Genomic DNA, 230,686 nt, shown 5'->3' on the forward strand with positions numbered 1-230,686 from the left:
AGTCAGTCACGCGATGACCAGATGGCCGATGCTCCTGATATTCCCGCTGATCTGTCGCCCCTGTGCACCATGGACGTAAGGCTGAATCACTAATCCGCCGATTTCCCCCTACCTGCCGAAAAGGTCCTCAGCTTTTCTCGATACTGTACGAGGTTTCTTTCCTGTGATTGCCGGGTGTGAGCCAGTACGCCCAGGTGTCCCAGTCGTCATCGTGGCTGGTGTCTCCCGCCTTGCCCCACCCTAGTGCATGCTTTCCCCAGTTGTTGTGGTTGTAGATTTGGACTCTGTCGTCGTATTTCACCAGATTTTCGAGGTTTCCTTCGAGCCCTCCTTGGGGGGTAATGGCCAAGCTCTTCCCGCTTTCGTTACGGAAGGTCAGGTTGCCATTGCTGTCCTCGCTGATGGTCCAGTCTCCGATCACGATTTCCGCGTTGTCGGCTTCAGTCATGTCGATCGATTCCCTTCTCGAGAGCCCAGGGCGGGAACCCGGGATATTTGGCGCCACAGGGGCGGCGGGTAGGCTTTATGGTCGCTGGTCGCTGGTCGCTGGTCGCTGGTCGCTGGTCGCTGGTCGCTGGTCGCTGGTCGCTGGTCGCTGGTCGCTGGTCGGGGGGCGTTGTATATAGACACCCGGGGGCGTCGGTTCCCGATATTCTGGGCTGTTTGACAGAATTGGCTGCTGGGAAGGCGCTGTAGTGGCGCTGTTTTCGATGTCGGACTGGCTTACTAATTCTTCATGTCCACTTTTTGTGTCCTCAGGGTGGGAGTTGTGATGTCATCAGCGGTGACGATAGTTTTGCTGTCCCCGTCCTTTTGGATGGTCAGGATCCCGGCGGTGACGGGGCCGGTTCCGGCAGACAGACTGGCCCCGGAGACGGCTTCACTGCTGGTGATCTTGCCATCGGAAGAGATGGCGCCCTTATCCAGTGTGATCATCTTTCCATCCTGGATGACTTCGAGTTTCGCCTGGTCGACCAGAACGTTGCCCTTCACGGTCAGCCCGGTGAGCCGGGGGTCGCGGACGTTGACGGTGGTGGTCTGGGTGTGGGTGGTGTCTGCGATCACGTACTGGAGCTGGAACGTGGTGTCGCGGTAGATCTCACCCTTCCAGGTGAAGTCGAACCGTCCGTCACCCTGCTCTTTGTCGTCCGTGTTGACCTTGGCGTCCTCTTTCGCTCCAGGGCCGTGGATGATCTTGTATTCGAGTTTCGGGCCGCGCCATCTGAGGACGATTTTGTCCCCGAACCCCACTTCCTGGCCCATTTGTTTCTGGTCTGCAGATTCCGCGTGGAAGTCCTGGACGGGCTCGGGGGGAATGTCAGGGCTGGGGAATTTGGCGAGGGGGAGGGTGGTGAAGCGCGGATTATCCGGCCAGCTCCCCTGGTCGGTGCTGGTGAATTCTCTGATCTGAACGTGAGATGTTCCGGTTTGGTTATTGATCTTCATGTTGCGGAAGATGAAGGCGGCTCCAGAGCTTGTGACCGGACCTTTGTCTTTTCCGTCGGGGCGAGTGGCCTTGAAGGTGGCGTAGTCACCGTCGGGAAGGGCGGCTTCGGTGTTCTTGTCGATGGCCTGGATGGTCCAGTTCGTGGCACTGGCGTCACCGGATTTGACCTCGAGGAGGCTCTGGGCGAGGTCGCCGATGGGGAAGGAGATGAGGATGCTACTGCAGTAGACGGTCTTGGTTCCGCCGTTGGAGACCACGATCTGGAGGGTGGAGGGCGGGGTGCTGTTGTCGGCCTTGGCGTAGAGGGGGAAGGGGTCGCTGATGATGGCGTAGTCGAGCAGCGGCTCGTTGTTGTCCGCCATGTCGGTGTCCTCCGGTGCTCTGTGGGTGGGTACTCAGTCGAGGAATCCGCCGGTGAGGCGGAGGTATCCGGTGCGCACGGTGGGGTGGTCCTCGTCCAGGCGGGCTGTCTGGTCGATCTGCACCAGCGGTTCGTGGTGCCACACCGGTTTGCCGTTGTCTTCGGTGCTCTGGAGTTCGGACCAGTCCCAGGTGCCCTGGGCGGCGGTGGGGTGGGGCAGGGCGAGCGCGTCGATGAAGACGGTCTTGTCCTGCTTCTTGGTGGGGTCGGGGATGGTTCGGGGTGCGGTGAGTACGGGGCTCAGGCGCAGGGCGGTCTGCATGGCGGCCAGGGCGGCGCGGGTGAAGCGTGAGGGCAGTTGCAGGGGGGTGACGGGCAGCAGGTCGGTGGTGGCGTGGACGGCGGCCTGGGGGTCGAACAGGACGGTGAGGTAGGTGTGGGTGGTGGAGTCCGCGGGCAGCCGGTGCCGGTTGTCGGCGGAGACCTGCTCGACGTAGCCGCTTGACGGGCCGCCGGTGAAGTCAGTGGCGACGGCGTAGAAGGTGCCGTAGTCGGTGAAGGCCTGGTCGGTGTCGTCGGCGGTCTGGTTGGGTTCGGTGAAGTAGCCGATCAGGCCGTCGCCGAGTTGTCCGGCGTTGCCCAGGCAGACCGGCCAGTGGTAGTCGAGGTGGGCCATTTCGACGGGAGGCCGGCCGTGGTTGTCCTTGACGCGCTGGCGCCACTGGGTGAGGGCCTGCCAGTCCAGAGCGTGTTCCCAGCCCGGGTCGGAGACGGGGGGGCCTTCGAGTTCGATGCCGAGGCGGGTGCGGGCCAGGGCGAGGGGCCGGCCGAGGAGGGTCCCGAGGACGTCGTCGCCGTAGGGGTTGCCGGGGTCGATGCCGTGCAGGACATGCGCGATGGTCTTCAGCAGGTCCATGAAGGCGTCGGTTCCCTTGGTGGCGAGCTCCTGGACGAACCCGTGGAGGACGGGTTGGTCCGGCTGAAGGTCGCCGAGGGTGTGGACGGCTGAATCGGGCAGTGGTGCCCATGCCACGACCTGTTGGACGGGCTTGTCGTCGACCGAGTCGAGTCGCAGGCATACCTCGCCGAGCGGCTCGCCGTTGGCGGCGTAGCACAGCAGTGCCTGGTCGACGTAGTTGGGGACGATCCATGCGCCCACGGGGGTGGTGCCCGCGGTGAGGTCGACGTCCTGTTTCTTGTCCTTCTGGTTGACGAAGTCGAAGCGCACCCGGGCGGGCTGCAGGAGGCGGGGCGGGAGCTGGACGAATCGGTCTTGGTTGGTGTCTTCGACGAACCTGCCGTTCGCTCTGAGGCTGCTGGCGGTGATCGGCCTGAGCTGGTTGCTGTCCTTTTCGAGCACGACGTCAAGGCTCTGACCGAACTCGTCGACGATGCTGAGCGCGGCGATCATGAACTGGCCGGCGCGGATCTGGGTGAATCCGGAGGGCTGCCATCCCTCGAAGGGCATGGGCAGGGGGCCGGCGTTGGGCAGGTGGTCGAAGGCGTCGCCGACGAGTTCGCCGATGCGGCCGGGCGGGGAGAGGTTGGGGGCCTTGTCGCGGCAGGCGAGCGCGTCGGTGAGACCGTCAGTCTTCTGGGAGAGCACGTCCGCCTGGGCGACGGCATCGGCGAATGCGGTGAATGCGGCGGCCAGGCTCCGGCCGTTCTCGTCGGCGCGTGTGTCCGAGGCGTACTGGCGGGCGCGGGCGGCGAGCTTGTGCTGGGCCAGGGGAACGAGGAAACGGCGGCCGATGATGTCGCCCCGCTCCAGGTCGGGGTCGGGTTGCCCGCTCGTCCACTGGTAGTGGGCGTCGTCGTCCAGCTCCCAGTTCGTCGTCTTGGTCTTCTTGTCGGTGTGGGGGACGTGCCAGTAGCGGATCTTCCACTGGTACAGCAGGGGCTTCCACGGCTGCCGCCACGACGGGAACGCGAGGCCCTCCGGGGCCTGCCCGCCGTCAGCGGTGCCGTTGAGGGCACGGACGAACTCGGCGAGGAGGTCAGGCACCAGGGCCGGCAGGTTGTCCAGGTGGAGCGCCTTGAACTCGTCAGGGAGGGGGCGGTCGGGGATCTGCTCCCGGGTGCGACACAGAAGCAGTTCCGAGGCGGTGAGCGCGGCATGTGCCGTCCCGCCCCGGGTCTGGCCGAGGACGACCGTGGGATCGGTGACCTGCCAGAACGATGGCAGCGCCTCACTGCGCAGCTCCCAGCCCTCCGGCGATGCGGAGTACTGCTGAGTGATCGCGTCGGCCGCCGCCTTCACCTGACCGGTGAGGTCGTTCACCTGCTGCTGCCGGCGGGCGACCTCCTCGGCTAGGTGCGCGCACTCCACGGCGCCGTTCTTTCCGTCACCGGCCTCGGTGATCTCCCGGTAGAACTGGTCCCGGGTGTACTGGGGCGGCAGCAAGGGACGCCCGTACATCCACCACAGTGTGTACAGGCGCTGCTGCAGGGCACGCAGTTCACGCTCGGCCTCGTCGAGGGTGCTCTGCTTGGTGTTGAGGTCGGCCAGGAGGGTCTCCGCCTTCAGGGGGGCCGCGGACCAGGTGACCTCGTCAGTGCGGCGGGGGGCGTTGCCGCTGGTGGCCTTGGTGGGCACCAGGCGCCACACGGTGCCGCCGGGGCGCTGTTCGAACCAGCTGCGATGGGTGTCCTGGGCTGCGAGGATGTCGCCGTCCGGGCCGTCGAGGGTGTCGAGGTGTCCGGCGGCGAACATGTGTAGGAGCCAGGCCGCGTCGTCCCCAGCCTCGGCGAGACCGGGTGTGGCGGCGGCGGCCTCGTCCGCGCTGGACCCGACCTTGATGGTGATGAGTTCCTTCTTGGGGAAGTCGGAGTCGGGCGGCTGATAGGCGTTGCGGTCCCAGCCGACGGCGGCGATCCGCCCGCAGTACAGGGTGGACGCGGGAGTCCAGCCGGCGGGTGTGCCGGTGACGCTCCATCCGAGGCCGGCGAGGACCTCCGGCACCGTCTCCTTCCCCGCGTTGAGGTGCAGCAGGCGGGTGAGTTCCTCCTGGGCGGGGTCGGAGTACCAGCCGATGACCTGGTAGTCGACGGTGGCGGTGTCGATGCCGGTGAGGGGGTCGTACAGGGAGAACACGTTGCGGTGGTAGGGCTCGAAGACGTGGAAGGTCATCAGGCCAGGGCCGACCGCAGTGAGGAACAGCTCTTTGCGGTTGTCGTCGGCCGGTTCGCTCCAGGCGTGTCCGCCCGGGCCGATGTCCGTCGCCTGGCCGATCCGGGTGGTGGTCACGGTAGACCGGTAGGGCGTCTTGTCCGGCTCGGTGATGCCGGGTTTGACGGGGTGTACGAACGGGGAGGCGCCGGTGTGGGAGTCGAGGTAGTCGCTCTCCACCACCCACGCCGCGGCCTTGGCGTGGTCGGAGCCGATACGGCGAACCACGAGCCACCGGTTGGGCACGAGGGGGAACTCGGTACGGCCGCCTTGGGTACGAGGGCGGCCGTGGCGCAGGCCCGCGGGGACCTGCCAGCGCACCACGACGCCGTTGTCCAGGTACTGGGTGCTGTCTTTGGCGTTCCAGGCGCGGTCGTTGGAGAACGGTTGGGGTTCGGGGGTGGCGTTGTAGTGGAGGAGCTTGTACTCGGGCGCCCAGCGGCGGAACCCGTTGTCCTTGCCACCGCGTCGGCGGACGGCGTCGGTGACGGCCAGGGCGTCCACGTCCACCGGGACGATCAGCAAGGAGTCGTTGTCGGTCATGTGGGTTGGCCTTTGCGTGAGGTTGCCGGGCGGGGGAGGGCGCTGAACGTCCGGCGCTGGGCCGCATTGATCATCTGGAGGGCGAACTCGCTCGGGGTGAGCGTGTCGGTGCCGGTGTCGTGGGGGTCGACGAGCCCGTGCTTGAGGAGAGCGGCCCTCATGCCCTTGGCCATCTCGGCGACCTTCAGGACGTTGTCCGGGCCGGCCGCGGGTGCGGGCCTCAACAGGGGGCGCAGCCCCGGGGTGTCGGGGTACTGGTATTTGCTCTCCTGGCCGAGCGGGCTGTTGAGACGCCGCAGGCGGATGATGCCGTCGTCCAAGGGCTCGTCGGTACTGCCGCCGGAGGGCTCGTCGATGCCGAAGTGGAGGCCCTGGGCGGGTTCGGCGAGTTCCACGCGGCCGGGAACGCCGTCGATGAGGACCAGGAGCACGTCCCGCGCCAGAGCCTCACGCCGGACGACCGGCAGCGTGGCCGTGTTCTTGTCCTCCTGCGCTGCTGAGTAGGGGCGTACCTCCAGGGCGGGCCAGCCGGTCACCAGTTGTGAGCGGATCAGCAGCCCGGTCATCACGCCGGGCGGGGTCAGAAGGTCCTCGAAGAAGGTGTGGTCCGCCACCAGGTCGAAGTCGCGGGAGAGACCGACGCTGAGGGCGCCTTCCACCGCGGTGGTAATCCAGTCCTGGTCCAGGTGGAAGAACCGCACGCTTTCCGGCGGCAGCATCCTCGCGTCGGGCACCAGATGCGGGAACGGCACCCCTTCCAGGCGGCGCAGCCCGGTCAGCCACCTGCGCACCAGCGCGTAGTCCTCGTCCGGCTTGACGGGCTCGCCATCCGTTCCACGCCCGCCGGCACTGTCCCGGATACGGGGGCCCAGGGTGTTGGCCGTGGCGGGGTCGGTTGCGCCGGTCAGCCCCGACAGGGCCGCCCGAAGACGATCGCGCAGTCCCGGATCGGCGAGCAGGTGCTGCCGGGTGATCTGCGCGGTCACCGGGAGCCGGGGCGCCAGGGCTGGCCGGGACACCACCGGGGTCGCCGGGGCGACGGTGCCACCGTCGCCGGCTGTCGGGGAGACGGGAGCGGCCCAGGCCTGGGCAAGAGCGGGGCCACCGGCGGTGATCAGCTTCTCCAGCCGAGCGCGAGTGCCACCACGCCCGGCCGTTCCCGCCCCGCCGTCAAGGGGGCCGCCGACAGCGAAACCGTCCGAGGACGCCGGCAGCTCAAGGTGCGGGCGTGCTTCGTCGTGCGCTTTCTCCCTCAGCCGCAGCAGCGCCGCGCAGACGTCGCGGTCGGCCAGCGCCACACCCCGCCCCGCGGTGAACGCGACCGCGAGAGAGACGTCGAAGATGCCGTAGCGCGCCAGATGGATCAGGGCCTGCGCCGCACACCGCCGCCGTTCCTCGTTCGGTCGCAGCTCGGCGGGCACGGGCGTGAACGGTCCCCGGTACCAGCCGAAGGTCATGCGCCCCCACTCGGTCCGGCACGCCAGGGGCAGGTAGCCCTCCTCCAGCCGGGCGAGGACCTCCTTCTGCTCGGCGCCCACCGCGCGCCGCCCGTTCGAGGGGACGGCCAGCAACAGCTCGTGCCCGTCGGAGCCCCAGGGCGGAAGGAAGTTCTCCGTCAGCGCGGCGAACCCCGGAGAATGATCGGGGAGGGTCTCGAAGGCGGAGGACCACAACGACACCAGCCGCAGTTTCTCCGCCGGCCCCTGGTAGTCGGTATCGCCGCTAGGAAGCCGGTCCAGCCAGCCCTCCAGCGACACCAGGTGCGCCACGTAGCGGCCCCCGGCCGCCCGCGGCAGCCTGGCCGCAACCATGACCGCGTAGTCACCGATCACGATCTCATCCGCCGAGGTGAACGCGCGCTGGTGCTGCTCGTTGACCCGTCGCAGGTGCGTGAGATATTGCAGCTCCTGGCGGTCGGGGGCCAGGGCGTGGAAGACGCCGGCGTCCACCAGGACGGTGCGGCACACCTCCTTCTCGTCCCGGACCGGGTCCGCCGTCAGGTCGTACGAGGGCAGGGTGACATCGGCCTTGTCATCGGGGTGGCGGCTGCCGTTCTTCCCGGCGGTGATCTCGGTGGCGGTGCGCTGCTCGGTGGTGCCGAAGCAGTGCGGATCCTCCGCCAGTTCCCCTTCAGCGAACAGCAGCAGGGCCATCCACGGCAGTCTGTTCTCAGGCTTGTCCACCCCGGTGGACTCGATGTCGCGCTCCCACGGCAGGGTCGGCCGGGTCAGGGTGACGTGCGGCAGCACGGTCGAGTACAGGCCCGTCGACCCTTCGGGCGGGTAGAAGCCGTGGACCCAGTCCGGCTGCACACCGAATCTCGGGGCACGTACCTCCACCTGCTGCGTGACCGGTGCGTCCGCTGTGGGGAGGTACTTCTTCTCGTCGGCGTCCTTGCCGTCCTTGGTGAGGGTCTGGGAGGCGGTGAGGGTGTAGGTGCCGGCGGCCAGTTCGGGTACGAGGAAGTCGACGAACTGGACGGTGAGGTTCGGGTCGGGATCGGTCACGTACTCGGGGGCGATCACTGGGCGTTGCCCTTCTTCTGAGGACTATGTGAGGGCTTGGTCACGACCAGCGCGACCGGCACTTCCGGGAGCTCCGGGCCGGACCCGGCGCCGTTCACGCCGTCGCCCAGGGGGATCGTTTCCGGCAGGACGATCGGCTCCGGCCCCGCCGTGTCCACAACCACAAGATGTTTGCTGCCATCGAGCGCGACGAACAGCCGCCCTCCGTCGGGAGACAGAGCCAGCGCCGAGGGCTTGGCCCCAACCCATACCGGATCCGCGACCTCGACAATCTGCTGCGAATCCGTGTCGAACACCGAGACAGTGCCGCTGACCGGGCTTGCCACGCACAGCCGCGTGCCGCACGAAGAGACTGCGATCAGGTTCGAATCGGTGCCCACCGGAAGCTTGGTCACGAAACCTCCCGTGTCCGCCCTCACCACGGTCACCGTGGCGCAACCGTCGTTGATCGCGTACACCCAACGCCCGCGTGGGTCCACGGCCAACCGTGTCGGACGGGGACCGGCATCCCAACGGCTGTCCACTTGAGGGTTCGTCGTGAGGGTGTCCTTCCATACGTAGATCTGGTTCTTCTCCGGAGCCGACATGTAGATACGGTCATCCGAACAACTCCAGGAGGCGGGCACCGCCACGTCCCCGGGCTTGGCCTGTGTCCCTGCGGACTGCAGCGTGGCCCCCTTCTTGTCATCCAGCGTGATCACGATCAGTTGCTTCGACTGCTCGAAGACGAAGTACGTGTATCTCCCCCCCGGGAGCCATCGCTGAGCCTCGTGACTGCGAGTTGACCCAGACGTCCTCGTGCAGATTCCACGGATCTGCACCATCGGGTGGGTTGTTGGCGATGTCCGCCACCTCAAATCGCTGACCGCTCGCACCACCTACCGACAGACTGCAGATCCGGCTTCCTTCCGGGTCCACCGCGAGGTAGGCCCATTCCAGTGCCGATTCACCAAGTTGGAAGGAGGCACTGAGCGCCAGTGACTCCATGTCGATGGGTGTGACCGAGCCCTTGAGACTCATCGCGTACAGGCGCGGCCCGGGCTGTGCGGGTTCGGTGTCGAGGTCCCGATGATCGCGTTCGACGGTGTCGTCGCCGAAGACCAGCGGGTCGAGCGGGTCGAGATCCTCGTTGAAGCCGGGGCTCACCCCCAGGTAAGCCATCGCCTCGAACAGGCGCCGCCGCGCCCACTTCACCGGGTCTTCCTGCCCGGCCGTCACGGCGACGCCGGCGCCCGCCTCGGTCACCTCCTCCTGGGCCGCCGCCTGTCCGGCTGCGCTCGCGTCGGGCGTGGCGGCCCCGTCCGGAAGGTCCGACTCGGTGGTCTGGCGGGCCGTGTCGCCGGGCCGGGCCTGGGCCATCGAAGAACTGGTGGCTGTTGTGGTGCCGTGAAGTGGGGCTTTGAGAGGCAGTGGCCCGTCCGGGAACCGGTCGTCGAACGCGAGGGTGCCGGCCAGGACCTTCCCCGGCGAGGTCCCCTCGTGCGGCAGGGGCAGCCGCAAGTTGATCCCGGTGAGCTGGTCGGGCACCTGGCGGTCGCTGTAGGGGCTCAGATCTCCCTGGTAGCGGCCCCACAGTGCGGCGGGCAGATCGCCCACCACCTTGTCGTTCGAGGGGCGCCAGTCGGCCAGGTCCTGGACGACCTTTTGGCCCTGGACCGTCCGCGTCAGGGTGAGGGTGAGAACGGACTGCAGGCCCTCGCCGTCCTTGCGGCGCAGCCGGATGTTCACCTCCTTTGCCCCGTCGACCTCGTAGGGACCCCCCTCCTCCTTGGTGAGGTTGACCCTGGTTGAGGGGACGACGGTGCGGACGGTGAAGGAGAACGCCCCCGGTGCAACGACCCACGCCGGCTGCCCGTCGTCCGTGCCGGGGCTGGCGGGCGCGGGGAGGAGGCCGTCGGTGATGGACAGTTTGACGGCCTGCTCGCGCGGCGGGAGCTGGTTCAGGACCTCCTCCCAGGTTGCTGCCCGGTCGGAGATCTTGCGTTTGTCGCCGAAGTCGATGGTGAAGTCGATGAACCACAGGTGCACGGTGACGTACCCGGCGGTCGGCGGCCCCCACAGTTCCAGGGTGGCGCCGACCTCGACCCTGATCGTCTCCCGCACCAGCCACAGGTCCAGGACGAACGAGACACCGATGCTGATCTCGAAACCCGCCTCGAAGCTGAACGGTGCGAACTCGATCAGCATGTGGGCGTCTGCGACGAGCCAGGCGTGCAGGTCGCCGGAGCGGTAGTGCACCTCCAGCCTGCCGCCGGCCATGATCGCCCCGGGGGTGAGCGCGAAGTAGGCACGCCCGCTCATCGTCAGCCCGGGCAGGATCGGCCAGTTGAACCCGAGTCGCGGCACCTTCGGATAGTGCGCTGGCAGGTTCTCCTCGTAGCGGGGGTGGTAGCCGCCGAGGGTGACGACGAAGTCGCCGTGGTGGGCGTCGTCGAACCAGAGGTAGAACGCGAACCCGCCGGTCAGCACGCACTGCTCGTCGATGACGAATGAGCCGGGCGCGAGCTGCGCGGTCGCCTTGAGGATCTGCTCGCTGCCCCGGTAGGCGACGGACATGCCGAGCACCGCCCGCGCGTACTTCGTCAGCCCCGCCCCCTTGGGGAAGGCGGCGTCGGCCGTGCCGAGCAGGGAGACGGCGAAGTCGTCGCCGACCTCCAGCATCAGCAGCGCCTGGCAGTCGATGAACTCGAACAGTTGGAACCCCAGCCCCGCGGCGAACCACAGCTGCCCCACCGTGGGCCGCACCCAGGCATCCGTCCCGCCCATCAACGTCTCAAGCACCTTGAGCGGATCCGTACCCGTCATGCCCTTGAGAAATGGGAAGTCCAGGACCTTGTCTGCCTCAGGTACCCGCACCGAGGTGTTGTAGCCGAACCCGGCCATCAGCGCGGTCAGTTTGACCGGCGGCGGCCCGCCGAATTGCCCGGTCGCCTTCCCGAACACGAACATCGCCGGCTCGTTGCTGCCCTTCGGACGGGCGTAGGCACCGAGTGCGGTCAGGCCGAACGACTTCACCGACACCACCACCGCGCCCTGGATCAGCAGTGCGTACTTCTCGTCCGCAGGCCGGTTGACGAGCGCGCCCGCGATCAGCAACGGAGGCCGGTCGTAGGCCAGGCTCAATCCGTCCAGCCGCGGCGTGATCTTGTCCGGTTCCTTGATCGGGACGCCGATGCCCAGCCCCTGGACCCCCAGGGTGAGGCCCGCCATGCCCAGAGCCGCCTCGAACAGCACCCACACCGTGTTGTCGGCGAAACTCACCCCCACCCGCTCCAGCCGCAGCGGCCCGAGCGCCTTGTGGACGTCCACCCACGCCACCAACGGCCCCGACATCCCGGCACCGTCGCCCGCTGCTGGAGCCAGAGCCCACGCCTCCGGCTCGGCCTCTGTCGTGCCGTCGCCCTCAGGCAGGGCTTGCTTGTCCTTCCCGCTCGTGGCGGGGCGCACGGCGACCGACAGCGGCGTGTTGGTGCCGGGAAGCAGCACGTCCACCCCGAACGCGGTGCCCTTCGCAAGCTGGTCGTCCGGCAGCCGCGGCAGCCCGGTCTTCCCTGAGCCGACGATCACCTTGCTGACTGCGTCGAGAGCGGTGTTCAGCTGCTTCAGCTCGGCAGCCTTGTACGCCCGGGGCGCGTACAGCACGCTCAGGCCCATCAGCCGCAGGTCCCGGTCCTTCGGGATCGCGCCCTCAAGCAGCGGGACCTGCGCCAGGCCCACGTCGACGGAGATCCCCGCGCGCAGCACCCACAGACGCTCCCCTTCCTTGGGGGAGACCGACACCAGCGTCAGCGACGGGGCATGGTCCGCGCCGGCGATGTGGAACACAAGGGACCTGGCGCTGGTGGAGTAACCTAGGTCGATGGCCTTGATGGTGGCGGCCCCGTTCAGCCACTCGCTGACGCCGGACGTCTTGTCCACGCCGATCAGCGTCACCAGCTCCGACAGCGTCACCCCGTGCGTGTCCGTGCAGGACGCGGTGAACTCCCCCTTTTCCACGTCGCCCGACAACCCGAACGTGAGCTGGCGCGGCTCACTGGTGTCCTGCGGCACCTGGAGCACCAGCTGACCGGCGAACTCCCGCTTATACCTGCCACCACTCTGTTGGGTCATCGTGGCTGTGACCGTCAGCTGCGCGTCAACCTGCCCCAATAGCATGCTTGTCTGGGCCTCCAGCAAGACCTTCTTGCCCTGGGAGGAATCCATGCTGAACGCCACGCCCAGTCTGTCCAGCGTCAGGTCTTTGAGGAGCGGCGGGGCATCCGCGCCGAACTCGTGGAAGAGGTCACCGGGCCGTACGTGCACCGCTTGGCCGGTGAAAGACCACCCAGACTCTTCCCGTCGGGCGTGCATCTCAACGGTTCCGCCGCTCAGAAGTGTCCACGTCGCGCCCAGTTCCGCAGTGGTCTCCACTCCGGCGCCCGTCTTGATCTGCAGCCGCAGGTTTCGAAGCGTTGCGGGACCGGCCGTCAGTGATCCTTCGACCACCGCGAGGAGCTCGATCCAATAGGGCGTCTTAGCGCTTGCTTCAACGAGCAAGTCCGTCATGGATAGCGTGTCCAGTCCGGGCAGACCGCTGTCGGTCAGGTACTTCTTCACCAGTGACTGCAGGGGCACTTTCCTACCGAGGTGGCCCTGGATCAGCAGCTGCGGGATCACGACCTGGACCGCGATCGGCATGTCGTCGCCCAACAGCAGCGTGCCACCCACGGTGGTCTCCAGAGGAGAAGGCGCCGGGAGGATTCGGAAGGCCGCCCACAGCCCGGACATCTTCAGCGTATCCGGGACGATATCCCACGAGGCACCCGTGCCCAGGTCGATTCGTGCGGTGACGGACAACAGGTGCGATGCCCCGCTCCCGGCGGGGTGGCTCAGCTCTACGGCGGCCTCGGTGAACTGCATGCTGTCGCTCTGGATGTCCGTGGGCAAAGTGAAGTCCCCCTGCTTCTTCCCAGCCCACGCACCCAGCCCACTCAGGTCATCCAGCGACGACAGGACAATCGGGTCAAAGGCCCCCTGCAGTGTCCAGAGTCGCCCCACAGGCGACTGCATCCCCCATACGTAGGGCTTGCCACCAGCCTTCGTGGCCAGGCCCTTCAGTGTCAGGCCCAGCCCCGTCGCACACACCGGACTGCCGTCCCGCGCGGGCACCACTCCGAGAACCAGGTGAAGGATGTCGCCGATCCGCTGCAGATCGTCTGGGCATGCGTCGATGTGGCCGACCGGAATCTTCCAGTCGGCCAGGGCGACATCAATACGGACTCCGATGATAAGATTTCCGTCCGGATCCGACTGGAACTCCACCACTACCGGAAAGGGCCCCTGGTCGACTCGCGCGTGAGCGTCGAAGAGTAACGCCTCTCCGGAGACTTTCAGGAGATCCACCTCCAGCGATGGACTCTCCACGGTGAGCGTACCGTCCGGCAGATGACCCGTGAACAGCTCCTCGGCCTGGGGCAGGCCCCACTCAGCACCCCGCAGAACGAATCTCTCCGTGGAGGTGCGGATCTTCTCCTTGAGTTCCTGAACCGTCAGCGTCATGTCAGAGCCGCCAACCCCGGAGCGCGCCGGCGGCATCCCGGTGAGCCTCCGCAGCGCTGTGTTCTGCCACGGCTAGTGGTTCTTCGATGTACGGCATCCAGGCTCCTTCCAACTCCATAAGAAGAGAGAGGTAATGTTGAACGCGCAAATTCACCCACCCTGCAACTATAGGCCGTTCTAATTCTGAGTGAGAGCTGCCCGGGCATTGGCGGCCATTTCGACGATCGTTGTATCACCAGCTTGAGAATCACACTCTGGGTACCCTTCGGAGATCACCCCATGCAACTCCCCGCCTGCGACCAAGGGTCCACCCGAATCCCCCTCGCACGCTGCCCCATTCGGATTCGCTGCCAGCCCTGACGCATCAACAAGATCCCCGTAAATGTTGGGCGGGCTAGCGCCAACATAAGGTGTCGTTTTCACCGCGATTCTGTACAGCTCGTCCGCCGGCGGCTGATTTTGGGCGATCCTGCCGCTCCCGTACAAGCGCGCGTCAGGAAGGTTTTGGTCTTGCGCGTTCGCCACGGGAAGAATGTCCTTGAGACCTGCAAATAGATCTACTGGAACAATAATCACCGCAATATCGTAAGTATTGGCAACGAACTCTGCTTTCAGTTGCCCAGGGATGAGCACCTTCTGTGGAGCCAGTTTATCCTTGGGTGCTCCGAGATAGATTTCCACGGCATCTTTGAATACGACATCTTTCGTTCCAGGTTCCCTGATGCAGTGCCCGGCCGTGGTGATGCGAGTGACTGACGTGAATGCCCCGCTGCAGGAGCGCGTCACATTCCTGCCTTGGTTGATATCAAAATATTTAAACTTAAGAGTGACGAACCAAGGATGATCCGCTGCTGTCACCTTTTCTGGATTTGAGGTGAAGGCAGAGACTGGATGAACTGCGTTCGATGCGAAACAGCAGGCGGTCAATAGCGTGGCGACCACCCACTGGAGGATTCGAAGGCCGGTAGACAAGTGACACCTCACCATCTCTCGCAGCCTCCAGGAGAAGGCGGCGCGAGAGTCGAACTGGCACGTACGTCAGCTATATCACGCCGCCGGAAACAGGGCGCGCTGACCGGCGTGGCCGGGACGCTACGGGCAACCCTGGCGAGCCACTCATCGTGGGCGAAATATCGAGCTTGCCTTGACTGTGCACATCACCCGCATGGATGTACTCCATTCGGGTGACCTATCGCGCTCTCAAAAATCTGCCGAGAAACTTCCGGTCGCACGCTGGCAATGGGGTGGCCCTGTCATCAGCGCCTCTCGAACGAGTCCCGCCCCAGTGATCGAGCGCAGCACAACGACATCCGGTCGACTAACAGCACCTCAGCCCATGAGGGGCTCAATCCTGCGCACGGAGCGACTCTGCGAGTGGTTCGAACCGGACTGCGGCAGGGTGCTGCGGACGAAAGCCCCGATCGCTGGGATGGCCGGTTCGGCTCGCGCTGCCCACGGTGACTCATCAAGGCTGAGTGAGGCTCCCCCAATGGCTGGGAAGTGCTGATCAGCAGGTCAGGGCGGGTTGGTTGGTGTTCGGGTTCGTTCGTTCGGTGGCTGCCTGTTCGGCGTAGTACTTCTTCCTCGTACTCGATGGGGCTGAGCCAGCCGAGACGCTGCTGGATGTGGGTGATGTTGTAGAATCATTCGATATACACAAACAGCAGTTGGTTCGCCTCGGCTCAGGCGGCGAATGTGCGGCCCCGCACGCACTCGGACTTGAGCAGCTCCAGAGGCTCTCCGTCAGAGCGTTGTCGTAGGAGTCCCGACGGAGCCCATGGACGCCTCAACTCCAGCTCGCACCAGCTGCCGGATCCAGTTGCGCAGGGCCTCATGGTGCGGGTCCCGGGCCAGCTGACAGATCACCGGCTTCGGGTCGGCGGACCGGTACATCGCCACCGCACGCTCACGCAATTCGAGTGGGCCATCGTGAGGCTTCCTTCCATGTCCCCACCTGAACCACTGTCAGCTTCTCCCGCATCCCGGGGGAGTCTCAGAGCGGCGGCGCAACCGACCGGGTCGCAAAGGCGGCCGCGGCGGTATGTATGTTGGAGACTCCGGGCTGACGCGTCTACTGGCGCCCTCCGTCTTGATCCCCGGCGCCTCCCCATTGCTGCCAGCGGCGGCGGCGAGTAGCTGCGCCCGGGGGCGCCGTAGGCGGCGACATTGTCCGAGTGACTGGAGTTTGGTGGCGAGGCTGGGGCCTCGGGTATATCCGGTGAGGATGTTCGTGCGCGGACTGTCCAGCCCGACGGCCCGGGGCGGCGCAGCGGCTTTGTCGACAGGGGCACTCTTGTGAAGCGGCGAGAGTGGGTGGCCAGGGGATGGCCGGGTTGCTCCAACATGTACACATCGATCCCGCCCAGGGAAGCGGTCTTCTACCGGGGCTGTCCCGGACGGCAGCAACCGGTATTCCTGCTTGCCTGAGGCGCTCTCTGTGACTGTCCCTGTGGGCGGGCGGAGCGTTTGCGGCCCCTGTTCCGCGGTTCTAGCTTGGGTACATGGACACATACACCGTAGTTACGGGCGTTCGTCCCGTGGACAGCGAAACCGTTACGGAGATCGAGACGATCTTCACCGAGCTGCACATCGCGCCGTCGGCCTGTCACGGCATCAACGAGCCGTGCGACCGCGACAACCAGTGTTGTACGGGTCTCCACTGTGACCTTGAGAAGAACACGTGCGTGAAGTGAGGTTCCCCCGCGGGGTGGTGGCGGCTGATCTGGGCGAGGGCGGGGTCCTGCTGGACACGGCACGGCCCATCGCGGCGTTCGTCAGCCCCACTGCCCTGGGGTACCTCTCCGGCCGCCCGCCGACTGTCGGGCACCGGGAGCAGTACGCCCACTGTCTCGACGACTGGCGGGCGGCCGGTCTCGTCGCAGGCGATGACGGCGCGCCCGCCAGTGGCAACGGCCTTGACGACCTGCGGGTCCGCGCGGGCGAGGGAAACGTCCAGCGCCCGGTCCTGACGGTGGCCACGTCGAAGTCCTGCGGGTTCTGCACCCAGCTGTCCGCCGACCTGACGGCGAATACCGCGGTGCTGCGCGCTCTGGACGCGAGTGTCCTGCTGGTCGAAGACGGGTACGAGACCGTCCTGGGCACCCCACCCGACCGCCGGACGCGGGCGCGGCTGGGTGAAGTGGGCCGTGCGGCAGCGAAGGCCGGCACGCCGTCGGCACTGCTGTGCGCCCCGGGCCGCCCGGCGCAGAGCCGGTTGGGGTTCATCGAGGTCAGTGCCGCGTTCATCGAGCTCAGCGGTGCCGATCCCGATGCCACGGTGGTGGAGGCGCCCACCACGTGTTCGGTGAACGTCGCCGCGAAGCCCGTGGACACGCTGGTGACCGCGCGGGCCGGCGGACGCAGGGTAGGGATCGCCGTCCGCGGCACCGAGGCGCTGGAGGCGGTCCGGGTCGTGACGGGCGACGGGGACGATTCCGGGTACACCCCCGTGACGCTGACGGTGGAGCGGCCCGGCTCCATGTTCCTGCTCTTCCGCGGCGGCGAGCTCCTCGCGCGGGCCCGCAGCGCGAACGCCCTGCGCACGGCCCTGGAGGTCGTCCTGGCGGGCTACGCGCCATCCGGGCCGAACGTACTGAGGCTGTTGGCCGGAGCCGCGGTCCACGAGGATGGCGAGGCCCTCCTGTTCCCCCGCAACTGGGTGACCGATCTGGTCACCCACGGAACCCGGCTGGAGCATGCCGGTTGGCGGGTGTGCCCGGAGCCGTTCAGTACCATGCGCCCCGACTCCCACGGCGGGCTGGTGCTGCTGTCCCGTTCTCCTGACGGCGCGTCCCTGGAGTCCCCGGTCGCCGGTGTCGTGACGCAGACGCTCGAACGGCCGGGCCCGCTGTCGCGGAGCCGGCTCCTGGCCCAGATCACGAACTGGATCGCCCGTCCGACCACCACTGAGGCGGTGGACACGCTCGCGGCGTCGCTGCGCACGCTGCCCGTGCACGCGGGCACCTGGCGTCAGGCGATCACTCATCTCACCGACATGACCCGACAGGGGCGTTGAGGGTCCGGCCCTGCGGCCCGTCAGGAATCGGGGGCCGCCCGCTTGCCCTTCTTTGTCTCTTCCCGCACTGGGGTCTGTGGGGGAGCCTGAGCGACGACGGGAGTCGGCTCGCCCCAGCGGGTGAGACCGGGCTCGGTCGGGTGTGGTGCGGGGCAGCTCTCCGAGGGGAGGCGTGACTTGCGCGCCAGCAGGCACCCGCACAGACCGCACACGGACTTGTCCCGGAGTCCAATGCCGGCCACCGTCTGGAGCAGCGCGGTGCCCTTGCCCTGGGGGCCGGGCCGCAGATAGGGGCAGTGCCCGCAGACGGCGAGCCGGCGGAGCCGGGTTTCCTCGTCCACTTCCACGAACCCGGCGCGGCTCCAGCGGGCCAGCGCCTTCGCGCCGTGCGCGATCAGCGCCGCCGCCGACAGGCCGCCGCCCGTGATGGCGCGTGGGGGGTATCTGAGGAGATGCTGGAGCCGGGTGGGGTCTTGGCAGGTCAGCAGGGCACGGGCGTAGCCCTCGTCCGCCAGCGCGGCCGCCCACACGCCTTCGGACACGGGGCCGTCCAACCCCAGAATCCGCCCCAGTTCACCGCATCCCTGCGGCATGCCCGCGCTGTCGGGCGAAGCATCGCTCATCGTCGCCTTCCCGTCGATCACGGCGCCAGCTGTGGTCCGTGCGCCTCTGGTCGAGCTGTTCGCCACACGGATGTCGTTGTCCGTGACTCGGATCGCCACCTATTGTGCGAATGCGAACCAGCCCGGTTTGCGAACATGGTCCGTTCCGGGGCGCCCCGCGTCCGGCGGACACGCCCGCACACCGCGTTCTCCTGCCGAAGTCAGCCCGATGGCGGCGTGGGCGCACCCTGGGGGCGGCCGGCATCCTGCCCAGGCTGATCGGGGCGGGACCCACGATCAGCGCGGGTACGCCGACCTGCGCGAGGGCGGCGGAATGGAAGACCTCCGCCGACGCAGGCACGGATAGAGTCGACGCAGCGGCCCATGACCGGGACGTGCGACGGAGGAAAAGGGCTGGAGGACGGGGCATGTACCTCAAGAACGTGCGGGTGCGGAACGTACGCGGCTTCCGCGGCGCCCGTGAGGTGGACCTCGACCTGACCCGGCCCGACGGCTCCTACGCCGGATGGACGGTGCTGGCCGGCCGCAACGGCTCCGGGAAGTCGACCCTGCTGCGCGCCGTCGCGCTGGCGGTCAGTGGTCCGAGCGCGGCGCGCGGGCTGGTGACCGGTTTCGACTCGTGGATCAGCGACGAGCGGTCGGAGGCGTTCGCGGAGGTCTGCCTTCAGCCGGACCCGGCCGAGGACAAGTTCACCACCACGGGACGGCCCCCGGCCGGCGTGTTCTGGGCGGGCCTGCGGTGGAGCGCGCCGGATACTGCCGTCGCCACCGGTCGGCATGCACAGCCGGCCCTGACCCCTGTGGGCTACAAGAGAGCGCCGACCGCTGCCCAGCGAGGGCCGTGGGCGGACAACCCGGTGGGCTGGTTCTGCGCGGGCTACGGCCCGTTCCGCCGGCTCGTCGGTGGTTCGGGGGAGGTCCAGCGGCGCATGGCCGGGTCGGGCGCCGTGGCCCGGTTGACCAGCCTCTTCCACGAGGACGCCTCGCTGGCCGAGGGCGTCAGCTGGCTGATCGAGCAGCACCTGCGGTCCCTGGAGAACCGCCCAGGGGCGGCCGAGCTGAAGCTCATCGCCCTGGAGATCCTCGGTGACGAGCTCCTGCCCGACGACTACACCATCGGGAACGTGGACTCCGACGGCCTGTGGGTCGCGCACGGCGGCCGCTCCTTCCCCCTGTGGGAGATGAGCGACGGCTACCGGACGGTGGCCGCGCTCGTGGTCGACATACTCAAGCAGCTCCACGACACCTACGGCGCCCTGCGCGTCGACCGCGACAGCGGCCACCCCGTCGTGACCGTCCCCGGTGTCGTGATCATCGACGAGATCGACGCGCACCTGCACGTGTCCTGGCAGAAGCGCATCGGGGGCTGGCTCAAGCAGCACTTCCCACTGGTGCAGTTCCTCGTCACCACCCACAGCCCCTACATCTGCCAGGCGGCCGACCCTGCCGGGCTGATCCGCCTGCCCGGACCCGATGTCGACGAAGCCCCTGAGGTCGTCGGGACGGACCTGTATGACCGGGTGGTGTTCGGTAGCGGCGACGACGCGGTGCTGTCCGAGCTCTTCGGTCTCGACACCCCGTACTCGCAGCGCGCGGACGAGGCCCGGGCGCTCCTGGTCGCGCTGGAGATGAAGATTGTGGCCGGCGTGGCCGGCGAGGAGGAGCGGGAGCGCTACCGCCAGCTGAAGCGCACCCTGACCAGCTCGCCGGCCGCCCGGGTGGATGAGGTCGCCGCCCACCTGCACGCCCTGACTGGGCACGTCGCGTGATCCGGATCCACCGGCTCCCCCTGACGGAGCCACCGCGCTCCCGCATGGCCGAATGCACCTGCGACATCGTGCTCGCCGAGAAGCCCGAGGCCCGGGCGCGAGAGCTCTGGAAGCACACCACGGTGCGACGGAACGTGCACGCGCCGCTTCGGGACCTCCTCGCGGACATGGCGGCCGGTCGAGAGCGGTGCATGTACTGCGGGGACAACCAGGGCACCGACATCGACCACTTCGAGCCGATCGACCGGCACCCGATGCGCGCCTTCGACTGGACCAACCACGTCCTCGCCTGCTCGCTATGCAACAGCCACCTCAAGGGCGCCGCTTTCCCCCTCGACGACGGCGGGAAGCCGCTGCTCATCGACCCCACGGCCGAGGACCCGACACCACACCCGCGCCTGGTCCTGACGGTCGGCCAGTACCACCCGCTCACCCCCAGAGGCGAGGCCACCATCAAGCTGTTCGACCTCAACCGCGGCCTGCTGGCCAAAGGCAGGGTGAACGCATTCCACGTCACCAAGGCCTGCGTCGCCCAGTGGGCCGACGCCACGGGCCGGGGCGACCACGACGACGCCGCCCACTGGGCCGCGGTCGTCAACGAACAGCCGATAGCCGACGTCGTCCAGGCCATGCTGCACCAAGCCCTCGACCCCGCCGCCGAGATCCTCTTCGACGACCCCGAGCTCCTCACCCACCTCCGCGAACCCGGGCTTCGAGCGGCACTGCTCATCCGGTAGGACACGCAGGTGGGCCCGGTGACCCTGTGGGACTGACCACGTCATCGGTCGGAGCCGACATCGGAATGGCCGAGCCTTGCGTCGGCACCCGCCGTTGGCGGCGGCACCGGATCGCGCCGCCGAGCCCCGCTCTACCGACCCGGAGCACCCGCCAGGCGACATCTGTGGCCACCTGGCTGCTACTTCCGGACCTGGCTGTCGGCGTCCCCGGCTAGGCTCACAAGCCGAGACCGATAGGGGAGTTACGTGCTCGACAGCTCACTGACCGCCGATGTCCCGCTCGGCCCCTTCGAGGGCACGCTCGTCACGGTTCACTCGGCCAAGAGCAAGAACGCCAAGCAGCACACCACGACGGACTGCTCCCAGCTCCGGACCTCGGCGGTCACGACAGTGCGGGTCCCGCTGGACGCCGCGACGGTCGGACGGCTGTGCGCCCAGTGCTGGTCCTGGGGGCCGTGGACGAGGCCGGGGAGTGGGCTGGGTGTTTTCCTGCGGGCGCTCGGCGGGGTCGGATTGCTGTTCCAACTGCAGTGCTACGCAGGGCCGGACGAGGACATCGACTGGGACGGTGAGGAACTTCAAGACGCAGCCGATCTCCTTCGCTCGGTGACCGCGCATGAGGCGGACGACGAGGACGACGAAGCCTTTGACGAGGATGCCCAACAGGACGCCAGGTGGCTGCGGGACCGCGTCTTCGGCCTGTGGCGCTCCGCCGCCCAGAGCCTGCACCAGGCCGAGAGCACCGCGGCGATGTTCCCCTGGCTCGCGGACTGGGTGAAGCCGAAGCTGACGGTGAAGAAGCACCACCTGAAGGAACTCCGGGGCCAGGCGGCGCTGTTCGTTGACCCGACAGGGATCCTCGCCGGCGCGGCCGCGGCCGGCATGAGCGAACCCGACCTGCCGGTGAGCGATCCGGCGTTCGGTGCGCTCGGCAAGAGCGGCGACATCGGCAAGGGCCTCACGGCGCTCTGGCACGGCTGGCAGCACGACGCCTCCCACAGCAGGAACGGTTCCACTCGGCCGTCCAATGCCGTGGCGAGCCTCATGCGTGGAATCCGGAGCAACCGCAAGGGGTATGACCAGGCCCGCGAGGCCGCCGAACTGCTCGTCGCCTCCTGGGCGGAGCACGCGCGCGCTGCCGTCGCCGCGGCGGACCCCGTACCCACGCAGATGGTGAAGGTGACGCTGCCGGAGATCAAGGAGAAGACCCCGCATCGACCCGAGCAAGGCTTCCTCCACGGCCTCGACTCGTGGACGCTCGGCGTCCTGGTCACCCATCTCACCGAGGCCGACTGGGGCCGCCGGACCCTCACTCTCCACGTCCCCGCACTCGTCGCGGAACGACTCCTCGCCACATCCTGGCCGCTCGCCTGCGAACCCCTCGCCGACGACACCGAGCCCCCGAACGGCGACGCGCACAGTCCCACGAGCCATCTCCAGCCCGGGGTGTTCGACGACACCCCGGTCCTCGAACGTCGGCCGGTCTCCCTAGAGCACCTGCGTGCCCTTCGAACCTTCGCACCCGACGCCGACCCGCTGTTCATCGTCTTCTCGACCAGCGGCGGCGCCGAAGTCCTGCCGCTGACCGTGATCGAGAAGCGTCTGGCCGACGGCTGGCAGGGCGTGATCGTCGCCGGCGCATCCGACCTTCCGGCCAGCCTGATCAAGCCCTGGGCCGAGCGCATCGGAACCCGGCCCGAGACAGGCACGTCCCTGTGGCCCCAACCCGCCCTGGACGCCGACGACCCGCGTTTCGGCGCTGAACTCGGCCTGGAGGACGGCGGACCGCTGGCTGCCTGGCTCGCCTTCGACGACCGGGACCGCGAACGCAACCTGCGGCTCCTCGCCATCGCCCGCGGCGTGCACGACCTGCGCACCCTGGACGGCGGCCACGACCGCGACGGCCGCGGCCGGGCGGTGCCCTGGGAGGTCTGGCACGGCCTGCTCGCGGAGAAAGCCCTCGACCTCAAACCGTTCAAGTCCCCGACCGGCGACTGGTGGCGAAGGGGAAGCGACATCCCGCTCGGTGTCCTCACAGACGTCCAGATCTACACCACGAACGCCAATCCGCAGGACCAGGGCAAGGGCCACTCGCCCATGTGCCGGCACTCCAATGACCGAGGCGTCGCGGCTGACGACGATCTCCTGACCCCCGCAGATCTCCTCGGCCGCGACGACCTCCGCAACCATTGGTGCAGCAAGTGCGGCGGCTACGCCGTCCGCAGGCTCACCGAGACCCAGCTCTCCTACTATCGCGCGGCACATCGCCTGCACAACCTCGCCCAGGATCTCGACCGGCAAGGGACTGGCCACCACACCGACCTTGAGACGCTCGCCGCAGAGTTGGCCGTGCTCGCCGACTGGCACCCGATCGGCGAGCTCCACTGGTCGGGGCGCGGATCCGGGAAGTGGCGCAGAATCGTCGGCGACCTGCAGAACAAGGTCCGGGCCCTACACCGTCGCGACACGCCCTGACCGCCCGCGCCGCTGGTAGTAGCCGCAGCGAGGTGCTGAGCCTGGGATCACTTCGAGGCCGCCAGACGACGAGTGCTCGCGGGCGCCGGCTGGTTGCTGCTCCAGGTGGGCGCCACTGATGCGACGGATCTCGCCGGTGGGTGTGGTCCTTGGTTTCCCGGGTGCTTGTCATAGATCGCCCATATGCTCATTGCGAGGTGCAGCGAAGATCATCTAGGAGCGGCCGTGAAGCCCGGAGACATCACCATCCCTCAGCGTCTGGGGCATCTCAGTCGTGACCCTCGTGGGTATCCGGTGATCGCGACGGTAGACCGCGGTACCGACGGCGTCGACTTCGGCTCCATCGACGAGGACCGCAAACTGGTTCTCGCAACCTTCGACTGGTGCGCGGTCTGCGGTTTGCCGTTCCGCGACGAGGCACGGTGGCAGTTCGCTATGAATATGCCGGAAGGAGGTAGCGTCGACGCCATCTGGAGCGGCGAGGCCCCGGTGCACGAGATCTGTGGTGTCTACGCGGCACAGATCTGTCCGTTCCTGTCGTCTCCGGGCGCGCGCCTGGGCGACGACGGCCGCCGAGGGCAGCGCCGACCGGCCAGCGTGCTCGCGGCCGGCTACGCCGGTACGGATGCGGTGGAGATCAAGTCCTCCGGACTGCAGGACGACATGCACGTCGTGCACTTCTCCCACACCTCCGCCGTCGACAGGTTCACCTACTCCGACCGCAGTGAACTGCACGACCGCTACGAGGAGTTGCTGACGGCGGAGACGCACATCGAGCTCTCTCCCGGCGAGAAGACCCTGGTGGACCGTTTCAACGCCACCAGTACGCCGCCAGGCGAGGACGACCCCGGTGCGACGGTCACCGGCGCGGCCGTGATGGCGGGGGCGGGATACGCCCGCAACGTCTTCCGCCTGAGTGGGATGAAGACCTTCCAGGGGCCCTCGTACGCCACCATCGCGGCGGCGTTCCTCACCGACGATGGGCTGCACAAGGCAGCGGAGACCTTCCCCGATGAATCCGGCCGGGCGGCGGCACAGTGGCTGCTCGAGCAAGGTGACCGCCTTCCGGTGGCGCTTGCTCGCTGGCGGGCGGACGGCATGGCGCAGACGACTGGCCGTACGGCTCCCAAGGCCAGGCCCACGGGGCCGGGGCGTGCGGTCCCGAAGAACGCCGCGTGTCCCTGTGGCTCCGGCCGGAAGGCCGGCCGTTGCCACCCGGCGGGGTTGTGAGGAGCTGAGTACGCCGGGAGTGGAGGCGGATCGTCTGCGGCACGTCGACCGGGCCCAGAGGCAGCCGGCCGCCCCAGCATGCCATGACTGCGGAGTGCGTACGTCCGACACCTGATCAAGCCTTTGGAGTCGTCCACCGGTGGACCGCTTCCAGATCGCCGCTCGCTCTCGGCGCGTCGCTCGGCCCGCGACCGGTAAGCGGCGGCGACCTGGACAGCGGAGGCGTCCGTGCGGCTCGACAGGACAGCCTGCTGAGCCGCTGGCGGCCAGCCAGGTTTCCGAGTTCGAGACGTATCCGGCTTTCGAGGCGGACACGAGTGCTGCCGTCGGGTACGGTGATCGGCAGCTCGGGTCCGGGCCGCCGACAGCATCGGCGGAGCCAGCCACGGTCGACACCTTCGTCACCCGTCCGGGGACACGTCAGCAGCGCGTCCACCAGCGGAACTCCACGCCTGTGCGGCAGCACCTGGCCATCCCCTTCCTCTGGAGTCCTCCGCATGCCTCTGCACCATCCCACCGCCGTGCCCCGCGACTTCTTCTGCGAGCACACGGCCAGCAAGAGCCGCGTCCTGGCGCTCGTCGGCCACCAGGACGGACCGGACTCGCTCCAGGCCGTCCTCACCTGCCGAGAGCCCGAACTCGCCCAACGGGCGGCCGAACTGCTCCGCGCTCTGCGTTCAAAGTCCGACGCCTCGGAGGAACACGTCGAGCACCTGTGCCGACAGCTTCCTGATGCGCCCGCAGCCTCCCTCCGGCAGGCGGTGGTCCACACGCTCGCCGGAACCTGGCCGGCCGCCGCAGGATCACTCTTCACCTGGTCCGGACACTCGGACGGCTTCGGCGACAGGGGGCCCTTCGACGACCCGGAAGTCGACCTGGACGGCGCGGAGGAGGAAGGAACCGACGGCCGGGCCGTCCGGACACCCCACGACGCCCGGCTGCGCGATCTCGCCGGCCCGGTCGTCCGTCTCGCCGTGTTGCGGGAATTCCACGTCCACGACCGGAAGGCCCTGCTGGACGCCGCCACCGACCGAGGCTGGAGTCCGCTGCCGGCCGAGGAACTGGACGAGGACGACCCGCACGACGTGGTCGGAGCGGTGATGTGGCTCGCCGACTCCGGATCCGAGGTCGAAGGCGCCGACAGCCTCCTCGACCTCGGCAAGGCGCGCCGGCTGCGGTCGGACGAGTGCCACGAAGTGGCCCAATGGAGCCGGGAGCCCGTCGTGGAGGACTTCGGCAAGGGCTGGCTGCACCGGGCATCGGAACAGCCCGGCGACAGTGACTCGACCGAGGAGCGCGTGGACTTCGTCGCGCTGTTCGCGTCGGAGCCGCTCCACTGCGATGACCCTGAGTGCGAGGACGAGAGCTGCCTGTGGCAGCTGACCCCCCGCACCGCGGACCTGCTCCACGCCGCGCTCACGGTCCTCGCCGACGAGGCGTACGACGACGCCGCGGAACTCGGCGACGAGCGCCTGGTGGAAGGCGAGCACGAGGGTAACTGGGGCGTGTTCGCGCGGATGCCGAAGCTGACGTTCGCCGCGGACCTCCAGTGGCGCCGCCGGTTCGCCCGCGCCGCCGACGACCTCGCCGACGACCTCGAACACGGCCGGTGGCCGCAGCCGACCTGCACCGCCGAAGAACTCGCCCTCCACTTCGCCCTCGACGACGCCCGCGACCTGCACGACGAACTCGGTGAAACGGACGATCCCGACCACACCGCGCTGCCGGTCCACCGCGACGACTACGACTTCGACGCCTGCACGGACATGTTCTTCCAGGACACCGACGTCCTCATGCTCTACAACGCCCGCTTCGACGGCATTGAGGACCCGGACGGCGAAACCAACCAGCAGATCGGTATGGGCGACCTACGCGCGGCAGCCTGGTTCAACCCGTTCGGGAACGTGAAGACCCGCGACCCGCACCGCGGCTTCCGCCGCTGAACGATCCCTGAGCCGCTCAGAGCGGTTGGGCCGGCTACGGGGCGCCCCGGCCTCACCGTGCTGCTCCCGGTTGGAGATAGACCGCCGGCGAGAGCTTCCGAGCCGGTGCTCGGCCCCGTCCCAAGCCGGCGGCGCAGGGTGAACGGGTGGCCGAGCGGATCGGGGCAATCTCCAGCGGCAGCGGTACACCCATGAGCTGCCCCACAACCCGAGAACGACTGCACCGGGAGGTCACAGGGCCGCCCCGGGTGACCCGATCGAGCCGGTAGGTCCCTCGGGCTCGCCACTTTGATCACTCTCTGTAGATGGTCAAATAGGTGCCGTGCAATGAAAGGAACAGGGTCTCCCGCCCGGGAACCCGCTGCCATCTGCATCGAGGCGATCGCGTTCACCCCGCCGAAGCCCTCGCCGCTCGCCGCAGCTGCTTGACCCTATAGCTTCATGGGGTGTCCTATCCGCGAGCACCGCGTCCGGGCACGTGCGCGGGCGGTCGGCAGAGCGTGGGACGCGGATGGCGCCCATGACGTGCTCGAACGCGGGGGCGTCGCCGGCCTGGCCGGGCGTGAGGACGAACGCCGATAGCCGGCAGCGGCCGTCGGCGGCGAGGTGGGTCCTCATGGTCAGCCCGCCGCGGGAGCGTCCGAGGGCATGGTCGTGCGACTCGTCGGCCGGGGCCCCTTTTGACGGGCCCCGGCCACGTGCTGGTGCGCCCGCACGATCGTCGAATCGACAGCCACGACCCAGTCCAGGTCGCCCTCAACATCCGTCTGGGCCAGCAGCGCGGTGAACATCCGCTCCCAGGTCCCGTCCGGAGCCCACGTCCGCAGCCGGTTGTGGACGCCCTTCCACGACCCGAACTCCAAGGGCAGCGCCATCCACGGAGCGCCCGTGCGGTACTTCCACGAGATCGCACCGATCACCTGCCGGTGATCACGCCATCGCCCGCCCTTCCTCGGCGTCCGGTCCGGCAGCAACGGCTCTGTCCGCGCCCACTGCGCATCAGTCAACGAGACACATCAACCAACGAGCAGATGATCAGCAGGAAACGGCCTGGCCTGCTGGACCGAGAAATTCTGGGTCGTCATGTGGGGCCGCCCAAGCGGAGGCTGGCGCGGCTCAACAAGAGGAACAGCTGACATAAATGTCGGCATGGCGCAGTGGGGGGCGCTTGAGGAGCAGACCAAGCCGCTTGGGAGTCACGTTGAGTTTGGCCTGCAGCTTCTTTCGGGCGTGACACAGGGTCACCCTCGCATTGTTTGCCGAGATGCCGAGTCGCTCTGCGATCTGCGCCGGCGTAGCGCCGGACGCCGCCAACCGGGCGACCTGCTGCTCCCGTGCGGGGAGCCGGTCGATCTCGCGCTCCAGCCACTCTCGCTGGCGCGCCTCGTGTGCGGACTCGGCCTCAGCCGCAACGAGCCGTGAAGCGATCTCCGGCCGACAGGTCGAGCAGTTAGCGTGGAGTGCGGCTTTGACGTCAAACGCGGGCCTCGAGGGCCGGTCATCTGGGAGACCTACCAGGCCGGCCTGCTCGAACACCGGCCGTAACTCGCTTTGGAACCTTCGGAGAAGATCGTCGCGCCGCTGACGGGCCGTGACAGGCCCCTTGTTCCAGTCCCCGGCACTGTGCGCGGCGGGAACATCGAGGCTCTCGCCCAACAGGTCCAGGATGGCTTTCCTGAGATGGGGATCGACTGTGTCCAGGACGTCCTTCACTGTCATCTCGAACTCGAGCGCGTCCAGGCGGTGATCCGGCTTGGCTTCCGTGTACGTCGGATCGGAGCGTGCGACCGTCGCCTGCTGCCGCGAGAGTGCACGGAAGTGGTCCGTGATCGTTGTCCGCAGGACCGCGAAGAAGTACGGCATCGCTGTGCGCTCATCATCCGGACCCGGGAGCCGGTCCCAACGCCCCCACACCTTCACCAGGGCACCCTGGACAATGTCGTCGATGTCTGAAGGATCGAGGTCAGGGCTGCGCCTGCGGACGTAGGAACGGCCCGTCAGTTGAGCCTGCCGGGCGAATGCCTCGAAGGCCCCAGTGCCATCGGCGGTGGAAGGGCGGCCGGATGCTTCCCCGACCGCCCCGGCCCGGCCGACGGTATCGTCGGCCGCCACGTCAGATCCGGTTGCGCAGCAGTGCCGGCGTGATGCAGCTGGCCGCCGCGGTGAGTACCAGGGCGAGCTGCTCGGGAGTCCAGTGGCAGGCCACGGAAACCCCGGTAAGGGCGAGAGCTGTTCCCGAGGCGATCGCTGTCTCGGCGGTGCCGCGGGTGGCGCCCGCGGCGCGCTGACGACGCAGCAGCGGCTCAGCCAGCTCGTTCCGCTTGACACGAACGGAGGGAATGCGGGCGCGCAAGGTCCTTGGCATGATCAATTCCTTCGCACAGAGGGGCACATGACCGCAAAGCCATCGGCTGCGACTCGACCAAAAGCACACGCCAAAGGCTCTGACTGACCATCATGAAAGTAAGCGGAACGGCCGCACCAACTGCAAACAGTGATCGCCAAGGTGATTCATCTCACCTCCCTTGGGGTTAATGTCTTTTAATGCCCGCCGCGTCTCTACATGCGAGCGTGCACGCGTGCACTCGCGCGCTCGATAGAGGGGATGCTGGCGCTGCGACTCGACCAAAGGCACACGCGGCAGCTGACCATCAGCCGTCCGGGCGGTACTGTTCGAACGGTGTCGCTGCCCCGGTTGGGTCCGCTAAGACCAACGGGGGCAGCGGCGTTCCGCTCCGCGTAGGGCGGAGGTCCGCCTTGGAGTCCGGGCAGACCGCGGTGCGGCCCAGGGGAAGGCGGCGACGAGCGCCGCCTCCCGTGCAACTGCCTCCACGGCGGGAAGAAGAGGGCCGACCTAAGGCGTGTCTCTTTGATCTACTGAGCAGTTGATCGGATGTGTCTGTCCGGTTGGTGATCAGTGACGCGATGTGGGACCGGATCGAGCCGTTGATGCCGGCCGAGCCTGTCCGTGGGCGGCGGTGGGCGGACCACCGCCGCACGCTTGAAGCGATCGCGTGGAAGTACCGCATGTGCGCGCCCTGGTGGGACCTGCCGGAGGAACTCAGATCGTTCCAGACCGCGCACAAGCGGCTGCTGCGGTGGGCGGTCGACGGCAGGTGGCAGCGGATCTTCGCCGCCGTGCTCACCGCGGCGGACGCCGAGGACGACATCGGCTGGACCGCCTCGGTGGACTCGACCGTGTGCCGGGCCCGCTAGCACGTCCCTGGCGCCCGCAAAGGGTGACTGCGGCCGGGGAGATCCAGCCGACCGCGCCGTCTCCGTCGGCGCGCGGTGCCACAGGGCCCGTAGGACCCGCTCGCACTCGTAGCACCGCTGGTCGCCAGCGGGGCCGGGTAGCAAGGTTCACCCGGCCGGCAGCGGGCGGTAGTGCGACTGCTCCATCCTGCGGAGTTCCGGGCCGCACAGCGTGCGCAGCTGCGGGTCTTCCCGTCACGTCGGGGTCCGCGGTGGCGGCGTGCACGGCCAGTGCGGCGGCTCGACGTGCGCCCGGGCCGAGGGCTTGCCCGGGCTCCATCTTGAACAGGGCGACGGTCGATCCCGTGAGTCGGGGTTCGGGCACCCCGGGCAGCTCTATACCTGCTGTGGGCCGTCCTTGGCCACCGCCTTCCCTGGCGCGGGTCGCTCGTTCGGGGGCATTGGGCGAGTTTTCCGAGTGGAATAGCCCCAGCTGAGTACGCTGATCCTATGGGAACAGTGTTGCCAAGTCCTGCTACTTTTACGGAAGTTGGCTTGACGTGATGTGGGTTGGTGCGAGAAATTTTCGGCATGAACCCACAGTCGTGGCTGGACGCCTACGTGGAGCGCAACCTGGTGGCCCTCGGGCGGGCGCGAACAGTGGCCGAGGACGTTCTGGCCGAGGCTATGATCACCGAGCGCTCGAAGCGCCCAGAGCCCGACGCCGTGGCCGGCAGTGTTGTGGGCATGGACTTCCGGGACCGGTTCCTCCTCGCGGCTTCGTCCATGGACGGGCTCTCCCTGAGCGTTCGGGCGGTCCACAACCGAGGCGTGCGGCTGGTCGAGCGTGGCTCGGGCCTGGAGCTTCCGCTCCGAAAGGTCCGCGCCCTGCCGGCGGCGCGAGCCGCCGTTCGGGCGGAGGTCGAGGTTCCCAGGCATGCCACTCAGGAACTATTGTTCGATACGCCGATCGGCGTGGATCTTCTACCGGAGGGCACCTGGCCTTTGGTGGTTTGGTCGCTCGGTGTGGACGGGCTGCTGAGCGAGTTCACCGCTCTCGTAGTGGACAGCGTGAAGAAGCTGGACGCGGCGAATGCGTTGGCCGCTGTGCGCATCCCTGCTGTGGCCCTCGCCGAGAGGACCGGCCTTCGCGTGGTCGGCCAGGCCGTGCACGACGACTTCGAGGACCTCGTCGGCAAGGTCGCCCCAGTGGCGGAGGAAGCAGGGGAGACGGGTACCGGAGCCTAACGGCGCCAGGGAGAAATGGAGAGGTGGACTGCTGTGGCTGACACGGTGCTGGTCTATGGACACCGGGTCCGTCAAGCGAGGACGATCCGCAGCAGTCCAATCAAGCCGTTGGCCGAGATGCTCGGGCTGACGCCTTCAGCCTGGACGGCCCTTGAGCGTTCGGCCAGCACCCGTATGCCCGTGCTACGGGTTCGAGCGCTCGCTCTCCGGTTGCGCTTCCCCCAGGAGTTCTTCACCTCGCCTCCCGCAGGGCTTCCGGTGCATCGAGGCTCGCTTCTCTTGCGGGCGAAGAAGAGCATCAAGATCGCTGAGATCGATGCTTTGACGACGTTCGCGGAGATGGTCCAGGAACTCTGGCAGGTGCTGTCCCAACATGCCACTCATCCGCCGCTGCGGCTCCCTAAGAACCTGCTGGCGGGTACGACGCCCGAAGACGCTGCTGCCCTGACCCGACTGGCTCTCGACCTGGAAGAGGGAGAGCCGATCCCTCATGTGACGCACGCGGTCGAGCGGGCCGGCGTGCCCATCGTTGTAGCCGATATCGGCATGCCCGACGCGAAGCATGATGCCTTTTCGGTATGGACAGGTGACTTTCATGACGAGCCGCTGATCGTCGCGCGCCCGGTTAACTCCTGGGAGCGGACTCGCTGGTCCATTGCCCACGAGCTGGGGCATCTGGTCATGCATCATGGCGCGCTGCCTGAAGCGGCCGAGGACGAGGCGAACCGCTTCGCGAACGCCTTTCTCTTCCCCGCCGCGGCACTGGAGATGGAGTGGCCGACAACGGTTACGTTGGCGACCCTCATGCCGCTCAAGCGTCGGTGGCAGATGTCGCTGTCGTCGCTGATCATGCATGGACGGCACAACCAGCTCCTCGATGAAGCGCGGGCCACCGGCCTGTTCAAGCAGCTCTCCGCCCGCCGCGACCCCGTGACCCATGTGACCTGGCGGGTACAGGAGCCCGCCTGGGACGAATTGGAACCGGAACGACCACGCCTGCTCGCGGTTATGACAGAACGTGGCATGGATGAACGGCCCTCTGCTGAGCTGTTCTCGGCGCTCACGGGCGGTTGGTCCAAGGACCTGATGCAGGAAGTCGTGGACGGCCAGCGCCCGGCTCCCGTCAAGGCTGAGGCCAAGCGGGGATTGGCCTCCGAACCAGTTTCCAACGTCGTCGATTTCCGGCGCCGCGCATGAAGGTTTGTGGGTGCGCCCACGAGTAGGCAACTGGAAGGGACGCCTGGTGCCGGAGAGTGGACGTCAGCGGCAGGACGCCGCCCTTCGGAGGGCAAGCCGTAGCAAGACACAGGCCAAGCGGTCCGCAGCCGAGCGGGGCTTGGCCGAGGCTGTCATTTCAGGCGCGGCAGTCACGTTCGCAGAGGTCTCGCGGCGCTCCGGGGTATCCACACGCTACCTGCGGAGCCAGGACGACCTGGCCAGCGCCATCATCGCGCTGCGAGCCGGCCACCCCAAGAGCGCCGCGAACAGTGCCGGCCCAAGCCGACCATCCACGGCTGCCCTTCTCGCGGCCAGAGTGAGCCTGCTTGAACATCTATTACTGGACGCGCGCCGCCAGCTGGCCGGTGTGGAGGGCGTCGAGCGTGCCGGTTGCCTGCCGGAGCAGACCGTTGCCCAGACACCGCGTGTCGACGTTCAGGCCGACATCCCATCCTGACGAGCGTGTGCGCCGCTCTCGAACCACATTCGGAAACGATCACGAGCCCCTCAGCTGGCGCGCAACCTACCTCGTCCTCGACGGAGGCCTCGAAGCGGGTTGAAGTTCCACCTTCGGCTCGGACACCTGGACACTGGGACGTGTGAGCCCGGAGGAAGCAGTTTCAGGTGGGAACCAACAGCAACATGAGTAAGCGGTATACGGCGGAGTTCAAGCGCGACGCGGTCGCGCTGGTGCGCTCGTCACCACATCGGAACGTCACCGAGATCGCCAGGGCGCTGGGGGTCAGCCCGGAAGGGCTGCGGGGCTGGGTCAAGCAGGACCGCACCGACCGGGGCGAGGGCCGGCCCGGGGAACTGACCAGCGCGGAGCGCGAGGAGCCCACCCGGCTGCGGCGACAGGCCGTCGAGCAGCAGAAGACGATCGAGATCCTGCGCAAGGTGGCCGCCTATTTCGCGGCCGAGACGAATCGGTGATCCGCTTCCGCTTCGTTGAGGACCATCACGGCGCCTGGGGCGTCAAGCGGATCTGCCGGGTTCTGGGCATCGCCCGTTCCTCGTTCTACGACTGGCGGGCCGGCGAGCAGGCCCGCCGTGACCGCGAGCGGGCGGAGGACCTGCTCGCCGCCGAGATCACCGTGATTTACCTGGCTTCCCGGGGCGCCTACGGCGTCCCGCGCGTGCATGCGGAGCTTCGCGGCCAGGGCCGGGCGGTCAACCGGAAGAGGGTCGAGCGGATCATGCGCGAGCGTGGGATCGCGGGCGTCACCCGCCGCCGACGCCATGGTCTGACCCGTCAGGCCCGCAAGCCGGTGCATGTCCCCGACCTGATCGGGCGCGACTTCAGCGCGCCCCGGCCGGGGATGCGGCTCGTCGGCGACATGACCTTCCTGCCGACCGAGGAGGGCTGGCTCTACCTGGCGACCTGCATAGACCTGGCCCGCTGGACCGCCCGCGACCTCGCAGCCGTCGCCGGCGCGCTCAACACCCGGCCACGGAAGACACTCGGCTGGAGAACACCCGCGGAGGCTCTCGACGATCAGCTACTCTCGCTCCAAACCAGCGGTGTTGCAACGACCCCTTGAACCCGGTGAATACACGTCGAGTGAATTCCGCAGCGAGATAGGCAAGTTGGAAATGCGGCAGTCGATGGGGCGAGTCGGCTCCTGCTACGATAACGCCGCTGCCGAGAGCTTCTTCGCCGTACTGAAGGAGGAGATCGGCACGCGGATCTGGCCGGACCGCGCCACCGCCCGCACGGAGATCTTCGCATTCATCGAGACTTTCTATAACCGCAGGCGTCTACGCAGGCACCCCCAGTGGGGCTACCTCACCCCGGTCGAGATCCGCCAGCGACACCAGCAAGGTCACATCCTCGCGGCGTAGACAGAGAGTGTCCGAGCGCAGGGTGGAACTTCACGTGCTCGATCACCGCGAGTACGTACAGGCGGGCCCCGGACAAGGTGATCGTCTCGAAGAAGTCGCACGCGAGGAGTGCGTCGGCCTGGGAGCGCAGGAAGTCCGCCCAGCTGGTGGAGGTTCGCTCGGGCGATGGCGGGATACCGGCTTCCTTGAGGATCTCCCAGACCGTGGAGGCGGCCACCTTCACACCGAGGACGAGAAGCTCCCCATGCAGGCGCCGGTACCCCCAAGCCGGATTTTCCTTGGCCAGGCGAAGGACCAGGGCTCGGACGGAGCGCACGGTGCGCGGTCGGCCGCCGCGCTTGGGCCGGGAGCGAGTGGCGTGGCGGCGGGCGATCAGGTCGCGGTGCCATCGAAGAACGGTGTCCGGCCGTATCAGCAAGCGCATCCGGTGCAGCGCGTGCGTCGGCATCCGGTGCAGCAGAGCTGCCAGAAAGGCCCGGTCGCTCGCTTCGAACCGTACGCGCTGTCCGCTCAGCTGCCGCTCCAGCACTGCGATCTGATGGCGCAGTGCGAGGGTCTCCACGCCCTTGTCGCGGTCGCTCATCGGCAGCAGCCGCAGAATCGAGAACGCGTTCGTCACACCCAGATAGGCCAGTCGCAGCAGCACGGCTGATCATCATGCCGGGGTAATCGCCAGTCTCGCCAGAGCGCCGACTCGGCAACGCGGTCGGCATCCGGTGAATCATCGCTCACCGGCTCCCACCAGGGCGGATGAGGCTATCGGCAAGGGCAGGGCCGCCGAGTCCAGCTCCGCGCAAGCTGATAGCTGAAGCAGGCGCGTAGCGCGCGGGTACGGTGCGAGTGGTTGGGCTGGAGTGTCAGCCGATGGTGAGGGTGCGGTCGCCGAAGTCGGCGACCATGCGGAGCTGGCCGCCGAGGGCTTCGACGTAGGCGCGGATCGTGGAGAGTGCTGCGGTGTCGAGCGCGCCGCTCTCGAGTCGGGAGACGTTGGGCTGGGTGATGCCGATGATTTCGGCGACCTCGGCCTGGGTGAGGTCCTGTTCGCGGCGGATCTCGGCGAGGCGGTAGGCCCGCACCTCGGCATCGAGCTTCTCCCGGTGTGCGGACACGCGCTGCGGGTCGGTGACGACACCGGGTCGTACGTCCTTCCAGGACTTCATGGCTTGCCCTCCTCGATGGCCTTCAGATGCCTGCTGAATCGTTCGTCGGCGATGGGGATGTTGATCTCGTACCACTGCTTCCATGCTCCGGCCTTGTCTCCCGCTACCAGGACGATGGCTTGGCGTTCGGGGTCGAAGGCGAACAGGATCCGGATCTCGTCGGGTCCGGTGGTCCGCGGGCGGAGCTCCTTCATGTTGTGGTGCTTGGAGCTGTGGATGCGGTCCACCAGGGGCCGGCCGAGGGTCGGGCCGTCCTGCTCCAGCTTGTCGATGGCTGCCGCGACCTCGTCGGCGGTCTGCGGATGCTGCTGTGCGAGGTCCAGGAGCCATTCCTCGACCTCGCTCTCCAGTGAGACTTCCCATGCCACGTCGACAGTATGCGCTTCAGCGAATATGCGCTGCAAGTTATTCCGGAGCGCAGGCAGAAGAGCCGTCGGCAGGAGCGCCCGACCGGCGACGGGATTCAGCCGTTGACTCGGGCGAGGAGCTGAGCGGCACGGCCGGGGTCGAGGTCCCACTGAAGGGCGATCGTGATCAGGCCGTTCAGCTGCAGGAAGTCGTCTGTCGGCCGGCCTGTGCCGCCTTCGGCGATGGAAGCCGCAAGGGTCGGTACTCCAGTATCTCGGCAACGGGCGCCATCGGCATGCTCGCTTCCCACCCGGCGCGCGAGGGCTGCGAGAAAGTCCACGACCTCACCGATGACCGGATCCCCGGGCCGTAGCGCCATGATCGAGTGGTGCGCCTGCTGGAACTGCCCCATCGCTTGGTCGGCGACGTTCTGATGCCGAGGGTCGGCGTCCCACAGGGTCGCGAGGTGCGCCAGCCCTGAGAGACATTGCAGCGCCTGGTGGGCGTCGATGACCGCATCGGCGAGGGGGGTCGGGTGTGCTGTGGGAAGTGTCGTGTCCCAGGTGTCGAAGAGATCGGTACCCGGCCAGAGCGTGCTCTGGAGCTGATGTGCCAGGAGCCGGACCGGTCTGCCGCCGATCAGAGGAACCAGGAGGAGGGCCCTGCGGTAGCCCTGGGATCCGGGATCGTGTCGCAGCAGCGTGCTCAGCTGCTCCGCCACTGCCGGCCACTGGGCGAGGTCGCTGAGTTCCGCGCCCACCGCCAGCAGCTGGCCGACAGGCCGAGCGACAGACTCACCGTGACCAGCTACCGCAGCGCGGTGGATGCCCACCCGCACTGCCCGGCCCACGCCGAACCGCCGCGTCGAGCCCGCCGACCAGCACCAGGCCAGCGCCCGGTCGGGCAGTGGAAGCCGGTTCAACCGTGCCCGTAGCAGGTTCAGCAACACCAGCACACCGCGCCTTCGCTGAACGGCAGCCGCCGCCGTCGGGTCAGGCAGTTTGCCCGACAGTCCAAGCACGGGACTGCTTTGATCGACGGCATGCGCGTTAGTTCTTGGGTGCTGCAGGTTGCGGTCTTGGTCATGGGCGGAGGAGCGGCTGCTGCCGTGTCCGGATTCGCTGACCATGTGGAAGCCCGAAGGGCCCTCAACAAGCCATTGGGTGGGCGTAAGCCGGACCGGCACGAGAGGATGGTCCTTCGGCTCCGGCCCGATGCTGCCCGCCAGCGCTACGAGCGGGACCTCCGCCGCGGCCCGCGAGTCGCCCTGATCGGTTTGATCATCTTCTCGGCAGGGCTCTGCACAGCTCTCGCCTGGTTCAGCATCGCGGTATTGATCGAGCGTTGGAATACCCACGGTCAGCTCGGTCCCGGTGACGCAGGGCCCGTCGTTACTGCCGTGATCGGCCTCACCGGTGTTGTGGGCTATGTGATCGCCATCATCGTCGGGGCCTACGCCAAGCTGGTCACAGCAAAGGGCAGAGCCGGCGCGGACGTCATGACTGCCCAGGCGGAGGTGATCCGCGCGCAAGCGGAGGTGATCCGTGCTCAGAACGGCCTGTCCCCGGGCGTCCCGACGGTCAGTTCGGGAGGCGGCTCTGGCGGGGTTGAGGCTTCCGCTTCCTCGGAACCCGCAACCCCCTAGCCCGCAGGACTTCGATCGCTTGCCACGTCCTGCTCGTCGCGGGCGTCCGCCGCAGTGGACACGAGCGGCGGGATCGACTGGGACACCTCCGTGGACTCCACGATCGTTCGGGCCTACCAGCACGCGGCCGGCGCCTGCACCGACCAGCCGCCGATCCTGGCCTCCCAATGGGGCCGGACTGGGAGAACACCGGGACGGGACGTCCCGGCAGAGCCTTGTCGCCCCACCTGGTGGAGGTCGTGGTGGGGGCGAGGGCCCTGGCCGCTCGCGCGGCGGGTTCGCCCCGCAACGGCGCAGTAAGACCCGAGGTCAAACGCTGCCTTACCCGGCGACCTACTCACCCACCCGCTGCCGCAGGGCGATCGTCGTGGTGAGTTCCACGGTGGCCAGGTACCACCAGAAGATCCAGTCGAGGAACGCCGGGTCGTAGTCCTCCTGCTGAGAGGCATCACGGTGGCGGATCTCGAACCGGTTGGCGATCTGGAACAGCGCACCGTCATCGGGCTTTCCGAGCTCGGCACGGATCAGGTCACGTCGCTCCTCGAGGACCCCTGCCAGGACGATGATCGCGGAGCGTTTCTCCTCGATGGACGCGCCACGGCCGCGGTAGAGGGCGATGGCGTGCGTAGTGCGCTGCTTGATGTCGGGGTCGGCGACGGCGAGGGCACGGTGGACGAGGTCGGCGCGGGCGTCATCGGTGACCGCGACGAGCCGGCCCTGGTCCTCGCCCTCGTCGGCGAGGCGGTACTGAACGCCGGCACTCGCGAGCAGGCGGTTCACCTGCCACCTGTACAACGTCCGAGCAGGACCTGCATGGAACTCCCGGTGATGCCAACCACACTGGCTGTAGGAGTGGTACCAGCAATCACGCGGACGTGAGACCAGGTCATGGAAGACCTCTACCAGTCCTAGGAACGTGTCCTCGTCCCACTCCCCAGGGGTAAGGGGCCAGAGCAGAGGTATGCCCAGTCGGCGCTCCAGCACCTCGGCGGCATCCGGCAGGTCCGCATAGACGTCGACGCACTCCTGCCCGAAGTGCTCCGCGAGATAGCCGTTGCGGTGCATCTCCCCGATCAGCCGGGCGAATGCATGAGCTACGGAATATGAGCCTGCCGATGCGTTCGGGGCAGCCTTCCCTTGGCGCTGTGGCCAGTACGGACGCGGCTCCGTGACATGCCGGACCTCCTTCGCTCTGCCGGCCAGCTCACGAAACCAGGTCTCCTGCGTCACCACTGGAGCCTGCTCCCATGGCGGGGGATCGGAACGGGGGCTCCAGTAGCTGCTGTGGGGAGCTGTGGCAGGAAGATCCTGAAAGTCCGAGCAGGCACTGGCCCCCTGGAACGCTTCAGTGAGTAGCCACTCGGCCCTGGACACCCAGCTGTTGTGGTCGGTGGCGGTGAGGTGGTTGGCCTCGCTGACGAAGAGGTCGACCGGCCAGGCCAGCTCGTAGTTGCTGAGGTCTATCACTGAGGTCCTTCCGTGCCTGCTGGCTGATGAAGTCGGCCAGAGGGTCGACCGGCTGGATGGGTGCCGGTCGCCGTAACGGAGAATACCTGCGACCCCGAACTGGCCATCCGAATTTCCTCGTGGGTCCGGCCTCTGCTGGGCCGTCCTGCGAGCGAGCAGCCAGCCGCAAGGCCTGACGGCCGCCCTCCCCGGGACGGCGTTCAGGTGCAGCCTCGTCAGACTGGTGAGGGGTTCCGGTCGCGGCTGCTGCTACGCCGCCAGCGGCAGGTCGTCGTCGTCACGGGGGACGGCCCGGAGCTGGCATGCCTGGGCCCGGTCGAGGGCGGAGGCGAGCGCCTGGACGGCCTGGTCGGCGGAGTCCTTGAAGAGGTGGCCGTAGAGGTTGATCGTGGTGGCGAGGGTGGAGTGCCGCAGGGTCTTGGACACGATCGCGAGAGGGATGTTCTCGGCGATCATGATGCTGGCCGCGGTGTGGCGCAGGTCGTGCAGCCCGATCTTCGGGAGGTCGACTTCGGCGGTGCGCTTTCGGAGCTGGTCGAGGACCCACTGGGGCCGCAGCGGCGTTCCGCCCGGGCGGGCGAAGACCAGGCCCTCGAGCCGGGCGTCGGGGTGGGCGGCCATCTGGATCGCGGCCTGGCGATGGAGGGCGGCGATGACCCTGGGGGAGAGGCTGATCCAGGCGCGGCTGGCCTCGGTCTTGGGCTCGCGGAGGTGGATCTTCCCGTTGTCGATGGCGGCCAGGGTCCAGCGGACGTAGAGCTTGCGGTCCATGAGGTGGACGTCGGACCAGTGCAGGGCGAGGATCTCGCCGCGGCGCATGCCGGTGCCGAGCATGACCTCGAACAGGTCGGTCAGCTGGTCCGCGTACTGCTCGGCGCCGTGCTGCAGGAAGGTGGCTGCCTGCTCGGGGGTCCAGCAGGTGCGCTCGGCTGCGCGGGGCTTGGGCGGCACGGAGTGCTTGGCCGGGTTGTAGCGCAGGCGCCAGGAGCGCACGGCGGCGTTCAGCGCGTTGCGCAGCGTGGACACGGCCCGGTAGACGGTGACGCGCCCGCGATTGGCCTCCAGCTGGGCGGAGACCCAGGCGTCGACGTGCTCCGGGCGCAGGTCGAGGAGCCGGAGGAGGCCGAAAGCGGGGATGAGGTCCCGCTCGACGCACGCGGCGTAGCCGGCGTACGTGTTCGGCGCGAGGTGCGGCTTCCTCGTGGCCAGCCACTCCCGCAGGTAGCTCGCGACGGTGGTGCGGCGGTTCTCGTAGACCCCGCGCAGCTCACCGTCCAGCACCGCCCTCATCTCGCGGGCCGCCTCGGCGCGAGTGGCGAACCCACCGCGCCGGCGGGTCTTTCGCTGCCCGTCCTCGGGGGCCAGGTCGACGCAGTACGTCCACGACCCGTGACCCGCCTCCTCCAACAACCGCACACACCACGAACCCAACTGCCTCCCGTGCCCGTCCGAACAACCACACCGCCGGTACACCCGACCACGCTGCGCACGCTGTCCCATGAGCTTCCCTTCTCCCGGGCTGAGTGGTGCCCCTGGGGCAAGAGTGGCTGCCGTGTCGGGTGTGGCGGCAGAGCGTGCGGGGCGGTGCACGAAGCACTCAGAACCAGACGGCGAAGACACGCCCAAGGCGACACACCGCCCGGAAGATCACCATCCGTAGCCACTGGGTAAGCGACCGTGATCCGCTCGCAGGAGCCGGCCCCGCGAGCTGGCCGGAGCCGTCGGCGCAGCGAATGTCGGGATCGCACGGTGGTGCTTGCTGAAGGGTCGACAGATCTCGGTCACCGGCAGTAGCCGCGGCGGGGTGGTCAGCTTGGGGACCATTTTGGGACCACGCCCGATGAGCGCTCATGAACGCTGATGGGCGAAAACGGGCGCTTGTGCGCAAAGTAAACACTGAGCCACCGTCAGAAGTCTGTGGCGCCACTTCCACTGAGAGTCTCCAACTCACGTGCGCCTCGGGATAGTTGAGCAACAAAGAAGCTAAGACCTTGAGGTCTCGGCTGCCGACAATAGTTGAACTGGGGGTCAAGGGGTCGCAGGTTCAAATCCTGTCGTCCCGACTTGCATCACTGCAGGTCAGAGGCCGTTTCCGCCGGATGGCGGAGACGGCCTTCGTGGTTGGTGGTCGCAGTGTGGTCGTGAACGCTCGTTCACGTCGCGGCCGGAGGGCACAACCTGCACTCGGGGGCATCTCAGGGTGGCTGGCTCGTCCTTCGCTGGCGAGTTGAGCGCAGCTGACAGGCCGTTCGGACGCGGTTCGGCGTCGGAGTGACGTTGATTTTCCTGTGGGCGGGCATGCCTGTGAGACCCGCGGCATCCGTTTGTGGGCGGTTGCTTGAGTGGACGTCAGCTGCAGACCGGCTGCCCGGTGTTCTGCGTACCCCTGGCATGGGACGTGGCTGTAGTGCCGTCAGGCGGCGTGGCTGAAGAGCGGGTTCGGTGCCGGGCCGATGAGGCCGAGGACGTCAACGCCGCGCGCGCGGGCTTCGACGAGGCAGAGCCTGGCTTCGATGGTGTGGACCGCGGCCATCGCCACTTCCCAGGTCAGGTGGCTGTAGATGTTCGCAGTGGTCGAGAGCGTAGAGTGCCGCAGAGTCTTGGAGATAACCGCCATGGAGACGTTGCCCTCCAAGGCGAGGGTCGCGGCAAGGTGCCGCAGGTCGTGGATGGTCACGTGGGGCAGGTCGGTCTGCTCGCGCAGCTCGTGGAAGCGCCGGCGGACCGCGGCCGGGTGGAGGGGCCTGCCGTCCGTGCCCTGGAAGACGTGGTCGTTGTCGGCGGAGGTGTTCCTGGCCATGGCGCGCTGGAGGGCGGCGGCGACGCGCTCCGACAGGGGCACCCAGTTGCGGCTCTTCTTCGTCTTCGGTGCGGTCAGGACGAGTTCGTGGTTGTCGATGGCGGAGAGGGTGTGGCGGATGTACATGACGCGGTCCTCGATCCGGACGCACTGGCGTTGAAGCCCGAGTGCCTCGCCCTTGCGCAGGCCGGTTCCGATGATGGCCTCGAAGAGGTCGGCGAAGGCGGGGTCGACGTCGCGGCAGTGGGCGAGGAAGGTGACGGCCTGCTCGGCGCTCCAGGGCACGCGCTCGTCGGCGCGGGGCCGGCGCATGGGCAGGGGCTGGGCCGCGTTGAAGGGGAGCCGGTGGGTGCGGACGGCGGTCCCCAGGGCGCTGGAGAGCGTGGCCAGGCAGTGGTAGACGGCCTGGCGGCCGCGGCCGGACTCGAGCTGCTCGTGCGCGTAGGCGGCGATGTGATCGTGGGCGAGCTCCTCCAGGCGCAGCTTGCCGAACACGGGGATCAACTCGCAGAGCACGTAGCTGCGGTAGCGGGCGTAGGTGGTTGGCTTGAGCAGGAACTCCATCGACTTCAGCCACTTGGTGAGGTAGGCGGCCACCGTCTCGTGCGGGTCGGCGTCGAAGCCTAGTTGGCGGCCTTCGAGGAAGCGGCGCAGCGCGCTCTCGGCGGCGAAGTCGTCCTCGAAACCGCCGCGGCGTACCGTGCGCCTGCGACCGCTGAGCGAGGGGATGTCGACGGCGAAGGTCCACGTGCCGTGCCCCTCCTCGACCAGGCGCGGGCATCCGGCGCCGAGCTGACGCCGAGCCGCGTCGCGGCATCCGCACCGACGGTAGACCCGACCCCGCCGCCGCCCCGAACTACGCACCACGTTCTCCTGCCTCCTGCGGCCCTGACTTTCTCAATCAGCCCGCGAGGCTACAGATTTCACGCCTGGATGGCCGACTGCGACCACCATGCGATCACCAACACGCAATTTGTGGCCTGACCTGCGACTTCCGGTGAGCACCCGCACCTGGACTTGATGGCTGCGCCTCGTGCAGCGCGGCGCGGTTCCTGGCAGGTCAACGCTGGCGCCCTGTCACCCTCGGTAGTTGATGTCGCCTACGAAGGCGTGCTCTGGCCGATCTCCCGTTACGCTGCGTTGTCGGCGTTGGTACGGCGCCGCCAGGCGTCGGCGTTCCGCACGGGCCCGAGCCCATCTGGAGCCACGCCTCGATCTGGTCGAGCCATCGAACAAGCAGCCGTTGGCGGCTATGACGCCACCATCACCAGTGTGGGAATGAAAAGGAGTGGGCGAGGCAGACTCCGACGGTCAACGATCCGATATTAATATTGCCCAGTCTGAAATGGGTCGCCCGTTGCAGCGCCACGCGAGGTTGTCTACCTTCACTTCTCGCGCCAGCAATCGCGCATTGGCGATCTCCGCCCAGCACTGCACGGTTGTGCTTGTGATCGAGCAGCCTGTGCGACAGCGAACGCTTCCGCGGCTCGGGCCTTCGCCCTGATGGGAGGACACGCTGATACTGGATCTGCTTGATCCGGAGGAAGCGAGAATACCGCCGATAGCGATGAAGGACTACTCGGACGAGTTCAGGGCCGATACCGTGGCCCTGTACGAGTCCACGCTCGGAGCGACGTACAAGGACATTGCCGCTGACCTGGGCATCAACAGGGCGACGATGCGTGAGTGGGTGCTGCGGGACCGCGAACGCCGCGGCGTCGTCCCCACCGTCCCCAGGTCGGGCGGGAAGGCGGCGGCCCTGGCAGGACAGTCGGCCGTGGCCGCCGATCTGGCAGTTGGAGGCCCGTGTGGCCGAGCTCGAGGCCAACGAGCGGAAGCTGGCCACCGAGCGGGACATCCTGCGCAGGGCGGCCAAGTATTTCGCCGGCGAGACGAACTGGTGAGCCGCTTCCAGTTCGTCCACGACCACAGGGACACCTACGAGGTGAAGCGGCTGTGCCAGGTCCTGGACGTCAACCGCTCCAGCTACTACAAGTGGCTCAGCGGTGCTGATGCCAGAGCCGTCCGCAGGTACCAGGACGAGGTCCTGGCCGAACGGATCCGCCAGATCCACGCCGATTCCGGTGGCGCCTACGGCTCGCCCAGGGTGACCGCGGAACTGCGCGGGACCGGGACTCGGATCAACCACTACGAAGCCCTACCCGCCCGCTCGGAAGCCGTGATCCATGTCGCGATGATCGGCCTCATGACCCGCCGCCTCACCAGTGAAACCACCCCGACCGGGTGCGGAACCTGAACCCTGTCAACACGGCGACACGCCCAGTCAGAACACAGGTCTCGTGGATACGGTGTCCTCCATCGTCAGGCACTGCGTAGTTGTCGATCCCCTCGTCAGCCGTGGGCCGTCTCGGCCTCGTCGTCCGGCGTCGTGGATAGTCCGGCCGCGTCGGCGAGGTCTGGGTCCTCCCCGATCTCGTCTCCGGCGGGTGTGTCCGACTCCTCGTTCGAAGTCCGGTCGCCGTCGGCGAGTGTCGGGAGGACGTATGCCTGGGCCAGCCCCGCGAGGTGGAGGGGAAGGGGGAGAGACAGGGCGGCGGCGTAATCCGGGGCCTGGCGGAGCTGGTGCATGGCGAGGGCCAGCGCCTCGGGGTCGTCGAACTTTTCCAGTACGGGGGCCGCGGAGTCGTCGTCCTCGTGGCAGCCCAGTACCGCGATCTCTACCAGCGTCGGGTTCCAGGCACTGGTGCCCGCCTGCGAGGTGAGGTTGCCTGCCGCGTTGACCCGGGTGGCGAGGCGGTCGAGTGCGGGGGAGATCGCATGGGTTCCGGGGCGTTCGGTGGTGCTGTAGAAGACCCGCTCGCGCGACGAAGCCCTGTCCCCGTACCGCTGCTGGGGATTCTGTGCCCAGAAGCCGGCCGGCTGCCCGTGGGGCTTGCCCGGATCGGCCAGGCCCCACCACTGGGCGCTCTCGCGACCGCCGCACCCGCGCACGCGGACGAGGCGGAGTTCGTCGTCCAGTCGGCCTGCCGGGGCGTGGCCGGGCTTGATCAGGTCACGTTCGGTCTGGCCGTCCTGGAGCCATGGCCAGTGCAGTCGGCTGTTCTGAGCATGGGTGATCAGTGCGGTGGGCTGCCCTCGGAGGGAGTGCAGCACGCGTTGGAGGAATGCCGCGGTCTCCCTGCGCTGTTGGGCGAGGTTACTGCGCCACTGCTTGCCGGTGACCCGAGGGGCATCGGGGCGTGCGTCATCGTCTGAAGTCTCAGGTTCCGTGAACGCTTCGGGGCCGATCTCCGCCTGTTTCACCAGACCGAGGAGGAACTGAGGGTAGGGTACCCATTCCCCTGCGGTGTCGTCCCAGCCGCGTACGGCTGCAAGGCCTTCCCCGGCCGGGAGCGGGGTGACGAGGACGGCCACAGGCATGTGTTTGGGCAAGCGGGTCGGGCCGTCCTTACGACGTTTCACCATCCACACCGCCGCGTATTGCAGCGAGTCCGGAAGATCGTCACCGAGGGTGTGCTGGGGCAGGACGCGGACACCGAGCTGGCGCAGTCCGTCGAGCCACGAGCTGTACGTGCGGTGGTCGAGGCTTTCCGCATTGTCGATCTGCCGATCGGTGGACGGGGTGACAACGAACTGAGTCAGCAGGCCTGCGTCGGCGCACCCGAGGCGGATGGCGAACTTGGGGTCCGTCGATGCCGGGCGGAATGTACTGCGGTGTGCGACTTCCACGAGGGCGAGTTCGGGGCGGGAGGGGTCCGCGCCGTCCGCGCGGAGCCAGGCGCGCAGGGCACGGCGCCGTTCGGCGACGGCAGTCGCGAGCGCCGCGCCTTTGCCCTTGACTGCCGGGTCGGGCACGAGTCGGTCGCCCAGTCCGTCGGCGAGGGGCAGGCAGCGCAGCCGGAGTGTGACCTCGGCCGTCCGCCACTCCAGGACCACCGGTGCTCCGGGCGTGGCCTCGTCGAAGTCCCGGTCCGTGACGTGGGCGGCACTGGCGCCGCCGTCGCCGTCGAGGCCCAAGGCCTTGGCGAACTGTTCCACTGCCTCGCCGCGTACCTCGGGCGACTGCCACAGCAGCCGGGTCTCCACCACGGGCGGGCCGGCCTGCTCCGGTCCGTGGGAGGCGATCCGGGCCTGCGCCGCGAGTGCAACGCGCCGTGCCTGGGTCTCACGCAGCAGCTCGGCCTTCTTGGCCTCGTCTGTCCTGGGCTTGGGCCGCCGGTTCTCCGGCGCGCCGATGCCCTTGCCGCGTCCGCGCGTGAGGTCGGGTACCCGGGCCACTGTTTCAGGAAGGGCCTGCTCGGCCCATTCGGTGAGCTGGGCTCGCTGGTTGGGCATGAAGCCGCTGCCGATCTCGTGCTTGCCCATCCTGGTGCTGTGGACCACGGCGGCGCGGACGCCGCGGCCCTCGCCGATCCAGGAGACCGGTTCGGTGAGCAGCTGTTCGGGGTCGGGGAAGTTGCCGGCGAGGCTGAGTCCGCGCAGGATGCCGGCGGTGTCGTTCTCCGACCAGACGAAGGTGTCGGCGGCGCGGTCGCGGCGCAGGCGTGCCAGTGCGTAGCGTTCGGTGGCCGGTGCGCCGGGCAGCCAGGGGATGGTGGGTCGCAGGTAGACGGTAGTGGCCTCTCGGTAGGGCAGGTTGAGGCGTTTGGTGGTGGTCCGAGGGTGGGTCGCCCAGCGGCGTACACCCCAGTGCAGGTGGAGACGCGGCCTGGGGTCGAACGGCGTGGTGTGCAGGGAGATGTTCAGGAGGACGGAGAACCACCACTCCCTGCGTTTGACGGTCCGGCACAGGGGCTGCGACATGAGTTCCGCGCCTTGGTCGCGAGGTCCGCGGGGCAGTGCCCGGAACCGCAGCTCCCCACCCTCGAACGGGAAGGGGTCGAGGGTCAGGATGCGGCGTGCCAGGGCGTCGGTGGCGAGTTGGAACTGGCGCGGTTCCGGGGCGGCAGTGCCGCCCCGGGTGGTCGGGGTGGTGAGGAGTTCGACGCCGCCGACCGGCTGCCACTTGGGCAGGTTCTGCTTCAGCTCGGTGCTGCTCGCGAGCAACAGCGAGCGGAACCGGGGATCCTGCGCGGAGTCCCTGGGCCCGAGGGTACGCAGCCAGGCGTCGAGGAGTTGCTGCAGGGAACGGCCCGGGAGGGGGTCGGGCGCCGAGGCCGGTACATACATCCAGAAGTCCTCGGCGACCTGCGGCCCCGGTTCCACGGGGATCCGCGGCCGGGGGCGGACGATCACGTCGGGGGCGAGGGTCTGGAGCACACCGTCGAGTCGGCGGGTGGGCAGCGTCGGCTGCCGCTTCTCCTCGTCCCGCCCGTGGTTGTGCAGTTCGAGGAGTCCGGCGTGCCAGTGTTCGGGGAAAGGGAGTGCGTGGAAGTCCTCAGTCCAGGGGGTGCCCTCCTCGGCCAGGTGGTACGCGGATCGGCGGATGTTCTTGTACATGTAGCTTCTCCCTGCGATGTCCGTACGTGGCGGGTGCGGTTGGCCGCTAACAGTGCTGCCCAGGGCAGTGGTTGACGTGCTTCAGTCGACCGATCGTGGGCCGGGTGATGTCCCCATGGCGCACAGTGCTTCGTACAGCGGGCGGTAGAGCAGCTTGACGAGTGCGGCGTCGGCGGGATCGGTGCGCGCGCCGTACCCGACGGTGCCAGTGTCCGTGTCGGTGTGCGCGAAGTACGGCGCCAGAACATCCCGTAGCCTGACCAGCAGCCCGGGGTCGCCTGCGCGGCGTGGACGCCGGCCCTGGCCGGTGAAGGGGGCCTGGGCTGCGGCGAGTCGCGGTGCGAAGGCCGCGTCCACGAACACGACGCGGGCGGGTACGCCACCGCGGACGAGGCGCCCGATGACCTGCCAGATGGTGACGAGTTGGTCCCAGACGAAGGACTTCTTCTCGTCATCGGAGAGCGAGGAGTAGATGTAGGGCCGTGACAGTACGTGCCGCCACACGCCGCGTGCGGTGGTCCTGAAAGCACTGCCTGCCGCGTTCAGGTCCCCGGCCTGGGTGACCATGTCGCTGAACGTCCCTTCGCCCGGCAGCTTCAGCTGACCGCGTACGAACCGCGTCGCCCAGTCGTTGATGGCGAAGACCGCCAGGGAGAGGTCGTCAGGGCGGGGGTGCGGACGGACCAGGAAGAACACCGTTCCGAACGCCGCCACCTTCTCCTCGCCGGGCCGTTGGGGGGCGGTGAGGATGTTGTGTCCTCGTTCCACGGCGAGGAGGGGCGCCACGAGCAGTTCGGCGTCCGGGTCGTCGGCGAAGGACGCGAGGTCCCCACGCCGGACCGCTCCCGCACCTGATCCCGTGCCCGGCACCTGGTTCCCCGTCGGCGCCGCCCCGTCGACGGCGGCCTCCAGTTCGGCGTCGTCGGCGACCAGAACGCGTACCCGGCCATGCCAGCGCGGGATCTCGTTCAGGGCTGTGGCGGCCACCTTGGCTTCCGTATAGCTGCCCACCAGAAGCAGAGCCCGCTTGCGGCGCTGGTCGGGGATTCGGGCGAGTTCGCTCTGGAGCGGGGAGGAGTTGCCGTCGCTCCGTGACCGGGCGAGCCGGTCGATCATCAGGCGCAGGACACCCTCGCGCTGGTCGGGGTCCTGGCCGGAGAGCCGGATCGGCTGTCCTGCGGCGTCGTAGAGGAACTCGGTGCGGAACACGGTCTCCCGGATGGCGGCGAGAGCCTTGCGCTGCGGTTTCAGTACGGCACGGACGGGGGCGAGGACATGGGCCCGGGTAGAGGTGCCGGCCCAACTGGTGCCCGACATCAGCAGCACGTGTGGGCCTGCCTTGCCGAGGCCTGGGTCGGCGCCGAGCTGGGGAAGACCCAGGAGCAGTTCCCGGCCCACGCCCGCGCAACGGAAGAAGCGCAGGGTGCCGGTGCGGTGCCCGTCCTTGTCGCGGGCGGCGGCCCGTTCGTTCACCAGGTACTGGAAGCCCAGGACGTTGCCCATGGGCGCTTCGGGCAGCAGTGGCGCGTAGTCGAGGGGCGGGCGGCGGGTCAGTTCATGGGCCGCGGAGTCCAGCCGTAGCGCTGCCTCCACCTGGGGCCACAAGAACGTCACCCGGTCCAGGCGTTGGTGCAGGGCGGCGAGGACGAGGGTGAACTCCAGCCGCCGTGCGTTGAGTTCCCGCCACTCCGTGGTGAGTGGTACGTCCTCGGGGGCAGGCTTCTTGCCTCGCTCGGCGGCGGGCACGGGGCGCTGTTCCGGGCCCGGCGCTCCGACGAGGAAGGAGTCGAGGAGCGCGCGGACACGGCGCCGTGTCTGTTTCTCGTCGAGGGTGTGCAGGACGTCGTGGGCGAGGGCAGTGAGCTCGTCGGTGGGGGTTCCATAGGGGCCGCGTCCGCCGAGCGGATCGTCGCGGAACGTGTCGAAGAACCCGGTGATCTCCGTGCGTCGCTGCGCCCAGGGAGCGTCGGGGACAGGGGAGTCGCCATCGGCCCCGAGCCCTTCCTCATCCTCGTAGAGTGCGCTCTCGTCCTCGACGTCCCCTTCGCTCGTGCTGTCCGGTCGCCCGGCGGCCTGGCCTCGCGTCAGCGGGTACCAGGCGTGCAGCAGCTTCTCCTGGAGCGTCCACGCACTGAAGTAGTCGATCTGCGCCCAGTCCCGCATCGCTCCGTCGTCGATGAGCATGGCGTACAGCCGGTCCGCGGCGGAACCGACGACGTCCAGGGCGGCGGACCACCGTTCCACGTCCTGGTCGGAGAGCTGCAGCCGTCCCTGCCGGGCGAGTTCGGCGATCTCGTGGGTCTGCAACTGGTCGAGCCAGGAGTCGGAGACACCGGTGGTGACGAGGGTGGCCGACGGGGCGAACATCTGGTCGAGCTGCATCTGTACGCGGTCGGCCTCGTCGACGACGACGATGTCGCTGCGCAGGCAGGCCAGCTCCAGATAGCGCAGGCGCTCGGCGTTGAGCTGACGCGGAACCGCGGTCTGGACGAGACTGGCCGGGTTGGCCACCCAGATCAGCGCGTCCACGAGGTCACGCGCGGCGGAGTGTCGGGGGCAGACGCTCCACAGCGGGCAGGCGTGCGGGGTGCCCAGGTCCTCGTCGTCGGCCTCGGTGTCGTCCGTGGCGCCCTCCCTGTCGACGGAGCCTCGGGCTCGTTCGAGCTCGCGTACCGCCCGCTCGGCCGCGGGCTCCTCGGCGGTCTCCTGGCGCCGAGCGGGGTGAAGGGCACCGCACGGCGCGTCGGTGTAGCGCAGCGGCTCGGACGTGTCGAGTGCGCGCAGGGCATCCAGCGGGCAGGCGGTGCTGAGGTGGGCGAAGACGGGTCCGGTGTGAGCCAGCAGGGAGTGTTCTCCCCGTGCGGCGAGTCTGCGGTGCAGCCGCTGGGTGTGCTGGGGCCGCGTCGTGACCCCCTGCACCGGGGCGGCGCTCAGGCCGAGCGTGCGGAACAGCTCGGTCAGTGTCAGCTGTTCGGCCACATCGCCGACGATGAGAGTGATGCGCAGGCCGTTGTGGTACGCCCAGACGGCGAGCAGGGTCATCAAGCTCGACTTGCCGGCGCCGACCATACCGACGAGGTGGGTGAGCCGGTCGAGCGGTAGCGCGGACGCCGACTCGAAGGCTCTCCCGTCCGGGGTACGGGTGTCGAGATCGAGCTGGGCGAGACGCTGCTCCCAGTTCCCCGCCTTGAGCCCCCGTCGCTGCTCCTCCGCGTCCATCCACCGTGCGACGTCGGCGAGCTCGTCGAGCGGTACGTCGAGGGGGCCTGCTGTGGCCGGGTGTTCGGCGGTGAGGGGGTGGCCGGGGAGGGGGGGCCGCACGAGATCGGCGGGGACGGTGACGGAAGTGCGTCGGTGACGGCGGTCCATGAAGCGGTGTTCGCCCGCCTCCGCTGGGGGAAGCCCCTTCGTGGCGAAGCCGGGGAGGTTCGCGAGCGCGTCGTCGTAGGTGGTGAAGCGGTCGGCCGCCACCTTGAGGGGGACCCGATGGGCGGGCTCCCCGGCCGCCGGGACGCGGTACGCGCGCAGCCGTTCGGGCAGCTCCAGGTAGGCGTCCAGACTCTGCCGCCACATCCGGCCGCGGCGCATGGGCCAAAGCAGGTGTCGGGCCGCGGTCAGCGCGACCTGTTCGGTGGTGCCAGTGGGGAGCTTCGAGGCCCGCGCGAAGGCGAGACCGTAGCCGCCGAGGAGCGTCCACGCCCCGTCGGCAGCGTGACCGGGCGCCACGGTCTCCATCAGTCGCAGGGCGAGCTCGACCTGGCAGAGCAGAGCGGGCCGGGTCCCGGCGTGTTCTTCGGGCCAAGGCTTCAGTGCGGCGACGACCGGCTGGTACCAGCTGCTGCGGTCACGCATGGTCTGCTCCCTGCTTCCCGGCGCCGCCGGTCGCCGCCGTCTGGTTTCCGGACCGGGACGACGCTGTGCGGGCCCCGTCGTGCTCCCTTGCCGGAGGCACGGTGTGCAGGGGCGCGATGGACGTGTCCGGCCCGCGTTCGCCGGACAGCCGCAGCCGCGCGGTCCGTTTCAGCTGGTCGTCCGTCAGCAGCCGCAGACCGCAAGCCCCCGGGCCCCGCTCCTTGGCATACATGGCCAGGTAGTCGCGGCGGGCGCGCACCCGGAATGCGGGCACCACCCAACAGGCTTCGTCGTACGGAGGCTCGGGGCGGACGGCCGTGGCGGCGCGTCCGAGGAAGGCGGGGTGAGCCCAATCCTTGACGTCGACGGCCCACACGTGACCGTCGGGGAAGGTGATGCGAAGGTCGTACGCGTCGAAGCCGGGCCACATCTCGACCGTGAGACCCAAGGCGCGTAGCTCGTCCTCCAGGGAGACCTCGGCGCGTCCGGGCCCGGTGACGAACTGCCTCAGAGGTTTCCGCAGTTGACGCAGCTCGCCCACCTCCGACGCGACGAGTTCCCGGCCGTGCGGCGGGGGACCTTGGTGCCGGCACTGGTCGCGCTCGCACCACCACTCGGTGTCGGACACCGGATGGAGCAGGGTCAGGCAGCGATGACAGCACAGGTACGCGCCGTTCCGGCGGAATCCGAGGGGGACGGGGGCGTAGATCTCCTCGATGAGAAAGCGCACGGGGTCGAGGAAGAGGTCGGTGCTCATCTCGGCCCAGTCCGCTTCGGTGAGGACGGGCCGATTCACCAGGAGACGACGGAAGGCCGTGTACGACTCGGGTGACGACACGGCCCGGCAGGCGCGCAGGGCCTCATGGATCACCAGGCGGTCGTACTGCCGTCCGGTGCTGTCCCCATGTCCCCGCACGGCGAGCTCGTGGCAGAGCTGCGTGGGCTCTCCGGAATCCTCGTCGATCATCCGGTCTGCGGTGTCGAACAGGTCCGCGGGCAGCCGGTCGAGGGGCCAACTGCCCAAGGGACGGGCGCGGGCCCAGCGCATCATCTCGGGCACCCCGGCCGGGGGCTTGGCGCCGCTGCGCAGGCACTGGAGCACCAGGGCATCCAGGGCCCGCTGCGCGCCGGCCGGGTAGGGCAGAGTGAAGGAGTCAAGGCGGTCGACGGCCGCCAGGTGCAGGACGGCGGTGGCCACGTCCCGCAGAAGGACGACATCGGGGTTGGACAGCCAGTCCGGTACGAGCTGTTGGTCAGGCATGGGGCGGGGCGTCTCCTCGCGGCGAGGTCTGCGTGTCGGGGTTCGACGGGCGCGGATGGTCAATGACGTAGGCGGTGCCGGGCCGACACCACGTCCGGGCCTGACAACCGTGGCAGTGGCGTCCGCTCCTCGGTTCGTAGGTGGTGTCGTCCAGGAGTGGCTGGGCGAGTTCGGCGATGACGGCCCGGGCTTCGTCGACGATCTCGGCGCGGCCGGGGTCGATGGGTTCGAGTCGACTCTCCCCACGGACCTCACGCAGATGCTCCAGTTCGACCCAGGTGCGGCGCGGGTCGTCGCCGAGCGCACCCGCGTGGAACAGCAGGACACCGAGGGCGAGTTGGGGATAGGTGCGGAGCAGGGAATCGCGTTCCCACAGCGGCCGGGCCGACGTCTTGGTCTCGCGCCAGATCCACCGGCCGCGGTGGGTGTACACCAGGTCGGGTACAGCGAGGACGACGATGTCGAGTTCTGGCACGTAGGCCGTGACCCGATGCTGTACGAGCACCTGCTCGTCGGCGTCAAGTCCGTTGAGGGGGCACAGCAGTCGATGTTCCGCGAGCATCCCGGCAGCCTCGCGTGCGGAGGTGTCGTCGAGTCCGGCCCTGGCCCGTACCGCCGTCGGCTCGGGGATCTCGCGGTCCCGGCAGCCGCGCACCGGGCGTTCGGCGTGCTCTGCGTCGAGCCAGGCGTCGACGGCTCTACCGCGCCGTGCCCCCCGGTCCTCGGCCGAGAGGTCGTTGAGGTGCAGTCGTCGCACAAGGTGGTACTGGGCGGGGCACTCGGCGTGCAGCCGCAGGTCCCAGACGGAGACGGAGCGGCGTTCGCGTGCGAGAGCCGGAGGGCGCCCGCCCCACAGCCGCGGGGTGCGCTTCAGATCCGTGCAGCCGGCGATGGCCTTGCAGTCGACACAGCTCTCCCCGGGCCGCACGCCGGGTTCGGTGGCAGCCGTGACGAAGGCAGGCGCAGCGTCGGTCCTGAACCGCTGTCTCGCCTCGTCGGGGCCTTCGGAGAGCAGCTCCTCCACGGACCCGTCGGCGCACCCGACGTCGAAGACACGGACCAATTCGGGCAGGCAGGTGCTCTCGGTCGCGGTGGGCGGGGGCTGGGCGCGTTGTTTGCGGCGAGGCGTGGGCGCGCCGAAGGCCATCACCTGCGCCACGGCCCCGAGTTCCGCGTCGGGGCGGCCGGTCTTGGCCCGGCCCATGGAAGGCAGCCACAGGTCGCGCACCCTTCCGTCGGAGGAGGCGTACATGCGGCCCCAGAGGGTGTGCTCGTACTGCCGGGCGCCACGGGCGTCGGGAGCGTCCGTGCGGTAAGTCCGCCACGTCCATGGCTGCTTCACCGGCTTGGTCGGAGGCAGCCCGGCCTCGACGGCGGCTGCCTGTTCGCGGGTACGGGCGGCCACGTAGCGCTCCAGGGCGTGGGCGGTCCAGGCCAGGTGGGCGGGGTGGACTGGGGCGCCCCATCCCCGGAAGGGACCGCGGGTGCCCCGGAGTTCCTCGCGCACCCGCTCCACGGACCACCCGTCGTGTTCCAGTAGGTCGAGGGCGGTGAAGAGCGGGCCGAACCCGAACCCCTCGCGGGGTGGCCGCCGGAACGGCACGGCCGGATCGGCGACGAGCAGGGGCCGCATCGCGGTGCGTCGGTGGGTGGGACAGGCCGCGTCGTCGGGTCGGGCCATCCGGGGGCTCGCCCTGATCAACCAGTCGTGGCCGATGACGCCGGGTGGGTTCTGCATGGTGACCCCCGTGGCAGGCGGTGTGGGCAGGAGTGGTGCCCAGAGCAACGGGAGTCCGGGGACATCCGGGCACCACTCGAGCATGGCACAAGATTGTGAACTGAGTCCATGGACGGCTCGCGTCTAGAGTCTTTCACGCTACGCTGGTGAGTCATATGCGCAGTGCGAAGGGGCACGGTGGTGGACGCGGATACGTACAAGCCCGGCGTGGGTGATCTGGTCGACGGGCGCTACGAGTTGAAGGACTCTCTGGGCAAGGGAGGGATGGCCCAGGTCTGGCGGGCCCGAGAGGTGTCCGGGGGGCGGGAGGTGGCGGTGAAGTTCCTGCGCCACGACTCCGAGGCCCTGTACTGCCTCGACCCGTATGAGCGTGAGGCCGAACTCGTTGTCAGGAACGCCCGGTTCCGGCGCGAGGCCAACCTCCTGGGCACGCTCGACCACCCGGGCATCACCGAACTGTACGGGAGCGGATCGCACCGGGGTGTCCCCTACATCGCCATGCGCCTGGTGACCGGAGTGAGTGTACGGACCTTCCTCGACGAGCACAGCCCGCTGCCTCTGGCCACGGCGGTCGCCGTCGCGATTCAGGTGGCAGGGGCATTGGCCTGTGCACACACGCTCCCGGTCGTGCACCGAGACCTCAAGCCCGCGAACATCATGATCGATGAAGAGGGGTGGGCCGTCCTCATCGACTTTGGCATCGCCAAGCCGTTGCACGCTGGCGCCACCCGTTACACGGCACACGGTTCGACACTTGGCACCCGCGGCTATCTGGCACCGGAGCAACTCCTGGAACGCGAGCCCACCACGCGAACGGATGTCTACTGCTTCGGCTGCATCTTCTACGAACTCCTCACCGGGCGGCCCCCGTTCCCGCTCGGCGCGGAGTCCGGCCTGACCGACAAACACCTCCACGAGGAGCCGCTGCCACCGAGCACGTACGCCGCGGGCATCCCGGAGCCGATCGACGATCTGGTGCTGCGCATGCTCGCCAAGAAGCCCGAGCAGCGCCCGGCCGTTGACGAGGTCCTGGAAGTCCTCGACCTGTTCGCCCCGGGGGTTGGCGATCCCGAGCCCCGGCCCCGCACCCACCCCGACCCCACCGCCCCCATGCGTCGGCCGCGGGACCGGGCTGCTCGTCCGCGCCCGGTCGCTCTCACGCCGCCTGTCGCGTCCGCACCGGCAGATGAGTGGCTGGACGCCCGCGTCGTGGAACAGCTCTGCGCGCAGGCCGAATCGGAGATCGCGACCGGCGAGCCGGGCGGCGCGATCGACCGGCTGCACGGTCTGACAGAACGGGTCCGCGAGGAGTGGGGTGAGCGGCGGCCTCTGGTGCGCCGCGTGTGGCAGGGGGCTGCGGACGGATTCCGCCTCTCCGGCAATTTCGGCGCTGCGGCCCGCCTCTACCAGGCCGTCGACGACGGTCTCATTCATGGGGAGGGCCCGGCCGAGCGGGCCGATCGCGCGCTGATTCGGCTGCGCATGGCTGAGTGTCGACTCGCCTTCGGGGAACTGAAGGCGGTCATCGCGGCGGTCGACACGGCGGGCCGCACCGCCGCTGGCCTGCCACCGGAACTCGCGGCTCGTGTCGAGGCCGTACGCCGCGCGGTCGACGCCCAGCTCACGGCCCGCCTGGCCGAGCCCAGGCGAAGGGAGGCGTGACGCCGACTGGTGTGGGCGAGCCGATGTGCTACGCCTGGTTGGCCAGCCGTCCCGCCGCCAGCTCGTCGCCGAGGTCGCGGACGAGGCTCGTGCCGAGGTCGGCTGCGCGACGCAACAGCCGTTCGAAGGCGGTGAGTTCGCGGAACGCCTCTCCGTAGCGCCGCTGTTCTCCGAGGGGGATCTGGCGGATCTGGAGACGGCGGACGTCGATGCGGGAGGAGCTCGTGGTGTGGGTGCCGGCCTGCCGGGCATTGGCGGGAGCCCGCAGCGAACCGGCGAGGAACCAGGCGTCGAGCTGTTCGGGCTGTACTCGCACGGCATGCAGTTGGGGGCCGAGGGCGGTCGGTGGCCCCTCGTGGACCCAGGCGGAGAAGGCACGGGCGACGCCCACCACCACGATGTCCCCGGGTTCGGCGATGACGGCCTCGCCGGCCGCCGCGGTGCCGGGAGCGAGCCAGCTGCGGGGTTCGCCGTCCACCAGAAGATCGGGGACGGTGAGGAGGGGGATGCCGTCGTCGGACGGCGGGCCGGCGTGGATCGATTCCTCCGGCGGCTGCTGGCCGCCGCGCAGGGTGAGCGCCCCGGCCCGGGCGAGCTCGGCGACTGTGGTTGCCGTCGGTGTGTCCGCCTCGGCCGTGGCGAGGTCGAGCGCCGCGAGCAGCCTGGCCGACTTGTTCACGTTCGCGGTGAGCCCGGTGAACTCCCGCCAGGATTCGGTCAGTCGGAGTGCCGTGTCTGCCGGGGGCGGGGCAATGTGGCGTCCAGGGGTGAGGTCGACCTCGTCGTTGAGGAGTTCGATGACGGGCACCTGTCGTACGTAGGCAGGGGCCTGTGGGGAGTCCGCCTCTTCGACGGCCTCGCGCACGAAAGCGCTGATCGCTGCCCAGTCGGGGGTCCACTTCTCCTCCGGGTCCCGGGGGAAGCGCGAGGCCGCGTCGGCGACCAGCAGCCGATCGCCCACCGGTGTGCCTTCCCCGTGGACGGGCATCCGCAGCACCCACAGGTGCAGGGAGACGCTGTGCGGTGCGGCGCAGCCCGGCGGCAACGCGACGACGGCCCGCAGTTGCCCGGTGCGCAGCAGCGAGCCGCGGATGCGGCGGCCGGCTTTCCTGGCCGCGACGGCGGGCGGCAGCAGCAGTACCGCGGCGCCGCCGGGCCGCAGCTGGGCCAGGCAGTGCTGGACCCAGGCGAGTTCGGGCTCGGTGCGCGGGGGAAGGCCGTGGCTCCAGCGGGCGTCGGTGGCCAACTCCTCGTATCCCCAGTCCCGTTCGTTGAAGGGCGGGTTGCACAGGACGATGTCGGCGGGCGTGCCGGAGAACGGGTCGTCGCGTAGGGAGTCAGCAGCCCGTACGGAGACCTGCGCCCACTCTTTCTCCCCGTGGCCCTCGTTCTCGGCGAGGGCCATGCGGGAGTCCGCCAGCGAAGCGAGGACGGCGTCCCGGTCGCTGCCGAGCAGCGTGAGTGCCCCGGCGCCGGACGCCCTCACGGCGTCGGCCGCGGCCAGGAGGAGATGCCCGGGGCCGCAAGCAGGGTCCATGACCGTTGTGCCGCCGGAGCTGTCCGGGCTGTCGCCCGTCACGTCGTTGGCAGCCCTGAGGGCGAGTTGTGCCATGAGGGATGCCAGCGGTTCCGGGGTCGTGGCGATCTGGCGCACATGGACGTCGAGCCAACGGCGCAGCAGAAACGCGAACGTTTCTGTGCCCCCTTCACGCTGTCCGAGATCCACGGCCCGTTCGATCAGCGCCCGTGTGTCGGCACGGATCTCCTCGCCTTCGTCGCTCGCCCGCCCGGAGAGGAGCCGTCCTACCTCGGCGATCGCGGCCCCGGTCTCGTCGCGCCCGCCGAGCGCCTCGAAACCGGGCCAGAGCCATTCCCTCTCGGCGGACTTCTTCAACTTCTTGTTGTCGCGCAGCCAGCCCTTGATGTCGGTCAAGGAGAACTGAGGGTTGGTGTCGGTGCCGGCGATCCGCTCAGGGAAGGACGGATGCCGCCGCCGCCAGTTGCTCACCGCGGCTCGTCCCACACCCGCAAGGCGGGCGATTTCGGCCAAGGTCACCGGTACGGCGCGCGACGTGGACATCTACACTCCCAGGGCATTTCTGGTGGAGGGAGGACTTTCCCCTCGGTCATGGGTGTGTGATCAAGCCACCCTTCCTCCGAACTGCATCGGCCAGCGTACATGACCATTGACTTTGTTCACAGATGCACCATGGCGGGTTTGGGGACGTACGTCGCGTTGTGGTCGGTCAGGCGCACGGGTCAGCGCGACGGCTGGCAGTGCCGCCCTGGCGTTGCCCCCGTCCGCCCGGGGCGGCTGTTCCGCCCCGATGTTGCCCATGCCCGCACAGGCCGGGCTTCGGGCCCCATCGGGTGGGTGAAGGCCGCAGGGGGTCCACTTCGGCCCACGGGACGAGTGCCTGTTCGGGGGTACGGCGCTCGGGTAGCCACACGGCGAGACGCCGCCACACCTCGCCGGCGTGGGCGGGGCGCTCGTCGGGGTCCTTGGCCAGCAACTGGAGCACCAGGTCCTCCAGTTCGGAGGAGATGCCTGCGCGGAGCCTTCCGGGCGGTACGGGCGGCTGCTCAAGGATCATGCCGGGCAGCATCAGTTCGGACTCGTGCGCGAAGACCGGTTCGCCCGTCAGCATCGCGTACAGCAGACAGCCCAGTGCGTACAGATCGGTGCGGGGGTCGACCGGCTTGCCCTGCACCTGTTCCGGTGCCATGCACTCCAGGCTGCCGGGGCGCTCACCGGTCGTGGTGAGGCCTGTGGTGTCCGGGTCGAGGAAGGCGGCGACGCCGAAGTCCAGGACCTTGACCACGCCGTCCGTGCGGATCACGACGTTGCTGCCCTTGAGGTCGCGGTGCACGACCTCGCGAGCGTGCACCGAGCCCAGGATGGAGGCGATCTGGACGCCGACCGACGCGGTCTCCTCGATGGAGAGCGGGCCCTCCTCGGCGATCCGGTCGTCGAGCGGGGCCCGATCACGTAGTACATGACGAGAAAGCGGGTGCCGTTCTCCTCGCCGAGGTCGTAGACGGTGGCGAGGCCTGCATGGTCGAGTCGCGCGACGGCCTGCGCCTCCCGGCGGAACCCTTGCGGCGTCGCGGGCGCGCTGCTCCACGTCGCCCGGCTGATGCGCGAGCGCGGGATCGCGGGTCGGCACCTGCGGCGAAGCGTGCGCACGACGGTCGCGGACCGGAGCGTGCCGCTCACCCCGGACCTGGTCGGGCGCGACTTCACCGCCTCGGCACTGGACCTGCGCTGGTGCGGGGACATCACGTACCTGCCGGTCGGCGGGGACTGGATGTACCTGGCCACGGTGGTCGACCTGCATTCCCGGCGGGTCGTGGGCTGGTCGTTCGCGGAGCACATGCGTGCCGATCTGGTCGTCGACGCCGTCCAAGCCGCAGTCGCCGCCCGGGGCGGCGACGTGCGCGGCGTGGTGTTCCACTCCGATCACGGGGCGCAATACACGTCGGAGGCGTTCGCCCTCCGGGCGGCCGAGGATCGCAACTTCGTCGTCGCCGGCCGCGACCGCCTCGGCTGGGGGTGGCGGTTGTTTTCAAGGGTGGCCGAGGATCGCAACATCTTGCCGAGGAAACGCTGGGCGAGGGCTGGGTTGTGGCGCTCGCCCTCCGGGGCGAGCGAGGATCGCAACTTCCAGGACTGGTCGACCCGCACGCGTCCGTGCTGGGGGTGGCGGTCGCTCTCCGAGGCGGCTGAGGATCGCAACGTCCGCCGCTGGCCAGTCTCCTGGTGCCTCAACCTCGAAGGGCGAACAATGCACGCGCTGCCATCCCCACCACAAACGGTCCAACGAGCCGACACCATGCAGGCCACGGGTAATCACGCACGATGTCGTTAGGGTCGGGATTCTCCTGACTGGCTCGGAGCCCCTGCCGAACTCTCCGTTCGGCGGGGCTCCGTGGTGTCTCAGGCTGCGGTACTTCTGTTCGCCGAGCAACTCGCCCCGCTGGACGTCCCTCCGCCCGAGGAGAGGTAGTCCCGGAGGCGGAGGGTGTGGTGGTCGCCGGCGTAGCAGCTGCCGTAGTCGGCGCCCCTGACTCATCGGCAGGAGCTGGTGCCGCAGGTCGAGGCGGAGCTGAACGGGCAAGTGTTCGGGATGAGCGTAGTGGTGGCGTCTGGGTGGAGGGTGTCCGCGTGGTCAAGCGCTTTGGCGAGGGCGAGGCTGGCTTCGTCGGTGGATTCCTTGAGGAAGTGGCCGTAAAGGTCAGCGGTGATGGCGAGGTTGGAGTGGCGCAGGGTCTCGGAGATGACGGCGAGGGGGACGCCAGCGGCGGCGTGGCGCAGGTCGTGCAGGTTGATCCCCTTCTCTCGTAGTCGGCGGTAGTCGCCGGTTCGCTTTCTGGCGAGATCAGTCACGCTGCGCCACAGCCGACGGTCAGTTTTTGCCACGGCTGCAACTACGAACTGCCCCCCGGTTTCACGATGCGGAGGCTAGCAGCGGCGGCCTTCCAATCGAAGAGCGAGCCCGACGGGGCACGACAGCACAGGGTCCCATAAGGGCTACCGGGTATCCACAGGTTTCATCAAATTGGCAACGCGCGAACGCAGCTCACCCTAGCCTCGCAAATGCGGTGACGGCCCGTCACCTCACCCTCCCGTTGGCGCATTCACGAGGACGAGAGGGGGTGAGAAGCATGGCCAAGTTCAAGGGGATCATGACTTCCGTGATCAGGAAGCTACGAACGCCACCGTGGCCCGACCGAGGCAACCAGGGGTTGGTGTACCTGGTCCGCCTGGCGCAGTTTGCCGCTGCCCTGGCAACCATTACGGCCCACTACCACTGGTGACCTCGGCCTCCGCCTACCCAGCGGGCACGGGGCGGCCCATCGCGGGTCGCCCCGATCCACTCCCGATCAAACGACCGCAGTGGACGATAGCCACTACGTTAGCGACAAGCCTGAAGTCATGTCGGAAACTCTCAAGTTTTAGTGCATGCGCTGGCGATGACGCAGCCCAATGCACGAAAGCATCCTTGCAGGCCACCGGCACTACGCTGGTCAATACATTGATCAGGTGACCGATCAAAATCCTTATCAGCTGGCTCCTTTGGATAGCTAGTAGGGGGACCCAACATGCCAGACAGGACCACTGCCGCGCTGAGGAGGCTCGCGCAGGCCAACCGAGACGTTGCCCGAGCCATGGCGAAGGACTTCCTCGATGGCACCAGCGCCAACGAGATCGCACGGCGGGCTCGGAACGCGTTCAGCCGGCCGATCGTCCTGGAGATGCTCAAGGCCGAACTGGCCGCCCAGGAAGTTGCGGAGGCGTTGAGCATGGACAACCGCGTCTTCGGCAAGCTGGCAAGATACGTAGACGTCGAGAACTCGGGTCGATTCGTAACGATCGCCCTTCCCGGGGTCGTGAACGCAAGCGGCCGCCTCGGAGACGCGCTCACGGTCCAGGTAGTCAGGACGATCACGGACACTGGACTCCGTCTCTGCCCGATGGGGGGCCACCCCGCTGACACCGACCCGGCCTTCATCTTGCGCCGCGGCGAAGCCGTAGAGGTCCGGAAGACTCTCTAGTCCAGGTGGTCACCCACCCACCGCCGCCCCGACACCCCGTCGCCGTGCAGCAGGGCGAGCATGCCGAGCAGAGCTTCGTGAGGGTGGACCTCGTCGATGGGCGACTGCCGGGCCGAGGGCGACGCCGAACTGCCCTGTCAGGCAGGCTGATCCGCGCAGGTGGTCCACTATGGTGTGGCGTCGGCCTGATAGGTTCCGGCTGTGCGCCCACAGGGGCCTCACACCGCTGCTTGACTCCTCCATACTGATCAGACGTCCCATGAGCGGGACCCTACTGCTGCCAGGCTTGCTATGGAGGCATGGTTCGGAACCCGGAGTGTGCACGTGACAAGCGGACCGCGTCGAAGCAAATTGTCCGATTCCGATTCCGATGCATCAGCGTCATCGGAGCGCCCCAACGTCTCGAATCAGAAACTAAGTTCGCGCTGCTCAGTCACCGTGGCGGTCGCCCTCCGGGACGACCGAGGATCGCAACGACTTCCGCATCGACCACGACTGGGACGTGGACGCCCGTGGTGATCGCCCTCGGGGGCGGCCGAGGATCGCACCACTACGTCTGCCCCCGCACGAGGCACCATCGGGGCGGTGGTCGCCCCTCGGGGCGACCAAGGATCGCAACCCGTCATCGATCAGGGCGGGCAGCACGCGGCAGCCGTGTGGCGGTCGCCCTCTGCGGCGGCCGAGGATCGCAACTCGAAGGCGTGCTGCTTGTTAGCGACATGGGCCTCGTGGCGGTCGCTCTCCGGTGCGGCCGAGGATCGAAACCTCGACAGCCTGCCCGAGGTACCTAAGGAAGCACCGGTGGCGGTCGCCCTTCGGGGCGGCCGAGGATCGTAACTCCGCTACGCGGGCCGGCCGGCCGTACCGCAGGTGGCGGTCGCCCTTCGGGATGACCGAGGATCGCAACTGCGAGTGCGAGCTCCGCCTGATCCAGCAGCTCGGCGTGGCGGTCGCCCTTCGGGACGACTGAGGATTGCAACCAGGGACCCAGCTTCCTCCAGGTCTCCGGCACCGGGTGGCGGTCGCCCTCCGGGGCGGCCGAGGATCGCAACCTGATGACGCGGATTCGCACCGCGCGGGCGAGGCCGTGGCGGTCGTTTTTCGGGGCGACCAAGGATCGCAACGACGTCGTCACCGGCGGACGGCGCATCCGCTACCGATGGCAGTCGCCCTCTGGGCGGCCGAGGATCGCAACAAGCGCGGCGACGGCGCCGCACCCGAGGTGTTCACGGTGACGGTCGATCTCTGGGACGAGCGAGGATTGCAACACTTGGGGTGGCACTTTTACCCGGAGCGGCGTGGTTGGTGGCGGTCGCCCTCCGGTGCGGCCGAGGATCGCAACGTCGTGAAGACCACCAGGTCGGCAGTCAGGTCGGAGAGTGGCGGTCGCCCTTCGGGGCGGCCGAGGATCGTAACAGGTCCTCCAGGTCCCGGGCCGCCTCGGCGCGGGGTGGCGTTCGCCCTCCGGGGCGAGCGAGGATCGCAACGCCAAAGGCCGCAAGTACAGCGTGGCCGAGACCGCCGTGGCGTTCGCTCTCCGGGGCGAGCGAGGATCGCAACATCATGGGCTTCGACGAGATGGCTCACGTCGTCGCGTGGCGGTCACCCTCCGGGGCGGCCGAGGATCGCAACCCCGCCCCCGCACCGTAGGTAGACAGCACCCTGACCAGTGGCGTTCGCCCTCCAGGGCGGCCGAGGATCGCAACGTCGCTCCGGGCGCCGGCGCCACGCTCGCGTCTATGTGGCGCTCGCCCTCCGGGGCGGGCGAGGATCGTAACCGCGCGTACGCCGGCCCGTTCGCTGGGACTGGTCCGGTGGTGTTCGCCCTCCGGGGCGAGCGAGGATTGCAACGGGCCGGTGATGTAGGCCATGGCCATCCCGTAGGAGTGGCGCTCGCCCTCGGGGGCGAGCGAGGAGCGCAACGACAATCTCATGGACTTCGAGGGCGCGGAGGCGAGCTGTGGCGCTCGCCCTCTGGGGCGGCCGAGGATCAGCTCGATGCGGGCCTCCCGCAGCTCGGAGACACGCCGGTAGCGGTCGTCTCTTCGGGCGACCGAGGATCGCAACATGGTGCTCAACGAGACAAACAACTGGGTGGCGGTTGCCTCTGAGGCGGCCGAGGATCGAAAGAAGCACGTCGTTCAGACCGCCGACCGCGCCGGACAGAGTGGCGGTCGCCCTCCGGGACGACCGAGGATCGCAACACCGCCGTGGCGGTCACCCTCCGGGACGACCGACGATCGCCACAGCGTGATCGTCGCCGTCTCGTGCAACACGGCGCGGTGGAGGTCGCCCTCCGGGACGACCGAGGATCGCAACGGAACCTACGTCGGCCCCACCCCCAGTGGTGATCCAGGTGGCGGTCGTCTTCTGGGACGACCGAGGATCGCAATTTGGCGGCCTGAGCTGCGGACATGCCCGCCATGTTGTGGCGGTCGCCTTCCGGGGCGGCCGAGGATCGCAACCAGTCCACCGGCCGCAAGATGGGCAAGGGCATCCGGTGGCGGTAGCCTTTCGGGGCGACCGAGGATCGCAACGCTGTGATCGCCAGGAAGCCGTAGGGAGGCCGCGATGGCGGCGGTCGCCCTTCGGGACGACCGAGGATCGTAATGCCGACGAGACCGGCATGCGGTGGGGGGAGTACACGTGGCGCTCGCCCTCCGGGGCGAGTGAGGATCGCAACTCTTCGGCACAGGCCACGGCGAGCGACAGCAGCGTCGCGTGGCGCTCGCCTTCCGGGGCGAGCGAGGATCGAAACCCGCCGTACCCGGTGGATTCAGGGGAGATGGCCAAGCGGCGGTCGTCCTCCGGGGCGGCCGAGGATCGCACACAATGATTGTGAAGACTCCCGACTATGACCCTGCCGCGGCGGTCGCCCTCCGGGACGATCGAGGATCGCAACACCTCACTCGGCGGCTTACTCAACCAGTTCGCCCAGAGTGGCGGTCATCCATCGGGACAATCGAGGATCGCAACATCAACAGCGGCGACATGTCGATACGCCACCTGGCTGGTGGCGGTCGTCCTTCGGGGCGTCCGAGGATCGCAACGACGCGGACACCATCTACACCAAGGGCGGCAACAGGTGGCGGTCGCCCTTCGGGGCGAGCGAGGATCTCAACGTCGGGGACTGGTCGGATAACTGGGGAAACAGCCGAGTGGCGCTTCCCCTCCGGGGCGACCGAGAATCGCAACGAGCACATGTACGTCGCGGTGAAGCTGGGCGACAACGAGTGGCGGTCGCCCTCCGGGGTGATCGAGAATCCAACCCTGGCTCCGCGCCGGCGACGGGCATGTCGTAGCCGTGGCGATCGCTCTCCTGAGCGGCTGAGAATCACAACCAGACCGGTTAGTGGAAGCTGGCCGAGGTATTGCACAATGGTGGTCGTCCTTCGGGGTAGCCGAGGATCGCAACGGCTGGTCACGGTGTTCTCCGGGGACGTAGTCGGGGTGGCGGTTGCCCTCTGGGGCGGCCGAGGATTGGCAACTCCACGACGCCGAGCGTCTGCCGGCCTCCGCGCCCGTGGCGGTCGCCTTCCGGGGGGACCGAGGATTGCAACCACTCCTGGAACCAGCGCCCGCCGGACAGGATCGCCGAGGCGGCCGCCACCCTACGGCGTCCGAGGATCGCAACAAGGGGACGTGAGAGGAGTGGGTCGAGGCCTTCGGAGCGGCGGTCGTCCACCGGGACGGCCGAGGATCGCAACTTCCCGGGTGTGCTGGAACACGGCGGCGACGACGAGTGGCGGTCGTTCTCTGGGACGATCGAGGATCGCAACTCCGGCACCTGGCTGTGGCCGTACCAGCCGCCCACGGGTGGCGGTCGCCCTCCGGGATGACCGAGGATCGCAACCCCGTGCCAGCGGTGAAGAGGATCAACGGCGTGACGTGGCGCCCGCCCTTCGGGGCGGCCGAGGGTCGCAACTTCACCGGTGCGGGCAGGGGTCGGGGAAGCCGTCCGCGGCGGTCGCCCTCTAGGACGACCGAGGATCGCAACAACTGCGACTTCTCCCCCAAGCCCGGCTGGGAGACGGGGCGGTCGCTCTTCGGGGCGAGCGAAGGTCACGACATCGTCTTGGTGGAGCGGGTCATCAGGGTCCGGATTGGGTGGCGGTGGCCCTTTGGGGCGGCCGAGGATCGCAACCTGGAAGCCGCAGTCTGACTCCGCGCCGGGTGGCACGTGGCGGTCGCCCTTCAGGACGACCGAGGATCGCAACCGCGGCACCGTGCCGCTGAACGACGAGATCGCCCAGGTGGCGGTCGCCCTCCGGGGCGGCCGAGGATCGCAACTGTGACGTGTCGCAGCCGGGCAACGTCGTCCACGGTCGTGGCGGTCGCCCTCCGGGAGGACCGAGGATCGCAACGAGGGTATCGGCTCCCTCCTGTCGGGCACCGGCGTCGTGGCGGTTGCCCTCCGGGACGACCGAGGATCGCAACCAGACAGTCAACACGGGTGTCATCTCGTTCGAGGAGGTGGCGGTCACCTTCCGGGACGACCGAGGATCGCAACACAGGGCGCCTCCGGTGAGGAACGCGAGTACGGGCGTGGCGGTCGCCCTCTGGAGCGGCCGAGGATCGCAACACCGAGGACGGTGTCGAGCACGAGTTCAGCGAGGAGGTGGCGGTCGTCCTCCGGGGCGACCGAGGATCGAAACCTCCAACGCTTGCGGGAGCGGTGTTGGACAGGCATGGTGGCGGTCGCCCTTCGGGGCGGCCGAGGATCGCAACTTGTGTGCAGGAACGTGCGCTCTTTGCAGGCCGTCGTGGCGTTCGCCTTCTGGGGCGACCGAGGGCTGCAACGCTGGGGCGGAGACGACGTCGGAGCCAGTGACGGTGTGTGGCGGTCTCTCTCCGGGGCGAACGCGTCACCGGTGGCCGCCACGAGGATTGTCATTCCCCTCTGGTTTGGCTGGTTGGGCTTGTATAGCGATCTGGTACGGGCCCGATCGCAGTCGTAACTCGTTGTCATGGCGGATGGATAGCCTTGTGGGTCATGCGTGACGAGCCTCTCTATGCCCACTCGCCCAATGGTGCAGGCCGGTGGCATCTGCTGGGTGATCATCTTCGTGGATCGGCTGAACTGGCTGCTCGGTTCGGTGCGGTGTTCGGTATGGCTGCCGCGGCTGAGTATCTGGCGTTGGTCCACGATGTGGGGAAGGGCGGGTGTGCGTGGCAGGACCGGTTGGTGGAGGTTGCCGGTACCGGTGGGACGGTCGGGATCGACCACAAGAGGGCAGGGGTCCGTCTTGCGGCGCAGTGTTTGCCGGGGCCTCTTGCCGGGGTGGTGGAGGGCCATCACGGGGGTTTGCGGTCCTGGGGTGAGATGCGTGCTCTGCTGAGGGAGTTGCGCGCGCGGCCCGGTGTTGTGGACGAGGCGATTCGCCGGGTCGCGGCGGAGGTTCCCGAGATTGAGTCTGCGGGGATCGCGGTGCCGCGGTGGCTGTCCGACCCTGATGGTGACAGCGGCCTTGCTGATGTCGACCTGACGGTCCGGATGCTGTTCAGCTGCGTCATCGACGCCGATCGCCTGGACACCCGCGCTCACCGCCTGGGCCGGGTTCCATATGTGCGCCCGGACGCGGACATGGCCGCTCTGGGCGAGCGGTTCGAGGAGGCCCGGAAGGCCATGCTCGCCGGCCGGATCCCGTCGCGGATCGACGGGATCCGAACGAGCATCTACGAGCAGGCTGTGGCCGCGGCGGACGGTGAACCGGGGATCTACCGGCTGCACGTGCCGACCGGTGGGGGAAAGACACTCGCTGGGGCTGGATTCGGGCTGCACCACGCCGTGCGCAACGGGCAGCGGCGGATTATCGTCGCGGTGCCGTTCATCAGCATCACCGAGCAGAATGCCTCCGTCTACCGGAAGATGCTCGGCGAGCGGGACGTCCTCGAACACCATTCCTCTGTCGATCTCGAGCGTGCGGGGTGGGCTCGGTTGGCGGCGGAGAACTGGGACGCGCCGTTCGTGATCACGACCACGGTGCAGCTGTTCGAGTCGCTCTTCAGTCGTTCGCCGTCGAGGATGCGCAAGCTCCACCGTCTCGCTGGTGCGGTGATCGTCCTGGACGAGGTCCAGGCGCTGCCGGACCGGCTGCTGGTTCCCATCCTGTCGGCGCTGCGGGGTCTGACCGAGCGGTTCGGTACGACGGTGCTGTTGTCGTCCGCGACCCAGCCCGAGTTCAGCAGCATCGACGGCACCGGGCACCGGCACGTCATCCCCGACCCGGCGCCGCTCTTCTCGGCCCTCGAACGCGTCCGTTACGAGTGGCGCGAGGACACCACACTGGCCGCCATGGCCAGCGAAGCCTCCCGGCACGAGCAGACGCTGATGATCGTCTCCACCACCCGCGACGCCAACACCGTCCACCAACAACTTCCCGCGGGTGCCCTGCACCTGTCCACCCGCATGACCTCGGGACACCGCCGGGAGACGATCGAGGAGATCCGCACGCTCCTGGCAGCCGGGCAGTGTGTCCGGGTCGTGTCCACGTCGCTGATCGAGGCCGGCGTCGACCTCGACTTCCCGATCGTCTTCCGCGCCTGGGCCCCACCGGAGAACCTCCAGCAAGCGGCCGGCCGCTGCAACCGCGAAGGCCACCTGCACCGCGGAACGGTCGTCGTCTTCAAAGCCCACGACAGCGGACGGATCCCGGACCCGTCGTACATGCTCTCCCTCGGCATCGCCGCCAACCGCTTCGGCGACGGCTCCGGCAAGGCTGACCCGGACGACCTCGCCGCACTCGCCCGCTACTCCAGGACGCGCTACCGGCTCCAGGGCCTCGCCAACCTCGGGGACCCGATCGAGGCGCTGCGCCGGGAACTCGACTTCCCCGCCGTTGCGGAGCAGTTCGTCATGATCGGCGAGAGCACGGCGAGCGTCGTCCATGTCCGGCCCGACCTGAAGCCCGAGGACCAGGCTGCGGCCCGTGCCGCCATCGACATGCTCCGCACGGGTCAGCCCTGCGGGCCCGAGACCCAGCGCGTCCTGCAGCCCCACATCGCCGGCATCCCCAGGGCCGAGGCGGACGCGGCGCTGGAAGCCGGCCACGCGAAGCTCATCGTCGACGACCTCCTCGAGTGGGTAGGCCCCTACCACCCACAGCGTGGAATCGAGCCGCCCAGCCGGTAGCGGTAGTTCGGCCGGCTGCCGCCCGCGACAACTGGCCTGCAGGAGAGAGCCATTGCCCACGTGCGCGGATGTTTCAGGCTCCTTCCCGGTCCTCAGCGTGCGGCGGACCGGCGGGCAGATCCCGGCCGGAGGGTGCGGGTTGGGTAGGCTCCCCAGCGTGGCGCCGCCTTCCCGCGAGGGGGCGGCGAGGATCGAAACACAGGCGTGCTGGTGTCTGTCCGCACGTTCGCGCCCCCGCCGGCCTGCCGGCGGGGGCGTCATTGTCAGTGACCTCTGATACACATTCGGCAACGGCAAGGGTCGTCGTAAACACGGCACCGTTGAGGCTGTCAAGCCCTCCCGGTAAACAGCTTCACAGGAGTGCTCGTGATGCTACGGTCCATGCCTGACACATCGTCACATTGCCCTGGAGGGGGTGATTACCTTGCCGAGCCATGCCCAGACGCGCTGGCCGGAGCCGCCGGTGACCGTCGAACTGTGGGGACCACTGGCCTGCTTCACGCGACCCGAACTGAAAGTCGAACGGGTCAGCTACCCCGTCATGACGCCCTCCGCGGCCGTCGGAGCACTCAGCGCCATCTTCTGGAAACCGGAAATGACCTACGTCATCCATTCGATCGAGGTCCTCACCCCGATCGAATGGATCAGCATCCGACGCAACGAGGTCAAGTCCGTCATCACCGCACCACGCATCAAAGCCCTGCGCACGGACCACAGGGAGCGCTACGACGTCGAGCACGACCGCGACCAGCGCAACACCGTCGCGCTGCGCGACGTCGCCTACCGCGTGAACACCCAGATCGTCCCGACCCGCAACGCCAAGGCACCGGCCGCCAAATACCGCGAGCAGCTGCGCCGCCGCACCGAACGCGGCGGATGCTTCTCACAGCCCTTCCTCGGATGCCGCGAGTTCTCCGCGAGTTTTGGCCCGCGCGGAGCATGGCCCGACAGCCCCAACGGCTCGAAGGCCGGCCCTATCGAACGCACCGAGGAACTCGGCGTGATGCTGCACTCGATCAGGTACGGCGACCGCGGCCAGGAGACCTACCACTGGTTCCGCGCCAGCCTGGACAACGGCGTGCTCCACGTTCCGCGACACCCCCTGGGCGACGACGAAGTCCACATGCCCGCCGGCTCCTGGCGAACCGGAGCCTGACCATGCTGCTGCAACGCCTCACCGAACGCGTCGCCCACCAGGAACAGTCCTACACGAAACCCGCGACGATCAAATGGGCCGTGCTCCTCGACGGCGACCACACGCAGATCCAGGACCTGCGCGTACCCAAGGGCCAGCCCGCGCTGCGCCTGGACGTGCCGACCTCCACCCGCACGGTAGCCATCGCACCCTGCCTGCTCGCCGACAACGCCCAGTACGTCTTCGGCGTACCGAAGGCCGACCCCAGGACTGGGGAAGTCAAGGAGAAGGACGCCGTCCGGGCCGCGAAGTGCCGCACGGCCTTCGCCGAACTCGCCCGGCAGTGGGCGGCAGCCAACCCCGGCGACCCCACCGCGCAGGCCGTCGTCCGCTTCCTCGACACCGTCACGAAGGCTCCGGAGGACATGGCCGCCGGCGACCTGGTTGCCATCAGCGTCGACGGACAGTGGGCGCACCAGCAGGCGAGCGCACGGCAGTTCTGGGCGGACAAGGTCAGCGACACCAAAGGAGCCGGCAATACCGGCCTGTGCCTCGTCTGCGGACACCAACGCCCGCTGCTCGCCACCGTGCCGGTCTCGATCGCCATGGGCGCCATCCCCGCCAAGCAGGCCAAGAGCACCCAGCTCGTCAGCGTCAACACCGCTGCACAAGGCCGCGCCGGTATCACTGCCGGACTCGCCGCCACCCCGCTGTGCGAGACGTGCGGGACGGCCGCCACCACCTCACTCGGCGAACTCCTCGCTGACCCGAAACACCGCAGACGCGCCGACACCGCGGTGACGGTCTGGTGGACCCGCGAACCCGTCAAGCGCAACCACTTCGGCAACCTGGACGACCCGCAACCCGAGGACGTCGCCAACCTCATCGGGAAGATCTTCAAACCGGGCACCGGGACCACCGAATACTCCGCCGACGTCAACAAGTTCTACTCCGCCACCCTCGGCGCGAACGCCTCACGCGGCGTCGTACGAAACTGGATCGACGTCCCCCTGCCGGTCATCGAGGACTGCCTCGGCCGCTGGTTCCGCGACCACCAGTACCTCGACCCCTGGTCACCCCACACCACCCAGGACCCCCTAGACCCGGACAGCGACCCGCGCTACCAGGTCTACCCACTGTGGCGACTCACCCTCGCCTGCGCCCGATGGGTCAAGACCGAGAAGAAGTACCACCCCAAGACCATCCCCGAAGGCCTCGACGAAGCCCTCCTCCACAGCGCCCTCCGCGGCACACCACCCCCCGCCTGGATGCTCCCCCGACTCCTCGCCCGCATCCGCGCCGACCGCCGCATCGACGGCCCCCGCACCGCCCTCCTCCGCCTCGCCCTCACCCGCCACCACACCCAGGAGCACGGCATGCCCGGCCTCGACCCCACCGCCAACGACCCCGCCTACATGTGCGGCCGCCTCTTCGCCACCCTCGCTGCCGTCCAACGCCGCGCCGCAAAAGAAGCCGGACGCAAAGTCAACGCCACCATCACCGACAAATACTTCGGCACCGCCATGAGCAGCCCCGCCACCGTCTTCGCCAACCTCCGCGCCGGCGCCGAAAACCACCTCCGCATCATCCGCCGCCACAACAAGCAACCCACCGCCAACGCCCTCGAAGCCCGAATGCGCGACATCTACCACCACCTCAACGACGTCCCCCTGCTGCTCACCGTCCCCGAGCAGGGCCGCTTCGTCCTCGGCTACGAGCACCAGCGCGCCGCCGACATCACCGCCGCACTCGCCCACAAGGCCGCCAAGGAGAAGGCGGCAGAGACGGCAGAGCCCCAGCCCGTCGAGGCCGGCGCGCTCTTCGACGTCTCGGACCTCATCGAAACCGCCCAGGCCGACGCCGAAACCGCCTGACCACCCCACCGACCGGAAAGCGAGAACACGCCATGACCATCCCCGCCCACCTCGACCCCGCGCGCAAGCACGACTTCGTGTTCCTCTTCGACATCGTCGACGGCAACCCCAACGGGGACCCCGACAACGGCGGCGCCCCCCGCACCGACCCCATCACCATGCAGGGCTACGTCACCGACGTCGCCCTCAAGCGGAAGATCCGCAACACCGTCGCCCTCCTGAACGCCGGCCGCCCCGGCTACGACATCTACGTGGAAGCAGGCGTCGCCCTCAACGCCCAGCACGAGCGCGCTTATGACACCGGCAACGCGGTCAACGAGTCCGAAGCCCGCGACTGGATGTGCCAGACGTTCTACGACGTCCGCATGATGGGCGCGGTTATGACCACCGGCAAGAACCGCGACCGGACCGCCGGCCGCGTCCAGGGACCCCTGCAGCTCACATTCAGCAGGTCCATCGACCCTGTCACCACGATCGAAGTACCCATCACCCGCGTCACCCCGACCCGAGTTGAGGACCTGGCCACAAAGCAGACCGAGATGGGCACCAAGAACATCGTCCCCTACGGCCTCTACAGGGGCGCCGGCCACTTCTCGGCCCCGCTCGCGGCCAAGACTGGTGTCACCAGCGACGACCTCCAAGCCCTCTGGCAAGCCTTCGAGATGATGCTCGAACACGACCGCGCAGCCGCTCGCGCCTCCATGGCCCTCCGAGGGCTCTGGGTCTTCAGCCACTCCGACGCCTACGGCCAGATCCCCGCCCACAAGCTCCTCGACCGCGTGCAGGTCACCCCGCTCGGCCACACCGCAGCCCGCTCGTATTCCGATTACAAGGTCACCATCGACACACACGTCCCGGAAGGAGTCAGCCTTACCGCACTGGTGGACTAGCCAGCCCCCACGGGGCCCCAGGCAGCTACCTCGTAACTTGAGAATTCAATAGTGGACCGCGTTCGGGCCACGGCCAAGCCATTGCCCTCTCGGGGCGCCGAGGATCGCAGCAACCAGCGAACCAACACCGGCAGGTTCGGGCTCTTGGCCGTCGTCCTCCGGGGGTGGCCGAGGATCGCAACAGCACGCTGCCGCTCTACACCGGCGCACCCGCCCTGTGGTGGTCGCCTCCCTGGGTGGCCGAGGATCGCAACGACGACACGCTGATCGACCGGCTCTCTGCGGTGACGGTGGCAGTCGCCCTCCGAGGCGATCGAGTATTGCAACCATTCGGCACCGCGAGTCAGCACACCGACTGTGTGATAGCGGCCGCCCTTCCGGGCGGCCGAGGATCGTAACCAAGCGGTTGAGATGCGGGTGCTGGCCGCGCTGGCGCGGTTGCCCTCCGCGGCGGCCCAGGATCGCAACAAGAACAGGAACCACCATGCGGCAGCTCGCGCCGACGTGGTGGTCGCCCTCCGGGGCGGCCGAGGATCGCAACCTCGCGCCCGACATCGACCCGTACGCCGACCCGGTGTGGCGGTCGCCCTCCGGGGCGGCCGAGGATCGCAACGACGGGGCCCCACGCGGTCTACAGGGCCGAGAGCTGGTGGCGGTCGCCTTCCGCGGCGGCCGAGGATCGTACCCCCGCCGCCCGGGCGGGGCGCGCCGGAGCGACGTGGCGGTCGCTCTCCGGGGCGGCCGAGGACCGCAACATCTGCACCGCCCGCCATCGTCGGTTCCATGACGCCGTGGCGGTCGCCCTCCGGGGCGGCCGAGGATCGCAACCTGCTAATCACGATGGCGGAGGCGTCTTCCGGCTACGTGGCGGTCGCTCTCCGGGGCGGCCGAGGATCACAACTTCCGCAAGTGGTGGCCGCTCCTGCTGGTCATCCTCGGTAGCGGTCGCCCTCCCGGGCGGCCGAGGATCGCAACACCGACTGGCGCCAGCTGTCGACAACGACCGACGCGGTGGCGGTCGTCCTCCGGGGCGGCCGAGGATCGCAACCCCGAGGACACCGTTCAGAACAGCGGCGGCGAGTCGTGGCGGTTGCCTTTCGGGGCGGTCGAGGATTGCAATAAGCGGGCCCGCACCGCCAACCGCTGAGGCACAGCCGACCTACGCAGCGCGGCACAGGCCCCGAGGGGTCCGCTCAAACCCGGCATCAGCGCGGTCCAGCGCAGCGGCCAGGGCAACGACAGCGTCGTCGGCGGAGTCCTTAAGGAGGTGGCCGTAGAGATCGACGGTGATGGCGAGGTTGGAGTGGCGCAGGGTCTTGGAGACGACGGCGAGCGGGATGCCGGCGGCGATCATGATGCTGGCGGCGGTGTGGCGCAGGTCGTGCAGGCCGATCTTGGGGAGGTCGAGTTCAGCGGTGCGTTCGCGGAGCTGGTCGAGGACCCACTGGGGGCGCAGTGGGTCACCGTCCGGGCGGGCGAAGACCAGGCCCTCCAGCCGGCCGTGGGGATGGGCGGCCATCTGGAGGGCGGCCTGGCGGTGGAGGGCGGCCATGACTCTGGGGGAGAGGCTGATCCAGGCGCGGCTGGCTTCGGTTTTGGGCTCGCTGAGGTGGATCTTCCCGTTGTTCACGGCGGTCAGGGTCCAGCGGACGTAGAGCTGCCGGTCCATGAGGTGGACGTCGGACCAGTGCAGGGCGAGGATCTCGCCGCGGCGCATGCCGGTGCCGAGCATGACCTCGAACAGGTCGGTGAGCCGGTCGGCGTAGTGCTCGGTGTTGTGCCGCAGGAACGCGGCGGCTTGGTCGGGGGTCCAGCAGACGCGTACGGCGGCGCGGGGCTTGGCGGGTACGGAGTGCTTGGCCGGGTTGTAGCGCAGCCGCCAGGAGCGCACCGCGTGGTTCAGGGCGTTGCGCAGCATGGCCACTGCGTGGTGGACGGTGGTGCGCCCGCGGCCTGACGCGAGCTGCGTGCTCACCCAGGCGTCGATGTGCTTGGGACGCAAGTCGACGAGCAGCATGCCGCCGAACGCGGGAACCAGGTCACGCTCGATGCACGCCTGGTAGCCCGTCCAGGTGTTGGGGGCCAGCGCCGGCCGCTTCGCCTCCAGCCACTCGTACAGGAACAGCCCGACCCGCAGCGTCCGGTCCTCGTACACACCCCGGTACTCGGCATCCAGCACCCGCGCCATCTCTCGGGCCGCCTCCGCCCGGCTCGTGAACCCGCCGCGCCGCCGGGTCCGGCGCCTGCCGTCCTCCGGCGCCAGGTCCACCGCGTACGTCCACCGCCCGTGCGCGAGGTCGGCGGCCAGCCGCGGACACCACGAACCCAGCTGCTTCCCGCTGGTGCCGTCCGTGCACCCGCACCTGCGGTACACCCGACCGCGCTTGGGACGCTGTGCCATGGGCTCCTCCTCGAATCAAGCGGTGGTGGTGTGTCCAGAGTTGCGGGAGTGGTGGGTGTGGCGGCAGAGCGTGCGGGGCGGGGCGTGGAGCACGGGCAAGATCGACTGGCCGGGACACGCGCTGGCGACACGCCGTGAGGGTGATCACGGTGTGCGGATGGTGGGTAGGGCAGCTTGATCGCGCAGGATCGGCCCGCACCGGTTCGGTGCCGCGAGGAGTGGCCACGGCCCGGGAGGAGGCGGTCTGCCGGTCGGCCGTGGGTTGTTGGGTTCGTACAACCCGGAGAACGCGCGGTGCGCGGCGCCGAGCCTCGGACCGGTCTTCGGAGTGAGCAATGGTGGGCGTCGGGAATTCCTGCGAGGCCACACGGAATTGGCGAGAGTGGGATTTCTGGTGACCATTCTATGGCTGGCGTTCGGCCTGGGCCGGATTGATTTCTCCCGGCGCTCCTTGGCTTCTGTCCGGTGGCCCTTTAAGCGATCTGCCCGAATCACTGGATTGACGGCCGGAGTAGCGCTACCCTGGAGACATGAATGCCACCCGGACCCTCCGTCAAGCCCCTGACCTGGGGACCAGCTGGGGACCACACGTCATTCGCGCCGCCGCGCGAGGTGCGCGAAACATGCTCGTCTGCACGCGCACGACGTGCGCGTGGACGCATTTTGAGGGGTAATAGGATATCCCTACTAAACTGGGGGTCAAGGGGTCGCAGGTTCAAATCCTGTCGTCCCGACCAGCGTTTTCGCAGGTCGGAGGCCGTTTCCACCAAATGGTGGGGGCGGCCTTTCTGTTGTTCCGTCATCCGGTGGTCGCAGTGTGGTCCCGACGGGTCGGTTTGGTCGACTTTTGGCGACGCTGTGTCGCCTTTTGCGCCTGGCGGGTGGTCAGCCGCGGTGTGTGGGGGCTGCGGGGGATTCGGGTGGCGTGGTGGCCGTACAGGGCGGTGTGGTCGGCGTTGTCGAGGGCGTGGTTGATGGCGTCGACGGCTTCGCGGACGGCCTGGATGGTCAGGTAGTGGTAGACGTCGACCGTGGTCGAGAAGGTGGAGTGCCGCAGCGTCTTGGAGACGATCGGCAGCGGCACGTGCTCGTCCACGGCCAGGGCGCAGGCCAGGTGGCGCAGGTCGCGGACGCCGATGATGGGGACACCGGCTTCGCGGCAGAGGCGGTGGAAGCGGCGCAGGATGTAGGAGGGGTGGAGCGGGCGGCCGTGGCGGTGGAAGACCAGGCCGTGTCCGGGGGTGGGGTTGGGGCCGCGGAAGGTGTTGGGGGCGAGGCGGTGGGCGATCGCTGCGGTGGCGCGGTCGGGTAGGGCGACCCAGCTGCGGCTGGAGCGGGTCTTGGGTTCGGTGAGGACGAGTTCGTTGTTGTCGATGGCTGAGAGAGTCCAGCGGATGTACATGAAGCGCTTGTCGAGGTAGGCGTCGTCTTCGTGGAGGGCGAGGGCCTCGCCTTTGCGGATGCCGGAGCCGATGAGGAGTCCGGTGAGGTCGGCGATCAGGGGGTCTGCGCCGTGGGCGTGGCGCAGGAAGGTGGCCGCGTGGTCGACGGTCCACTCGACTCGGTCGGCGCGGCGGGGTCGGCGGATGACCAGGGGGCGGCCGACGTTGTGGCGTAGGCGGCCGGCCCGGACCGCGTCGCCGAGCGCGCTGGAGAGCGTGCACAGCATGCGGTGGACGGTGACCTTGCCGCGGCCGTGGGCGAGCCGGCGGTCGGCGAAGGCGCGGATGTGGGGCCTGCGGAAGTCATCGAGGCGGATGCTACGGAAGGCGGGGATGAGGTCGTCGTAGACGTACCTGCGGTAGTGGGAGGCGGTGGTGGGCTTCAGCTCGGTCTGTTTGGCGTGGAACCAGTCGTCGAGGTAGTCGGCGACGCTCTGGTCGGGGTCGCGGGCGATGCCGGTGCGCTCGCCGTCGAGGTATCGGTGCAGGGCCTTCTTCGCGGCCTTCCTCTTGACGTAGCCGCCACGGGGGATGGTGTGGCGCCTGCCGTCGATGGCGGTGTGGCTGTCGACGGCGAAGGTCCAGGTGCCGTGGTGGGGGTCGGTGGCGAGGGGGGCAGCGGGTCGAACGAGGCGGTTCCGGTCCCTCGATGCCGATCACGGCCTGACAGTCACACCACCCGCTTTACGAACGGAGCAACACGGCTCCCACTCGCCTTGCCCGAGTGGCTCCCGTTCGCGAGGCGAAGGAGTCGCCGGTTCGATGCGCTTGCCTTCGTCGATCTGCACTACGTCGAACCTGTCGACGACCCCGCAGGTCCTCCCCGCACCCGCGGGGTCAGCCCGCACGAGGCGGCCCCGGCACGGGCGATGCCGTGCCGGGGCCGCCGTGGTACTGGGCTGGGGTCAGATCCGGACCCGGTTCGCCGGGGCCGTGCCGGCGGCGATGCGGTCACGATGTAGTCGGCTTTGCCGGCGCCGTCCCAGTCGGCGAACCGCACGTTCGCCGCGGGTGCCATGCCCGCCGCGATCTGCCCGTACGGGATCCACGCGCCCCGGCCGTCCTGGTTGATCTAGAAGGCTCTTGAAGATCTTGCTGTTGGAGGGGCTGTCCCGGTTGGGGACGGCCCCTCCTGTGCTATGTGGTGGTGGGGGCGAGGGGCCAGGTGTGGTCGGTGTGGGTGAGGCCGAGGTTGATCAGTCGGCGGAGGTTGAGGGCTGCGGCGCGGTTGTGGAGCCAGGTGTTGTTCTTCAGGACGCCTCGGTAGGGGGCTTCGCGGTTGCCCCGGGCGGTGAGCCAGGCCATGGCGCGTTCGACGGGCGGGCGCCAACGCCTGTATTCGGCTTTCCAGTTCGGGTCGGCGGCCTGCCGGCGGGCGGCTTTGAGGCGGTCGTAGTGGGAGTGGACCTGGAAGGTGCGGCCGGTCTTGGAGCGGGTGCACTGCTCTTGCAGGGGGCAGTGGTGGCAGAGCTTCTTGAACTGGGCGGTGCGGGCGCCTGTCGGGTCGGGCCGGCCGAGGGCCTTGGTGCGGCCGGCGGTTTCGAGGGCTTCGCGCAGGTCGCCGGTGCCGTAGGCGGTGTCGCCGAGGACGGTCAGGTCCTCGCTCTCGTCTGCGAGGAGGACCTCGGCCACGGCTGCCTCGTGGTTCTCCTTTCCGCTTCCGGCGGTGAGTTCGACCTCGGTGAGCAGGCCGGTCTCGGGTTCGAAGGCGCCATGGGCGCGGAAGCCGTCCTGGTGGCGGGTCCGGTTCTTGTGGATGTGGCGGGCCTGCGGGGCGACGGTGGAGACCATCCGGTCGTGGGCGGTGCCGCGGGCGATGCGCCAGCGCCCGTCGCGCCCGTCAGAGTCGTCGGCGACCTCGACGTCCTGGCCGGCGACCAGGGCCGGCAGCCCGACCGCGTCCGCGGCCTTCTCGTCCAGCTGCCGCTCGGGCAGGCGGCCGAGCAGGTTGAGCGCGTCGGTGACCAGGGCGTCCACGAGTGCGGCGCGGGCCTGTTCGTCGTTCCAGGCGATGCGGGGCTTGCCGGGGTCGGTGTAGTCGTGCACGGTGCACCAGGCGGTGGCGGTCTTCTCGCCGCCGGGCGCGTCCCGGATGACCCGGCGGATCGCGGCGACGAGCTGGGTGACGGTGTCCTGGGTGGCGACCGCGTCGTCCAGCACTGTGGAGTCCAGGGCCCGGCGGTGCTTGCCCTTGAGGACGCCGGTGGCCGCGATGACTTCCTTGACCTTGGTGAACAGCCGGTTCTAGGCCTTCACCGAGTGCTCGTCGTCGATCACGATGTAGTCGGCCTTGCCGTCGCCGTCGAAGTCGGCGGACCGGACCTGGCTGCCGGAGACGACACCGGCCGCCACGGTTCCCATAGCCTGCCAGCCGCCGCCGCCCGGCGCGCCCGTATCGCCGGGCATGTCGGTGCCCCGGTTCAGCCAGGCCTGCATGTTCCTGCGGGTGCTGTTCCTCAGCGATGGCCCCGACACCGTGGAACGACGGCTGTGCGCGGAGACCCGGGCCATGTGAGCGGTCCGCGCCGGCTCGAACGGCGGCGGTACGGCGACGGGTCCCACCGACCGGTGGGACCCCTGCGCGTGGGTGGGTCAGCCCGCTGCCCCCGCCGTCGGCCGGACGGCGACCGCGTCGATCTCGAAGAGCATCCCCGGCAGGGCGAGCGAGGCGACCCCGCTGAGCGTCTGCGCGGGCAGCCGGTCGCCCCAGGCCCCGGCCAGGGCCTTGCCGAGGACGGCCAGCTTCTCCGGGTCGTGGTCGACGATGTACGAGCCGAGCCGGACCACGTGCTCGAAGCCGAGGCCGACCCCGGCGAGCGCGGTGCGCAGGTTGGCGAGGGCGAGCTCCGCCTGGGCGGCGAAGTCGCCGGGCACGACCTGACCGCTGGCGTCGGAGGCGTACTGGCCGCCGATGAACACCGGTTCGCCGGGCGCGGAGGCGGCGTGGCTGTAGCCGAACGGCGTCGGGTCGTGCAGGCCGGGCGGGTTGGTGATGGTGCGGCTGTCGGTCACGGGGTTCCTTCCCTGGTGTCGGGCTGAGCTCGGTGCCGGGCGGTCTACGGCTCGGACCGGGCGGCTTCCTCCCGGGCGTCGCGCCAACTCGGCGACTCCAGGAAGTGGTTGTCGAAGAGGTCCTGCTTGGCGAGCAGTTCCTCGACCGTCGCCTCGCCCGCGCGGATCCGCTCCAGCAGGCGGAAGTAGTCGAAGCGCTCCACCCCGGGGGTGATCACGATCAGCAGGTCCGCCCCGGAGTCCGGCGCCGCCGCGAAGGCATGCGGCAGATGGGGCGGCACCACCACGAGGTCGCCGCTCTGGGCGGTGACCACCTCGTTCCCGACCAGCACCTGGGCCGAGCCGTCGACGACGAAGAACAGCTCAGAGGAGCCCCCGTGGTAGTGCGGAGTGGCGCCGTCCTTGCCGCGCCCCAGCGTGACGCGCAGGGTGCTCACGGCGCCGCCGGTGGCGCTGGAGTCCGCCAGCAGCCGCCCCTTGCCGCCGAGCATTCCGACGGTCTCGGCTTCGTCGCCCCGCACCACCACGGCTTCCGGTCCGATCAACGTCATTGGCCTCTCCCCACAGCGAGCGTTCCGATAGTTCGATGACTGATAGTACTACGTCTAACTATCTCCCATCGAATAACATGCCCCCATGGATCACGTGGACGTCATGCTCGACCAGTGGAGCCGGGAGCGCCCGGACCTCGACCTGGCGGCGGTCGGCACCGTCGGCCGCCTCGGCCGCTTCGCACTGCTCGCGGGCCGGGCTGTCGAAGAGGTTTTCAAGCAACACGGCCTCCAGCGCGGCGAGTTCGACGTTCTCGCCACCCTGCGCCGCTCCGGCGCGCCGTACGAACTGATGCCCTCCGAACTCGCCGCGCTGCTGCTGATGTCGCGGGCCGGCATGACCAGCCGGATCGACCGGCTGGAATCGGCGGGCCTGGTGGAACGCAGCACCGACCCGGCGGACCGGCGCAGCGTCCGCATCGCCCTCACCGCGGCCGGACGCGCCCTCGTGGACGCCGCCTTCACCGACCACGCGGCCAACGAGACCGCGCTGCTCTCCGCCCTCTCGGGCGAGGAACGGGTCACCCTGGACGGGCTCCTGCGCAAACTGCTCGCCGACGTCGAGGGCGCGGAGAGCCCGGCGCCCTGACAGCCCCGCCCGACGCCCCTGCCCGAGGTCCAGCCTGCAGGTGCCGATAGATCATCCGTCCAGGTCACGGACTTGATCGTGATCTCCGACTGTCCCCGGCGCTCGCCCGGTGTCCTCACCCGCACAGGGCACCAGCGGCATCATGGTCTGTCGTGCTGCTGCGCCTGGCCTACCTCGCCATCACCTCGGCAGGATCGGGCAGCACCTCGTCCACATCAACGCACTCCTCGCCGAAGTGCTCGACCAAATAGCCCTTGCCCACCAACTCCGTGACCAGCCGGGCGAACTCGAGCCGCACCGCGACCGGGCGCGCGGCAGGAACGGTGCTGGTGGCCGCCTTGCGCTGTGGCCCGTAGGGGCGTGGCTCGGTGAACTGCCGGATCTCGGACGCCCGGTCGACCAGCTCACGGAACCACGAGCGAAGCCCGTCCCCACGCGCCGGGGTCCGGCTGGCCCCAGGGGTCGTCGCTCCTGGGTACCTCGGCAGGCAGGTCGTCGAAGTCCGAGCAGGCGCTTCCGCTCTGGAACGCCTCGGTGAGCAGCCGCTGCGCCCTGGACGTCCAGTCCCGTCGCCCGGACGCCGCGATGTGGTTGCCCTCGGCGGCGAAGAGGTCGGCGGGCCATGCCAGTTCGTAGTTGTTGACGTCTATCACGGGGATCCCTCCGTGCCGGAGTCCGCCGGTCAAGCGATCTACGTGCCGGCTGCACGGGGAGGATACGGGCGGACCCGGACAGAGTGGTGGGAATTCCCCGGCTCACGGTTGGCCTATGCGGTGGGGGCGGGGTTCAGGTCCGACATGCATGGAGACTCCTCGCCTCCTGGATGCCGATCCGGTGCGGCTTCACCGGACCGGCGAGGGGCTCCGGCCGGGGCCAACTTGCTACGCGGCCAGCGGCAGGTCGTCGTCGCCACGGGGGACGGCTCGGATCTGGCGTGTCTGGGCCCGGTCGAGGGCGGAGGCGAGCGCCTGGACGGCCTGGTCGGCGGAGTCCTTGAGGAGGTGGCCGTAGAGGTTGATGGTGGTGGCGAGGGTGGAGTGGCGCAGGGTCTTGGACGCGACGGCGACGGGGATGTCGGCGGCGATCATGATGTGGGGGTTTGGCGGGGTTGCGGGCCAGTCGGCCGTAGTGGACGGCGCTGGACAGGGCGCTGGAGAGGGGATTCGGTAGACGGTGACCTGGCCGCGGCCCCGGCGCAGTTGGGCGGTGACGAACGCGCTTAGGTGCTGGCGGGTGAGGTCGATCAGGGGGAGGGCTTCGATGTTGTCGGTTTCCAGGATGACCTGGGCGGGGCCGTGTCCGGAGGCCTCGGCGGTGACCTCGGCCGCGGCGGCGAGCCAGTGCGCCGCGGCAACGGCGGCCGCGGTGGGGTCGACGGCGGAGTAGAGCTCCGCCGGCCCGAACGGGTCCTGTTCCAGGAGGCGGTCGGCGGCGGCGACCTGGGCGGGGGAGGCGTCCTCCGGGTTGAGGAGGACGGCCTGTTGGGCGCGACCGGTCAGGGCACCGAGCTCGGCGCTCTCGGCGGCGGCGGCCTCGGTGGCGGCCACGGCGAGCACGGCCTTCGTGAGGTCAGGGTCGTCGAGGTGGTGAAGGGCCCGTCCGGCGCGGTTGGAGGTTCGGATCGGCGATCGCGTCCGCGACCTCGCCGGAGTGCTTGCGCTCCTCCTCACGGCGCCGGAGAGGCCCCGCCGCCGCCTCAGCCGTCGGCCGGGTGGAGCACCATGCTCGCCGCGAGCACCGCGAGCGCGATCGTGCACGCCGCTGCCGTCAGCGCGCCGCGCAGGGACAGTGGACGCGGCTGCGACGCCCCCATCCCGAGCACGCGTCGATGAGCCGTGCGCAGGAAGCCCAGCCAGGTGAGGGCGATCAGCGAAACCACCGGCAGCGGGACCTGTTTGACCGCCAGCAGCGCCGCCACCGTGTACGAGAGCGTCGTTCGCCGCCAGGCCAGCCGGGTGCGCTCGGGCTGGAGTCCGGGGTCCCGTCCCACCGTCGTCACGGACCCTCCCAGCCGAAGAGGACCACCACCACCATCGTCACGGCCACGGTCGCCACGCCCAGGCCGAGCACCGTCGGGAACCGCGAGACCGGAAGGTCCTTCCCGAGCCGCATCGCCCGTTCGCACCGCACCCAGTGGTTGACCGCCCGCAGTGCGCACAGCACCCCGGCGGCCAGGAGCGCGAGCGCCAGTCCGGCGCGGACGCCCCGGGCCAGCTCCGGCAGGAACTGGTCGACGGCGAACCCGCCGCCGATCAGCGCCAGCGCCGTCCGGATCCAGGCGAGGAAGGTGCGCTCATTGGCCAGCGAGAACCGGTAGTCGGGGGTGTCCCCCTCGTCGTGGATGCCCTGCGGCGCGAACCACAGCCGCAGGGTCCGTATGCGTTCGTTCATGGGGAGACCGTGCGGAAACCGGCGTTGGCCATGGACGAATCGGGGGTGTTCGAGGTTCGGGCCGCGTTGCGGTAGCGGTTGCAGTAGCTGTCGTGGCAGAGGAAGGACCCGCCTCGCATGACCCTCGGCGCATGGGGCGCCGGGCCGGCCGGGCCGGTGGGATCGTGCACGGTCCCCGCCGCGAGGTCCCGGGTGTAGGTGTCCACGGCCCACGCGTCGGCGCACCATTCCCAGACGTTGCCGACGGTCTGCCAGAGTCCGTAGGCGTTGGGGGAATACGTGCGCACGGGTGCCGTGGTGAGGAAGCCGTCGTCCATCGTGTTCTCCGCGGGGAAGGCGCCCTGCCAGATGTTCAGCCGCCAGCCCGTGCGTTCGCCCTCCTGCGCGCCGAGGTCGTCGCCCCAGGGGTAGCGCCTGCCGTCGAGTCCGCCGCGCGAGGCCGCCTCCCACTGGGCTTCGGTGGGCAGGGCGCGGCCGGCCCAGGCGCAGTAGGCCTGGGCGTCGTTCCAGGAGATGTGGACCACGGGGTGCTCGTCCAGCCCCTCGATTGACGATCTCGGGCCGCCCGGGTGGCGCCAGTCCGCGCCCCGGACACCGCGCCACCACGGGGTCTGCGGCGGCTGCCCGAGGATGTCGCGGGGGTCGGCGGCGAGTGCGAGGTGGAAGACGGCGGAGAAGCCGAAGGTCTCCGCTTCGGTGCGGTACCCGGTCGCGGCCGCGAACTTCGCCCAGTCGGCGTTGGTGACGCTGGTCGTGTCGATGTCGAAGGCGGTGAGCGACACCGGGTGGACGGGGGTCTCGCCGTCGGCCGGTGCGCCGTCGCCGTGGGCGTCGCCCATCCGGAAGGTCTGCGCGGGGATGTGCGCCTGCGGGACGGTGTGCGCGGACGGCCCCGCCGGCCTCGGGTGCCCGGACAGGAGCGGGGGGACGGCGGGCCCGGTGGCGCGCTGGGGGGCGCAGCAGCCGGTGCGGTGCTCGGGTCGGTCCATGGTGCTTCCTTGCGGGGGGTGTGGGCCGCGACCGTGCCCGAGCCGGGTCGACGGCTCGGGCACGGTCGCGGCCCGGAAGGGGCGATCAGCGCTTGAACGCGGCCAGGAGCGGTGCGGGGTCGAACACGGCGGCGTCCGGCGTGTACTCGTCGTCGAGCAGCAGCCGCAGGTAGCGCCCGGCGCTGCTGAGGTACTCGCCGCCCGAGGTCGCGGCCGCGTCGACGACCTCCCGGTACGGGCGCACCCGGTCGAGGTCGAGGTAGGTGAGCGCGTTGACCGCCTCCAGGCGGGCCCACGGGGTGCCCTCCGACGCCGCCACACGGGCGAGGGCCTGGTAGGCGGCTTCGTCGCCGGTCAGTCGGGCGAGGGCCTCCGCGGCGGGAACGACGACGGACGGCTCGGGGTCGGCGAGGGCGGTGCGGAGCGGGGCCGCCGCGTCGGGGACACCGGGGGTGAGCCGGAGGATGCCGATGGCGGCCCAGCGGCGCACGGTCGCGTCGTCGTCGCCGAGGGCGGTCAGCAGGTCCGGGAGTACGGAGCTGTCGCGCTCCAGCCCGCGGTCGGCGAGGTCGAGGATCCGCTCCAGGGGGTAGGCGCCGGGGGCCCGGCTCGCGTCCCAGCCGAGGAGCGGCGAGTCCTCGGGCAGGAAGCCGTTGTCGTGGCCGGCGAGGATGTGCTCGCGCAGCGCCTGCCGCAGCTGGGCCTCGACCTCGGCGAACTCGGGGCGCCCGGCCAGGTTCTCGACCTCGTCCGGGTCGGCGTCCACGTCGTACAGCTCGACCGGCTCGGCGGGCAGCCACCACCGCTCCTGCTCGGGGGTCAGCCGCCCGGCGGTGTGCTCCGCCTCCCAGGAGCGGAAGCCGGCCGCGTTCCAGGCGAAGGCCTGGTGCTGGATCACCGGGCGGTGCGGCGTGTAGTTGCGCAGGTAGCGGAAGCGGCGGCTGCGGACGGTGCGCACCAGGCTGAAGCGCTCGTCCATCCGGCCGCGCTCGCCGAACGCGAGCGCGGGCCCGGTCGGCTCGGTCAGTGGCCGCTGCGCCATCTGCGGGGGGACGGGGAGGCCGGCGAGGGCGAGCAGGGTCGGGGCGACGGACAGCGTCGAGACCGGGTCGGGGTGCCGCGATCCGGCGGGTGCCGGCCGCTCGGCGAGCCGGGGCGGGGCGGACACCAGCAGCGGCACGTGCAGGCCCTCGTCGTAGAGGTACCGCTTGCTCCTCGGGGTGACGCCGCCGTGGTCGGAGGTGAGGAGCACGACGGTGTCCTCGGCGAGGCCGTCCTCGGCCAGTTGGCCGAGCAGGCCGGCGACGAACGCGTCCAGCCGGGCGACAGCGCTGTAGTAGCGGGAGAAGTCCGACCGCACCTCGGGGGTGTCCGGCAGGTAGCGGGGCAGGCGGATCGCTTCGAGCGGGACGGCGGGCGTCAGCGGCTCGCCGAACACCGCGGACGATCCGATCGCGCGCGCGAGCGGGGAGTTCTCGTCGAAGACCGACGACTCGTGCGTCGGGTCGTAGTTGAACACGGCGAGGAACGGTGCTCCGGCGGGCCGGTTTCGCCAGTGCGCCGTCCGGGAGGACTCGTCCCAGATCGCGTTCGCGTCCACGTCGAGGTTGTAGTCGGTCTTCGCGTTGTTGGTGCAGTAGTACCCGGCGTCGCGGAAGAGCTCGGGGTAGGTCGCCATCCAGTCCGGGCGGGCGGCGACGGCGCGCATCCGGTCGGCGGGCGAGTGGCTCTCGGGCGCGATTCCGGTGAGCAGGGCGAAGCGCGACGGCGCGCACACCGGGGCCGGGGAGTAGGCGCGCTCGTAGAGCACCCCGCGCGAGGCGAGGGCGTCGATGGCCGGCGTCACGGCGTGCGCGTCGCCGTAGCAGCCGAACCAGGGCGGGCAGTCCTCCGAGACGATCCAGAGGATGTTCGGCCGTTCCGCGACAGTTCCCATGACGGGCCTCCTATATCTACCGACTGCTCGGTAGATATAGCAGGTCGGACAGGGATCGCGCTACGGCTCCGCCCGAAGGTGCCGGGTGGCCTGCTCGAAAGCGTCGATCAGGTCCATCGCGGGCCGGTGGAGCACCTGGAGCTGCAGGCCGTCCATCAGGGCGATCAGCGCCGTGGCGGCGGCCCCGGGGTCGACGCCGGCGGCGATCCGGCCCCGCTCCACCTCCGAGCGCAGCTGTTCGGCGAAGTGGGCGTGCATGTCCTCGTAGCGGCGGAGGAAGTGCTCGTGGGCCGGATGCTCCGGATCGGTCGCCTCCGCGGCCAGGGTCACGAAGAGCCGCATGAAGCCGGGGTCATCGCGGTTGCGCTCCAGCACGAAGCGGCAGGCCCCGAGCGTGCCCTCCGCCGCGATCGCCTCGTCGAGCTTGGCCTGGGTGAGCGCGTTGCGCTGCTCCAGGGTCGTCAGGAGGAGCTGCTCCTTGGTGGGGAAGTAGTGCAGCAGGCCCTGGATGGTCAGGCCGACCTCGTCGGCGACGGCCTTGAGGGAGCCCTGCCGGTAGCCCTGCTGGCCGAAGACGGCGATGGCCGCCTCGACGATCTGGGCGCGGCGGCGTTCCGGCGAGGTGCGCGGTGCGCGGGTCCTCGGGCGAGCGGTGGGTGCGACATCCGTCATATCCGAATCGTAGTGCCGCGACCATTGTGCTACCTACCGAGTGCTCGGTATATATACCGGACGCCCTCGGGCCGATGAGGGCAAAGCAGGAGAAAGGTCGCACCGCCATGGACAACGAGAGATCCGTCGCTCCGGTGGACGTACCGGCCGGCGCAGCCGCCGGCCCCGCCACCGCCGCCGAAGCGTCCGGCGCGGAGCGCGAGCACCACCCCGGAAAGCTCGTCTCGGCGGGATTCCAGGCCTCGCTGTTCCTCGCGTTCCTCGGCGTGTGGACCGCCCTGCTGCCCGCGACCGGCATCACCCTGGCGCTGCGGGTGAACCAGATCGATCCCGACGGGAAGGCGGCCGGCCTCTCGCTCGTGCTCGGCGTCGGCGCGTTCGTCGCCCTCGTCGCGCAGAACGTGTTCGGAGTGCTGAGCGACCGCACCACCAGCCGGTTCGGGATGCGCAAGCCCTGGATCGCCTCCGGCATGGTCACCGGCGCCGCCAGCCTGCTGCTCCTCGCCTCGGCCGACAGCATCCCGCTGCTCGTGCTCGCCTGGGCGCTGACGCAGCTGACCTTCAACGCCCTGATCGCCGGCCTCAACCCGGTCATCCCCGACCAGGTGCCGAAGCGTCAACTCGGCCGCGTCTCCGGGCTGATGGGCATCACCCAGGTGCTCGCCGGGGTCGGCGGCGCCCTCCTCGCGCAGCTGTTCCTGCCCAATCTGACGGCCGCCATGCTGATCCCCGGGCTGTTCATGCTGGTCTTCGTCACGGTGTTCCTGCGCGTCCTGAAGGATCGCCGGGCCAAGCGCGAGGACCTGCCGCCGTTCAGCCTGCTGACCCTGCTCAAGGCGTTCTGGACGAGTCCGCGCGAAGCCCCCGACTTCGCGCTGGCCTGGATCTCCCGGCTGATGGTCATGTTCGGCAACATGACGCTGGCGAACTACCAGCTGTTCTTCCTGCTCGACCGGTTCGGCTACACCGAGGACAACGTCGGCCCCGCGGTGCTGCTCCTCACGGTCATCAACGCGGTCACGGCGATCCCCACCAGCATCGTCTTCGGGCGGATCTCCGACCGCCTGGGCCGCCGGAAGATCTTCGTGCTGGTCTCCGCGGTCGTCCTCTCGGTCGCCCACATCGTCGCCGGCTTCGCACCGAACTTCGCGACCTTCGTCGCCTCCTCGGTGATCGCCGGCTTCGCGATGGGCGCCTATCTGTCGGTCGACCAGGCGCTGGTCGCGGAGGTGCTGCCCTCCCGCACGGACGTGGCCAAGGACATGGCCGTGCTGCACCTCGCGAACGTGCTGCCGCAGACGCTGGTGCCGGTCACCGCGCCGCTGTTCCTGATGATCGGCGGCGGGTCGAGCAACTACCCCGCGCTGTTCCTCGGCGGCGCCGTCATCGCCATCGTCGGCGCCATCGCGAACCAGTTCATCCGATCCGTCCGCTGAGCCGGTACCGGACGGAACCACGACAACCCTCCAGAGAACGGAAGCGGAATCCATGACCGCCACCACCACCCCCGCGGCCGGACGGCCCGACCCGGTCCGCGATCTCACCCTGACCGAGAAGGCCTCGCTGACCAGCGGCGCGAGCTTCTGGCGCACCAAGGCCGTCGAGCGCCACGGCATACCCTCGATCATGCTCACCGACGGCCCGCACGGCCTGCGCAAGCAGCAGGAGGGGGGCGACCACCTCGGTCTCGGCGGGAGCGTCCCGGCCACCTGCTTCCCGCCCGCCGTCGGCCTCGGATCCTCCTGGGACGCCGACCTCGCCCGCCGGGTCGGCGAGGCGCTCGGCACCGAGGCGTCGATCGAGGACGTCGCGGTGCTGCTCGGCCCCGGCATCAACATCAAGCGCTCGCCGCTGTGCGGCCGCAACTTCGAGTACCTCTCCGAGGACCCGGTCGTCTCGGGCGTGCTCGGAGCCGCGCTGGTCAAGGGCATCCAGTCCAAGGGGGTGGGGACCTCGCTCAAGCACTACGCTGCCAACAACCAGGAGGACGACCGGCTGCGCGCGTCGAGCGACGTCGACCCGCGCCCGCTGCGCGAGATCTACCTGCGCGGCTTTCAGCGCGTGGTCCAGGACGCGCAGCCGTGGACGGTGATGTGCTCGTACAACCGCATCAACGGCGTGTACGCCTCCGAGGACCCCTGGCTGCTCACCAGCGTGCTGCGCGACGAGTGGGGCTTCCGGGGCCTGGTGGTGTCGGACTGGGGTGCGGTCAATGACCGCGTCAAGGCCGTCGCGGCGGGCCTGGATCTCGAAATGCCCTCGTCGAACGGCGTGACGGACGCCCTGATCGTCGCCGCGGTCGAGGACGGGACGCTCGACGAGAGCGTGGTCGACACCGCCGCGGGACGCGTCCTCGACCTCGTCCGCAAGGCGCGGGCGGGCGCGGGCGCCGTCGAGGGACCGCTCGACGTCGACGCGCACCACGCCCTGGCCCGCGAGGCGGGCGGCCGCTCGATCGTGCTGCTCAAGAACGACGGAGCGCTGCTGCCGCTGGCCAGGGACACCCGCATCGCCGTCATCGGCGAGTTCGCCGGGAAGCCGCGCTACCAGGGCGCCGGCTCGTCGCTGATCAATCCGACCCGCCTGGACAACGCGCTCGACGAGATCCGCGCGCTCTCCACCGGCACCGTGCTCCACGCCCGGGGCTTCGCGAGCGCGCGCGGGACGACGGACGCCGAGGCCGCGGCGCTGCGCGAGGAGGCGGTGGCCACGGCGGCCGGCGCCGACGTCGTCGTCCTCTTCCTGGGGCTTCCGGCGCGGCTGGAGTCCGAGGGGTACGACCGCGAGGACATCGACCTTCCCGCCGTTCAGACCGAACTGCTCGACGCCGTGCTCGACGCCAACCCGGACACGGTGGTCGTCCTCTCCAACGGCGGCGTCGTGGCGCTGCCGTTCGCCGACCGGGTGCCGGCGATCCTCGAAGGCTGGCTGCTGGGCCAGGCCGGCGGCGGCGCGACCGCCGACGTGCTGTTCGGCGAGGTCAACCCGTCGGGCAAGCTCACCGAGACGATCCCGCTCCGGCTGGAGGACACCCCCGCGTTCCTGGACTTCCCCGGTGAGTTCTCGCACGTGCGGTACGGCGAGGGCCTGTTCGTCGGGTACCGCTGGTACGACGCGCGCCGGATGGCGGTGGCGTTCCCGTTCGGCCACGGCCTGTCGTACACCACCTTCGCGTACGGGGCCGCCTCCGCCGCGGTCAACGCCGCGGGCGACATCGACGTGACGGTGACGGTCACCAACACCGGCGACCGGGAGGGCCGCGAGGTCGTGCAGGTCTACACCGCGCTGCCCGGCGGCGGCGTGCAGCGTCCGGTACGGGAGCTGAAGGCGTTCGCCTCGGTGAACCTCGCGCCGGGCGAGGCGCGCGAGATCGCCCTGACGGTGCGCCGCGAGGACCTCGCGTACTGGGACATCCGCGCGGACCGCTGGGTCGTGGAGGGCGGCGCCTACGCCGTCGACGTCGCCGCCTCCAGCCGCGACATCCGCTCGACCACCACCGTCGAGGTCGCCGGCGACCGGCTCGTCCTGCCGCTGTCGCGGACGTCGACCCTCGGCGAGGCCCTGCGGCACCCCGTCGCCGGTCCGGTCCTCCAGACCACGCTCGACCAGATGCTGGGCAGTGCGGACGCTGCCGCGTCGGTCATGCCCGAGGGCGTCGACTTCTCCAAGATGCTGGAGTCCTTCCCCATCGGCCGCCTCGGCATGCTGGCCGCACTGGGCGACGGGGACGGGGACGGGGACGGTGGTGAAGGCGGAGGCGGAGGCGATGTGGCGGACCGGATCGACGGTCTCATCGCCATCGCCAACGCCCCCGGGCAGCACGGCGCGAGCTGAACCACGCGCCTCCCGGGCCTCCTCCCCCCGGCGACCCCGAAGAGGTGCCGAGCATCACACTGAGCGACGCGGGCCGCCCTGCGGCCCGCGTCCGGCCCGGTATTGCGGGACGAACACCCGCCCGGTACAGACCGAGAGCCCGTCCGATTCGGGATCTTCGCCCTGTTTTGTTGCACGCGGTGCGCTCCGGAGGACCCGAACAATGTCCTGGCGTGGACTTCGCTGCCGAGCAGCAGCGGGCCTCCCTTGAGCCGTGCTCGCCGGGGACCGCCCTGAGCGTCGACTTTCGAAGGTGTGGCGCCGAGCGGGTGACAACGCCCCGATGGCTGCGCGATGCGCGGTATCCACGGGGCGAGGCGGCGGGGAACCGGGCGCCGGACGGCGGTTCATCTGGCCGAAGCGCCTTGCCTGTCGCCTGCTCCCCGGCGCGAGAGCGGCGCCGGCTGAAGCCCAGCAGTCAGATGCCGCAGGCCCAGCCACGAGAACCCGCACGACCAGCGGTGACACGTTCGACGTTTCCGGACCGGATGCCGGGTGTGCCTCGCGGGCCCACCCGGCCCGGCCCGGGCGCCGCGGAGCGGTCCCGGAGTCGGGGTGTCCTGCGGTCAGCCCGCCTTGGCGAGGTTCTTCTCGAACGCGGCGAGGTAGTTGGGCAGGTGGTGGTCCCTGATGCCGTCGGTCTCGGGGGCGAACATGTCCTGGCGGTAGCCCTTGGCCCGGTCCTTCAGCCCGGTGAGGAGCGGCATGGCCTCGTGGAGCTTCCCGTCGGCGTCGAAGTAGCGCAGCGCGTCGACGTGGGTGAAGGCCGGCTCGGGCGGGAGCTGGGGGACGATGTCGTTGTTGTTGACGAATCGGTAGCAGCGGTTCCTGAAGGCCGCGTTGTAGGCGCCGGAGAGAAGGCGTTCACAGGTGCGGGGCTGGCCGAAGGTGTAGACGCCGTCGGGGAGTTGGCGGGGCTCCTCGAAGTACCAGCGGGCGCCGGCCAGCATGGCGAGGGCGCCGCCGAGGCTGTGGCCGGTGAACCAGACGCTCTGCCCGTCGGTGCGCAGTTCCTGGATGGTGTCGCGGATGTCGGGGTAGACGGACTGCAGGGCCTGGTGGAAGCCGTAGTGGACGAAGCCCCTGTCCGCCGGTCCGGGGACGGGCGGGGTGCTGACGTCGGTGAGCCAGTCGTAGATCTTCAGGACCTCGGTGCCCCGGAAGCCGGTGACGATCATGCGGTCGCTGGCCATGGTGTAGGCCTGGGTGTCCTCGATCAGGAACGGCATTCGGTGCGTCGACTCGAAGTGGCGTACCTCGTCGAAGCCCCATGCGTGGGCCTTGTCCTCGATGCCGGCCCGGTCCAGCGTGGCCAGTCCGGCGGCCTGGGCCATCCAGTAGGCGTGGGGGAGGGAGTAGCGGGTCGTCGAGTGGTCCAGGGCGGGGATGGCCATCGGTGTCCTCCGGAAACGGGCCAGTGGGTCGCCCAGCAACCTATTCCCGCACACGAACGAAGAGGCGACGGCGGCACCGGAGGCCACCTGGACGGACGCAACCGCCACGCCGCCCCGATCCGCGCGCCCCTCCCGGCCCAAGGAACGGAACGAGGGGACCGGCGAGGATGCCCACCTGCCTGCGACCTGACGGCCCGTCTCGCGCGCTGCGGCGAGACCCGGCGGAAGGGGTTCCTGACCCACGTCACCGAGACCTGCGACGACGGCGATAGCGCCACCCAAGGCTGGGTGTGATGCCACCTGCGGCCGGCAGCCGATGGTTAGGTCGACAGATTTCCGCTACTCACGGTGACCAAGGCCGCTCCGGGGCCCTGGGGACCAGTTTTGGGACCACGCCTGGTGAGCGCCCATGGGCGCGCGTGGGCAATTACGGGCATCCATGTACGAACTTGAACCCGACTGGGCATCGAGCGGGTTCAAGGTCTGTCGACTGTTGATCTTCATGGCGAGTGTCGACTTCCCTTGTTTTCAGTGTAGTTGGGCAACAAAAAGCCGAGGTCTTGAGGCCTCGGCTGCCGCTGTGGCGGCAAGGGGTCGCAGGTTCGAATCCTGTCGTTCCGACTGTGAAGTCGGTTGTGGGAGCCGGTGCTTGGGAGACCAGGTGCCGGCTCTTCCTGTTTCCGGGGCAGCCGGTGGTCACCGGGCCGCATGGGCCGGTCCTCGGTGGGGGCGTCGGTGCGCGCCGGTTCGGGTGGGTGGGGCGCGGCCGGTGGGGATGGTGGCCACCGGCCGGCCGGTTTCCGGGTATGTGCGTGCGGGGGCGGGGGTTATTCCTCCAGGCCGATCTCGTAGGCGATGATCGCGGCCTGGACGCGGTTGCGTACTCCGAGGGCGGTGAGGATGGCGCTGACGTAGCTCTTCACGGTGCCCTCCACCACGTGCAGGCGTTTGGCGATCTCGGCGTTCGACATGCCTTGGCCGACGAGGGTGAGTACTTGGCGCTCGCGTTCGGTGAGGCTCTCGACCCGTTCCCGGGAGGAGGCGCTGCGGGCCATCCGTTGGCCGGCGGAGCCGCGGTTGAGTTCCGCGATGATGCGGGTGGCGACCCTGGCGGACAGGTAGGCGGCGCCCCGGGCTGCCGCGTGCACTCCGGTCAGGAGTTCGCGCGGGTCGCCGGCCTTCAGCATGAAGCCGCTGGCTCCGCCGCCGAGGGCGCGGGCGACGTACTCGTCCTCGGAGAAGGTGGTCAGGACGAGCACCGAGGTTTCCGGGACCTGGCGCTTGATCTCCGTCGTCGCGGCGAGGCCGTCCATCACCGGCATGCGGATGTCCATCAGTACGACGTCCGGCCGGTGCTGGACGGTCAGGTCGATGGCTTCGGAGCCGTTCGAGGCCTCGGCGACGACTTCGATCTCCGGGTCGCTGGAGAGGATGGCCCGGACGCCGGCGCGGATCATCGCCTCGTCGTCGGCCAGGATGAGTCGGATGGCAGCGATGGTCTTGCTCCTTGGTGCGGTGGGTGGATGGGGCATGACGCTCCCGGAGACCGTCAGGTGGTCCGGAGGTCTTCGAGGGCAGGCGGGCGCGGGGGTCGTGGCGGGGCCTTCGGTCGGGGGCCGGGTTCCCGGGCGGTGCCATCCGCGTCCTCCCGGTCAGTCGTGGTCGACGGGAGCGCGGGAGTCCGCGGTGATGACATCCTTCGTCGCCAGCCGTCCGTCGGCGAAGCAGAGCCGGTAGACGTCGACCCGGACGAACAGGGCCTCGCTGGCCCGGTAGTAGCGGCAGGTGGCTCCCGCGGGTTCGGGCAGCATCTCCTCGGGAGGGTCGGTCATCTCGGTGTCCGGAAGCAGCTGTTCGACCTTCGCGGTGCTGTCGCCGACGGTCAGCTGGTCGTAGTACCGGGGCGCCAGGGCCGAGGCGGTCGACAGGTACGCGTAGTACCCGAGCACCCCGACCGCGAGGCAGGCGAACAGCCCCATCGGCACCGCGACCGCGGTGATGAAGCGCCGCCGCAGCCGGGTGGTGGCGTGCGCGAGGCTGCCGTCGGTCGACTCCGCGTGGTGCCGGTACGCCGGCGAGCTGTCCGCCGTCCTGATGGCGGAGGAGACGCGGGGCAGCCGGGCCGTCACCTCGAAGCCGCCGTCGGGCAGCGGGCCGGCGCGGAAGGCGCCTCCCGCGAGCCGGGTGCGCTCCTCCAGGCCGACCAGGCCGCGCCGGCCCTGCGGGCGGGCGGCGGGCGCTTCGGGCGGAGGGCCGTTGCGCACCGTCACCGTGACGTCCGTGGCGATGTGGTCGAGGCGGACCTCGGCCGCGCTCTTCGGGGCGTGCTTCATGGCGTTGGTCAGCGACTCCTGCACCACCCGGTACAGGGCCTTCTCGGTCATGTCGGAGACGGCGCGGACCTCGCCGGCGCGCTCCAGCGTGACGGACAGGCCCGAGGCACGGGCCCGTTCCACGAGGTCGTCCAGATCGGCGTTCGACGGCTCCATCCGGGGAGGCGCGTCGTCGTCGCGCAGCACGCCGATGATCTCCCGCAGCCGCTCCAGCGCGTCGGCCGCGTTGGCGCGCAGCTCGCCCGCGTCGTCGCGGAACTTCGCGTCGAGGTCCGGGGCGATCTGCATGGCGCCGGCCCGCAGGGCGATCAGGCTGAGCTCGTGGCCCAGCGAGTCGTGCATGTCCTCGGCGATCCGGGTGCGCTCGCGCAGCCGGGCCTGCTCGACGCTGATCCGCTGCTGGAGCTCCAACTGCCGGGCGTGCTCCCAGCCCGCGTGCTGCAGCTCGTTGCGCTGCCGGGAGTACCGGCCGGCCAGCCACGGCAGCAGGCAGGCGAAGATCAGCGCCGTCACCAGGACGAACCACATCGGCAGGGTCAGGCCCGCGAAGGCCGTGGCGGTCGTTCCGGCGAGCGCCACCAGCCCCGCCGCGTAGTGCACCGTGTGCGAGTCGGACACGTTCTTGCCCACGAGGAAGCTCATGACGAACACCGCGGGCAGGTAGGGCGAGACGACGATCGAGCCGACGTCGTTGTGCAGCAGGCCGACGGTCCACCAGAGGGCCGCGCACAGGACGAAGGAGATCAGCGGGAGCGACCGCTGCAGGGCCACGGCGGCGGCCAGCACCGCGGCGCCCGCGGCGAGTTGCCACTGCCGCTCCTGCGCGGAGGAGTCCCCGGGGACGAGCAGCAGGGCCGGGAAGTTGAGGGTCGTCCAGATCATCAGCGCGATCAGGGGCCAGTGCCTGGGCCGGGGCGGCCGGTCCGAGGGCGGGATCCCGCCGGCGAACCGGGCCAACCCGGTGATCGTGGACGTCACGTCAGTCAGACTAGCCAGCTCCTCTCCGGGCGCGGTGCGGATCGAGCCATCCGACCGCGCGGTGGTTCCGGTCGCCTTCGTGCGCGAAGGACGCCGCGCACCGGACGGGGGTCCCGGTGTGCGGCGTCCTCTTGGACCGGCTCCGGTAGCCGGCCCAACTCGGGGGGCCGGGCTCAGGCGTCGCGCTTGGTGAGCACCTGCTGGCCGACCAGGAGGACCAGCACCGCCCACAGCACCAGGAACAGCAGACCCGCTCCGGCACCGTACGGTGAGCTCTCGGCGTTCATGAAGACCGTGCCGGCCGAGTTCGGCATCCGCTCCGCGATGGACACCAGCGCCCCCATGTCGGAGGCCTGGAAGATCACCGGGAGTACGGTCAGGCCGACGAAGACGATGGTCAGCGTCCCGGCCGCGCTGCGCACCGCCACGGCCACCCCGATGGTGAGCGCGCTGAGCAGCGCCAGGTAGACGCCCATCCGCAGCGAGGTGCCGACGATCTGAGCGCCGTCGACGACTGCCTTGTCGTCCATCGTGGCGGCGCTCGCACCGGCGCCGACGAGCCCCAGCACGGTGCCGCCGAGCAGGCTGATCGTGCCGGCCACCAGGCTCTTGGCCAGGAGCAGCGAACCCCGGCGCGGAACGGCCTGGAGCGTGGTGCGCATGCTGCCGGAGGTGTACTCGGAGGTGATCACCAGCATGGAGAGCGCGATGAGCGCGAACTGCGCGACGTACACGGTGGCGACCGCGACCTCGCTGACCGCGATGCCCCCGCCGTTCTTCCTGTTGTTGGCCATGGTGGACCCGATGATCGGGGCGGTGAGCGCCATCAGCGCGACCCCGCCGATCAGGCACCACCAGGTGGACCTGACCGACCACAGCTTGGACCATTCGGCTGCCACCGCTCCAGGCAACCTGCCGCCGGAGGCCCGCTTCTGTCGTCCGGCCACTGCCGGCTGGGCTGGTGTCGTCATGACTACTGGTTTCCTGTCCGGTGGTACGTCGGGGCGGAGGGCACGGGCCGCAGGGCTGGTCCGGCGGGCTGTGGGGAGGACCCCAGCAGCAGCGCGAGCGTCTTCTGTTGCCGCAGCGCGGTGACGGCCCGGGTGCCCGGGACCATCAGGGCGAGCAGCAGCAGCGGGGTCAACAGGGCGCCGAGCAGGTAGCCGGCCGCGACGTCGTGGAGGTAGTGGACGCCGACGTAGACCCGGGAGAAGGCGACCAGCGCCGCGACCGGCAGCAGCAGCAGGCCGACCAGCCGCCAGGACACGACCAGTGCCGCGGCGCAGGCGGCGGCGATGACCGAGTGGTTGCTCGGGAACGACCAGTCGCCCGGTTCCGGGCACTCGGCGATGGTGCGCACGCCGGGGACGTCCCGGCACGGCCGTTCCTCGTGGAGCCAGATCTTGGTGACCTCGCTCAGCAGGTAGACGGCGGCGACGGCGATCGGGGAGAGCAGGGCCAGCGCCATGGAGCGGTCGTCCCGCCCCCGGGAGAGCCACCACCGCAGGACAAGCAGGGCGGCGAAGAGGACGATGCCGCCCTCGGTGACGACTTCGCCCAGCGTCTGCATCCAGGTGGGGGTGGAGTCGGCCCATTCGGTGACGTCCCGGTAGACGCCGACTCCGTAGTCGGGCCCGGCGACGGCGAGGTGCACGAGCGGTGTGTTCATGTCCGAGCTCATTCTCCGTAGACCGCGCGCGCCGGGCGCGACGCGGGTGATCCGTACTCGACGCTGTCCGCCGTCAGCTCCATGTAGGCCTGTTCGAGCGAGGCCTCGACGGTGCGCACCTCGTGCAGCCGGACGCCCAGCTCGTAGGCCAGGTCGGAGACCTTGTCGACGGTCAGGCCCGAGATGAACAACTCGTTGGCGCTCTCCCAGCGGACCGGGACCTGCCACTCGGTCAGGCGGGCCTGCAGCCGGCGGAGGCTCTCGGTCTCCGGGCCCCGGGCCCGGACGGCGTTGAGCGAGCTGCTCCCGATGAGCTGCTGGACCGAGGTCTCCCTGATCAGCCGGCCCTTGCCGATGATGATCAGCTGGTCGGCGGTCAGCTGCATCTCGCTCATCAGGTGGCTGGAGACGAAGACCGTGCGACCCTCCTCGGCGAGTCCGCGCATCAGCCCGCGGATCCAGCGCACGCCGTCCGGGTCGAGGCCGTTGACGGGTTCGTCGAACATGACGATCGCGGGGTCGCCGAGCAGCGCGCCGGCGATGCCCAGCCGCTGGCTCATGCCGAGCGAGAACGAGCCGGCCCGGCGCCCGGCGACCGCGGACAGCCCGACGGTGTCGAGCACCTCGTCGACCCGGCGCACCGGGATGCCGTTGCTGAGGGCGAGCGCCTTCAGGTGCGAGCGGGCGCTGCGGCCCGGGTGGAGGGCCTTGGCGTCGAGCAGCGCGCCGATCTCCCTCAGCGGGTGGCGGAGTTCGCCGTAGGCCTTCCCGTTGACGAGGGCGCTCCCGGCCGAGGGGCGGTCCAAGCCCATGATCATCCGCATGGTGGTGGACTTGCCCGCGCCATTGGGGCCGAGGAAGCCGGTGACCCGGCCGCCGGGGATCGTCAGGGACAGGTCGGCCACCGCGGTGTGGTCCCCGTACCGCTTGGTCAGCCCCTGCAGGGTGATCATGATTGCTGCTCCCGGCCTCTCGAGCTTTTCCCGTCACGCTGAACGTACGCGCGGGACCGGGCACGGCACATCGCACCTTGGCAAGCAGTAGACCCCTACTTTAGTCAGGACTTTGCCCGGAACCTTCGACAACTTCCCGACCCCCTTGGTTAGATCGCAGACGACATCACGGTGCGGAACGGCAGATGGCGACCCGGCCGCCAGTCCGAACTGCGCGACGGCGATGGCGCTCTTGACCGCTCGAATGCACTCAAGGGGTGGAATGTCGCAGAATCCTGATACGGACACGGTCGATCTCGGCCCGGCCGACGCGGTCCGTCGCTACTACCGGCTGGTGGACGAGGGCGACATCGGCGGCCTGCTCCGGCTCTTCGAGCCCGGCGCGGAGTACCACCGGCCCGGATACCCCAAGCTCACCGGACACTCGGAGCTGGAGCGGTTCTACCGCGACGAACGGGTCATCGCGAGCGGCCGGCACTCCCTCGCGAAGCTCATCCGCGACGGGCGGGACGTGGCGGTCCACGGCGTCTTCGAAGGCGTGCTGCGCGACGGATCGCGGGCCTCGCTGCGCTTCGCCGATTTCTTCAGGGTGACGGAGCGGGGAACGTTCTCCCGACGCGAGACCTTCTTCTTCACCGCGCTGGTCTGAACGATTTTCCAATTCGGGGGAATTTCCGCATGAAAGACTCCGCAATCGGACCGGTGCCCTCCCGGGCGCGGTTCGGCGAACTCTTCACCCGGCACATGGTCCTCGCGCACTGGCGGCAGGACGGCGGGTGGTCGCCGCCGCGGCCGGCTGCCAGCAGGTGGTCTGGCTGGACCCGGTGGAACGCCGCTGGGTCGAGGAACTCGGCGCGATGAACCTCCTCTTCGTGCTCGGCACCGGGGACGCGGCCGAACTCGTCACCCCGCCCGCGGCCGGCAACCTGCTGCCGGGGATCACCCGGGACTCGCTGCTGGCCCTCGCCGCACAGCACGGCACCAAGGTCCGCGAGGAACCGGTCTCGATCGAGCAGTGGCGCGACCTGAGCCTGGACGGAACGCTCACCGAGGCCTTCGCCACCGGCACCGCGGCCGTCGTCACACCCGTCGGCGCCGTCTGCGACGGCGACGACACCTGGCGGGTCGGAACCGGCTCCGCCGGACCCGTGACGCTCCGGCTGCGCGACGCCCTCACCGCCATCCACACCGGGCAGGCTCCCGCCCCCGCGGGCTGGCTGCGCACGGTCGCCCCGGCCGCCGTCCGGTAGCGTCCGGCCGCTCCCGCGCCCACCCGAAGGAACGGAAACCGCAGCAGGGGGAGACCCATGTCACCAGCCACCCGTTCGGAACGTGTCGTCATCAAGATCGGCACGTCGTCACTGGTCCGCGCCGGCCGCGTCGACCCGGCCGGTCCCGCCGCCCTCGCCGACGCCGTGGTGCGGCTGCGCGCGGACGGCGGACAGCCGGTGCTGATCGCCTCCGGGGCCATCGCCCTCGGCGACGCGCGGCTCGACGCCGCCACCCGGCAGACGGGGCCGGCCCGCCAACTGGCCGCCGCCGTCGGCCAGGGAATCCTCTTCGAGGCCTTCCGGCAGGGCCTCGCGGACCGCGGTCTGACGGCGGCGCAGGTCCTGCTGACCCCGCCGGACCTCACCGGCCCCGAACACCGGGACGGCGCCCTGGCCGTCCTGGAGGGCGCCCTGCACGCCGGGCTGGTGCCCGTCGTCAACGAGAACGACGCCGTCATGGTGCGCAACAACGACGTCCTGGCGGCCCTGGTCGCCGCCGCCCTGGGCGCGGAACGGCTGGTGCTGCTCACCGACGTGCCCGGACTCTACGAGAGCGACCCGCACCGCGACGCGGGCGCCCGGCGGATCCCCGAAGTCCCGCTGCTGACATCGGAGATCGAGAAGCTCGCGGGCGCCTCCGGGGCGGGCCCCGGCACCGGCGGGATGTCCGCCAAACTCTGCGCCGCCTGGATCGCGGCGATGGCCGGCGTGCCCACGGTGATCGCCGCCGCCGACGCCGAGGACGCCGTCGTCCGCGCGGTGCGCCGCACGGCCACCCTCCCCCTGATGGCCGCGGCCATGGGCATCGGCCACGAAGAGCTGGTCGAACGGATTCTCCTCGGCGCCTTCGCGCCGCGTGACTGAGGGGGCGGTGCGTTCATCGTGGCTGAAGGACGCAAAGCGGTTGTCCGGCTTGCGCGGGAACGGAGGCCCGGTCGGAGGGGCTGGGCGAGGACCGGCCCTCGGTGCCGAGGGCGAGGTGCAGGAAGAAGCCGCCGGACTGGGCGAGCACTCCGGCCGGCAGGAGGTGCGGCTTGGTCCGTTCCCAACGGCTGGTGCAAGCGGCTTTGCTCTGCGTGGCGCCGCCCCAAAGGCATGTCACTGACGGTAACTTGATCGTCACTTCCGTGCAATCGCTCCGCATGACGAGGGTGGTACGACAGTGACCGAAGCGATCGAAACGCTCCGACCGGTCGCCGGGCCGGCGGCTCCGAGCGCACTGCTCCTGCTGGCGCACGGCAGCCTCGCCCCCGAGGCGCAGGAATCCACCCGGGCGCTCGCCCGCGCGGTCGGGTCCTCCCTGGGAGGCCGGGTCGAGGTCGCGTTCCTCCGGCACTGCGGCCCCACGGCCCGTCAAGCGCTGGGCACGCTCGCCGGGGCCGGGCACGAGCGGGTGGTCGTGGTGCCCCTGCTGCTGACCTCCGCCTTTCACGCCCGGGTGGACCTGCCCAAGGCGCTGTCCGACCCGCCGGCCCGGGCGCCGATCGTGACACCGGTGGTGGGCGGTCCCACCGGCGTGCCCGACGGGCGGTTGGTCGCGGCGCTGCGGCGCCGCCTCGCGGAGCTGGACGTTGCGTTCGACGCGGTGGTGCTGGCGGCGGCGGGCAGCGTCGACGTCGCCGCGTGTTCGGCGGTGACCGCCATGGCGTCCGCGCTGGGCACGGCCCTCGGCCTGCCGTGCCGGGCCGCTTTCGCGTCGACCACCGCGCCGACCCCCGGCGAGGCGGTGGAAGCACTGCGCAGTGCAGGGGCCCGCCGGATCGCGGTCGCGTCCTACTGCTTCGCCGCTGGACTGCTGTTCCGAGTGACCGTCGAGGCCTCGACCGCGGCCGGCGTGGTCGGCGTCTCCCAGCCATTGGGCGACGCGCCCGAACTGGTCGAGCTCGTCCTGGAACGCTTCCAGCAGGCAGGTGACACGAAGGCCTGAACGGCGACGCGCTCCGTCCCGCCGGTCGGACCGGCGGGACGGGTACGGGTTCACCGGGACGCGGGGTGCGAGGGCGCCGGGGCGTCGGTGCGCCGAGGGCCGAGGGTGTGAACGGCTTCGTCGGGGTGGGGAGGCAGGAGGCCGCCGTGATGCTGCCGGAGGAGGCGTTCGTGCTCGGGACTGAAGTGCGTGCGCCAGGCGCCGACGGGGAGTTCGTCGCTCTCGGGCTCGGGCAGTGCGGCGAGGGCCGCGCCCGGGGCGGGGTGGCCGACGGCGGCGAGCAGTCGGTGCAGGGCGCGGTCCCGGGCTTCGGCGGTGCCGCCGTGGGCGGGGCCGGTGAGTTCTTCGTGGGTGAGCACGAAGACGGCGGGATGGCGCAGCAGCCACTGGCAGCGGCGGGCCTCGCGCATGCCGGGAAAGGCGGGATCGGTGAGGGCGAGGGTGATCCTGGCGTCCATGGTGGGCAGGGCGCTGACGATGTCGCGGTAGACGAGGTGGTCGGGCAGGGAGCCGACGCGGCCGGCGGGCCGGGAGAGCAGGCGGATCTGCTCGATGATCCGGTCGCGTACGTCGCGGTGGTGGTAGACGATCGGCGGTCGTGCGGTGGCGTGCCAGGCGCGCAGGAAGCCGGCGTCGGCCCGTTCCAGGTCCAGGCTGTTGACGTACCAGCAGCCGCGGCCCGGCAGCAGGCGGGGCAGTTCGCTGTCGGGGATGCGGGACAGACGGTCTTCGAGGACGGGGTCGACGGGTGAGGCGGCGGTGACCGGTTGGCCCAGGCGAGTCCACCACACCCGCCACAGGGCGGTCACCGCCGGCTGGAAGGCGGCCTCCAGCTCGGTCCGGTTGTCGTACTGCCCGCGCAGCAGCCGTCCGGCCTTCTCCTGGCCGTAGGCGGCTCGGAGCAGGCGGGAGGCCTCGCCGGGGCCGGGCCGGTCACCGCTGTCGGGCTGGGTGCCGCTCATCGTGCCGTAGGGGGTGTAGCCGAGTGCGGCGGTGATCCGGGCCAGCAGCGGTGTGCCGCTGCCGCGCGGCGAGACGACGATCAGCTGGGGCACGGCCATGGCGGATCTCCCGGAGAGGCTGCGGGGGTGAGGAGGAGGTCCTCGTAGGTGTGGTGGCGGCGGGTGGTGACGCGCTCGTGCAGCAGGGCGGCGGCGCGGGCGTGTTCGCCGGTGTCGATCAGGGCGCGGGCCAGGGTGTCCTGGACGATCTCGCGTTCCACCCGTACACCGCCGATCCGCTCCACCTGTGCTCCCAGGCGGGTCAGCAGGTCGACGGCCGCCTGTGGGCGGCCCGCGGTCACGTGGGAGAGGGCCTGGACGACCGGGGCGAGGACGTCGCTGTAGTCGGGGCGCTCGTCGCCGGCGGCCCGACGGGCCAGGGCCTCGAGGTCGTCGGTGGCCGACTCGACGGCCAGGGCCAGGGCCAGGTTGAACGTGTGGAAGACCTCCGCCATTGCGCCCGGTCCGGCCAGCAGGCCCCGTACGTGGCCGAGGTCGCAGCGGCCGGCGGGTTGCTGCCCGGCCAGCAGCAGACGCCAGTTCGTCGCGGACCGCATCCCCACGTCCGCGCGGCCCAGGACCTCGTCGGCCCGGCGGCGCGCGTCCGTGAAGTCCCCGCAGGCCAGCGATTGCAGGGCGGCGTGCCAGTTCAGGTGCTTGACCTGTATCGCCTGCGGATCCGCTGCCAGCCACCGGTCGAGGAACGCGGTGGACGCGGGACCGGCTCCCAACTCGTGCTCGGCGTGCGCGCGGGCGTGAGCGGCCAGTCCGGCGCGCGGACACCGGGCCAGGGCCTGCTCGGCCAGTTCGAGGGCCTCCTCGGCGCGGCCCTGCTCCGCCCGCGTCCACGCCAGCCTGCCCGTCCACGCCCAGCTGTCCGCACCGGCCAGGGCGTACTGCCGCTCGGCCAGCGCATCGCCGTGTGTCCGGTAGCCGGCGTCCCCGCAGGCGTGGAAGGCGTCCAGCAGCAGGGCGGCCACCTCGTCCCCGGGCCAGCGCGTGAAATGCGCCACCAGGTGATCGGCCGTCAGCCGGAACTGCCGGTGGGTGTACAGGAAGACCCCGTACACCAGACTTGCCGACCGGGCGTCGGCCGCCCGCGCGTCCCGGTAGGCGACCACCAACTCCTCCCGCAACGCCTCGTCGCTCAGGCCTGCGCCGGTCGCCAGCGCCAGCATGGCCCGCGCCACGCCCAGCCGCGGACACTCGGCCACCCACTCCCGCAGCAACGGCACCGCGTGCCCGCTCAGAGTCGCCAACTCCCCTACCGCCGCGTCCTCCAGCGACACACCCGCCACCCCGGGCCCGGCCACGACACCACCCGCCTCGCACAACCTCGGGCCTGCCGGATCAGACGCTGGACATGAACACGGCCGTGCAGACGATCCCGCTGCTCCCGCAATGGTTGCGGGGCAGGTGCAGCGGCAGGCCGAGCTGGTTGCCGCTCGCCGTCCCGCTGTCGGAGACGGTGCCCCCGGTGGCCTGCGCGCCGCCGTGGTTCGCACAGGAGTTGCCGAACACGGCGTTGCCCACGCCGACGATGTTGGCGTGCGCGGCGCCGGCCGGGACCAACGCGGCCCCAACCGCCGTACCCAGCACCGCCATCCGCTTGCCCACCGTGTGCGCACCGCTGCCCACAGCCTGGCGCCCCTCACCCGTCGGCATGCTCATCGCGCTCCTTCCTCGCACAGCCCCCGGCGAAAGCCGGTGCCCGCGCAGACCGCGCCCCGGGTAACCACCCGGGGCCACGGCCTGGTTAACGACGGAACCGCGCTCCGGATGCGCACCGTCGAGGCGGCACCACCGGCTCAGGGAGAGTCGGGCCGCCGCGCAGACCGTGTGGCGGCCACAGCCGCATCAACCGCCTGGTGCACGTTGGCCAGGACATCCATGGCGGCGGCGGGTGCGCGGAAGCCGGCACGGCACCGCCCTGACGGGAAACCGGCGCGCCGTCGAGGGGACGAATGCGGGGTCGCTGTCGTCCGGTCCGGTCTCATGGACGGGCGTTGTGGCCGACGCGTGCCGCGCTGTGGCCACGGCCCTCCGTCGCCGAGCCGGGAGCCGCGTTGAGTACCGCACCGACCTTTCGTTGCCGCACCGGGCGTTTCGGTGTCGCTGTTCTCTGCGCGGTCCTCCCGTTCCTCGTGGCGGCGTGTCCGGTGGACGGGGCCGCGGCGGCGGTGTCCGGTGGGAGGGGACTGTCGGCGGTCATCCGGTACACGGAGTACGGGATCCCGCACATCGTGGCCCGTGACTACGCCGGGCTGGGCTTCGGCAGTGGTTGGGCACAGGCCCGGGACAGCGTCTGCGACCTGGCCGACGCGTTCCTCACCGTGCGGGGCGAGCGTTCGCGCTGGTTCGGGCCGGATCCCGCACCCGATCCGCAGGGCTCGTTCGCCACCAGCAACCTCGCCAGTGACCTGTACTTCCGCGGGGTGCGCGACGCCGGCACCGTCGAGCGGCTGCGCGCCACCCCTGCTCCCGCCGGCCCCAGCCGTGCTGTCACCGAGTTGGGCCGCGGCTGGGCGGCGGGGTACAACGCGTGGATCGGCCGCAACCGGATCACCGACCCCGCCTGTGCCGGCGCGGACTGGGTGAGGCCGGTGACCGACGTCGACGTCTCGGCGCTCGACCACTCCCTCATGGTTCTCCTCGGCGAGGGCCGCGGGATCGACGGCATCACCGCCGCCGAGCCGCCGACCCCCGGTTCCGCGCCGGTCCTCGACGAGGCGGAACCCGCCCGGGTCCTCGCACCCGCGAGTCCCGCGACCGGGGAGTCGGCCCACGAGCCACCGGCCGGCCGGTCGGCGCACCCGGGCTCCAACGCCGTGGCCTTCCACGGCTCGACGACCGGCAACGGCCGCGGGCTGCTGCTCGGCAACCCCCACTTCCCCTGGCACGGAGCGCGGCGCTTCTGGCAGTCGCAGCAGACCATCCCGGGCGAGCTGAACGTCATGGGCGCCTCCCTGCTCGGCACCGCGACCGTGTCGATCGGGCACAACACCCACATCGCCTGGAGCCACACCGTCGCCACCGGTGTCCCGATGAACCTCTACGAACTGACGCTGGACCCCGCCGACCCCACCGTCTACCTCGTGGACGGCCGCCCGGAACGGATGACCCCGCGCGCCGTCACCGTCCCCGTCAAGGACAGTCCTCCCGTCACCCGCACGCAGTGGTGGACCCGCTACGGCCCCGTCCTCACCACCCTCGACACCACCGGCCCACTGCCCTGGACCGCCACCACCGCCTACGCCCTCACCGACCCCAACGCCGCCAACCTCCGCGGCTCCGACACCTCACTCGCGCTCTCCCGGGCCCACAGCACCGACGAGGTCCTGAGCGCACTGAGCCGCACCCAGGGACTTCCCTGGGCCGACACCATCGCGGCCGACGCGGCCGGACACACGCTCTTCACCCAGTCGCAGGTCCTCCCGCGCATCACCGACGACCTCGCACGGCGCTGCTCCACCCCGCTGGGAGCGGCCACCTACCCAGCCACGGGGCTCGCCGTCCTCGACGGTTCACGTTCGCACTGCGCCCTCGGTACGGACCCGCACGCGCTCCAGCCCGGTATCTTCGGCCCCGACGCCCTGCCCACGCTCAGGGACGCCCCCTACGTCGAGAACTCCAACGGCAGCGCCTGGCTCACCAACGCCGACCACCCGCTCACCGGGTACGAGCGGGTCTTCGGCAGCGTCGGCACACCGCTCTCCCTGCGTACCCGCGGCGCGCTCCACGACGTCTCCGCCTTGGCCGCCCGGGGCCGTCTTGGCATCGCGGACCTTGAGCGCCACCAGTTCGCCGACCGTTCGCTCGCGGGCGACCTCGCCGCCCGCGGACTGAAGGCGGCATGCGCCACACCGGTGCAGGCCCCGGACGCAGGGGGCGAGGACGGGGAGGCCGACATCGCCGAGGCCTGCCGGGTACTCGCGGGGTGGGACCGGACCACGAACACGGACAGCCGCGGCGCGCCGCTCTTCGACCGCTTCTGGCGCGGGCTCACCGCCGCCACCACACCCGACGACCTCTGGAAGGTGCCCTTCTCTCCCACCGACCCGCTCCACACCCCGCGCGACCTGAACGCCGCGTCGCCGGCCCTCCGGAGTGCGTTGGGGCACGCCGTCGCCGAACTGCGCGCCGCCGGCCTGCCGCCGGACGCCCGATGGGGCGAGGCTCAGTTCGTCGTCCGGGACGGCACCCAGATCCCGATCCCCGGCGGCACGTCGGAACTCGGACTCTGGAACGTCATCGACGCGCTGTGGAACCCGGGAGCCGGCGGCTACAGCGACGTCGAGTCCGGTACCAGCTACCTCCAGGCCGTCGGCTGGGACGGCACCCGGTGCCCCGTCGCGAAGACCCTGCTCGCCTACTCCCAGTCCGCCGACCCCACGTCCCCGCACCACGCCGACCAGACGTCACTCTTCTCCACCGGTCGATGGGTGACCTCGCGCTTCTGCGAGAAGGACATCCTCGCCTCGCCCGCGCTGCGGGTGGTGCCAGTCACCGAACGCCACTGACCTCCCTGGAGAAAGACAGGTCGGGCAACCGGAACGGCGTCGGCGCACCGTCCCCGGCGTGCCGGCCGCCCTCACCGGTACCACTACCGGCACCACCACCGGCGCCCGGTGCGCACGGCGGCACAGAAGCAGGATGCCCGCGGCCGGCGCGGTGTCATGGGCCGGCACACCTGCGCCTCCCGCAAACTGCGGTTCGCGATCAAGGGGCCTCTTGAGAACCTGACGGACTTCGAAGGACGCGTCTCGAAGGACGCGCAGGCCGAGGACGACGGCTATGACGCCCAGTCATCGGAAAGTCACGCATTTCCGTGGTTGGCGTACGCCCGCGATATTCGGGGGCCCGATCCCCACGGACGGATCTCCGTAGTCGGTTCATCACGCCCCGCATTCGCTCCGCCCGGAATTCCATGCGTGACGCGCGGCCTGCGCGGGCCTTCCGGGCGGGAGGTGGACACCCGGGCCGCCGGGCCGGCCTCGGCTAGACGTCGAGAGCGGCCTCGATGCGCTTGAGACTGTGCCGGGCGAGCGCAAGGTTGGCGCGCGAGCGGTCCAGCGCCAGGTAGAGGAAGAGCGAGCCGTTACTGCGGGTCAGCGGGCGGATCAGGTGGTACTGGGTGCCGAGGGTGATCAGGATGTCCTCGATGACATCGTCGATCGACAGCGCGGCCAGGGCGCGTATCTTCGCACGAACGACCTCGGTGTTGGCGGCGGCCGCAATCTCCAGGTCGAGCTGCTGCCCCCCGCCGAGGAGCCCGAGTGACATACCGCTCTCGTAGTCGGCCACGGCCACTCCGATGGCCCCCTCGATGGCCATCGCGTCCTTGAGTGCGTCGTCAATGTTCATGCGCTGTTCGTCCTTTGCGTGACTTCCGGGCAGAACTCCCGTGTGCGGGAACAAAGTAGCAAGAAGCCACCGGTTGTGGTCACCTCGTGAAAATGATGGAATAAAGTACGCTGCCGGGGTTCAGAACGTGAAGGGGTACTGGTGGGCGCACTCGAAGCTTCCCTCTCCGATGTGCTCGGCTCCCCCGGAGTGGTCGGTGCCGCGCTCGTCGACGCCGTCACAGGTCTCAGCTACCGGTCCGCCGGGGACCACCGGCTGCTCGGGACCGGGGCCGAACTCGCCGAGCTGACCAACCTGATCGGCGAGCGGCTGTACGAGGCAGGGGCGGAGAGCGAGTTGGAGAGCCTGGTGGTCACCAGCACCCGCCATCACCAGGTCGTCCAGGTGGTGTCCCGGAAGGGCGACCCCCTGCTGCTGGCCACCGTGCTGGACCGGGAACGGACCAACCTGGCGCTGGCCGTCCGCCAGACCGCCGACCACGCACAGGACTTGCTGGCATGACCGACCCGTCCCACGACACGGCGCCGCCCGCCGTGCCCGCAGCTCCCACGACGCCGGCTCCGCCCACGGCGCGCAACGTGCCCGCGCTGCTGCTCGCGCTGCGCCGGACGGAGTTCACCGGATCGGTCACCGTCTCCAGCGCACCGGGCGGCACGATCCACCTGGAGCAGGGTCTGGTCGCCGCGATCGAGACCCCCGGGGCCCCGACCGCCGAGACCCTGCTGCTGAAGTCCCGGCGCGTCGGCGAGGAGGAGTGGGCGTCCGCCGAGACGGCCGCGTCCGCCGGCCGGCGGGCCGACGCTCCTCCGACCTGGGGCGGCGACCTCGGCGCGGCCCTGGTGGCTCAGGGGTCGATCGGCGCCGCCGAGCTCGAAGCCGTCTGCGCCGCCGCCGCCTTCGACGGGGCCTTCGCCCTGGTGCTGAGCCCGCCCGGCAGTTGGGAGACGGTCGAGGCGGCGCCGCCCGCCAGGATCGCGCTGCGCCCGGGCATCGAGCCGGAGCGGCTCTTCGAGGAGACCGCCCGGCGGACGGCCCTGCTGGCCCGCCTCTGGGGACCGCCCGGCGAACTGGCCCGCATCCGGATCCGTCCTGCCGCCCGGGCCGAGTCCGGTGCGCTGCGGATCCCGGTCCGCTACCGGGAGATCCTGGCCGCCGCCACCGGCCGCCGCACCGCGCGCGACCTCGGCTTCGCCCTGGGACGCGGTGTGTTCGCGGTGCTCCTCGACCTCGTACGGATGGACGCCCGGCACCTGCTCCACCGGGAGCCGGCGCACCCGGCCCCCCTGGCACCGAGCGTGGCCCCGCGCATGCCGACGAGCGAACCGCCGCCGGCCGGCACCGGGCCGCTGCCGCGCCGCGTCCGCAGCGGACGCGGCGCGGGTGGTCCGGGCGGCCCCGGCGGCCCGCCCGCCCGATCCGAGGGAGCGGCGGCCGCTTCCGACGGTCCACCGAACGCACACCGCGCCGAGCACACCGCGCGCACCGAGACGACCGAGCAGAGCGAGAAGAGCGCACCATGAGCAGCCAGACACCGACCGCCGTGCTGGTCGACGAGTTGAAGTCCCTCCGCGACCGGGTCATGGGCATCTCGGAGAGTGTCATCTCCACCACCGACGGCCTGTTGGTGGCCGCCGACACGGCCGCCGTCCACCCCGAGTCGGCCGCCGCCCTGTCGGCCGCCATGCTCGGCCTCGGCCGGCGCACCGCGGCCGAGGTCGGCGTGGGCGGCCTGCGCGACGTGGTCACCCGCTGCAACAGCGGCTACGTCGTGGTGCTGGCGATCGGGGAGCAGGCGCTGCTGATGATCCTGGGAGACGAGGGCCTCGACGTCGCCGGCCTGCACCGCGAGTCGCCCGCCACGGTCCGCCGCCTGAGCGAGCTGCTCGGGATGGTCCCCGCGGTCTAGTCCCGACGCCGTTCAGTTGGACGCGGGGCCAGGGTGCCAAGGCCGGTGGGCAGAGCAGTGGAGCTGCCGTAGCAGGCTTCCACACCGCGGACCGTCGGCGTAGCAGCCGGGGCGTTCGCGCCAGGCCATATCGGCGAGTTGACCCGGATCGTGCCGTTCGAGATGGTCGATGAGGTGCTGGCCGAGACGAAGGCGGTGCAGCAGCGGGTCCGGCTGGTGCCGGCGCGGGTCACCGTACAACCTGTTGCCGGCGGGGGCGTTGTTCGCCGGGCTGGGCTGTCGGCAGGTATTCGACTACCGCCGGCTGTGCCGGTGGCTGTGACGTCTGGGCCCCGACTCCGGTATCGGAGTCGGGGCCCTTCGCTCATCCGTGCCGGACGGAACGGTGCCTGGGGGTCATCCGGCCAGCGAGGCCAGCACCGTGGCGGCCAGCGCGGAGCGTGCGACCATGCCGGACACCGAGGTGTGCTCCGAGCGGGCGTGGGCGCCCGAGCCCACTGCGCCGATGCCGTCCAGGACGGGGGTTCCCGCGGCCACCACGAAGTTCCCGTCGCTGGCCCCTCCGACGGACGTCTCGCACAGGTCCTCCCCGAGCAGTGCCGCGCACCGGCGGGCCAGTTCGGCGTACGCGGCGACGTGTTCGGTCCGCTCGAAGACGGGGCGGTTCCAGTCCCCGCCGACCTCCACGCGTGTCCGCGGTCCCACCGGACGCAGTCTGGCGAGGGCCTCGGTGACGCGGTGCTGCTCGGCCGCGGAGGCGACGCGCACGTCGATGTGGCCGACGGCTCGTCCTGCGGTGACGTTGCTGCGGGTGCCCCCCTCCACCACGCCCACGTTGAGGGAGGTTCCGGCATCTGCGTCGCGCAGTTCGGCCAGGCGCAGGATCTGGTGGGCCAGTTCGTCCACCGCGCTCGCCCCGGCGGTCGGATCGAGCCCGGCGTGGGCCTCCTCGCCGGTGACCGTGACGGTGAACAGGCCCACGCCCTTGCGGGCGGTCTTGATCGCGCCGTCGGCGGCTGCCTCGAAGACCATGGCGAGCCGGCTGCCGCGGGATTCGGCGACGACGGCCTCGTGGGAGCCGAGGCTGCCGGTCTCCTCGTCGCCGTTCAGCATCAGGGTGCAGGCCGGGCGGGGCAGGTTCAGGGCGTCGAGGGCGCGCAGCGCCCACACCGCCTGGACCAGACCGGCCTTCATGTCGAAGACGCCCGGCCCGCTGATGTGGTCGCCGTCCCGTCGGAAGGACCAGGTGTCGAGGGTGCCGGTCGGCCAGACGGTGTCGTAGTGGCCGAGGAGCAGGACCGGCCGGGTGTCCTCGGTGGTCGCGTCACGGGCCGGGTAGCGGCGGACGAGGATGTCCCCGGCGCTCGCGCGGGGAAGGATCTCCTCGGCCTGCGGTGTGCCCAGGCGCCGGTCGAGCCAGTCCCGCAGCCAGCCGAGACAGGCGTCGAGTTCGTCCGGGTCGTCGCTGGCGCTGCCCCGGGAGGTGTACGCGGCGAGGTCGGCGATCATCTCCTCGCGATGCTCGTGGAGCCAGCCCCGTACCGCCTCGGCCTGCGCCGCCTCCGGCAGGTGCCCGGGTACCGCGGGCTCGGCGAGGCGGTCCAGCTCCTCCAGGCGCGACTCCGACATCCGGTGCGGTGAGCCCTCCAGTTCGAGCAGACCGTCGATGACGGTGCGCAGTAGGGCGGTGGGCAGCCCCTCGCGGGCGGCGTGCTCGAAGACGTCGGTGTAGTGGGTGGTGACCTCGACGGGCCGATGGCGTACGGCGAGGTCGCGCCAGATGCCGCTGCGGTCCTTCGGCTGCGTACGCAGCCACGCCGTGAGGCGGTCGAAGGCGGCGTCGCGTTCCGCCGGGTCCGTCCCCGGCCGCAGGGGGTGGGGGTCGAAGGCGTCGAACGCCTCCAGGGTGACGCCGAGGCGGTCGGACACGGCGAAGATCTCCCTGGCCAGTCCGGTCATGGCGGCCCGGTGCCGGTCGATGAGGCCGGCCATGGGGGCGTCGGCGAGGGCGGTGGCGGCGAGCATCGCGCCGAAGCCGGCCTTGGCCCACAGATAGCCCTCGACGTTGTCGCTGGCCACCGCCGGACCCCAGCTCCGCAGGTCGGACACGATGGAGCGGACGCGGGCACCGACCGGGCCGCCGTCGGGCTCACCGATGACGAGGGCGCCGGCTCCGCCGTCCAGGATGACGCCCGGTTCGATGACGTCGGCGAAGATGTTGACGAACGCGGCGACGGTGCGCTCGGCGCCCACGTGGCGGGCGATGAGCTTCTCGTTGAAGCCGTTCTGGAGGGAGACCACACAGCCGTCCGGGGCCAGGCGGGGCGCGATCCAGGCCGCCGCGGCCGCCGTGGCCTGGGCCTTCACCGCCAGCAGGACCCGTCCCAGGGTGCCGTCGAACTCCTCCGGCGTGGTGGCGGCGACCGGCACGCTGGTGCGGGTGGCGCCACGGGCGACGACGAGCCCGTCGGCGCGGATCGCCGCCACGTGTGCCGGGTCGGTGTCGACGACGGTGACGGGGTGGCCGGCCCGCGCGAGGGCGAAGGCGAGCGTGCCGCCGATCGCTCCGCCGCCGACGACGGCGTAGGCGGCCCGTTGCGGGGAGGTGCCGGTCATGAGGTGGGTCCTTCCGTGAGGGTGGCCGGTGTCGCGGGCGGCGGGGTGGCGCGGGTGTCGCCGGGCTGCCAGATGCGGGGCAGGTGCAGTGCGCCCGCACTGGATCCGCCGTCCACCCGCAGCACCTCGCCGGTGATCCACGAGGCGTCGCGGCCCGCGATCCAGACGACGGCGCGGGCGATGTCGCGCGGGCTGCCGGGGCGGCCCAGCGGGTTGGCGCCGATGGCCGCGGCGTACTCGGCGGAGACGGGGTTGCAGTCGCCGGCGACCAGGACGAAGCCGGGGCTGACGGCGTTCACCCGGATGCCGTGCTCGCCCAGTTCCAGGGCGGCGGCGCGGGTGGCCATCTCCAGGGCGGCCTTGGAACTCGCGTAGGGGCCGCCGCCGGGCCGGGACCGCAGTGCGGAACCGGAGGAGATGTTGACGACCGTGCCGGGCCGCCCGGCCGCCATGGCGAGCCGGGCGAACGCGGCCGTGGTCAGCACGGGGGCACGCAGATTGACGGCGAACAGCCGGTCCCAGGTGCGGGCGTCGAGGTCCGCCATGTCGATGGACGGGTAGACACCGGCCGCGTTGACCAGGACGTCGACGGGGCCGCGCTCCGCCCAGGCCCGCTCGACCAGGCCGGCCGGGGCGTCCGGGTCGGCCAGGTCCGCGGCGTGCGCCGCGGTGTCACCGCCCAACCGTGCCGCGGCCCGCTCAACGGCCTCGGGGTCGCGGTCGGTGAGGGTGAGCAGCGCCCCCTGCGCGGCGAACTCCTCGGCGATTGCTCCGCCGATTCCGCCCGCGGCGCCGGTGACGATCACGTGCGCCATCAGTGGAACTCCTTGTCCTTGGTCTCCGGCATGGTGAGGTAGACGAGGAGGGAGATCAGCGCCGCGGCGGAGACGTAGATCCACAGCAGGTCGCTGCGGCCGCTGTCGTGCAGCCAGGTGGTGAGGTAGGGCGCCGTGCCGCCGAAGACCGCCACCGCCAGGGCGTACGGCAGGGCGATGCCGGTGGCGCGGACCTCGGCCGGGAACTGCTCGGCCATGACGACCGCGCAGTTGGCGGAGTAGCCGAGGATCAGCAGCATGCCGGTGAGCTGGACCAGGAACAGACTGAGGAAGCCGCCGTCGAGCAGGTGCAGCAGGGGCCAGGCCAGGACGACGAAACCGGCGGCGAAGCCTGCCATGGTCGGCTTGCGGCCGATCCGGTCCGAGAGCAGCCCCACGAACGGCAGGGCGACGACGAAGACCACGAGGCACAGCGTCTGCGACAGCAGGGCGGTCTTCAGCGCGATGCCGGTGGTCAGGTTCGCGTACGTGGGAAGGTAGTTGACCCAGATGTAGTAGGTCAGGGTGCCCGCGATCGTCATGCCGACGACGCGCAGGGTCGCCGCGGGGTGCTCGACGAGCATGGCCTTGACGGGGTTGGTACGGGTCCGGCCCGCGCCCTGGGCCTCGGTGAAGGACTCGGTGTCCTCCACGGTGACCCGCAGCCACAGGCCGACCAGGCCGAGCAGGCCGCCGAAGACGAACGCGGCGCGCCAGCCCCAGGAGTGCACGGCGTCGTCGCTGAGCACCGAGGTGGTGAGGGTGCCCAGGAGCGAGGCGATGAGGACGCCGCCCGCGACCGACACCTGCTGCCAGGAGCCGGCGAACGCGCGCCTGCCCCGGGCGGCCGACTCCACGAGGAAGGCGGAGGAGGAACCGAACTCGCCGCCCGCGGAGAAGCCCTGCACGAGCCGGGCGACGAGCAGGACGAGCGGCGAGAAGACGCCGATGGATTCGTAGCTCGGGGTCACCGCGATGACGAACCCGGCCCCTGCCATCAGGGCGACGGTGAGCGTCATACCCTTCTTGCGGCCGCGGCGGTCGGCGTAGGCGCCGAGTACGGCCGCGCCGACCGGGCGCATCACGAAGCCGACGGCGAACACGGCGAGCGTGGACAGCAGGGCCACCGCTCCGTCGCCCTTCGGGAAGAACTCGTCGGCGATGACCTTGGCGAAGATGGAGTACAGGGCCCAGTCGACCCACTCGACGGTGTTGCCGATGGTTCCGGCGACGATGGCTTTGCGCTGGGCGCGGTTCAGTCTGCCGGGGGCGGGGGAGCCGCCGTCCTTGGACAGCGGACCGGCGGGGGCGGCGGATCCTGTGGTCATGGCGTGTGCTCCGGGGCGTGGGGGACGGAACGGGAGGTCGTCGGGCCGGCCAGGACGGCGCGGGCCGAGTCGGCGAGTTGGGCGTGCGTGGCGAACCAGACGCCGGGGTGGGCGGCGATGTGGTCGAGGAGTCCGCTCAGCGCCACCAGGCGTGAGCGGTGGCCGATGACGTGCGGGTGCAGGGTGAGCTGGAAGACCCCGCCGTCGCGGTAGGCGGCGTCGAACTCGTCGGCCCAGATCTCCAGGACGTCGCGCGGACGGCTGTGCGGGCGGACGGAGCCGTAGCGGTCCATCGTGAAGTAGGGGGCGTCGTCCCGGATCCAGTCCACGGGGATCTCGACCAGGCCGGTGGGGCGGCCGGTGGCGACGATCTCGTACGGCTCGTCGTCGGCCATCAGCGAGGAGTCGTAGGCGAAGCCGAGTTCGAGCATGATGTCGAGGGTGGAGTCCGAGAAGTCCCAGGACGGCGTGCGGATTCCCACCGGCCGCCGGCCGGTCAGGGTCTCCAGGGTGTCCAGGGCGCGGGCGGTCAGCTCCTTCTCGTCGTCGCGTCCCAGCAGCGTGTTCCGCTCGTGGATCCAGCCGTGGACGGCCAGTTCGTGTCCGTCCGCCGTGTACGCGCGCGCCTCCTCGGGGTGGATCAGAGCGGAGACGGCCGGCATGAAGAACGTGGCGGGGACGCGGTGGCGGGCGAGCAGGTCCAGGATCCGGGCCGCGCCGACGCGGGCCCCGTACTCGCCCTGCGCGAGCCGGCCGGGACTGGTCTCGCCGTCGCGCAGCGGGATCGTCTCGTGGTCCGAGTCGAAGGACAGCGCGACCGCGACCCGGGCGTCGCCGGGCCAGCGGTCGGGGACCAGCCGCCGTCCGGCGCGCAGGGCGTCCACGTGTCCGCGCCAGGTCTGTTCGGTCCAGCGCCAGCTCTCTGCGGGCAGGCCGGAGTCGTCTGTGGGCATGGTGACTCCACGAGGGTCGGGGAAGGTGCGGGGAGGGGGTGTGCGACGGAGGGAGCCGACGCGGCGCGGTGGTCGGGAGCCCGCTCAGGCGGGGCGGACCATCCGGTGCCAGGAGTACTTCATGGTGACCAGGTGCAGGGTCACGTCCGAGGCGATCAGCCCGGGCAGCCTGCCGATGACGTCGCTGGTGTAGCGGAAGAGATCGGTGCGGCGGGGCAGCACCAGGTGCCCGACGAGGTTGAAGCGCCCGGTCGCCGCGCCCAGGAACTTGGTTCCCGGATGCCGCGCGAGCTGCCGTCCCGCCGCGTCGAGCCGGTCGGGCTCGATCGAGAGCCAGACCATGAACTCCGCGTCGAACCCGAGCAGCGACGGATCGACCAGGGTGCGGAACTGCAGCACGCCGCGGGCGATGAGCCGCTCCATGGCCCGCGCGACACTGGACTCGGTGTGCCCGAGTTGCCGGGCCAGCGCGCTGACCGGGGTGCGGCCGTCCTCCTTGAACGCCGTGATGAGCTCGTGCTCCAGGGAGGTGAGCGCTTGTGGCGTCACGTCCCAGTCGGCGCGGTCGCACGACGACGCCAGGGAGGAGGGCCGCAGGTCGGCCGCCGCTTCGGCGGGCAGCAGCCCGGTGTCCCACATCGACGCCGAGGTGAAGGCGCGGATGACCGGTACGGCCTCGGTGCTGGTGATGAGTTCGGCCGCGGGCAGGTCGGTGAAGAGCATCCGCATCATCTCCGCGTTGTCGCGGGCAACGAAGTCGACGATCAGATCGGCGGCGCCGGTGACCACGGCCACGAAGCGGACGTCCGGACTCGCGGTGAGCCGGTCCGCGACGGCCAGGCCCTGGCCCGGTTTGGCCTGGACCCGGACGAGCATGGAGGATCCCTCCCGCGTCCGGTCCAGCTCCATGGTGCCGACGACCCGCAGCAGGCCCCGCTCGCACAGGGAGCGGTAACGCCGCTGGGCGGTCGTCTCACTGGTGTCCACCCAGCGTGCCACCGCGCTCCACGGGGCACGACCGTTGAGCTGGAGCGCGGCGATGATGCGCTGGTCCAGCTCGTCGACGGTGCCCGCGGGGGCTTGGTGCTTCATGGTGCCGACGGTAACGAGCACCCTGACGGCCGTCAATGAAGGAATCCTGCATCATCGCTGGTCAGGGCCGTTTCATCCCGCAGCCGCAGCGCTACGAAAGGGGGAAAGGGCGCAGCTGGGACCGGCGCCCGCGGATGGCTGGAACGTGACGGATTACGTCGCATGCGCGTCCAAAAAGACACCCGGCGTTCACCGGGACGCGCCTGTCCGACGCCGACCGCGGGGCGGGAAGCCTCCCTCTTCCTCGTCTTCGCCGCGGCCTGCCTCGCGCTCGCCGCGCCGACGGCCATGGCCGTCCCGGCTCAGGCGTCCGCGGCCGAAGGCGCCTATGTCGCCCTGGGTGACTCCTACACCGCCGTCGGCACCCTGACCGAACGCGTCCCCGGCACGCCGTCGGCCTGCAATCAGGACACCGACAACTACCCGCACGTCGTGGCCCGGAGCCTCGGGCTCCAGCTCGCCGACGTCAGCTGTTCCGGCGCGGAGGTCGGTGACCTGGCGGCCGCCCAGTCGGCGGACTCGCCGCCGCAGTTCGACGCCCTGACCCCGTCGACGGCGGTGGTCACCTTGGGCATAGGGGGCAACGACAACAACACCTTCAGCACCGCCGTCCGGGGCTGCGAGGCCATTGACGCGCTCCACGTCTTCGACATCGGCTCGCCGTGCGCCGACTACTACAAGTCGACCTTCACCGACGCCATCGCCGCGGACGAGGTGAACATCGCCGGGGCCGTCCAGCGGATCCACCGGCTCGCGCCGCAGGCGAAGGTCTTCGTCGTCGGCTACCCGGACATCCTGCCGCGGAGCGGCAACTGCCGGCCGCGGCTGACCCTCACCACCAAGGACACGGCCTACCTCGACAACGTCGAACGGGCCCTCAACTCCATGCTGCGGAGGGTGGCCGAGGGCAACGGCGCCACCTACGTCGACACCTACACCCCGAGCATCGGGCACGACGCGTGTCAGAGCGCGGCCACCCGCTGGGTCGAGCCGCTCGTCCCCGCCGGCTCCTTCGCGCCGTTCCACCCGAACGCGGTCGGCCAGCAGCGCACCGCCGCGGCCGTCGAAGCCGCGCTGCGGGACGCCGGAATCGGCTGAGGCACCCGCCGGGCCACCCGGACCGGCCCGGCGGGTACGGTGCCACCGTGACGCGCGCCACGCGCGGCCGGGTGCCGCTTGAACGTCGTCGACCCGTTCAGGCGGTGCCTGGCCGCGGTCTCGCCCGGGGTGCCGGCCGGTGGAGTTCCGCGGCGCCGATCGAGCGGGCGGCTCAGTCCCCGGTGTCCGTGCCGCCCGGCTCCTGGTCCGTCCGGCGCCACGTGCGGTAGCGCAGCACGTAGCTGGCGTTCTCGCCGTGGATCCGTCGGCGCACGTAGAGCACGGGCCGCCCGTCCGGTGCGCAGTTGACCCCCTCGCGCACGAGCAGTGGGGTGCCGGCCCCGATGCCGAGCCGCCGTGCGTCGGCGATGTCGGCGGCGATCGCGCTGAACGAGCGCCAGTCGTACGCGAGGTCGATGCCTATCGCCTCGGCCACGGCCACCGTCGTGTTGCGGGACTCCCTCGATTCCGTGAAGCCCGCGGGCAGCAGTCGGGTGGCCACCCAGTAGCCGCTCACGGCCCAGGGCCGGCCGGAGGCCGTGATCAGGGTGTCGACGCGGGTCAGCGCGCTCGTGGGCAGCCGCAGGTGCTCGGCGGCCTGCCGGTCGGACGCCGCGTCAGGGCCGACCGCCACCTCCACGGTCCGCTCCTCCGCGCCCTTCAGGCCGTGCACCGGCAGGGGCGTGCTTCTCCCGTCGACGTCGAGGCGGGCGCTGTTCGGATCGACGTCGATCGTGGCCCGCACCACCGGCCGGCGCACGAAAGTGCCGACCCCGCGCCGGATCTCGACCGCGCCCGCCCGTTCGAGCTCGGAGATCGCCTGACGGACGGTCAACCGGTTGGCGCCGAAGTGCGCGGACAGCTCCGGTTCGCTCGGCAGCCGCGAGCCCGGCGGGTACTGGCCGGTGTCGATGCGTTCCTGGAGGTCGTGGGCGAACCGGAGGTACAGCGGACCGGTGTTTCGTGGTGTCGGCACGTGGCGAATCCTACGGATCCGGCGCCGGCGACCGATTCTCCGGTTCGGGCTCCGTGAAGTTCTCCCGCCGTTCATCCGGAAGCCGTTCGGCGAGGGATAGCATCAGCGAAAGAGCTAGACGTCTAGATGTCTAGCCCGACCCCGACGGGCAGGCCGACACCATGCACGATCCGCGCACCTGGATCACCACGCCCATCACCGCCGACCTCCTGCGCGGGGCCCTCGACGTGGAGCGGACCGAGCGCGGCCTGCTGCCGCACCGGCTGCCCGGCTGGGCCCGCGCCCAGTTCAGCGACCCGCAACTGGCCAGGGCGGAGTCCCAGCCCGCCGGTGTGCGGCTGGTCTTCCGCACCCGGGCCACCGCCCTCGAACTGGACACCGTCCCTACCAAGACCGTCTACGCGGGCGTTCCGGCGCGCCCGGACGGCGTCTACGACCTGCTCGTCGACGGCCGTCTGACCGGTCAGGGGAGCGTGGCCGGCGGCGACACGCTGACCGTCGACATCGCCACCAGGACCGCCGAGCGCCGCCCCGGCCCCGCCGGCACCCTCCGCTTCGACGGCCTGCCCGACCGGCTCAAGGACGTCGAGATCTGGCTGCCGTACAACGAGACCACCGAACTCGTCGCGCTGCGGACCGACGCCCCCGTCGAGCCCGCGCCGGACCGGGGCCGCAAGGTCTGGTTGCACCACGGGAGTTCCATCAGCCACGGCTCGGACGCCGCGAGCCCCACCACCACCTGGCCCGCCGTCGCCGCCGCACTCGGCGACGTGGAGCTGATCAACCTGGGGCTCGGTGGCAGCGCCCTGCTCGACCCCTTCACCGCCCGCACCCTGCGGGACACCCCGGCCGACCTGATCAGCATCAAGATCGGCATCAACCTGGTCAACCACGACCTGATGCGCCTGCGCGCCTTCACCCCCGCCGTCCACGGCTTCCTCGACACCATCCGCGAAGGCCACCCCGGCACCCCGCTGCTGGTCGTCTCGCCCATCCTGTGCCCCATCGTCGAGGACACCCCCGGCCCCAGCACGCTCGACCTCGCCGCCCTCGGCGCCGGGCGCGTCCTGGTCCGCGCGACGGGCGACCCCGCGGACCGCGCGAGCGGCAAGCTGACGCTGGGCGTCATCCGCGACGAGCTGGCCCGCATCGTCGACCAGCGCGCCGCCGACGACCCGAACCTCCACTACCTCGACGGCCGCAACCTCTACGGCGAGGCCGACGCCACCGCCCTCCCGCTGCCCGACCAGCTCCACCCGGACGCCGCCACCCACCAGCACATCGCCCGGCGCTTCGCCACCCACGCCTTCGCCGCCCCGGGCCCCTTCGCGCCGTAGCCGGCGGAGGGACCTGTGCGGCAAACCGCGGGTCGACTGCCGCCCCGACCTGCCACTGGACCCGCGGTGCGACGTGGTGGGCTGAGGCCGCGGGCGCCGAGAACCGCGCCCGGGGCGGTCGGTGTGAGATCGTCCGCTCTAGGAGTCGAAGCCCAGCCCGCACCGGTCCAGCGTGCGCAGCCACAGGTTGCGGTGACCGCCGTTGTGGTCGGCCCGGTCCAGGGCGCGGCGGGTCAGTTCGACGCCGACGTAGCGCACGGGCTCCGGCGGGAACGGCAGGGGCTTGCTGCGCACCATCTCCAGCCGGGTGCGCGCGCTCTCCCGTCCGGACAGCAGGTCGAGCATCACCTGGGCCCCGAACCGGCTGGCCGCCACCCCGAGGCCGGTGTAGCCGAGCGCGTACGCCACCCGCCCGCTCATCGCCTTTCCGTAGAACGCCGTGAAGCGGGTGCAGGTGTCGATCGCGCCGCCCCAGGCGTGGCTGAACCGCACGCCCGCCAGCTGCGGGAACGTCGTGAAGAAGTGCTCCGCGAGGGTGGCGAACGTCTCCGGACGCTGGTCGAGGTCGTCGCGCAGCCCGCTGCCGTAGTAGTAGATCGCGTCGTAGCCGCCCCAGAGGATCCGGTTGTCGTCGGTGAGGCGGTAGTAGTGGAACTGGTTGCCCATGTCCGACATGCCCTGCCGCCCCTTCCAGCCGAGGGAGGCGAGTTGGTCGGCGGTCAGCGGCTCGGTGGTGAGGACGTAGTCGTAGACGGGCACCGTGTACAGGCGCAGCCGCCGCAGCAGGGACGGGAACACGTTCGTGGCGAGCGCCACCCGGCGGGCGCCGAGCCGGCCGTGCGGGGTGGCGAGCAGCACGCTGTTCGAGGCTTCGCGCATCCCCACCACGGGCGTGTTCTCGTGGATGCGCACGCCGAGGCGCAGGCAGGCCTCGCGCAGCCCCCAGACCAGTCGGGCCGGGTCGGTGAGGGCGTACCCCTCGCTGTCGTAGGCGCCCGCGAGGAAGGTCGGCGAGAGGACCTGGGCGCGGATCTCGTCGCCCGTCAGGAAGTCGATCTTCCGGCCGTTCGCGGCGGCCAGGTCGCACATGGCGCGGATCTCGTCCACCTGGTGCGGCTCGGTCGCCGCCCACAGCTTGCCGTCGCGGCGGAACCCGCAGTCGATGCCGTGGCGGCGCAGCGTGTCCTCGATCTCGTCCAGGTTCTCCAGGCCCATCCGCTCCAACTCGGCCAGCTCGTCCGGCCAGCGCTCGGCGCCGTTGCCGAGGCCGTGGGTGAGGCTGGAGGAGACGAAGCCGCCGTTGCGGCCGGACGCGGCCCAGCCGGCCGACCGGGCCTCGACCAGGACGACGTCCAGCGAGGGATCGCGCTCCTTGGCGAGCAGCGCGGTCCACAGCCCGCTGAAGCCGCCGCCCACCACCGCGAGATCGCAGGTGGTGTCCCCGGTGAGCCGGGGGCTGGGCGCGGGGGCGTCCGGGCTGTCGAGCCAGTGGCTCAGGGGCTTGGCCCCGGCGAGGGCGTCGGCGTACGGGGCGCTCATGGGGATGTCTCCGATCGGGAGCGGTCGATGGGTACCTGGGGATGGTGAAGGGTGGCGAGGGGCGGTGAGGGGGCGCGGCCGGGCGGGGTGTCGGGCGTCGGGCGCTCCGGCACCCCGCCCGGACTCGTGGGGCTGGGAGAGGGGACCGGCGGCCGGATCAGTCGGCGACGTACAGCGTGTGAGGCAGCTTCGACAGGCTCCGCGCGCCGGTCTCGGTGCACAGCACGGTGTCGCCCATCTTGATCCCGAAGCCCTCGTCGGGCAGGTGCAGATTGGGTTCGATGGTGAAGGACATGCCCGGTGCCAGGATGTGGTCGTCGCCCTCGACCAGCGTCATCGGCTCCAGCCAGCCGGGCGGGTAGGCGACGCCGAGGCTGTAGCCGATGCGGTGGCAGCGGCGGCGGACGAGGTCCAGCTCGCCGAGGATCGCGTTGCAGGCGTCGTCCGGGGCCGGTGCGGGCGCCCCCGGGCCGGAGGCGGCGATGGCGGCCTCGGTGGCGCGTTCGACGCAGTCGGCGACCTCCTGTACCCGGGGCGTCGGCTGCCCGACGACCGCCGTGCGCATCAGCACCGCGTGGTAGCGGTGCACGACGCCGGCGAACTCGATGCACACCACGTCGCCGCGCGACAGCGTCCGCCGCGACGCCATCCCGTGCACCATCGCGCTGCGCTCCCCGGACACCACCATCGGCGGGATCGCGGCGTACTCGCTGCCCGCCTCGCCGAGTGCCCGGCTCGCGATGCCCGCGAGCTCCGTCTCCGAGACGCCGGGGCGGACGGCGGCGAACACCTGCTCCATCGCGTAGTCGGCCATCTCGGCGGCCTGCGTCTGGTAGGCGATCTCCGCGGGCGACTTGATCAGCCGCTCCTCCGGGACGAGGTTCGTGGCGTCGACCCACCGGACGTCGGGGAGCAGGGCGCGGAGCCGGTCCCAGTTGCCGGGCAGCAGCGTGAACGCGCCCAGTTCGATGCCGACCGTCGCCTTGTCGAGGCCGTGCTTGCGCACGCTGTCCGCCATGACCTCGATCGCGTCCTGCGTGGCGATGTCGTAGACGCGCGGGGAGCGCAGCCACGACAGCATGTGGACGCCGGGCTCCTCGGTGGTGCGCGTGATGTACTCCGGCTCGCCGTCGCCCGCGTCGATGAGCAGGGCCTGCGGCCACAGGTAGCCCACGGAGCTGACGCCGGTCAGCCAGTGGACGACGTCCGGCATGCTGACGAGGAGGCCGTCGAGGCCCTGAGCGGTCATCCGGGCGCGGACGCGGCGCAGCCGGTCGTCGTACGTGGGCAGGGTGAAGGGGAGTTCCATGGTGGCACCTGTCCTGTCGTTTCTGCGGGGTCGGTCGGCTGTGGGTGGGGGCGCGGGCCGCGGGCGGGCCCGTCCGGAGGTCCCCGAGGTCCCTCAGAGGTCCCAGTGGGGGGCGAGGGCGGCGCGGACCCGCTCGATCGCCGCGTCGCCCCGGGTGAGGTCGTCGGGGACGTAGGCGATCGGGTCGGCGAGCGAGGGCTCCCGGCCGAGCAGTCCCTCGATGGTGGCGTGCAGGCAGTACGCGGCGTAGCTGCGCGCGTAGCCGCCCTCCTGGGTGAGGACGAGCCGTCCGCCGGTCAGCTCCCGGCCGAGTTCGCCGAGCAGACCGCCGATCCGGTGGAAGCCCGCCATGGTCACGTTGTGCTGCCCGTTGGCGTCGAAGGTCGCGGCGTCCTGGCCGGAGGCGGCGATGATCAGCTCCGGTCGGTACTGCCGGAGCACCGGCGCCACGATCCGCTCGATCGCGTCGGCGTAGGCGCGGTCGCCGGCGCCGACCGGCAGTTCGATGTTGACGTTGTGGCCGAGCCCGGCGCCCCGGCCCAGTTCGTCGGGGGCGCCGGTCTGCGGGTGGGTCGCGCCCCAGGAGCCGTGCGCCATGTGGAGGGAGAGGGTGAGGACGTCCGGGCGGTCGTAGAAGCACTCCTGGGTGCCGTTGCCGTGGTGGACGTCCCAGTCGACGACGGCGACCCGTTCGACGCCCCGGTCCCGGGCCCGCTGGGCGGCGAGCGCGGCGTGCCCGAACACGCAGTAGCCGTCGGCCTGGGACGGCTGCGCGTGGTGTCCCGGTGGGCGGACCAGCGCGTACGCGAGGTCGCAGGTGCCGTCGAGGACGGCGTCGGTGGCGGCGAGGCAGGTGCCGGCGGCGGCGAGCAGGGGCTCCCACGAGCCGCCGGTGACGGTGGTGGTGGACGTCAGCCACGTCCGGTCGCCGCCGCCGGTGGCGCAGACCTCGCGCACCCGCTCGACGTACGACGGCGTGTGCACGGTGGTCAGTTCGGCCTCGGTGGCGAGCCGCCCCGGGTGCCAGACGATCCGGTCGGCGACCGGTCCGCGCTCCAGGACGGACTTCATGTTGCGGATGCGGGGGGCGCTCTCGGGGTGCAGCTCGGGTTCGGCGAGCAGCGCGGACGGGGCGGCCTCCCAGAACCCCGCGCCGGTGTCGTTCTCCAGGACGCGGGCGTCCCAGAACACGTGCACGGTGTCACTCACGGTCTACTCCTGCGAGGGCGTCATCGAGTAGGTGAAGAAGGCGGGTTCGTCGCCGGTGTTCTCCAGGTGGTACGTCCAGCCCGGCGCGAGGTAGACGCTGTCGTCGGGGCCGAGGTCGAAGTGGCCCTCGTCCCAGGTGAGGCGGAGCCGCCCGCGGATGATGAAGTACGTCTCCTCGACCGGGCCGTACCAGTGGTCGCCCTCGGCGGTGTCGTCCTGGCCGCGTGACGACCAGACGTTGGTGCGCTCCCCCGGGTCCATCCAGGCGGCGCCCAGCATCAGGTTGGAGCCGTTGCGCCCCTTGGTGATGGTCCGGGCGATCCGCACCTTGGTCACGGCCTCGGCGGCGGGTGTCACCGGTACCTCGGCGAGCGCGACGACACTGGGCGGCACCCGGCCGGGGACGGTGGGGTGGTCCTTGCTCATAACCGACTCCTTGCGTACGGGGATCTACGGGGAACGGGATCCACGCGGAACGGGGTCTGTGGGGAAGGGATCTACGGGGAAGGGCCTGTGGGGAACGGGTCCGCAGGAACAGGAGCTACGACGGGAGCGACGACGAGGGTCGGGACGACGGGCTCGCCGTGGCCGGCACCAGGGCCGCGTGCTCCGCGGGCCAGACGACCTGGGCGGGCGTGCCGGGCCGGGCGGGGCCCTCCTGCCCGGCCGGCTCCCGCAGTTGGACGCGCGTTCCGCAGGCCAGGTCGACGGTGACGCGGCGGTGCGCGCCGAAGTAGACGACCTCCGCGACGGTACCGGCCAGGGTGTTGTGGCCGAAGGGCGCGAAGTCCTCGGTCGCGAGCAGCCGCATCCGTTCGGGCCGGACGATCAGCGCGACCTCCTCCGAGGCGGCCGCACCGGCACCGGCCTCGGGTACCGCCAGCTCGTATCCGTCGCCCGTGAGCCGCCCCGGTCCGGTGAGCCGCCCGGTGAACACGTTGGACTCGCCGAGGAACCGGGCCACGAACAGCGTCGCGGGTCGCTCGTACAACTCCTCGGGGGTGCCCACCTGTTCGATACGGCCCTCGTTGAAGACGGCGATCCGGTCGGAGAGGGCGAGCGCCTCCTCCTGGTCGTGGGTGACGAACACGAAGGTGATGCCCAACTCGCGGTGCATCCGGGCGATCTCGCCCTGGAGCTGCTCGCGCAGCTTCTTGTCGAGCGCGCCGAGCGGCTCGTCCATCAGCAGCACGCGCGGGTTGAAGACGATGGCCCGGGCGAGCGCGACCCGCTGTTGCTGCCCGCCGGACAGCCGGCTCGGCAGCCGGTCGGCCATCTCCTCCAACTGCACCATGCGCAGGGCCTCGGCGACCCGTCGGGCGATCTCCGGCTTGGTCACCTTGCGCTGCTCCAGCGGGAAGGCGATGTTCTTCGCCACCGTCATGTGCGGGAACAGCGCGTAGTGCTGGAAGACCATGCCGAGGTCACGCCGGTGCGGCGGGAGGTCGGCAACGTCGGTGCCGTCGACCGTGATGGCCCCCTCGGTGGCCTTGGTGAAGCCGGCGATCATGTTGAGGGTCGTGGTCTTCCCGGAGCCGGACGGGCCGAGGAAGGTCATGAACTCGCCGAGTTCGATGTCCAGCGAGACCCCGTCGACGGCGGCGCGGCCCGCGTACCGCTTGGTGAGCCCGCGCAGCCGGACGGGGGCGCCGGTGCGGGACGGGGAGCCCGCGCCGGACAGGGTGGCCCCGGCAGCCGCGGTGGTGGCTGGGGCGTCGGACGAAGTGGCGGTCGTGCCGGCGGTGTCGGCCATGTCAGCGTTTCCCCTCGCGCCCGGTGCGCCGCAGCAGCTGCGGCAGCAGGATCAGCGCGGTCGTGGCGACGAGCACGATGCTCGACGCGGCGGCGATCGTCGGATCGGTCTCCACGGTGACGCTGCTGAACATCGTCACCGGGAGGGTGTGCAGGGTCGGGCTCTGCAGGTAGAAGGCGATCACGACCTCGTCCAGTGATGTGACGAAGGCGAAGACGGCCCCGGAGAGCACGCCCGGCAGGATGAGTGGCGCGGTGACCCGGCGGAAGGTCGTCAGCGGTCCGGCGCCCAGCATGGCGGCGGCCCGGTCCAGACCCCGGTCGTAGCCGCGCAGGCTGGTCGAGACGGCGACGACCACGAAGGGCACGGCCAGCGCGGTGTGCGCGACCACGAATCCCAGGGTCGTGCCGGCCAGGCCCCAGTTGAGGAAGGCCGAGTACACGGCGATGGCCGCCACGATCTGCGGCACCACCATCGGCGCCATCAACAGCCCCTGCAACAGGCCCTTTCCGGGCACTCGGCCACGGTCCAGGGCCAGCGCCGCCAGGGTGCCGAGCACGGTGGCCAGCACGGCGACGGCCACCGCGATCTGGAGCGAGGTCAGCAGCGAGTCGCGCCAGGTGGGGCTGGTGAAGAAATTCTTGTACCACTGGAGGGACCAGCCCTCCGGCGGGAACTTGAAGCTGCGCTTGCCGGTGAACGAGAGCGGGATGACGACGAGCGTCGGCGCGACCAGGATCGCGCCCACCAGCGCCGCCCACAGCCGCAGCCCGATACCGCCACGGAACAGTTGGTTCTCCACGGGTCAGCCCTCCTTCCCGGACAGGCCCAGCGTCGAGCCCACACGGCTCACCCTGGACACCAGCAGAAGCAGCAGGCCGGTCAGCGCGAGCAGGATCACGGAGAACGCGCCCGCACCCCCGAAGTCGAGCAGCTTCTCGACCTTGGTGCCGATGACCTGCGCCACCATCGACTCCTTCGGCGAACCGAGGAGCTTCGGCGTGACGTAGAAGCCGAGCGCCAGCACGAACACCAGCGTCGTCCCGGAGATCACCCCGGGCATCGACAGCGGCAGGTACACCCGCCGGAAGCAGGTGAACCGCCCCGCGCCGAGCCCCGACGCCGCGCTCATCAGCCGGCGGTCGATCCCGCTCATCACGCTGTACAGCGGCAGCACCATGTACGGCAGCAGCACCTGCACCATGCCGATGGCGACGCCCGGCGCGGTGCCGAGCAGCCCCTGTCCGCCGCGCCCGAACAGCGATCCGAGCCACCCGAGCGGCCCGCCGTCCTGGAGGAGGACGATCCAGGCGAAGTTGCGCGCCATGAGGCTGGTCCAGAACGGCAGCAGCACCAGGGCCATCAGCACCGCCCGTGCCCGCGGGCCCGTCACCGTCATCAGGTACGCGTACGGGTAGGCCAGCAGCAGCGTGGCCGCCGCCACCACCAGCGAGGTGAGCAACGTACGTCCCACCACCCGGCCGGTGGTCGGGTCGGCCAGCAGCTCGGAGAAGTTGCCGAACCCCGGCTCCGGATCCGTGAACGCCCGCCACACGATGTCCGCCAGCGGATAGGCGAAGAACACCAGCAGCATCAGCACGGCCGGCGCCAGCAGGAGCAGCGTCCTGCTCCGCCCGCCCAGGGCCCGGACGCCCCGGCCCCGGGCGGGGCGTTCCTTGCGCGTCGGCACCGGGTCCTGGTCCCGCGCGGCGGGGGTACCGCTCAGGAGATCGGTCATGGTGCTCAGCCCGTCGCCCAGTCGGTCCAGCGCTTGGTGGCCGTGTCCTGGTTCTCGGCCCACCAGGTCACGTCCTGGTAGAAGCCCTTCTGCTGGATGTCGTCGCGCGCGGTGTTCCACTCCTCGGCGAGCGCGTCCAGCTCGGGCCTGGCGTCCGAGTTGACCGCCGCGTACGGCTGGTCCTCGGCGAACGCCGCCTGGCCCTTCGCGCCGGTGGCGTACGCGATGAAGTCCATCGCGAGGTCCTTGTGCGGGGCGCCCTTGGGCACCATCAGGACGGCGTAGGCGAGCATGTTGTCCTGCCACACGGGCGTGTAGGCGGAGCCGTTCTTGGCGGCCATGTAGGCACGCCCGGACCAGACCAGCGCCATGTCGGCCTGCTGCGACTCCAGTGCCTGCTGGCTCTGCGCCGACGTCTCCCAGAAGCCCAGGTTCTTGCCGAGCGTGTCGAGCTTCCTGAAGGCCCGGTCGTAGTCGAGCGGGTACAGCGACGCCGGGGCGACGCCGTCACCGAGGAGGGCCGCCTCGATCGCGCCGCCGGTGGCGAACCCGGGGGCGAGCCGCTTGCCCGGGAAGGCGGTGGTGTCGAAGAAGTCCTTGATCGACGAGGGCTTCGCGTCCGGGTACTTCTTCGGGTTGTAGACCAGGACCAGCGAGTACATCGCGTCCGGCACGGCGCAGTCGGTGACCGTGCCCTTCGGGAACTTCGACTTGTCGATCTTGTCGAAGTCGAGCTTCTCGGCGTACTTGTCGCACGTCCCGACCGGGAAGAACGGCTCGGTGTCCACGACGTCCCAGGCGACGCGCTTGGACTCGACCATCGTCTTGATCTTGGCGTAGTCGGTCGGCTGGTCCTGGACGGCCTTGACGCCGGCCTCCTTGGCCCAGGGCGTCAGCCACGCCTTGGCCTGGGCCTCCTGGTACCCACTTCCGTACGAGGTGAAGGTCAGCTCCTTGGCCGAGCTCCCGGAGCTGCCGGAGCCGGAGGAACATCCTGCGGAGATCATGGTGAACGCGATGGCGCCAGCCGCCGCCGCACCCATGCGTCGCGATGGGAAGTGCACGTCGGGTCCTCCCTCGAAGTGGCAATAAGCGCTTATTATTGCCATCAAGTTCGGGTTGGCAATACCCTCCAGCCAACTAGCGAGATCGGGGAAGGTAGACACAGATGGCTCCACAGAGCCCGCACGGCGAGGGCCCAAGCAGCTCCGTACGCGCCGGCACCGCCACCGCCGACGGAGACCTGATGGCGTGGCGAAGACTCCAACTCATCAGCGCGGCCAGCGAAGTGATCTGCCGTAACGGGGTCGACGGCGCGCGGCTCAAGGACATCGCCCAGGAGGCGGGCGTTTCCCTCGGAATGGTCCAGCACTACTTCCGGCGCCGGGAGGAACTGATCAGCGAAACGATCAGTTCGATGCTGGCACTGACCCTGGCCACCTGGCACTCGGTCTCGGAGCGCGAGCCCGACCCGGTACGCCGGCTCTTCGCGCTCCTTCGGTTCCAGGTCGCCGGATGGGCGCCCTTCCAGAAACGCTGGTCGTTCTGGATCGAGTTCTGGTCCGCCGCCAACCGCGACGCCACCCTGCGGACCTATGCCCAGGACGTCTACCAGCGCTGGGGGACCCCCTTCGACGCGGCCGTCGCCGCGGGCGTGGAGACCGGCGACTTCAGCCCCGCCGTGCCCGTCGAGCGGGTCAGTCTCATCCTGATGTCGCTCGCCGACGGCGCCGCCGTTCACGTCCTGATGGCCGGCGACACCCTCGACGAGGAGGGCATGTTCGACCTCCTCATCGACATGGCGTGCCGCATCCTGCGCATCAGCGAGCCCGTCCGCGAACGCGCGCTGCGCGACCTGCCGCGGATCGTCAGCCCGCACTACCCGCAGGAGCCGGCGCCCGGCGACAGCATCGACTGGAGCCCGCTGATCGCGGAACTCCAGGAGTAGCGCGAGCACGGAGGGGGTGTCGTGGCCGGCTGCCGCGACACCCCCTCCGGTGTCACTCGGCGTCAGTCGTTCAGGCGCATCCGCCTGCTGACGATGAACCACGCGCCACCGAGGACCAGCAGGGCGCCGCCGCTTCCGAGTTCGGCCACCGCAGTGGATCCGGCACTCTCTGCGGCGGCTCTGTCCGGGACGCAGTCCGGACAGGGCGCTGACCGGCCCGGACAGTCGGCGCGCTGTCCGGGACGGCGGGCTCTCATTGCTTCACCTGTCGATGGTCAGCAGCCTGTGTGGTGTCCGGCCGGCCGAACGGTCGCCACGGCACAGGCCGCTGCGTCGATGCATCACTCTCCACGCAGCGAGCTGATCCCGCACCACGACTGTCGATCCGCGACGTGTGGACGACATCCGTTCTGTCCTGCTCCGCGGACGCTCGGCAGGACTGTGAAGGAGGAGCACGTGCACCTGTTCAAAGGACTCGCAGTGGCCGTCGCCGCGACCGCGACAGCCTTCGCGATGATGCCGTCGGCGTCGGCAGCCGCTCAGACGGACACCATGTCCACCCCCCAGGCTCCCGCGGCCGTGAACTGCAACTGGAGCCCCAGCCGCGGGACCACCGGCGTGAGCATCGTGACCACCAAATCGATCCGACTGAGGTACGGGCCGGCTGCGGGCTGCGACTTCATCGGGTGGAGCAACATGGACGTGCCCACGCAACTGTGGGCCGTGTGTAAGTACCGCAACCCCGATTCGGGCAACACCTGGTACTACGTCGACCCGGACGCCACCGACTGGCAGAAGGGCTGGATCTACTCCGGCAACGTCAAGGTCGGTTCGGGGACGATCCCCAACTGCTGAGCGTGATCCGGAGTTCCTGTCCCGACCCACTCCCGTCCGGCCGCTCTCGCCCTGGCCTTCGGCCTCTGGTCGGCGGGCGGGTTCGCTCGTACGGGGGAGGGGTTCGGGATTCGTGTCACGCGGCGGGTGCCGCGGGGCTAGGGTCGGTCCACTGGCGAACACGTCCTGCAGGGGAGCGGGCATGGTGGGTGTGGAGCTGGCGGTCGGCTATCTCTTCGCGTGGGCGGTGGGCAAGGCACGGCGGGTGGCGGGCCGGGTGGATGCCGAGGTCGATCAGGCGTTGGACGCCGGGATGGACCACCTGCACGAGGTGGTGGTCGCCCGGCTGGGGTCCGACGAGCCGGCCCTGGAGCGGATGAGGGAGGAGGCCGGTTCCGGCCTGGCGGGGCCGACCGTGCGCACCCGGGAGCAGCTGGAGCTGGCCCTGGAGCAGGCGGCCGCGCGCGACGCCGAGTTCGCCGCGGCGCTGCGGCTGGCCGTGGAGGCGGTCGCGGCGGGCGCGCGGGCCGCCGGTGCGGGCCGCGGCGGGGAGGCGGTGAGCGGGGAGGCGGTGAGCGGGAACACCTTCAACGGACCCACCGCGCTCCTGATCGGAGACCACTCCCGGCAGGACAACCACTTCGGCCCCTCGTGACCGACCCGGCCCCGGAGCGCGGCGGGCCCGTCGTCTTCAACGGACCGGTCGCGCTGCTCCGTGGCGACCACAGCGTCCAGAACAACTACTTCACCGTTCCCGTTCCCGATCCGGTGGAGCTGGGGGCGCAGCAGTTGGGACGGGAGGTGCTGAAGCAGTGGGCGCGGGAGGCCGCCTCGCGCGACCTGCTGGGGCCGGAGCCGATCCCGGTGCGGTGGCGGGCGACGAGCGGCGGGGAGGTCGCGGACCACGCCGAGCGGACCGAGCACCCCGGCGGGGCGAGCAGCGCCGATCTGGCATCCTTCGCCGCGGAGCTCTCGCACCCGGAACGCCGCAGGCTGGTGGTCCTGGGCGGCCCGGGCAGCGGCAAGACCAGCCTGGCCGTCCTGCTGGTGATCGAGCTGCTGCTGCGGATGGACGCGGGCGACCCGGTGCCGGTCCTGCTGTCGCTCGCCTCCTGGCGGCCGGCCGAGGAGCACCTGGCCGGGTGGCTGGAACGGCAACTGCTGCGCGGGTACCCCTACCTGGAGCGCGGGACGGTTCGCGAACTCATCGGCCGCAAGCGCATCCTGCCGGTGCTCGATGGGCTCGACGAACTGCCGGCCGCCGAGCGGCCGGACGCCCTGGACGCGCTCAATGACGCCCTCGCGGAGGGCGTCCCGCTGATCCTGACGTGCCGGACCGACGACTACCGGGCGGCGGTGCGCGACTCCTCCGTGCTGCGGAAGGCCGCCGTCGTCCAGGCCGACCCGCTGACCGCCGAGGAGGCCGCGCAGTACCTGCTCAGGGTGGCCACACCGCAGCACCGGGAGCGCTGGCGCCCGCTCGCGGAGGCGCTGCGCGCGGACCCGTCCGGCCCCGCGGCCGAGGTGTTGACGGTGCCGCTGATGCTGTGGCTGTGCCGCACCGCCTACGCGCGTCCGCCCCGGGGCGCCCGTCCGGACGGGGACCCGGCGGGATACCCGGGCGGGGAGCCGGGGGAGCTCGCCGACCGCGGCCGCTTCCCCGACGCCGGGGCCGTGGAGGGCCATCTGCTGGATTCCCTGGTGCCGTCCGTCTACCGCAGGGAACCCCTGCCGCCGCCCCCGGTCGGCCGGAAGGAGTCGCGGGAGGCGCCGTGGGAGGGCCGGCGGACGGACCCGGAGCGGGTGTCCCGGTGGCTGGGCTTCCTCGCACGGCACCTGGAGCGGCGCGGCGAACCCGATCTCGCGTGGTGGGAGCTGGGCACGGCCGTCCGGCTCGGACCGCGCATGGTGGTGACCGGGCTGGTCTGCGGGGTGTGCGTCGGGATCCTGGTCGGCCCCGTGGACGGGGTCGGGGCCGCCCTTGGTTACGCGGGGCCCGGCACCGGTCTCGGGCCCCGGCTGGTGCACGGGATCCTCATGGGGGCGGCCGACGTCCTGATCAACGCCGTTCCCACGGCCGTGGCGTTCGGCCTCGCGCACGGGATCGGCTTCGCGTTCAGGGGCGGGGCCCTGGAGCCGTCGCGCGTGCGGATCCGCCTGGGCCGCGGTGCGGGGCGGGCGAGGGCGAGGTCCGGACGCGAGATCCTGGCGCGCGCCGGGCTCGGGGTCGTCGGCGGGCTGGCGGGCGGGCTCGGGATCGGCCTGCTGCAGGGGATCGTCCGCAAGCTCCTGTGGGACGATCCGCTCGCGCTCCGGGTCGGGCTGGTCGACGGGGTGATCTACGCGGGCATGTTCGCCGTCGCGGCCGCGCCCGTCTGCGCCGTGATGGCCTGGTGCGAGGCGCCGATCGCCATCGAATCGGCGCCGGGCCCCCGTGAGCTGCTGGGCCGCAACCGCAGGACCGTGCTCCTGCAGTGGTTGATGTTCGCCCCGCTGTTCGGGGTCGCGATCGGGGTCGCCGGCTGGCCCGCGGTCGCGCTGTTCGACGGGTACCTGTGGGGCATCCGGCTCGGCTGGAGCATCCCGGCCGGGCTCAGGTTCGGGCTGCTCACGGCCTTCGGGGCCGGGCTCGGCGCGATGCTGAGCCTGAGCGCGTGGGGCCAGTGGACGGTCTTCGCGCGTCTCTGGCTGCCGTTGACGGGGCGGCTGCCCCGCGCGGCGATGGACTTCCTGGAGGACGCCCACCGGCGGGGCGTGCTGCGCAAGGTCGGCGCGGTCTACCAGTTCCGCCATGCCCGGCTGCAGCAGCACTTCGCCCGGCCGCCGACGAGCCCCGCCGGGGAGTCCTCGCGGGGGTGAGCGGGCGAGGCCCGGCAGCGGTCCCGCAGGGTGCGCCCGGACCGTGAACTCCCCAACGGGTGCACGGTCCGGGCGTCCGGGCGGTTCAGGCGGAGCCGAGGGAGGCGGCGAAGGCCCGCTCCAGACGGGGGATCCAGTCCACGAGGTCCTGGGCCCAGCAGCCGGCGTTGTGGTCGCCGTTGCAGTGGGTGCCCCAGCCGGCGCCGTCGCCGTAACCGACGTAGTGGTACGGCAGGTGGAGGGCGTCGAGGCTGTCCCGGGCGTGCTTGTTGGCGCCCTCGATCCAGAACTCCAGCGCGAGCGGATTGCCGGCCCCGCTGCCGGTGTAGATCGAGATGCCGATGCCCGCCAGTCGGCTCATGTGGGCGGCGGGGTCGGCCTCGTTCCACAGCCGGTCGAGGTCGAACACCGGGTAGGGGGAGCCGAACAGGGCGTCGCTGGACACGGCGGGTGTGTAACTGCCGGTGCAGTCACCGCCGGTGGACGAGGAGGCGCCGCAGAATCCGCCCGGGGCATTGGTGAGGCTGGCGACGACGGCCAGCCGCAGGTCCATCGAGGCCGCCGACAGATCGAGGCCTCCGGACAGCGAGGCGACTTCGGTGAACAGTTCGGGGTGCCGCTGGGCGTAGCGCATCGCGCCGAAGCCGCCCATCGAGATCCCCGCGACGGCACGGCCGCGCTTGGCCGCGACGGTGCGCAGGTTGTCGTCGATGAAGGGGATCACCTGGCCGAGGTGGAAGGTCTCCCACTTCTGGGCGCCGGCCGCGGTGTTCTGGTCCCGCCAGTTGGAGTACCAGCCCCGCGGCCCGCCGTCCGGGATCACCGTGATCATCGACGTGGAACCGCGCAGGGCCGGGTAGTTCTGGTTGACGGGGCTGTCCGGTGAACCGTGCAGGAAGTAGAGCACCGGGTAGCGCCTGGTCGGGTCGTCCCAGTAGCCGGGCGGCAGGATGATCCTGACGGGGTGCTGCTTGGCGACGGCGGTGGTGGTCACGGTGATCGTGAAGTCGGTGGCGGTGCCGACCGAGCCGACCTGGGTCAGGCCGTGGCCGTCCGTCAGGCTGGGCGGACCTTGCGGAACCGGCGGGTCCGCGTACGCGGGCAACGCGGAGGGCGTCAGCAGGGCGACGACCGCGGCGGCGACGACGGCCCAGGCCCGCAGGCCCCGGCTGGAGAGGAATGAACTCATCGACGTTCCTTCGGAATCCGGTGACCGACGAGGGTGGATCCGGTGGACGGGAGCAGGAGGTCAGGAGTTTCGGCGTGGCCCGGTCGGCCCCGGCGGCCCGGGCGCTCCGGTCTGTACGGAGAATCCCGCGGGGGCGTCACAGTCTGGTACGAGTCTTCCACACACGGTGGCGGCCCGTGGGCGCTTTGCCGCGTTCCGGTCCGGCCCCCACGCGCCCTCGTCGGGGGCGGCCGGTGACCTGCGTCACGGGAACCGGTCCTCCTGCTCGGACAAGGCATGAGGTGAACCATCCACACTCCCGGCTGCGGGCCGGGGATCCCGAAGCGTTCCGCGATCTCTTCCGGGACCACTCCTCCCTGGTGTACCGCCACGCCGTACGCGTGACCGGGGACTGGGCCCTGGCCGAGGACGTGGTCTCGCTGACCTTCCTCGAGGCCTGGCGCCTGCGCGGGAAGCTCCGCGACGAGGGCGACAGCCCACGCCCCTGGCTCATGGGCATCGCCGTCAACGTGCTGCGCAACACGACGCGTGCCGCCCGCCGCCACCACGTGGCGATGGCCCGCATCCCCGCGGCCGACCCGGTCCCCGACTTCGCCGACGAACTCGTCGGCCGCATGGCCGACTCCGAGGAACTCGCGGCCGCCCGCAAGGCCCTGGGGCGTCTGCGGCGCTCGGAACGCGAGGTCTTCGCCCTCTGCGTCTGGTCAGGGCTCGGCTACGCGGAAGCGGCGGCCACCCTCGGCACACCCGTCGGCACCGTGCGCTCGCGCCTGTCCCGCGCCCGCACCCGACTGCGCAAACTCGCGGCCGAGGAACTGCGCGCCGCGAAGAACACCACGGAACCCCTCCCGAACCCCGGACAACTACAGGGCAGCCGCGGCACCGCGGCCCGGCCGTACAAGGAGACGCACCGATGATCCGCAACTCGCGGCGGCGCACCGAACCGCTCGACCACGCGGAACTGGCCCGTCTGCTGCCGGCGCCGGCCGACCCCCGCCTGGCGGCCGACCGCCAGGACCTGCTCGAGGAGTTCCTGATGAACGAGATCCACCAGTCCGACCCCGCCCCCGCCCCCGCGCCCTCTCCGGTGCGGCGCCCGCTGCGCCGCGCCGCCCTCGTCGCGGCGCCCGTCGCGGCGGCCGCGGCCCTTGCCGTGGTCGTCTCCCTGGGCAGCCCGGCCGGCACCACCACGGTGGCCGCCCCGCGGCTGGTCAAGGCGCCCGTGGTGCAGATCGAGGAGGGGAGCACCGTCCAACTCGCCTCGACGGTCCACGAGATCGCCGCCGCCGCGACGGCGCGCACCACGCCCCAGCCCGGACCGGGCCAGTACATCTACATCAAGAGCCGGGTCTCCTTCATGGCCGGCAGCTACAACGCGGACACCGGGGAGTCGGCCACCTGGGTGCAGCCGCTGCACGAGCGCGAGGTGTGGAAGTCCCCCGACGGCACCAGGGGCTGGCTGGACGAGCCGGGCTACCAGGAGAAGGGCGGCATCCCGCTGGACAACAACGAGCCCCGCAAGCAGCTGTCCTACCAGTGGCTCGCGGCCCAGCCCGCCGACCCCGACGCGTTGCTGACGTCCGTCTACGCGACGGTGAGCGGCAGCCGGGACCGCGACCAGCAGGCGTTCAACGAGATCGGCTCCATGATCCGCGAGCAGCTCGTCCCCTCGGGCCTCGCCGCCGCGCTCTACGAGGCCGCCGGAAAGATCCCGGGCGTCGTCGTGGTCGAGCACGCGCAGGACGCCTCCGACCGCGACGGAATCGCGCTGGCGCGGCTCGACCCGCAGACCGGCGAGCGGTCGGAGTGGATCTTCGACCGGGAGAGCCACCAGTACCTCGGCAGCCGTGGCGTGCAGGTCCGGGAGGTCAACGGCATCAAGCCCGGCACCGTCGTGGAGCGCACGAGCATCCTCGCCCGGGCCGTCGTCGACGCGAAGAGCCAGCGTCCCGGCGCCGGGCAGGCCACCGCCTGACGGTCCCGCACCGGGCGGGGCTGTCGTCCCAGCCGGTGCCGAGGGTGATCCGGGAGCGCGGCCGACGGACGCGGCGGGCCCCGTGCGCCGGCGGGCGGGTCGGGGTCAGGGCTTGAGGAGTTGGTCGAACTCCGTCGGCCGGGTGCCGTGGCGGGTGCGCGTGTTCTCCAGGACGGCTGCCTTCAGGATGTCGGGGTGGACGTCGGCGAGGGTGCGGGGGGAGGGGGTCTCGGGTGTGTGCTCGTAGTTCCAGACGACGGCGTCGAGGAAGACCGGCGCCGTGAAGCGCCAGCCCCGTAGCAGGATCGCCTGGGAGATCGCCGGATAGGGGGTGTGGAGCGGGTTGCCGAGCCAGCCGAGGAGTGCGGGCCGGGAGACGCTGAAGTCCACGCCGGCCCGGTCCAGCGCGCGTAGGACGGCGGGGGCGAGGGGTGGCGCGTTGCGGTCGGGGTCCAGTCCGATGAGTTCCTCCCACAGGCGCACCGCGTCCACGACGGTCGCCCGTGCGTCACCCGCCCTTCCCGCCCGGTCGAGTGCCTCGGCGGCGGCGAAGAGCTTCCGTGCGCGGTCGACGGACGCCGTCGGCCGGCCGTCGCTCTCGTCCCGGTGGCACTCGTTGCGCCGAAGGACGTGCGCCGACACCGTCGCCGCGGGCAGGACCACCGCGACCAGGACGGCCAGCAGAGCGCGTCGGTGGGCCGTCCTCACCCGCTGCCGGTCGACGTGCCCGGGCGGCGGCTCGCGCGGTGGCTCGGGCGGTGGCGGTGTCACCGTGGACACGGGGCGGGGCGCGGCGGGGGGCGGGGCCGCGGTCCGCGGTCGGAGGGGAGCCGGTCCGGCGGCGCGCAGGGCTGCGCGGGCCTCTCCCGGCGGGGGCGGATCTTCGATCAGGACGGTCTGGTACAGGGTCTGGAGCTCCTTGCCGGGGCCCACGCCCAGTTCCTCGGCCAGCCGTCGGCGCACGACGCCGTAGCGGTCCAGGGCCTCCGCGCCCCGCCCGGCCGCGTGCAGCGCCTGGATCAGCACGCATTCCAGGGGCTCGGCCAGCGGGTACTCGGCGGTGAGATCGGGCACCGCGGAGATCACCGCGGTGGGACGGCCGAGCCGGAACTCCGCCTGTGCCCACCGCACCACCGCGTCCAACCGCCGCTGATGCCAGCTCGCCCGGACCTGCGCGGCCCATTCGCCCGAGAGGCCGGCCAGGGGCTCCCCCCGCCAGAGCGCCAGGGCCTCGGCGAGCGTCGCGGCCCGGGCCTCGTCGTCGTCACGCTGCCGGTCGCCGCCCTGCTCGACCAGTCGACGAAACCGGTGGAGGTCCACCAGTTCGGGGTCGATGTCCAGCACGTAGCCGGCGTGCCGGCGCTCTATCCGCGCCGCCGTCCCGCCCCCGGGGGCGGCCGTCTGTCTCAGCAGCCCCCGGATCCTGCTCAGGTGCGCGTACAGGACGGGCCGGGGGTTGGCGGGCGGGTTGTGGCCCCAGACCCGGTCGATGAGCGCCTCGATCGGGATCGGTCTTCGGGCGTCGACGACCAGCGCGGCCAGGACCACCTGCTGCCGGGGCGTTCCCACGTCGAGCAGCCGGCCCGCCGACCGCACCTCGATCTCGCCCAACAGCCGGAAGTCCACATGTACCCCCCATGTGATCAGCAGCGCATGCGAAACGTCCCCACTGCCCCATGCTGGCTGGCCCGCAAGGCGGCCGCAAGGTCGGTGCACAGGCCGCGGCGCCAGGGTGGGGGCGTCCGGGCCGGCCCGGGACGAGGTCGCGAACCGGCGAAGCGGCGAAGCGGCGGTGAACCGGACGCCGGTCTCCCGAAACCCACGGAGGAGAACACCATGCGGATCCCCCTTCCCCGACGGCCCGACCGTCCCGGCGCGACCACGGCATCGGCCGCACCGCCGGCGCCGGCCGGGCGCGGACGTTCCCGACTCACTCCGGCGGCCCTGGTGGCGGCCCTGGCGTTCACGGTCTTCGCGGCACTCGGCGCCACGCCCGCCCAGGCGGCGGAACCGACCCGCTACGAGCTCGTGAACGTCCGGACCGGGCTGCGCGCCGACGTCATGTGGGCGTCGACCGCCTCGTACACCGGCGTCTTCCTGTGGCCGAACAACGCCAGCGCCTCCCAGGAGTTCGAGCTGCTGGACAGCGGGAACGGGTACTTCCGGATCAAGGCCCGGCACTCCGGCCAGTGCCTCATGCTCGACTGGCGTTCGGGGACCTACAGCAACGGCACCGGCATCCTCCAGTACCCGTACTGCGACGCCGGCTACGCGCCGGCCGAGTGGACCACCGCCTGGGTGGGGCACACCTGTCTGTGCTTCCCCACGGTCATGGTCCTGAAGAACCGGGCCACCGGCAGGTGCCTGGACGCGGAGGCGCCGTCCGGCACGCCCGGCGAGCAGGCGCGCTTGCAGCAGTGGGACTGCATCACCACCGACGAGGCGTGGAACAGGGCGAACCAGAACTGGAACCTCCTGCAGCTCAACAATCTCCCCACCCCTCCTCACTGAGGGCGCGGACGCACGCCGAACAGGCGGGACCGAGGCTGCGGCCCGGGCCGGGACCCGGGTCCCGGCCCGGGCCGCAGCCTGGTTCTCGACCGGACCGTCGAGCGCTCGCCGGTCCACCGCCGGATCGTCGCCGAGGTCTTCGCCACCGACCATGCCGAGCTTCCCGACGGCCGTTTCGCCGTGGCGGCCCAGCTCCCGCGTGGGCACGGCTACTTCGACGACCACCGGACGCGGCCTGAGCTGCTCGATCCGCTGCTGCTGCTGGAATGCACCCGCCGGGCGGGGAGCCCGGTGGCCCACCGCTACCGGGGCGTCTCGATGGAGTCCGCCTTCCTGGTGCCCGGGCCCGACCGGGGCCGCGGGCGTGCCGCGCTCGTCCTGGTCCGCCCGGACGGGATCGCCGAGCTGGTCTGCCCCGAACGCGAAGCCTGCCGACCGGCCCCACCGCTACCTGGAGGTCCGCGGCATGGTCGAGCGCATCGACCCGGACCCGAAGGGCGAGCCGAAGGCAGACCGGCTGTCGACTGCGCGCGCCGTCGCGCCGCCCTGGAACGGGGCCTGGGACGGGGGCGAGGCCTGGGCCGGGGACGGGACCGGGGGCGACCGCCGGGGGAGGGTCACGCGGCCAAGGCGTCGTGGAACTCCCGGGCGAGGGCCAGGAACTCGTCCGCCGAGTGTGCGGCATGGTGCAGGTCGAGCAGTGGTTCGGCGCCGAACTCCCGTATGGCGGCGGCGAAGTAGTCGGTGATCTGTCCGATCGTGCCGCGCTGCGGGACCTGCTCGGCGGGAGCGGGCGCGGCGGTGATCACCGGGTTGGCCCGCAGGATCAGGCGCAGGGCCAGCGGGTCCCGGCCGGCGGCGCGGGCGGCGTTGTGGAGAAGCTCCCGGATCCCCCGCAGCGCGGGCACCGGCAGGCCGACGCCGATCCAGCCGTCGGAGCGGCGTCCGACCCGCTCCAGCGCGGCCGGGCCGAACCCGCCGAGCAGGACGGGCGGGCGCGGCCGCTGGACCGGGAGGGAGAGCACCGTCGACGGCGGGACGGTCCACAGCGCGCCGGCGTGCCGGACGTCCTCGCCGCCCGCCCAGACCGCCTCCAGCACGTCCAGGGTCTCCTCCAGCCGGGCCGCCTTGCCCTCCCAGGGGACGCCGACCGCCTGGTACTCGTCCCTGGACCAGCCGAGCCCGATGCCGACGTCCAGCCGGCCGCCGCTGAGCTGGTCGATGGTGGTCAGGGTGCGGGCGAGCAGCGCGGGCGGCTGCCACAGGGCGTTGAGCGTGCTGGTTCCCAGCCGCGCCCGGGTGGTGGCGCCGGCGGCCACCGTCAGCAGGGTCAGCGGGTCGAGGAAGGCACGGTATTCGGCCGGGGTCCTGCCGTCCCCGCCGGGGTAGCGGCTCCGCGGGTCGTTGGGGACGAGGATGCGGTCGCCCGTCCAGAGGTGGTCGTAGCCGATGGCCTCGGCCTCGGCGGCGACCCGGGCGGTCAGGGCGGGGTCGGCGAAGGCACCGTACTGGGGGAGGGCGAGTCCGATGGGCATGAGCGTTCACGCCTTTCGTCTTTCGTCGGGCCGCTCGGCGGCCGGCGCTCCGGGCGTCGGTCGATCGTCAACCGGCGGTGGTGGTTCGAATGTGAAGCCGTGTCAGGGATTCGACCTTAGTCGGGCCCGTCGCCGGGAACGTCATCGCCCACTGCGGATTGCCGCTCGGAGGTGGGGTTGGAGGTGGGTGGTGACGGTGGTGGCGACGGCGGTTTCGGTCGGCTGGTCCGAGAGGTAGAAGTGGCCGCCCGGGAAGACGTGGAGGTCGAAGTCGGCGGTGGTGTGCTCGCTCCAGGCGGCGGTCTCGTCGATGTCGACGCGGGGGTCGGAGCCGCCGATCAGGGCGACGATCGGGGTGCGGAGCGGCGTTGCGTCGGGTGCGAGGCGGTAGGTCTCGATGGCGCGGTAGTCGCTGCGGATGGCGGGGAGGACCATGCGGACCAGTTCGTCGTCCAGGAGGAGGTCGGCGGACGTGCCGCTGAGGGCCTGGATCTCGGCCACGACCTGGTCGTCGTCGAGCAGGTGGACCTGCTCGCCGCCGCTTCGGGAGGGTGCCCGGCGGGCGGAGGTGAAGAGGACCGCCGGGGTCCGGTCGCCGTCGCGCTCCAGCCTCCGTGCCACTTCGAAGGCCACGACCGCCCCCAGGCTGTGCCCGAAGAAGGCGTAGGGCAGCCCGTCCGGCGGCCGGAAGGCCTCGTGGATCCGGTCCGCCAGCAGGTTGATGTCCTCCAACGCCGGTTCGGCCCGGCGGTCCTGGCGCCCCGGGTACTGCACGCCCCGCACGTCGACGTCGGCGGGGAAACGGCTCGCCAGCGGCCGGAAGAAGCCGGCCGACCCCCCGGCGTGCGGGAAGCACAGGAGTTGGACCTTCGCGGTGTCCGGCGCCGGCCGCAGGGGCCTGAGCCAGAGGCTGCTGTCGATCGTCAGTTCTGCCATCTGATGGCCTCTCTTCTGTGATGTGCACCGGGTGCCGGGCGGGGGAGGCCCCGCCCGGCACCCGGTGGGCGGGTCGGTCAGCCGGCGCCGAGTTCGTTGTCGATGAAGGCGAAGATCTCGTCGTCGGACGCGCTGCCGATCTGGTCGAGGACGTCGTCCCCCGCTTCGGTGTCGTTCAGCGCGGCGAGCAGCGCCTGGAGCCGCGCGGACAGCCCCGAGCGGACCTCGTCCGCGGACTGCTTCTGCGCGAAGGCCGCCTCGAAGCGGTCGAGTTCCGCGAGCAGCGCGTCGGCCGGATCCGGCACCGCCTGCGCCAGCAGGTAGGACGCCAGGGCGGCGGGGGTCGGGTGGTCGAACACCAGCGTCGGCCCCAGCCGCAGGCCGGTGGTGTTGGCGAGCAGGTTGCGCAGTTCGACCGCGGTGAGTGAGTCGAAGCCCATGTCGAGGAAGCCGCGATCGAGGTCCAGGCCGGTTCCGCCCGAGTGCCCCAGCACCGTGCCCACGCACTGCCCCACGAGGTCGAGGACGATCCGCCGCTGCTCCGCCTCGCCGAGGCCGGCGAGCCGGGCGGCGAGGGTCGTCCCGCCCGTGCCCGTGCCGCCCGTCGAACCACTCCTCGGAACCGCCCGACGGCGCCGGGCCGGGGGTGCGAGGTGGTGCAGGACGGGCGAGGCGTTGTCGTCCAGGCCGGTGAGGTCGAGGTGGACGGGGGCGAGGGCGGGGTGAGTGGTGCTGAGGGCGGTGTCGAAGAGGCGGAGCCCTTGGTGGGCGGTGAGGGGGGCGATGCCGGAGCGGGCGATGCGGGCGAGGTCGGCGGGGGAGAGTTCGTCGGCCATGCCGCTGCTGTCGCCGCCCCAGAGGCCCCAGGCGAGGGAGGTGGCGGGGAGGTGGTGGGTGTGGCGGTGGTGGGCGAGGGCGTCGAGGTAGGTGTTGGCGGCGGCGTAGTTGGCTTGGCCCGCGTTGCCGATGATGCCGGTGATGGAGGAGAAGAGGACGAAGGCGGAGAGGTCGAGGTGTTGGGTGAGGTGGTGGAGGTTCCAGGCGGCGTCGACCTTGGGGCGCAGGACGTCGGAGAGGCGTTCGGGGGTGAGGGTGGTGAGGAGGGTGTCGGCGAGGACGCCGGCGGTGTGGATGACGGCGGTGAGTGGGTGGTCGGCCGGGATGGTGGCGAGCAGGTCGGCCGTCGCGTCGTGGTCGGCCAGGTCGCAAGCGGCGAAGGTGATGTCGGCGCCGAGGGCGGTGAGTTCGGCCGCGAGGTCGGCGGCGCCGGGGGCGTCGGCTCCGCGGCGGCTGACGAGGAGCAGGTGCTTGGACCCGTACGCGGTGACGAGGTGGCGGGCGAAGAGGGTGCCGAGCGTGCCGGTGGCGCCGGTGACGAGGACGGTGCCGTCCGGGTCGAGGGCGGTGGTGGCGGTGGTGTTGTGGTCGGTGACGGGGGTGAGGTGGGGGGTGTGGGGGGTGTTGTTGCGGTGGGCGGTCTGGGGGTGTCCGCTGCCCAGGGCCTCGGTGGTGAGGGGGTGGTGGTCGAGGTCGAGGAGTGAGATCCGTTGGGGGTGTTCGGTCTGGGCGGTGCGGGCGAGGCCCCAGATGGCGGCGGCGGTGAGGTCGGGGGTGGGGTCGGCGGGGTGGGTGGTGACCGCGTGGCGGGTGACGAGGGTCAGGTGTCCGTCGGTGTGGTCGGGGTGGGTGAGCCAGGCCTGGAGGGTGGCGAGGGTCCGGGTCAGCACCTCGTGGGTGTGCGCCGGGCCGGTGACGGTGGAGGGTTCGACGGTGAGCAGGACGTGCGCGTGCGCGGGCACCGTGTCCAGCTCGGCGTGAAGGGGTGCGTCGAGGCCGAAGGTCTCGCTGCCGAGGACGACCGGGTGGTCGGTGGCGGGCTCGACGCCCTTACCGGTGGGGGTCCAGGTGAGTTGGTAGAGGTCGTTGGGCGTGGTGGCGAGCTGGTCCGGGGTGATCGCGCGGACGGTGAGCGTGTCGATGGTGACGACGGGGGTGCCGGCGGGGTCGGTGGCGGTGAGGGTGTAGGTGTTCTCGCCGGTGGCCTGCCAGTGGACGCGTAGGGCGGTGGCGCCGGTGGCGTGGAGGGTCACGCCGCTCCAGGCGAACGGCAGCACGACCTGGTTGTCCGCCTGTTCCACCAGGAGGGTGTGCAGGGCGGCGTCCAGCAGCGCCGGGTGGAGGCCGAAGGCGGCGGTGTCGGTGTCGTCCTGGGGGAGGGTGATCTCCGCGAACAGGTCACCGTCCTGGCGCCAGGCGGTGTGGAGGCCTTGGAACAGGGGGCCGTACTCGTAGCCGCGCCCGGCGAGCCCGTCGTAGAGGCCGTCCAGGTCGATCCGCTCCGCACCGACCGGAGGCCAAGCACCCTCGATGGCAACGGGGTTGGCGGTCTCTGTGGTCAGTCTGCCGCCGGCGTGGCGGGTCCAGACGCCTTCGCCGTTCTCCGGGCGGGAGTGCGCGGTCAGGGCGTAGCCGTCGTTGTCGTCGGGGGTGAGGGTGATCTGGAGGTGGACGTTTTCGCCGTCGGGGATGGTGAGGGGTGCGTGGAGGGTGAGGTCTTCGAGGTGTCCGGCGCCGAGGTGGTCGCCGGCGGCGATGGCGAGGTCGACGAACGCGGTGCCCGGGAGGAGGACGCTGCCCAGGACGGCGTGTTCGGCGAGCCAGGGCTGCGCGGCGTGGGAGAGGCGTCCGGTGAACACCGCGCCGCCCTCGCCCGCGAGGTCGACGGCGGCCGCGAGCAGAGCGTGCGAGGTGATGCTCTGCCCCAGCCCCGACGCGTCACCCACGAGAGCCGGTGCCTCCAGCCAGTAGCGCTCGCGCTGGAAGGCGTAGGTCGGCAGGTCGACGGTGCGGCCTGCGGTGAGGGCGGGGACCTGGTCCCATGCGACCGGGATGCCGGTGGTCCAGAGGTGGGCGAGCGCCGCGAGGAACGTCTCGTCCTCGGCCTTGTCCTTGCGCAGTGCGGCGACGGCAACCGCGTCGGTGTCGGTGAGGGTGGTGCGGGTCAGTGCGGTGAGGACGGGGTCAGGGCCGAGTTCGAGGTAGGCGGTGATGCCCTGTTCGGTGTGGAGGTGCTGGACGCCCTGGTGGAAGCGGACGGTCGCGCGGATGTGCCCGGCCCAGTAGGCGGGCGACGTCAGCTCCTCGGTGGTGGCGAGGGTTCCGGTGACGTTGGAGAGCACGGGGATCGTGGGCGCGTTGAACGTCAACGCGGTGATCTCGCTCGTGAACTCCTCCAGGACGCTGTCCATGTGGGGGGAGTGGAAGGCGTGGGAGACGCTGAGACGGCGGGTACGTCGGCCCTGGCCACTGAAGTGTGCGGCGATCTCCTCGGCGAGGGTGGTGTCTCCCGAGATGACGACGGAGGTGGGGCCGTTGACGGCCGCGATCGACACCGCGTCCTCAAGGAGCGGCAGGACCTCGTCCTCGGTGGCCTCCACGGCGATCATCGCGCCATCCGCACGGGCGGCCTGCATCAGCCGGCCGCGTGCGGTCACCAGGCATGCCGCGTCGCTCAGGGACAGGACGCCGGCGACGTGGGCGGCCGTGACCTCGCCGATTGAGTGCCCGCCGACGACCTGCGGGACCACGCCATGCGCCTCGGCGAGACGGAACAGCGCGGTTTCGACGGCGAACAGCGCCGCCTGTGTGTAGAGGGTCTGGTTCAGGTCGGCGTCATCGGTGAACAGCACGTCCTTCAACGGCCGGGGCAGGTGGGCGTCCAACGCGGCGCTCGCGTCGTCGAACGCCGCCCGGAACACCGGCTGGGTTTCGTACAGCTCCGCACCCATGCGGGCGCGCTGCGAACCCTGCCCGGTGAACAGCACCGCGAGACGGCCACCCGCGACAGCGCGCCCCCGCACCACACCCGGCGCCTCGGCGCCCTCGGCGAGCGCCGCCAGCGCGGCCGACCCGCCCAGCACCACCGCACGGTCCTCGAACACCGCCCGCGACGACACCAGCGAGGCACCCACGTCCGACGCCGGCAGCCCGTCCACGGCCGTCAACAGCCGCGCCGCCTGGCCCTCCAGGGCCCGCGCGCCACGGGCCGACAGCACCCACGGCACCACACCCGGCACCGCCACCGCCGGAGCAACCTCGGCCACGGGGGCCTGCTCCAGGATCACGTGCGCGTTCGTCCCACTGATACCGAAGGAGGAGACGGCGCTCCGGCGCGGGCGTCCGGTGTCCTGCCACGTGCGGGCCTCGGTGAGCAGTTCGACGGAGCCCGAGTCCCATTCCACGTACGGCGAAGCGTCGTTGGCGTGCAGGGTCTGCGGCAGCACGCCGTTGCGCATGGCCATCACCATCTTGATGATGCCCGCGACGCCAGCCGCCGCCTGCGTGTGGCCGATGTTCGACTTGATCGAGCCGAGCCACAGCGGCTCGTCCGCCCCGCGCCCCTGCCCGTAGGTGGCCAGCAGGGCCTGCGCCTCGATCGGGTCACCCAGCCGCGTCCCCGTCCCGTGCGCCTCGACCACGTCCACGTCGGACGTGGTGAGGCCGGCGTTCGCGAGCGCCTGACGGATCACCCGCTCCTGCGACGGACCGTTCGGCGCCGTCAGACCATTCGACGCGCCGTCCTGGTTCACCGCCGAGCCGCGCACCACCGCCAGCACCGGGTGACCGTTGCGCCGCGCATCGGAGAGCCGTTCGACGAGCAGTACGCCGACGCCCTCGCCCCAGCCGGTGCCGTCGGCGTCGGCCGAGAAGGCCTTGCAGCGGCCGTCCGCCGAAAGGCCGCGCTGGCGGCTGAACTCCACGAAGGTGGTCGGGGTCGACATCACCGTCACGCCACCGACGACGGCGAGACTGCACTCGCCCTGACGCAGGGACTGCGCCGCCAGGTGCAGCGCGACCAGCGAGGACGAGCACGCCGTGTCCACCGTCACCGCCGGGCCCTCCAACCCGAACGTGTAGGCGAGTCGGCCGGAGATGACGCTGGACGCGTTGCCCGTCAACAGGAAGCCCTCGAAGTTCTCGGGGGCCTTCGGCAGGCGTGAGCTGTAGTCGTTGTACATGACGCCCGCGAAGACACCGCCCCGGGAGCCGCGCACGGTGGCGGGGTCGATGCCGGCCCGCTCGAACGCCTCCCAGGCGGTCTCCAGCAGCAAGCGCTGCTGCGGGTCGCTGGCGGTCGCTTCGCGGGGGCTGATGCCGAAGAACTCGGCGTCGAACAGGTCGGCGTCGTGGAGGAACCCGCCGTGGCGGGTGTACGAGGTGCCGATGCGTTGGGGATCGGGGTCGTAGAGGGTGTCGGTGTTCCAGCCCCGGTTGGTCGGGAAGGCGGAGATGGCGTCGGCGCCGTCGGCCACCAGCTTCCACAGGTCCTCGGGGGAGGCCACGTCACCGGGGTAACGGCAGGCCATGCCGACGATGGCGAGGGGCTCGTCCGCCGCAGCGGCCGGGACGGTTGCCACCTCGACGGCCGTGGACTGCTGGGCGCCGGAGATCTCGGCCAGCAGGTAGGCGGCCACCGCGTCCGGTGTCGGGTAGTCGAAGGCGATGGTCGTGGGCAGGCGCAGGCCGGTGACCGCCTTGAGACGGTTGCGGAACTCGACACCCGTCAGGGAGTCGAAGCCGAGTTCCTTGAACGCGCGGCTCGTGTCGATGCCTGCGGTCTCCGCGTGACCGAGCACAACGGCTGCCGTCGAGCGGACCAACTCCGAGAGTCGGCGGAGACGTTCGGCCTCACCGAGACCCGTCATCTCCAGTTCCCAGGACGAGCCGGAATCGGCGGTGGAACGCCGGGCGCGGGCGACGGCCCGCTTGGGGCGGTTGCTCACGAGACGGCTGTAGAGATCGGGAAGCAGCCCGGCCGCTTGGAGGTCTTCGAGCGCGGGGACGTTGACCCGGGCCGGCACCAGTGCCGGACGGCCGCTGAGGAGAGCGGCGTCGAACAGGTCCAGGCCCTGCCGCGTGGTCAGCGCCGGCAGGCCGTTGCGGTCCCAGCGTGCGAGGTCCGCCTCGCTGAGGCCGCTTGCCATACCGCCGCTCTCGGCGCCCCAGAGGCCCCAGGCGAGGGAGGTGGCGGGGAGGTGGTGGGTGTCGCGGTGGTGGGCGAGGGCGTCGAGGTAGGTGTTGGCGGCGGCGTAGTTGGCTTGGCCGGCGTTGCCGATGATGCCGGTGATGGAGGAGAAGACGACGAAGGCGGAGAGGTCCAGGTGCTCGGTGAGCTCGTGCAGGTTCCAGGCGGCGTCGACCTTGGGGCGCAGGACGTCTGCCAGCCGTTCGGGCGTGAGTCCTTCGATCAGCGTGTCGGCGAGGACGCCGGCGGTGTGGATGACGGCGGTGAGTGGGTGGTCGGCCGGGACGGCGGCCAGCAGGTCGGCCGTCGCCTCCCGGTCGGCCAGGTCGCAGGCCGCGAAGGTGATGTCGGCGCCCAGGGCGGTGAGTTCGGCCGCGAGGTCGGCAGCGCCGGGGGCATCGGCTCCGCGGCGGCTGACGAGGAGCAGGTGCTTGGACCCGTACGCGGTGACGAGGTGGCGGGCGAAGAGGCCGCCGAGGGTTCCGGTGGCACCGGTGATCAGGACGGTGCCGTCCGGGTCGAGGGCGATGCTGGTGGTGCCGTCGTTGGTGACGGGGGTGAGGTGGGGGGTGTGGGGCGTGCCGTCGCGGTGGGCGGTCTGGGGGTGTCCGCTGCCCAGGGCCTCGGCGGTGAGGGGGTGGTGGTCGAGGTCCAGGAGCGAGATCCGCTGGGGGTGTTCGGTCTGCGCCGTGCGGGCGAGGCCCCAGATCGCGGCGGCGGTGAGGTCCGGTGCCGGGTCGGTGGGGTGGGTCGTCACCGCGTGGCGGGTGACGAGGGTCAGGTGTCCGTCGGTGTGGTCGGGGTGGGCGAGCCAGGCCTGAAGAGTGGCGAGGGTCCGGGTCAGCACCTCGTGGGTGTGCGCCGGGCCGGTCACGGTGGACGGCTCGACGGTGAGGACGACGTGGGCGTGCGGGGGCACGGTGTCCAGTTCGGCGTGAACCGGTGCGTCGAGGCCGAACGTCTCACTGCCGAGGACGACCGGGTGGTCGGCGGCGGGCTCGACACCCTTACCGGCCGGGGCCCAGGTGAGCTGGTAGAGGTCGTCGGTGGTGGGGATGGTGGCCGTGGGCAGGAGGGTCAGGGCGTCGATGGTGATGACGGGGGTGCCGGCGGGGTCGGTGGCGGTGAGGGTGTAGGTGTTCTCGCCGGTGGCCTGCCAGTGGACGCGTAGGGCGGTGGCGCCGGTGGCGTGGAGGGTGACGCCGCTCCAGGCGAACGGCAGCACGACCTGGTTGTCCGCCTGTTCCACCAGGAGGGTGTGCAGGGCGGCGTCGAGCAGGGCCGGGTGGAGGCCGAAGGCGGCGGTGTCGGTGTCGTCCTGGGGGAGGGTGATCTCCGCGAACAGGTCGCCGTCCTGGCGCCAGGCGGTGTGGAGGCCCTGGAAGAGCGGGCCGTAGGCGTAGCCGCGGTCGGCGAGACGGTTGTAGAGGCCGTCCAGATCTATAGGATCCGCGCCGATTGGAGGCCAAACACCCTCGATGGCAACGGGGTTGACCTCCTCGGAGGTGAGTCGGCCACTGGCGTGCTGGGTCCACCCCGGGCTACCGCTTTCCGGGCGGGAGTGCACGGTCAGGGCGTAGCCGTCGTTGTCGTCGGGGGTGAGGGTGATCTGGAGGTGGACGCTTTCGCCGTCGGGGATGGTGAGGGGTGCGTGGAGGGTGAGGTCTTCGAGGTGTCCGGCGCCCAGGTGGTCGCCGGCGGCGATGGCGAGGTCGACGAACGCGGTCCCCGGGAGGAGGACGCTGCCCAGGACGGTGTGGCCGGTGAGCCAGGGCTGCGCGGCGTGGGAGAGGCGTCCGGTGAACACCGCGCCGCCCTCACCGGCGAGGTCGACGGTCGCGCCCAGCAGCTCGTGATCCGCCACACGCAGACCGAGCCCCGACGCGTCACCCACGAGAGCCGGTGCCTCCAGCCAGTAGCGCTCGCGCTGGAAGGCGTAGGTGGGCAGGTCGACGGTGCGGCCTGCGGCCAGGGTGGGGGTCTGCTGCCACGCGACCGGGATGCCGGTGGTCCAGAGGTGGGCGAGCGCCGCGAGGAACGTCTCGTCCTCGGCCTTGTCTTTGCGCAGTGCGGCGACGGCAACCGCGTCGGTGTCGGTGAGGGTGGTGCGGGTCAGTGCGGTAAGGATGGGGTCGGGGCCGAGTTCGAGGTAGGCGGTGGTGTCCTGTTCGGTGTGGAGGTGCTGGATGCCCTGGTGGAAGCGGACGGTGGCGCGGATGTGTCCGGCCCAGTAGGCGGGTGAGGTCAGCTCCTCGGTGGTGGCGAGGGTTCCGGTGACGTTGGAGAGCACGGGGATCGTGGGCGCGTTGAACGTCAACGCGGCGATCTCGCTCGTGAACTCCTCCAGGACGCTGTCCATGTGGGGGGAGTGGAAGGCGTGGGAGACGCTGAGACGGCGGGTACGTCGGCCCTGGCCGCGGAAGTGTGCGGCGATCTCCTCGGTGAGGGTGGCGTCACCGGAGATGACGACGGAGGTGGGGCCGTTGACGGCCGCGATCGACACCGCGTCCTCAAGGAGCGGCAGGACCTCGTCCTCCGTCGCCTCCACGGCGATCATCGCGCCATCCGCACGGGCGGCCTGCATCAGCCGGCCCCGCGCGGTCACCAGACGCGCCGCATCGCTCAGGGACAGGACCCCGGCGACGTGGGCGGCCGTGACCTCGCCGATCGAGTGCCCGCCGACGACCTGCGGCACCACACCATGCGCCTCCGCGAGACGGAACAGCGCGGTCTCGACGGCGAACAGCGACGCCTGCGTGTAGAGGGTCTGGTTCAGGTCGGCGTCATCGGCGAACAGCACGTCCTTCAACGGCCGGGGCAGGTGGGCGTCCAACGCGGCGCTCGCCTCGTCGAACGCCGCCCGGAACACCGGCTGCGTCTCGTACAGCTCCGCACCCATGCGCGCACGCTGCGAACCCTGCCCGGTGAACAGCACCGCGAGACGGCCACCCTCCACCGCCCGACCCCGCACCACACCCGGAGCCTCCGCGCCCTCGGCGAGCGCGGCCAACGCGGCCGACCCGCCGAAAACGACCGCACGGTCCTCGAACACCGCCCGCGACGACACCAACGAAGCGCCCACATCCGCCGGCGACAGCCCGTCCACGGCCGCCAGCAGCCGCGCCGCCTGACCCTCCAGGGCCCGCGCACCACGACCCGACAGCACCCACGGCACCACACCCGGCACCGGCAGAACGTCCGCGCCCGGAGTCTCCTCGACAACCGGCGCCTGCTCCAGAATCACGTGCGCATTCGTCCCACTGATACCGAACGACGAGACCGCGCCACGACGCGGACGGCCCGCGTCCTCCCACACCCGTGCCTGGCTGAGCAGCTCGACGGCACCGCTCTCCCACTCCACATACGGCGACGCCTCGTCCGCGTGCAGCGTGCGCGGCAGCACCCCGTGCCGCATCGCCATCACCATCTTGATCACACCCGCGACACCCGCCGCCGCCTGCGTGTGCCCGATGTTCGACTTGACCGACCCCAGCCACAACGGCTGGTCGGCCGGCCGGTCCTGACCGTAGGTGGCCAGCAGCGCCTGCGCCTCGATCGGGTCACCCAGCCGCGTCCCCGTCCCGTGCGCCTCGACCACGTCCACGTCCGCCGGTGACAGGCGGGCGTTCGCCAGCGCCTGGCGGATCATGCGCTCCTGGGCGAGGCCGTTGGGCGCGGTGAGGCCGTTGGACGCGCCGTCCTGGTTGACGGCGGAGCCCCGGAAGACCGCGAGCACGGGGTGGCCGAGCCGCTGCGCGTCCGACAGCCGTTCGACGAGCAGCACGCCGACGCCCTCACCCCAGCCGGTGCCGTCGGCGTCGGCCGAGAACGCCTTGCAGCGGCCGTCCGCCGACAGGCCGCGCTGGCGGCTGAACTCCAGGAACATCCCGGGGCTCGACATCACGGTGACGCCACCGGCCACGGCGAGGGTGCACTCGCCCTGGCGCAGCGACTGCGCCGCCAGGTGCAGGGCGACCAGCGAGGACGAGCACGCCGTGTCCACCGTCACCGCCGGGCCCTCCAGCCCGAACGTGTAGGCGATGCGGCCGGATGCGATGCTCGTCGTGCTGCCGGTCAGCAGGAAGCCGCTGAGACCTTCGGGGGCCTGGTGCAGGGGCGGGCCGTAGTCGAGGGACGTGGCGCCGACGAAGACGCCGGTGCGGCTGCCGCGCACGGTGGCGGGGTCGATGCCGGCCCGCTCGAAGGCCTCCCAGGTGGTTTCCAGGAGCAGACGTTGCTGAGGGTCGCTGGCGGTTGCTTCGCGGGGGCTGATGCCGAAGAACTCGGCGTCGAACAGGTCGGCGTCGTGGAGGAACCCGCCGTGGCGGGCGTAGGTGGTGCCGATGCGCTGGGGATCGGGGTCGTAGAGGGCGTCCGTGTCCCAGCCCCGGTTGGTGGGGAAACCGGAGATGGCGTCGGTGCCGTCGGCCACCAGCTTCCACAGGTCCTCGGGGGAGGCCACGTCACCGGGGAAGCGGCAGGCCATGCCGACGATGGCGAGGGGCTCGTCCGCCGCGACCGGGCCGGTCGGGACCTCGGCGGCTGTCGACTGCCGGGCACCGGAGATCTCGGCCAGGAGGTAGGCGGCCACCGCGTTCGGCGTGGGGTGCGCGAAGGTCAGGGTGGTGGGAATCGAAAGGCCGGTCGCGGAGACGAGCCTGTTGCGGAACTCGACGGCTCCGAGTGAGTCGAAGCCGAGGGCGGTGAAGGGGCGGGTGCCGTCGACGGTCTCCGACGTGACGTGTCCGAGCACGATCGCCACGTTGGTGCGGACGAGTTCGAGGAGCGTTTGCTCCTGTTCGGCGGCCGGGAGTTGTGTGAGGCGGCTTGCGAACGTGTCCGCCGGTTCGGTCGTCTCGGGGGCGTCCTCCTCGCTGGGCAGGAACGTCGCCGGAATCGGCTGCGTCACACGGTTCTTGAGGTCAGGCCAGTAGCGCTCGCGCTGGAAGGCGTAGGTGGGCAGGTCGATGGTGCGGCCTGCGGCGAGGGTCGGGACCTGGTCCCATGCGACCGGGATGCCGGTGGTCCAGAGATGGGCGAGCGCCGCGAGGAACGTCTCGTCCTCGGCCTTGTCCTTGCGCAGTGCGGCGACCGCAACTACAGGCGTGTCGGTGAGTGTGGTGCGGGTCAGTGCGGTGAGGACGGGGTCAGGGCCGAGTTCGAGGTAGGCGGTGATGTCCTGTTCGGTGTGGAGGTGCTGGATGCCCTGGTGGAAGCGGACGGTGGCGCGGATGTGTCCGGCCCAGTAGGCGGGTGAGGTCAGCTCCTCGGTGGTGGCGAGGGTTCCGGTGACGTTGGAGAGCACGGGGATCGTGGGCGCGTTGAACGTCAGCCCGTCGATCTCCCGGGTGAACTCCTCCAGGACGCTGTCCATGTGGGGGGAGTGGAAGGCGTGGGAGACGCTGAGGCGGCGGGTGCGTCGGCCCAGGCCGTGGAAGTGTGCGGCGATCTCCTCGGCGAGGGTGGTGTCTCCGGAGATGACGATGGAGGTGGGGCCGTTGACGGCGGCGATGGACACCGCGTCCTTGAGGAGTGGCAGGACCTCGTCCTCGGTGGCCTCTACGGCGATCATCGCGCCATCCGCACGCGCGGCCTGCATCAGCCGGCCCCGCGCGGTCACCAGACGCGCCGCATCGCTCAGCGAGAGCACACCGGCGACGTGGGCGGCGGTGACCTCGCCGATCGAGTGCCCGCCGACCACGTGCGGCTTCACACCGTGGGCCTTCGCGAGGTGGAACAGGGCCGTTTCGACGGCGAACAGCGACGCCTGCGTGTAGAGGGTCTGGTTCAGGTCGGCGTCATCGGTGAACAGCACGTCCTTCAATGCTCGCGGCAGGAAGGCGTCCAACGCGGCGCTCGCCTCGTCGAACGCCGCCCGGAACACCGGCTGCGTCTCGTACAACTCCGCGCCCATCCGCGCGCGCTGCGATCCCTGCCCGGTGAACAGCACCGCGAGACGGCCACCCGCCACCGCACGACCCCGCACCACACCCGGAGCCTCCGCGCCCCCGGCCAGCGCCGCCAGCGCGGCCGACCCGCCCAGCACCACCGCACGGTCCTCGAACACCGCCCGCGACGACACCAGCGAGGCACCCACGTCCGACGCCGGCAGCCCGTCCACGGCCGTCAACAGCCGCGCCGCCTGACCCTCCACAGCCCGCGCGCCACGCCCCGACAGCACCCACGGCACCACACCCGGCACCGCCACCGCCGGAGCCTCCTCGACAGCCGGCGCCTCCGCCAGCACCACGTGGCAGTTCGTCCCGCCCATGCCGAACGAGCTGACACCGGCGACCAGCCGCTGCTCGGGCTCGGGCCAGCCGGAGAGCTCCTGCTGGACCGTCAGCCGCAACTCGTCCAGCGGGATGTCCGGGTTGGGGCTCTCGTAGTTCAGGCTGGCGGGCAGCTCGCGGTGGCCGATGCTCAGGACCGTCTTGATCAGGCCGACGATGCCCGCCGCGCCCTCCAGGTGGCCGACGTTCGTCTTGGCGGAGCCGACCCGCAGCGGCCGGTCCGCCTCGCGGGCGGATCCGAGGGCGGCGCCGAGGGCGCGTGCCTCCAGCGGGTCGCCGATCCTGGTGCCGGTGCCGTGCAGCTCGACGTACTGGACGGTCTCGGGGCGGATGCCGGCCTGCTCGTGGGCGAGCCGGATGACCTGCTCCTGGGCGCGGGCGCTCGGGACGGTCAGGCCGGGCGTGGTGCCGTCGTTGTTGACGGCGCCGCCCTGGATGACGCAGTGGATGCGGTCGCCGTCGGCGAGCGCGCGGGAGAGCGGCTTGAGGACGACGGCGCCGCCGCCCTCGCCGCGCACGTAGCCGTTGGCCCGCGCGTCGAAGGTGTAGCAGCGGCCGTCGGGGGAGAGGCCGCCGAACTTGGTGACGGCGACGGTGCTTTCGGGGATCAGGTTGAGGTTGACGCCGCCGGCGATGGCGAGCGTGGACTCGCCCTTGCGCAGGCTCTCGCAGGCCAGGTGCACGGCGACGAGCGCCGAGGACTGCGCGGAGTCGACGACCAGGCTGGGGCCGTGGACGCCGAGGAGGTAGGAGAGGCGGTTGGCGATGATGCCGCGCTCGACGCCGGTGAGGGAGTGCCGGGTGATGCCGGACGCGCCCTCGTGCTGCCGGAGCAGGGTGGCGTAGTCGTCCATGATGGCGCCGACGAAGACGCCGGTGCGGGTGCCGGCGATGCCGTCGGGCGCGATGCGCGCGTTCTCCAGGGCCTCCCAGCCCAGTTCCAGCATGAGCCGCTGCTGCGGGTCCATGGCGACGGCCTCCTTGGGCGAGATGCCGAAGAAGTCCGCGTCGAAGCCGTCGACCCGGTCGAGGTAGGCGCCGAGCGTGGTGACGGCCTTTCCCGGGGCGTCACGGTCGGGGTGGTAGAGCGCGTCCGCGTCCCAGCGCCCGGCGGGGGTCTCCGTGACGGCGTGCTCGCCGGTGCGCAGCAGCTGCCAGAAGGCGTCGGGGTCGGCGGCGCCGGGGAGCCGGCAGGCCAGGCCAATGACGGCGATGGCCTCGGTGGTCTGCGGCGCCGTCGACGCGGTGCCGGTCGGGGTGCGGTCAGTGCTCATGGTGCTGCTTACCTCTCGTCGTCATCAGCGCCCGTCGGCGTCGGCGCTCGTTCCTCGTCGGCGGGTCGTCACGTCCGGGGGCGGCGCGCCCGGGGTCGTCACGTCCGGGGTCGTGGTGCCCGGGTCGTTGTGCGTGGGCCCCGTGCGCGGTCGTCGGACGCGTCCGCCGACGTCGGCGCGGGCCGGCTCTCCGTGGCCGGCCCGCGCGCTGTCGGGGCGATCGGGTGATCAGGAGGCCGTCGACCTCCGGGCGGGGGCCAGGGCGTCGCCGAGACTCCCTCGCAGGAGGGCCAGGAGCTCCCCGGTGGACTGGCGGGTGAAGAAGTGGCCGCCGGGGAGCCGGTGGACCCGGAAGCCGGCCCGCGTGTGGTCGAGCCAGCGTTCCGGCTCCGCGCCCTGCATCAGCGGGTCGGAGCGCCCGGTGAAGACCTCGATCGGGAACGGGAGGCGGGGCAGGAAGCCGCGGTCGTGGCTGCGGCAGACCCGCAGGTCGTCGCGGACCGTGTCGAGCGCCGCGGTGAGCCACTCCGGGTAGGCGAGGATGCTCTCGGACATGCCGCCCAGGTCGAGCAGGACCCGGGTGAGCTCGTCGTCGGGCAGGTCCGGCAGCTCGCCGAGCGCCGGCGGGCGGTGCGGTGCGGGGTAGGCGCCGACGAGCAGGACCTCCGGGAGCGGGCCGCCGGTCCGGTGGAGCCGCCGGGCGAGGTTGTACGCGACCAGCGCGCCCATGCTGTGCCCGTAGAGGGCGAACGGCTGGTCGAGGACGCCGTCGAGCTCCGCGACGAGCTCGTCGATCAGCGGTTCCATCGTCCGGAACCGCGGTTCGCTGTTGCGGGTCTCCCGGCCCGGGAGCTGGACCGGCACCACCGCGACGTCGTCGCCGAGCCCCTGGTGCCAGCCGGCGTACGCGGAGGCGCCGCCGCCCGCGTGGTGGAAGCAGAGGAGACGGATCCGGGCGTGCCGGGCGGGTTCCCGGGCCAGGTAGCGCGAGCGCAGCGGGAGCGGGGTGCTCACGGCAGCGTCACCAGGTCGAAGACCCGCTGCAGGCTGGGGGCCTCCAGGAGGTCGGGCAGCGAGATGCGGCGTGCGGTCTCGCGCTCCAGGAGGACCACCAGGGACAGCATGTGCACCGAGTCCCAGCCCGGTACCCGGTCGAAGGGCAGCCCGACGTTCTCCGTCGTCACGTCGAGGCCGAGCTCGTCCTGGAGGAGGGTCACGAAGTCGTCGAGGGTGTTCAAGAGGGGTCTCCATGAGGGGCTCCGGCGCCGTCGAGGCGGCCGGACGGAAGGTCGGACGGGTGGTCGGACGGAAGGTCTGCCGGGTGGTCGGAGGAGTGCCCGGACGGGCCGGGCCGGCCGGGGATCTCGGCGTCCAGCAGGACGTGCGGCGGCGGCGCCGGGATCTCGGCGAGGTCGTGGCGGAACACCGCGGTGGTGCCGTCGTCCGAGACCTCGGTGAAGCCCACGAGCGGGTAGAGGCCGCGCACCTTGCCGTTCTTGGCGGTGCGCCGGTAGGTGCCGAGGACCTCCATGGCCCCGGTGGCCCTGAAGTGCCGGAGCAGGGCGCTCAGGCAGGCCTGCTCGATGCCCCGGGAGAACACCCGGCAGCTGAGCAGGAAGTTGTCGATCGTCGCCGTGCCGCCCTCCCGCCGGGCGAGGACCGCCCCGACCAGGCCGTTCTCGCCGAAGCGGTCGCGGGAGTGCACGGTCAGGACGAGCGCGGCGGGGTCGGCGCGCAGGGCCCGGACGTCGGACTGCTGGAGCCGCTCGGTGGTGAGGTTGAACTGGTTGGTCCGCTGGGTGATCTGCGCCAGCCGGGGGACGTCCCGCTCCTCGGCGGCGGCGAAGCGGACGGTCACGTCGAGCTCGCGCAGGTAGTCGTCCAGCGAGTCGAAGGTGTCCAGGAAGTCCTTGCGCTCCAGTTCCTCCCGGTAGGTGGTGGCCCGGGAGCGGTCCTCGGCGGTCAGCTCCAGGACGTCGAACCAGCCGTCGCGCAGCAGCTTCTCGATGTGCAGGGCCGGCTCGGTGTCCAGCCGGACGACGGCGACGCCCGGCAGCTCGCGCCGCACCAGCCCGCACTCGTACGGGCTGTCGTCCGCGAAGACGAAGGAGTCGACGCCGAGGTTGAGGTCGGCGGCCAGCTCCCCGAGGTTCTCGTGCTTGGGGCGCCAGTTGGCGACGACCCGCACGAAGTCGCCCTCGCGCAGCACCATCTGCGGGTGGGCGGCGAGGACCTCGCGGACCGGGTCGAGGTCGTTCTTGCTGACGGCGGCCAGCAGGACGCCCTGCGAGGTGACCTGCCGGACGGCCTTCTGGAAGGCCCGGAACGCCTCGCCCCGGTAGGTCTCCGCGACCTCGATGCCGTCGAAGCCGTCCTCGCCGAGGATCCCGCCCCAGACCGTCTCGTCCAGGTCGAGGACCAGGGCCTTCTTGGTGCGTCCGACCAGCGCGCGGGCCAGGTGCCCGATCTCGCGGGCGTAGCGGGCGAGCAGGGGCGAGGAGAGGTGCGCCTTGGTGTAGAGGCTCAGCCGCGGGTCGGCGACGGCGATGCCCTCGGCCACCAGCGGGTCCAGGTCCACCACCACGACCCCCGGCCGGCTCGCGCCGAGGCGCAGCAGGCGGGCGTTCGCCTCGCGCCACAGCGCCCCGGCCAGGGCGCGGGAGCGGTGGTCGACGAGCTGGGCGGTCAGGGCGCGGGGCAGCGGCAGGGTGTTGAGGACGAGGGTGCCGCGTCCGGTGGCGGTGAAGCGCTCGGCCAGCCGCTCGATCAGCCCGGTCTTCTCGGCGAGCACCCGCTCGACGTCCGCCGGGCCCCAGGGGGTCGGCAGCTCGTCGAGGACGATCCTCGGGTCGAGGACGCACAGGGCGAGGTCGGGCTCGGCCGCGTACAGGTCGCTGCCGGGGTCGGTCAGGTCGAACACGTAGCTGTCGAAGTCCGACACGGCCGCGTCCAGCAGGACGCCGTGCCGGGCCAGTTCGGCGGTCAGCGGCGGCACCAGGGCGGACAGCGTGCCGTGCCCGGTGACGGCGACGCGGAGGGCGGGGACACCCGGGTGGGCCTGGCGCACCTCGTCGGGGGCGAGCCGGGCCAGGTGGTTGCCGGCGCGCAGGAGGTCGGCGTCCGACAGGTCGGTGAGCAGCTCCCGGACCAGCGGATAGTCCTCGGCCAGCCGGCCGGCGCGCTGCAAGGTCCGGAACCGGTCCATCGGGTCCGACTGTCGGTCGGTGCCCTGTTGGTCGGTGCTCTCGGGGGCGGTGTCCGCAGCGGCGGTGCTGTCGGCGGCGGGCGCCTGGACGGGGTGGGAGGCGGTCGGCTGCGACATGGCGGATCAGACCTTCTCCAGCGCGAAGCCGGCCTTGATCCACTTGCTCGACTCGACGGCCACGCACAGCGCGCGGTCGCCGTCGGTCATCTGCGGCAGCGCCCGCTCCAGTTGGAGGAACGGCACCGCGTTGCCGGTGTTGGCGGTCTCACGGACGCAGGTGATCTCCTCGGCGCCCGGCATGCCCAGCTCCGCCACGATCCGGGCGGTCATCTTGCCGGACAGCTGCGGCGGCAGCAGGTAGTCGACGTCGGTGTCCTGCCAGCCGAGGTCCTCCAGGATCTCCTTGGCGATCTCGGCCGACATCGTCGGCACGGACTCCTCGATCGCCTTGTAGTCCTCGTTGACGGCCTGCTTGTCCGAGTGGCGGTCGGTGCGGCCGAACCACTCGACGCTCTGGCCGGGCGGCCGGTTCAGGCCGGTGAGCCGGGTGTAGATGCGCCGGATCGACGCGGTGCCGGGCACCGGGTCGGTGGTGAGGACGGCCGCGCCGGCGCCGTCCCCGAACAGCACGACGTTGACCAGCTCGGAGGGGTGGAGCGTGCGGAGGTCCAGCGTGACGTCCAGGTGCTTGGCACAGACGTCGCCGCCGAGGACCAGCACGTTCCGGTGCTCCCCGGTCAGCAGCATCTGCCGGCCGACCTCCAGCGCCTGGACGGCGCCGGAGCAGCCGGACTGGAGCTGGTAGGTCGGGACGTCGTTGATCCCGAGGCGGTCGGCGATCAGGTTGACGGTCGCGGGCATCAGCTGGTCGGGCGTCGCCGTGCCCAGCACGATGCCCGTGATGTCGCCCGGGCCGAGGCCGGCGGACTCCAGCGCGCGCCGGGCGGCGGTCTCGCCCAGCTCGGCGAGCGAGGAGCGGATCTCGCCGCTCTCCAGGTCGACGGCCAGATGACGCGTGTCGGTGCCGACGAACGCGTCGATCCATTGCTCCCACAATGCGTCCATCTGGAACCGGCGGGCGAGGGCGGCGTTGTCCAGAGCAGGGCCCGGGAGCGCTGTTCCTACCGACAGGATGCGGACGTCAGGGGTGTCCATCCTGGTCCTTTCCGAGTGAATCGAGCCTGGGATGAAGGCCGACGAGCAGCCTGTGGAACTCCTGGCCATGCTCGGAACCACCGCTAAAGCCGCTCTAACCCACTGCTTGGCCTTGTATCGGCTGCTCAGTCCGGGGGGCGGCCCGCTTTAGGGGCGGCAAAGGGCCCCGTTAGTCGGGTCGGCGAGTTTGCTGAAACGTGTGGCGTACGGCCGGGCGCCGGCCCCACGAATCGAAGGTGACGGCCCCGCGAGGAGAGGGTGGATAACGCATGTCGTCGAACGAGGACAAGCTCCGCGACTATCTCAAGCGGGTCACTGCGGATCTCCATGTGACACGGCAACGTGTCCAGCAATTGGAGAACGAGAATCAGCAGCCGATCGCGATCGTGGGTATGGCCTGCCGATACCCCGGAGATGTTCGCTCACCCGAGGAATTGTGGGACGCGGTGATCGGTGAAACCGATGCCATTTCCGCGTTTCCGGAAAATCGCGGATGGGATCTCGACGCCCTCTACCACCCCGACCCGGACCAGCAGGGCACGGTGTACTCGCGCGGCAGCGGATTCCTGCACGACGCCGATCTGTTCGACGCCGACTTCTTCGGCATCAGCCCGCGTGAGTCGCTCGCGACCGATCCGCAGCAGCGCCTGCTCCTGGAGACCGCCTGGGAGGCGTTCGAGCGGGCCGGCATCGACCCCGCCACCGTGCGCGGCAGCCGCACCGGCGTTTTCGCGGGCGTCATGTACAACGACTACAGCTCCCGCATGACCCGTATGCCCGACGGCCTCGAAGGCTACGTCGTCAGTGGCAGCGCCGGCAGCGTCGCCTCCGGCCGGGTGGCCTACACGTTCGGGCTGGAGGGCCCCGCGGTCACGGTGGACACGGCGTGCTCGTCCTCGCTGGTCGCCCTGCACCTGGCGGCGCAGTCGCTGCGGCAGGGCGAGTGCAACCTCGCCGTCGTCGGCGGCGCCACCGTGATGGCCTCGCCCAATGCCCTCCTGGAGTTCAGCCGCCAGCGCGGCCTCGCACCCGACGGCCGCTGCAAGGCCTTCGGCGCCGGTGCCGACGGCACCGCGCTGAGCGAGGGCGTCGGCGTGCTGCTCGTCGAGCGGCTCTCGGACGCGCAGCGGCTCGGCCACCCGGTGCTGGCGGTGGTCCGCGGTTCGGCGGTGAACCAGGACGGCAAGAGCAGCCAGATGACGGCGCCGAACGGTCCGTCGCAGGAGCGGGTGATCCGCCAGGCGCTGGCGAGCGCCGGTCTGTCGGCGGCGGATGTGGACGTGGTCGAGGCGCACGGGACGGGGACGCGGTTGGGTGACCCGATCGAGGCGCAGGCGCTGCTGGCCACCTATGGGCAGGGGCGTGAGGCGGACCGGCCGTTGTGGTTGGGGTCGGTCAAGTCGAACATCGGGCACACGCAGGCGGCGGCGGGTGTCGCGGGTGTGATCAAGATGGTGATGGCGATGCGGCACGGTGTGCTGCCGCGCACGCTGCACGCGGACGAGGCGTCGCCGTATGTGGAGTGGGAGAGCGGTGCGGTCGAGCTGCTCAGCCAGGCACGGGTGTGGGAGGACGCGGGCCGTCCGCGTCGTGGCGCGGTGTCGTCGTTCGGTATCAGTGGGACGAATGCGCACGTGATCCTGGAGCAGGCGCCCGTGGCCGAGGTTGCTCCGACTGTCGACGCCCCGGCGGTGCCGGGTGTGGTGCCGTGGGTGCTGTCGGGTCGTGGTGCGCGGGCTGTGGAGGGGCAGGCGGCGCGGTTGCTGGCGGCCGTGGACGGGCTGCCGGCGTCGGACGTGGGTGCCTCGCTGGTGTCGTCGCGGGCGGTGTTCGAGGACCGTGCGGTGGTGCTGGGCGGGTCGGCCGCGCTGGCGGCGCTGGCCGGGGGCGCGGAGGCTCCGGGTGTGGTGCGGGGTCGTGCGGTGGCGGGTGGCCGTCTCGCGGTGCTCTTCACCGGGCAGGGATCGCAGCGCGCGCGCATGGGTGCGGAGCTGTACGAGACGCAGCCGGTGTTCCGGGCGGCGTTCGACGAGGCGAGCGCCGCGTTGGACGCCCACCTGCCCCGGCCGTTGAAGGACGTGCTGTTCGCCGATGACGCCGACCTGAACCAGACCCTCTACACGCAGGCGTCGCTGTTCGCCGTCGAGACCGCCCTGTTCCGTCTCGCGGAGGCGCATGGTGTGGTGCCGCAGGTCGTCGGCGGGCACTCGATCGGCGAGGTCACCGCCGCCCACGTCGCCGGGGTCCTGTCCCTGAGCGATGCGGCGCGTCTGGTGACCGCGCGGGGCCGGCTGATGCAGGCCGCGCGCAGTGACGGTGCGATGATCGCCGTGGAGGCGACGGAGGACGAGGTCCTGCCGCTCCTCAAGGACGCGGTGTCCATCGCCGCCGTCAACGGCCCCACCTCCATCGTCATCTCCGGTGACGCCACCCTCGCCGAGGAGATCGCCGCACACTTCCACGGCCTGGGCCGACGCACCCGCCGCCTGAGTGTCTCCCACGCCTTCCACTCCCCCCACATGGACAGCGTCCTGGAGGAGTTCACCCGGGAGATCGACGGGCTGACGTTCAACGCGCCCACGATCCCCGTGCTCTCCAACGTCACCGGAACCCTCGCCACCACCGAGGAGCTGACCTCACCCGCCTACTGGGCCGGGCACATCCGCGCGACCGTCCGCTTCCACCAGGGCATCCAGCACCTCCACACCGAACAGGGCATCACCGCCTACCTCGAACTCGGCCCCGACCCCGTCCTCACCGCCCTCACCCGCACCACCCTCACCGACACCGACGCGGTTGCCGTCGCCGCACTGCGCAAGGACAAGGCCGAGGACGAGACCTTCCTCACCGCCCTCGCCCACCTCTGGACCACCGGCACCCCGGTGGCGTGGCAGCAGACCCCCGCGCTGTCGGGCGGCCGTCTTGTCGATCTGCCGACGTATGCCTTCCAGCGCAGTCGCTACTGGCTCGACGCGCCTGCCCCGACCGGAGATGCGTCGGGGTTGGGGCAGAGCATCACCTCGCACGCTCTGCTCGCGGCCGCCGTCGACCTCGCGGGCGAGGGCGGCGCGGTGTTCACCGGACGCCTCTCCCACGCCGCGCAGCCCTGGCTCGCTGAACACGCCGTCCTGGGCAGCGTCCTCCTGCCGGGCACGGCGTTCGTCGACCTCGCCATCGCGGCCGGCGACCACCTCGGCGCCGGACACCTCGAAGACCTCACCCTCCACGCGCCGTTGACCATCTCCGAGGGCGAGGGTGTCCACCTCCAGGTGACGGTGAGCCCGGACGAGAACCAGGGCTTCTCGCTCACGGTGCATTCCCGTTCGGAGGACGGTGAGGGTGTCTGGGTTCTTCATGCGACCGGTCTTCTGACCTCGGAGACCGCCAACCCCGTTGCCATCGAGGGTGCCTGGCCTCCGGTCGGCGCGGAGCTTATAGACCTGGACGGCCTCTACGACGGGCTCGCCGGGCGCGGCTACGCCTACGGCCCGCTGTTCCAGGGCCTCCACACCGCCTGGCGCCAGGACGGCGATCTGTTCGCGGAGATCACCCTTCCGCAGGACGACACCGACACCAGCGGCTTCGGCCTCCACCCGGCGCTGCTGGACGCCGCCCTCCACACCCTCCTGGTGGAGCAGGCGGACAACCAGGTGGTTCTGCCTTTCGCCTGGAGCGGCGTCACCCTGCACGCCACCGGCGCGACCGCGCTGCGTGTGCGCTGGCAGGCGACGGGTGAGAACACCTACGCCCTCACCGCCACCGACCCCGCTGGCACCCCCGTGATCGGTGTCGAGGCGCTGACCGTCCGGGAGATCACCCCGGACCAGCTCGCGACCACGCCCAACGACCTCTACCAACTCACCTGGACCCCCACCGGCAAGAGCGTCGAGCCCGCCGCCGACCACCCGGTCGTCCTCGGCAGTGAGACGTTCGGTCTGGACGCGCCGGTTCACGCCGAGTTGGACACGGTGCCCGCGCACGCGCACGTCCTGCTCACCGTCGAGCCGTCCACCGTGACCGGCCCGGCGCACACCCACGAGGTGCTGACCCGGACCCTCGCCACCCTCCAGGCCTGGCTCGCCCACCCCGACCACACCGACGGACACCTGACCCTCGTCACCCGCCACGCGGTCACCACCCACCCCGCCGACCCCGCCCCCGACCTCACCGCCGCCGCCATCTGGGGCCTCGCCCGCACCGCCCAGACCGAACACCCCCACCGCATCACCCTCATCGACCTCGACCACCACCCCCTCACCACCGAGGCCCTGGGCAGCGGACACCCCCAAACCGCCCACCGCAACAACACCCCCCACACCCCCCACCTCACCCCCGCCACCAACGACGGCACCACCAGCACCGCCCTAAACCCGGACGACACCGTCCTGATCACCGGTGCCACCGGCACTCTCGGCGGCCTCTTCGCCCGTCACCTCGTCACCGCGTACGGGGCCAAGCACCTGCTCCTCGTCAGCCGTCGTGGCGGGGACGCCCCCGGCGCCGCCGACCTCGCGGCCGAACTCACCGCCCTCGGCGCCGACATCACCTTCGCCGCCTGCGACCTGGCCGACCACGACGCGACCGCCGCGCTCCTCGCCGCCGTCCCGGCCGACCACCCACTCACCGCCGTCATCCACACCGCCGGCGTCCTCGCCGACACACTGATCGAAGGACTCACGCCCGAGCGGCTGGCGGACGTCCTGCGCCCCAAGGTCGACGCCGCCTGGAACCTGCACGAGCTCACCGAGCACCTGGACCTCTCCGCCTTCGTCCTCTTCTCCTCCATCACCGGCATCATCGGCAACGCCGGCCAAGCCAACTACGCCGCCGCGAACGCCTACCTCGATGCGCTCGCGATCCGTCGCCGTGCTGACAACCTCGCGGCGACCTCCTTGGCTTGGGGCCTCTGGGGTGGGGCCGGCAGTGGCATGGCGGAGGAGTTGTCGCAGGCCGACCTTGCCCGCATCGCCCGTTCCGGTATTGCGCCGTTGACGGTGGAGCAGGGCCTGGGCCTCTTCGATGTCGCGGTGGCGGGTGGGCGCTCGTCGGTGGTGCCGGTGCGCCTCGACCTGAGCACGATCGACGAGGCCAGTGCTCTGGTTCTTCGTGGTCTGGCGCCGGTGCGCCGTCGTCGGGCGGTGGCCGGTGGTGGGTCTGCGGGTGGGGGTTCGTTCGCGGATCGGCTGGTGGGTCTGGGTGAGGCGGAGCGTCGTCATGTCGTGCTGGAGATGGTGCGGTCGGCGGTCGCGGGTGTCCTGGGGTACTCGGGGGCGGAGGCTGTCGATCCCGAGCGGGCGTTCAAGGAGTTGGGTTTCGACTCGTTGATGGCGGTGGATCTGCGGAACCGTCTTCAGGGGGTGACGGGTCTGCGGTTGCCGGCGACGCTGGTGTTCGACTACCCGTCCTCGTCCGTGCTGACGGGCTTCCTCCTGGCGGAGGCGGGTGGTTCGGTGCCCGTGGCCGAACGGGCGGCTGTGGTGCCGTCGCGGTCGGACGGGGCCGAGGACCCGGTGGTGATCGTCGGGATGGCCTGCCGGTTCCCCGGCGGCGTGGACTCGCCCGAGGGGCTGTGGAACCTGGTCTCCGAGGGTGTCGACGCGATCTCCGGCTTCCCGACCGACCGCGGCTGGGACCTGGAGAGGCTCTACAGCCCAGACCCGGACACTCCCGGAACCTCGTACACGCGTGGGGGCGGGTTCCTGTACGAGGGGGACCGGTTCGATCCGGAGTTCTTCGGGATGAGTCCGCGTGAGGCGGTGGCGACGGATCCGCAGCAGCGTCTGCTGTTGGAGACGGCGTGGGAGGCCTTCGAGCGGGCGGGGATCGACCCGGCGAGTCTGCGGGGTTCGGACACCGGCGTGTTCGCCGGCGTGATGTACAACGACTACGGCTCGCGCATGCAGCAGGCCTCGGAAGGCTTCGACGGGTTCTTCGCCACGGGCACCGCCGGGAGCGTCGCCTCCGGCCGCGTGGCCTACACGTTCGGGTTGGAGGGCCCGGCCGTCTCGGTGGACACGGCGTGCTCGTCCTCGCTGGTCGCGCTGCACCTGGCGGCCCAGGCCCTGCGCCAGGGCGAGTGCAGCATGGCGCTCGCCGGTGGTGTCGCGCTGATGTCGACGCCGACCACCTTTGTGGAGTTCAGCCACCAGCGCGGTCTGGCGCCCGACGGCCGCTGCAAGCCCTTCTCGGCGGACGCCGACGGCACCGCGTGGGGCGAGGGCGCCGGCCTGGTCCTGCTGGAGCGGCTGTCGGACGCGCGGCGCAACGGTCACCCGGTGCTGGCGGTGGTACGTGGCAGTGCGGTGAACCAGGACGGCGCGTCGAACGGTCTGACGGCGCCGAACGGTCCGTCGCAGGAGCGGGTGATCCGTCAGGCGCTCGCGAATGCCCGGCTCACCACGGCGGACGTGGACGTGGTCGAGGCGCACGGGACGGGTACGCGGTTGGGTGACCCGATCGAGGCGCAGGCGCTGCTGGCCACGTACGGGCAGGGACGTGACGCCGACCAGCCGCTCTGGCTGGGCTCGATCAAGTCGAACATCGGCCACACGCAGGCCGCCGCCGGCGTCGCGGGCATCATCAAGATGGTGATGGCGATGCGGCACGGGGTGCTGCCGCAGACCCTCCACGCCGACGAGGCGTCGCCGCACGTGGAGTGGGAGACGGGCAGCGTCGAACTGCTCAGCCAGGCCCGCGCGTGGCAGGATGCCGGGCGTCCGCGCCGCAGCGCCGTCTCCTCCTTCGGTCTGAGCGGAACCAACGCCCACGTGATCCTGGAGCAGCCGCTCGCGCCGCAGGACGACCGGACGGACGCGGCCGAGGCCGGGACCCCTGAGGTCTCGGGTGTGGTGCCGTGGGTGCTGTCGGGTCGTGGTGCCAAAGCCGTCGAGGGGCAGGCGGCGCGGTTGCTGGCGGCGGTGGACGGCCTGTCGCCGGCCGACATCGGTGTGTCGCTGGTGTCGTCGCGGGCGGTGTTCGAGGACCGTGCGGTGGTGTTGGGCGGGTCGGCCGCGTTGGCCGCGCTCGCGGAGGGTGTTGAGGCGCCGAATGTGGTGCGTGGTCGGGCTGTTGCGGGTGGGCGGACGGTGTTCGTGTTCCCGGGGCAGGGTTCGCAGTGGGTGGGTATGGCGGTGGAGTTGCTGGACTCCTCCGAGGTGTTCGCGGCGCGGATCGGGGAGTGCGGGCGGGCGCTGTCGCCGTTCGTGGACTGGTCGCTGGTCGATGTGCTGCGGGGGGTGGAGGGGTCGCCGTCGTTGGAGCGGGTGGATGTGGTCCAGCCGGTGTTGTGGGCGGTGATGGTGTCCCTGGCGGAGGTGTGGCGCTCGCTGGGCGTTGTGCCGGATGCCGTCGTGGGCCATTCGCAGGGGGAGATCGCGGCTGCCTGCGTGGCGGGTGGTCTGTCGCTGGCGGATGGTGCGCGGGTGGTGGCGTTGCGCTCGCGGGCGTTGACGCGGCTGGCCGGCACGGGCGGGATGGTGTCGGTTCCGCTGGGCGCGGAGGCGGTGCGTGAGCGCTTGGCCGGCGTGTCGGGTGTGAGCGTTGCGGCGGTCAACGGCGCCGCGTCGACCGTGGTCGCGGGCGAGGTGGGCGCGCTGGACGCGTTCTTCGCCGCCGCGGAGGCGGACGGGGTGCGGGTGCGCCGGATCCCGGTGGACTACGCCTCGCACTCGGCGCAGGTGGAGCTGATCGAGGACGAGCTCGCCGAGCTGCTGGCGCCGGTGGTGCCGCGTTCGGGCGAGGTGGCGTTCTACTCGACGGTGACCGGCGGGCGGATCGACACGGCGCTGCTGGACGCGGGCTACTGGTACCGCAACCTGCGGCAGACGGTCCGGTTCGAGGAGGTCACGCGGCTGTTGCTGGCGGACGGCTTCCGGCTGTTCGTCGAGTCGAGCGCGCATCCGGTGCTGGTGGTCGGCGTGCAGGAGAGTGTCGAAGCCTCGGGCGAGCGCGCGACGGTGGTCGGCACGCTGCGGCGTCAGGACGGCGGCTGGCCGCGCCTGACGGACTCCCTCGCCCAGGCCTGGGTGGCCGGAGCCCCGGTCACCTGGAACCAGATCCCCGCCCTCGCCGCAGGCCGCACCGTGGACCTGCCGACCTACGCCTTCCAGCGCGACCGCTACTGGCTGGAAGCGCCCGCCGTCACCGGCGACGCTTCGGGCCTTGGCCTGCGTGTGGCAAGTCACGAGCTGCTGGGTGCGACCGTCGACCTCGCGGGCGAGGGAGGCGCGGTGTTCACCGGACGCCTCTCCCGTACCGCGCAGCCCTGGCTCGCCGAACACGCCGTCCTGGGCAGCGTCCTCCTCCCCGGCACGGCGTTCGTCGACCTCGCCATCGCCGCCGGCGACCACCTCGGCGCCGGACACCTCGAAGACCTCACCCTCCACGCACCGCTGACCATCGCCGAGGGGGAGGGCGTCCACCTCCAGGTGACGGTGAGCCCGGACGACAACGAGGGCTTCGCACTCGCGGTCCACTCCCGCCCGGAGAACGCCGAGGGCATCTGGACCCGCCACGCCAGTGGCCGCCTGACCTCGGAGGCCGCCAACCCCGTTGCCATCGGGGGCGTTTGGCCCCCATCGGGCGCGAAGCGGATCGACCTGGACGGCCTCTACGACGGGCTCGCCGGGCGCGGCTACGAGTACGGCCCGCTGTTCCAGGGCCTCCACACCGCCTGGCGCCAGGACGGCGACCTGTTCGCGGAGATCGCGCTTCCGCAGGACGACACCGACACCAGTGGCTTCGGTCTCCACCCGGCGCTGCTGGACGCCGCCCTCCACACGCTGCTGGTCGAGCAGGCCGAGGACCGTGTGGTGCTGCCGTTCGCCTGGAGCGGTGTCACCCTGCACGCCACCGGCGCCACCGCCCTACGCGTCCACTGGCAGGCCACCGGCGACAACACCTACGCCCTCACCGCCACCGACCCCGCCGGCACCCCCGTCATCACCATCGACACGCTCACCGTCCGCGCGATCACCCCGGACCAACTCGCCACCACTCCCACCACCAACGACCTCTACCAGCTCACCTGGACCCCCGCCCCCGCATCCCGGACGGACACCACCGACCACCCGGTCGTCCTCGGCAGCGAGACGTTCGGCCTCGACGCACCCCTTCACACCGACCTCGACACCGTGCCCCCGCACGCCCACGTCGTCCTCACCGTCGAACCCTCCACCACCACCGACCCCGCCCACACCCACGAGGTGCTGACCCGCACCCTCACCACCCTCCAGACCTGGCTCACCCACCCCGACCACACCGACGGACACCTGACCCTCGTCACCCGCCACGCGGTCACGACCCACCCCGCCGACCCCGCCCCCGACCTCACCGCCGCCGCCATCTGGGGCCTCGCCCGCACCGCCCAGACCGAACACCCCCACCGCATCACCCTCATCGACCTCGACCACCACCCCCTCACCACCGACACCCTCAGCAGCGGACACCCCCAAACCGCCCACCGCGACAACACCCCCCACACCCCCCACCTCACCCCCGTCACCGACCAGGGAATCCTGGCCGTGCCCGAGGGGCCGGAGCCGTGGAGCCTCGACATGGAGGTCAGGGGTTCGCTCGACAGCATCTCGCTCAACTCCTTCCCGGAGGCGCTGAGTCCGCTGCGTCCGGGGCAGGTGCGGATCTCGGTGCGCGCGGCGGGCCTGAACTTCCGGGACGTCCTGGTCGCGCTGGGCATGGTGCCCGACGACGGCCGGGCGAAGGCCGGCGAGGTCGCGGGTGTGGTCACGGAGGTCGCGCCGGACGTCACCGGGTTCGCGCCGGGTGACCGGGTCATGGGCCTGCTGAGCACCGTGCTCGGGCCCGTCGCGGTGACCGACCACCGCTGGATCACGCACATGCCGACCGGCTGGTCGTTCGCGCAGGCCGCCGCCGCGCCGGTGGTCTACCTGACCGCGTACTACGGCCTGGTGGACCTGGCCGACGTCCAGCGCGGCGAGTCTCTGCTGCTGCACGCCGCGACCGGCGGCGTGGGCCTGGCGACGCTCGAACTGGCCCGCCACTGGGGGCTGGAGGTCTTCGCGACGGCGAGCCGGGGCAAGTGGGGGACGCTCCGCGAGGCGGGGATCCCCGACGACCACATCGCGTCCTCGCGCAGCCTGGACTTCGAGGAGGAGTTCCGTTCGGTCCTCGGCGACCGGGGGGTGGACGTCGTTCTCAACTCCCTTGCGCACGAGTACGTCGACGCCTCGCTGCGGCTCCAGCGCAGGGGCGGGCGCTTCCTGGAGATGGGCAAGGTCGACAAGCGCGACCCCGCGCGGATCGCCGAGCAGTACGACGGTGTGGCCTACCGGGTCTACGACCTGCTCGACGCCGGACCGGAGCGGGTGCAGCAGATGCTGCGCGAGCTGCGGGAGCTGTTCGAGAGCGGCGTCCTCCGGCCGCTGCCGGTGACCACGTGGGACGTCCGGCAGGCGCCCGACGCCATCCGGTACTTCAGCCAGGCCCGGCACATCGGCAAGCTGGTGCTCGTCCTCCCGCAGCCGGTGCCGCCCGAGGGGACGGTCCTGATCACCGGGGCGACCGGCGTGCTCGGCGGCCTGGTGGCCCGCCACCTGGTGACCGACCACGGTGTCCGGCGCCTGCTGCTGACCAGCCGGAGCGGCCTCGGGGCGCACGGGGCTGCCGAACTGGTCGCCGAACTGGAGGAGTTGGGGGCCGAGGTCGAGGTCGCGGCCTGTGACGTCGCGGACCGCGAGGCGGTTGCCGGGCTGCTGGCCGGTGTTCCCGTCGAGCACCCCCTCACCGCCGTCGTCCACACGGCGGGCGTCCTCGCGGACGGCGTCCTCGACGCCCTGACCCCGAAGGACCTGGAGACCGTGCTCCGGCCCAAGGTGGACGCGGCGTGGAACCTCCACGAGCTCACCAAGGAGCTGGATCTGTCGGCGTTCGTCCTGTTCTCCTCCGCGGCGGGCACGCTCGGGACGGCCGGGCAGGCCAACTACGCCGCCGCCAACGCCTACCTGGACGCGCTGGCCCGGCACCGCCGGACCCTCGGACTGCCGGCGCACTCGCTGGCCTGGGGCCTGTGGGCGCAGACGAGCAGCATGACGGCCCACATGGGCGAGGCCGACCTGGCCCGGATGAAGCGCACGGGCGTGCACGCCATCACCTCCGAGCAGGGCATGGCGCTGTTCGACGCGGCCCGGGGGTCGGTCGAGCCGGTCGTCGTCCCGATCCGGATCGACGTGGCGGCGATGCGCGCCACCACGGCACCGGAGGACGTCCCGGACGTCCTGCGGAGCCTGGTCCACACCACCGCCACCCGGCGCAGCGTCAGCACGGCCCGGGCCGCCGGCGCGACCGGCGTCCCGTTCAAGGACACCCTGGCCGGGCTGTCGGGCGAGGAGCAGCGCAAGACCGTGCTCGGCCTGGTCAGGGCGCAGGCCGCCGCCGTGCTCGGCCACACCGACGCCGGCCGGCTGGACGAGGAGCGGGCGTTCAAGGAGCTCGGCTTCGACTCACTGACCGCGGTGGAGCTCCGCAACCGCCTCGGATCGGCCACCGGTCTGAAGCTGTCCGCGACGCTGGTCTTCGACCACCCGACCCCCGGCGCGCTCGCCGACCACCTGCTGGACGCCCTCGCCCCCGAGGCGGCGGACCTCTCCCGGAGCGTGATCGCCCAGTTGGACGGGATCGACGCCGCCCTCGGCTCCATCGCAGGTGACGACGACGCCCAGACGAGGATCGTCACCAGGCTCCAGGCCCTGCTGTGGAAGTGGTCCGAGACCTCCGACGCGGACACCGCGGAGGACGACGACCTGGACTCGGCCACCGACGACGAGCTCTTCGATGCACTCGACAATGAGATCGGAAACTTCTGATGGCGACGAATGAAGAAAAGCTCCGCGACTATCTCAAGCGCGCCACCGCGGACCTGCGCCAGGCCAACCGGCGCCTCCGCGACCTGGAGGCGAAGGATCAGGAGCCGATCGCGATCGTCGGGATGAGCTGCCGCTACCCGGGGGACGTCGAGTCGCCCGAACAGCTGTGGCGGCTGGTGGCCGAGGGCGCCGACGCGATCTCCGACTTCCCCACCGACCGGGGCTGGGACCTGGAGAAGCTCTTCGACCCGGACCCGCAGACCCCCGGGACGTCGTACACCCGCAGGGGCGGTTTCCTGGAGCGGGCCGGTGACTTCGACGCCGAGTTCTTCGGCATCAGCCCGCGCGAGGCGGCGACCGCCGATCCGCAGCAGCGCCTGCTGCTGGAGACCTCGTGGGAGGTCTTCGAGCGGGCCGGCATCGACCCCGCCGCCGTTCGGGGCAGTGACACCGGCGTCTTCGTCGGCGTCATCGCCCAGGACTACGCGTCGCGGGCGGACGAGGTCCCGGACGAGTACGAGGGCTACCTGCTGACCGGCAGCACGACGAGCATCGCCTCCGGCCGCATCGCCTACACGTTCGGGCTGGAGGGCCCGGCGGTGACGGTGGACACGGCGTGCTCGTCCTCGCTGGTCGCCCTGCACCTGGCCGTGCAGGCGCTGCGCCGTGGCGAGTGCGGCATGGCCCTGGCCGGCGGCGTCACCGTGATGGCCGCGCCGACCCTGTTCACCGAGTTCAGCCGTCAGCGCGGCCTGTCGGTGGACGGCCGCTGCCGCTCCTTCTCGGCCGACGCCGACGGTACGGGGTTCGCCGAGGGCGTCGGTGTGCTGCTCGTCGAGCGGCTGTCGGACGCGCAGCGGCTGGGGCACCCGGTGCTGGCGGTGGTGCGCGGCAGTGCGGTGAACCAGGACGGTGCGTCGAACGGCCTGACCGCGCCGAACGGTCCGTCGCAGGAACGCGTCATCCGGCAGGCACTGGCGAACGCCCGTCTCACCACGGCGGACGTGGACGTGGTCGAGGCGCACGGGACCGGGACGCGGTTGGGTGACCCGATCGAGGCGCAGGCCCTGCTGGCCACCTACGGGCAGGACCGTCCGGCGGACCAGCCGCTCCGGCTCGGCTCGATCAAGTCGAACATCGGCCACACGCAGGCGGCGGCCGGCGTCGCGGGCATCATCAAGATGGTGATGGCGATGCGGCACGGTGTGCTGCCGCAGACCCTTCACGCCGACGAGGCCTCCCCGCACGTCGAGTGGGAGGCCGGGAGCGTCGAACTGCTCACCGAGGCCCAGGACTGGCACGACGCCGGGCGCCCGCGCCGGGCGGGTGTGTCGTCGTTCGGCGTGAGCGGGACGAACGCGCACGTGATCCTTGAGCAGGCGCCGGTTGTCGAGGAGGCTCCGGGCGCGGACGTTCTGCCGGTGCCGGGTGTGGTGCCGTGGGTGCTGTCGGGTCGTGGTGCGCGGGCTGTGGAGGGTCAGGCGGCGCGGTTGCTGACGGCTGTGGACGGCTTGTCTCCCGCTGATGTCGGTGTGTCGTTGGTGTCGTCGCGGGCGGTGTTCGAGGACCGTGCGGTGGTGCTGGGCGGGTCGGCCGCGCTCGCCGCGCTCGCCGCGCTCGCCGAGGGCGCGGAGGCTCCGGGTGTGGTGCGGGGCCGCGCTGTCGCGGGTGGCCGTCTTGCCGTGCTCTTCACCGGCCAGGGCTCGCAGCGTGCGCGCATGGGTGCGGAGCTGTACGAAACCCAGCCCGTCTTCCGGGCGGCGTTCGACGAGGCGAGCGCCGCGTTGGACGCTTTCCTGCCCCGGCCGTTGAAGGACGTGCTGTTCGCCGATGACGCCGACCTGAACCAGACCCTCTACACGCAGGCGGCGCTGTTCGCCGTCGAGACCGCCCTGTTCCGTCTCGCGGAGGCGCATGGCGTGGTGCCACACGTGGTCGGCGGGCACTCGATCGGCGAGGTCACGGCCGCCCACGTCGCCGGGGTGCTCTCGCTGAGCGATGCGGCGCGTCTGGTGACCGCGCGGGGCCGGCTGATGCAGGCCGCGCGTGCGGATGGCGCGATGATCGCCGTGGAGGCCACCGAGGACGAGGTCCTGCCGCTCCTCAAGGACGCGGTGTCCATCGCCGCCGTCAACGGCCCCACCTCCATCGTCATCTCCGGAGACGCCACCCTCGCCGAGGAGATCGCCGCACACTTCCACGGCCTGGGCCGACGCACCCGCCGCCTGAGTGTCTCCCACGCCTTCCACTCGCCCCACATGGACAGCGTCCTGGAGGAGTTCACCCAGGAGATCGCCGGGCTGACGTTCAACGCGCCCACGATCCCGGTGCTCTCCAACGTCACCGGAACCCTCGCCACCACCGAGCAACTGACGTCGCCCGCCTACTGGGCCGCACACATCCGCGGCACGGTCCGCTTCCACCAGGGCGTCCAGCACCTCCACGCCGACCAGGGCATCACCGCGTTCCTGGAACTGGGCCCCGACCCCGTCCTTACCGCACTGACCCGCACCACCCTCGCGGAGACCGACACGGTCGCGGTCGCGGCCCTGCGCAAGGACAAGGCCGAGGACGAGACCTTCCTCACCGCCCTCGCCCATCTCTGGACCACCGGCACCCCCATCACCTGGGAGAAGGTCTCAACTCTTGTCGGCGGCCGCACGGTTGAGCTGCCGACGTACGCCTTCCAGCGCGACCGCTACTGGCTGGAGGCACCCGCCGTCACCGGCGACGCCTCCGGCCTCGGCCTGCGTGTGGCCGGTCACGAGCTGCTGGGCGCGACCGTCGATCTCGCCGGTGACGGCGGCGCCGTCTTCACCGGACGTCTCTCCCTCACCGCGCAGCCCTGGCTCGCCGACCACACCGTCCTGGGCAGCGTCCTCCTGCCGGGCACGGCGTTCGTCGACCTCGCCATCGCGGCCGGCGACCACCTCGGCGCCGGACACCTCGAAGACCTCACCCTCCACGCACCGCTGACCGTCGGAGAGGGCGTCCACCTCCAGATCACCCTCACCCCCGACGACAACGACGGCTTCACGCTCGCGGTCCACTCCCGCGCCGAGAACGGCGAAGGCCTCTGGACCCGCCACGCCAGTGGCCGTCTGACCTCGGACGTCACCGAGCCCGCAGCGGCGCACGCTGTCTGGCCTCCGGCCGGTGCCGAGCGGATCGACCTGGACGGCCTCTACGACCGCCTCGCCGACCGCGGCTACGCCTACGGCCCGCTCTTCCAGGGCCTCCACACCGCCTGGCGCCAGGACGGCGACCTGTTCGCGGAGATCACCCTTCCGCAGGACGACACCGACACCGCTGCCTTCGGTCTTCACCCGGCCCTGCTCGACGCCGCCCTGCACACCCTCCTCTTCACCGAGGAGGACCCCGCCTCCGCGCAGGGCGGAGCCAAGCCGCCCGTCCTGCTGCCGTTCGCGTGGAGCGGTGTCACCCTGCACGCGACCGGCGCCACCGCCCTGCGCGTCCACTGGCAGGCCACCGGCGAGAACACCTACGCCCTCACCGCCACCGACCCCGCCGGCACCCCCGTCGTCACCATCGACGCCCTGACCCTCCTGCCCACGACCACCGCCCACCTCACCACCCCCACCACCAACGACCTCTACCAGCTCACCTGGACCCCGGTCCCCGCATCCCGGGCGGACACCACCGACCACCCGGTCGTCCTTGGCAGCGAGACATTCGGCCTCGACGCACCCCTTCACACTGACCTCGACACCGTGCCCCCGCACGCCCACGTTGTCCTCACCATCGAACCCTCCACCACCACCGACCCTGCCCACACCCACGAGGTGCTGACCCGCACCCTTGCCACCCTCCAGGCCTGGCTCGCCCACCCCGACCACACCGACGGACACCTGACCCTCGTCACCCGCCACGCCGTCACCACCCACCCCACCGACCCGGCACCGGACCTCACCGGCGCCGCCGTCTGGGGCCTCGCCCGCACCGCCCAGACCGAACACCCCCAGCGAATCTCACTCCTCGACCTGGACCACCACCCCCTCACCACCGACACCCTCAGCAGCGGACACCCCCAGACCGCCCACCGCGACAACACCCCCCACACCCCCCACCTCACCCCCGTCACCAGCGACACCGCCTTCCTGGCGCCGCCGCAGGACACCCCGGTGTGGCGCATCGACGTCGCGAGCGCGGGGACGCTGGACGGCCTGGCCCTCGTCGCGAACCCGGAGGCCGCCCAGCCGTTGGAGGCCGGACAGATCAGGCTGTCCGTGCGCGCGGCGGGGCTCAACTTCCGTGATGTGTTGATCGCGCTGGGGATGTACCCGGGCGAGGCGCGGATCGGCAGCGAGGGCGCCGGCGTGGTGCTGGAGGTCGCGCCCGACGTGACCGACCTGAAGCCGGGTGACCGTGTCATGGGCCTGCTCTCGGGCGGCGTGGGACCGGTCTCGGTGACGGACCGCCTGCTGGTGACGCCGATCCCGGAGGGCTGGTCGTACGCCCAGGCGACGGCGACCCCGATCGTGTTCCTGACGGCGTACTACGCGCTGCGCGACCTGGCCGCGGCCGAGGCGGGGGAGACCCTGCTGGTGCACGCCGCCGCCGGTGGTGTCGGCATGGCCGCCGTGCAGCTGGCGCGGCACCTCGGGGTCGAGGTGTTCGGCACGGCGAGCCTCGGCAAGTGGGACACGCTGCGGTCACTGGGCTTCTCCGATGACCGGCTGGCCGACTCCCGCACGCTGGAGTTCGAGGAGCGCATCCTCGCTGCCACCGACGGTCGCGGCGTCGACATCGTCCTGGACTCCCTGGCCCGGGAGTTCGTCGACGCCTCGCTGCGGCTGCTGCCGCGCGGCGGGCGGTTCCTGGAGATGGGCAAGACCGACATCCGGGATCCGGAGGTCGTCGCGGCCGACCACACGGGCGTCGCCTATCAGGCCTTCGACCTGATGGAGGCCGGGAACGCGCGCATCCAGCAGATGCTGCGCGAACTGGTGGCGCTGTTCGAGAGCGGCGCGCTGCGTCCGCTTCCCGTCACCGAGTGGGACGTCCGCCGCTCGCCGGAGGCCTTCCGCTTCCTCGGACAGGCCCGCCACGTCGGCAAGGTCGTCCTCACCGTGCCGGCCGCCCTCGACCCGGACGGCACCGTCCTGATCACCGGTGCCACCGGCACGCTCGGCGGTCTCTTCGCCCGTCACCTCGTCACCGCGTACGGGGCCAAGCACCTGCTGCTGGTCAGCCGCCGTGGAGCCGACGCCCTCGGCGCCGCCGACCTCGCGGCCGAACTCACCGCCCTGGGCGCCGACATCACCTTCGCCGCCTGCGACCTGGCCGACCACGACGCGACGGCCGACCTGCTGGCCGCCGTCCCGGCCGACCACCCACTCACCGCCGTCATCCACACCGCCGGCGTCCTCGCCGACACGTTGATCGAAGGGCTCACGCCCGAGCGGCTGGCAGACGTCCTGCGGCCCAAGGTCGACGCCGCCTGGAACCTGCACGAACTCACCGAGCACCTGGACCTGTCCGCGTTCGTCGTCTTCTCCTCGATCGCGGGTGTGCTGGGCAACGCCGGCCAGGCGAACTACGCCGCCGCGAACGCCTACCTCGACGCCCTCGCCGACCACCGCCGTGCTCACCACCTCCCCGCCACCTCCCTCGCCTGGGGCCTCTGGGGCGGCGACAGCAGCGGTATGGCCGACGAACTGTCCCAGGCCGACCTCGCCCGCATCGCCCGCTCCGGCATCACGCCGCTGACGGTGGAGCAGGGTTTGGGCCTCTTCGATGTCGCGGTGGCGGGCGGGCGCTCGTCGGTGGTGCCGGTTCGCCTCGACCTGAGCACGATCGACGAGGCCAGTGCTCTGGTTCTTCGTGGTCTGGCGCCGGTGCGTCGTCGTCGGGCGGTGGCTGGTGGTGGATCCTCGGGTGGGGGTTCGTTCGCGGATCGGCTGGTGGGTCTGGGTGAGGCGGAGCGTCGTCATGTCGTGCTGGAGACGGTGCGGTCGGCGGTCGCGGGTGTGCTGGGGTACTCGGGGGCGGAGGCTGTTGATCCGGAGCGGGCGTTCAAGGAGCTGGGTTTCGACTCGTTGATGGCGGTGGATCTGCGGAACCGTCTTCAGGGGGTGACGGGTCTGCGGTTGCCGGCGACGCTGGTGTTCGACTACCCGTCGTCCTCGCTGCTGGCGGGCTTCCTGCTGACGGAGGCGTCCGGTGTCGAGCGGTCGGGTGCGGTCGTGGCGGCGGTGCCGTCCCGTTCGGACGGGGCCGAGGACCCGGTGGTGATCGTCGGGATGGCCTGCCGGTTCCCGGGCGGCGTGGACTCGCCCGAGGGGCTGTGGAACCTGGTCTCCGAAGGTGTCGACGCGATCTCCGGCTTCCCGACCGACCGTGGCTGGGACCTGGAGAAGCTGTACAACCCGGATCCCACCCACGCGGGGACGTCGTACACACGTGAGGGCGGTTTCCTCTACGAGGCGGACCGGTTCGATCCGGAGTTCTTCGGGATGAGTCCGCGTGAGGCGGTGGCGACCGACCCGCAGCAGCGTCTGCTGCTGGAGACGGCGTGGGAGGCCTTCGAGCGGGCGGGGATCGACCCGGCGAGTCTGCGGGGTTCGGACACCGGCGTGTTCGCCGGCGTGATCTCCGGGGACTACGCCTCCCGGCTGGGCCGGATCCCGGGCGAGTTCGAGGGCTACCTGTCCACCGGTACGACCACCAGCGTGGCGTCCGGCCGTATCGCCTACACCTTCGGGCTCGAAGGCCCGGCGGTGACGGTGGACACGGCGTGCTCGTCCTCGCTGGTCGCCCTGCACCTGGCGGCGCAGTCGCTGCGCCAGGGCGAGTGCGACCTCGCCGTCGTCGGTGGCGCCACCATCAACTCCGGTCCGACCAGCTTCATCGAGTTCAGCCGTCAGCGTGCGCTCTCCACGGACGGCCGCTGCAAGGCCTTCTCGGCCTCGGCGGACGGGACGGGTTGGGGCGAGGGCGTCGGCATCGTGCTCGTCGAGCGGCTGTCGGACGCGCGGCGCAACGGTCACCCGGTGCTCGCGGTGGTCCGTGGCAGTGCGGTGAACCAGGACGGCGCGTCCAACGGCCTGGCCGCGCCGAACGGTCCGTCGCAGGAGCGGGTGATCCGTCAGGCGCTCGCGAACGCCGGCCTCACCACGTCCGACGTGGACGTGGTCGAGGCGCACGGAACCGGTACCCGCCTGGGTGACCCGATCGAGGCGCAGGCGCTCCTCGCCACCTACGGCCAGGGACACGAGACGGACCAGCCGCTGTGGCTGGGCTCGATCAAGTCGAACATCGGCCACACACTGGCCGCCGCCGGTGTCGCGGGCATCATCAAGATGGTGATGGCCATGCGCAACGGCGTCATGCCCCGCACCCTGCACGTCACGGAGCCCAGCCCGCACGTGGAGTGGGACTCGGGCGCGGTCGAACTGCTCACGGACACGCGTGAGTGGGACGACGCCGGGCGTCCGCGCCGAAGTGCCGTCTCGTCGTTCGGTATCAGTGGGACGAACGCGCACGTGATCCTGGAGCAGGCCCCCGTGGCCGAGGAGGCTCCGACCGTCGACGCCCCGGCCGTGCCGGGTGTGGTGCCGTGGGTGTTGTCGGGTCGTGGCGCGCGGGCCCTGGAGGGTCAGGCGGCGCGGTTGCTGACGGTCGTGGACGGCCTGTCTCCCGTCGACATCGGTGTGTCGTTGGTGTCGTCGCGGGCGGTGTTCGAGGACCGTGCGGTGGTGTTGGGCGGGTCGGCCGCGTTGGCCGCGCTCGCGGAGGGTGTTGAGGCGCCGAATGTGGTGCGTGGTCGGGCTGTTGCGGGTGGGCGGACGGTGTTCGTGTTCCCGGGGCAGGGTTCGCAGTGGGTGGGCATGGCGGTGGAGTTGTTGGACTCCTCCGAGGTGTTCGCGGCGCGGATCGGCGAGTGCGGGCGGGCGTTGTCGGAGTTCGTGGACTGGTCGCTGGTCGATGTGCTGCGGGGTGTGGAAGGCACGCCGTCGTTGGAGCGGGTGGATGTGGTCCAGCCGGTGTTGTGGGCGGTGATGGTGTCCCTGGCGGAGGTGTGGCGCTCGCTGGGCGTTGTGCCGGATGCCGTCGTGGGGCACTCGCAGGGGGAGATCGCGGCTGCCTGCGTGGCGGGTGGTCTGTCGCTGGCGGATGGTGCGCGGGTGGTGGCGTTGCGCTCGCGGGCGTTGACGCGGCTGGCCGGGACGGGCGGGATGGTGTCGGTTCCGCTGGGCGCGGAGTTGGTGCGCGAGCGCTTGGCCGGCGTGTCGGGTGTGAGTGTCGCGGCGGTCAACGGCGCCGCGTCGACCGTGGTCGCGGGCGAGGTGGGCGCACTGGACGCGTTCTTCGCCGCCGCGGAGGCGGACGGGGTGCGGGTACGCCGGATCCCGGTGGACTACGCCTCGCACTCGGCGCAGGTGGAGCTGATCGAGGACGAGCTCGCCGAGCTGCTGGCGCCGGTGGCGCCGCGCTCGGGCGAGGTGGCGTTCTACTCGACGGTGACCGGCGGGCGGATCGACACCGCGCTGCTGGACGCCGGCTACTGGTACCGCAACCTGCGCCAGACGGTGCGTTTCGAGGAGGTCACGCGGCTGCTGCTGGCGGACGGCTTCCGGCTGTTCGTCGAGTCGAGCGCGCATCCGGTGCTGGTGGTCGGCGTGCAGGAGAGTGTCGAAGCCTCGGGCGAGCGCGCGACGGTGATCGGGACGCTGCGGCGTCAGGACGGCGGCTGGCCGCGCCTGACGGACTCCCTCGCCCAGGCCTGGGTGGCCGGAGCCCCGGTCACCTGGAACCAAATCCCCGCCCTCGCCGCAGGCCGCACCGTCGACCTGCCGACCTACGCCTTCCAGCGCGAGCGCTACTGGCTGGAGGCACCGGCTCTCGTGGGTGACGCGTCGGGGTTGGGGCAGAGCATCACCTCGCACGCTCTGCTCGCGGCCGCCGTCGACCTCGCGGGCGAGGGAGGCGCGGTGTTCACCGGACGCCTCTCCCACGCCGCGCAGCCCTGGCTCGCCGAACACGCCGTCCTGGGCAGCGTCCTCCTCCCGGGCACCGCGTTCGTCGACCTCGCCATCGCGGCCGGCGACCACCTCGGCGCCGGACACCTCGAAGACCTCACCCTCCACGCACCCCTCACCATCCCCGACGGCGAAAGCGTCCACCTCCAGATCACCCTCACCCCCGACGACAACGACGGCTACGCCCTGACCGTGCACTCCCGCCCGGAGAACGGCGAAGGTGCCTGGACCCGCCACGCCGGCGGCCGACTGACCCCGGACGTCACCGAGCCCGCAGCGGCGCACGCCGTCTGGCCGCCCTCGGGCGCCGAGCGGATCGACCTCGACGGCTTCTACGACGGGCTCGCCGGGCGCGGCTACGAGTACGGCCCGCTGTTCCAGGGCCTCCACACCGCCTGGCGCCAGGACAACGACCTGTTCGCGGAGATCGCGCTTCCGCAGGACAGCACCGACACCGGCGGCTTCGGCCTCCACCCCGCCCTGCTCGACGCCGCCCTGCACACCCTCCTGGTGGGACAGACGGACAACCAGGTCGTGCTCCCCTTCGCCTGGAGCGGCGTCACCCTGCACACCAGCGGTGTGACCACCCTGCGCGCGCACTGGCGGTCCACGGGCGACACCACCTACGCCCTCACCGCCACCGACCCCGCCGGCACCCCCGTCATCAGCGTCGACACGCTCACCGTCCGCGCGATCACCCCGGACCAGCTCGCCGCCCTGAACCCGGGCGCCCGTCCGCTGTACGCGGTGGACTGGGTGCCCGCCCGGGCCGACGGGAACGCGGTGTCCGGCCTCCGGGCGGTCCTGGGGGAGGACCCCCTCGCCCTCGGCGAGGCGCTGGGCGCGGTCCCGTCGTTCGCGAGCCTCGCCGAGCTGCGGGCGGCCCTGGCGTCCGGTGCCCCGGCCCCGGACACGGTGTTCCTCACCCGGATGTCGGAGAAGCAGGAGTCCGGCTTCGACGGCGCCCGAGCGGCGACGTACGAGCTGCTGGCCCTGGTGCAGGAGTGGCTGGGGGACCGGTCGCTGACCGGCTCGCGGCTGGTCGTGGTGACGCGCCGGGCGGTCGCCGCCGGGGCGACGGAGGACGTGCCGGACCTCGCGCACGCGCCGCTGTGGGGCATGCTGCGGTCGGTGCAGTCCGAGCACCCGGACCGGATCGTGCTGCTCGACGTGGACGGCTGCCCGGCGAGCCGGGAGGCCGTCCCGGCGGCCCTGGCGACCGGGGAGGCGCAGCTCGCGCTGCGGGAGGGTCGGGCGTACGTGCCGAGGCTGGCGGCCGTGGTGCCGCAGCCGGGCGCGCCGGCGGTTCCCGCGGGTGCCGGGCTCGATCCCGAGGGCACCGTGCTGGTGACGGGCGCGACCGGGACGCTGGGCGCCCTGGTCGCCCGGCACCTGGTGCAGCGGCACGGCGTCGGGCGGCTGCTGCTGGTCAGCCGGAGCGGGCGGACGGCCGAGGGTGCCGAGGGGCTGCTGGCGGAGCTGACCGCCCTGGGCGCCTCGGTGGAGCTGGTCGCGGGCGACGTCGCCGACCGCGGCGTGCTGGCCGGGATCCTGGCGTCGGTGCCGGCCGAGCACCCGCTGACCGCCGTGGTGCACGCGGCGGGTGTGCTGGACGACGGGGTGTTCGACGCGCTCACCCCGGAGCGGTTCGAGACCGTGTGGGGCCCGAAGGCCGATGCGGCGCAGCACCTGCACGAGCTGACGGACGGCCTGGACCTCGCCGCCTTCGTGCTGTTCTCCTCCTTCGCGGGGGTGAGCGGCAGCGCCGGGCAGGCGAACTACGCGGCGGCCAACGCGTTCCTCGACGCGCTGGCCCAGCACCGCCGGGCCCGCGGGCTGGCCGCGACCTCCGTGGCCTGGGGCCTGTGGGCGCAGGACAGCGGGATGACGGGTCACCTGGACGCCGCGAACCTGGCCCGGGTGGAGCGCGGCGGGCTGCTGCCGCTCTCGGCCGAGCTGGGCCTGGAGCTGTTCGACCGGTCGCTCGACCGGTCGGTGGCGGGGGAGTGGCCGTCGGTGGTGGCGGTGGAGCTGAGCCTGCCGGCCCTGCACGCCCGGGCGGCCGGGGGCTCGCTGCCCGCGCTGCTGAGCGGGCTGGTGCGGGTGCGCCGCCGGGGTGCGGCGCAGTCCGGGGCCGTGGGGCTCGCGGGCCTGGCGGAGCTGGACGCGGCGGGGCAGACGGCGCTGGTGCTGGACCTGGTGCGGGGGCTGGTGGCCGCCGTGCTGGGGCACGCGGAGGCGGACGGCGTCGACGCGGACCGGGCGTTCAAGGAGCTCGGCTTCGACTCGCTCACGGCGGTCGAGTTGCGCAACCGGTTGAACGCGGCCACCGGTCTGCGGCTGCCGGCGACCCTGGTGTTCGACTACCCGACCCCGGTGGCGCTCGCCGCGTTCGTCCGGGACTCGATCGCCCCGGATCCGGCGGATCCGGCCGAGCTGGCGGTGTCGGTGGCGATGGCGGAGCTGGAGCGGCTGGAGGCGAGCCTGGCGGCGGTGCCGTCGGAGCCGGGGCTGCGCGGGGCGATTACAGCGCGGCTTCAGAACGTCCTGCTGAAGTGGAACGAGGCACCGGGTCGGAGCGCGCCCGAGGGGAACGAGGCCGACGACCGGCTCCGGGACGCCTCGACCGACGAGATCTTCGCCTTCATCGACACCCAGCTCGGACGGTCCGGCAGCTGATCGGACCGCACGCGGGCCCGCCGCGAGCGGGCCCGTCGGAGCGGACCGCCGTTGGACGCGGATCCGTTGGACGCAGACCTGTTGGACGTTGCCCGGAGGGCGTTGCACGATGTCAGACAGCAAGGAAGAGAAGCTGGTCGAGTACCTCAAGTGGGTGACGGCCGATCTGCAGAAGACCCGTCAGCGGCTGGTCGAGCTGGAGTCCGGCCGGCAGGAGCCGATCGCGATCATCGGCATGGCCTGCCGGTTCCCGGGCGGGGTCCGTTCCCCGGAGGAGCTCTGGCGGCTGGTCGACGACGGCGTCGACGCGGTGGCGGGCTTCCCGGTGGACCGCGGCTGGGACCTGGAGGCGCTGTACGACGCGGACCCGGAGCGGGCCGGCACGTCGTACACCCGCCGGGGCGGGTTCCTGCACGACGCGGGCGGGTTCGACCCGGCCTTCTTCGGGATCAGCCCGCGGGAGGCGATGGCGACCGACCCGCAGCAGCGGTTGCTGCTGGAGACCGCCTGGGAGGCCTTCGAACGGGCGGGTGTCGACCCGGCGAGTCTGCGCGGCAGCCGGACCGGCGTCTTCGCGGGCGTCATGTACAGCGACTACGCGGGGCGTTTCGAGCAGGCCCCGCAGGAGTACGAGGCATTCCTCGGCAACGGCAGCGCCGGCAGTGTCGCCTCCGGGCGGGTCTCCTACACCTTCGGCCTGGAGGGGCCGGCGGTGAGCGTGGACACCGCCTGCTCCTCGTCGCTGGTGGCGATGCACCTGGCGAGCCGCTCGCTGCGGCAGGGCGAGTCGGACCTGGCGCTGGCGGGCGGTGTGGCGGTGATGTCCACGCCGGGGCTCTTCGTGGAGTTCAGTCGTCAGCGCGGGCTCTCCCCGGACGGCCGGTGCCGCTCCTTCGCGGACGCGGCGGACGGCACCGGCTTCTCGGAGGGGGCGGGGCTGCTCCTGCTGGAGCGGCTGTCGGACGCGCAGCGCAACGGCCACCCGGTGCTCGCGGTGATCCGCGGCAGCGCGGTGAACCAGGACGGCGCCTCCAACGGCCTGACCGCGCCGAACGGGCCGTCCCAGGTCCGGGTGATCCGCCAGGCGCTCGCGGACGCGGGTCTGGAGGCCGGTGAGGTGGACGCGGTCGAGGCGCACGGCACCGGCACGACGCTGGGCGACCCGATCGAGGCGCAGGCGCTGCTGGCCACCTACGGGCAGGGCCGGCCGGCGGACCGTCCGCTGCGGCTGGGGTCGATCAAGTCGAACATCGGCCACAGCCAGGCGGCGGCCGGTGCGGCGGGCGTCATCAAGATGGTGATGGCGATGCGCCACCGGACGCTGCCGAGGAGCCTGCACATCGACGCGCCGTCCGCGCAGGTGGACTGGGCGGCGGGTGCGGTGGAGCTGCTGACCGAGGCGCGGTCGTGGGAGGACGGCGGACGGCCGCGCCGGGCGGGGGTGTCCTCGTTCGGGATCAGCGGCACCAACGCCCACGTGATCGTCGAGGAGGCCCCCGCCCCGCCGGCGGCCACGGCCGCCGAACCGGCCTCGGTGCTCTCCGCCCCCGCCTGGCCGCTGTCGGCCCGCACCGAGGCGGCCCTGCGCGAGCAGGCCGAGCGGCTGGCGGAGTTCACCGCCGAGCGGGAGGACGTGACCGAGGCCGAGATCGCCCGGGCGCTGGCGGGCCGGGCCGGGTTCGACCACCGTGCGGTGGTCGTCGCGGGGGACCGCGCCCAGCGGCTGAGCGGGCTGCGGGCGCTGGCCCGGGACGGCTCGGGCCCGGGCGTCGTCACCGGACGCGGCCACGGCCGCCCGGACGGCGCGACGGCCTTCCTGTTCACCGGGCAGGGCAGCCAGCGGCTCGGGATGGGCCGCCGGCTGCACGCCGAGGAGCCCGTGTTCGCCCGGGCGCTGGAGGAGGTCGCGGAGCGGCTGGACCGGCGGCTGGAGCGTCCGCTGTTCGAGGTGCTGTTCGCCGCGCCGCGCTCGCCCGAGGCGGCGCTGCTGGACCGCACCGACTACACCCAGGCCGCGCTGTTCGCCATCGAGGTGGCCCTGTTCCGGCTGCTGGAGCACCGGGGCGTCACGCCGGACTACCTGCTCGGCCACTCGGTCGGCGAGGTGGTGGCGGCGCACGTCGCCGGGGTGCTGTCGCTGGACGACGCGGCCGTGCTGGTGGCGGCGCGCGGGCGGCTGATGCGGTCGGCCCGCGGCGACGGTTCGATGGTGGCGCTGCAGGCCTCCGAGGAGGAGACCCTGGCCCTGCTGGCCGGCTTCGAGGAGGTGGTCGCCGTCGCCGCGGTCAACGGCCCGAACGCGACGGTGATCTCCGGTGACGCCGCGGCGGTGGCCGAGGTGGCCGGCGCGTGGCGGGCCTCGGGGCACCGCACCAAGCGGCTGAAGGTCAGCCACGCGTTCCACTCGGCGCACATGGACGGGATCCTGGACGAGTTCCGCGAGGCCGTCGCGGGGCTGGAGTTCCACGAGCCGGCCATTCCGGTGGTCTCCAACCTCACCGGGGTCGCGGCCACCTCGGAGCAGTTGCGCTCGCCGGACTACTGGGCGCGGCAGATCCGCGGCACCGTGCGGTTCCTGGACGGCGTGCGCTTCCTGGAGGAGCAGGGGGTGCGGGCCTTCCTGGAGCTGGGGCCGGACGCCGTGCTGACCGCGCTGGCCCGGGACGGACTGGCGGCCGAGCCGGCCCTGCTGGCGCCGCTGCTGCGCGCCGACCGCCCGGAGCCGGCGGCGGTGCAGGGCGCCCTGGCCCAGGTGTGGGTGCGGGGCGGCGCGGTGGACTGGCGGGCCGGGGCGCCGCGGACGGCGCGCGACCTGAGCGCCGAGCTGCCGACGTACGCGTTCCAGCACCGGCGCTACTGGCTGGAGGCGCCCCGGCGGCGGGCGCGGTCCGCGGCGGCGCAGGACGAGGGCTTCTGGAGCCTGGTCGACGGCGGGGACGTCACGGGCCTCGCGGCGGCGCTGGGGCTGGACGCGGCGGGGCGGGACGCGCTCGACCGGCTGCTGCCGGCGCTGTCCGGCCGGCGGCGCAGCGCCGGCTGGTGCTACCGGGCCGGCTGGCAGCCGGTCGCCGAGAGCGGCTCGCCGCAGCCGTCGGGCGACTGGCTGCTGGTCCTGCCGGAGTCCGGCGCCGACCACCCGTGGGCGGCGGCCGCGGAGCGGGTGCTGGGCGCCGGCGGCGGCCGGACGGTGCGGGTGGTGCTGGGCCGGGCCGACGACCAGCCCGAGGCGATGCTGGAGAAGCTGGTGTCCGCGGTCGGGCGGGAGGGCGCGCAGATCGCGGGCGTGCTGTCGCTGCTCGCCCTCGACACCGCGGCGCACCCGTGGGAGGCGACCCTGCCGGGCGGGGTGCTGACCGCCCTGATGCTGGAGCACCGGATGACCGAGATGGCGCTCGACGTGCCGCTGTGGTGCGTGACCTCGGGCGCGGTGTCCGTGGCGGGCGAGGCGCCGGATCCGGAGCAGGCGCTGGTGCGCGGTGCGCTGGTGTCGGCGTACGCGGAGCCGCACCTGCGCGCGGGCGGTCAGATCGACGTGGCCGGGGTGCCGGACGGCGCGGGGGAGCGCAGGCTCGCCCGGATCCTGGCCGGGGGCTTCGGCGACGAGGACCAGCTGGCGGTCCGTCCGGACGGCACCTTCGCCCGGCGGCTGGTCCGGGCGCCGGGGGCGGACGAGGCCGGTGCGTCGGCGTGGCGGCCGGGCGGCACCGTGCTGGTCGTCGGCGAGCGGCCGGGCCCGGTGGTCCGCTGGCTGGCGGGTCTGGGCGCACGCGGGCTGCTGCTGACGGCCGACCCGGGAGCGGAGCTGCTGGCGGAGCTGGCCGGGGCGGACGTCCGGGTGACGGTCGGCTCGGGCGACTTCTCCGAGGCGGGCGCGCTGACCGCGCTGCTGGCCGAGGCGCCGCGGGACCTCCCGGTCACGGCGGTGGTGTACGCGGGTGGCGGCCGGCGCGAGGCCGACCCGGGCAACCGGAAGGGCCGGCTGGCCCGGCTCAGCCGCTCGGTGGCCGGGCTGCGCGCCCTGGAGGAGGCGACGGCGGGGCTGGACCTGGAGGTCTTCCTGCTCCTCGCCGGGACGGTCGGCCTGCTCGGCGAGCCGGGCACCGCCGGTGAGGCGGCCGGTGCGGCGTACGGGGAGGCGCTGGTGCTGCGGCGCCGGGCCGCCGGGCTGCCCGCGGCCTCGGTGGTCAGGGGTCCGTGGCCGGGCGAGGAGGACGAGGCCCCGGCGGGGCTGCGGGTGACGGCTCCCGCGCCGGTGCTGGGCCGGATCGACCCCCGGGGCGCGGTGGCCGCGCAGGTGGTGCTGGACCTCGACTGGGCCGCGCTGCCGGCGTCGGGTCCCGACCCGGTGCTGCGGGCGCTGCCGGAGGCCGGTGAGCCGCTGAAGGCGGCGGCCCCGGTCGGCGGGCCGGCGGCCGGGGGCCTGCGCGAGCGGCTGGCCGGGCTGGACCCGGCCGCCCAGGAGGAGGTGCTGGCGGAGCTGGTGCGCGGCCTGTCGGCGGAGGTGCTGGGGCACGGCGACCCGGCCGCGCTGGACGCCGAACTGCCCTTCGTCGACGCCGGGTTCTCCTCGTTCACGGCGCTCGAACTGCGCAACCGGCTCTGCGAGGAGACGGCGCTGGAGCTGCCCCCGGTGGTGGTGATGGAGCACCCGACGCCGGCCGATCTGGTCGTGTACCTGCGTGAGGAGATCGCCGCCGGCTGACGTTCCCGCAGATCAGCCGCGTTACGCGGATCACATACGTATGTAAGTAGTTTCGCAGATGTTCGAACACCTCGACTGCGCGAAGCTGGACCCAGAGGCAACGAAGCCCTGCCGGGAACGGCAGGGCTCGTTGTGTCTGCAGTCCATGCGAATCGGGGGAAACGATGATGTCTGCACCTGTGAGCGGTGATGTCTTCCGCCGCGTCTTCCGTCACCACGCGAGCGGGGTCGCCGTGGTCACCAGCCGTGGTGAGAGCCCGGCCGGTTTCACGGCGACCTCGGTGGTGTCCCTGTCCGCGGATCCACCGCTGCTCTCCTTCGGACTCAGCTGTACCGCCTCGTCCTGGCCCGCCTTCGCGGTGGCCGACCACGTGGCGGTGCACCTGCTCACCGAGGAGCAGCAGGAACTGGCCGCCACCTTCGCCCGGAGCGGGATCGACCGCTTCGCGGCGCCCACCGCGTGGCGGCCGGGACCGTACGGCGTCCCGGTGCTCGACGGCGTGCTCGCCCTCCTGGTGTGCGAGGTGGTCGACCGGGTGTCGACCGGTGACCACACCCTGGTGATCGCCGGGCCGAAGCACACCGAGTACCGCGAGGACGGCCGTCCGCTGCTGTACCACGACGGGCAGTTCCAGACCCTGTCGCGCTGAGCCGCGCACGGGGGACGAGTTCAGTTGGTTCGACGGAGAACGGGGAGTCTTCGATGCGGTACGAAATCATGGGTGGTCTGCGGGTGTGCGACGGCGAGGCCGTCTCCGTCGTCAGCGCGCGGAAGATGGAGACGCTGCTGGCGGTCCTGCTGATCCGCGCCGGCCAGGTGGTGACGGTCTCCCAGTTCACCGCCGAGCTCTGGGGCGACACCCCACCGCGGCGGGCGACCGCCGCGCTGCACGTCTACATCTCGCAGCTGCGCAAGTTCCTCGACCGGCCCGGCCGGACGGAGAACCCGATCGCCACCCGCTCGCCCGGCTACCTGCTGAGGCTCGGCCACGACACGCTGGACGTGCACGAGTTCCAGCAGCTGATGACCCGGGGCCGGGCGGCCATGAAGCGCGACCGCTACGAGGAGGCCTCGGCCGTGCTGGACGGGGCGCTGGCGCTGTGGCGCAGCCCGGTCCTCAGCGAGCTGCGGCTCGGCCCGATCGTCAACTCCTTCGCCGCCTGGGCGGAGGAGGCGCGGCTGGAGTGCATCGAGATGCGGATGGACGCGGACCTGGCGCTCGGCAGCCACCGCGAACTCGTCAGCGAGCTGTACAGCCTGACGGCGGAGCACCCGCTGCGCGAGGCGTTCCACCGGCAGCTGATGCTGGCCCTGTACCGCTCGGAGCGGCAGAGCGACGCGCTGCGGGCCTACGCCAACGCCCGGGAGACCCTCAACGACGAGCTGGGCATCGAGCCCGGCCGGGTGCTGCGCGACCTGCAGCGCTCCATCCTGCTGGACGACGGCCGGCTGGACCTGGCGCGCGCGAGCTGACCCGCCGCCCGGAGCGGCGGACGACGGAACGGCGGTGGGGTGCCCCGATCGGGGGCACCCCACCGCCGTTCCGTCGTCACGCCCTTGGACACGCCTCAGGCCACGGTGATGGCGCGCTCGGGACAGGCGCCGGCGCCGCGCCGGGCCAGGTCCTCCTGCCCGGGGGCGACGTCGAAGTCGCCCTGCTCGTTGTAGCCCTCGTCGGTGACGCGGTAGACGTCGGGCGCCAGGACGACGCACATCGAGTGCCCCTGGCAGCGCTCGCGGTCGATGCTGATCCTCATCTGGTGGCTCCGTTCCGGAACGTCGGCGGCCGGGCGGCTCACCCGAACGTGAGGTCGAGGTTGTGGACGCCGCGGGCCGGCGAGTAGTGGTGCACCGGCGTGGTGCCCGGGGTGAGGCGGTAGCTGGGGATGCGGGTGTGCCACTCCTCCAGGGCGATCTGGAGGATGCGCCGCGCGACGTGCATGCCGAGGCAGCGGTGCGGTCCGATGCCGAAGGCCAGCTGACGGGTGGACTCGCGCTCGAAGTCGACCTGGTGCGGGCACTTGAAGACCTGCGGGTCGAGCCCGGACAGGCCCCAGGAGAGCAGCACCCGGTCGCCCTTGCGCAGGGTCACGCCGTGCCGCTCGACGTCCTGGGTGACCAGCCGGCCGGTCGAGGAGACCGGGGAGTGGCGCAGCAGCTCCTCGACGATGGTGGGGATGCGCTCGGGGTTGGTGCGGATGACGTCCTGGACCTCGGGGTGCTCGGCCAGGTAGAGGAAGATCAGGCCGAGCGCCGAGGTGGTGGTGTCCAGGCTGGCGAGCATGGACACGAACAGGGCGTTGACCATCTCGTCCTGGGTGGGCCGGCGGCCGTCGTACTCGGCCTCCAGCAGCTTGCTGATGACGTCCTCGCGGCCCTCGGTGCCCTCCGCGCGGCGGCGGTCGACGGCGTCGCTGAAGAACTGCCACAGCGGCTGGTTGGCCTTGCGCAGGTCCTCGTCGGTGCGCGCGTTCGGGATGCCCACGTGGCGCAGCCAGTGCTTGTGGTCGAGCAGCGGCTGGAGGTGCTCGCGGCCGATGCCGAAGTTGATCAGGAACGCCTCGGCCGGCAGGACGGTGGCGAAGTCCTGGACGAACTCGCTGTGGCCCTTGGCGACGAGCGGCTCGACCGCGTCGGCGGCGGCCTGGCGCAGCTGCGGGGTGAAGTGGTTCACCACCCGGGGGTCGAACAGGTTGGACAGCGTCCGGCGCCACTGGCGGTGCTCTTCGCCGTCGAGCTGGATGGGGATCTGCTTCTCGGGGAAGAGCTGGCGGTGCGGGATGACCAGTTCGGCGCTGGAGAAGATCTCCGGGGTGCGGGCGGCCCACTCGATGTCCTCGTAGCGGGTCAGGATCCAGAACCCGCCGCCCTCCTCGGAGCGGACGACCGGGCCGAGCTCGCGCAGCTCGTCCCAGTACTCGACCGGGTCCTTGAGCCACGGCTGGTACAGGCTCCAGTGGCGGGCCCGCTCCTCCGGGGTGGCGGGTGCCTGCACGGCGGGTCCGCCGGTGCCGTCGACGACCGTCATGGTCGAACTCCTTCAGGTGGTGTCTCGCCGCCCGGGGGCCGGCAGGATGTCGTGCCCAGGCTCGGCGCAGCGGCTAACGGTCACCTTGCCGAGGCCTAAAGCGGCCCTGCCGGAGCGCCCGCCGGCGCCCCGGCAGGGGGTCTCGTCAGGGGGGTTCTCGTCAGGGGGTCTCGTCAGGCGCCCGCGCCGAACCAGAGGCCCAGGGCGTGGCGCAGGCCCGCCGGGTCGCCCTCGGGGGCGTCCACCCAGGCGACGTGGCCGTCGGGGCGGATCAGCAGGGCCGGGGCGTCGATCCCCTCGGCCGTGTCGGCGGTGACCAGGTCGACCCGGGCGCTCCACCCGGCGGCCGCCGACAGGTCCGCGGCGCCGCCCGAGAGGTCCAGCAGGACCCCGCGGCCGCCGCGCAGCGGTTCGGCGAGGGTGGCGTGGCCGGAGCCGGTCAGCGCGGCGCCGGGCACGGGCCGGCCGAGCAGCGGGTGCGGGGCGCGCTCCTCGCCGTCCGGGCGGGGCAGCGGGTACCCGGTGGCGGTCGGCAGCTTCAGCAGGTACTCGTTGACCGCGGGGATCCCGGCGATCTCCTCGAACATGGTGCGCAGCGGGGCGGCGCGGTGCAGCGGGTGCATCAGCGCCATCTGGGCGCGGGCGTGGCGGGTGACCTGCTCGCCGACCGGGCGGCGCTCGGCCTCGTAGCTGTCGAGCAGTCCGGCGGGGGCCCAGCCGTTGATCTCGGCGGCGAGCTTCCAGCCGAGGTTGACGGCGTCGTGGAGGCCGGTGTTCAGCCCCTGGGTGCCGGAGATGAACAGCACGTGGGCGGCGTCGCCGGCCAGCAGCACCCGGCCCTCGCGGTAGCGGTCGGCGAGCCGGGTGCGGCCGCCGAAGCGGGCGAGGAATTCGGTGCGGCGGATGTCGGGGGCCTTGCCGGTGACCCGCTCGACGGCCTCGCGCAGTTCGTCCTCGGTGACCGGGACGTCGTCGCCGGGCGGTTCGACGCCGAACTCGATGGTCATCAGGCGCAGCACGTCGGGCCGCAGCGGCAGGGCGCCGAAGACGCCCTCCTCGGTCAGGCCGCCGCTGAAGGCCTCGTGGGAGTCGGAGGCCGGTTCGACGTCGCCCAGCACGCCGCGGTAGGTCTTGCCGTCGCCGGAGAAGCCGATGCCGGCGAGCTCCCGCACGGTGCTGGACGGGCCGTCGGCGCCGACCAGGTAGGAGCCGGTGAGCTCCTGCTCGCCCTGCGGGGTCCGCACCCGTACGCGCACGCCGTCGGCGTCCTGGGTGAAGCCGACGACCTCGTGGCCGAGGCGGATGTCGGCGCCGAGCTCGCGGGCGCGCTCCTCCAGCAGCCGCTCGGTGCGCCACTGGGGGTGGGCGAAGGTGTGCTCGCGCGGGTCGACCGCGTCGACGTCGAGCCAGATGAAGGCGAAGGGGGTGCGGGGCCAGGTGAAGATGGACTCCGCGCGGATCCGGTCGCGGACGCCGCGCTGTTCGAGGATCTCCAGGGAACGGCCGTGCAGGGCCATGCCGGCGGACGCCTCGAGGCGTTCGGTGCTCTTCTCCAGGACGATCGCCTCGACGCCGGCGAGCGCCAATTCGGCGGCGAGCAGCAGGCCGGTGGGGCCGCCTCCCGCGATCAGGACCGGCTGGCTCATGCTGGGTTCCTCGATTCGACACAGGCTTCTACGGTCGTGACGATCCTGGTCGCGAGGGCTTAATGAGCCCTTAAGCAGGGACCGCCGCAACCGGAGGTGGCCGAGCCCTCCCCGGGGAAGGGGAAGGCTCGGCCTGCTTCGGTTGCGGCGGTACGTTATTGACGCTCCGTCAGCTCTTGACGGAGGCGAGCGGGGCGGCGGCGCCGGGCTTGGCGGCGGCGGGCTTGGCGGTCCTGATGACCAGCAGGGTGACCAGCGCGGCGGCCGCGCTGAACGCGGTGCCGACGGCGAGGGCGCTGGAGATGCCCTCGGAGAGGATGTGGTCGGCCTTGGCCACGGCCTCGGCGCCGGCGTCCTGGGCGGCCTGGCGGGTGGCGTCACCGAAGACGGTGATCAGGATGGCGATGCCGAGCGCGCCGCCGATCTGCTGCATCGACTGGAGCAGGCCCGCGGCCGCACCCGAGTCCTGCGGCGGGACGCCGGCCAGGATGGTGACGTTCAGCGGGACGAAGCTCAGGCCGGCGCCGACGCCGAAGAGCAGCAGCGGACCGAACAGGCCGGCGAGGTAGCTGCTGCCCTCGTCGATCTGGAAGCTCCAGACGATGCCGGCGGTGATCATCAGGTTGCCGGTCAGCATGAGCGGCTTGGGGCCGAACTTCGGCAGCAGCTTCGGGACGAAGCGGGCGGTCGAGAAGAGGCCGAGCGCCAGCGGCAGGAAGGCGAAGCCGGTCTGCAGCGGGCTGAAGTCCAGGACGTCCTGGAGGAACAGGGTGAGGAAGTAGAACATGCCGAACATGGCGGCGGAGAGCAGCAGCATGTTGCCGTAACCCGCGGTCCGGTTGCGGACGTTGAGCAGCTTCAGCGGCAGCAGCGACTGCTCGGTGCGCAGCTCGACGAGGACGAAGGCGACCAGCAGGACGACCGCGGCGGCGAAGAGGGCGAGCGCGGCGCCGTCGCTCCAGCCGTCGGAGGAGACCCGGATGAAGGCGTAGACCAGCGAGACCAGGCCGCCGGTGGCGGTGACGGCGCCGGGCAGGTCGAAGCGGCCGGCGTTGCGCGGGGGCTCCTTGATGTAGCGCGGGGCGAGCACGATGATCGCCAGGCCCACCGGGATGTTGACGAAGAACACCCAGCGCCAGGACACCCAGTCGGTCAGCACGCCGCCGAGGATCAGGCCGATCGCCGCACCCGCGCCGGAGACGGTGGAGTAGACGCTGATGGCCTTGGTGCGCGCGGCGTCCTGGAAGTTGGTGACGATCAGGGCCAGCGTGCTGGGGGCGGCGATCGCGGCGCCGACGCCCTGCACGGCGCGGGCGATGATCAGCACGGTCTCGTTGGTGGCGAGGCCGGCGCCCAGCGAGGCGGCGGTGAAGACCGCGATGCCGGCGACGAAGACCCGGCGGCGTCCCAGGATGTCACCGGCGCGGCCGCCGAGCAGCAGCAGGCCGCCGAAGGCGAGGGTGTAGGCGTTGATGACCCACGCCAGGTTGGTGTTCGAGAAGTGCAGGCTCTTCTGCAGCGACGGCAGGGCCACGTTCACGATCGTCGCGTCGACGATGACCATCAGCTGGCAGGCCAGGATGACCAGGAGGGCGATCGTCCCGCCGCGCTTGGCCTCGCCGACGCTCGCGGTGACTGGGGTTCCGGAGGTCGTGGCTGGGGAGGTCGACGAGGTCGACATGGGTGTCTCCACGGAGTGATGATGTCAGGGGACATCGATGGACCAGATAAGGAACAATGATGTTCACTATAGGGGCGCCGGGTGGGCTCCGCAATGGGAGTCCCCGGCTGACCCCGACTCAGGAGGAGTAATGGGCGCAGTAGTTGACCGCGACGTCCAACGGCCGGACACCGCAAAGGAGTCGGGGGCGGTCGAGACCCGGCGCCGGGGTGCCGTGCTGGAGAAGGCGATCTTCGACGCGGTCTTCGAGGAGCTGCGGCACGTCGGCTACGGCAAGCTCTCCATGGACGGTGTCGCCAACCGCGCCCGCACCGGCAAGGCCGGCCTCTACCGGCGTTGGTCGAGCAAGGAGACGCTGGTCCTGGACGCGCTGCGCAACGTGCTGCCGATCCCCGGCGAGCTGCCCGCCGAGGGCAACGTCCGGGACGACGTCCTGATGCTGCTGCGCTGTATGCAGACCGCCCTCAACTCGGCCCATGGCGCCGTCCTTCCGGAGGCGGCGGCCGACGTCGAGGGCGGCTGCGCCCGCACGGTGCGCGACTGCGTCATCCAGCCGTGCCGGGAGATGCTGCTGCAGGCGCTGGAGCGCGGCGTCGACCAGGGGAGCGTACGGGCCGAGGCGGTCACCCCGATGATCGTGGGCCTCGGCCCCTCGATGCTCATCGGACGGGTCGTCACCGGCGGTGTGCCGATCCCCGAGGAGTACGTCCTCTCCCTGGTCGACGATGTGCTGATGCCGCTGATCAGGCCCTGACCGCCGGCTGCGGACGGCCCTCGCCGAACCAGTGCCCGAGCGCCCCGCGCAGGCCGGGGCCGTCCGTACCGTCCGGGTCCACGAACGCCGCGTACCCGTCGGGCCGCACCAGCAGCACGCCCTGCGCAAGCCCCTCGGCCGGCCGCGCGACGACCACGTCGACCCGCTCCGCCCACGGCGCGGCGGCCGCGGCGGCCAGACCCCGGCCGGAGGTGTCCAGGACCACGCCGCGCGCGGCGTGCAGGGTCAGCGCGACGTTCGACGGGCCGTCCGGGGTCTCCAGGTCCACCAGCGGCACCCGGCGGCCGAGCAGCGGGTGCGCCCGCGCCCGCTCCTCCTCGCCGCCCGGCGCCGGGTAGCGGATGCCGAGCGCCGTCAGCACGTCCACCAGGTAGTCGCGGACCTCCTCGAACTGCAGGAGGTCGGTGAACAGGTCCCGCAGCGGCTGCACCTCGTTCAGCGGGTGCAGCAGGGCCTCCTGGGCCCGGGTGTTGAGGGTCAGCCGGGCGCCGACCGGGTGCCGCTCCTCGTGGTAGGAGTCCAGCAGGCCGGGCGGGGCCCACCCCTGGACGGCCGCCGCGAGCTTCCAGCCCAGGTTGATCGCGTCCTGCACCCCGGTGTTCAGCCCCTGCCCGCCGAACGGCAGGTGGATGTGCGCGGCGTCCCCCGCCAGGAACACCCGGCCCGCCCGGTAGCGCTCCGCAAGGCGGGTCGCACTGCCGAACCGGGACAGCAGGTGCCGCTCGCCGAGCTGCACGTCGATGCCCATCACCCGCTTCACCGCGGCCGCGAACTCCTCGGTGGTGAGCGGCAGGTCGCGGGACGGCGGGACGACGTCGAACTCCATCGTGGTGAGCCGGTGCACACCCGGCTCCATCGGGATCTGCGCGTACACCCCGCCCTGGGTGAGCCGCGGCCCGTAGGCGGTCTTGTCCGGATTGATCAGCTCGACGTCCCCGGTGATCCCGTTGACGCTGGAGGAGGTGCCCGGGAACGCGATCCCGGCGAGCTTGCGCACGGTGCTGGAACCCCCGTCGCAGCCCACCAGGTAGGCGCCCCGCAGCCGGTACTCCTGCGCGGCGGTGCGCACCTCGACGGTGACCCCGTCCTCGTCCTGGACCAGGCCGACCACCTCGTGCACCCGGCGCACGTCCGCGCCGAGCTCGATCGCGTGCTCCTCCAGGCGCTGCTCGACGTCCCGCTGCGGGACGCGCTTGGCGACCAGTTCCGGGGCGATGATGTCCTTCAGCTCCAGCAGGCCGAAGTTGTAGGTGCGGGCCTGGCCGTAGTCGTCGAACCAGTCCAGACCGCGCTGCCGGAAGCTCTCCAGCGACCGGGCCTGGAACGTCTGGGCCCGCGACCACCGCGGCGCCTCGGGGAGCTTGTCGAGGACGACGACCTCCACCCCGGCCAGGCGCAGCTCACAGGCCAGCATCAGGCCGGTGGGGCCCCCGCCGGCGATGACGACCGTACGACTCATGGTTGAACTCCTCTGGTTTCTCTGACGGTTCGTGGGCCGGTCGGCCTCAGCGCGGCGGGCCGAGGATCCGCCGGCGGGCGCCCAGCAGGAACAGCAGGACGTCGAGGAGCGCGTGCGCCACCCCGTAGCCGCCCCGCATCCGCAGCACCGACCGCACGTTCCACAGCCGGGTCTCGCCGACGTACCGGGGCGAGGCGTGGACGTCGTCGTAGGTGTGCAACCGCAGCGAGCGCAGGCCGGCCTTCAGCCGCTCGACGTCGCCGGCCGGGATGATCTCGTCGCGCAGGCTCACCGTGCACGCCACCGGCACGTCCAGCGCGGCGAGTTCCTCGTCCTTCAGCGCCCAGCCCGCCAGTTCGGTGCCCAGGTCCCCGGCCGGCACCCCGGTCAGATGGACGAGCGTGTCCACGGTCACCCGGGGCAGCGCGCGCTGCCAGTCGGCGTCCGTGAAGAAGTCGTGCACCGGCGCTCCCGCCAGCACCAGCCCGCGCAGCCGCGGGTCGCTGCCGGCCGCGCGCAGCGCCAGGTGGCCGCTGAAGCTCAGCGCCACGGCGTAGGTCTCCTCGACCCGGGCGCGGTCCGCGAGGGCGTCCAGCAGCGCGGGCAGGATCCGCCAGCTCTCGGCGTCGTAGCGCACGGTGTTCTCACCGGCGCCGGGCATCTCGGTGACCACCATCGCCATGCCCAGCCGGTCGGCCAGGGCCAGCAGCGGGGCCCACTGCTCCTTGATGCTGACGATCCCCCCGCTCACCAGCAGCAGCGGTCGCGGCGCGGTGGCGGACAGGCCGGCGGCCCAGCAGCCGACCCGGCCGCCGGGCAGGTCCACGTCGATCCGCTCGATGCCGCTCTGGGTGCGCCGCCAGCGTTCGAACAGCTCGACGCAGCGGTCCAGGGCGCGCTGCCGGGCCGGTCCGTCGACGTAGGGGAAGCGGGCCATCGCGTGGCTGCGGATCGCCTCGGGCAGCCTGCCCGCCAGCTCCAGCTCGTCGCCGTCGCGCGACCACTCGTGCACCCAGGAGCCCGGACCGTCCCCGTCGGAGGTGATCCGCTCCAGCACCCGCTCGTAGCGCTCGGCGGGGATGTTCTGCGCCTTGGCGTGCACCACGACGAACTGCTTGAGCTCGGTGACGTCGTTCATCCGGCACCCCCGGGCCGGGCCCCGGCCCCGAAGGACTCCAGGCCCTCCTTGACCTCGGTGAGGAGGTCGGCGGCCTCGGCGCCGTCGAGGATCCGGTGGTCGAAGGCGAGGCTCAGCCGCATGGTCGGCGCGATCGCCACGGCGCCGTCGCGCACCACCGGGCGGTCGGTGATCCGGCCCACGCCGAGGGTGACCGGGGTGCCGCCCACCGAGTGGAAGCCGTCCACGGCCCGGTGGCCGAGGGAGGTCACCGAGAAGGTGCCCATCCGCCGGGCCCGGTTGCCCAGCGGGCGCACCACCCGCCGGAAGGCGCTCTGCGCGATCGGGCGGGGCAGCTTGTGCAGCAGCGGCAGGCCGGCGTACTGGGGCAGCTGCTCGGGGTCGGAGTCCCGGTAGTGCTCCAGCTTGTCCTGGATCTCGTCGAGGTCCGCCCGGTCGAGGTCCGGCAGCACCGCGGAGAGCACCACCCGCTGCCCGCCCCAGGTCTTGTCCAGGGCGATCTTGGCGTGCGCCCCGGGGCTCGGCGCGACCTTCGGCAGCACGCCGCCGCGCACCGCGACGTTCGCCTGCGGATGGCGCACCAGCACCCGGGCGGCGGTGTGCAGCACGTAGCCGATCACGGAGTGGCGCCGCCCGGTCCGCTCCGCGCGGTGGTCCAGGACCCGGGCCATGTCCACCTCGGTGTCGAGGAACACCGGGGAGAAGGGGCGGATCTCCTCCAGGAAGTACAGCGTGTGCCGCCGCTGCCGCGGGACGTGGGTGCCCGTCACCTCGGCACCGCCGTTTCCCCGATGACGTTCACTGTCCGTTCCTCTCCCGAGCGTCGTGGCCGAAGGGGAGAGCGGGCGATGGCACGAGGGCATCGCATGCCGTCGCCCGCTCCCCTGATCAGATTCGGCCCCGCCGCTAAAGCCGGGCTTAGCATCCGCTGCTGCGCCCGGCCGGGATCGGCCTGGTCAGCCCGCGTGCGTGAGGGCCGGCCGGGCGGCCCCCGCGAGGCCGAAGGCCTCGGCGAGCACCGCGTGCGAGCGCACCCGGGCGGTGTGGTCGTGGACCAGGCTGAACGCCATCAGCTCGTCGGCGCCGGTGCGGGCGACGAAGTCCTCCGTCTTGCGGCGCACCGCCTCCGGGCCGCCGACCAGGTGGCGGGCCAGCCGGGAGGCGAGGAACTCGCGCTCCAGCGGCGTGTACGGGTACGCGGCGGCCTCCTCCGGGCTGGAGTAGGGGCCGAGGTAGCCCTTGCGCATCTTGATCGCGGCCAGCCCGAGGGTGCCCCAGAGCCGCTCGGCCTCGGCGTCGGTGTCGGCGGCCACCATCATGGCGGTGACGATCGCGTACGGGCGCTCCAGCACGGCGGAGGGCTTGAACTGCCGGCGGTACAGCTCCAGCGAGGGGATGCACGCGTCGCCGTTGAGGTGGTTGGCGAAGGCGTACGGCAGGCCCAGGGCGGCGGCGAGCTGGGCGCTGGACGGGCTGCTGCCGAGGATCCACAGCGGCGGGTGGTTGGCCGCCGAGGCGGGCACCGCGGTGACCGGGTTCGCACCGCTCTCGGCGTCGAAGTAGCCGATCAGGTCGGCGAGCTGGCGGGGGAACAGCGAGCCGCTCTGCGCCCCGGCGGGGCGCTCCAGCGCCTGCGCGGTGAGCGGGTCGACGGGGGCGCGGCCGATGCCGAGGTCGATCCGGCCCGGGTGCAGGGCCTCCAGGACGCCGAACTGCTCGGCGACCACCAGGGAGGAGTGGTTGGGCAGCATGACCCCGCCGGCCCCGACCCGGATCGAGCTGGTGGCGGCCGCGATCTGCCCGACCAGCACGGCGGGGGCGGAGCTCGCCTCGCCGGTGGTGTTGTGGTGCTCGGCGACCCAGTAGCGGTGGTAGCCCAGGCGGTCGGCGTGCTTCGCCAGGTCGACGGAGTTGCGGATCGCGTCCGCGGGGGTCGAGCCGGTCGGCACCGGGGTGATGTCGAGGACGGACAGCTTGAAGGAGGCGTCAGACAAGGGAGGTTCCGTTCATCGGGTGGGAGGGGACGCCGGCGGCCCGGGGGCCGTCGGAGGTGGGGGTCGTGGGGGCGGGGGAGGCCGTCGGAGGGTTCCAGGCGTCCTCCGCCCTGGGCAGCGCGGCGAGCAGCGACCGGGTGTAGGCGTGCGAGGGCCGGTGGAGGACCTCGTCGGCCGGGCCGCTCTCCACCACCTCGCCGTCACGCATCACCAGCACCCGGTCGCTCAGGTGGTTGACCACGCCGAGGTCGTGCGAGATGAAGAGCAGCGACAGCCCCAGGCGCTCCTGGAGGTCGCCGAAGAGGTCCAGGATCTGGGCCTGGACCGACACGTCCAGCGCCGACACCGGCTCGTCGCAGACCAGGATCCTCGGGCCGGGCGCCAGCGCGCGGGCGATCGCCACCCGCTGGCGCTGACCGCCGGACAGCTCCGGCGGACGGCGCTCCAGCAGGGCCTGCTCCAGCCCCACCAGGTCCAGCAGCTCGGCGGTGCGCCGGCGGCGGTCCTGGGCCGGCAGGGCCTCCCCGACGATCCGCCGCACCGTCCAGCGCGGGTCGAAGGAGCCCAGCGGATCCTGCTGGACGAGCTGGATCCAGCGCCGCCGCTCCCGGCGCGCGGCCTCCGGGCGGCCGGACCACGGCTCGCCGAGCAGCCGCACCGCGCCCGCGTCCGGGTCCAGCAGGCCCATGGCGATCCGGGCGACCGTGGTCTTGCCGGAGCCCGACTCGCCGACCACGCCGAGGGTCTCGCCCTCGTGCAGCACGAACGAGACGTCCCGTACGGCGGTGTGCCGGCCGCGGCCGGTCGTCCGGAAGGCCTTGACGAGGCCGGACACCTCCAGGACCGGGGCGCCGGCCGCCGCGGCCGGGGCCCGGTGGACGGCCGGCGACGGCTTCCAGGGGGCGTCGACGCGCAGGCAGCGGGCGGTGTGCCCGGGGCCGACCCCGACCGGCGCGGGCCGCTCGGCCCGGCACCCGTCGGCCGCGACCGGGCACAGCGGGGCGTAGTGGCAGCCGTCCGCCGCGTCCGTCGGCCCGAGCCCGCCGCCGGTCCCCGGCGCGGCGGCGTCCTCCGGCCGCGCGGGCCCGGCGAGCCGGTGGCCCCGGGTGCCGGCGGTGGGCACGGCCGCCAGCAGCCGCCGGGTGTACGGGTGGGCGGGGGAGCGCAGCACCTCGCCGGTGGGGCCCTGCTCGACGACCCGCCCGGCGTGGACCACCGCCACCCGGTCCGCCAGCCGGGCCACCACCGCGAGGTCGTGGCTGATCAGCAGCACCGCGGTGCCGGCCCGCTTCCGGGCGGCCAGCAGGTCCAGGATGCGCGCCTGCACGGTGACGTCCAGCGCGGTGGTCGGCTCGTCGGCGATCAGCACCTCCGGTCCGGCCGCCAGGGCCGAGGCGATCAGCGCCCGCTGGCGCTGGCCGCCGGACAGCTGGTGGGAGTACTGCCGGGCCCGCCGCGGGGCCTCGGGCAGCCCGACGTCCTCCAGCAGGGCCACCGCGCTGTCCCAGCGCGCGCGGCGCGGCCCGGGCCGGTGGTTGCGCAGCGCCTCGGCGACCTCGTGGCCGACCCGCCGCAGCGGGTCGAGCGAGACCAGCGCGTCCTGGAGCACCAGTCCGATCCGCCCGCCGCGCACGCCCTGCCACGCGCGCTCGGACAGCGCCCGCAGGTCGGTGCCGGCCAGCTCCAGCCGCTCCGCGGTGACGGTGGCGGTCGGCCCGGCCAGGCCGAGCAGCGAGCGGGCGGTGACGGTCTTGCCCGAGCCCGACTCCCCGACGATCGCCAGGCACTCGCCCGCGGCGAGGGTGAAGCCGATGTCGTGGACCGCCGTGACCGGGCCCCCGGGCGCGGGGAAGGTGACCCGGAGCCCCTCGACGGTGAGCAGCGGGACGGGGGTGTCAGTCTCGGGCACCGGGGTTCCGCCCTTCGAAACGGCGGCGCAGGTCGCGGCCGACGACGTTGATGGTGAGGACCGTGACGGTGACGGCCACGCCCGGCAGGACCGCCGGCTCCCAGGCGAGGTCCAGGAGGTCCCGGCTCTGCGCGAGCATCGCGCCCCACTCGGGGGTGGGCGGCTTCGGCCCGAGGCCGAGGAAGCTCAGCGAGGAGCCCGCGATGATCGCGCTGCCGACGCCGACGGTGGCGAACACCAGCAGCGGCGGGACGGCGTTGGGCAGCAGGTGGCGCAGGTAGATCCAGCCGCGGCGGCGGCCCAGCACGGTGGCCGCCTGGACGTAGCCGGAGTCGCGGATGACCAGCGCCTGGCCGCGGGCGAGCCGGGTGAAGCCGGGGGTCAGCGAGCAGCCGATCGCCAGGACGGCGTTCCCGGTGCCCGGGCCGAGCATCGCCACCACCAGCAGGGCCAGCAGAAGGCCGGGGAAGGCCAGCAGGATGTCGGTCACCCGCATGATCGCCTCGTCGAGGACCCGGCCGCCGGCGGCGGCGAGCACGCCCAGCAGGGTGCCGGCGACGAGCGCGAGGCCGGTGGCGCCCAGGCCGATGGCCAGCGAGGACCGGGCGCCGTGGACGATCCGGCTGTAGAGGTCCTGGCCGAGCTGGTCGGTGCCGAGCAGGTGCCGGCCGCTCGGTCCCTCCAGCGCCTCCAGCGGGCTGACCGCGTCCGGGGCCTGATGGGCCAGCAGGCCGGGCCAGAGCGCGGCCACCGCCAGCAGGGCCAGCACGGCCCAGGCGAGGGCGACCGCGCGCGGCCGGCGGCGCAGGGCGGCGCGGGCGGGCCCGGCGGGCCGGAGGGCGGAGAGCGCGCTCACCGCAGGCCGCCGAACTCGCCGCGGGGCCGCAACGCCCGCCCCCGGGCGAGGACCAGCAGGGCGCGGCGCAGCGCGGCCAGCTCGGTGCGCGGGTCCCCGTCGACGACCAGCAGGTCGGCCTCCAGGCCGCTGCGCAGCCGGCCGGTGCGGTGGCCGATGCCCAGGGCGTCGGCGGCCGCCGAGGTCGCGGCGGTCAGGATGGCGCCGTTGTCCAGGCCGGCCCGGGCGAACCACTCCAGACCGTCGACGTACTGGCCGAAGCCCGAGCCGGGGATGCCCGCGTCGGTCCCGGCCAGCAGCCGGACGCCCTGCTCGTGCTGGTGGCGGACCAGGTCGAGCCAGGGCCGCACGCCGCTCTCGCCGATGCGCTTGATGGTCTCGCCGAGCACCGCGCTGAAGGTCGGACAGACCGACGCCCCCTCGGCCGCGATCTTCTTGATCAGCTCGGCGGCGGCGTCGTCCGGCCCGCGGGCGCTGCCCGGCGGCGGGATGAACGTGCAGTGCTCCAGGGTGTCGACCCCGGCCTCCAGCGCGATCCGGACCCCGTCCGAGCCGTGCACGTGGGCGGCGACCGGGCGCCCGAACCGGCGCGCCTCCTCGACGGCCGCCCGGACCTCCTCGTCGGTGTACTGCGCCACCCACGGCGCCGGTCCGTCCGGGGTGAGGCCGCCGCCGGTCGCCATCACCTTGATGACGTCCGCGCCGTTCTGCACGTTGCGCCGCACCACCGCCCGGATCTCGTCCACCCCGTCGGCCTGGCCGCCGAGGTACCAGCAGTGGCCGCCGGTGACGGTGACGGGCGCGCCGGCGGCCAGGATGCGCGGGCCCGGCAGCCGCCCGGCGGCGATCGCGTCGCGCAGGGCGAACGCGAGGCCGCCCCGGTCGCCGAGGTCGCGCACCGTGGTCACCCCGGCGTTCAGCAGTTCCTGGGCGCGTCCGGCCATGGCCAGCAGCAGGCTCCGGTCGTCGGAGGCGTCCAGGGTGGCGACCGCGTCGCCCTCGCCGCTCATCGACAGGTGGACGTGGCAGTCGATCAGCCCGGGCAGGATCGTCGCCCCGGGGAAGTGGTGCACGGGCGTCTGCGGAGCGGTCCGGCGGTGCACCTCGCCGTACGTCCCGACGAGTTCGATCCGGCCGTCGAGCACCAGGACCGCGCCGTCGGCGATGCCCTGGTCGGCGGGGTCGGGGAGCACCAGGTCCGCGTGGAGGATGCGGGCGGTCACAGGTGTGCCTCTTTCAGTCGGGGGTCGACGACCTGGTAGAGCCAGTCGACGACGAGGTTGATCAGGACGAAGGCGACGGCCGAGACGACGACCACCCCGGTCACCACGGGGAGGTCCCGGCCGGAGATGGCCGAGGCCATCACCCGGCCGAGCCCCTGCCGGGTGAACACGGTCTCGATCACCACCGCGCCGCTGAGCAGCGTGCCGACGGCCCACCCGGAGAGCGTCACCAGCGGGATCAGCGCGTGCCGCAGCGCGTGCCGGGTCAGGACCGCCGACCGGTCGGTGCCCCGGGCCAGCGCGCTGAGCGCGAACGGCTCGCGCAGCACGCCCTCCATGCCCTCGCGCAGCACCTGGGTGAACGGCCCGACCATGCCGACCGCCAGCGTGACCGCGGGGAGCACCAGGCCGTCGGGCCCGTCGCCGCCGGTCGCGGGGAACAGCTGCCACTGGAAGGAGAAGACCGTCAGCAGCAGCACCCCGATCCAGAAGCTCGGGCTGGAGCTGAGCACCAGCTCGACGGTGGAGGAGAGGAACCGCAGCCGCGGGCGCCGCCCCGCCGTCGACAGGGCCAGCGCCAGCGCCAGGCCCAGGGCGATCGCGAAGCCGGCCAGCGCCAGCTGCGCCGTCGGCCAGAGCTGGTCGAGGATCACGTCGGAGACGTCGGCGTTGAGCTGGAAGGAGTGGCCGAGGTCCCCGCGCACCAGGTGGCCGAGGAAGTCGCCGTACCGCACGGCCAGCGGGTCGTCCAGGCCGAGATCGGCCCGGACCTGGGCGACGGCCGCCGGGGTGGCGGCCGTTCCCCCCAGGACGATCTGGACCGGATCGCCGGGTGCCAGCTGGAGGGCGCCGAACGAGACGGTGGCGGCGCCCAGCAGCACCAGGACCGACAGCGCCAGCCGGCGCGCCAGCCACCGGAGGGTGCCTGTCACGCGCCCTTGCCCTTCGACACGTCGTAGAACAGCGGGTAGCCGGTGGGCTCGAAGCTCAGACCGTGCAGGCTCTTCGAGGCCCCGAGCAGGTAGCTGGGGGTGTACACCGGGATCACCAGGCCCTGCTCGACGGCGTACTTCTGCACCTGGACGTACTCGGCGTCGCGGGCGTCCCCGAACGGCGAGCCGGCGGCGTGCCGCAGCCACTCGTCGAGCTGCGGGTCGTTCACCTTCAGGACGTTCATGCCGCCCTTGGCCGGCAGCTGCTCGGAGTCGAAGAGGGTGCGCAGGATGTCGGGCTCGGCGCGGACGGTGCTCGCGTCCCAGAGGTCGGCGTCGGCGGCCATCACGCGCTTGGTGTAGCTGCCGGTGTCCAGGCCCTCCCGGTTGATCTCGATGCCGACCTTCTTGGCGTCGGCGGTGATGCCCTGGGCGAGGGTGTCGCGCTGCTCGCGCAGCAGCTGCGCGCCGAACGGCCAGGCCAGGGTCAGCCGCTTGCCGTCCTTCACCCGGTAGCCGTCTGCGTCCTTGGCGTTCCAGCCGGCCTCGTCCAGCAGCCGGTCGGCCAGCTGCGGGTCGTGGCGCCAGGTGTTCTCCAGGGCCTTGGCGTAGCCGGGGGTGGTCGGGCTGAGCGGGCTCCAGGCGCGGCTGTACTGGTCGAAGTAGACGCTGGAGACGAGCTGGTCCAGGTTGATCGAGCGCTGCAGGGCGGTGCGCACCCGCTGGTCGGCGAGCGGCCCGCGGTTGCTGTTGAGGTGCACGGCGTAGACGCCGCCGGGCGCCTCGGCCTTGAGGTACTGGAGCTTGTTGTTGGCCTTCAGCGCGGCGACCCGGGAGGGCGAGATCCCGCCGACGGCGTCGAGCTGGCCGCTGGTCAGCGAGCCGACGCGGACGGAGTCCTCCTGGATGAACTGGATGCTGATGGCGTCCAGGTAGGCCGCGCCGGTGTGCTTCGCGGAGGACGGCCCCCAGGCGTACTTGTCGTTGCGGGTGAGGTCGATGCGCTGCTTCTTCGTCCAGCCCGCGAAGCTGAACGGGCCCGAGCCGACCGGGCTGCCGCACACCTCGGTGTTGTCCCGCTTGAGCGACTCCGGGGACTGGATGCCCAGGTAGGCGGTGCTGAGCGCCTGGAGGATCGGCGTGTACGGGCGGGACAGGCGCACCCGCACGGTCGAGGGGTCGACGACGTCCGACCCCGCGTAGGGGCCGATGAGGCCGACCGCGTACTGCGACTTGGTCTTCGGGTCGACGGCGTGGTCGAGGGTGGCCTTGACGGCGGCGGCGTCCAGCACCGTGCCGTCGTGGAAGGTGACCCCGGATCTGAGGTGGAAGGTGTACGCCGTGCGGTCGTCGGAGATCTCCCAACGCTCGGCCAGCCAGGGCTTGATGGTGCCGTCCGGGGCCAGCTCGACCAGGGAGTCGAAGATGTTGCGGTCGATCAGGGCGGCCACGTCCAGCGGGCTCACCTGCGGGTCGATGCAGGACGGCTCGGTCTCGACGGCGTACCTGAGGGTGCCGCCCGCGACGGCGGGGCCGGAGCCGGAGTCGGTGCCCGCCTCCGAGCCGCAGGCCGCCGCGGCGGGGCCGATCAGCAGCACGGCGGCGGAGAGCAGCGCCGCGGGCCGCGGCGCGGTGCGCGGGCCGCGGCCGGCGGCCCGCGCGCTCGCGTGGGTGAGGGCGACCTGATCGTTCGGGGTCTGCAAGGTTCCGTCTCCTCGTGCGCATGACCGGTTCGTGAGAACGGCCTCGGCAGAGTCGTCCCGACGGTGCCGACAGTCCGTTGCCGCACTCTGGCCGCCGGTTCTAAATCGGGCCTTAACGGCCGATCTGACGGATGGTCATGACAATCCGGAGAGGGTGCCCGGACGGGGACGGGCGCACGCCGGGGGCGGGGCGCGACCGGGTCGTCGCCCCGCCCCCCGACGACGGTCGGGTCAGCTCCGCTCCGCCATCAGGCGCACCAGCGCGCTGCGCGAGGTGATGTTGAGCTTGCGGTAGATCCGGTTCAGGTGGACGTCGACCGTCCGCGGGCTCAGGTGCAGCCGCTCCGCGACCTCCCGGCTGCGCAGCCCGGCGCCGGCGATCGTCGCGACCTCGCGCTCCCGGTCGGTCAGCACCGACAGCGCCGCCCCGCTGCCGGCCTGGCGGGCCGGCTCCCCGCCCGGCCGGTGGGACAGCGGCGCACCGAGGATCCGCGGCACGGCGACCGGCTCCGGGACGACCGCGCGACCGGTGATCGCCTCGGCTCTCGCCCGCAGCGGCTCGGCCCGCCAGGCCCCGTCCGACTCCGCCAGGCAGGTGGCGGCGTTCGCCAGGGTCCAGGCCCGGGCCCAGAGGGCCTCGGTCGGCTCCAGCAGGCCGGCCGCCTCCTCGTAGAGGGCGGCGGCCCGTCCGGACGCGCCGTTCTGCCGCGCCAGGTGGGCCTCGGCGGCGAGCGCGAACGCCCGGTCGTGGGCCGGTCCGGCCGCGGCCGCGGTGGCGGCCTGCAGGGCCCAGACGGCGGCCGGCTGCCCGCGGAACGCCGAGGCGCCGGCGAGCAGTTCGTGGGCGCGGGGGCGGACCGGCGGCGGCAGCTGGGGCAGCGCGGGGTCGGTCGCGACCGGGCTGAGCAGGTTCAGGCCGAGCTGGTGGTCGCCGGCGAGCTGGGCCGCCTCGGCGAGCCAGAGGCGGGCCAGGGTGCTCCAGTGGCCGTTCTGCGAGACGAGCGGGGCGGCCGGGCCGCCGGGCCGGTGCGTCAGGGCGCCCAGCACGCCGCTGACCGAGGCGACGGTCTTGGCCAGGCCGCACTCCAGGCCCGACTCGGTGACGGCGGCCTCGGCGGCGGCCGCGGTGTCGCGGGCCTCGTCGAGCCGGGCGAGCCCGATCCGGCCGAAGGTCAGGCCGAGCAGGAAGACCGGCCGCAGGTAGCCCTGGCCGGTGGCCCGCAGGGCGGCCTCGCCGCGGGCCAGGTGCCGCTCGGCGGAGGCCGGGCGGCCGAGGAGCAGTTCGCTCCAGCCGACGGCGGCCAGGTACTCGGGGTGGCCCCCGGCGTTGGCGCCCAGCCGGTCGACGGCCGCGGCGGCGAGGTCGGCCGCGGCGGCGGCCCGGGAGGCGTCGCCGGTCAGCGCCGCGTGCAGGGCGTCCATCGCGTACGCGCCGGCCAGGTTCGCCGGGTCGGCCGTCCGCGGGGCCAGCCGCAGCGCCTCGTCGACCTCCTCGCGGGCCGGCGGCCGCCCGGCGAGCAGGTCGATGAACCCCTGGAGCAGCAGGACGGCGACGTGCTCCCCGCCGTCGCCGTCCGACGCCCGCAGCGGGTCGGCGTCCGTCCCGGCGGCGAGGACGGAGCGGGCCTCCACGTAGTGGCCGAGGGCCGCCCTGATCCGGGCGCCGAGTCCGACGGCGGCGCTGCGCAGGCCGGCCGGGGCGGCGCGCTCCGCGTCCAGCAGTTCGAGGAGGATCTCGTCGCTCTCGGCCAGTGCGCCCGTCGAGGCCAGCGCGGTGGCCAGGGTCAGCAGCACCTGGCCGCGCTCGGGGCCGGTCGGCAGGCCCTGCAGGGCGAGCCGCAGCCAGCGGACGGCGGTCGCCGGGTCGGTGGCCAGCACCTGGTGCGCGGCGCGGTGCAGGAGCGCGGCCTGCTCCGGCAGCGGCTGCGAGGCGAAGCGCTCGACGTCCCGGGCCACCTCGTGGTCCGGGGCGCCGAGGACGGCCCGCGCGCCGGCGGCCCGGCGGTGGGCCTTGATCCGGGAGCAGGGGGCGAGGTCGTCGTACACCGCGCGCCGGAGCAGGGGGTGGCGGAAGACCAGGCTCGGCGCGTCCTCGTCCGTGGCGCGCAGCAGGTCCCGGGCGTTCAGCGTGTCGAGGATCTCGCAGGTCCGCTGGTCGTCGAGGCCGGCCACCTGGGAGACCACCCGGCTGTCGACCGGGCTGCCGACGACCGCGCAGGCCTGGAGGACGAGCAGCTCGTCGGGGGCCAGGGCGCCGGTCTCGCTGAGCAGCCGGGCGGCCAGCTCCTCGGGCACGGCCTTCACCGGGATGGGCCCGTCGGGCGCGGACTGCGCGGTGAGGCCCGCCCGGGCCGCGACCCGGGCGAGCGCGCCGAGGTAGAGCGGGACCCCGTCGCTCTCCCGGTGCAGGCGGCGCAGCAGCGGGGCGTCCGGCTCCATGCCGACCAGGGCGGCGGACTGCCGCAGGGTCAGCGGGGCGAGCTCGATCCGTCGGACGGTCCGCTGCTCCACCCCCTGGGCGAGCGTGCCGCGCAGCCGGGGCGCGGCCTGCCGGGGGCGCTGGGCGACCACCAGGTACAGCGGGATGGTGATGCGCTGGCGCAGGAGGTAGTCGAGGACCTTCAGGGAGTCGGGGTCCGCCCAGTGCACGTTGTCCATGATCAGCAGCAGGCCGTCCTGGGACCAGTCGCGCAGCAGGCCGTTCACCGCCCGCAGGAACTCGCAGCCCCGGTCGGTCCGGGGGGCGGCGGCGATGTCCGGGCCGTTGAACGGCCCGTGGGCGAGGGTGCGGACCAGGGCGGCGGGGTCGGCCGCGGACGGCGCCCCCGACCGGTCGCCCAGCGGGTTGGCGAAGGCGTCCGCGACGAGGTGGTACGGACTGGCGGACTGGTACTCGGTCGCGCAGCCCCGGAGCACCCTGATGCCCCGGCGCCGGGCCTCGTCGGCGAGCGCGGACAGCAGCCAGGTCTTCCCGGAGCCGGGGTCGCCCCGCAGCTCGGCGGCGGAGCCGGAGCCGTCGGCGAGCGCGTCGAGGCCGGCGACGAGCGCCCGGAAGGCGGGGGAGTGGGTGGTGGACGGCTGCCGGGCGCAGACAGGGGAGCTCACTGTTGCCGACACGACTTCCGGTCTCCTCTGTTTCGGCGGACATGTCCGGAATTGCGCTGGGCGCCGGGCTGACCGAAGGGCGGTGTTCCGCATTCTAGTTCGCCCGGCGGCTCCGGAACGGCTCTTCGGCAGGAGTCACACGGAATTTACGATTCCGCTCATTCATACCGACTTCACGGATCGCGTTCCCGGTATTCTCCGCGCTGTTTCCTTCGCTCACGAACCCTGCGTCCGCATAAAGTTTGTCGGCGCCTTATGCCTTCACGCCCCGGCCACGGTGCGCGCACATCGCGACCGCCGCCGGCGGGGTTCGCGGCCGGCGGCGGGCTCCGGCCGCGACGCGACCGGGCTGACCGGGCGACCGGTCGTTTAATGCGAGCTTAAGAGCGGTGCGCCAGGGTGCCGCGGACGGCGGGGGGAAGCAGCGAAGGCGGAGGAAAAGTGATGCACGGGACATTCTGGTCGGGCGTCGGGCGAAGAATCATGCGTGCTGCACCGGGCTGGTCCGCGCTCGCGGTCTGCTGGGGGTCCATGGGACTCGGAGTGGTACTCCTCCCCCCTGCCGAGGAGTATTCGGAGCCCGCCCTCACGGGCCCGCCGCCGGGACATCCGGAACGGCTGCTCCCCCCCGTCCCCCTGAATGACGAGGAGCGTGCGCTGTGGTCGCAGTTGGTCTGACGCCGGACACCGGGCGCACCGCGGAGGTCGCGCGATGAGGCGGATCGTCGTCGTCGGCGGGTCGATCGCCGCCCTCACCGCCGCCGGGAGCCTGCGGGCCGAGGGCTTCGACGGCTCCCTCGTCCTGCTGTCGGAGGAGGCCCATCCTCCCTACTCCCGGGTGCCGCTGTCCAAGGGACTGCGCTCGGGCGACGCGCTGCGGGACGCGGTGCTGCTGCCGGAGCCCGGGGAGGGCGTCGAGCTGCGCACCGGCGCCCGGGCGGACTCGCTGGACCCCGCGCGCCGGGTCGTGACCCTCGCCGACGGCGCGCAGGTCCCGTACGACGGCCTGGTCATCGCCAGCGGCGCCCGCGCCCGCCGGCTCGGTGGCGCGGGGGAGCTGGTCGTGCGCACCCTGGACGACGTCGAGCTGCTGACCGCGCGGCTGGCCGGGGCGCGCAGCGTCGCCGTGGTGGGGGCCGGGTTCCTCGGCATGGAGCTCGCCTCGACCTGCCGCGGCCTCGGACTCGACGTCACCGTGATCGACCGCGATCCGCCGCTCGCCCGCCTGCTGGGCGACTGGCTCGCCGCCTTCGTGGTCGCCGCCGCGCGCGAGCGGGGCGTGGCCTTCCGGCTCGCGCCCGAGGGCGTCACCCCGCTCGGCCCGCACGCCGTGCGCCTCGGGCGGGAGACCGGGGAGGCGGGGGAGACCGTGCAGGCCGATGTGGTCGTCACGGCGGTCGGCGACCTGCCCAACGTCGAGTGGCTCGTCGGCTCCGGCCTGCCGCTGGACGGCGGCGTGGTGGCCGACGGGCGCTGCCTGGTGGCCCCGGGGATCGTGGCCGCGGGGGACGTGGTGGCCCGCCGCACCCCCGACGGCCGCACCCGCCGGACCCCGCACTGGACCAACGCCGTGGAGCAGGGCCGGGCCGCCGCGGCCGCCCTGCTGCACGGCGAGGCGGCCCGGCCCTACCGGCCCGACCCGTACTTCTGGACGGAGCAGTTCGGCCTGGACATCAAGATCAGCGGCCGGCTCCCGGCGGCCGGGGCGCCCGAGGTGTCGGCGGGTTCGGTCGAGGACCGCGCCGCCCTGCTGCGCTGGCGGCACGCCGACGGCGCGACGGCGGTCGCGGTGAACCACCGCCTGGCGGTCCCCCGCCTGCGGCTGCTCGGCGCCCTGGCGCCGGCGGAGGAGGCGGGCACGCCCTGAGGCCCTGCCCGCGGACCTCCGCGGCGGACGGGGAGCGCCGGCGCTCCCGGCGTCCGGCGTCCGGAGCTCCCGACGTCCGACGCCTGACGTCCGACGGGCCGGGCCGTCAGCCGAAGAGGACGGTGGACGCCGCCGGGACGGCCAGCGAGCCCGCCCGGCGGGGCAGGCCCGTCGCGCCGTCGACGTCGAACCAGGTGACGTCCCCCGAGCGCTCGTTCGCCGCGTAGAGGCGGCGGCCCGAGGGGTCGAGGACCAGGTCGCGCGGCCACTCGCCGCCGCACGGCACCGATCCCACCGCCCGCACCCGCTCGCCGTCCGGGTCGAGCGCGAGCACGGCGACGGTGTCGGCGCCGCGCACCGCCACCCACAGGTACCGGCCGTCGGGGGAGACCACCGGCGCCGAGGGGAGGAGCAGGCCCTCGGGGCCGTCGGCGAACAGCGGCGCCTCGCCGACCGGTTCGAGCACCCCGGTCGCCGCGTCCCACCGGCACACGGTCACGGTCGGGCGCAGCTCGCCGAGCACGTACGCGTGGCGCCCGGAGGGGTGGAAGGCGAGGTGCCGAGGGCCGGTGCCGGGCGGCAGCGCGGTCTGCCCGTGCAGGGTCAGCCCACCGGTCGCCGGGTCCAGGACGCAGATCCGCACCGCGTCGGTGCCGAGGTCGACGCCGAGCACCCAGCGGCCGGACGGGTCGGGAAGCACCTGGTGGGCGTGCGGGGCGAGTTGGCGCTCCGGGTGCGGCCCGCCGCCCTCGCTGCGCAGCACGCCGCTCGGGGCCTGCGGGACGCCGTCGGCGGCGAGCGGCAGCACGGTGACGCTGCCCGAGCCGTAGTTGGCGGTCAGCAGGTGGCCCTGGGCGAGGGAGAGGTGGGTGGGCTCGTCGCCGCGCACCGGCACGGGCGCGCCGAGCGGACGGGGCAGCGGACCGGAGAGGTCGTAGGCGGCGACCGCCCCCGGCAGCGTCTCCGAGACGGCGTAGAGCACCGGGCCGCCCTCCGCCTGGCCGAGGGCGAGGTAGGACGGGTTCGGCGCGGCGTCGACGGCGCCGGTCTCGGTCAGCTCCCCCGTGTCCGGGTCCACCGCCGCCACGACGATCCCGCGCCCGCCCGCCGAGGTGAACGACCCGATGTAGGCCCGCACCGCGCCAGTGTCCTCCACAGCACCCTCCGTCGTCCGTCGTCCGCTGAAAGCGCTCCGACGCTAGCAGGCGGCCCCACGGCCCCGACCGGCGAGGGAACGGCGGCCCCGGGCGGCCCGCGGATTTCACCGGAACGCACCGCCGCCGCGGCGGCCGGGTCGCGCTCGGGCACGGTTGCGGCGACGGTGGGAGGAGCAGCCCGGGCGGCCGGCCCGCACGCCCGGCCACGAGGCGGTGCTGATCGCCTCCCGGCCGCAGGACGTCCCCCGTCCCCCCGTCCCCCCGTCCCCCCGTCCCCCCTCCCCTCGGCACTGCGGAAGCGAGGCGGCATGCACGACCCCGATCCCCCCTTCCGGCCGGTCCTGCGGCGGCAGGGCTACCTGCCACTGGAGGACCTCGGCCTCATCGGGGACGGCACCACCGCCGCCCTGGTCGGCCTGGACGGCTCCATCCCCTGGCTCTGCCTGCCCCGGTTCGACGCCGAACCCCTCTTCTGCGCCCTGCTCGACCACACCCGGGGCGGGCACTTCACCCTCGCGCCGGAGGACCTCGTCGAGGCCCGGCAGCGCTACGAGCCGGACACCGGCGTCCTGGTCACCGAACTGCGCTCGCGCACCGGCCTGGTGCGCGTCACCGACGCGCTGGCGCTGCGCTCCGGCGCCGACCTCACCGACAGCGCCCCCGCCGACCGCTCCGAACTCGTGCGCTCCGCCGTGGTGCTGGACGGGCACGTCCGCCTGCGGGCGGAACTGGAGCCGCGCGGCGGCGCCCGCACCCGGGCGCTGTTCAGCGGACTGGAGGTGCTCCCGTCCCGGCGCCCGGGCCTGCGGCTGCACCTGCGCTCCAACCGCCCCCTCGACGGCCTGCACACCACCCACGACCTGCGCCAGGGCGACCGGCTCGACCTGGTGCTCTCCTGGGGCCGCGTCCACCGCCACCACCGGGTCGACACCGAAGCCATGCTGACCGGCACCGCCGTCGCCTGGCGGCGCTGGATGCGCCACTTCGACTACGGCGGCCCCCAGGAACCCCTGGTCAGGCGCGCCGCCATCACCCTGAAGCTGTGCGACGACTGGGCCAACGGCTCCCTGGTCGCGGCGCCCACCTCCTCGCTGCCCGCACCGATCGGCGGCATCCGCAACTGGGACTACCGCTACACCTGGATCCGCGACGCCGCGTTCGCCGTCTTCGCGCTGCGCCGCATCGGCTTCCGCGGCGAGGCCGACGCCTTCCTCGGCTGGGTGCTCGACGCCTTCGAGGACAGCGGCCGGCCCCGCATCATGTACGACCTGCGCGGCGGCCCCGTGCCGGACGAGACGGAGGACGGCGAACTGGAGGGCTACCAGCGCTCCGCCCCCGTGCGCTGGGGCAACGGCGCGGCCGACCAGCGCCAGCACGACGTCTACGGCGAGATCCTGGACTGCGCCGACCAGTGGGTGCGCGCCGGCGGCGAGATCCAGCCCGCCCTGTGGGCCGGCCTGGCCACCCTCGCCGACGCCGCCGAGGAGGCCTGGCGCGAGCCCGACCAGGGCATCTGGGAGGTGCGCAGCGAGGGCCGGGTCTTCACCTACTCCGCCGGGCTCTGCCAGGTCGCCCTGGACCGGGCCGCGCAGATCGGCGAGCGGCTCGGCCTGCCGATCAGGACCGCCCGGTGGCGCGCCTCGGCCGACCACCTGCGCCGGCTCATCCTGGAGCAGTCCTGGGACGAGCGCGCCAACACCCTCAGCGCCCACCTGGACGGCGGCGGCGTCCTGGACGCCAGCCTGCTCGCGCTCCCGCTGCGCCACGTGGTGCCGATCGACCACCCGCGGATGGTGGCGACCGCCGCGGCCGTCGCCGAGCGGCTGTCCGCCGGGGGCGGGCTGCTCTACCGCTACCTGCACGAGGAGTCGCCCGACGGCCTGGCCGGCGACGAGGGCGCGTTCGTGTTGTGCAGCTTCTGGCTGGTCGACAACCTCATCGGCCAGGGCCGGACGGAGGAGGCCGAGGAGCTGTACGCCTCGCTGTGCTCCCGGGCGAGCCCGCTGGGGCTGATGTCGGAGCAGATCGACCCGTCCACAGGAGAGTTCATGGGCAACTTCCCCCAGGCGTTCAGCCACATCGGGATCGCCGCCAGCGGAGTGAACCTGGCGCGGGCGCGGGCGGGGGTGCGGCGGTGATCGAGCGGCTCGCCGTCTTCGGCGCCACGGGCGACCTCACCGCGCGCTTCCTGCTGCCGGCGCTGGCCGAGCTGCGGGCGGGCGGGCACCTCGGCGAGCGGCTGAGCCTGACCGGCGCGAGCCGGGAGGACTGGTCCACCGAGCGGTACCGGGCGTGGGCCGCCGAGCAGCTCGACCGCCACGCCGAGGGCTGCCCCGCCGATGCCAGGGCGCAGGTCACGGCCTCGGCCCGGTACCTGCGGGCCGACGTCACCGACCCCGCCGACGTCGCCGCCGTCGTCGCCGGGGACGGACCGGTCGCCGTCTACCTGGCGCTGCCCCCGGCGCTGTTCCCCGCCGTGGTCTCCGCCCTGCACCGGGCCGCCCTGCCGGCGGGCAGCCGGATCGTGCTGGAGAAGCCGTTCGGCGAGGACCTCGCCAGCGCCCAGGAGCTGAACCGGCTGATCGCCGACCTGGTGCCGGAGCAGGCGGTGTTCCGGGTCGACCACTTCCTCGCCATGACGACCGTCCAGAACGTCCTCGGCAGCCGGCTGGCCAACCGGGTGCTGGAGCCGATCTGGAACAGCACCCACATCGCCGAGATCGACATCGTCTGGGACGAGACCCTCGCGCTGGAGGGCCGGGCCGGCTACTACGACCACGTCGGCGCGCTCAAGGACATGATCCAGAACCACCTGCTGCAACTGCTCTGCCTGGTCGCCATGGAGCCGCCGATCTCCCTCGGCGAGCGCGACCTGCGCAACCGCAAGGTGGACGTCCTGCGGTCCGTGCGGCCGCTGACCGAGAACGACGTGCTGCACCGCACCCGCCGCGCCCGCTACCTGCCGGGGAGGATCGGCGACCGCGCCGTCCCCGCGTACGCCGACGAGGAGGGCGTCGACCCGCGGCGCCGGACGGAGACCTTTGCCGAGGTGGAACTGGAGTTGGAGGGCTGGCGCTGGGCCGGGACGAGGTTCCGCCTGCGCAGCGGCAAGGCCCTCGGGGTGGATCGCAAGGAGGTCGCGGTGCGCTTCCGCCCGGTGCCCCACCTGCCGTTCGGCCAGGGCGGCAAGGCCCGGCCCAACGTGCTGCGCTTCGAGCTCGAACCGGAGGGGCTGGCCCTCGACCTCACCGGCGTCGGCGCCCGGGCCCAGGAACTGGCCCCGCTCTCGCTGACCGCGCGGATGGACCCCGCGGAGCTGCCCGCCTACGGTCGGCTGCTGCTGGACGTCCTGACCGGCGATCCGGCGCTGTCGATCCGCGGCGACGAGTCCGAGGAGGCGTGGCGGGTCCTCGAACCGGTGCTCTCCGCCTGGGAGCGGGACCTCGTGCCGCTGGAGGAGTATCCGGCCGGCTCGGAGGGACCGGCCCCGCGGTACCCGTAGGCGCGCGGCGATGGAGGACGGCAGCTCGACAGGCCCCGACAGCTCGACGGACCCCGGCAGCGGGCGGCGGGCCCCGTGCGTCGTGGTCATCGGGGTCTCCGGCACCGGCAAGACCACGGTGGCCCGCCTGCTCGCCGAACGGCTGGACGCCCCCTTCGCGGACGCGGACGACTTCCACCGTCCGGCCGACATCGCCCGGATGGCGGCAGGCCGGCCGCTCGACGACGCGGTGCGCCGGCCCTGGCTGGAGTCGGTCGGCCGCTGGCTGCACGAGCGCGAGGCGGAGGGCGCCGGCTGCGTGGTCGCCTGCTCCGCGCTGAAGCGCCGCTACCGCGACATCCTGCGGGCGGCCTGCCCCGACGCCGTCTTCCTGCACCTGACGGCCGGCCACGACCTGCTGGCCGAGCGGATCGGCCGCCGCGCGGGCCACTTCATGCCGCAGTCGCTGCTCACCTCGCAGCTGGCCACCCTGGAACCGCTCGAACCGGACGAGCGGGGCGCCACCCTGTTCGTCGGGCAGGCGCCCGAGCTGATCGCCGACACGGCGGCGGACCTGCTGGCGCGCCCGGGGGAGGGGCCAGGGGAAGGGTCGGGGCTCCGCTGAGTGCGGTGCCGCGACAGCGCGACAAAAACGCGTACCCACTCCGGGGCCTCGTGCGTACCCTGTCCCGAATGGAGATCCGCATCGCCTCCGACGAGGACTGGCCGAGCATCTACCCCTTCTACAGCGCGATCATGGCCGAGGGCCGGACGTACGCCTTCCCCGAGCGGCAGACCCTCGACGAGGCGAAGCCCTGGTGGATGGAGCAACCGCCGGGCCGCACGGTGGTGGCCGTGCTGGACGGCCGGATCGTCGGCTCGGCGAAGATGGGCCCCAACAAGCCGGGCCGCGGCGCCCACATCGGCACGGCCGCCTTCCTGGTCGACCCGGCCCACCGGGGCCGCGGCGTCGGCCGCGCCCTCGGCGAGTACGTCGTCCAGTGGCACCGCGAGCAGGGCTTCCGCGGCATCCAGTTCAACGCCGTCGTCGAAACCAACGAGCCCGCCGTCCACCTCTGGAAGTCCCTCGGCTTCGAGGTGATCGGCACCGTCCCGGGCGTCTTCGACCACCCCGACCACGGCTACGTCGGCCAGCACGTGATGTTCCGCCGCCTCTGAGCGGGGCGGACACGGAGACCGCCCCTCGCTCGGTGGAGCGAGGGGCGGGCCCGGTGCCGGTCGGGCGAGGTCAGCAGTTCACGACGGTCGAGACGGTCGAGGTGGACTCCCACCAGCCGGGCTGGGTCACGCTGAACTCGGCGGTCACCGTGGAGCCGCAGGGCACGGTGCCGGTGACGCTGCCGATCTCGGGCGCCGGCCCGACGTTCGAGATCAGGACGGTCGGGTAGACGGTGCCGAGCGCCGGGTTGGTGATGCCGATGCTGCTCAGCCGGAAGGAGACCTGCTGCTCCTGCCAGGTCGGGCTGCTCGGATTGGCACGCCCGAACGCGTAGACGTGGTTTCCGTTGACGTTGATACAGGCCCTGACCGTGACGATGTTCGGCGCGCCGGGGGTACCGCACACCGTGACGCCCACGGGGTTGGCGGAGGCGGACTGGACTCCGGTCAGCGCCGCCAGGGCGGCGGTGCCGGCGAGAACGGCAGCAAAGCGTTTCAAGGGTTTCCTCCTCATTCGGTGCCCCCGGCGGACACCGGGAGCACATGTGACATGTCACATCGCTCTGATCGAATTGTGACAGCCCCCCGCGAACGGGGAAAGCCACCCACCCTGTCAGCAACCGGCCACCGCCCGACCGAACTGGACGGCCTCGGCCCCTCGTTGTCACTGCCGTGCTGTGGGCCGGCCCTCGCTCGGCGGAGCGAGGGCCGGCCCACAGCGTGCCCCAAGCAGCAGAAAGACCCCAGCGGACTCCCGCCGGGGTTCTTCTGTGTAGTCGGACGAGCTACGCCTCCGGCGGAACGCTGTAGCGGCTCAGGACCTCATCAGCCGTGGACTTGTCCAGCAGCCGAAGTTCCCAGGGGCCGGTGTTGACGTCGAATTCCTTGCCGAAGCCCACCCATTTACCAGCCATGCGGCGCCCGGTCGGGTCGACCAGCAACTGAATGGCGCCGTGGTACCGCGCCCCCTGGTAGTAGCCGTCCTGTGCGGTCTGTTCCACCCACGAGCCCGTCACGATGTTTCGATCGACAGTGAGATCGAACGACAGCGGTGAGTCAGGGTTGGACGACGCCCCGGGAAGGGAGCGGCCAGTGATCCGATTTCCGCTCTGGGACAGCACGACGTGATGCAGGCCGGTGAACGTATTCTCCCGGCTGCTACTGAAGAACTCGTAGTGGCTGATCCATACCCCCGAGTAGTCCGCACCTGTAGCGGCGGGCGTCGCCTGCACAGGAATGCCCGCTTCATCGCTGGTCACGTCATGGCCTCCCGTACCGTCCACGCTGACCCTTAGTGACAGCTGCGGTGATTCGAAGCCGAGGCGGTCCACGGAAAGCTTGGTGACTGCCTCAAGGGCCCGAACGTACACCGGGCGGGGCGCCCGGACATCTCCTGACTGCCCTCAGGCGCTGCGCAAACTCGTCTTGGCTGAGACGAAGGCCAAGGCGGACGGCCCGCAGGGTTTCGTTCGGCGTCGTCATGCACTCCACGATAGGGCTGGTCTCCGCTGAACGTCACCGAAATGACGCCTTGCCAAGACGCCGGAGAGACGCCCGCATGGCGTCGCAATGGTTCGACCTTCCAGGACACCATCAAGCCCTCCGTGGACCCAGAGGAGCGGCAATGGCGAAGCGCAACCCGACCCCCAAGCCGGACACTTCGGAGTCTGGTCGGTGCCCATGCGGTAGACAGATCGACTCGGCTTCGCCCGGGCCGGACCCCGTCACCGACGTCGGTGAGTGGAAGTGCGGGTGCGGCGCCTTCGGCATCCTGCTGCCGCTGGACTACCTGCGGACGCACCCGGGGGAGCTGCCCGTCCAGGTGTGCGGGCGGAGGCGGGCCGCGTGAACCCGTACGGCCGCTGGGCGGTCACCGGGCGCTGGTTGAAGCTGCTCGGACGCGACCCCAGGACGGCGGTTGTGGTCCTGTGGTGCGGCGCACTCCAGTGGTCATGGCCGGTGCTGCTGGTCAGCCCTGCCCGGCGCCGGATCATTCAGGCCGTACGGGAGCGGCTCAAGTAGTACCCCCAAGACCCCCGTCCCGGACGCGTGTCATGGCAACCAGCGTTCGGGACGGGCTCCAACGCCCAGCATCTCCCACGGTGCTGGGAAGTTCGATCGGCACGTCACGTGACACTGACGCCGGTCGGGCACCCCCTGCCGGCCCGGGGCTGGTCCTTCGGGAGCCTGGCCGGGACGCCCAGATGTGGCCATGTCCCGTGGCGGAGACGGTCCCGGCGCCGCCCGACCAAGCGGCTCTTGTACGGGCGATCGACGGCGCTGTGTTCCCTCCCCGCACCATCACACAGATCTTGACGGAGTCGGCATGACACCCTTCGAGCCCCCGGTGATCGGGGTAGCGCCGACCCTGGCCGACAGCATCGGATGTGGGTGCGTACTCAAGACCGCGGGCGGTTGCGTCGAAGACCTGAAGCTCCCGCGGCTGCAAGAGGTCTACCGGCACACCGACGGGCGGGAGGGCGTGTTCCTCGGACGGCGGCGGCACGGCGACCCGACTACGGGGACCGTCACCTCCACCGTGGTCTTGTTCCGCAGCCGGGTCGGCGGCAAGTCCGTGGTCTGGGCGCTGAAGTGCTCCGGGCCGAAGCCGGTTGAGAACCAGTACGAGCAGCGCCGCCCCGATCGCCCGCCGACCGCCGCGCGACGCCCGTTCCAGCCGGCCAGGCCGCCGACCTGAGACCGGACAACAGACTCCCGTCGGTTGGACCGACGGGCCGCACAAATCCCGGTCCACGCCTGTGGGCCGGACTCGACAGGACCAGGGAGCACGCATGCATGACGTCCGCACCCTCCTGACCCCCGAAGCGTTCGGGGGCGTCACCGCCACGGTGGTGGACAACAACCCCGGCATGGTGGTCGGCACGGCCGAGCGCATCGTGACCGAGGCGCTGAAGTTCGTCGTCACCGCCCGCAGGTTCCCCACCGTGCGGATCACCCCGTCCAACGTCGTGGACGAGGGCTGGCACGCCCTCATCCTCCACACCCGTCCCTACGCCGGAGTGTGCGAGCGGCTCGGGGGGTTCGTGCACCACTACCCCGAGCGCCCCGACCCGACGCGCCACGACCCGGACGCCCTCGCCCGGACCGTCGCTCTCATCGAAGAGGCCGGTTATATCCCCGACCACGAGCTGTGGACCGGTCCGACCCGCGCCCTGGTCGCTGTGGCCGCCAACTGCTCCCACACCCCGATCCCCGGCGGCTGCGGGCCCATCAACCCCGGCGGGTGCGCGTCGCACTGCTCCGGCGGTGGTGGCGGCGGGGGCGGCGGCGAAGGTGGCGAAGCCCACTAACCTGAACCCACCCACACGGAGAGGGCGGGAAACATGGACGAAGACGAAGCCCAGCAGGTAGCCAACTCGCTTCGACGCCTGGGTATTCAGGGCATCGTGTCCCCCGAAGACCTGGGCGATCCGGACGGGCAATGGCGGGTGTACGACAGCGCCGACCCCAGCACCCGGCGGGACATCACCGACGACGTGCTGACGGTGGTCCGGGGCCGGTCCCGTCAGGCAGGCCAGGCCGGTCCGACGCGGGGGTTCGTCGTCCCCATCCCTCGCTGAGCAGAGCCCTGTAATGGTCCCGTCCGGGTTCGCCTGGGCGGGGCTGCTTCGTACGGTCCGTTACGAAGCTCCCCATCGCGGTCTCAGTCCGAATCAGCCCATCTTCGCGCAGCGATGTCGTGACCTTCTGAACGGTCGCGCGGGCCAGCCAGGGGTGGGGTGGGACCCCTGGCTGGCCATGTGTGATCCATTTCCTCTTCGGAGGACCGGGTTGGATCTGGGATCGAAGGGCTGCTGTGCTTTGAGGCGGCCCTCGCTCGGCGGAGCGAGGGCCACGATCGTGTCAGCTGGCGTGGTGGTCGAACTCGCCGGCCTTGGTGTGGTGGAGGAGCGCGGCGAACCCGGCGGCTGTGGTGCGGACGACGACGTCGCCGTCGTCGGATTCACGGAGTTCGATCAGCCCGTTGACCGTGCGAACCTCGATGCAGTTGTTGTTTGCTGCGCAGTAACTTGACTTCTGCCAATCGAAGTTATTCATATCTGGCGGTCATTTCCTTGATGGTGGAGCGGATGCGGTCTCGCGACTCGCCCTCTGCAAGGGCGACTGATTCGACGCGCTCAAGGATCCCGCGATATTGCTCCAACTGGGCGGGAACATCAAAGATATGGGAACCGTGCGACGAGTCGGCCTGGACTGTATCCAGTTCCGGCACTGGTCCCACCGCGTAGGTCAGGTTCTCGCTGGGGCCAGGGAAGTTCGCGGTCTCGAACGGCACGATCCGAACACTGATTCCGGGAAGCTCGGAGTCTCGAACGAGAGACTCAAGCTGTTCGCGGAGCACTATGGGGCCGCCGTACTGGATGTGAAGCGCCGCCTCATGGATGATCCCCAAGTATGGCATTTCGCCGGACCGGACGATCTGCTGCCTCCGTCGGCGAAAGTTCACCCTGAGATCGACCTCGTGTTTGGGGAGTGGCGGGTAGCCCTTCGCGAACACGGCCGTGGCGTAGGACACCGTCTGCAGTAGCCCCGGGATCAAGGTGACGGTGAAGGTGGTGATCTTCTTCGCGTGGCCCTCGATCTCTGCGACTTCGATCGGGATCCTTGGGAGTTCCTGCCGATGCTCTTCCCACCAGCCGGTCCCGCGTTCGCCGGTCATGCTGGCGAGTGCTTCGATCAGGGGCTCGTTGACACACATACAAGCTGCCGTGATCGCATGCAGGCGATCCTCGCTGACTGCGGACTTCCCGTTCTCCATCTGCGTCACCATGGCCGGGGTCACCCCGAGGAGGCCGGCGAGCTGGTTGCCGCCGAGGCCGGCCTGCTCTCGAATCCTTCGCAGCTCGGCTCCGAGGCGGCGCTGACGAAGGGTTGGGTTCTGGCGATTGGCCATGGAGTCCTCTCTGATGGTGCCGACGTCAGTGTGCCGTGTCGCGTGCGGCAGGGGCCATTCCGAGCGGACATCCCACCTATGGGGGAACCTTCGTCGATCTGGATTAACCTTAAGCCAGGATGCGCTATGGTCAATCTCAGGTCGATCCGATGGATCGTCAGTAATGCCTGTCTTCAAGGGCAGCAGGCGCCTGCTGCCCTCTCGCACCGCAGAGCAGCCACGCGTGGCATCCACCAGCCCCGTCCTGGCCTGGCTCACGGCGACGTGTCCGTCGACCTCTCGACGACGAACCCCACCGCACAAACCCCATCCGGAGGTTCCCTCATGCGTGCCTTCACCCCGCCCGACTGCTCCATCGCCCGCGCCGAACTCCGCGCGATGCTCCTCTCCGCCGGCTGGGCGCCGGACATCATCGACGACGCTGAACTCGCGTTCCACGAGCTCTACATCAACGCCTGGCAGCACGCGGGCTCCCTCGCGCCGCCCGTCCTGGTCTCCCTCCGGCCCGCCGTGCTCCGCGTCTCGGTCTGCGACGACTGCCCCAACCTGCCCGAGTCCCGACCGAGCGCCGACCCCTACGCGCTCTCCGGGCGCGGACTTCACCTCGTGCGCGCCCTCACCCACCGTTTCGGTGTCGACCCCGTCAAGACCGGCAAGGTCACCTGGTTCGAGCTGGACGCCGCCGCGTGAACGCCCCCTTCACCCCCCACGACACGTACCTGCGCACCTACACCGAGCCCGAGGTCACCGCTCTCCTCCGCGACCTCCACGAGCGAGGCAAGCCCTTCGGCATCCAGTGGGGATCCGCCCACGTCAACGGCGTCACCATCGACGGCCGCCTCCTCATCGCCTTCGGCGACACCTCCCTCGCTACCCTCCTCAACCTCCTCCACCTCCTCCGCGAGAGGGGCGACCGGCCGTGGGAGGAGTGATTCCCCTCGTCAGCGCGGCGACGGCCGTGGACCTCGACATCCGCCTCGGCCACCAGATCGCCGGGGCCGGCCGATGAGGCTCGACGGCGCCGGCCTCCTGGTCGGCGCCGCCCTCGCGGTCCTGCTCGCGCTCGCCTTCGCCACCGTCTTCCTCGGCGTCATCGCGACCCTGCGGATCTCCCGGTTCGACGACCACACCGCCGCCCACGCCGCCGCCCGCACCGGACCCACCGCGGCGGCGGGCCACCGAAATCCAGCTGACAGCTCCGCCCGGCGCCGCAACGATGGGCCGGTGACCACAGGACAACCGGACCACCTCACCCTGCACATCGACTGTCCACCGCCCGGCGAGGGCGGTATCGGGGTCCGCCCCGTCGTCAACGGCCGGGACTTCCTGGCTGACGTGCCCGAGAGGTTCGACGGAATCGGACCCGGGTACGCGGGCGTGGGCCCCCGCTACCTGTTCGGCGACGACGGGCCGCTGCACGCCACCATGACACCCCACGAGGTTCGGATCGCGTGGTCCGGGTGCGGCTACGAGAAGTGCTGCGGCGCCCTGTACCTGACGGTCAGGCGTGACGGCGAGCACGTCGTCTGGGCCGGCTGGCGCGACCCGGCCCGGCAGGACCTGGATCTGCCGGAGCTTCGGTTCGCCGTGGGCCAGTACGAGGCCGAGGTCCTGCGAGCCGGAGCGGACCGCAGTTGGGAGTGGACGGGCGGGGTGGCCGCCCGGCTGCTGGAGGCGGCATTGAGGCGCCAGGAGGACTGGCTCGTCAGGTGGGACTGCGAGGTGGAGGGCGTCGGGTCCTCCCGCACTGAGCCCGATCGGATCGACGTCGTCCTGAGACACCCCCGCGGCCGGGCCGAGGACGACCAGCTCCAGTTCGGGATGATCCTCCCGATCACCGCGGAAGAGCCGTCGGAGCAGGCCGAGCGCCTCGAAGCACAGCTCATCGCAGGCGATCCCCGAGCCGCTGCCGAGGTCTGGGGAGGTTCGCCCGAGCTCGCCGAGCGACTGGGCTACCCCTGGCCGGACGTCCACCCGTTGCTCAAGTGAACCCCCGGCCGCACCTGACCGGACCGAACCCCGAACCCATTCCCCCAACTCGGCTCGACCGCAAGGCAATCGGGCCCGGTCCCGCCGCACGCGATTCAACGCCGCCTGGAGGTAGCACGCCGACCGGAAGTGGTTGACGACGAGTCGGCCGGTTCCGTACGGTGAGCAGTCGACTACTCACTCGACCGCCTGGGGCCATGATGAGCCAGCCGTGGGACGCCGACCCCGACGCCGTCATGACACGACGCCTCGGCAGTCCGCCGGCGGAGCTGGGCACCACCGGAGGCCGGGACGGCTGCCCCGACATCTGGGAACTCGACAACGGCGACATCGCCGTCATCGGCCGCGACCTGACCGCCGCGTACCGGGCCGGACTCCCGCACGACGTCACGATCGGCGAGAACGAGCGCCTGGTGGTCATTCCCCGCGCCACCCTCCTCTCCGCGAAGGCGGATCTCCCGGATGCCTGACCTCCTCGGCGACCTGCCGGGCGACCGGCTGCCCCTCGACGAGTACCGGGCGGACTTCCGCCGACGGGACTTCGCGGTCGACGGCTACGACTCGTGGAAGCTCGAACGCCGCCAGGACTTCCAGGAGCCCGAGGACCCCAGCTGGCGCGCCTGCACCGAGGGGGACTGGGCGCGATCCCTCCGGCTGATCGACGCCAGGCGCGACGAGCTGCTCCAACTCGCCCGCACGGCCGCCGAACACGACACCCGCATGCTGCGCGTACGCGTCGTCGAGTACCCGGTGACCCCCTATCTCGTCTGGGAGCTGCACCTGCTGCGGCTGCGGGCCGAGTGCGGCGAACTGATCCGGGTCGTCGGCCCCGGCCCGGTCGCACCGTACGAGCAGGACGGGCCGCTTCCGGAGCTCATCACCCTGGGCCCGGACACCGTCTACGACATCGCGTACGACGCGGCCGGCATCCTCGACGGGGCGACCCGCTACACGGGCGGCCCGGTGCGGGAACGGGTCGCGGACTTCATCGCCGGTCTGTACGGCCAGGGCGAGGACATCGCCGACTTCATGGCCCGCGAGGCGGAGGGACTGCGGCGGGCCGGACTGCGGTCGGCCGGGGTGCGGGCGGAGCGCTGAGCCGTCGTGCAGGAGACACCTGAGGGGCCACCGGACCGCACCAACTCGTCCATGTCCGGTTCCGCCGGCAACGTCGTGCAGGCCCGGGACATCCAGGGACCCGTGCACATCCACGCCGCACCGCCACCCGCCCGGCACGGCAAAGCCGTCCCACGGCAGTTGCCGACGGACGTTCGCGGCTTCGTCAACCGGTCGGGGGAACAACGGGCCATGGACCACCTGCTGGCCGAGCACCCGCGCGGGCCGCAGATCCTGGTGCTCACCGGCACGGCGGGTGTCGGCAAGACCTCCCTCGCCCTGCACTGGGCGCACGCCGTCCGCGAGCACTTCCCCGACGGCCAGCTGTACGCGAACCTGCACGGCTACGACCCGCAGGAGCCCACCGCCCCCGCTCAGGTGCTCGAACGCTTCCTGCGCGCCCTCGACGTGCCCGCCGCGGCGATTCCCACCGACCTCGAAGCGCTGGCCACGACCTACCGCTCGCTGGTGGCCGGCCGGCGGATGCTGCTCGTGCTCGACAACGCCTCACGTGCGGCCCAGGTCCGCCCGCTGCTGCCCGGTGCCGCCGGCTGTCTGGTGGTGGTGACCAGCCGGCACCGCCTGTCCGGCCTCGGCGTGCGGGAGGGCGCTCGGCACCTGACCCTGGAGGTGCTCGCGGAGCACGACGCCGTCGAGCTCCTGCGCGCGGTGACCTCCGACTACCGTAGCGAGGACGACCCCGCCGAGCTCGTGCAGCTGGCCCGGCTCTGCGCGCGCCTGCCACTGGCCCTGCGCATCGCGGCCGAACGCGCCGCCGGCCGGCCGCGGATGCTCCTGAACGATCTGATCCATGACCTGCGGGACGAATCCAGCCTCTGGGACGCGCTCTCCAGCGAGGACGAGGAGGAGTCCGACGCCGTCCGGTCCGTCTTCGCCTGGTCCTACCGCGCCCTGCCGGCCGACGCCGCACGGCTGTTCCGCATGCTCGGCCTCCACCCCACCGGGGAATTCAGCACCGCGGCCGCCGCCGCCCTCGTCGCGACCGGGGCCAGGCCGGCACGCCGTCTGCTGGACGGGCTCGTCGCGACCCACATGGTCGAACAGACCGCCGCGGACCGCTTCAGATTCCACGACCTGCTGCGCGCCTACGCCGTGGACCAGGCGCGCGGTGAGCAGGAGCCGCAGGAGAGCGAGCACGCCGTCCGGCGGATACTCGCCTGGTACCTGCACACGGCGGACGCGGCACAGGCCCGCACCGCTCCCCACGAGCCCCGAGTGCCGCTGGCCCCCCTCGAACCGGGCGTGGAGCCGACGATCTTCGGTGACGAAGCCACCGCGATGCAGTGGTTCGAGACGGAACGGGAGAACCTCGCGGCCGCGGTGCGGACCGCGGCCGCCCTGGGCCTGGACGCGCACGTCCACCGGCTGGCGGTCGTCCTCCGCGCCTTCTACATGGTGCGCAATCCCTTCCAGGACTGGTTCGAGACCTCGCAGCTCGGACTTGACGCCGCCCGGCGTGACGGGGACCGGCACGCGCAGGCGGAGCTGCACGAGAGCCTGGGCATGGCGTACACGCAGTCCGGCCGGCTCGACCGGGCGGTCGACCAGTACCGGGCGGCCCTGCTCATCCGGCGCGAGCTCGACGATCCGGCGGGGGAGGCCATGACGCTCAACGGGCTCGGGCTGCTGTGGCTGCGCCGACGCCGGCTCACGGACGCACGGGAAGCGTTCGAACGGGCCGGGGCTCTGTTCAGGGAGCTGGGGGACACCTACTGGGAGCCACGCACGGCGGTCAACCTCGCCGATGCTGAAGCCGCGCTCGGCCGACTCCCCGAGGCCGAGCGCCTGGTCCGGTCCGGTCTGGAGACCTTCCGGGAGCGGGCCGACCACTGGGCCGAGGGGAACGCGCTGCGCATCCTCAGCCTGATCCAGCTCGAAGCCGGGCTGGTGACCGAGGCACTGGACAGCGCCCAGCGAGCGGTCGACCTCGCACTGGACCTCGACAGCGCCGTCGCGGAGGGACACTGGCTGACGCAACTCGGGCACACCCAGCGCGCCGCCGGCCGATCCGTCGACGCCCTCGTCTCCTACCACCGGGCCGCCGTCCTGCAGCGCGGTCTGGGCGACCGCAGCCGCGAAGCGCTCGCCTGGGACGGTGCCGGCCGCGCCTACCTCGACCTCGGCCGGGCCCAGGAAGCGAGCGGGTTCCACCGTCGAGCCGTCGCCGTGCACCGGGATCTGGGCGACCGGTGGCAGGAGGCCACGGCCCGCTGCCACCTCGCCGCCGCATTGGAGAGCAACGAGGAACCGGACGCCGCCCGGCGGCACCGGCGCGAGGCGCTGGCACTGCTCACCGAGTTCACCGACCCGGCCGCGGTCCGCCTGCGCGGACGGTTGGCGAGCGCCCTCGGTACGGATGCCTGAACCAGTTTTCGGGCCGCGATGACGTGTCCGGAGGCCACGCGTAGCGAGCCAGCCCCTCGCTCCGTTCTGCTCTCTGTGCGCAGGGCTCGAACTGGGTGGGGATTCTGTGAGGGGTGCGGGTCACACGCACAAGTGAATATCGGGCAATCCGGGTGCGGAGGGTCCGGTTCTCCCACTGTGCTGGGAACGCTTGGTCAGGCGGGGTGAGGGTGTCCGTCGGCGATGGGAGTGGGGGACCGTGGAACGAACACGTATGCGGACCAAGTGCGCCGCAGGGGGCGCGGTACTGGTGATGACGGGCATCGGCGGTTGCGGCACGCTCCCGGAACCGGTCCCGGACGCGCCGAGGGTCGCCCGCGTCTCGGCGCCGACCGGACCGTCGGGCCACCCGGCCGGCGCGGAGGCCGTGTCCGGCACCGGCGCGAGTCCGCTGCTCCCCGTGGCCGGAGCTGCGGCCGCACTCTTCGTGGGCGTCGGAGGCGTGCTGGTGGTGCTCTGGCGCGACCGCAGGACGGGGGTGCCGGCCCCGCTCCCCTCTCCGCGGCCGGGGCGGGGAGAGCTGTGACCAGCCGAGACTTGCCCCTGCTGCGGGGGAGGGGTAGTGTTCCCTAGTCGCTCGGCAGGGAGCACCGGACACGCATTGGCGCGGACGGTCCCGGAGCGGCCAATCCTCTGGAAATACCAACGCCTCCCCGGCATGGGGTTTATTCGGCGTGTGCATTTCTGGGGATTGCGGCCGGATTCGCTTTTCGGAGCGGGGATCGGCTAGAGTTTGAAACGTCGGACGGGGCGTCAAGCCGCAGAAGACGCCAGCGAGTTGGATGAAGGAAGCGCCGGAAAACGGAGCGGAAAACATCTGGTAAGCTGGAAACACGAAAGAACGAAGCGCCCGGAGGGCCGGTGTGAAAGCCGCCTGATGGAAGCGTCCGTTCCTTGAGAACTCAACAGCGTGCCAAAAGTCAACGCCAGATATGTTGACATCCCCGGCCTCGGACTTGTTTCGGGGTTGGAGATTCCTTTTGAAATAACACTAGCGAGGACGCAGTGCGCGGGATCACCTAATTCCGGTGGTTGCCGTGCCGCTCAACGCGGGTGTGAGCCCGATTACGGGTAATCATTCACGGAGAGTTTGATCCTGGCTCAGGACGAACGCTGGCGGCGTGCTTAACACATGCAAGTCGAACGGTGAAGCCCTTCGGGGTGGATCAGTGGCGAACGGGTGAGTAACACGTGGGCAATCTGCCCTGCACTCTGGGACAAGCCCTGGAAACGGGGTCTAATACCGGATATGACCTGGGACCGCATGGTCCTGGGTGTAAAGCTCCGGCGGTGCAGGATGAGCCCGCGGCCTATCAGCTTGTTGGTGGGGTAATGGCCTACCAAGGCGACGACGGGTAGCCGGCCTGAGAGGGCGACCGGCCACACTGGGACTGAGACACGGCCCAGACTCCTACGGGAGGCAGCAGTGGGGAATATTGCACAATGGGCGAAAGCCTGATGCAGCGACGCCGCGTGAGGGATGACGGCCTTCGGGTTGTAAACCTCTTTCAGCAGGGAAGAAGCGCAAGTGACGGTACCTGCAGAAGAAGCACCGGCTAACTACGTGCCAGCAGCCGCGGTAATACGTAGGGTGCGAGCGTTGTCCGGAATTATTGGGCGTAAAGAGCTCGTAGGCGGCCTGTCGCGTCGGATGTGAAAGCCCGGGGCTTAACCCCGGGTCTGCATTCGATACGGGCAGGCTAGAGTGTGGTAGGGGAGATCGGAATTCCTGGTGTAGCGGTGAAATGCGCAGATATCAGGAGGAACACCGGTGGCGAAGGCGGATCTCTGGGCCATTACTGACGCTGAGGAGCGAAAGCGTGGGGAGCGAACAGGATTAGATACCCTGGTAGTCCACGCCGTAAACGTTGGGAACTAGGTGTTGGCGACATTCCACGTCGTCGGTGCCGCAGCTAACGCATTAAGTTCCCCGCCTGGGGAGTACGGCCGCAAGGCTAAAACTCAAAGGAATTGACGGGGGCCCGCACAAGCAGCGGAGCATGTGGCTTAATTCGACGCAACGCGAAGAACCTTACCAAGGCTTGACATATACCGGAAACGGCTAGAGATAGTCGCCCCCTTGTGGTCGGTATACAGGTGGTGCATGGTTGTCGTCAGCTCGTGTCGTGAGATGTTGGGTTAAGTCCCGCAACGAGCGCAACCCTTGTTCTGTGTTGCCAGCATGCCTTTCGGGGTGATGGGGACTCACAGGAGACTGCCGGGGTCAACTCGGAGGAAGGTGGGGACGACGTCAAATCATCATGCCCCTTATGTCTTGGGCTGCACACGTGCTACAATGGTCGGTACAAAGGGCTGCGATGCCGTGAGGCGGAGCGAATCCCAAAAGCCGGCCTCAGTTCGGATTGGGGTCTGCAACTCGACCCCATGAAGTTGGAGTTGCTAGTAATCGCAGATCAGCATGCTGCGGTGAATACGTTCCCGGTCTTGTACACACCGCCCGTCACGTCACGAAAGTCGGTAACACCCGAAGCCGGTGGCCTAACCCGTAAGGGGAGGAGCCGTCGAAGGTGGGACCAGCGATTGGGACGAAGTCGTAACAAGGTAGCCGTACCGGAAGGTGCGGCTGGATCACCTCCTTTCTAAGGAGCAATACGCCGCTTGCAGGCGAATGTCCTGCACGGTTGCTCATGGGTGGAACGTTGACTATTCGGCACAGGAAGAGATCAGAAGGTAGTACTGCTTCGGCGTGGAACGCTTCTGGGATTGACTGTGTCGGGCACGTTGTTGGGTCCTGAGGGAACGGAAACGTACCTCAGTGATGCCGGTCCCATGCTTGTTGAGGTGGGTGTCTGGTCGTTGTTTGAGAACTGCACAGTGGACGCGAGCATCTGTGGCCAAGTTTTTAAGGGCGCACGGTGGATGCCTTGGCACCAGGAACCGATGAAGGACGTGGGAGGCCACGATAGTCCCCGGGGAGCCGTCAACCAGGCTTTGATCCGGGGGTTTCCGAATGGGGAAACCCGGCAGTCGTCATGGGCTGTCACCCATACCTGAACACATAGGGTATGTGGAGGGAACGCGGGGAAGTGAAACATCTCAGTACCCGCAGGAAGAGAAAACAACCGTGATTCCGGGAGTAGTGGCGAGCGAAACCGGATGAGGCTAAACCATGAGCGTGTGAGACCCGGCAGGGGTTGCGCTGATGGGGTCGTGGGATTTTTCTTGATCGGTCTGCCGGCCGGTCGGCGAGTCAGAAACCGTATGGATAGTCGAAGGACATGCGAAAGGTCCGGCGTAGAGGGTAAGACCCCCGTAGGCGAAATCTGTACGGCTCGTTTGAAGAACTCCCAAGTAGCACGGGGCCGAGAAATCCCGTGTGAATCTGGCGGGACCACCCGCTAAGCCTAAATATTCCCTGGTGACCGATAGCGGATAGTACCGTGAGGGAATGGTGAAAAGTACCGCGGGAGCGGAGTGAAATAGTACCTGAAACCGTGTGCCTACAAGCCGTGGGAGCGTCGTTGTGGTCTTCGGACCATGGCCGTGACTGCGTGCCTTTTGAAGAATGAGCCTGCGAGTTTGCGGTGTGTAGCGAGGTTAACCCGTGTGGGGTAGCCGTAGCGAAAGCGAGTCCGAATAGGGCGTTTGAGTTGCATGCCCAAGACCCGAAGCGGAGTGATCTAGCCATGGGCAGGTTGAAGCGGAGGTAAGACTTCGTGGAGGACCGAACCCACCAGGGTTGAAAACCTGGGGGATGACCTGTGGTTAGGGGTGAAAGGCCAATCAAACTCCGTGATAGCTGGTTCTCCCCGAAATGCATTTAGGTGCAGCGTCACGTGTTTCTTGCCGGAGGTAGAGCACTGGATAGGCGATGGGCCTCACCGGGTTACTGACCTTAGCCAAACTCCGAATGCCGGTAAGTGAGAGCGTGGCAGTGAGACTGTGGGGGATAAGCTCCATGGTCGAGAGGGAAACAGCCCAGAACACCGACTAAGGTCCCTAAGCGTGTGCTAAGTGGGAAAGGATGTGGAGTCGCAGAGACAACCAGGAGGTTGGCTTAGAAGCAGCCACCCTTGAAAGAGTGCGTAATAGCTCACTGGTCAAGTGATTCCGCGCCGACAATGTAGCGGGGCTCAAGCACATCACCGAAGTCGTGTCATTGCAGCATGAAGGGCCAACGCCTGCTGTGATGGGTAGGGGAGCGTCGTGTGCCGGGTGAAGCGGCGGTGGAAACCAGTCGTGGACGGTATACGAGTGAGAATGCAGGCATGAGTAGCGATACAAGAGTGGGAAACTCTTGCGCCGATTGACCAAGGGTTCCTGGGTCAAGCTGATCTGCCCAGGGTAAGTCGGGACCTAAGGCGAGGCCGACAGGCGTAGTCGATGGACAACGGGTTGATATTCCCGTACCCGCTTTGAAGCGCCAACGCTGAACCGAGTGATGCTAAGCCCGTGAAACCGGCCCGGAGTCTTCGGACAAAGGGACGTGGTGGAGCCGGCGATCCAACCTCGTATTAGGTGAGCGATGGGGTGACGCAGGAAGGTAGTCCAGCCCGGGCGGTGGTTGTCCCGGGGTAAGGGTGTAGGCCGTGAGGTAGGCAAATCCGCCTCACATTAAGGCTGAGACCTGATGCCGAGCCGATTGTGGTGAAGTGGATGATCCTATGCTGTCGAGAAAAGCCTCTAGCGAGTTTCATGGCGGCCCGTACCCCAAACCGACTCAGGTGGTCAGGTAGAGAATACCGAGGCGTTCGGGTGAACTATGGTTAAGGAACTCGGCAAAATGCCCCCGTAACTTCGGGAGAAGGGGGGCCATTCCTGGTGACGAGTCTTGCACTCCGAGCTGGGGGTGGCCGCAGAGACCAGCGAGAAGCGACTGTTTACTAAAAACACAGGTCCGTGCGAAGCCGTAAGGCGATGTATACGGACTGACGCCTGCCCGGTGCTGGAACGTTAAGGGGACCGGTTAGCT

155 protein-coding genes, 1 tRNA gene, 2 rRNA genes and 7 pseudogenes (1 of these 165 cut by a window edge) are annotated in these 230,686 nt (G+C 71.2%); 73 read left to right on the forward strand and 92 right to left on the reverse strand.

Annotated elements, in window-relative coordinates:
- Window positions 1-127: 127 nt before the first annotated feature.
- The 7 genes from ACFCLZ_RS28150 to ACFCLZ_RS28180 all read right to left on the reverse strand — a co-directional run bounded on the left by ACFCLZ_RS28150 (window position 128) and on the right by ACFCLZ_RS28180 (window position 14,525).
- Window positions 128-448, reverse strand: coding sequence for a hypothetical protein (locus ACFCLZ_RS28150; RefSeq protein ID WP_380280434.1), 321 nt, complete (start codon window positions 446-448; stop codon window positions 128-130).
- Between the two features lie 278 nt (window positions 449-726).
- A complete protein-coding gene (locus tag ACFCLZ_RS28155; protein WP_380280436.1) occupies window positions 727-1,809 on the reverse strand; it encodes a hypothetical protein in 1,083 nt (360 codons plus the stop codon).
- Between the two features lie 33 nt (window positions 1,810-1,842).
- A complete protein-coding gene (locus tag ACFCLZ_RS28160; RefSeq protein ID WP_380280437.1) occupies window positions 1,843-5,520 on the reverse strand; it encodes a hypothetical protein in 3,678 nt (1,225 codons plus the stop codon).
- Window positions 5,517-8,045: a hypothetical protein gene (locus ACFCLZ_RS28165; protein ID WP_380280439.1), complete on the reverse strand. Its 2,529-nt coding sequence runs from the start codon at window positions 8,043-8,045 to the stop codon at window positions 5,517-5,519. Before ACFCLZ_RS28165 ends, ACFCLZ_RS28160 begins: the two co-directional genes overlap by 4 nt.
- Entirely contained in the window at window positions 8,042-8,746 is a 705-nt protein-coding gene (locus ACFCLZ_RS28170) for a YncE family protein (protein ID WP_380280441.1), read from the reverse strand. Before ACFCLZ_RS28170 ends, ACFCLZ_RS28165 begins: the two co-directional genes overlap by 4 nt.
- A complete protein-coding gene (locus ACFCLZ_RS28175; RefSeq protein WP_380280443.1) occupies window positions 8,730-13,583 on the reverse strand; it encodes a DUF6603 domain-containing protein in 4,854 nt (1,617 codons plus the stop codon). Before ACFCLZ_RS28175 ends, ACFCLZ_RS28170 begins: the two co-directional genes overlap by 17 nt.
- A 177-nt stretch (window positions 13,584-13,760) precedes the next feature.
- Window positions 13,761-14,525 carry a trypsin-like serine protease gene (locus ACFCLZ_RS28180; protein WP_380280445.1) on the reverse strand — a complete coding sequence of 255 codons (765 nt, stop codon included), beginning with the start codon at window positions 14,523-14,525 and terminating at the stop codon, window positions 13,761-13,763.
- Between the two features lie 1,559 nt (window positions 14,526-16,084).
- On the opposite strand from ACFCLZ_RS28180, the gene ACFCLZ_RS28185 reads away from it, so the two are divergent.
- Together ACFCLZ_RS28185 and ACFCLZ_RS28190 are read left to right on the forward strand one after the other, a co-directional pair.
- Window positions 16,085-16,276 carry a hypothetical protein gene (locus ACFCLZ_RS28185; protein WP_380280447.1) on the forward strand — a complete coding sequence of 64 codons (192 nt, stop codon included), beginning with the start codon at window positions 16,085-16,087 and terminating at the stop codon, window positions 16,274-16,276.
- A 17-nt stretch (window positions 16,277-16,293) separates the two neighbouring features.
- Window positions 16,294-17,598 carry a hypothetical protein gene (locus ACFCLZ_RS28190; protein WP_380280449.1) on the forward strand — a complete coding sequence of 435 codons (1,305 nt, stop codon included), beginning with the start codon at window positions 16,294-16,296 and terminating at the stop codon, window positions 17,596-17,598.
- Window positions 17,599-17,618: 20 nt separating this feature from the next.
- Here ACFCLZ_RS28190 and ACFCLZ_RS28195 read toward each other — a convergent pair whose 3' ends face one another.
- On the reverse strand, window positions 17,619-18,242 hold the full coding sequence (locus ACFCLZ_RS28195) for a hypothetical protein (RefSeq protein WP_380280451.1): 624 nt from the start codon (window positions 18,240-18,242) through the stop codon (window positions 17,619-17,621).
- 386 nt (window positions 18,243-18,628) lie between these two features.
- Here ACFCLZ_RS28195 and ACFCLZ_RS28200 point away from each other — a divergent pair, with 386 nt between their 5' ends.
- The 5 genes from ACFCLZ_RS28200 (at window position 18,629) to ACFCLZ_RS28220 (ending at window position 26,375) form a co-directional block, all read left to right on the forward strand.
- On the forward strand, window positions 18,629-19,990 hold the full coding sequence (locus tag ACFCLZ_RS28200; RefSeq protein WP_380280453.1) for an AAA family ATPase: 1,362 nt from the start codon (window positions 18,629-18,631) through the stop codon (window positions 19,988-19,990).
- 44 nt (window positions 19,991-20,034) lie between these two features.
- On the forward strand, window positions 20,035-20,727 hold the full coding sequence (locus tag ACFCLZ_RS28205; RefSeq protein ID WP_380280454.1) for an HNH endonuclease: 693 nt from the start codon (window positions 20,035-20,037) through the stop codon (window positions 20,725-20,727).
- A 246-nt stretch (window positions 20,728-20,973) separates the two neighbouring features.
- Complete coding sequence (locus ACFCLZ_RS28210) at window positions 20,974-23,202, forward strand: hypothetical protein (RefSeq protein ID WP_380280456.1); 2,229 nt, start codon at window positions 20,974-20,976, stop codon at window positions 23,200-23,202.
- Between the two features lie 225 nt (window positions 23,203-23,427).
- Complete coding sequence (locus ACFCLZ_RS28215; RefSeq protein ID WP_380280458.1) at window positions 23,428-24,432, forward strand: SEC-C metal-binding domain-containing protein; 1,005 nt, start codon at window positions 23,428-23,430, stop codon at window positions 24,430-24,432.
- A 497-nt stretch (window positions 24,433-24,929) separates the two neighbouring features.
- Window positions 24,930-26,375 carry a hypothetical protein gene (locus ACFCLZ_RS28220; RefSeq protein ID WP_380280460.1) on the forward strand — a complete coding sequence of 482 codons (1,446 nt, stop codon included), beginning with the start codon at window positions 24,930-24,932 and terminating at the stop codon, window positions 26,373-26,375.
- 620 nt (window positions 26,376-26,995) lie between these two features.
- Here the strand turns inward: ACFCLZ_RS28220 and ACFCLZ_RS28225 are convergent.
- The 3 genes from ACFCLZ_RS28225 to ACFCLZ_RS28235 all read right to left on the reverse strand — a co-directional run bounded on the left by ACFCLZ_RS28225 (window position 26,996) and on the right by ACFCLZ_RS28235 (window position 28,740).
- Window positions 26,996-27,382 carry an IS5 family transposase gene (locus tag ACFCLZ_RS28225; RefSeq protein WP_380280462.1) on the reverse strand — a complete coding sequence of 129 codons (387 nt, stop codon included), beginning with the start codon at window positions 27,380-27,382 and terminating at the stop codon, window positions 26,996-26,998.
- 109 nt (window positions 27,383-27,491) lie between these two features.
- The gene (locus ACFCLZ_RS28230; protein ID WP_380280464.1) at window positions 27,492-28,487 is read right to left on the reverse strand and encodes a sigma factor-like helix-turn-helix DNA-binding protein; all 996 of its coding nucleotides are present in this window, start codon (window positions 28,485-28,487) and stop codon (window positions 27,492-27,494) included.
- Between the two features lies 1 nt (window position 28,488).
- The gene (locus ACFCLZ_RS28235) at window positions 28,489-28,740 is read right to left on the reverse strand and encodes a hypothetical protein (protein ID WP_380280466.1); all 252 of its coding nucleotides are present in this window, start codon (window positions 28,738-28,740) and stop codon (window positions 28,489-28,491) included.
- Window positions 28,741-29,270: 530 nt separating this feature from the next.
- Between ACFCLZ_RS28235 and ACFCLZ_RS28240 the strand changes: the two are divergent.
- The 7 genes and pseudogenes from ACFCLZ_RS28240 to ACFCLZ_RS28270 form a co-directional block, all read left to right on the forward strand.
- A pseudogene (locus ACFCLZ_RS28240) lies at window positions 29,271-29,588 on the forward strand (transposase); the annotation flags it as partial.
- A 573-nt stretch (window positions 29,589-30,161) separates the two neighbouring features.
- Window positions 30,162-30,818, forward strand: a complete 657-nt coding sequence (locus tag ACFCLZ_RS28245) for a hypothetical protein (RefSeq protein WP_380280468.1) — start codon at window positions 30,162-30,164, stop codon at window positions 30,816-30,818.
- 33 nt (window positions 30,819-30,851) lie between these two features.
- Complete coding sequence (locus ACFCLZ_RS28250) at window positions 30,852-32,015, forward strand: ImmA/IrrE family metallo-endopeptidase (protein ID WP_380280470.1); 1,164 nt, start codon at window positions 30,852-30,854, stop codon at window positions 32,013-32,015.
- A 139-nt stretch (window positions 32,016-32,154) separates the two neighbouring features.
- Window positions 32,155-32,493 carry a hypothetical protein gene (locus ACFCLZ_RS28255; protein WP_380280472.1) on the forward strand — a complete coding sequence of 113 codons (339 nt, stop codon included), beginning with the start codon at window positions 32,155-32,157 and terminating at the stop codon, window positions 32,491-32,493.
- Between the two features lie 185 nt (window positions 32,494-32,678).
- Window positions 32,679-32,969 carry a transposase gene (locus ACFCLZ_RS28260; RefSeq protein ID WP_380280474.1) on the forward strand — a complete coding sequence of 97 codons (291 nt, stop codon included), beginning with the start codon at window positions 32,679-32,681 and terminating at the stop codon, window positions 32,967-32,969.
- Window positions 32,966-33,577 (forward strand): IS3 family transposase, encoded by a 612-nt coding sequence (locus ACFCLZ_RS28265; protein ID WP_380280475.1) that lies wholly within the window; start codon window positions 32,966-32,968, stop codon window positions 33,575-33,577. The genes ACFCLZ_RS28260 and ACFCLZ_RS28265 overlap by 4 nt, the downstream gene beginning before the upstream one ends.
- A gap of 64 nt (window positions 33,578-33,641) precedes the next feature.
- A complete protein-coding gene (locus ACFCLZ_RS28270; RefSeq protein WP_380286309.1) occupies window positions 33,642-33,878 on the forward strand; it encodes an integrase core domain-containing protein in 237 nt (78 codons plus the stop codon).
- A gap of 34 nt (window positions 33,879-33,912) precedes the next feature.
- On the opposite strand, the pseudogene ACFCLZ_RS28275 reads toward ACFCLZ_RS28270, so the two are convergent.
- The 4 genes and pseudogenes from ACFCLZ_RS28275 to ACFCLZ_RS28290 form a co-directional block, all read right to left on the reverse strand.
- Window positions 33,913-34,524, reverse strand: a pseudogene (locus ACFCLZ_RS28275) (helix-turn-helix domain-containing protein); the annotation flags it as partial.
- 211 nt (window positions 34,525-34,735) lie between these two features.
- Complete coding sequence (locus ACFCLZ_RS28280; RefSeq protein WP_380280477.1) at window positions 34,736-35,038, reverse strand: XRE family transcriptional regulator; 303 nt, start codon at window positions 35,036-35,038, stop codon at window positions 34,736-34,738.
- Window positions 35,035-35,406 carry a type II toxin-antitoxin system RelE/ParE family toxin gene (locus tag ACFCLZ_RS28285; protein WP_380280479.1) on the reverse strand — a complete coding sequence of 124 codons (372 nt, stop codon included), beginning with the start codon at window positions 35,404-35,406 and terminating at the stop codon, window positions 35,035-35,037. Before ACFCLZ_RS28285 ends, ACFCLZ_RS28280 begins: the two co-directional genes overlap by 4 nt.
- 95 nt (window positions 35,407-35,501) lie before the next feature.
- Window positions 35,502-36,572, reverse strand: a complete 1,071-nt coding sequence (locus tag ACFCLZ_RS28290; protein ID WP_380280481.1) for a hypothetical protein — start codon at window positions 36,570-36,572, stop codon at window positions 35,502-35,504.
- 90 nt (window positions 36,573-36,662) lie between these two features.
- Between ACFCLZ_RS28290 and ACFCLZ_RS28295 the strand changes: the two genes are divergently transcribed.
- A complete protein-coding gene (locus ACFCLZ_RS28295) occupies window positions 36,663-37,031 on the forward strand; it encodes a hypothetical protein (RefSeq protein ID WP_380280482.1) in 369 nt (122 codons plus the stop codon).
- Between the two features lie 333 nt (window positions 37,032-37,364).
- On the opposite strand, the gene ACFCLZ_RS28300 is transcribed toward ACFCLZ_RS28295, so the two are convergent.
- The gene (locus ACFCLZ_RS28300; RefSeq protein WP_380280484.1) at window positions 37,365-38,498 is read right to left on the reverse strand and encodes a hypothetical protein; all 1,134 of its coding nucleotides are present in this window, start codon (window positions 38,496-38,498) and stop codon (window positions 37,365-37,367) included.
- Window positions 38,499-38,747: 249 nt separating this feature from the next.
- A complete protein-coding gene (locus tag ACFCLZ_RS28305) occupies window positions 38,748-39,905 on the reverse strand; it encodes a tyrosine-type recombinase/integrase (protein WP_380280486.1) in 1,158 nt (385 codons plus the stop codon).
- Between the two features lie 552 nt (window positions 39,906-40,457).
- Between ACFCLZ_RS28305 and ACFCLZ_RS28310 the strand changes: the two genes are divergently transcribed.
- A tRNA-Pro gene (locus ACFCLZ_RS28310) sits at window positions 40,458-40,561 on the forward strand.
- 350 nt (window positions 40,562-40,911) lie between these two features.
- Here ACFCLZ_RS28310 and ACFCLZ_RS28315 read toward each other — a convergent pair.
- The gene (locus tag ACFCLZ_RS28315) at window positions 40,912-42,165 is read right to left on the reverse strand and encodes a tyrosine-type recombinase/integrase (protein WP_380280488.1); all 1,254 of its coding nucleotides are present in this window, start codon (window positions 42,163-42,165) and stop codon (window positions 40,912-40,914) included.
- A gap of 700 nt (window positions 42,166-42,865) precedes the next feature.
- Between ACFCLZ_RS28315 and ACFCLZ_RS28320 the strand changes: the two are divergent.
- Window positions 42,866-43,012 (forward strand): annotated as a pseudogene (locus ACFCLZ_RS28320) (transposase); the annotation flags it as partial.
- 231 nt (window positions 43,013-43,243) lie between these two features.
- The gene (locus ACFCLZ_RS28325; protein ID WP_380286310.1) at window positions 43,244-43,555 is read left to right on the forward strand and encodes an IS3 family transposase; all 312 of its coding nucleotides are present in this window, start codon (window positions 43,244-43,246) and stop codon (window positions 43,553-43,555) included.
- A gap of 95 nt (window positions 43,556-43,650) precedes the next feature.
- Here the strand turns inward: ACFCLZ_RS28325 and ACFCLZ_RS28330 are convergent, their stop codons facing one another.
- From ACFCLZ_RS28330 to ACFCLZ_RS28345, 4 genes are all read right to left on the reverse strand, one after another.
- On the reverse strand, window positions 43,651-46,698 hold the full coding sequence (locus tag ACFCLZ_RS28330; protein ID WP_380280490.1) for a pPIWI_RE module domain-containing protein: 3,048 nt from the start codon (window positions 46,696-46,698) through the stop codon (window positions 43,651-43,653).
- Between the two features lie 81 nt (window positions 46,699-46,779).
- Window positions 46,780-50,550, reverse strand: coding sequence for a hypothetical protein (locus tag ACFCLZ_RS28335; protein ID WP_380280492.1), 3,771 nt, complete (start codon window positions 50,548-50,550; stop codon window positions 46,780-46,782).
- Window positions 50,543-51,748: a hypothetical protein gene (locus ACFCLZ_RS28340; protein WP_380280494.1), complete on the reverse strand. Its 1,206-nt coding sequence runs from the start codon at window positions 51,746-51,748 to the stop codon at window positions 50,543-50,545. Before ACFCLZ_RS28340 ends, ACFCLZ_RS28335 begins: the two co-directional genes overlap by 8 nt.
- A 55-nt stretch (window positions 51,749-51,803) precedes the next feature.
- Complete coding sequence (locus ACFCLZ_RS28345; protein ID WP_380280496.1) at window positions 51,804-53,549, reverse strand: PD-(D/E)XK nuclease family protein; 1,746 nt, start codon at window positions 53,547-53,549, stop codon at window positions 51,804-51,806.
- A 207-nt stretch (window positions 53,550-53,756) separates the two neighbouring features.
- On the opposite strand from ACFCLZ_RS28345, the gene ACFCLZ_RS28350 reads away from it, so the two are divergent.
- Window positions 53,757-55,211, forward strand: a complete 1,455-nt coding sequence (locus ACFCLZ_RS28350) for a serine/threonine-protein kinase (protein ID WP_380280497.1) — start codon at window positions 53,757-53,759, stop codon at window positions 55,209-55,211.
- Window positions 55,212-55,239: 28 nt separating this feature from the next.
- On the opposite strand, the gene ACFCLZ_RS28355 is transcribed toward ACFCLZ_RS28350, so the two are convergent.
- Window positions 55,240-57,291 carry an N-6 DNA methylase gene (locus ACFCLZ_RS28355; protein ID WP_380280498.1) on the reverse strand — a complete coding sequence of 684 codons (2,052 nt, stop codon included), beginning with the start codon at window positions 57,289-57,291 and terminating at the stop codon, window positions 55,240-55,242.
- Window positions 57,292-57,457: 166 nt separating this feature from the next.
- The gene (locus ACFCLZ_RS28360) at window positions 57,458-58,378 is read right to left on the reverse strand and encodes a serine/threonine-protein kinase (RefSeq protein WP_380280499.1); all 921 of its coding nucleotides are present in this window, start codon (window positions 58,376-58,378) and stop codon (window positions 57,458-57,460) included.
- 12 nt (window positions 58,379-58,390) lie between these two features.
- Here ACFCLZ_RS28360 and ACFCLZ_RS28365 point away from each other — a divergent pair, with 12 nt between their 5' ends.
- A complete protein-coding gene (locus tag ACFCLZ_RS28365; RefSeq protein ID WP_380280500.1) occupies window positions 58,391-59,080 on the forward strand; it encodes a DDE-type integrase/transposase/recombinase in 690 nt (229 codons plus the stop codon).
- Between the two features lie 200 nt (window positions 59,081-59,280).
- Here ACFCLZ_RS28365 and ACFCLZ_RS28370 read toward each other — a convergent pair whose 3' ends face one another.
- Window positions 59,281-59,598, reverse strand: a complete 318-nt coding sequence (locus tag ACFCLZ_RS28370; RefSeq protein WP_380280502.1) for a hypothetical protein — start codon at window positions 59,596-59,598, stop codon at window positions 59,281-59,283.
- Between the two features lie 278 nt (window positions 59,599-59,876).
- Between ACFCLZ_RS28370 and ACFCLZ_RS28375 the strand changes: the two genes are divergently transcribed.
- The 6 genes from ACFCLZ_RS28375 to cas7c all read left to right on the forward strand — a co-directional run bounded on the left by ACFCLZ_RS28375 (window position 59,877) and on the right by cas7c (window position 71,798).
- Window positions 59,877-60,029, forward strand: a complete 153-nt coding sequence (locus ACFCLZ_RS28375) for a hypothetical protein (protein WP_380280504.1) — start codon at window positions 59,877-59,879, stop codon at window positions 60,027-60,029.
- A 285-nt stretch (window positions 60,030-60,314) separates the two neighbouring features.
- Window positions 60,315-60,767: a hypothetical protein gene (locus ACFCLZ_RS28380; RefSeq protein ID WP_380280505.1), complete on the forward strand. Its 453-nt coding sequence runs from the start codon at window positions 60,315-60,317 to the stop codon at window positions 60,765-60,767.
- 4,993 nt (window positions 60,768-65,760) lie between these two features.
- On the forward strand, window positions 65,761-67,899 hold the full coding sequence (locus ACFCLZ_RS28385) for a CRISPR-associated endonuclease Cas3'' (RefSeq protein ID WP_380280507.1): 2,139 nt from the start codon (window positions 65,761-65,763) through the stop codon (window positions 67,897-67,899).
- Window positions 67,900-68,362: 463 nt separating this feature from the next.
- Window positions 68,363-69,055: a type I-C CRISPR-associated protein Cas5c gene (cas5c, locus tag ACFCLZ_RS28390; protein WP_380280509.1), complete on the forward strand. Its 693-nt coding sequence runs from the start codon at window positions 68,363-68,365 to the stop codon at window positions 69,053-69,055.
- Between the two features lie 2 nt (window positions 69,056-69,057).
- On the forward strand, window positions 69,058-70,908 hold the full coding sequence (gene cas8c, locus ACFCLZ_RS28395; RefSeq protein WP_380280511.1) for a type I-C CRISPR-associated protein Cas8c/Csd1: 1,851 nt from the start codon (window positions 69,058-69,060) through the stop codon (window positions 70,906-70,908).
- Window positions 70,909-70,940: 32 nt separating this feature from the next.
- Window positions 70,941-71,798, forward strand: coding sequence for a type I-C CRISPR-associated protein Cas7/Csd2 (gene cas7c, locus ACFCLZ_RS28400; protein ID WP_380280513.1), 858 nt, complete (start codon window positions 70,941-70,943; stop codon window positions 71,796-71,798).
- Window positions 71,799-72,957: 1,159 nt separating this feature from the next.
- On the opposite strand, the gene ACFCLZ_RS28405 is transcribed toward cas7c, so the two are convergent.
- The 7 genes and pseudogenes from ACFCLZ_RS28405 to ACFCLZ_RS28435 form a co-directional block, all read right to left on the reverse strand.
- A complete protein-coding gene (locus tag ACFCLZ_RS28405) occupies window positions 72,958-74,199 on the reverse strand; it encodes a tyrosine-type recombinase/integrase (protein ID WP_380280515.1) in 1,242 nt (413 codons plus the stop codon).
- Window positions 74,200-74,998: 799 nt separating this feature from the next.
- Window positions 74,999-75,868 carry a tyrosine-type recombinase/integrase gene (locus ACFCLZ_RS28410; RefSeq protein ID WP_380280517.1) on the reverse strand — a complete coding sequence of 290 codons (870 nt, stop codon included), beginning with the start codon at window positions 75,866-75,868 and terminating at the stop codon, window positions 74,999-75,001.
- A gap of 102 nt (window positions 75,869-75,970) precedes the next feature.
- Window positions 75,971-76,195, reverse strand: a pseudogene (locus ACFCLZ_RS28415) (hypothetical protein); the annotation flags it as partial.
- Window positions 76,196-76,778: 583 nt separating this feature from the next.
- The gene (locus ACFCLZ_RS28420; protein ID WP_380280519.1) at window positions 76,779-77,801 is read right to left on the reverse strand and encodes a transposase; all 1,023 of its coding nucleotides are present in this window, start codon (window positions 77,799-77,801) and stop codon (window positions 76,779-76,781) included.
- An 84-nt stretch (window positions 77,802-77,885) separates the two neighbouring features.
- Entirely contained in the window at window positions 77,886-78,077 is a 192-nt protein-coding gene (locus tag ACFCLZ_RS28425; RefSeq protein WP_380280521.1) for a hypothetical protein, read from the reverse strand.
- A 156-nt stretch (window positions 78,078-78,233) separates the two neighbouring features.
- Window positions 78,234-78,653: a RidA family protein gene (locus ACFCLZ_RS28430; RefSeq protein WP_380280523.1), complete on the reverse strand. Its 420-nt coding sequence runs from the start codon at window positions 78,651-78,653 to the stop codon at window positions 78,234-78,236.
- A gap of 44 nt (window positions 78,654-78,697) precedes the next feature.
- Window positions 78,698-79,204, reverse strand: a complete 507-nt coding sequence (locus ACFCLZ_RS28435) for a cupin domain-containing protein (RefSeq protein ID WP_380280525.1) — start codon at window positions 79,202-79,204, stop codon at window positions 78,698-78,700.
- A gap of 85 nt (window positions 79,205-79,289) precedes the next feature.
- On the opposite strand from ACFCLZ_RS28435, the gene ACFCLZ_RS28440 reads away from it, so the two are divergent.
- Entirely contained in the window at window positions 79,290-79,793 is a 504-nt protein-coding gene (locus ACFCLZ_RS28440) for a MarR family winged helix-turn-helix transcriptional regulator (RefSeq protein ID WP_380280527.1), read from the forward strand.
- Between the two features lie 169 nt (window positions 79,794-79,962).
- Here the strand turns inward: ACFCLZ_RS28440 and ACFCLZ_RS28445 are convergent, their stop codons facing one another.
- The 8 genes from ACFCLZ_RS28445 to ACFCLZ_RS28480 form a co-directional block, all read right to left on the reverse strand.
- Window positions 79,963-80,091 carry a hypothetical protein gene (locus ACFCLZ_RS28445; protein WP_380280529.1) on the reverse strand — a complete coding sequence of 43 codons (129 nt, stop codon included), beginning with the start codon at window positions 80,089-80,091 and terminating at the stop codon, window positions 79,963-79,965.
- A 106-nt stretch (window positions 80,092-80,197) separates the two neighbouring features.
- Window positions 80,198-80,446 carry a hypothetical protein gene (locus ACFCLZ_RS28450; protein WP_380280531.1) on the reverse strand — a complete coding sequence of 83 codons (249 nt, stop codon included), beginning with the start codon at window positions 80,444-80,446 and terminating at the stop codon, window positions 80,198-80,200.
- 228 nt (window positions 80,447-80,674) lie between these two features.
- The gene (locus ACFCLZ_RS28455) at window positions 80,675-81,340 is read right to left on the reverse strand and encodes a hypothetical protein (RefSeq protein ID WP_380280532.1); all 666 of its coding nucleotides are present in this window, start codon (window positions 81,338-81,340) and stop codon (window positions 80,675-80,677) included.
- Between the two features lie 149 nt (window positions 81,341-81,489).
- Window positions 81,490-81,792, reverse strand: a complete 303-nt coding sequence (locus ACFCLZ_RS28460; protein WP_380280534.1) for a DUF202 domain-containing protein — start codon at window positions 81,790-81,792, stop codon at window positions 81,490-81,492.
- Window positions 81,789-82,184, reverse strand: a complete 396-nt coding sequence (locus ACFCLZ_RS28465; RefSeq protein WP_380280536.1) for a YidH family protein — start codon at window positions 82,182-82,184, stop codon at window positions 81,789-81,791. The genes ACFCLZ_RS28460 and ACFCLZ_RS28465 overlap by 4 nt, the downstream gene beginning before the upstream one ends.
- Window positions 82,181-83,173: a formylglycine-generating enzyme family protein gene (locus ACFCLZ_RS28470; RefSeq protein WP_380280538.1), complete on the reverse strand. Its 993-nt coding sequence runs from the start codon at window positions 83,171-83,173 to the stop codon at window positions 82,181-82,183. The genes ACFCLZ_RS28465 and ACFCLZ_RS28470 overlap by 4 nt, the downstream gene beginning before the upstream one ends.
- Window positions 83,174-83,258: 85 nt before the next feature.
- Entirely contained in the window at window positions 83,259-85,109 is a 1,851-nt protein-coding gene (locus ACFCLZ_RS28475; protein ID WP_380280539.1) for a sulfatase-like hydrolase/transferase, read from the reverse strand.
- A 60-nt stretch (window positions 85,110-85,169) separates the two neighbouring features.
- The gene (locus ACFCLZ_RS28480; protein WP_380280541.1) at window positions 85,170-85,781 is read right to left on the reverse strand and encodes a TetR/AcrR family transcriptional regulator; all 612 of its coding nucleotides are present in this window, start codon (window positions 85,779-85,781) and stop codon (window positions 85,170-85,172) included.
- Between the two features lie 107 nt (window positions 85,782-85,888).
- Here ACFCLZ_RS28480 and ACFCLZ_RS28485 point away from each other — a divergent pair, with 107 nt between their 5' ends.
- On the forward strand, window positions 85,889-87,217 hold the full coding sequence (locus tag ACFCLZ_RS28485) for an MFS transporter (RefSeq protein ID WP_380280543.1): 1,329 nt from the start codon (window positions 85,889-85,891) through the stop codon (window positions 87,215-87,217).
- A gap of 52 nt (window positions 87,218-87,269) precedes the next feature.
- Window positions 87,270-89,615 carry a glycoside hydrolase family 3 C-terminal domain-containing protein gene (locus ACFCLZ_RS28490; protein ID WP_380280545.1) on the forward strand — a complete coding sequence of 782 codons (2,346 nt, stop codon included), beginning with the start codon at window positions 87,270-87,272 and terminating at the stop codon, window positions 89,613-89,615.
- Between the two features lie 605 nt (window positions 89,616-90,220).
- Here the strand turns inward: ACFCLZ_RS28490 and ACFCLZ_RS28495 are convergent.
- From ACFCLZ_RS28495 to ACFCLZ_RS28520, 6 genes are all read right to left on the reverse strand, one after another.
- Window positions 90,221-91,048, reverse strand: coding sequence for a lipase family protein (locus tag ACFCLZ_RS28495; RefSeq protein ID WP_380280547.1), 828 nt, complete (start codon window positions 91,046-91,048; stop codon window positions 90,221-90,223).
- An 827-nt stretch (window positions 91,049-91,875) separates the two neighbouring features.
- Entirely contained in the window at window positions 91,876-92,580 is a 705-nt protein-coding gene (locus ACFCLZ_RS28500; protein ID WP_380280548.1) for a response regulator, read from the reverse strand.
- A gap of 120 nt (window positions 92,581-92,700) precedes the next feature.
- On the reverse strand, window positions 92,701-94,359 hold the full coding sequence (locus ACFCLZ_RS28505; RefSeq protein WP_380280550.1) for a sensor histidine kinase: 1,659 nt from the start codon (window positions 94,357-94,359) through the stop codon (window positions 92,701-92,703).
- Window positions 94,360-94,532: 173 nt separating this feature from the next.
- Window positions 94,533-95,258 (reverse strand): ABC transporter, encoded by a 726-nt coding sequence (locus tag ACFCLZ_RS28510; RefSeq protein WP_380280551.1) that lies wholly within the window; start codon window positions 95,256-95,258, stop codon window positions 94,533-94,535.
- Between the two features lie 74 nt (window positions 95,259-95,332).
- A complete protein-coding gene (locus ACFCLZ_RS28515) occupies window positions 95,333-96,028 on the reverse strand; it encodes a phosphatase PAP2 family protein (protein WP_380280553.1) in 696 nt (231 codons plus the stop codon).
- A gap of 8 nt (window positions 96,029-96,036) precedes the next feature.
- The gene (locus ACFCLZ_RS28520; protein WP_380280555.1) at window positions 96,037-96,981 is read right to left on the reverse strand and encodes an ABC transporter ATP-binding protein; all 945 of its coding nucleotides are present in this window, start codon (window positions 96,979-96,981) and stop codon (window positions 96,037-96,039) included.
- Window positions 96,982-97,243: 262 nt separating this feature from the next.
- Between ACFCLZ_RS28520 and ACFCLZ_RS28525 the strand changes: the two genes are divergently transcribed.
- The 4 genes from ACFCLZ_RS28525 (at window position 97,244) to ACFCLZ_RS28540 (ending at window position 100,179) form a co-directional block, all read left to right on the forward strand.
- Window positions 97,244-97,630, forward strand: coding sequence for a nuclear transport factor 2 family protein (locus tag ACFCLZ_RS28525; protein ID WP_380280557.1), 387 nt, complete (start codon window positions 97,244-97,246; stop codon window positions 97,628-97,630).
- Between the two features lie 127 nt (window positions 97,631-97,757).
- Complete coding sequence (locus tag ACFCLZ_RS28530) at window positions 97,758-98,231, forward strand: aminotransferase class IV (protein WP_380280559.1); 474 nt, start codon at window positions 97,758-97,760, stop codon at window positions 98,229-98,231.
- A 57-nt stretch (window positions 98,232-98,288) separates the two neighbouring features.
- On the forward strand, window positions 98,289-99,116 hold the full coding sequence (gene proB, locus ACFCLZ_RS28535; RefSeq protein WP_380280561.1) for a glutamate 5-kinase: 828 nt from the start codon (window positions 98,289-98,291) through the stop codon (window positions 99,114-99,116).
- Between the two features lie 298 nt (window positions 99,117-99,414).
- Window positions 99,415-100,179, forward strand: coding sequence for a sirohydrochlorin chelatase (locus tag ACFCLZ_RS28540; RefSeq protein WP_380280563.1), 765 nt, complete (start codon window positions 99,415-99,417; stop codon window positions 100,177-100,179).
- Window positions 100,180-100,229: 50 nt separating this feature from the next.
- Here the strand turns inward: ACFCLZ_RS28540 and ACFCLZ_RS28545 are convergent, their stop codons facing one another.
- The 3 genes from ACFCLZ_RS28545 to ACFCLZ_RS28555 all read right to left on the reverse strand — a co-directional run bounded on the left by ACFCLZ_RS28545 (window position 100,230) and on the right by ACFCLZ_RS28555 (window position 102,851).
- On the reverse strand, window positions 100,230-101,240 hold the full coding sequence (locus tag ACFCLZ_RS28545) for a hypothetical protein (RefSeq protein WP_380280565.1): 1,011 nt from the start codon (window positions 101,238-101,240) through the stop codon (window positions 100,230-100,232).
- Window positions 101,222-102,439, reverse strand: coding sequence for a hypothetical protein (locus tag ACFCLZ_RS28550; protein ID WP_380280567.1), 1,218 nt, complete (start codon window positions 102,437-102,439; stop codon window positions 101,222-101,224). Before ACFCLZ_RS28550 ends, ACFCLZ_RS28545 begins: the two co-directional genes overlap by 19 nt.
- Before the next feature lie 91 nt (window positions 102,440-102,530).
- A complete protein-coding gene (locus tag ACFCLZ_RS28555; protein ID WP_380280568.1) occupies window positions 102,531-102,851 on the reverse strand; it encodes a chaplin family protein in 321 nt (106 codons plus the stop codon).
- A 473-nt stretch (window positions 102,852-103,324) separates the two neighbouring features.
- Between ACFCLZ_RS28555 and ACFCLZ_RS28560 the strand changes: the two genes are divergently transcribed.
- On the forward strand, window positions 103,325-105,700 hold the full coding sequence (locus ACFCLZ_RS28560; RefSeq protein WP_380280570.1) for a penicillin acylase family protein: 2,376 nt from the start codon (window positions 103,325-103,327) through the stop codon (window positions 105,698-105,700).
- A 478-nt stretch (window positions 105,701-106,178) separates the two neighbouring features.
- Here the strand turns inward: ACFCLZ_RS28560 and ACFCLZ_RS28565 are convergent, their stop codons facing one another.
- Window positions 106,179-106,544 (reverse strand): hypothetical protein, encoded by a 366-nt coding sequence (locus ACFCLZ_RS28565; RefSeq protein ID WP_380280572.1) that lies wholly within the window; start codon window positions 106,542-106,544, stop codon window positions 106,179-106,181.
- Window positions 106,545-106,685: 141 nt separating this feature from the next.
- On the opposite strand from ACFCLZ_RS28565, the gene ACFCLZ_RS28570 reads away from it, so the two are divergent.
- The 4 genes and pseudogenes from ACFCLZ_RS28570 to ACFCLZ_RS28585 all read left to right on the forward strand — a co-directional run.
- Window positions 106,686-107,045: a hypothetical protein gene (locus ACFCLZ_RS28570; RefSeq protein ID WP_380280574.1), complete on the forward strand. Its 360-nt coding sequence runs from the start codon at window positions 106,686-106,688 to the stop codon at window positions 107,043-107,045.
- Window positions 107,042-108,064, forward strand: a complete 1,023-nt coding sequence (locus ACFCLZ_RS28575; protein WP_380280576.1) for a hypothetical protein — start codon at window positions 107,042-107,044, stop codon at window positions 108,062-108,064. Before ACFCLZ_RS28570 ends, ACFCLZ_RS28575 begins: the two co-directional genes overlap by 4 nt.
- Window positions 108,061-108,450, forward strand: coding sequence for a roadblock/LC7 domain-containing protein (locus ACFCLZ_RS28580; protein WP_063350516.1), 390 nt, complete (start codon window positions 108,061-108,063; stop codon window positions 108,448-108,450). Before ACFCLZ_RS28575 ends, ACFCLZ_RS28580 begins: the two co-directional genes overlap by 4 nt.
- Window positions 108,451-108,579: 129 nt before the next feature.
- Window positions 108,580-108,687, forward strand: a pseudogene (locus ACFCLZ_RS28585) (transposase domain-containing protein); the annotation flags it as partial.
- Window positions 108,688-108,846: 159 nt separating this feature from the next.
- Here the strand turns inward: ACFCLZ_RS28585 and ACFCLZ_RS28590 are convergent.
- The 5 genes from ACFCLZ_RS28590 to ACFCLZ_RS28610 form a co-directional block, all read right to left on the reverse strand.
- Window positions 108,847-111,066: a M20/M25/M40 family metallo-hydrolase gene (locus ACFCLZ_RS28590; protein WP_380280578.1), complete on the reverse strand. Its 2,220-nt coding sequence runs from the start codon at window positions 111,064-111,066 to the stop codon at window positions 108,847-108,849.
- A complete protein-coding gene (locus ACFCLZ_RS28595; RefSeq protein WP_380280580.1) occupies window positions 111,063-111,881 on the reverse strand; it encodes an SDR family NAD(P)-dependent oxidoreductase in 819 nt (272 codons plus the stop codon). Before ACFCLZ_RS28595 ends, ACFCLZ_RS28590 begins: the two co-directional genes overlap by 4 nt.
- Entirely contained in the window at window positions 111,881-113,209 is a 1,329-nt protein-coding gene (locus tag ACFCLZ_RS28600; RefSeq protein ID WP_380280582.1) for an MFS transporter, read from the reverse strand. Before ACFCLZ_RS28600 ends, ACFCLZ_RS28595 begins: the two co-directional genes overlap by 1 nt.
- Window positions 113,206-114,162, reverse strand: a complete 957-nt coding sequence (locus ACFCLZ_RS28605; protein ID WP_380280584.1) for a polysaccharide deacetylase — start codon at window positions 114,160-114,162, stop codon at window positions 113,206-113,208. The genes ACFCLZ_RS28600 and ACFCLZ_RS28605 overlap by 4 nt, the downstream gene beginning before the upstream one ends.
- An 84-nt stretch (window positions 114,163-114,246) precedes the next feature.
- Window positions 114,247-115,254, reverse strand: a complete 1,008-nt coding sequence (locus ACFCLZ_RS28610) for an Lrp/AsnC family transcriptional regulator (RefSeq protein WP_380280586.1) — start codon at window positions 115,252-115,254, stop codon at window positions 114,247-114,249.
- Window positions 115,255-115,416: 162 nt separating this feature from the next.
- On the opposite strand from ACFCLZ_RS28610, the gene ACFCLZ_RS28615 reads away from it, so the two are divergent.
- The gene (locus ACFCLZ_RS28615; RefSeq protein ID WP_380280588.1) at window positions 115,417-116,352 is read left to right on the forward strand and encodes an SGNH/GDSL hydrolase family protein; all 936 of its coding nucleotides are present in this window, start codon (window positions 115,417-115,419) and stop codon (window positions 116,350-116,352) included.
- A gap of 172 nt (window positions 116,353-116,524) precedes the next feature.
- Here ACFCLZ_RS28615 and ACFCLZ_RS28620 read toward each other — a convergent pair whose 3' ends face one another.
- The gene (locus ACFCLZ_RS28620) at window positions 116,525-117,328 is read right to left on the reverse strand and encodes a GntR family transcriptional regulator (RefSeq protein WP_380280590.1); all 804 of its coding nucleotides are present in this window, start codon (window positions 117,326-117,328) and stop codon (window positions 116,525-116,527) included.
- 161 nt (window positions 117,329-117,489) lie between these two features.
- Here ACFCLZ_RS28620 and ACFCLZ_RS28625 point away from each other — a divergent pair, with 161 nt between their 5' ends.
- Window positions 117,490-118,665 carry a GDSL-type esterase/lipase family protein gene (locus ACFCLZ_RS28625; RefSeq protein ID WP_380280592.1) on the forward strand — a complete coding sequence of 392 codons (1,176 nt, stop codon included), beginning with the start codon at window positions 117,490-117,492 and terminating at the stop codon, window positions 118,663-118,665.
- Between the two features lie 138 nt (window positions 118,666-118,803).
- Here the strand turns inward: ACFCLZ_RS28625 and ACFCLZ_RS28630 are convergent, their stop codons facing one another.
- From ACFCLZ_RS28630 to ACFCLZ_RS28665, 8 genes are all read right to left on the reverse strand, one after another.
- Window positions 118,804-120,204, reverse strand: coding sequence for an NAD(P)/FAD-dependent oxidoreductase (locus tag ACFCLZ_RS28630; protein WP_380280594.1), 1,401 nt, complete (start codon window positions 120,202-120,204; stop codon window positions 118,804-118,806).
- A 157-nt stretch (window positions 120,205-120,361) separates the two neighbouring features.
- Window positions 120,362-121,513 carry a M24 family metallopeptidase gene (locus ACFCLZ_RS28635; RefSeq protein WP_380280596.1) on the reverse strand — a complete coding sequence of 384 codons (1,152 nt, stop codon included), beginning with the start codon at window positions 121,511-121,513 and terminating at the stop codon, window positions 120,362-120,364.
- 93 nt (window positions 121,514-121,606) lie between these two features.
- Entirely contained in the window at window positions 121,607-122,722 is a 1,116-nt protein-coding gene (locus ACFCLZ_RS28640; protein WP_380280598.1) for a hypothetical protein, read from the reverse strand.
- Window positions 122,723-122,725: 3 nt separating this feature from the next.
- The gene (locus ACFCLZ_RS28645) at window positions 122,726-123,148 is read right to left on the reverse strand and encodes a cupin domain-containing protein (protein ID WP_380280600.1); all 423 of its coding nucleotides are present in this window, start codon (window positions 123,146-123,148) and stop codon (window positions 122,726-122,728) included.
- Between the two features lie 115 nt (window positions 123,149-123,263).
- Window positions 123,264-124,475, reverse strand: a complete 1,212-nt coding sequence (locus ACFCLZ_RS28650) for an ABC transporter ATP-binding protein (protein WP_380280602.1) — start codon at window positions 124,473-124,475, stop codon at window positions 123,264-123,266.
- 1 nt (window position 124,476) lies between these two features.
- On the reverse strand, window positions 124,477-125,277 hold the full coding sequence (locus tag ACFCLZ_RS28655) for an ABC transporter permease (protein ID WP_380280604.1): 801 nt from the start codon (window positions 125,275-125,277) through the stop codon (window positions 124,477-124,479).
- 3 nt (window positions 125,278-125,280) lie between these two features.
- On the reverse strand, window positions 125,281-126,213 hold the full coding sequence (locus ACFCLZ_RS28660) for an ABC transporter permease (RefSeq protein ID WP_380280606.1): 933 nt from the start codon (window positions 126,211-126,213) through the stop codon (window positions 125,281-125,283).
- Between the two features lie 5 nt (window positions 126,214-126,218).
- Entirely contained in the window at window positions 126,219-127,220 is a 1,002-nt protein-coding gene (locus tag ACFCLZ_RS28665; RefSeq protein ID WP_380280608.1) for an ABC transporter substrate-binding protein, read from the reverse strand.
- A 161-nt stretch (window positions 127,221-127,381) separates the two neighbouring features.
- On the opposite strand from ACFCLZ_RS28665, the gene ACFCLZ_RS28670 reads away from it, so the two are divergent.
- The 4 genes from ACFCLZ_RS28670 (at window position 127,382) to ACFCLZ_RS28685 (ending at window position 131,854) form a co-directional block, all read left to right on the forward strand.
- Window positions 127,382-128,161: a TetR/AcrR family transcriptional regulator gene (locus ACFCLZ_RS28670; RefSeq protein WP_380280610.1), complete on the forward strand. Its 780-nt coding sequence runs from the start codon at window positions 127,382-127,384 to the stop codon at window positions 128,159-128,161.
- Window positions 128,162-128,713: 552 nt separating this feature from the next.
- Window positions 128,714-129,016: a hypothetical protein gene (locus tag ACFCLZ_RS28675; RefSeq protein ID WP_380280612.1), complete on the forward strand. Its 303-nt coding sequence runs from the start codon at window positions 128,714-128,716 to the stop codon at window positions 129,014-129,016.
- A gap of 181 nt (window positions 129,017-129,197) precedes the next feature.
- Window positions 129,198-129,650 (forward strand): hypothetical protein, encoded by a 453-nt coding sequence (locus ACFCLZ_RS28680; RefSeq protein ID WP_380280614.1) that lies wholly within the window; start codon window positions 129,198-129,200, stop codon window positions 129,648-129,650.
- Complete coding sequence (locus ACFCLZ_RS28685) at window positions 129,647-131,854, forward strand: NACHT domain-containing protein (protein WP_380280615.1); 2,208 nt, start codon at window positions 129,647-129,649, stop codon at window positions 131,852-131,854. The genes ACFCLZ_RS28680 and ACFCLZ_RS28685 overlap by 4 nt, the downstream gene beginning before the upstream one ends.
- 85 nt (window positions 131,855-131,939) lie before the next feature.
- Here the strand turns inward: ACFCLZ_RS28685 and ACFCLZ_RS28690 are convergent, their stop codons facing one another.
- Window positions 131,940-133,043: an alpha/beta hydrolase gene (locus ACFCLZ_RS28690; protein ID WP_380280617.1), complete on the reverse strand. Its 1,104-nt coding sequence runs from the start codon at window positions 133,041-133,043 to the stop codon at window positions 131,940-131,942.
- A gap of 281 nt (window positions 133,044-133,324) precedes the next feature.
- Here ACFCLZ_RS28690 and ACFCLZ_RS28695 point away from each other — a divergent pair, with 281 nt between their 5' ends.
- Entirely contained in the window at window positions 133,325-133,960 is a 636-nt protein-coding gene (locus ACFCLZ_RS28695) for an RNA polymerase sigma factor (RefSeq protein WP_380280619.1), read from the forward strand.
- Window positions 133,957-135,018: a CU044_5270 family protein gene (locus ACFCLZ_RS28700; protein WP_380280621.1), complete on the forward strand. Its 1,062-nt coding sequence runs from the start codon at window positions 133,957-133,959 to the stop codon at window positions 135,016-135,018. Before ACFCLZ_RS28695 ends, ACFCLZ_RS28700 begins: the two co-directional genes overlap by 4 nt.
- A gap of 105 nt (window positions 135,019-135,123) precedes the next feature.
- Here ACFCLZ_RS28700 and ACFCLZ_RS28705 read toward each other — a convergent pair whose 3' ends face one another.
- The gene (locus ACFCLZ_RS28705) at window positions 135,124-136,644 is read right to left on the reverse strand and encodes a BTAD domain-containing putative transcriptional regulator (protein ID WP_380280623.1); all 1,521 of its coding nucleotides are present in this window, start codon (window positions 136,642-136,644) and stop codon (window positions 135,124-135,126) included.
- Between the two features lie 210 nt (window positions 136,645-136,854).
- Between ACFCLZ_RS28705 and ACFCLZ_RS28710 the strand changes: the two genes are divergently transcribed.
- Window positions 136,855-137,529, forward strand: a complete 675-nt coding sequence (locus ACFCLZ_RS28710; protein ID WP_380280625.1) for an RICIN domain-containing protein — start codon at window positions 136,855-136,857, stop codon at window positions 137,527-137,529.
- 123 nt (window positions 137,530-137,652) lie between these two features.
- Window positions 137,653-137,856, forward strand: a pseudogene (locus tag ACFCLZ_RS28715) (AfsA-related hotdog domain-containing protein); the annotation flags it as partial.
- Between the two features lie 290 nt (window positions 137,857-138,146).
- Here ACFCLZ_RS28715 and ACFCLZ_RS28720 read toward each other — a convergent pair.
- The 7 genes from ACFCLZ_RS28720 to ACFCLZ_RS28750 form a co-directional block, all read right to left on the reverse strand.
- A complete protein-coding gene (locus ACFCLZ_RS28720; protein ID WP_380280627.1) occupies window positions 138,147-139,064 on the reverse strand; it encodes a TIGR03619 family F420-dependent LLM class oxidoreductase in 918 nt (305 codons plus the stop codon).
- A gap of 141 nt (window positions 139,065-139,205) precedes the next feature.
- Window positions 139,206-140,000: a thioesterase II family protein gene (locus tag ACFCLZ_RS28725; RefSeq protein ID WP_380280629.1), complete on the reverse strand. Its 795-nt coding sequence runs from the start codon at window positions 139,998-140,000 to the stop codon at window positions 139,206-139,208.
- Between the two features lie 77 nt (window positions 140,001-140,077).
- Window positions 140,078-153,592, reverse strand: coding sequence for an SDR family NAD(P)-dependent oxidoreductase (locus ACFCLZ_RS28730; protein WP_380280631.1), 13,515 nt, complete (start codon window positions 153,590-153,592; stop codon window positions 140,078-140,080).
- Between the two features lie 228 nt (window positions 153,593-153,820).
- Complete coding sequence (locus ACFCLZ_RS28735) at window positions 153,821-154,606, reverse strand: thioesterase II family protein (protein WP_380280633.1); 786 nt, start codon at window positions 154,604-154,606, stop codon at window positions 153,821-153,823.
- The gene (locus ACFCLZ_RS28740; RefSeq protein ID WP_380280635.1) at window positions 154,603-154,830 is read right to left on the reverse strand and encodes an acyl carrier protein; all 228 of its coding nucleotides are present in this window, start codon (window positions 154,828-154,830) and stop codon (window positions 154,603-154,605) included. The genes ACFCLZ_RS28735 and ACFCLZ_RS28740 overlap by 4 nt, the downstream gene beginning before the upstream one ends.
- Entirely contained in the window at window positions 154,827-156,797 is a 1,971-nt protein-coding gene (locus tag ACFCLZ_RS28745; RefSeq protein ID WP_380286312.1) for an HAD-IIIC family phosphatase, read from the reverse strand. The genes ACFCLZ_RS28740 and ACFCLZ_RS28745 overlap by 4 nt, the downstream gene beginning before the upstream one ends.
- 123 nt (window positions 156,798-156,920) lie before the next feature.
- The gene (locus tag ACFCLZ_RS28750; protein WP_380280637.1) at window positions 156,921-157,952 is read right to left on the reverse strand and encodes a 3-oxoacyl-ACP synthase III family protein; all 1,032 of its coding nucleotides are present in this window, start codon (window positions 157,950-157,952) and stop codon (window positions 156,921-156,923) included.
- Between the two features lie 269 nt (window positions 157,953-158,221).
- Between ACFCLZ_RS28750 and ACFCLZ_RS28755 the strand changes: the two genes are divergently transcribed.
- The 5 genes from ACFCLZ_RS28755 to ACFCLZ_RS28775 all read left to right on the forward strand — a co-directional run bounded on the left by ACFCLZ_RS28755 (window position 158,222) and on the right by ACFCLZ_RS28775 (window position 187,649).
- Window positions 158,222-169,792, forward strand: coding sequence for an SDR family NAD(P)-dependent oxidoreductase (locus tag ACFCLZ_RS28755; RefSeq protein WP_380280639.1), 11,571 nt, complete (start codon window positions 158,222-158,224; stop codon window positions 169,790-169,792).
- Window positions 169,789-181,473: an SDR family NAD(P)-dependent oxidoreductase gene (locus ACFCLZ_RS28760; protein ID WP_380286313.1), complete on the forward strand. Its 11,685-nt coding sequence runs from the start codon at window positions 169,789-169,791 to the stop codon at window positions 181,471-181,473. The genes ACFCLZ_RS28755 and ACFCLZ_RS28760 overlap by 4 nt, the downstream gene beginning before the upstream one ends.
- Before the next feature lie 109 nt (window positions 181,474-181,582).
- The gene (locus ACFCLZ_RS28765) at window positions 181,583-186,175 is read left to right on the forward strand and encodes a type I polyketide synthase (RefSeq protein ID WP_380280640.1); all 4,593 of its coding nucleotides are present in this window, start codon (window positions 181,583-181,585) and stop codon (window positions 186,173-186,175) included.
- A 167-nt stretch (window positions 186,176-186,342) separates the two neighbouring features.
- A complete protein-coding gene (locus ACFCLZ_RS28770) occupies window positions 186,343-186,825 on the forward strand; it encodes a flavin reductase family protein (RefSeq protein WP_380280642.1) in 483 nt (160 codons plus the stop codon).
- Between the two features lie 53 nt (window positions 186,826-186,878).
- Window positions 186,879-187,649, forward strand: coding sequence for a BTAD domain-containing putative transcriptional regulator (locus ACFCLZ_RS28775; RefSeq protein ID WP_380280644.1), 771 nt, complete (start codon window positions 186,879-186,881; stop codon window positions 187,647-187,649).
- 95 nt (window positions 187,650-187,744) lie between these two features.
- Here the strand turns inward: ACFCLZ_RS28775 and ACFCLZ_RS28780 are convergent, their stop codons facing one another.
- The 4 genes from ACFCLZ_RS28780 to ACFCLZ_RS28795 all read right to left on the reverse strand — a co-directional run bounded on the left by ACFCLZ_RS28780 (window position 187,745) and on the right by ACFCLZ_RS28795 (window position 192,531).
- Entirely contained in the window at window positions 187,745-187,933 is a 189-nt protein-coding gene (locus tag ACFCLZ_RS28780; protein ID WP_380280645.1) for a ferredoxin, read from the reverse strand.
- 38 nt (window positions 187,934-187,971) lie between these two features.
- Window positions 187,972-189,204: a cytochrome P450 gene (locus ACFCLZ_RS28785; protein ID WP_380280647.1), complete on the reverse strand. Its 1,233-nt coding sequence runs from the start codon at window positions 189,202-189,204 to the stop codon at window positions 187,972-187,974.
- Window positions 189,205-189,377: 173 nt separating this feature from the next.
- A complete protein-coding gene (locus tag ACFCLZ_RS28790; protein ID WP_380280649.1) occupies window positions 189,378-190,850 on the reverse strand; it encodes an FAD-dependent monooxygenase in 1,473 nt (490 codons plus the stop codon).
- A gap of 169 nt (window positions 190,851-191,019) precedes the next feature.
- Window positions 191,020-192,531, reverse strand: coding sequence for an MFS transporter (locus ACFCLZ_RS28795; protein WP_380280651.1), 1,512 nt, complete (start codon window positions 192,529-192,531; stop codon window positions 191,020-191,022).
- Between the two features lie 130 nt (window positions 192,532-192,661).
- Between ACFCLZ_RS28795 and ACFCLZ_RS28800 the strand changes: the two genes are divergently transcribed.
- Window positions 192,662-193,285: a TetR/AcrR family transcriptional regulator gene (locus tag ACFCLZ_RS28800; RefSeq protein WP_380280653.1), complete on the forward strand. Its 624-nt coding sequence runs from the start codon at window positions 192,662-192,664 to the stop codon at window positions 193,283-193,285.
- Here ACFCLZ_RS28800 and ACFCLZ_RS28805 read toward each other — a convergent pair.
- The 10 genes from ACFCLZ_RS28805 to ACFCLZ_RS28850 form a co-directional block, all read right to left on the reverse strand.
- Complete coding sequence (locus tag ACFCLZ_RS28805) at window positions 193,275-194,765, reverse strand: FAD-dependent monooxygenase (RefSeq protein WP_380280655.1); 1,491 nt, start codon at window positions 194,763-194,765, stop codon at window positions 193,275-193,277. The genes ACFCLZ_RS28800 and ACFCLZ_RS28805 overlap by 11 nt on opposite strands.
- Window positions 194,766-194,811: 46 nt before the next feature.
- Window positions 194,812-195,903 carry an alpha/beta hydrolase gene (locus tag ACFCLZ_RS28810; RefSeq protein ID WP_380280657.1) on the reverse strand — a complete coding sequence of 364 codons (1,092 nt, stop codon included), beginning with the start codon at window positions 195,901-195,903 and terminating at the stop codon, window positions 194,812-194,814.
- Window positions 195,900-196,673, reverse strand: coding sequence for a 2-oxo acid dehydrogenase subunit E2 (locus ACFCLZ_RS28815; protein ID WP_380280659.1), 774 nt, complete (start codon window positions 196,671-196,673; stop codon window positions 195,900-195,902). The genes ACFCLZ_RS28810 and ACFCLZ_RS28815 overlap by 4 nt, the downstream gene beginning before the upstream one ends.
- 186 nt (window positions 196,674-196,859) lie before the next feature.
- Entirely contained in the window at window positions 196,860-197,897 is a 1,038-nt protein-coding gene (locus tag ACFCLZ_RS28820; RefSeq protein ID WP_380280661.1) for an LLM class flavin-dependent oxidoreductase, read from the reverse strand.
- Window positions 197,890-199,806, reverse strand: a complete 1,917-nt coding sequence (locus ACFCLZ_RS28825; RefSeq protein WP_380280662.1) for a dipeptide ABC transporter ATP-binding protein — start codon at window positions 199,804-199,806, stop codon at window positions 197,890-197,892. Before ACFCLZ_RS28825 ends, ACFCLZ_RS28820 begins: the two co-directional genes overlap by 8 nt.
- Window positions 199,793-200,662: an ABC transporter permease gene (locus ACFCLZ_RS28830; protein ID WP_380280664.1), complete on the reverse strand. Its 870-nt coding sequence runs from the start codon at window positions 200,660-200,662 to the stop codon at window positions 199,793-199,795. Before ACFCLZ_RS28830 ends, ACFCLZ_RS28825 begins: the two co-directional genes overlap by 14 nt.
- Window positions 200,659-201,885, reverse strand: coding sequence for an amidohydrolase family protein (locus tag ACFCLZ_RS28835; RefSeq protein WP_380280666.1), 1,227 nt, complete (start codon window positions 201,883-201,885; stop codon window positions 200,659-200,661). The genes ACFCLZ_RS28830 and ACFCLZ_RS28835 overlap by 4 nt, the downstream gene beginning before the upstream one ends.
- Window positions 201,882-202,817, reverse strand: a complete 936-nt coding sequence (locus ACFCLZ_RS28840; RefSeq protein ID WP_380280668.1) for an ABC transporter permease — start codon at window positions 202,815-202,817, stop codon at window positions 201,882-201,884. Before ACFCLZ_RS28840 ends, ACFCLZ_RS28835 begins: the two co-directional genes overlap by 4 nt.
- Complete coding sequence (locus ACFCLZ_RS28845) at window positions 202,814-204,520, reverse strand: ABC transporter substrate-binding protein (RefSeq protein ID WP_380280670.1); 1,707 nt, start codon at window positions 204,518-204,520, stop codon at window positions 202,814-202,816. The genes ACFCLZ_RS28840 and ACFCLZ_RS28845 overlap by 4 nt, the downstream gene beginning before the upstream one ends.
- A 231-nt stretch (window positions 204,521-204,751) precedes the next feature.
- On the reverse strand, window positions 204,752-207,637 hold the full coding sequence (locus ACFCLZ_RS28850; protein WP_380280672.1) for an ATP-binding protein: 2,886 nt from the start codon (window positions 207,635-207,637) through the stop codon (window positions 204,752-204,754).
- A 471-nt stretch (window positions 207,638-208,108) separates the two neighbouring features.
- Between ACFCLZ_RS28850 and ACFCLZ_RS28855 the strand changes: the two genes are divergently transcribed.
- Both ACFCLZ_RS28855 and ACFCLZ_RS28860 read left to right on the forward strand, forming a co-directional pair.
- A complete protein-coding gene (locus tag ACFCLZ_RS28855; protein ID WP_380286314.1) occupies window positions 208,109-208,303 on the forward strand; it encodes a DUF6059 family protein in 195 nt (64 codons plus the stop codon).
- 34 nt (window positions 208,304-208,337) lie between these two features.
- Window positions 208,338-209,492 (forward strand): NAD(P)/FAD-dependent oxidoreductase, encoded by a 1,155-nt coding sequence (locus ACFCLZ_RS28860; protein ID WP_380280674.1) that lies wholly within the window; start codon window positions 208,338-208,340, stop codon window positions 209,490-209,492.
- 106 nt (window positions 209,493-209,598) lie between these two features.
- On the opposite strand, the gene ACFCLZ_RS28865 is transcribed toward ACFCLZ_RS28860, so the two are convergent.
- Window positions 209,599-210,648 carry a lactonase family protein gene (locus ACFCLZ_RS28865; RefSeq protein ID WP_380280675.1) on the reverse strand — a complete coding sequence of 350 codons (1,050 nt, stop codon included), beginning with the start codon at window positions 210,646-210,648 and terminating at the stop codon, window positions 209,599-209,601.
- Window positions 210,649-210,957: 309 nt separating this feature from the next.
- Between ACFCLZ_RS28865 and ACFCLZ_RS28870 the strand changes: the two genes are divergently transcribed.
- The 4 genes from ACFCLZ_RS28870 to ACFCLZ_RS28885 all read left to right on the forward strand — a co-directional run bounded on the left by ACFCLZ_RS28870 (window position 210,958) and on the right by ACFCLZ_RS28885 (window position 215,309).
- Window positions 210,958-212,787, forward strand: coding sequence for a glycoside hydrolase family 15 protein (locus ACFCLZ_RS28870; RefSeq protein WP_380280676.1), 1,830 nt, complete (start codon window positions 210,958-210,960; stop codon window positions 212,785-212,787).
- A complete protein-coding gene (locus tag ACFCLZ_RS28875) occupies window positions 212,784-214,151 on the forward strand; it encodes a glucose-6-phosphate dehydrogenase (protein ID WP_380280677.1) in 1,368 nt (455 codons plus the stop codon). Before ACFCLZ_RS28870 ends, ACFCLZ_RS28875 begins: the two co-directional genes overlap by 4 nt.
- Before the next feature lie 10 nt (window positions 214,152-214,161).
- Window positions 214,162-214,755, forward strand: a complete 594-nt coding sequence (locus tag ACFCLZ_RS28880) for a gluconokinase (protein WP_380280679.1) — start codon at window positions 214,162-214,164, stop codon at window positions 214,753-214,755.
- A 68-nt stretch (window positions 214,756-214,823) separates the two neighbouring features.
- Window positions 214,824-215,309: a GNAT family N-acetyltransferase gene (locus ACFCLZ_RS28885; RefSeq protein ID WP_380280680.1), complete on the forward strand. Its 486-nt coding sequence runs from the start codon at window positions 214,824-214,826 to the stop codon at window positions 215,307-215,309.
- A 70-nt stretch (window positions 215,310-215,379) separates the two neighbouring features.
- Here ACFCLZ_RS28885 and ACFCLZ_RS28890 read toward each other — a convergent pair whose 3' ends face one another.
- Complete coding sequence (locus ACFCLZ_RS28890) at window positions 215,380-215,808, reverse strand: hypothetical protein (RefSeq protein ID WP_380280682.1); 429 nt, start codon at window positions 215,806-215,808, stop codon at window positions 215,380-215,382.
- A 286-nt stretch (window positions 215,809-216,094) separates the two neighbouring features.
- Window positions 216,095-216,791 (reverse strand): annotated as a pseudogene (locus ACFCLZ_RS28895) (XRE family transcriptional regulator).
- A 363-nt stretch (window positions 216,792-217,154) separates the two neighbouring features.
- Here ACFCLZ_RS28895 and ACFCLZ_RS28900 point away from each other — a divergent pair.
- The 4 genes from ACFCLZ_RS28900 (at window position 217,155) to ACFCLZ_RS28915 (ending at window position 218,890) form a co-directional block, all read left to right on the forward strand.
- Window positions 217,155-217,331 carry a hypothetical protein gene (locus ACFCLZ_RS28900; RefSeq protein ID WP_380280683.1) on the forward strand — a complete coding sequence of 59 codons (177 nt, stop codon included), beginning with the start codon at window positions 217,155-217,157 and terminating at the stop codon, window positions 217,329-217,331.
- Window positions 217,332-217,635: 304 nt separating this feature from the next.
- On the forward strand, window positions 217,636-218,007 hold the full coding sequence (locus ACFCLZ_RS28905; RefSeq protein ID WP_380280685.1) for a hypothetical protein: 372 nt from the start codon (window positions 217,636-217,638) through the stop codon (window positions 218,005-218,007).
- A gap of 94 nt (window positions 218,008-218,101) precedes the next feature.
- Window positions 218,102-218,620, forward strand: coding sequence for a glycine-rich domain-containing protein (locus tag ACFCLZ_RS28910; protein ID WP_380280687.1), 519 nt, complete (start codon window positions 218,102-218,104; stop codon window positions 218,618-218,620).
- Window positions 218,621-218,653: 33 nt separating this feature from the next.
- Entirely contained in the window at window positions 218,654-218,890 is a 237-nt protein-coding gene (locus ACFCLZ_RS28915; protein WP_380280689.1) for a hypothetical protein, read from the forward strand.
- Between the two features lie 283 nt (window positions 218,891-219,173).
- Here the strand turns inward: ACFCLZ_RS28915 and ACFCLZ_RS28920 are convergent, their stop codons facing one another.
- Window positions 219,174-219,368 carry a DUF397 domain-containing protein gene (locus tag ACFCLZ_RS28920; protein ID WP_380280691.1) on the reverse strand — a complete coding sequence of 65 codons (195 nt, stop codon included), beginning with the start codon at window positions 219,366-219,368 and terminating at the stop codon, window positions 219,174-219,176.
- The gene (locus tag ACFCLZ_RS28925) at window positions 219,361-220,224 is read right to left on the reverse strand and encodes a helix-turn-helix domain-containing protein (RefSeq protein ID WP_380280693.1); all 864 of its coding nucleotides are present in this window, start codon (window positions 220,222-220,224) and stop codon (window positions 219,361-219,363) included. The genes ACFCLZ_RS28920 and ACFCLZ_RS28925 overlap by 8 nt, the downstream gene beginning before the upstream one ends.
- Window positions 220,225-220,548: 324 nt before the next feature.
- Between ACFCLZ_RS28925 and ACFCLZ_RS28930 the strand changes: the two genes are divergently transcribed.
- The 9 genes from ACFCLZ_RS28930 to ACFCLZ_RS28970 all read left to right on the forward strand — a co-directional run.
- Entirely contained in the window at window positions 220,549-220,914 is a 366-nt protein-coding gene (locus tag ACFCLZ_RS28930) for an ATP-binding protein (RefSeq protein ID WP_380280695.1), read from the forward strand.
- A complete protein-coding gene (locus tag ACFCLZ_RS28935; RefSeq protein ID WP_380280697.1) occupies window positions 220,911-221,156 on the forward strand; it encodes a hypothetical protein in 246 nt (81 codons plus the stop codon). Before ACFCLZ_RS28930 ends, ACFCLZ_RS28935 begins: the two co-directional genes overlap by 4 nt.
- 73 nt (window positions 221,157-221,229) lie before the next feature.
- A complete protein-coding gene (locus ACFCLZ_RS28940) occupies window positions 221,230-222,213 on the forward strand; it encodes a hypothetical protein (protein ID WP_380280699.1) in 984 nt (327 codons plus the stop codon).
- Window positions 222,214-222,413: 200 nt separating this feature from the next.
- Window positions 222,414-222,683, forward strand: coding sequence for a hypothetical protein (locus ACFCLZ_RS28945; RefSeq protein ID WP_380286315.1), 270 nt, complete (start codon window positions 222,414-222,416; stop codon window positions 222,681-222,683).
- Complete coding sequence (locus ACFCLZ_RS28950; protein WP_380280701.1) at window positions 222,676-223,311, forward strand: DUF6879 family protein; 636 nt, start codon at window positions 222,676-222,678, stop codon at window positions 223,309-223,311. Before ACFCLZ_RS28945 ends, ACFCLZ_RS28950 begins: the two co-directional genes overlap by 8 nt.
- A gap of 51 nt (window positions 223,312-223,362) precedes the next feature.
- Window positions 223,363-225,714: an ATP-binding protein gene (locus ACFCLZ_RS28955; RefSeq protein ID WP_380280702.1), complete on the forward strand. Its 2,352-nt coding sequence runs from the start codon at window positions 223,363-223,365 to the stop codon at window positions 225,712-225,714.
- A 238-nt stretch (window positions 225,715-225,952) separates the two neighbouring features.
- A complete protein-coding gene (locus ACFCLZ_RS28960; RefSeq protein ID WP_380280704.1) occupies window positions 225,953-226,279 on the forward strand; it encodes a hypothetical protein in 327 nt (108 codons plus the stop codon).
- 552 nt (window positions 226,280-226,831) lie between these two features.
- Window positions 226,832-228,353, forward strand: a 16S ribosomal RNA gene (locus ACFCLZ_RS28965).
- 253 nt (window positions 228,354-228,606) lie between these two features.
- Window positions 228,607-230,686 (forward strand): 23S ribosomal RNA (locus ACFCLZ_RS28970); it runs 1,040 nt beyond the window's last position.
- The 16S and 23S rRNA genes sit together here, the layout of an rRNA operon.

This window comes from Kitasatospora purpeofusca (genome assembly GCF_042691725.1).
GTDB lineage: Bacteria > Actinomycetota > Actinomycetes > Streptomycetales > Streptomycetaceae > Kitasatospora > Kitasatospora purpeofusca_B.

What these genes read in the sequence shown, in the direction of transcription:
- ACFCLZ_RS28770 (WP_380280642.1), top strand. Translation starts at nt 186,343, where the DNA reads ATGTCTGCACCTGTGAGCGGTGATGTCTTCCGCCGCGTCTTCCGTCAC.
- ACFCLZ_RS28710 (WP_380280625.1), top strand. Translation starts at nt 136,855, where the DNA reads ATGCGGATCCCCCTTCCCCGACGGCCCGACCGTCCCGGCGCGACCACG.
- ACFCLZ_RS28245 (WP_380280468.1), top strand. Translation starts at nt 30,162, where the DNA reads ATGAACCCACAGTCGTGGCTGGACGCCTACGTGGAGCGCAACCTGGTG.
- ACFCLZ_RS28200 (WP_380280453.1), top strand. Translation starts at nt 18,629, where the DNA reads ATGTACCTCAAGAACGTGCGGGTGCGGAACGTACGCGGCTTCCGCGGC.
- ACFCLZ_RS28355 (WP_380280498.1), bottom strand. Translation starts at nt 57,291, where the DNA reads ATGTCCACGTCGCGCGCCGTACCGGTGACCTTGGCCGAAATCGCCCGC.
- ACFCLZ_RS28525 (WP_380280557.1), top strand. Translation starts at nt 97,244, where the DNA reads ATGTCGCAGAATCCTGATACGGACACGGTCGATCTCGGCCCGGCCGAC.
- ACFCLZ_RS28405 (WP_380280515.1), bottom strand. Translation starts at nt 74,199, where the DNA reads ATGGCACAGCGTCCCAAGCGCGGTCGGGTGTACCGCAGGTGCGGGTGC.
- ACFCLZ_RS28915 (WP_380280689.1), top strand. Translation starts at nt 218,654, where the DNA reads ATGGACGAAGACGAAGCCCAGCAGGTAGCCAACTCGCTTCGACGCCTG.
- ACFCLZ_RS28725 (WP_380280629.1), bottom strand. Translation starts at nt 140,000, where the DNA reads ATGGCAGAACTGACGATCGACAGCAGCCTCTGGCTCAGGCCCCTGCGG.
- ACFCLZ_RS28375 (WP_380280504.1), top strand. Translation starts at nt 59,877, where the DNA reads ATGGCCAAGTTCAAGGGGATCATGACTTCCGTGATCAGGAAGCTACGA.
- ACFCLZ_RS28545 (WP_380280565.1), bottom strand. Translation starts at nt 101,240, where the DNA reads ATGGCCGTGCCCCAGCTGATCGTCGTCTCGCCGCGCGGCAGCGGCACA.
- ACFCLZ_RS28940 (WP_380280699.1), top strand. Translation starts at nt 221,230, where the DNA reads ATGAGGCTCGACGGCGCCGGCCTCCTGGTCGGCGCCGCCCTCGCGGTC.
- ACFCLZ_RS28595 (WP_380280580.1), bottom strand. Translation starts at nt 111,881, where the DNA reads ATGGCGCACGTGATCGTCACCGGCGCCGCGGGCGGAATCGGCGGAGCA.
- ACFCLZ_RS28680 (WP_380280614.1), top strand. Translation starts at nt 129,198, where the DNA reads ATGGTGGGTGTGGAGCTGGCGGTCGGCTATCTCTTCGCGTGGGCGGTG.
- ACFCLZ_RS28385 (WP_380280507.1), top strand. Translation starts at nt 65,761, where the DNA reads ATGCGTGACGAGCCTCTCTATGCCCACTCGCCCAATGGTGCAGGCCGG.
- ACFCLZ_RS28885 (WP_380280680.1), top strand. Translation starts at nt 214,824, where the DNA reads ATGGAGATCCGCATCGCCTCCGACGAGGACTGGCCGAGCATCTACCCC.
- ACFCLZ_RS28780 (WP_380280645.1), bottom strand. Translation starts at nt 187,933, where the DNA reads ATGAGGATCAGCATCGACCGCGAGCGCTGCCAGGGGCACTCGATGTGC.
- ACFCLZ_RS28775 (WP_380280644.1), top strand. Translation starts at nt 186,879, where the DNA reads ATGCGGTACGAAATCATGGGTGGTCTGCGGGTGTGCGACGGCGAGGCC.
- ACFCLZ_RS28260 (WP_380280474.1), top strand. Translation starts at nt 32,679, where the DNA reads ATGAGTAAGCGGTATACGGCGGAGTTCAAGCGCGACGCGGTCGCGCTG.
- ACFCLZ_RS28605 (WP_380280584.1), bottom strand. Translation starts at nt 114,162, where the DNA reads ATGCCCACAGACGACTCCGGCCTGCCCGCAGAGAGCTGGCGCTGGACC.
- ACFCLZ_RS28870 (WP_380280676.1), top strand. Translation starts at nt 210,958, where the DNA reads ATGCACGACCCCGATCCCCCCTTCCGGCCGGTCCTGCGGCGGCAGGGC.
- ACFCLZ_RS28380 (WP_380280505.1), top strand. Translation starts at nt 60,315, where the DNA reads ATGCCAGACAGGACCACTGCCGCGCTGAGGAGGCTCGCGCAGGCCAAC.
- ACFCLZ_RS28880 (WP_380280679.1), top strand. Translation starts at nt 214,162, where the DNA reads ATGGAGGACGGCAGCTCGACAGGCCCCGACAGCTCGACGGACCCCGGC.
- ACFCLZ_RS28270 (WP_380286309.1), top strand. Translation starts at nt 33,642, where the DNA reads ATGGGGCGAGTCGGCTCCTGCTACGATAACGCCGCTGCCGAGAGCTTC.
- ACFCLZ_RS28465 (WP_380280536.1), bottom strand. Translation starts at nt 82,184, where the DNA reads ATGAACGAACGCATACGGACCCTGCGGCTGTGGTTCGCGCCGCAGGGC.
- ACFCLZ_RS28670 (WP_380280610.1), top strand. Translation starts at nt 127,382, where the DNA reads ATGGCTCCACAGAGCCCGCACGGCGAGGGCCCAAGCAGCTCCGTACGC.
- ACFCLZ_RS28610 (WP_380280586.1), bottom strand. Translation starts at nt 115,254, where the DNA reads ATGAAGCACCAAGCCCCCGCGGGCACCGTCGACGAGCTGGACCAGCGC.
- ACFCLZ_RS28280 (WP_380280477.1), bottom strand. Translation starts at nt 35,038, where the DNA reads ATGAAGTCCTGGAAGGACGTACGACCCGGTGTCGTCACCGACCCGCAG.
- cas7c (WP_380280513.1), top strand. Translation starts at nt 70,941, where the DNA reads ATGACCATCCCCGCCCACCTCGACCCCGCGCGCAAGCACGACTTCGTG.
- ACFCLZ_RS28810 (WP_380280657.1), bottom strand. Translation starts at nt 195,903, where the DNA reads ATGAACGACGTCACCGAGCTCAAGCAGTTCGTCGTGGTGCACGCCAAG.
- ACFCLZ_RS28615 (WP_380280588.1), top strand. Translation starts at nt 115,417, where the DNA reads ATGCGCGTCCAAAAAGACACCCGGCGTTCACCGGGACGCGCCTGTCCG.
- ACFCLZ_RS28730 (WP_380280631.1), bottom strand. Translation starts at nt 153,592, where the DNA reads ATGAGCACTGACCGCACCCCGACCGGCACCGCGTCGACGGCGCCGCAG.
- ACFCLZ_RS28555 (WP_380280568.1), bottom strand. Translation starts at nt 102,851, where the DNA reads ATGAGCATGCCGACGGGTGAGGGGCGCCAGGCTGTGGGCAGCGGTGCG.
- ACFCLZ_RS28755 (WP_380280639.1), top strand. Translation starts at nt 158,222, where the DNA reads ATGTCGTCGAACGAGGACAAGCTCCGCGACTATCTCAAGCGGGTCACT.
- ACFCLZ_RS28720 (WP_380280627.1), bottom strand. Translation starts at nt 139,064, where the DNA reads ATGCCCATCGGACTCGCCCTCCCCCAGTACGGTGCCTTCGCCGACCCC.
- ACFCLZ_RS28425 (WP_380280521.1), bottom strand. Translation starts at nt 78,077, where the DNA reads ATGCAGGCCTGGCTGAACCGGGGCACCGACATGCCCGGCGATACGGGC.
- ACFCLZ_RS28335 (WP_380280492.1), bottom strand. Translation starts at nt 50,550, where the DNA reads ATGCGTGACCGCAGCAGCTGGTACCAGCCGGTCGTCGCCGCACTGAAG.
- ACFCLZ_RS28220 (WP_380280460.1), top strand. Translation starts at nt 24,930, where the DNA reads ATGCCTCTGCACCATCCCACCGCCGTGCCCCGCGACTTCTTCTGCGAG.
- ACFCLZ_RS28660 (WP_380280606.1), bottom strand. Translation starts at nt 126,213, where the DNA reads ATGACCGATCTCCTGAGCGGTACCCCCGCCGCGCGGGACCAGGACCCG.
- proB (WP_380280561.1), top strand. Translation starts at nt 98,289, where the DNA reads ATGTCACCAGCCACCCGTTCGGAACGTGTCGTCATCAAGATCGGCACG.
- ACFCLZ_RS28790 (WP_380280649.1), bottom strand. Translation starts at nt 190,850, where the DNA reads ATGAGCCAGCCGGTCCTGATCGCGGGAGGCGGCCCCACCGGCCTGCTG.
- ACFCLZ_RS28945 (WP_380286315.1), top strand. Translation starts at nt 222,414, where the DNA reads ATGAGCCAGCCGTGGGACGCCGACCCCGACGCCGTCATGACACGACGC.
- ACFCLZ_RS28470 (WP_380280538.1), bottom strand. Translation starts at nt 83,173, where the DNA reads ATGGACCGACCCGAGCACCGCACCGGCTGCTGCGCCCCCCAGCGCGCC.
- ACFCLZ_RS28805 (WP_380280655.1), bottom strand. Translation starts at nt 194,765, where the DNA reads ATGAGTCGTACGGTCGTCATCGCCGGCGGGGGCCCCACCGGCCTGATG.
- ACFCLZ_RS28495 (WP_380280547.1), bottom strand. Translation starts at nt 91,048, where the DNA reads ATGGCCATCCCCGCCCTGGACCACTCGACGACCCGCTACTCCCTCCCC.
- ACFCLZ_RS28520 (WP_380280555.1), bottom strand. Translation starts at nt 96,981, where the DNA reads ATGATCACCCTGCAGGGGCTGACCAAGCGGTACGGGGACCACACCGCG.
- ACFCLZ_RS28625 (WP_380280592.1), top strand. Translation starts at nt 117,490, where the DNA reads ATGCACGATCCGCGCACCTGGATCACCACGCCCATCACCGCCGACCTC.
- ACFCLZ_RS28750 (WP_380280637.1), bottom strand. Translation starts at nt 157,952, where the DNA reads ATGGACACCCCTGACGTCCGCATCCTGTCGGTAGGAACAGCGCTCCCG.
- ACFCLZ_RS28155 (WP_380280436.1), bottom strand. Translation starts at nt 1,809, where the DNA reads ATGGCGGACAACAACGAGCCGCTGCTCGACTACGCCATCATCAGCGAC.
- ACFCLZ_RS28745 (WP_380286312.1), bottom strand. Translation starts at nt 156,797, where the DNA reads ATGGACCGGTTCCGGACCTTGCAGCGCGCCGGCCGGCTGGCCGAGGAC.
- ACFCLZ_RS28480 (WP_380280541.1), bottom strand. Translation starts at nt 85,781, where the DNA reads ATGACGGATGTCGCACCCACCGCTCGCCCGAGGACCCGCGCACCGCGC.
- ACFCLZ_RS28630 (WP_380280594.1), bottom strand. Translation starts at nt 120,204, where the DNA reads ATGAGCGCCCCGTACGCCGACGCCCTCGCCGGGGCCAAGCCCCTGAGC.
- ACFCLZ_RS28475 (WP_380280539.1), bottom strand. Translation starts at nt 85,109, where the DNA reads ATGGGAACTGTCGCGGAACGGCCGAACATCCTCTGGATCGTCTCGGAG.
- ACFCLZ_RS28635 (WP_380280596.1), bottom strand. Translation starts at nt 121,513, where the DNA reads ATGGAACTCCCCTTCACCCTGCCCACGTACGACGACCGGCTGCGCCGC.
- ACFCLZ_RS28905 (WP_380280685.1), top strand. Translation starts at nt 217,636, where the DNA reads ATGACACCCTTCGAGCCCCCGGTGATCGGGGTAGCGCCGACCCTGGCC.
- ACFCLZ_RS28950 (WP_380280701.1), top strand. Translation starts at nt 222,676, where the DNA reads ATGCCTGACCTCCTCGGCGACCTGCCGGGCGACCGGCTGCCCCTCGAC.
- ACFCLZ_RS28345 (WP_380280496.1), bottom strand. Translation starts at nt 53,549, where the DNA reads ATGCAGAACCCACCCGGCGTCATCGGCCACGACTGGTTGATCAGGGCG.
- ACFCLZ_RS28500 (WP_380280548.1), bottom strand. Translation starts at nt 92,580, where the DNA reads ATGCCCCATCCACCCACCGCACCAAGGAGCAAGACCATCGCTGCCATC.
- ACFCLZ_RS28855 (WP_380286314.1), top strand. Translation starts at nt 208,109, where the DNA reads ATGCGTGCTGCACCGGGCTGGTCCGCGCTCGCGGTCTGCTGGGGGTCC.
- ACFCLZ_RS28600 (WP_380280582.1), bottom strand. Translation starts at nt 113,209, where the DNA reads ATGACCACAGGATCCGCCGCCCCCGCCGGTCCGCTGTCCAAGGACGGC.
- ACFCLZ_RS28440 (WP_380280527.1), top strand. Translation starts at nt 79,290, where the DNA reads ATGGATCACGTGGACGTCATGCTCGACCAGTGGAGCCGGGAGCGCCCG.
- ACFCLZ_RS28435 (WP_380280525.1), bottom strand. Translation starts at nt 79,204, where the DNA reads ATGACGTTGATCGGACCGGAAGCCGTGGTGGTGCGGGGCGACGAAGCC.
- ACFCLZ_RS28785 (WP_380280647.1), bottom strand. Translation starts at nt 189,204, where the DNA reads ATGACGGTCGTCGACGGCACCGGCGGACCCGCCGTGCAGGCACCCGCC.
- ACFCLZ_RS28925 (WP_380280693.1), bottom strand. Translation starts at nt 220,224, where the DNA reads ATGGCCAATCGCCAGAACCCAACCCTTCGTCAGCGCCGCCTCGGAGCC.
- ACFCLZ_RS28485 (WP_380280543.1), top strand. Translation starts at nt 85,889, where the DNA reads ATGGACAACGAGAGATCCGTCGCTCCGGTGGACGTACCGGCCGGCGCA.
- ACFCLZ_RS28490 (WP_380280545.1), top strand. Translation starts at nt 87,270, where the DNA reads ATGACCGCCACCACCACCCCCGCGGCCGGACGGCCCGACCCGGTCCGC.
- ACFCLZ_RS28330 (WP_380280490.1), bottom strand. Translation starts at nt 46,698, where the DNA reads ATGTACAAGAACATCCGCCGATCCGCGTACCACCTGGCCGAGGAGGGC.
- ACFCLZ_RS28590 (WP_380280578.1), bottom strand. Translation starts at nt 111,066, where the DNA reads ATGACCGGCACCTCCCCGCAACGGGCCGCCTACGCCGTCGTCGGCGGC.
- ACFCLZ_RS28150 (WP_380280434.1), bottom strand. Translation starts at nt 448, where the DNA reads ATGACTGAAGCCGACAACGCGGAAATCGTGATCGGAGACTGGACCATC.
- ACFCLZ_RS28910 (WP_380280687.1), top strand. Translation starts at nt 218,102, where the DNA reads ATGCATGACGTCCGCACCCTCCTGACCCCCGAAGCGTTCGGGGGCGTC.
- ACFCLZ_RS28930 (WP_380280695.1), top strand. Translation starts at nt 220,549, where the DNA reads ATGCGTGCCTTCACCCCGCCCGACTGCTCCATCGCCCGCGCCGAACTC.
- ACFCLZ_RS28665 (WP_380280608.1), bottom strand. Translation starts at nt 127,220, where the DNA reads ATGATCTCCGCAGGATGTTCCTCCGGCTCCGGCAGCTCCGGGAGCTCG.
- ACFCLZ_RS28675 (WP_380280612.1), top strand. Translation starts at nt 128,714, where the DNA reads ATGTCCACCCCCCAGGCTCCCGCGGCCGTGAACTGCAACTGGAGCCCC.
- ACFCLZ_RS28700 (WP_380280621.1), top strand. Translation starts at nt 133,957, where the DNA reads ATGATCCGCAACTCGCGGCGGCGCACCGAACCGCTCGACCACGCGGAA.
- ACFCLZ_RS28515 (WP_380280553.1), bottom strand. Translation starts at nt 96,028, where the DNA reads ATGAACACACCGCTCGTGCACCTCGCCGTCGCCGGGCCCGACTACGGA.
- ACFCLZ_RS28645 (WP_380280600.1), bottom strand. Translation starts at nt 123,148, where the DNA reads ATGAGCAAGGACCACCCCACCGTCCCCGGCCGGGTGCCGCCCAGTGTC.
- ACFCLZ_RS28800 (WP_380280653.1), top strand. Translation starts at nt 192,662, where the DNA reads ATGGGCGCAGTAGTTGACCGCGACGTCCAACGGCCGGACACCGCAAAG.
- ACFCLZ_RS28860 (WP_380280674.1), top strand. Translation starts at nt 208,338, where the DNA reads ATGAGGCGGATCGTCGTCGTCGGCGGGTCGATCGCCGCCCTCACCGCC.
- ACFCLZ_RS28185 (WP_380280447.1), top strand. Translation starts at nt 16,085, where the DNA reads ATGGACACATACACCGTAGTTACGGGCGTTCGTCCCGTGGACAGCGAA.
- ACFCLZ_RS28410 (WP_380280517.1), bottom strand. Translation starts at nt 75,868, where the DNA reads ATGCTGTGCACGCTCTCCAGCGCGCTCGGCGACGCGGTCCGGGCCGGC.
- ACFCLZ_RS28175 (WP_380280443.1), bottom strand. Translation starts at nt 13,583, where the DNA reads ATGACGCTGACGGTTCAGGAACTCAAGGAGAAGATCCGCACCTCCACG.
- ACFCLZ_RS28690 (WP_380280617.1), bottom strand. Translation starts at nt 133,043, where the DNA reads ATGAGTTCATTCCTCTCCAGCCGGGGCCTGCGGGCCTGGGCCGTCGTC.
- ACFCLZ_RS28650 (WP_380280602.1), bottom strand. Translation starts at nt 124,475, where the DNA reads ATGGCCGACACCGCCGGCACGACCGCCACTTCGTCCGACGCCCCAGCC.
- ACFCLZ_RS28575 (WP_380280576.1), top strand. Translation starts at nt 107,042, where the DNA reads ATGACCGACCCGTCCCACGACACGGCGCCGCCCGCCGTGCCCGCAGCT.
- ACFCLZ_RS28235 (WP_380280466.1), bottom strand. Translation starts at nt 28,740, where the DNA reads ATGCCAAGGACCTTGCGCGCCCGCATTCCCTCCGTTCGTGTCAAGCGG.
- ACFCLZ_RS28955 (WP_380280702.1), top strand. Translation starts at nt 223,363, where the DNA reads ATGTCCGGTTCCGCCGGCAACGTCGTGCAGGCCCGGGACATCCAGGGA.
- ACFCLZ_RS28765 (WP_380280640.1), top strand. Translation starts at nt 181,583, where the DNA reads ATGTCAGACAGCAAGGAAGAGAAGCTGGTCGAGTACCTCAAGTGGGTG.
- ACFCLZ_RS28205 (WP_380280454.1), top strand. Translation starts at nt 20,035, where the DNA reads ATGGCCGAATGCACCTGCGACATCGTGCTCGCCGAGAAGCCCGAGGCC.
- ACFCLZ_RS28580 (WP_063350516.1), top strand. Translation starts at nt 108,061, where the DNA reads ATGAGCAGCCAGACACCGACCGCCGTGCTGGTCGACGAGTTGAAGTCC.
- cas8c (WP_380280511.1), top strand. Translation starts at nt 69,058, where the DNA reads ATGCTGCTGCAACGCCTCACCGAACGCGTCGCCCACCAGGAACAGTCC.
- ACFCLZ_RS28565 (WP_380280572.1), bottom strand. Translation starts at nt 106,544, where the DNA reads ATGAACATTGACGACGCACTCAAGGACGCGATGGCCATCGAGGGGGCC.
- ACFCLZ_RS28920 (WP_380280691.1), bottom strand. Translation starts at nt 219,368, where the DNA reads ATGAATAACTTCGATTGGCAGAAGTCAAGTTACTGCGCAGCAAACAAC.
- ACFCLZ_RS28795 (WP_380280651.1), bottom strand. Translation starts at nt 192,531, where the DNA reads ATGTCGACCTCGTCGACCTCCCCAGCCACGACCTCCGGAACCCCAGTC.
- ACFCLZ_RS28160 (WP_380280437.1), bottom strand. Translation starts at nt 5,520, where the DNA reads ATGACCGACAACGACTCCTTGCTGATCGTCCCGGTGGACGTGGACGCC.